The organism is Acidovorax sp. SUPP2825, from assembly GCF_030158995.1.
GTDB lineage: Bacteria > Pseudomonadota > Gammaproteobacteria > Burkholderiales > Burkholderiaceae_C > Paracidovorax.
On the sequence record NZ_BQXK01000012.1, the window covers coordinates 1 to 189202 of the forward strand.

The 189202-nt window shown below is 69.0% G+C and carries 156 protein-coding genes and 3 pseudogenes; 80 read left to right on the forward strand and 79 right to left on the reverse strand.

Annotation, left to right across the window (positions count from 1 at the left end; translation table 11 throughout):
- A partial coding sequence (locus tag AVAK2825_RS15690; RefSeq protein ID WP_284400512.1) for a hypothetical protein occupies positions 1-210 on the forward strand: 210 nt, incomplete at its 5' end.
- 62 nt (positions 211-272) lie between these two features.
- Here AVAK2825_RS15690 and AVAK2825_RS15695 read toward each other — a convergent pair.
- Positions 273-752, reverse strand: a complete 480-nt coding sequence (locus AVAK2825_RS15695) for a GNAT family N-acetyltransferase (protein WP_284400514.1) — start codon at positions 750-752, stop codon at positions 273-275.
- Positions 753-1026: 274 nt separating this feature from the next.
- A pseudogene (locus tag AVAK2825_RS15700) lies at positions 1027-1209 on the reverse strand (IS3 family transposase); the annotation flags it as partial.
- On the opposite strand from AVAK2825_RS15700, the gene AVAK2825_RS15705 reads away from it, so the two are divergent.
- The 4 genes from AVAK2825_RS15705 to AVAK2825_RS15720 all read left to right on the forward strand — a co-directional run bounded on the left by AVAK2825_RS15705 (position 1196) and on the right by AVAK2825_RS15720 (position 4536).
- On the forward strand, positions 1196-1567 hold the full coding sequence (locus tag AVAK2825_RS15705; protein ID WP_284400516.1) for a hypothetical protein: 372 nt from the start codon (positions 1196-1198) through the stop codon (positions 1565-1567). The pseudogene AVAK2825_RS15700 and the gene AVAK2825_RS15705 overlap by 14 nt on opposite strands.
- 345 nt (positions 1568-1912) lie before the next feature.
- A complete protein-coding gene (locus AVAK2825_RS15710; protein WP_284400519.1) occupies positions 1913-2140 on the forward strand; it encodes an ATP-binding protein in 228 nt (75 codons plus the stop codon).
- A gap of 129 nt (positions 2141-2269) precedes the next feature.
- A complete protein-coding gene (locus AVAK2825_RS15715) occupies positions 2270-2707 on the forward strand; it encodes an OsmC family protein (protein ID WP_284400522.1) in 438 nt (145 codons plus the stop codon).
- Positions 2708-3111: 404 nt separating this feature from the next.
- A complete protein-coding gene (locus AVAK2825_RS15720; protein ID WP_502870551.1) occupies positions 3112-4536 on the forward strand; it encodes a homoserine dehydrogenase in 1425 nt (474 codons plus the stop codon).
- A 65-nt stretch (positions 4537-4601) separates the two neighbouring features.
- Here the strand turns inward: AVAK2825_RS15720 and AVAK2825_RS15725 are convergent, their stop codons facing one another.
- Positions 4602-4880 (reverse strand): hypothetical protein, encoded by a 279-nt coding sequence (locus AVAK2825_RS15725; RefSeq protein ID WP_284400525.1) that lies wholly within the window; start codon positions 4878-4880, stop codon positions 4602-4604.
- Positions 4881-5134: 254 nt separating this feature from the next.
- Positions 5135-5617: an OsmC family protein gene (locus AVAK2825_RS15730; protein ID WP_272566414.1), complete on the reverse strand. Its 483-nt coding sequence runs from the start codon at positions 5615-5617 to the stop codon at positions 5135-5137.
- A gap of 130 nt (positions 5618-5747) precedes the next feature.
- Between AVAK2825_RS15730 and dinG the strand changes: the two genes are divergently transcribed.
- The 5 genes from dinG (at position 5748) to AVAK2825_RS15755 (ending at position 10897) form a co-directional block, all read left to right on the forward strand.
- Positions 5748-7946: an ATP-dependent DNA helicase DinG gene (dinG, locus tag AVAK2825_RS15735; protein ID WP_284400526.1), complete on the forward strand. Its 2199-nt coding sequence runs from the start codon at positions 5748-5750 to the stop codon at positions 7944-7946.
- A gap of 190 nt (positions 7947-8136) precedes the next feature.
- Entirely contained in the window at positions 8137-8646 is a 510-nt protein-coding gene (locus tag AVAK2825_RS15740) for a pyridoxamine 5'-phosphate oxidase family protein (RefSeq protein ID WP_284400527.1), read from the forward strand.
- Positions 8647-8710: 64 nt separating this feature from the next.
- On the forward strand, positions 8711-8914 hold the full coding sequence (locus AVAK2825_RS15745) for a hypothetical protein (RefSeq protein ID WP_284400528.1): 204 nt from the start codon (positions 8711-8713) through the stop codon (positions 8912-8914).
- A 119-nt stretch (positions 8915-9033) separates the two neighbouring features.
- Positions 9034-9453 (forward strand): ribbon-helix-helix domain-containing protein, encoded by a 420-nt coding sequence (locus tag AVAK2825_RS15750; RefSeq protein WP_272566420.1) that lies wholly within the window; start codon positions 9034-9036, stop codon positions 9451-9453.
- Positions 9454-9667: 214 nt separating this feature from the next.
- Positions 9668-10897, forward strand: coding sequence for an extracellular catalytic domain type 1 short-chain-length polyhydroxyalkanoate depolymerase (locus AVAK2825_RS15755; RefSeq protein WP_284400529.1), 1230 nt, complete (start codon positions 9668-9670; stop codon positions 10895-10897).
- Positions 10898-10922: 25 nt separating this feature from the next.
- Here the strand turns inward: AVAK2825_RS15755 and AVAK2825_RS15760 are convergent, their stop codons facing one another.
- Both AVAK2825_RS15760 and AVAK2825_RS15765 read right to left on the reverse strand, forming a co-directional pair.
- Positions 10923-11924: a Bug family tripartite tricarboxylate transporter substrate binding protein gene (locus AVAK2825_RS15760; protein WP_284400530.1), complete on the reverse strand. Its 1002-nt coding sequence runs from the start codon at positions 11922-11924 to the stop codon at positions 10923-10925.
- 87 nt (positions 11925-12011) lie between these two features.
- Complete coding sequence (locus AVAK2825_RS15765) at positions 12012-13106, reverse strand: tartrate dehydrogenase (RefSeq protein ID WP_272550243.1); 1095 nt, start codon at positions 13104-13106, stop codon at positions 12012-12014.
- A gap of 145 nt (positions 13107-13251) precedes the next feature.
- Between AVAK2825_RS15765 and AVAK2825_RS15770 the strand changes: the two genes are divergently transcribed.
- Positions 13252-14211, forward strand: a complete 960-nt coding sequence (locus AVAK2825_RS15770) for a LysR family transcriptional regulator (protein WP_284400532.1) — start codon at positions 13252-13254, stop codon at positions 14209-14211.
- A 101-nt stretch (positions 14212-14312) separates the two neighbouring features.
- Positions 14313-14948, forward strand: coding sequence for a 3'-5' exonuclease (locus AVAK2825_RS15775; protein WP_284400534.1), 636 nt, complete (start codon positions 14313-14315; stop codon positions 14946-14948).
- A 57-nt stretch (positions 14949-15005) separates the two neighbouring features.
- Here AVAK2825_RS15775 and AVAK2825_RS15780 read toward each other — a convergent pair whose 3' ends face one another.
- Positions 15006-16160 (reverse strand): ABC transporter substrate-binding protein, encoded by a 1155-nt coding sequence (locus AVAK2825_RS15780; protein WP_284400536.1) that lies wholly within the window; start codon positions 16158-16160, stop codon positions 15006-15008.
- 433 nt (positions 16161-16593) lie between these two features.
- On the opposite strand from AVAK2825_RS15780, the gene leuA reads away from it, so the two are divergent.
- Positions 16594-18291: a 2-isopropylmalate synthase gene (gene leuA / locus AVAK2825_RS15785; RefSeq protein WP_284400539.1), complete on the forward strand. Its 1698-nt coding sequence runs from the start codon at positions 16594-16596 to the stop codon at positions 18289-18291.
- 39 nt (positions 18292-18330) lie between these two features.
- Positions 18331-19005, forward strand: coding sequence for an aspartate/glutamate racemase family protein (locus tag AVAK2825_RS15790; protein WP_284400541.1), 675 nt, complete (start codon positions 18331-18333; stop codon positions 19003-19005).
- Between the two features lie 39 nt (positions 19006-19044).
- On the opposite strand, the gene AVAK2825_RS15795 is transcribed toward AVAK2825_RS15790, so the two are convergent.
- Positions 19045-20241, reverse strand: coding sequence for an MFS transporter (locus tag AVAK2825_RS15795; RefSeq protein WP_284400829.1), 1197 nt, complete (start codon positions 20239-20241; stop codon positions 19045-19047).
- Positions 20242-20686: 445 nt separating this feature from the next.
- Here AVAK2825_RS15795 and uvrA point away from each other — a divergent pair, with 445 nt between their 5' ends.
- The 3 genes from uvrA (at position 20687) to AVAK2825_RS15810 (ending at position 25137) form a co-directional block, all read left to right on the forward strand.
- Positions 20687-23707, forward strand: a complete 3021-nt coding sequence (gene uvrA, locus AVAK2825_RS15800) for an excinuclease ABC subunit UvrA (protein ID WP_284400831.1) — start codon at positions 20687-20689, stop codon at positions 23705-23707.
- 117 nt (positions 23708-23824) lie between these two features.
- Positions 23825-24718: a DUF6402 family protein gene (locus tag AVAK2825_RS15805; protein ID WP_284400543.1), complete on the forward strand. Its 894-nt coding sequence runs from the start codon at positions 23825-23827 to the stop codon at positions 24716-24718.
- On the forward strand, positions 24718-25137 hold the full coding sequence (locus AVAK2825_RS15810; protein ID WP_284400833.1) for a hypothetical protein: 420 nt from the start codon (positions 24718-24720) through the stop codon (positions 25135-25137). Before AVAK2825_RS15805 ends, AVAK2825_RS15810 begins: the two co-directional genes overlap by 1 nt.
- 28 nt (positions 25138-25165) lie before the next feature.
- Here AVAK2825_RS15810 and AVAK2825_RS15815 read toward each other — a convergent pair whose 3' ends face one another.
- The 3 genes from AVAK2825_RS15815 to AVAK2825_RS15825 all read right to left on the reverse strand — a co-directional run bounded on the left by AVAK2825_RS15815 (position 25166) and on the right by AVAK2825_RS15825 (position 29841).
- The gene (locus AVAK2825_RS15815) at positions 25166-26629 is read right to left on the reverse strand and encodes a DUF1501 domain-containing protein (protein ID WP_284400545.1); all 1464 of its coding nucleotides are present in this window, start codon (positions 26627-26629) and stop codon (positions 25166-25168) included.
- A gap of 38 nt (positions 26630-26667) precedes the next feature.
- A complete protein-coding gene (locus AVAK2825_RS15820) occupies positions 26668-28569 on the reverse strand; it encodes a DUF1800 domain-containing protein (RefSeq protein WP_502870555.1) in 1902 nt (633 codons plus the stop codon).
- Positions 28570-28812: 243 nt separating this feature from the next.
- Positions 28813-29841, reverse strand: a complete 1029-nt coding sequence (locus AVAK2825_RS15825) for an alpha/beta hydrolase (protein ID WP_284400549.1) — start codon at positions 29839-29841, stop codon at positions 28813-28815.
- 227 nt (positions 29842-30068) lie between these two features.
- Here AVAK2825_RS15825 and ompR point away from each other — a divergent pair, with 227 nt between their 5' ends.
- Both ompR and AVAK2825_RS15835 read left to right on the forward strand, forming a co-directional pair.
- Positions 30069-30824 (forward strand): osmolarity response regulator transcription factor OmpR, encoded by a 756-nt coding sequence (gene ompR, locus AVAK2825_RS15830; protein WP_284400551.1) that lies wholly within the window; start codon positions 30069-30071, stop codon positions 30822-30824.
- Positions 30821-32209, forward strand: a complete 1389-nt coding sequence (locus AVAK2825_RS15835; RefSeq protein ID WP_284400553.1) for an ATP-binding protein — start codon at positions 30821-30823, stop codon at positions 32207-32209. Before ompR ends, AVAK2825_RS15835 begins: the two co-directional genes overlap by 4 nt.
- Positions 32210-32251: 42 nt before the next feature.
- On the opposite strand, the pseudogene AVAK2825_RS15840 reads toward AVAK2825_RS15835, so the two are convergent.
- Positions 32252-34209, reverse strand: a pseudogene (locus AVAK2825_RS15840) (methyl-accepting chemotaxis protein).
- A 106-nt stretch (positions 34210-34315) separates the two neighbouring features.
- Between AVAK2825_RS15840 and AVAK2825_RS15845 the strand changes: the two are divergent.
- The 4 genes from AVAK2825_RS15845 to AVAK2825_RS15860 all read left to right on the forward strand — a co-directional run bounded on the left by AVAK2825_RS15845 (position 34316) and on the right by AVAK2825_RS15860 (position 37194).
- Entirely contained in the window at positions 34316-34639 is a 324-nt protein-coding gene (locus AVAK2825_RS15845) for an ArsR/SmtB family transcription factor (protein WP_284400555.1), read from the forward strand.
- A gap of 77 nt (positions 34640-34716) precedes the next feature.
- Positions 34717-35223 (forward strand): arsenate reductase ArsC, encoded by a 507-nt coding sequence (locus AVAK2825_RS15850; RefSeq protein WP_284400557.1) that lies wholly within the window; start codon positions 34717-34719, stop codon positions 35221-35223.
- Between the two features lie 24 nt (positions 35224-35247).
- Positions 35248-35961: an arsenical resistance protein ArsH gene (gene arsH, locus AVAK2825_RS15855; RefSeq protein WP_284400561.1), complete on the forward strand. Its 714-nt coding sequence runs from the start codon at positions 35248-35250 to the stop codon at positions 35959-35961.
- 282 nt (positions 35962-36243) lie between these two features.
- Entirely contained in the window at positions 36244-37194 is a 951-nt protein-coding gene (locus tag AVAK2825_RS15860; protein ID WP_284400563.1) for an EamA family transporter, read from the forward strand.
- Between the two features lie 37 nt (positions 37195-37231).
- Here AVAK2825_RS15860 and AVAK2825_RS15865 read toward each other — a convergent pair whose 3' ends face one another.
- The 4 genes from AVAK2825_RS15865 to pyrF all read right to left on the reverse strand — a co-directional run bounded on the left by AVAK2825_RS15865 (position 37232) and on the right by pyrF (position 41019).
- Positions 37232-38197: a M14 family metallopeptidase gene (locus AVAK2825_RS15865; RefSeq protein ID WP_284400566.1), complete on the reverse strand. Its 966-nt coding sequence runs from the start codon at positions 38195-38197 to the stop codon at positions 37232-37234.
- A 5-nt stretch (positions 38198-38202) separates the two neighbouring features.
- On the reverse strand, positions 38203-39180 hold the full coding sequence (locus AVAK2825_RS15870) for a Bug family tripartite tricarboxylate transporter substrate binding protein (RefSeq protein WP_284400571.1): 978 nt from the start codon (positions 39178-39180) through the stop codon (positions 38203-38205).
- Between the two features lie 131 nt (positions 39181-39311).
- Positions 39312-40151: a LysR family transcriptional regulator gene (locus tag AVAK2825_RS15875; RefSeq protein ID WP_284400574.1), complete on the reverse strand. Its 840-nt coding sequence runs from the start codon at positions 40149-40151 to the stop codon at positions 39312-39314.
- A gap of 43 nt (positions 40152-40194) precedes the next feature.
- A complete protein-coding gene (gene pyrF, locus AVAK2825_RS15880) occupies positions 40195-41019 on the reverse strand; it encodes an orotidine-5'-phosphate decarboxylase (protein ID WP_272566499.1) in 825 nt (274 codons plus the stop codon).
- A gap of 76 nt (positions 41020-41095) precedes the next feature.
- Between pyrF and AVAK2825_RS15885 the strand changes: the two genes are divergently transcribed.
- Positions 41096-41995 carry a DMT family transporter gene (locus AVAK2825_RS15885; RefSeq protein ID WP_284400580.1) on the forward strand — a complete coding sequence of 300 codons (900 nt, stop codon included), beginning with the start codon at positions 41096-41098 and terminating at the stop codon, positions 41993-41995.
- Between the two features lie 85 nt (positions 41996-42080).
- Here AVAK2825_RS15885 and AVAK2825_RS15890 read toward each other — a convergent pair whose 3' ends face one another.
- From AVAK2825_RS15890 to def, 6 genes are all read right to left on the reverse strand, one after another.
- Positions 42081-43274: a phosphoglycerate kinase gene (locus AVAK2825_RS15890; RefSeq protein WP_284400584.1), complete on the reverse strand. Its 1194-nt coding sequence runs from the start codon at positions 43272-43274 to the stop codon at positions 42081-42083.
- A 101-nt stretch (positions 43275-43375) separates the two neighbouring features.
- The gene (locus tag AVAK2825_RS15895) at positions 43376-43711 is read right to left on the reverse strand and encodes an AzlD domain-containing protein (RefSeq protein ID WP_284400587.1); all 336 of its coding nucleotides are present in this window, start codon (positions 43709-43711) and stop codon (positions 43376-43378) included.
- On the reverse strand, positions 43708-44529 hold the full coding sequence (locus tag AVAK2825_RS15900) for an AzlC family ABC transporter permease (RefSeq protein WP_284400590.1): 822 nt from the start codon (positions 44527-44529) through the stop codon (positions 43708-43710). Before AVAK2825_RS15900 ends, AVAK2825_RS15895 begins: the two co-directional genes overlap by 4 nt.
- Complete coding sequence (fmt, locus tag AVAK2825_RS15905) at positions 44526-45512, reverse strand: methionyl-tRNA formyltransferase (protein WP_284400593.1); 987 nt, start codon at positions 45510-45512, stop codon at positions 44526-44528. The genes AVAK2825_RS15900 and fmt overlap by 4 nt, the downstream gene beginning before the upstream one ends.
- A gap of 16 nt (positions 45513-45528) precedes the next feature.
- Positions 45529-46044 carry a hypothetical protein gene (locus tag AVAK2825_RS15910; protein ID WP_284400596.1) on the reverse strand — a complete coding sequence of 172 codons (516 nt, stop codon included), beginning with the start codon at positions 46042-46044 and terminating at the stop codon, positions 45529-45531.
- The gene (def, locus tag AVAK2825_RS15915) at positions 46041-46550 is read right to left on the reverse strand and encodes a peptide deformylase (protein WP_272566510.1); all 510 of its coding nucleotides are present in this window, start codon (positions 46548-46550) and stop codon (positions 46041-46043) included. The genes AVAK2825_RS15910 and def overlap by 4 nt, the downstream gene beginning before the upstream one ends.
- Positions 46551-46751: 201 nt before the next feature.
- Between def and AVAK2825_RS15920 the strand changes: the two genes are divergently transcribed.
- Positions 46752-47960, forward strand: a complete 1209-nt coding sequence (locus AVAK2825_RS15920) for a LysM peptidoglycan-binding domain-containing protein (RefSeq protein WP_284400600.1) — start codon at positions 46752-46754, stop codon at positions 47958-47960.
- Between the two features lie 69 nt (positions 47961-48029).
- Positions 48030-49229: a DNA-processing protein DprA gene (gene dprA, locus AVAK2825_RS15925; protein WP_284400835.1), complete on the forward strand. Its 1200-nt coding sequence runs from the start codon at positions 48030-48032 to the stop codon at positions 49227-49229.
- A 53-nt stretch (positions 49230-49282) separates the two neighbouring features.
- On the opposite strand, the gene argC is transcribed toward dprA, so the two are convergent.
- Positions 49283-50215 carry an N-acetyl-gamma-glutamyl-phosphate reductase gene (gene argC, locus AVAK2825_RS15930; RefSeq protein WP_284400604.1) on the reverse strand — a complete coding sequence of 311 codons (933 nt, stop codon included), beginning with the start codon at positions 50213-50215 and terminating at the stop codon, positions 49283-49285.
- A gap of 169 nt (positions 50216-50384) precedes the next feature.
- On the opposite strand from argC, the gene sucC reads away from it, so the two are divergent.
- The 7 genes from sucC to AVAK2825_RS15965 all read left to right on the forward strand — a co-directional run bounded on the left by sucC (position 50385) and on the right by AVAK2825_RS15965 (position 57525).
- Positions 50385-51545, forward strand: coding sequence for an ADP-forming succinate--CoA ligase subunit beta (gene sucC / locus AVAK2825_RS15935; RefSeq protein ID WP_272566514.1), 1161 nt, complete (start codon positions 50385-50387; stop codon positions 51543-51545).
- Between the two features lie 15 nt (positions 51546-51560).
- Entirely contained in the window at positions 51561-52457 is an 897-nt protein-coding gene (gene sucD / locus AVAK2825_RS15940) for a succinate--CoA ligase subunit alpha (RefSeq protein WP_092742583.1), read from the forward strand.
- Positions 52458-52584: 127 nt separating this feature from the next.
- Positions 52585-53277 carry a TerC family protein gene (locus tag AVAK2825_RS15945; protein WP_284400617.1) on the forward strand — a complete coding sequence of 231 codons (693 nt, stop codon included), beginning with the start codon at positions 52585-52587 and terminating at the stop codon, positions 53275-53277.
- A gap of 192 nt (positions 53278-53469) precedes the next feature.
- Positions 53470-54276 carry a Stp1/IreP family PP2C-type Ser/Thr phosphatase gene (locus tag AVAK2825_RS15950; protein WP_284400620.1) on the forward strand — a complete coding sequence of 269 codons (807 nt, stop codon included), beginning with the start codon at positions 53470-53472 and terminating at the stop codon, positions 54274-54276.
- Positions 54277-54329: 53 nt separating this feature from the next.
- Positions 54330-54992 (forward strand): FHA domain-containing protein, encoded by a 663-nt coding sequence (locus tag AVAK2825_RS15955; RefSeq protein WP_284400623.1) that lies wholly within the window; start codon positions 54330-54332, stop codon positions 54990-54992.
- A gap of 253 nt (positions 54993-55245) precedes the next feature.
- Positions 55246-55743 (forward strand): pilin, encoded by a 498-nt coding sequence (locus tag AVAK2825_RS15960; RefSeq protein ID WP_284400625.1) that lies wholly within the window; start codon positions 55246-55248, stop codon positions 55741-55743.
- A gap of 108 nt (positions 55744-55851) precedes the next feature.
- The gene (locus AVAK2825_RS15965; protein WP_284400627.1) at positions 55852-57525 is read left to right on the forward strand and encodes a PglL family O-oligosaccharyltransferase; all 1674 of its coding nucleotides are present in this window, start codon (positions 55852-55854) and stop codon (positions 57523-57525) included.
- Here the strand turns inward: AVAK2825_RS15965 and moaC are convergent.
- Positions 57503-58015, reverse strand: coding sequence for a cyclic pyranopterin monophosphate synthase MoaC (gene moaC, locus AVAK2825_RS15970; RefSeq protein WP_284400629.1), 513 nt, complete (start codon positions 58013-58015; stop codon positions 57503-57505). The genes AVAK2825_RS15965 and moaC overlap by 23 nt on opposite strands.
- A 153-nt stretch (positions 58016-58168) precedes the next feature.
- Here moaC and AVAK2825_RS15975 point away from each other — a divergent pair, with 153 nt between their 5' ends.
- Positions 58169-59728, forward strand: coding sequence for a M48 family metalloprotease (locus tag AVAK2825_RS15975; protein WP_502870552.1), 1560 nt, complete (start codon positions 58169-58171; stop codon positions 59726-59728).
- Here the strand turns inward: AVAK2825_RS15975 and AVAK2825_RS15980 are convergent.
- The 4 genes from AVAK2825_RS15980 to AVAK2825_RS15995 all read right to left on the reverse strand — a co-directional run bounded on the left by AVAK2825_RS15980 (position 59696) and on the right by AVAK2825_RS15995 (position 63607).
- A complete protein-coding gene (locus tag AVAK2825_RS15980; RefSeq protein ID WP_272569868.1) occupies positions 59696-60052 on the reverse strand; it encodes a phage holin family protein in 357 nt (118 codons plus the stop codon). The two genes, AVAK2825_RS15975 and AVAK2825_RS15980, sit on opposite strands and share 33 nt — an antisense overlap.
- A 162-nt stretch (positions 60053-60214) precedes the next feature.
- A complete protein-coding gene (locus AVAK2825_RS15985) occupies positions 60215-61993 on the reverse strand; it encodes a hypothetical protein (protein WP_284400631.1) in 1779 nt (592 codons plus the stop codon).
- Between the two features lie 253 nt (positions 61994-62246).
- A complete protein-coding gene (locus AVAK2825_RS15990; protein WP_272566525.1) occupies positions 62247-62723 on the reverse strand; it encodes a hypothetical protein in 477 nt (158 codons plus the stop codon).
- A 125-nt stretch (positions 62724-62848) separates the two neighbouring features.
- Positions 62849-63607, reverse strand: coding sequence for a TerC family protein (locus AVAK2825_RS15995; protein ID WP_272566526.1), 759 nt, complete (start codon positions 63605-63607; stop codon positions 62849-62851).
- A 526-nt stretch (positions 63608-64133) separates the two neighbouring features.
- Between AVAK2825_RS15995 and AVAK2825_RS16000 the strand changes: the two genes are divergently transcribed.
- Complete coding sequence (locus tag AVAK2825_RS16000) at positions 64134-64571, forward strand: DUF3717 domain-containing protein (protein WP_284400634.1); 438 nt, start codon at positions 64134-64136, stop codon at positions 64569-64571.
- Between the two features lie 100 nt (positions 64572-64671).
- Positions 64672-64980 carry a putative signal transducing protein gene (locus AVAK2825_RS16005; RefSeq protein ID WP_284400636.1) on the forward strand — a complete coding sequence of 103 codons (309 nt, stop codon included), beginning with the start codon at positions 64672-64674 and terminating at the stop codon, positions 64978-64980.
- Between the two features lie 163 nt (positions 64981-65143).
- Here AVAK2825_RS16005 and AVAK2825_RS16010 read toward each other — a convergent pair whose 3' ends face one another.
- Both AVAK2825_RS16010 and purB read right to left on the reverse strand, forming a co-directional pair.
- Entirely contained in the window at positions 65144-65704 is a 561-nt protein-coding gene (locus AVAK2825_RS16010; RefSeq protein ID WP_284400640.1) for a YaeQ family protein, read from the reverse strand.
- 86 nt (positions 65705-65790) lie between these two features.
- The gene (gene purB, locus AVAK2825_RS16015) at positions 65791-67170 is read right to left on the reverse strand and encodes an adenylosuccinate lyase (protein WP_272566529.1); all 1380 of its coding nucleotides are present in this window, start codon (positions 67168-67170) and stop codon (positions 65791-65793) included.
- Positions 67171-67274: 104 nt separating this feature from the next.
- Between purB and AVAK2825_RS16020 the strand changes: the two genes are divergently transcribed.
- A complete protein-coding gene (locus AVAK2825_RS16020) occupies positions 67275-67889 on the forward strand; it encodes a glutathione S-transferase N-terminal domain-containing protein (protein WP_284400643.1) in 615 nt (204 codons plus the stop codon).
- 337 nt (positions 67890-68226) lie between these two features.
- On the opposite strand, the gene AVAK2825_RS16025 is transcribed toward AVAK2825_RS16020, so the two are convergent.
- The 7 genes from AVAK2825_RS16025 to AVAK2825_RS16055 all read right to left on the reverse strand — a co-directional run bounded on the left by AVAK2825_RS16025 (position 68227) and on the right by AVAK2825_RS16055 (position 82232).
- Positions 68227-68832 (reverse strand): glutathione peroxidase, encoded by a 606-nt coding sequence (locus AVAK2825_RS16025; protein WP_284400645.1) that lies wholly within the window; start codon positions 68830-68832, stop codon positions 68227-68229.
- A 151-nt stretch (positions 68833-68983) separates the two neighbouring features.
- The gene (locus AVAK2825_RS16030; RefSeq protein WP_284400647.1) at positions 68984-70186 is read right to left on the reverse strand and encodes an HD-GYP domain-containing protein; all 1203 of its coding nucleotides are present in this window, start codon (positions 70184-70186) and stop codon (positions 68984-68986) included.
- A gap of 171 nt (positions 70187-70357) precedes the next feature.
- Positions 70358-73630 (reverse strand): hypothetical protein, encoded by a 3273-nt coding sequence (locus AVAK2825_RS16035; RefSeq protein ID WP_284400650.1) that lies wholly within the window; start codon positions 73628-73630, stop codon positions 70358-70360.
- Between the two features lie 1931 nt (positions 73631-75561).
- Positions 75562-78675: an efflux RND transporter permease subunit gene (locus AVAK2825_RS16040; RefSeq protein WP_284400652.1), complete on the reverse strand. Its 3114-nt coding sequence runs from the start codon at positions 78673-78675 to the stop codon at positions 75562-75564.
- Between the two features lie 90 nt (positions 78676-78765).
- Positions 78766-79965: an efflux RND transporter periplasmic adaptor subunit gene (locus AVAK2825_RS16045; protein WP_284400654.1), complete on the reverse strand. Its 1200-nt coding sequence runs from the start codon at positions 79963-79965 to the stop codon at positions 78766-78768.
- An 83-nt stretch (positions 79966-80048) separates the two neighbouring features.
- Positions 80049-81524, reverse strand: a complete 1476-nt coding sequence (locus AVAK2825_RS16050; protein ID WP_284400656.1) for an efflux transporter outer membrane subunit — start codon at positions 81522-81524, stop codon at positions 80049-80051.
- A 24-nt stretch (positions 81525-81548) separates the two neighbouring features.
- A complete protein-coding gene (locus AVAK2825_RS16055) occupies positions 81549-82232 on the reverse strand; it encodes a CerR family C-terminal domain-containing protein (RefSeq protein WP_284400658.1) in 684 nt (227 codons plus the stop codon).
- Between the two features lie 201 nt (positions 82233-82433).
- Here AVAK2825_RS16055 and AVAK2825_RS16060 point away from each other — a divergent pair, with 201 nt between their 5' ends.
- The gene (locus tag AVAK2825_RS16060) at positions 82434-84335 is read left to right on the forward strand and encodes a methyl-accepting chemotaxis protein (protein WP_284400661.1); all 1902 of its coding nucleotides are present in this window, start codon (positions 82434-82436) and stop codon (positions 84333-84335) included.
- An 88-nt stretch (positions 84336-84423) separates the two neighbouring features.
- Entirely contained in the window at positions 84424-84690 is a 267-nt protein-coding gene (locus tag AVAK2825_RS16065; protein WP_284400663.1) for a hypothetical protein, read from the forward strand.
- Between the two features lie 116 nt (positions 84691-84806).
- Here AVAK2825_RS16065 and ssuD read toward each other — a convergent pair whose 3' ends face one another.
- Genes ssuD through AVAK2825_RS16080 form a run of 3 tightly spaced genes read right to left on the reverse strand, consistent with a single transcriptional unit; the run spans position 84807 to position 88418 of the window.
- Positions 84807-85997, reverse strand: a complete 1191-nt coding sequence (ssuD, locus tag AVAK2825_RS16070; RefSeq protein ID WP_284400666.1) for an FMNH2-dependent alkanesulfonate monooxygenase — start codon at positions 85995-85997, stop codon at positions 84807-84809.
- Positions 85994-87166, reverse strand: coding sequence for a sigma-54 interaction domain-containing protein (locus tag AVAK2825_RS16075; RefSeq protein ID WP_284400668.1), 1173 nt, complete (start codon positions 87164-87166; stop codon positions 85994-85996). Before AVAK2825_RS16075 ends, ssuD begins: the two co-directional genes overlap by 4 nt.
- 40 nt (positions 87167-87206) lie before the next feature.
- On the reverse strand, positions 87207-88418 hold the full coding sequence (locus AVAK2825_RS16080) for an acyl-CoA dehydrogenase family protein (RefSeq protein WP_284400670.1): 1212 nt from the start codon (positions 88416-88418) through the stop codon (positions 87207-87209).
- A gap of 428 nt (positions 88419-88846) precedes the next feature.
- Between AVAK2825_RS16080 and AVAK2825_RS16085 the strand changes: the two genes are divergently transcribed.
- From AVAK2825_RS16085 to AVAK2825_RS16095, 3 genes are read left to right on the forward strand one after another with little or no spacing between them, the layout of a single operon-like run.
- Positions 88847-89845, forward strand: coding sequence for an aliphatic sulfonate ABC transporter substrate-binding protein (locus tag AVAK2825_RS16085; RefSeq protein ID WP_284400673.1), 999 nt, complete (start codon positions 88847-88849; stop codon positions 89843-89845).
- A 7-nt stretch (positions 89846-89852) separates the two neighbouring features.
- A complete protein-coding gene (locus AVAK2825_RS16090) occupies positions 89853-90695 on the forward strand; it encodes an ABC transporter permease (RefSeq protein WP_284400675.1) in 843 nt (280 codons plus the stop codon).
- A gap of 7 nt (positions 90696-90702) precedes the next feature.
- On the forward strand, positions 90703-91515 hold the full coding sequence (locus AVAK2825_RS16095) for an ABC transporter ATP-binding protein (RefSeq protein ID WP_284400677.1): 813 nt from the start codon (positions 90703-90705) through the stop codon (positions 91513-91515).
- Positions 91516-91699: 184 nt separating this feature from the next.
- On the opposite strand, the gene AVAK2825_RS16100 is transcribed toward AVAK2825_RS16095, so the two are convergent.
- The 9 genes from AVAK2825_RS16100 to AVAK2825_RS16140 form a co-directional block, all read right to left on the reverse strand.
- The gene (locus AVAK2825_RS16100) at positions 91700-92362 is read right to left on the reverse strand and encodes a methionine ABC transporter permease (RefSeq protein ID WP_272566552.1); all 663 of its coding nucleotides are present in this window, start codon (positions 92360-92362) and stop codon (positions 91700-91702) included.
- Positions 92334-93548, reverse strand: a complete 1215-nt coding sequence (locus AVAK2825_RS16105) for a methionine ABC transporter ATP-binding protein (RefSeq protein ID WP_284400681.1) — start codon at positions 93546-93548, stop codon at positions 92334-92336. Before AVAK2825_RS16105 ends, AVAK2825_RS16100 begins: the two co-directional genes overlap by 29 nt.
- Positions 93545-94375 (reverse strand): MetQ/NlpA family ABC transporter substrate-binding protein, encoded by an 831-nt coding sequence (locus AVAK2825_RS16110; protein ID WP_284400683.1) that lies wholly within the window; start codon positions 94373-94375, stop codon positions 93545-93547. The genes AVAK2825_RS16105 and AVAK2825_RS16110 overlap by 4 nt, the downstream gene beginning before the upstream one ends.
- On the reverse strand, positions 94372-95187 hold the full coding sequence (locus tag AVAK2825_RS16115; RefSeq protein ID WP_284400685.1) for a MetQ/NlpA family ABC transporter substrate-binding protein: 816 nt from the start codon (positions 95185-95187) through the stop codon (positions 94372-94374). Before AVAK2825_RS16115 ends, AVAK2825_RS16110 begins: the two co-directional genes overlap by 4 nt.
- 81 nt (positions 95188-95268) lie before the next feature.
- Positions 95269-96099 (reverse strand): MetQ/NlpA family ABC transporter substrate-binding protein, encoded by an 831-nt coding sequence (locus AVAK2825_RS16120; RefSeq protein ID WP_284400688.1) that lies wholly within the window; start codon positions 96097-96099, stop codon positions 95269-95271.
- Complete coding sequence (locus AVAK2825_RS16125) at positions 96096-97517, reverse strand: LLM class flavin-dependent oxidoreductase (RefSeq protein WP_284400690.1); 1422 nt, start codon at positions 97515-97517, stop codon at positions 96096-96098. The genes AVAK2825_RS16120 and AVAK2825_RS16125 overlap by 4 nt, the downstream gene beginning before the upstream one ends.
- Positions 97518-97536: 19 nt before the next feature.
- Positions 97537-98370 (reverse strand): MetQ/NlpA family ABC transporter substrate-binding protein, encoded by an 834-nt coding sequence (locus AVAK2825_RS16130; RefSeq protein ID WP_284400691.1) that lies wholly within the window; start codon positions 98368-98370, stop codon positions 97537-97539.
- A gap of 31 nt (positions 98371-98401) precedes the next feature.
- Positions 98402-99667 carry an SfnB family sulfur acquisition oxidoreductase gene (locus AVAK2825_RS16135; protein WP_284400692.1) on the reverse strand — a complete coding sequence of 422 codons (1266 nt, stop codon included), beginning with the start codon at positions 99665-99667 and terminating at the stop codon, positions 98402-98404.
- 10 nt (positions 99668-99677) lie between these two features.
- Complete coding sequence (locus AVAK2825_RS16140; RefSeq protein ID WP_284400693.1) at positions 99678-100919, reverse strand: SfnB family sulfur acquisition oxidoreductase; 1242 nt, start codon at positions 100917-100919, stop codon at positions 99678-99680.
- Between the two features lie 813 nt (positions 100920-101732).
- Between AVAK2825_RS16140 and mads1 the strand changes: the two genes are divergently transcribed.
- Genes mads1 through AVAK2825_RS16175 form a run of 7 tightly spaced genes read left to right on the forward strand, consistent with a single transcriptional unit; the run spans position 101733 to position 112667 of the window.
- Positions 101733-101945: a methylation-associated defense system helix-turn-helix domain-containing protein MAD1 gene (mads1, locus tag AVAK2825_RS16145; RefSeq protein WP_284400695.1), complete on the forward strand. Its 213-nt coding sequence runs from the start codon at positions 101733-101735 to the stop codon at positions 101943-101945.
- 26 nt (positions 101946-101971) lie between these two features.
- A complete protein-coding gene (locus AVAK2825_RS16150) occupies positions 101972-105208 on the forward strand; it encodes a helicase-related protein (RefSeq protein ID WP_284400696.1) in 3237 nt (1078 codons plus the stop codon).
- Positions 105209-105216: 8 nt separating this feature from the next.
- Positions 105217-105984: a DUF4391 domain-containing protein gene (locus AVAK2825_RS16155; RefSeq protein WP_284400698.1), complete on the forward strand. Its 768-nt coding sequence runs from the start codon at positions 105217-105219 to the stop codon at positions 105982-105984.
- 22 nt (positions 105985-106006) lie between these two features.
- Complete coding sequence (locus AVAK2825_RS16160) at positions 106007-107956, forward strand: site-specific DNA-methyltransferase (RefSeq protein ID WP_502870553.1); 1950 nt, start codon at positions 106007-106009, stop codon at positions 107954-107956.
- Positions 107957-107959: 3 nt separating this feature from the next.
- Positions 107960-108598 (forward strand): type II toxin-antitoxin system toxin DNA ADP-ribosyl transferase DarT, encoded by a 639-nt coding sequence (gene darT, locus AVAK2825_RS16165; RefSeq protein ID WP_284400701.1) that lies wholly within the window; start codon positions 107960-107962, stop codon positions 108596-108598.
- 14 nt (positions 108599-108612) lie between these two features.
- Positions 108613-109674 (forward strand): type II toxin-antitoxin system antitoxin DNA ADP-ribosyl glycohydrolase DarG, encoded by a 1062-nt coding sequence (darG, locus tag AVAK2825_RS16170; RefSeq protein ID WP_284400703.1) that lies wholly within the window; start codon positions 108613-108615, stop codon positions 109672-109674.
- Entirely contained in the window at positions 109671-112667 is a 2997-nt protein-coding gene (locus tag AVAK2825_RS16175; RefSeq protein WP_284400706.1) for a type III restriction-modification system endonuclease, read from the forward strand. The genes darG and AVAK2825_RS16175 overlap by 4 nt, the downstream gene beginning before the upstream one ends.
- Before the next feature lie 470 nt (positions 112668-113137).
- Here AVAK2825_RS16175 and AVAK2825_RS16180 read toward each other — a convergent pair whose 3' ends face one another.
- From AVAK2825_RS16180 to glnE, 9 genes are all read right to left on the reverse strand, one after another.
- Entirely contained in the window at positions 113138-113908 is a 771-nt protein-coding gene (locus tag AVAK2825_RS16180; RefSeq protein WP_284400708.1) for an ABC transporter ATP-binding protein, read from the reverse strand.
- 17 nt (positions 113909-113925) lie between these two features.
- Positions 113926-115254, reverse strand: a complete 1329-nt coding sequence (locus AVAK2825_RS16185) for an acyl-CoA dehydrogenase family protein (RefSeq protein ID WP_284400710.1) — start codon at positions 115252-115254, stop codon at positions 113926-113928.
- Positions 115255-115289: 35 nt separating this feature from the next.
- Positions 115290-116621 (reverse strand): ABC transporter substrate-binding protein, encoded by a 1332-nt coding sequence (locus AVAK2825_RS16190; protein WP_284400712.1) that lies wholly within the window; start codon positions 116619-116621, stop codon positions 115290-115292.
- Between the two features lie 61 nt (positions 116622-116682).
- A complete protein-coding gene (locus AVAK2825_RS16195) occupies positions 116683-117738 on the reverse strand; it encodes a branched-chain amino acid ABC transporter permease (protein ID WP_284400714.1) in 1056 nt (351 codons plus the stop codon).
- A gap of 4 nt (positions 117739-117742) precedes the next feature.
- Positions 117743-118639 (reverse strand): branched-chain amino acid ABC transporter permease, encoded by an 897-nt coding sequence (locus tag AVAK2825_RS16200; protein WP_284400716.1) that lies wholly within the window; start codon positions 118637-118639, stop codon positions 117743-117745.
- Complete coding sequence (locus AVAK2825_RS16205) at positions 118639-119556, reverse strand: ABC transporter ATP-binding protein (RefSeq protein WP_284400718.1); 918 nt, start codon at positions 119554-119556, stop codon at positions 118639-118641. Before AVAK2825_RS16205 ends, AVAK2825_RS16200 begins: the two co-directional genes overlap by 1 nt.
- Positions 119557-119677: 121 nt before the next feature.
- On the reverse strand, positions 119678-120835 hold the full coding sequence (gene sfnG, locus AVAK2825_RS16210) for a dimethylsulfone monooxygenase SfnG (RefSeq protein ID WP_284400720.1): 1158 nt from the start codon (positions 120833-120835) through the stop codon (positions 119678-119680).
- A 47-nt stretch (positions 120836-120882) separates the two neighbouring features.
- Positions 120883-121461 (reverse strand): FMN reductase, encoded by a 579-nt coding sequence (gene msuE / locus AVAK2825_RS16215; RefSeq protein ID WP_284400722.1) that lies wholly within the window; start codon positions 121459-121461, stop codon positions 120883-120885.
- A gap of 416 nt (positions 121462-121877) precedes the next feature.
- The gene (glnE, locus tag AVAK2825_RS16220) at positions 121878-124697 is read right to left on the reverse strand and encodes a bifunctional [glutamate--ammonia ligase]-adenylyl-L-tyrosine phosphorylase/[glutamate--ammonia-ligase] adenylyltransferase (RefSeq protein ID WP_284400724.1); all 2820 of its coding nucleotides are present in this window, start codon (positions 124695-124697) and stop codon (positions 121878-121880) included.
- Between the two features lie 102 nt (positions 124698-124799).
- Between glnE and AVAK2825_RS16225 the strand changes: the two genes are divergently transcribed.
- From AVAK2825_RS16225 to AVAK2825_RS16240, 4 genes are read left to right on the forward strand one after another with little or no spacing between them, the layout of a single operon-like run.
- The gene (locus tag AVAK2825_RS16225) at positions 124800-129062 is read left to right on the forward strand and encodes a YhdP family protein (protein WP_284400725.1); all 4263 of its coding nucleotides are present in this window, start codon (positions 124800-124802) and stop codon (positions 129060-129062) included.
- A complete protein-coding gene (locus AVAK2825_RS16230; RefSeq protein WP_284400843.1) occupies positions 129062-129877 on the forward strand; it encodes a carbon-nitrogen hydrolase family protein in 816 nt (271 codons plus the stop codon). The genes AVAK2825_RS16225 and AVAK2825_RS16230 overlap by 1 nt, the downstream gene beginning before the upstream one ends.
- A complete protein-coding gene (locus AVAK2825_RS16235; RefSeq protein ID WP_284400727.1) occupies positions 129874-131916 on the forward strand; it encodes a two-component system sensor histidine kinase NtrB in 2043 nt (680 codons plus the stop codon). The genes AVAK2825_RS16230 and AVAK2825_RS16235 overlap by 4 nt, the downstream gene beginning before the upstream one ends.
- Positions 131916-132545: a response regulator transcription factor gene (locus AVAK2825_RS16240; RefSeq protein ID WP_272566580.1), complete on the forward strand. Its 630-nt coding sequence runs from the start codon at positions 131916-131918 to the stop codon at positions 132543-132545. Before AVAK2825_RS16235 ends, AVAK2825_RS16240 begins: the two co-directional genes overlap by 1 nt.
- A gap of 88 nt (positions 132546-132633) precedes the next feature.
- On the opposite strand, the gene AVAK2825_RS16245 is transcribed toward AVAK2825_RS16240, so the two are convergent.
- The 4 genes from AVAK2825_RS16245 to AVAK2825_RS16260 form a co-directional block, all read right to left on the reverse strand.
- Positions 132634-133281 (reverse strand): YiaD family glycine zipper/OmpA-like lipoprotein, encoded by a 648-nt coding sequence (locus AVAK2825_RS16245; RefSeq protein WP_284400730.1) that lies wholly within the window; start codon positions 133279-133281, stop codon positions 132634-132636.
- Positions 133282-133413: 132 nt separating this feature from the next.
- Positions 133414-133890, reverse strand: a complete 477-nt coding sequence (locus tag AVAK2825_RS16250) for a hypothetical protein (protein ID WP_284400732.1) — start codon at positions 133888-133890, stop codon at positions 133414-133416.
- A gap of 79 nt (positions 133891-133969) precedes the next feature.
- Entirely contained in the window at positions 133970-134977 is a 1008-nt protein-coding gene (locus AVAK2825_RS16255) for a glycoside hydrolase family 19 protein (RefSeq protein WP_284400734.1), read from the reverse strand.
- Positions 134978-135041: 64 nt separating this feature from the next.
- A complete protein-coding gene (locus tag AVAK2825_RS16260) occupies positions 135042-135194 on the reverse strand; it encodes a hypothetical protein (RefSeq protein WP_284400737.1) in 153 nt (50 codons plus the stop codon).
- Between AVAK2825_RS16260 and mltA the strand changes: the two genes are divergently transcribed.
- Positions 135193-136353 carry a murein transglycosylase A gene (gene mltA, locus AVAK2825_RS16265; protein ID WP_502870554.1) on the forward strand — a complete coding sequence of 387 codons (1161 nt, stop codon included), beginning with the start codon at positions 135193-135195 and terminating at the stop codon, positions 136351-136353. The two genes, AVAK2825_RS16260 and mltA, sit on opposite strands and share 2 nt — an antisense overlap.
- A 146-nt stretch (positions 136354-136499) precedes the next feature.
- Entirely contained in the window at positions 136500-137699 is a 1200-nt protein-coding gene (locus tag AVAK2825_RS16270; protein ID WP_284400739.1) for a hypothetical protein, read from the forward strand.
- 16 nt (positions 137700-137715) lie between these two features.
- Here AVAK2825_RS16270 and AVAK2825_RS16275 read toward each other — a convergent pair whose 3' ends face one another.
- Positions 137716-139065, reverse strand: a complete 1350-nt coding sequence (locus tag AVAK2825_RS16275; protein ID WP_284400740.1) for a hypothetical protein — start codon at positions 139063-139065, stop codon at positions 137716-137718.
- A 222-nt stretch (positions 139066-139287) separates the two neighbouring features.
- Between AVAK2825_RS16275 and AVAK2825_RS16280 the strand changes: the two genes are divergently transcribed.
- Entirely contained in the window at positions 139288-140520 is a 1233-nt protein-coding gene (locus AVAK2825_RS16280; RefSeq protein WP_284400742.1) for a hypothetical protein, read from the forward strand.
- A gap of 32 nt (positions 140521-140552) precedes the next feature.
- On the opposite strand, the gene AVAK2825_RS16285 is transcribed toward AVAK2825_RS16280, so the two are convergent.
- Positions 140553-142274, reverse strand: coding sequence for an MFS transporter (locus AVAK2825_RS16285; protein ID WP_284400744.1), 1722 nt, complete (start codon positions 142272-142274; stop codon positions 140553-140555).
- 137 nt (positions 142275-142411) lie between these two features.
- A complete protein-coding gene (locus AVAK2825_RS16290; protein WP_284400746.1) occupies positions 142412-142912 on the reverse strand; it encodes an Lrp/AsnC family transcriptional regulator in 501 nt (166 codons plus the stop codon).
- A 182-nt stretch (positions 142913-143094) separates the two neighbouring features.
- On the opposite strand from AVAK2825_RS16290, the gene AVAK2825_RS16295 reads away from it, so the two are divergent.
- From AVAK2825_RS16295 to AVAK2825_RS16320, 6 genes are all read left to right on the forward strand, one after another.
- Complete coding sequence (locus tag AVAK2825_RS16295) at positions 143095-143253, forward strand: hypothetical protein (protein WP_284400748.1); 159 nt, start codon at positions 143095-143097, stop codon at positions 143251-143253.
- Positions 143250-146822 carry an indolepyruvate ferredoxin oxidoreductase family protein gene (locus tag AVAK2825_RS16300; RefSeq protein WP_284400750.1) on the forward strand — a complete coding sequence of 1191 codons (3573 nt, stop codon included), beginning with the start codon at positions 143250-143252 and terminating at the stop codon, positions 146820-146822. Before AVAK2825_RS16295 ends, AVAK2825_RS16300 begins: the two co-directional genes overlap by 4 nt.
- A 284-nt stretch (positions 146823-147106) precedes the next feature.
- Entirely contained in the window at positions 147107-147442 is a 336-nt protein-coding gene (yajC, locus tag AVAK2825_RS16305; protein ID WP_284400752.1) for a preprotein translocase subunit YajC, read from the forward strand.
- A gap of 83 nt (positions 147443-147525) precedes the next feature.
- Entirely contained in the window at positions 147526-149418 is a 1893-nt protein-coding gene (gene secD, locus AVAK2825_RS16310; protein WP_284400754.1) for a protein translocase subunit SecD, read from the forward strand.
- 12 nt (positions 149419-149430) lie between these two features.
- Positions 149431-150384: a protein translocase subunit SecF gene (gene secF, locus AVAK2825_RS16315; RefSeq protein WP_272566599.1), complete on the forward strand. Its 954-nt coding sequence runs from the start codon at positions 149431-149433 to the stop codon at positions 150382-150384.
- A 36-nt stretch (positions 150385-150420) separates the two neighbouring features.
- Positions 150421-152751: a DUF1631 family protein gene (locus AVAK2825_RS16320; protein WP_284400756.1), complete on the forward strand. Its 2331-nt coding sequence runs from the start codon at positions 150421-150423 to the stop codon at positions 152749-152751.
- Positions 152752-152802: 51 nt separating this feature from the next.
- On the opposite strand, the gene recX is transcribed toward AVAK2825_RS16320, so the two are convergent.
- Together recX and recA are read right to left on the reverse strand one after the other, a co-directional pair.
- Positions 152803-153267, reverse strand: coding sequence for a recombination regulator RecX (recX, locus tag AVAK2825_RS16325; RefSeq protein WP_284400758.1), 465 nt, complete (start codon positions 153265-153267; stop codon positions 152803-152805).
- Positions 153268-153344: 77 nt separating this feature from the next.
- Positions 153345-154436, reverse strand: a complete 1092-nt coding sequence (recA, locus tag AVAK2825_RS16330) for a recombinase RecA (protein WP_284400760.1) — start codon at positions 154434-154436, stop codon at positions 153345-153347.
- Between the two features lie 140 nt (positions 154437-154576).
- Between recA and AVAK2825_RS16335 the strand changes: the two genes are divergently transcribed.
- From AVAK2825_RS16335 to AVAK2825_RS16355, 5 genes are all read left to right on the forward strand, one after another.
- On the forward strand, positions 154577-155080 hold the full coding sequence (locus AVAK2825_RS16335; protein ID WP_284400762.1) for a MarR family winged helix-turn-helix transcriptional regulator: 504 nt from the start codon (positions 154577-154579) through the stop codon (positions 155078-155080).
- A 128-nt stretch (positions 155081-155208) separates the two neighbouring features.
- A complete protein-coding gene (locus tag AVAK2825_RS16340) occupies positions 155209-155571 on the forward strand; it encodes an MCP four helix bundle domain-containing protein (RefSeq protein ID WP_284400764.1) in 363 nt (120 codons plus the stop codon).
- Positions 155572-155601: 30 nt separating this feature from the next.
- On the forward strand, positions 155602-156858 hold the full coding sequence (locus tag AVAK2825_RS16345; protein WP_284400766.1) for a methyl-accepting chemotaxis protein: 1257 nt from the start codon (positions 155602-155604) through the stop codon (positions 156856-156858).
- Between the two features lie 134 nt (positions 156859-156992).
- Complete coding sequence (locus AVAK2825_RS16350; RefSeq protein ID WP_272566607.1) at positions 156993-157667, forward strand: response regulator; 675 nt, start codon at positions 156993-156995, stop codon at positions 157665-157667.
- Between the two features lie 85 nt (positions 157668-157752).
- On the forward strand, positions 157753-159210 hold the full coding sequence (locus AVAK2825_RS16355; RefSeq protein WP_284400769.1) for a sensor histidine kinase: 1458 nt from the start codon (positions 157753-157755) through the stop codon (positions 159208-159210).
- Positions 159211-159250: 40 nt separating this feature from the next.
- Here the strand turns inward: AVAK2825_RS16355 and AVAK2825_RS16360 are convergent, their stop codons facing one another.
- From AVAK2825_RS16360 to AVAK2825_RS16375, 4 genes are all read right to left on the reverse strand, one after another.
- Positions 159251-159598 carry a DUF4148 domain-containing protein gene (locus AVAK2825_RS16360; protein WP_284400771.1) on the reverse strand — a complete coding sequence of 116 codons (348 nt, stop codon included), beginning with the start codon at positions 159596-159598 and terminating at the stop codon, positions 159251-159253.
- Positions 159599-159828: 230 nt separating this feature from the next.
- Positions 159829-160167 (reverse strand): DUF4148 domain-containing protein, encoded by a 339-nt coding sequence (locus AVAK2825_RS16365; protein WP_272566610.1) that lies wholly within the window; start codon positions 160165-160167, stop codon positions 159829-159831.
- 874 nt (positions 160168-161041) lie between these two features.
- On the reverse strand, positions 161042-162082 hold the full coding sequence (locus AVAK2825_RS16370; protein ID WP_284400775.1) for a hypothetical protein: 1041 nt from the start codon (positions 162080-162082) through the stop codon (positions 161042-161044).
- 123 nt (positions 162083-162205) lie between these two features.
- Positions 162206-163870 (reverse strand): adenylate/guanylate cyclase domain-containing protein, encoded by a 1665-nt coding sequence (locus AVAK2825_RS16375; protein ID WP_284400777.1) that lies wholly within the window; start codon positions 163868-163870, stop codon positions 162206-162208.
- A 158-nt stretch (positions 163871-164028) separates the two neighbouring features.
- Between AVAK2825_RS16375 and AVAK2825_RS16380 the strand changes: the two genes are divergently transcribed.
- A complete protein-coding gene (locus AVAK2825_RS16380; protein WP_284400779.1) occupies positions 164029-164736 on the forward strand; it encodes a Crp/Fnr family transcriptional regulator in 708 nt (235 codons plus the stop codon).
- Positions 164737-164774: 38 nt separating this feature from the next.
- Here AVAK2825_RS16380 and AVAK2825_RS16385 read toward each other — a convergent pair whose 3' ends face one another.
- The 5 genes from AVAK2825_RS16385 to AVAK2825_RS16405 form a co-directional block, all read right to left on the reverse strand.
- Positions 164775-166127 carry an ATP-grasp domain-containing protein gene (locus AVAK2825_RS16385; RefSeq protein WP_284400781.1) on the reverse strand — a complete coding sequence of 451 codons (1353 nt, stop codon included), beginning with the start codon at positions 166125-166127 and terminating at the stop codon, positions 164775-164777.
- Positions 166124-167329 carry an MFS transporter gene (locus AVAK2825_RS16390; protein ID WP_284400783.1) on the reverse strand — a complete coding sequence of 402 codons (1206 nt, stop codon included), beginning with the start codon at positions 167327-167329 and terminating at the stop codon, positions 166124-166126. Before AVAK2825_RS16390 ends, AVAK2825_RS16385 begins: the two co-directional genes overlap by 4 nt.
- Positions 167330-167351: 22 nt before the next feature.
- Entirely contained in the window at positions 167352-168056 is a 705-nt protein-coding gene (locus AVAK2825_RS16395) for a 2OG-Fe dioxygenase family protein (protein ID WP_284400785.1), read from the reverse strand.
- A 46-nt stretch (positions 168057-168102) separates the two neighbouring features.
- The gene (locus AVAK2825_RS16400) at positions 168103-169470 is read right to left on the reverse strand and encodes a diaminobutyrate--2-oxoglutarate transaminase family protein (protein ID WP_284400787.1); all 1368 of its coding nucleotides are present in this window, start codon (positions 169468-169470) and stop codon (positions 168103-168105) included.
- A gap of 212 nt (positions 169471-169682) precedes the next feature.
- Positions 169683-170603, reverse strand: coding sequence for a LysR substrate-binding domain-containing protein (locus AVAK2825_RS16405; protein ID WP_284400789.1), 921 nt, complete (start codon positions 170601-170603; stop codon positions 169683-169685).
- A gap of 111 nt (positions 170604-170714) precedes the next feature.
- On the opposite strand from AVAK2825_RS16405, the gene AVAK2825_RS16410 reads away from it, so the two are divergent.
- From AVAK2825_RS16410 to xopAC (AVAK2825_RS16425), 4 genes are all read left to right on the forward strand, one after another.
- Positions 170715-171677 (forward strand): Bug family tripartite tricarboxylate transporter substrate binding protein, encoded by a 963-nt coding sequence (locus AVAK2825_RS16410; RefSeq protein WP_284400791.1) that lies wholly within the window; start codon positions 170715-170717, stop codon positions 171675-171677.
- Positions 171678-171695: 18 nt separating this feature from the next.
- A complete protein-coding gene (locus AVAK2825_RS16415) occupies positions 171696-172637 on the forward strand; it encodes an N-formylglutamate amidohydrolase (RefSeq protein WP_284400793.1) in 942 nt (313 codons plus the stop codon).
- Between the two features lie 222 nt (positions 172638-172859).
- A complete protein-coding gene (gene xopAC / locus AVAK2825_RS16420; protein ID WP_284400800.1) occupies positions 172860-174479 on the forward strand; it encodes a XopAC/AvrAC family type III secretion system effector in 1620 nt (539 codons plus the stop codon).
- A 143-nt stretch (positions 174480-174622) separates the two neighbouring features.
- A complete protein-coding gene (xopAC, locus tag AVAK2825_RS16425) occupies positions 174623-176266 on the forward strand; it encodes a XopAC/AvrAC family type III secretion system effector (protein WP_284400802.1) in 1644 nt (547 codons plus the stop codon).
- 30 nt (positions 176267-176296) lie between these two features.
- Here the strand turns inward: xopAC (AVAK2825_RS16425) and AVAK2825_RS16430 are convergent, their stop codons facing one another.
- Genes AVAK2825_RS16430 through AVAK2825_RS16440 form a run of 3 tightly spaced genes read right to left on the reverse strand, consistent with a single transcriptional unit; the run spans position 176297 to position 178559 of the window.
- Complete coding sequence (locus AVAK2825_RS16430) at positions 176297-177049, reverse strand: SPOR domain-containing protein (RefSeq protein WP_284400805.1); 753 nt, start codon at positions 177047-177049, stop codon at positions 176297-176299.
- Positions 177050-177066: 17 nt separating this feature from the next.
- The gene (locus AVAK2825_RS16435) at positions 177067-177912 is read right to left on the reverse strand and encodes a biotin--[acetyl-CoA-carboxylase] ligase (protein WP_284400806.1); all 846 of its coding nucleotides are present in this window, start codon (positions 177910-177912) and stop codon (positions 177067-177069) included.
- Positions 177909-178559, reverse strand: coding sequence for an SET domain-containing protein (locus AVAK2825_RS16440; RefSeq protein ID WP_284400808.1), 651 nt, complete (start codon positions 178557-178559; stop codon positions 177909-177911). Before AVAK2825_RS16440 ends, AVAK2825_RS16435 begins: the two co-directional genes overlap by 4 nt.
- Positions 178560-178659: 100 nt before the next feature.
- On the opposite strand from AVAK2825_RS16440, the gene AVAK2825_RS16445 reads away from it, so the two are divergent.
- The 8 genes and pseudogenes from AVAK2825_RS16445 to AVAK2825_RS16480 all read left to right on the forward strand — a co-directional run.
- Complete coding sequence (locus AVAK2825_RS16445; RefSeq protein WP_284400812.1) at positions 178660-181623, forward strand: DNA topoisomerase III; 2964 nt, start codon at positions 178660-178662, stop codon at positions 181621-181623.
- Complete coding sequence (locus AVAK2825_RS16450) at positions 181620-181805, forward strand: hypothetical protein (RefSeq protein WP_284400814.1); 186 nt, start codon at positions 181620-181622, stop codon at positions 181803-181805. The genes AVAK2825_RS16445 and AVAK2825_RS16450 overlap by 4 nt, the downstream gene beginning before the upstream one ends.
- 73 nt (positions 181806-181878) lie before the next feature.
- A complete protein-coding gene (locus AVAK2825_RS16455; RefSeq protein ID WP_284400816.1) occupies positions 181879-183861 on the forward strand; it encodes a UvrD-helicase domain-containing protein in 1983 nt (660 codons plus the stop codon).
- A gap of 48 nt (positions 183862-183909) precedes the next feature.
- Entirely contained in the window at positions 183910-184671 is a 762-nt protein-coding gene (locus tag AVAK2825_RS16460) for a 3-oxoacyl-ACP reductase (protein ID WP_284400818.1), read from the forward strand.
- 131 nt (positions 184672-184802) lie between these two features.
- Positions 184803-185540: a glutathione S-transferase N-terminal domain-containing protein gene (locus AVAK2825_RS16465; RefSeq protein ID WP_284400820.1), complete on the forward strand. Its 738-nt coding sequence runs from the start codon at positions 184803-184805 to the stop codon at positions 185538-185540.
- Positions 185541-185708: 168 nt separating this feature from the next.
- Positions 185709-186761: a glycerophosphodiester phosphodiesterase family protein gene (locus AVAK2825_RS16470; RefSeq protein WP_284400822.1), complete on the forward strand. Its 1053-nt coding sequence runs from the start codon at positions 185709-185711 to the stop codon at positions 186759-186761.
- 425 nt (positions 186762-187186) lie between these two features.
- A complete protein-coding gene (locus tag AVAK2825_RS16475) occupies positions 187187-189067 on the forward strand; it encodes a 3'-5' exonuclease (protein ID WP_284400824.1) in 1881 nt (626 codons plus the stop codon).
- A gap of 13 nt (positions 189068-189080) precedes the next feature.
- Positions 189081-189202: pseudogene (locus AVAK2825_RS16480) on the forward strand (IS5/IS1182 family transposase); the annotation flags it as partial.

The window sequence follows — 189202 nt, forward strand, 5'->3', positions numbered from 1 at the left end:
CCCGCCGCCGCGTTCGCTTCGCCGTCATTCCCAAGCCCAGGCTGTGCTGCTTCATGTGACGTATCGTCTCAGGGCTTCATCTCCATGCCAAGCATGTCGTGGGGCGATTTATGCAGACCTTCCCTAACCGTCTGGTCTGAAGCAAACAACTGGGCTCTTGTTTATCACCACGAGGAATTTATGCAGTTCGGCAAGCGTCAATGCGGCTGAAGGCATCACTAGCTCGACGGTCGGCTGCTGGGCGAATTCTGTCTGGGAAGCTGCGCGCGCAGCTAGCCTCTACCTAGTAGTTCTTTTCGCATCGGTTGCCCCTCCATGCCAAAGGCCTGGACCGGCGGAACCTCAGCCATGAACCCATTGCGGAGATAGAACGCTCTTGCCGTGCGGGTGCTGTCGAGGTGCAGCGCATCGACACCCGCGAGTGCCGCGTGCTCTTCGAGGGCCGTAAGCAACGCTTTACCCACCCCTTTGAAAATCATGGAAGGCGCAACATAGCAAAGCGTCACCTCGCCCGTGTCCAATGCAGACCCGAAGCCGACTATTTCCTCGTCCATGCTGGCGACAACCGAATACGCCGTGGGATCGAGGATGCATCGGAGTACGAACTCGGGAGTTTTGTTGTGAAGCCATCCTTCAAGCAGCTTTGCATCGTTGCGGTGATCTTCAGCACAGCATCGCAGGATGGAGCTCCGAATGACGTTGCAAGCGGCAATTGCATCGCTTTCCTTCGCGGTTCGGACTTGGATTTTCATGAACTCATCAGATGTCGGCACCTGGCCTAATTCTGCCGCAGAAGCTCAGAGCTTACGAGCCGACAAGAACCAAGAGCTGAGTTCAAGCAATGAACATTTCAAACGGATTTTGGTCTCTGAAGCCGAGGTCAGTGTATTGACCCGTTAACGCATCTGGGCCCCAACAAGCGCCAAAAGACGCTGTCTGAAAGTCGTAAGACACTGACTGAGGATCGTCCCTGACGACCATCCAGACTTGGCGGATTCCACCAGTAATGAATCGCCCCGGCATTTCCTAGACACTTTTGATCCGTTGGGAATGTTGCTGTTCGAACTCTACAGGTGATAGTCCCGCCGCCGATGAATGTCGGCGCTTTGAGTTGTAGAACATTTCAATGTGGTTGAAGACATCAGTTCGCGCATCGTCACGGGTGTCGTAGACCCGCCTGCGGATGCGCTCGCGCTTGAGCAGTTGGAAGGTGTCTGGTTCAGCCGGGGCGATTCAGTTGTTCATCGCACAGAGCTACGCCGCCGCCGACAACATGGATCGGCTCTACGAGAGGGAGCCGGAGTTGATAGAAGCCGCCGCCGACTACAGCCCTGAATTGGCTGGCGCCTACTTGCTGGGCAGGGATGCAGCTTTGCAATCGGGCAACGACACAGCCGCTATCGCCAAAGCCATCCTGAAGGACGAGGTGCTGCAACAGGAGCTGATCGACCAGATCGTCCGCGCGAAAGCGGCATCGCACAGCAGTGAACACGAGCAGAGGTATACCCAGTACCTGAAAGGTTTCAGCACGAGCTTCCTCGAGCAATTGAGCGAACTCGGCCAGTAATGGTGTGGGATCTTTGCAGGTTCGTGGGAATGATTTCTAGCGCCTTTCCTACTGATCTGCCAATGTCGTTGGCTTGCAAGGCTCGCCGACCGAAAGAGAGCTGAAGGAACTGCGCGCCGAGCGGCAGACGCTGTTGGCCGACATGGATCGGCTCAGAAAGGCGGGCGCGGGACTGGAGGTCGCTCAGTGCACTCACCAGGGTCGGCCGAGGACCTGCGTGCGCGTGGACACCCAGTCTCCCCGATTCGAAGGGGGCTACCTGCTTGTGCCTGCACGGTAGGAAGCGGCAAGATCCCGAACGTCCCTTCCGCTTCTTCTCCGTTTTCTTTTCTTCTTCGTTTTGCGATGAACGCCCCGCGCAAGGCCCTGCCCCGCATCGATCCCGCCCGCTGCACCGGCTGCGGCTGGTGCGTGGCCGTGTGCCCGCCGCATGTCCTGTCGCTGCAGGTGCCGGGCCCGCAGCCGTGGGGGCACAAGCAGTCGGTGCTGCACGATGCGCCGGCCTGCACGGGGTGCGCGCTGTGTGCGGTGCGCTGTCCGTTCGATGCGATCGGCATGGTGCGCACCGGCTGAGGGCTGCCCGCGGGTGCTGTAGGACAAATCGCGTCAGGCGTCGGGGCGCTGGGCCCACCCGCGATCGGTTCCATGCATGTTGTGATCGCGTCTTGTTTGTTTTGTTGTTCACCGCACAAGGAGCACCGCATGTCCGAAAAATCCGCATCCGTCCATTGGGAAGGCGCTGGCAAGACCGGCCAGGGCCAGATCAGCACCGAGACCGGCGCACTCAAGCAGCACCCCTATGGCTTCGGCAGCCGCTTCGGCGACGACCGCACGGGCACCAATCCGGAAGAGATCGTGGGCGCGGCGCACGCGGCCTGCTTCACGATGGCCTTCGCGTTTGCCTGCGAGAAGGCCGGCATCTCGACCGAGACCCTCGACACCACCGCCAAGGTGCGGCTGGCCAAGGAGGGCGAGGGCTTCAAGATCGACCGCATCGCCCTCACGCTGACGGCCAAGGTGCCGGGCGTGGACGAGGCGCAGTTCCAGAAGATCGCCGCCGAGGCCAAGGCGAACTGCCCGCTGTCCAAGGCCCTGGCGAGCGTGCCCGAGATCACGCTGACCGCCACGCTCCAGGCCTGACGGCAGGTGCTGTGCCGCCCGCGCGGCCGGCGCCGCGCGTTGGAGCCGAAATGGCCTTCAGCACAAGCGATACTAGGGCATATTGCTATCAATTAAATAGCATTTGGGCAGCGGTTGTGGGGCGTGCATCGCGTCCTGTACACTTGCCGCCCATGTCGTGCCGTTCTTCCTTTGCCACCGTCGCTCGCGTTGCCCGTCCGGGTCGCGCCGCGGTGCTGCCCGCCACCGCGCGGGCCCGGATGAACGCACGAATGATTACCACCATTACCACCGCGGCGACCTAGCCTTGGTGCAGGGTGGCCGTCCCGGCGGCCACCTGGTGTCATTCCCTCCCCGAACGAACCCAGCCTGGCAGCTGGGTTTTTTGTTGGCCGTTTTGTGGCCCGTTTCTGGAGAGTGTGAGCATGTTCAACGACCCCCACCTGAGTCCCTGGTCCGCCGGCCCTGGCGAGGCCCGCGCGCCCATCCCCATGCAGCGTCCGCTGCGCGTGGGGATGATCGGCATCGGCACGGTGGGCGCCGGCACCTGGCGGGTGCTGCGCCGCAACCAGGCCGCCATTGCGGGGCGCGCGGGCCGGGGCATCGAGATCGTGGCCGTGGCGGCGCGCAACCTGGCGCGGGCCGCGGCCGTGCTGGACGGCGCCGAGGGCGTGGAGCTGACGGACGACCCGATGCGCGTGGCGACCCACCCCGGCGTGGACGTGGTGGTGGAAGCCGCTGGCGGCACCGGCCCGGCGCGCGATTGGGTGCTGGCGGCCATCGCCCACGGCAAGCACGTGGTGACGGCCAACAAGGCGCTGCTGGCGGTGCACGGCAACGAGATCTTCGCGGCGGCGCAGCAGCGCGGCGTGGCAGTGGCCTACGAGGGCGCGGTGGCGGTGAGCATCCCCATCGTCAAAGCGCTGCGCGAGGGCCTCACGGCCAACCGCATCGAGTGGGTGGCCGGCATCATCAACGGCACCACCAATTTCATCCTGACCCAGATGCGCGACGAGGGGCTGGACTTCGCGGCAGCGCTCGGCCAGGCGCAGGCGCTGGGCTATGCCGAGGCCGACCCATCGTTCGACGTGGACGGCGTGGACGCCGCGCACAAGGCCACGCTGCTGGCGGCCAACGCGTTCGGCATGCCGGTGCGCTTCGAGCGGGCGCACGTGGAGGGCATCCGCGGGCTGCAGGCGATCGACGTGGCGTGCGCCCAAGCGCTGGGCTTTCGCATCAAGCTGCTGGGCATGGCGCGCCGGAATCTGGAGGCGGGCGAGGGCGAAGACCAGGGCGTGGAGCTGCGTGTGCACCCCGCCCTGGTGCCTGCACGGCACCTGCTGGCGCAGGTGGACGGGTCGATGAACGCGGTGCTGGTCAAGGGCGACGCCTGTGGCGTGACGATGTACTACGGCGCGGGCGCGGGCTCCGAGCCCACCGCGTCGGCTGTGGTGGCCGATCTGGTGGACGTGGCGCGCCTGGCGGCCGACGGCAGCGCCGCGCACCGCGTGCCGCACCTGGCGTTCCATCCGCATGCGCAGCAGGACCGGGCGGTGAAGTCCATCGGGGATGTGCGCACGCGGCATTACCTGCGCGTGCCAGTGGCGGCGGGGCGGGCGGATGCCATTGGGGTGGTGTCGGAGCACCTGGCGCGCGCTGGGGTGGCGGTGCAATCGCTGAAGGTGCACGCCGTAGTGGCTGCGCAGGGCGATGCAGCCGTGGACCAGGTGCTGGCACTCACGCACGAGGCCGCCGATGCGCAGGTGCAGGCGGTACTGGAGCAACTGCGCGAGGTGCCGGGCCTGTGCGTGCAGGCGCCGGTGCGGCTGCGGGTGGAAATGCTGGAGTGACGACGGGGGCGGGCGAGGGGTCTGCTGCTGCGGCGGCGGCGCGAGTGCGCGGCCCCGCCGTCCGCTCAGCGCTTTTGCTTCTGGTAGGCCTCGTGGGCCGGCTTGCCGCGGTCGGTGTCCTGCAGGCCGCGCTGCACGTCCTTGTAGGCCTGCTGCATCTCTTCGGATGGCTCGCCGCCGGTCATCTCCACCGCCTGATCGCGCTCGTGCGGCAGGCGGGGCTCGGGGCCGTCGGGGTTCTTGCTGTCGGCGTCAGGGGCGGGGTGTGACTGCGTGGTGTCGACGCGGCGCTCCTTGCGCTCGGGCACCGGGGTCTCGGAAAGGGAATCGCGGGGGGTGGACATTGCGGGGCTCCTGTCGTGTGGCTGTGCCGGAAAGGCATGGCCTCGATGCTAGGAAAGCCCTCGGGCGGCGTCTGTAGGCGGGTGCGCACAGCCGGCGACGGCGGGGGCGATTTGAAGCCTTTCAGGCCGCTGGCGCAATCAATACTAGGGCGTATTGCTATTAATTGAATAGCAACCGGGTGGTGCTTCGGCACGCGGCCGCCCGCCGCGGCGGTGGCGGCCCCGCGCGCAATCCACGGCGGGATCGAAGCCCCTCAGGCCGCGTCCGCCGTTTCCAGCACGGGCGCGCAGTCGATGCGCGTGCGGACCGAGTTGGCGAGAAAGCACGCCGCGTGCGCCCGGTGGTGCAGCGCCTCCAGCGCCTCCTGGCTGGGCGCGTGGGCGGGGTCGAAGCGGGTGACGGGGCGCAGCTGCACGTGGGCGACCACGGGGCGGCCCTGGTCGTCCGGCGCCATCGTGCCCACGGCGTCGTCGCGGTAGTGGTCCACGCGCCAGCCGTCGCGGCAGGCCAGGTCCAGGAACCACAGCATGTGGCAGCTCGACAGCGCCGCGACGAAGGCCTCTTCCGGGTCCACCGCAGCTGCGTCGGAGTAAGGCAGGGGCACGACGTGCGGCGAGGACGACGCGGCCACGGTGGCCCCGCCGTCGAACTGCCATTGGTGGGCGCGGTGGTAGCGCCGGTCCAGGAAGGCGTCGCTGCCGCGCTGCCAGGTGATGGAGGCCAGGTGTTCTGCCATGGGGGTCTCGTTTCGGTCGGTTGGAGGGGTGGGGAACAAGGGACGCCCCGGGAGTTTAGGGACCTCCGGCCGTGCCCTGCCGAGAACCCGAACCGTTTCCGGGGCCGGCCCGGGCATGCCACACTACTGTATGTCTCAACAGGAATGGGCCGCGCAGGCCCTGCAGTCTTTCGATGCGGTGGTGGGCGCCACCGAGGGGTTCCGCAGCCGCGCCGGCCAGCGGCGCATGGCCGAGCAGGTGGCGCACACCTTCAGCGTGGCGCAGCTGGGCAAGGTGGAGGAGGGGCCCGACGGCGAGGCGCCGCCGCCCACGCGCTCCATCGCCGTCGTGCAGGCGGGCACGGGGGTCGGCAAGTCGCTGGCCTACAGCGTGCCGGCCATCGCCATGGCGATCTCGCGCGGCACGCGGGTGCTGATCTCCACGGCCACGGTGGCGCTGCAGGAGCAGCTCGTCAACAAGGACCTGCCTGCCCTGGCCGCGCGCATGGAGCAGCCCTTCAAGTTCGCCCTGGCCAAGGGCCGCGGGCGCTATGTGTGCAAGCTCAAGCTGGAGCGGCTCGCCGGCACGGGCGAGGCCCATTCGCCGGAGGAGGAGGACCTTTTCGCCGAGGAAGAGGCCGCCACCCGCGCCGCGCGCCCGCGCCAGGAGACCGAGGCGCGCATGAAGTTCTACGCCACCATGGCCGACGTGCTCGCCAAGGGCGCCTGGGACGGCGACCGCGACAGCCTGGAGGTGCCGCCCGAGTCCGAGGTGTGGAGCCCCGTGGCGGCCGAGGCCAGCTCCTGCACCGGCAAGCACTGCCCGGCCTTCAGCCAGTGCACCTATTACGACCGGCGCAAGGCGCTGGTGGCCGCGCAGGTCATCGTGGCCAACCACGACCTGCTGCTGTCCTCGCTGGGCGCGCGGCTGCTGCCCGAGCTGGACAACTGCCTGCTGGTGCTGGACGAGGCGCACCACCTGCCCGCGACCGCGCTCGACCAGTTCGCGTGCGAGGCCGACCTGTCCCGCCTGACCTGGATCGACCGCCTGGCCAGCCGCGCGCTGCGCATCGGCGCGCTGGTCGAGGTGGAGGAGATCGCCGACATCCCCAACCATTCCGCGCGCCTGCGCGCCGCGCTGCAGGACGTGGCCCGGCTGGTGATGGACGTGTACGGCGAGCAGCTGCGCGCCCCCAGGCCGGCCTGGGGCGGCCGCGCCCGCCCGCAGGCGCCCGGCATGCCCACCCGGGCCCGCGTGGCCGGCGGCGTGCTGCCCGAGGCGCTGGTGGAGCCGCTGGGCCAGATGGCGCACCACGCCGAGGGCTTTCTGAACGCACTGCGCGCCATCGCCAAGGCCCTGCGCGCCGAGATCCGCGACAAGCCCGACGAGGCGCGGCGCCTGTCCACGCTCTATGCCCAGGTCGGCGCGCTTGCGCCCCGGCTGGAGGGCGTGCACGCCACCGCGCAACTGCTGCTGCAGGACGCGCCCGAGGGCGCGGTGCCCGCCGCCAAATGGTTCACGCTGGAGGTGGAGGGCGACTTCATCGTCGTGAAGGCGCACGCCAGCCCCATCCTGCCGGGCAACGCGCTGCGCCACCACCTGTGGTCGGCCGTGCGCGGGGCGGTGCTCACCTCGGCCACGCTGACGAGCTGCGGGCAGTTCGACTTCTTCCTGCGCGAGGCGGGGCTGTTCGGCGACGAGACCGTCATCACCCTGGAGGTGCCCAGCCCGTTCGACTACGCGCTGCAGGGCACGCTGATCGCCACCGAGACCGTGGCCGACCCGCGCGAGGCCCAGGCCTTCACCGCCGAGATGGTGGATGCGCTGCTGACCGACCTGGCCATGGTCGAGTCCGGCGCGCTGGTGCTCTTCACCTCGCGCGACCAGATGCGCCAGGCCGTCGATGCGCTGCCCACCGCCATGCGCGCCAGCGTGCTGGTGCAGACCGCGCTGCCCCGCACCCAGCTGCTGGCGCGCCACCGCGAGCGCGTGGCGAACGGCGAGCCGTCCATCATCTTCGGCATGCAGTCGTTCGGCGAGGGGCTGGACCTGCCGGGCGCGCTGTGCGAATCGCTGTTCATCACCAAGCTGCCGTTCGCGCCGCCCGACGACCCGGTGGGCGAGTCGCGCGCCGAATGGCTGCGGGCCGCGGGGCGCGACCCGTTCAGCGAACTGGTGGTGCCGGCCACGGCCATCCGCCTGGCGCAGTGGGTGGGCCGCGCGATCCGAACGGAGGAAGACCGCGCTCACGTGTACTGCTACGACAAGCGGCTGGTGCGCACGTCGTATGGACAGCGGCTGTTGAAGGGGTTGCCGCCGTTTGCGCTGGAGCGGCGCCCGGCGGCCTGAGCCTGACCCGCAGGCGCGGGCCGGCCGGCCCCGGCGGCCCGCGCGGAGATGTCGGACATGCCCCACAGGGCCCCGGGCCGCGAGCCGACCGTGGGCGCAGCAGGGCCCCCCTACATTGGGACCTCCCTCCCGCGCCGCGCGCCCTCTTCGCGCGGCGTTCGGCCTCCTTCCCTGCTTGCCGGAGACACCCATGAGCAACGACGACACCACCTCCCCCCACGCCACGCTGTGGCGGCTGATCAAGGACATCCGCTTCGGCATGCTCACGCACCGCGCCGCCAGCGGCATGCTGCATGCCCACCCGCTGACCACGCAGAACAAGGACATCGACGAGCAGTCGCAGCTGTTCTTCTTCATCCCGCGCGACGGAGAGCTGTTCGAGCGCCTGCGCTCGGACAGCCAGGTCAACGTGACCTACTCCAACCCCGAGAAGGACAGCTATGTTTCGCTGTCCGGCGCGGCCGGCTTCATCGAAGACATCGCCAAGAAAGAGGCGCTGTGGTCGCCCATGGCGAAGGCCTGGTTTCCGGACGGCGTGAACGACCCCAACCTGGTGCTGCTGGCCATCCACATCAGCCACGCCGAGTACTGGGACGTCAAGGAAAGCAAGATGACCCAGCTGTTCAAGATGGCCAAGGCGGCCGTCACGGGCAACCCGCCCAAGGACATGGGCGAGCACAAGGAACTGTCGCTGTCCTGAGGGCGGCTTTTTCGCCCCCCATCGATCCCATCGTTTCATTCCCCCGTTCGCAAGGAGACACACCATGGCCAACGACAAGCAGGAGCCCGGCAAGGGCAAAGTGGAAAACGACCACAACCGCCAAGGCAACCAGGAGCCCACCCAAAAGAACGAAGCCCAGCGCACGCCGGAAAGCCGGAACGACCGTGATGCCCACATCGGCAGCGGCAACCAGGTGCAGTCGCGCCAGGGCGCGGCAGGCAGCGGGGGCGGGCGCGGCGCCGGCTGAAGCCGCTGCACCCTGGCAACGACAGGGGCCTTCGGGCCCCTTTATTTCGCGCAGATGCCCTTGAAAGATTCCATGGAACATCCATTTACCATCCAATGGGATGGAAAAACGAGGTTTTTATGGCAACGACGGCACTTGAGCGCATCAACAAGGTTCCCGATTCGGAGAAGGTGACGATCAATCTGGGGTACGTGGACCTGGGCCACATCGACCTGCTGGTGTCCGAGGGGTTCTATTCGAACCGCACGGACTTCATCCGCACCGCGATCCGCAACCAGCTGGTCGCCCAGGCCGATGCGGTGCGGCAGGTGGTGGCCCGCAAGACGCTGGTGCTGGGGCTGCAGCGGTTCGGACGGGCCGAACTGGAGGCCGTCCAGGCCGCAGGGCAGACGCTGGAGATCCGCGTGCTGGGCCTGTGCACCATCGACGACGACGTGCCCCCTGCATTGGCCCAGGCGACCATCGCCTCGGTCCATGTGCTGGGGGCGCTGCACGCCAGCGCGGCGGTCAAGGCCGCGCTGGTCGGCCGCATCGGCTGACACCCACCGGCACGCGCCGGTGGACACGACGACAAGGGACGGACCCGCGCCTTCGGCGCTGGCGACCGGACCACCATGGCAGACCGGCCCGATTCGAAGGCGGCGGCGAGACAAGAGACACGACGAGACGAACGCGGCACGCAGCGCCCTTGGGGGCCCGATGCCGCCCCCGCACGCCAGGGCCCCCGCGGCCCGCTTTTCGAAAGGATTCCCCATGGACTGGAACAAGAAGGTCAAGCAGCTTCTGAACGAAGTCACCCCGCTGATGCGCACCGGCCAACTCGCCGACGCCACCCGCGCCATCCAGCAGGCCCTGGCCGGCCAAGGCACGGCCGCAGCCACCGCGGCGGGGAGCGCTGCCGCCGGCCGTGTGGCGGCCTGGCGCGAGCGCTTCGGCGCGGCACCCAGCAGCCCCGCCGCGGCATGGAAGGCCCCCTTCGGCGCGCCCGACGTGGAAGATGCGGTGGTGGTCGACCGGCCGGCCGCCCCGGCGCCTGACGCGCACCGGCCATCGCCATCGCCATCGCCTCGCAACGCGAGAGCCGAAGCCCCCGGCAGTTTTACGCGGGTGGCCTTCGCCGGCCCGGCCGGCGCGCCGCAGGACCACTACTACCTCAGTGTGCCCCCCGGCGCGGCCGCGGGCACGCCGATGCCGCTGGTGCTCATGCTGCACGGCTGCACGCAGAACCCGCAGGACTTCGCCCTCGGCACCGGCATGAACGAGGCCGCTGCGCCCGCGAACGCGCTCGTGCTGTACCCCGCGCAGGCCCAGGGCGCCAACGCCCACGGCTGCTGGAACTGGTTCCGTCCGCAGGACCAGCAGCGCGGCCACGGCGAGCCCGCCACGCTGGTCGCCATGGTGCGCGATGCGATGGCGCGCCACCCCGTGGATGCCCGCCGCGTGTACGTGGCGGGCCTGTCCGCCGGCGGGGCCATGGCCGCGCTGCTGGCGCGCGAATACCCCGACGTGTTCGCGGCCGTGGGCGTGCATTCGGGCCTGCAGGCCGGCGCCGCGCACAACGTGATGGGCGCGCTGTCGGCCATGAAGAACGGCGCCAAGGGCACGCCCGGCCCGGCATCCCCCGCCCGCGAGGGCGGGGCCGGTGCCCCGCCGCTCATCGTGTTCCACGGCGATGCCGACGAGACGGTGCACGCCCGCAATGGCGAGCAGCTGCTGGCCGCGGCGCTGCGGTCCGCGCCCGGTGCCCGGCCCGAGGCCGAAACCGGCCAGAGCCCCGGCGGCCAGCGCTACACGCGCACCGTGTACCGCGCCGCACCGGGCAGCGGCCCGGGCGCGGTGGTGGCCGAGCACTGGCAATTGAACGGCGCGGGCCATGCCTGGGCCGGGGGCCACGCGCGGGGCAGCTACACCGATCCGCGCGGGGTGGACGCGACGGCGCAGATGCTGCGGTTCTTCCTGGAGCACCCCCGCGCCGCCGGCTGATCGGGCGCAAGGCGCGGTGGTGGCGTCAGTCGATCACCACCTTCGCGTCCGCCACCAGCCGGGCGAAGCGCTCGGTTTCGCTGCGGATCTGCTGGGCCATCTGCTCGCGGGTGTTGCCCACCGGCTCGGCGCCGATGTCGGCCATGCGCTTGCGGAACTCCGGTGACTGGATCACCTTCACCATCTCGGCGTTCAGCCGGTCCAGGATGTCCCGGGGCGTGGCCGCCGGGGCGAGCACGCCGAACCACGTGCCCAGGTCGAAGCCTTTCAGGCCCGCCTCGTCCAGCGTGGGCACCTCGGGCAGGGCCGAGGAGCGCTGGAGGGTGGACACCGCCAGCGCCCGCAGCTTGCCGGCCTTGATGTGCGGCAGCACGGGCGTGATGGTGTCGAACGACATGGTGATCTGGCCGCCCAGCAGGTCGGTGGCCAGCGGGCCGCTGCCCTTGTAGGGAATGTGGCCCAGCGACGTGCCGGTGAGGCCCTGGAACTGCGTGCCGATCAGGTGCTGCGCGGTCCCGTTGCCGTTGGAGCCGAAGGTCAGCTTGCCCGGCTGCGCCCTGGCCTGTGCCACCAGGTCGGCCACGGTCCTGGCCGGGTTGTCGGCGTGGACGACCAGCACGTTGGGCACCAGCGCCACCGTGGTGATGGGGGCCAGGTCCTTCTGGAAGTCGTAGGGCAGTTTCTTGTACACGCTGGTGGCGATGGTGTGGTGCACCGCGCCCATCAGCAGGGTATAGCCGTCGGGCTTGGACCGGGCCACGTAGTCGACGCCGATGGTGGCGCCGGCCCCCGGGCGGCTTTCCACGATGACGGGCTGGCCGAGCGACACCGTCAGCCGGTCGGCCAGCGCCCGCGCCAGCACGTCGGTGGTGCCGCCGGCGGGAAAGGGCACCGTCAGGCTGATGGTCTTGGTGGGCCAGGCGGCCTGGGCGAGGGCGCTGCCGCTGGCCAGCACCGGGAGGGCGGCCGCGAAAGCGTGCAGCAGCACCTGCCGCCGCCGGCGCGCGGGGAAAAGTTTCGGGGCCATGCTGGTCTCCTGGGAGAGCGCTCTGCGGCGCCTGGGGGATGGCCCGCCGCTACGCGGTCGGGCGAAGGAAGGAATGAGAGAGGGAACTCAGGCGGCCAGCCGCTGCGCCTGGCGGGTGCCGGCCAGGTGGTCGCACACCGCCTGCGTGACCTGGGCCGTGGTGGCCTGGCCGCCCAGGTCCCGCGTGTGCAGGGCCGGGTCCGCGGTGACGTGTTCGATGGCCCGCATCAGGCGCCGGGCGGCGTCCGCCTCGCCCAGGTGTTCGAGCAGCATCACGGCCGACCAGAACGTGCCCACCGGGTTCGCCAGGCCCTGGCCCATGATGTCGAAAGCCGACCCGTGGATGGGCTCGAACATCGAGGGATAGCGCCGCTCGGGATCGATGTTGCCGGTCGGTGCGATGCCCAGGCTGCCCGCCAGTGCGGCGGCCAGGTCGCTCAGGATGTCGGCATGCAGGTTGGTGGCGACGATGGTGTCCAGCGTGGCCGGGCGGTTCACCATGCGGGCCGTGGCGGCGTCCACCAGTTCCTTGTCCCAGGCCACGTCGGGAAAGTCGCGAGAGACCTCCAGCGCGATCTCGTCCCACATCACCATCGCGTGGCGCTGGGCGTTGCTCTTGGTGATCACGGTGAGCTGCCGTCGCGGGCGCGACCGGGCGAGCTGGAAGGCGTAGCGCAGGATGCGCTCCACGCCCACGCGCGTCATGATCGACACGTCGGTGGCGGCCTCGATCGGGTGGCCCTGGTGCACCCGGCCACCCACGCCGGAGTATTCGCCCTCCGAGTTCTCGCGCACGATCACCCAGTCCAGCTGCTCGGGCGTGCAGCGCTTGAGCGGGCCGTCGATGCCCGGCAGGATGCGCGTGGGCCGCACGTTGGCGTACTGGTCGAAGCCCTGGCAGATCTTCAGGCGCAGGCCCCACAGGGTGATGTGGTCAGGAATGTGCGGATCGCCCGCCGAGCCGAACAGGATGGCGTCCTTGCCGCGCAGGGCGTCCAGCCCGTCGGCCGGCATCATGGCGCCGTGCGCGCGGTAGTGGTCGCCGCCCCAGTCGAAGTCTTCGAACTCGAAGCGCAGCGTGTCGTCGGTGGCGGCCAGGGCCTGCAGGACCTGGCGGCCGGCGGGAATCACTTCCTTGCCGATCCCGTCTCCGGGAATGGTGGCGATGGCGTAGGTGGTCATGGGTGGTTCGGTCGAAAAGCGTTGGGGACCGCGCCACTCTAGGCACCGCCGGCCTTTCGGCGCGGGGCTATAGTGAAACCATTGTTCACCTGGATTCAACAATCCAGCGGCCCGCCCCACCACTCTTTTTTCCTGCTGCCTGCCCATGCCTGCCGCCCACGCCCTTCCCGCCATCCAGCCGGCCGACCTGGGGTTTTTCTCGGTGCTGGCCAGTTGCGGCAGCTTGAGCGCCGCCGCGCGCGAGCTGGGCATCACCACGCCGGCCGTCAGCAAGCACCTGGCGCTGATGGAGGCGCGCGTGGGCGTGCCGCTGGTCAACCGCACGACGCGCCGCATGGGTCTCACGCCCGAGGGCGAGCTGTACCTGGCGCACGCGCGCCGCATCCTGGGCGAGATCCACGACCTGGAAGAGTTGCTGGGCCTGTCGCGCGCGACGCCGAAGGGCCTGCTGCGGGTGAATGCCACGCTGGGGTTCGGGCGCCGTCACATCGCGCCGCTCATCTCGCGCTTCGCGCGCCTGCACCCGCAGGTACAGGTGCAACTGCAGCTGTCCGTGAACCCGCCCGCGCTCACCGACGATGCGTTCGACGTGTGCATCCGATTCGGCGCGCCGCCCGAGGCGCGCGTGATCGCCAGGCACCTGGCGCACAACCGGCGGTTGCTGTGCGCATCGCCCGACTACCTGGCGCGCCACGGCACGCCGAAGGTGCCCAACGACCTGGTACACCACAACTGCCTGGGCATCCGCCAGGGCGAGGAGGCCTACGGCGTGTGGCGGCTCACGCGCGGCCGCGGGCGCCATGCGGTCACCGAGTCGGTGAAGACGCGCGGCAGCCTCACCACCAACGACGGCGAGATCGCCGTGCGCTGGGCCCTGGAAGGGCACGGCATCCTGATGCGGGCCGAGTGGGACATCGAGCGCCACCTGCGCAGCGGGCAACTGGTGCCGGTGCTGCCCGCCTACAGCACGCCCGATGCCGACATCCACGCCGTGTACCCGCAGCGCCACCAGTCCGCGGCGCGGGTGCGGGCCTTCGTCGATTTCGTGGCGCAGGCGCTGTCGGACCGGGGCCGGGCCCGCGGCGGGGACGGCGACACGGAGTGAGTCTGTGCCGCGCGGCCGTGGCGGCGCCTTCGCGCCGGCCGGTCCGGGCACTTCGCCGAAAATGCGGGCATTCCGCACGCCGACCCCTTTGCCGCCCCGCCATGTCCCTCATCGCCGTCATCGATTTCGAAACCACGGGCATCTCGCCCGGCCAGGGCGCGCGGGCGACCGAAGTGGCCATCGTGCTGCTGGACAACGGCCAGGTGGTGGACCGCTTTCAGAGCCTGATGAACGCCGGCGCGTGGATTCCGCCGTTCATCACGCAGCTGACGGGCATCACCAACGCCATGGTGGCCGCCGCACCCGATGCGGCGCAGGTCATGCGGGAGGCGGCGCGCTTTGTGGGCGACACGCCCATGGTGGCGCACAACGCATCGTTCGACAGCAAGTTCTGGGCGGCCGAGTTGCAGTGTGCGGACCTTCCGGCGCCCCACGCCTTCGCGTGCACCGTGCTGCTGTCGCGTCGCCTGTACCCGGAGGCGCCCAGCCACAAGCTCGGCAGCATCGTCGGCCACCTGGATCTGCCGCTGGCGGAACGCGCCCACCGAGCCCTGGCCGATGCGGAGATGGCCGCGGCGCTGCTGGGCCGCATCCAGCACGACCTGCGCACCCGCTGGGGGGTGGCCGACCCCGCGCATGCCCTGCTCATGGGCCTGCAGCGCTGCGCGCGGCCCGCGTTGGGCAAGTGGTTCGCGCAGCACGGCGCGGCGGTGGCGAAGGCCATCGCGGGCGTTTAGCACCGCTCCGGGCCTCGTTTCGCGGGGATGCCCTGGGCTCAGGGGCCCCGGCTTTGGTCAGTAGCGCGCGCGCCCGAAGCTGTCGAGGATGGCGATCTCCGTGAACAGGCTGCCTTCGCGCCGGTTGTTCAGGAACGACACCTCGTAGCCGCCCAGATCGATGCGCGGCAGGCGCGACAGCGTCTCGGCCAGCGCCCGGCCATCCACGCCCCCACTGCTGCTGCGCGGCACGGCCTTGATCCCCTGGCCGATGGTCTTGGCCACGAGGAAGCCTTCGAACGCCGCCAGCGAGGCGATGCTGGCGCTCTGCTGCGCTGCCTGCATGGCCTGGCGGAATTCGCGCACCACCGGAATCGACTGGTTGGTGAGCGCCGGGAACACCTGTGTCATGCCCACGCCGCGGGCGTTTTCCGCGCCCACGGCATCCACCAGCTTCACGGGGTCGAGGTCGGAGATGCCGACCACCTGCGCATGCCCGCCGGCTGCGCGGTAGGCCTTCACGAAGGCGCTGCCCGCGGCTTGGCCCGCCACCATCACGATCACCTGCGCATCGGCCTTGAGCAGTTTGGCCAGCGCGGGCTGGATGTCCGACGAGGTGCGCTCGTAGGGCTCCTTGGCGACCAGTGCCAGCTTGCGCTGCGACAGGGCCGCCGTGAGCGCCTCCAGGCCCTTTTCGCCATAGGCGTCGTTCTGGTAGAGCGCCGCGAACTTGGTCATGCCGATGGCGTCGCCCATCTGTGCGACCAGCTTGGTCAGCTCCGTGCTGTAGCCGGCGCGCACGTGAAAGACGTAGGGGTTCACCGGCTCGCGGATGACCTGCGAGCCCGAGCGCGTGGGAAACAGCGGCACGCCGCTGTCCTGCGGCAGCTTCGCCTCGATCAGCGCCTGGGTGTTGCTGGTGGCGAAAGAGATCAGCGCGGCGGGCTTCATGGCCAGCAGCTTGCGGGCGCCGGCCAGCGTCTTCTCGGGCTTGAATTCATCGTCTTCCACGACGAGCCGCACCTCCAGGCCGGGAAACGCCTGGCTCTTTTGCGCTTCGGCAAAGTAGGTTTCCACCCCCAGCACCACCTGCTTGCCCACTTCGGCGGCATTGCCTCCGGTCAGCGGCGCCACCATGCCGACGATGACGTGAGGGGCCGCGCGGGCGGCAGAGCCGATCCAGGGAAGGGCCAGCGAGGCGCCCAGGCGGGTGGTGAATACACGGCGTTTCATGGAACGTGCTCCTGTGGAGGGCAGACAGCAGAGAAGGGCGCCAACGCGCCCGGACGAACCGATGCAGAAGAACCGGCACGCCCCTGCAAATGCAAGAACGTGCGAAATGTATGACCTATTGTTAATCAGTTTTTGTGGCGGTTGGACCCCTGTGGACGGGATTTGATCGTCCTGTGCTAGGATTTGCCGCTATGCAACGCAATCTGCTGCTATCCCCGCTATCGCTAGGCCTAGTGCCTGGCCGGGGTCTGCCTGCGTTCGCCGTCACCGTTGCCTAAAAGCGCAACACCGATTTCCCCCTGACCCCGGCCCGCGAACCAGCCTCCACCCATGGTGGAGGGCTGCAGGGGATGTCGTTCACCGTTCACCGTTGATTCGACCCGTGCCCCAGCGCTGCCTTGCAGCGCGGCACACACCGTTCGTGGAGCCTCTCATGATTTCCAAGCCCGCTACCAAGTACCAGCCCATCGCCCCCATCGCGCTGGCCGACCGCACCTGGCCTTCCAAGACCATCACCCGCGCCCCTATCTGGTTGTCCACCGACCTGCGCGACGGCAACCAGGCGCTGTTCGAGCCGATGAACGGCGAGCGCAAGATGAAGCTGTTCCACGAGCTCGTGCGCATCGGCTTCAAGGAAATCGAGGTGGGCTTTCCCGCCGCATCGCAGACCGACTACGACTTCGTGCGCCGCCTCATCGACGAGAACCTCGTGCCCGACGACGTGACCCTGATGGTCATGACGCAGTCGCGCGCCGACCTCATCGAGCGCACCGTCGAGGCCGTGCGCGGCGCGCCGCGCGCCATCGTGCATCTGTACAACGCCACCGCCCCCGTGTGGCGCCGCGTGGTGTTCGGCATGAACGTGACGCAGGTGATGGCGTTCATCGACCAGCACGTCTCGCACCTGAAGCGCCTGACCGATGCCCAGCCCGAAACCCGCTGGACGCTGCAGTATTCGCCCGAAACCTTCAGCGCGACCGAGCTGGAAGTCTCGCTCGAAGCCTGCCAGACCGCCATCGCCGCCTGGGGCGTGGGCCCGGGTCGCGAGATCATCATCAACCTGCCCACCACGGTGGAAAACGCCACCCCCAACGTGTTCGCCGACCAGATCGAGTGGATGCACCGGCGCCTGAGCCCCCGCGAGCACATCGTGCTCTCGGTGCACCCGCACAACGACCGCGGCACCGGCGTGGCGGCGGCCGAGCTGGCCATGATGGCCGGCGCCCAGCGCGTGGAAGGCTGCCTCTTCGGCAATGGCGAGCGCAGCGGCAACCTCGACGTGGTGACGGTGGCGCTCAACCTCTACACGCAGGGCGTGCATCCGGGGCTCGACTTCTCCGACATCAACGCCGTGGCGCGCGTGGCCGAGGAATGCACCGCGCTGCCCGTGCACCCGCGCCACCCGTACGTGGGCGACCTGGTGTTCACCTCGTTCTCGGGCTCGCACCAGGACGCGATCAAGAAGGGCTTCGCCGCCCACGACCCCGAGGGCCTGTGGCAGGTGCCCTACCTGCCCATCGACCCGGCGGACCTCGGCCGCACCTACGACAGCGTGATCCGCGTCAACAGCCAGTCGGGCAAGGGCGGCATCGCCTTCCTGCTGGAGCGCGAGCGCGGCGTGGTCATGCCGCGCCGCATGCAGGTGGAGTTCAGTGCCGTGGTGCAGCGCCAGACCGATGCCAGCGAGACCGAGATGACCGGCGCCACGCTGTGGTCGCTGTTCCAGGCCACCTACCTCGAGACCCCCGCGGGCGTGCCCGGCGCCATCGTCTGCCATGCCCACCGGCTGGCCGACGACGGCCGCGGCATCGAGCTGGACGTGACCATCGACGGCGCGCGCCAGACCCTGCAGGGCCAGGGCAACGGCCCGATCGACGCCACGGTGGACGCCCTGGGCCTGCCGCTGCGCGTGCACGGCTACGAGGAGCGCGCGACCGGCTCCGGCGCCGATGCGCAGGCCCTGGCCATCGTGGAGGCGGCCCTCGACGGCGTGCCCGGCGCGACCTTCGGCGTGGGCCTGCACCACAACATCGTCACGGCGTCGGTGCATGCGGTGGTGAGCGCGGCCAACCGGCTGGCGCAGCGCCGGCAGGCAGTGCCGGCTGCGGCTGGCGTTCCGAGCGAGGCTTGAGGCTTGGCCGGGAAAGTCAGCCCAGCGGTGTCCGTCGCCATGTGCCCATCACCTACCAAGCCCAACCCCCCGCGCATCGCGCTGATCCATGCCCTGCCGCATTCCGTCGAACCCATCAACGCCGCCTTCGCGCAGCAGTGGCCCGAGGCGCTGCGCATGAACCTGCTGGACGACAGCCTCTCGGCCGACCTGGCGCGCTCGGGTGCGGGGCTGGATGCGGCCATGCACGACCGGTTCCTGCGGCTGGCGGACTACGCCGTGGGCACGGGCGCACACGCGCTGCTGTTCACCTGCTCGGCCTTCGGGCCGTGCATCGAGGCGGTGGCGCGCCGGCATGCGGGGCTGCCGGTGCTCAAGCCCAACGAGGCCATGGTGGACGACATCGCGCAGGCCCCCGGCGAAGGGGCTGTGGGCCTGATCGCCACCTTCGCGCCCACGCTGGCCTCCATGCCGCCGGAGTTTCCCGCGCACGTGGCGCTGCGCACGGCCCTGGCCGACGGCGCCCTCGACGCGCTGAACCGGGGCGATGCAGCGCTGCACGACCGGCTCATCGCCGAGCAGGCGCGCGCGCTGCAGGCGCAGGGCTGCCGCCGCATCGCGCTCGCGCAATTCAGCATGGCGCGCGCCCGGGGCGCGTGCGAGGCGGCCACGGGGCTGCCGGTGTTCACCACCGTGCACAGCGCCGTCGCACGGCTGCGCCAGCGGCTGGGCTGAAAAGAAAAAAGGTGGACAGGCCGTGCGGCTCGGGCGCGCTCAGTGCCCCGCCGGCGCGCCGCCCGCCTGCCGGCCCACCGGCCGCAGGCCCCAGCTGGCAGCCAGCCACACCGCGCACAGCAACGCCGTCACGGCAAAGAGCTGCGGCGTGCCGGCCCACTTGGCCAGCGCGCCGCCCAGGGCCCCCCCGGCGAACAGGCCCAGCGACTGCAGCGTGTTGTAGGTGCCCAGGGCCGCGCCGCGCAGGTGCGGCGGCGCCATGCGCGAGACCAGGCTGGGCTGGCTGGCCTCCAGCGCGTTGAAGCCGCAAAAGAACACGAACAGCAGCAGCCCCAGCGCCCACAGCGCGGGCACGGCGCCGGCCGCGGCCACGCCGCCCAGGCCCAGCTGCACCAGCAGCACCAGCCCGATGGCGGCCAGCAGCGACTCGCGCAGGCGGCCGCGCCGCTCCAGCGCGAACAGCCCGCCCATCATGGCGAACGACAGCACCACGGCGGGCAGGTACACCTGCCAATGCGCGGCCTTGGGCAGCCCCGCCTGCACCAGCAGCGCGGGCACGGCCACCCACATGGCCATCTGCACCGTGTGCAGCACGAACACGCCCAGGTTCAGCCGCAGCAGGTCGGCATGGCGCCACACCTCGGCCAGGCGCCCGCGCGGGGCGTCGGCATGGCGCGCGGGCTCGGGCGGCACCACCCACAGCACCACGGCGATGCCGCCCAGCGCCAGTACGCAGGTCAGCCCGAACAGGCCCGCCAGGCCGATGTGCGCGGCCAGCACGGGGGCCGCGACGAGCGCCACGGCGAACATCAGCCCGATGCTGCCGCCCACCAGCGCCATGGCCTTGGTGCGCACGGCATCGCGCGTCTGGTCGGCCAGCAGCGCCGTCACGGCGGCCGACACCGCGCCCGCGCCCTGCAGCGCCCGGCCGGCCAGCAGCCCAGTGAGCGAGTCGGCCAGCGCCGCCAGCAGGCTGCCGGCGGCGAACACGGCCAGGCCCAGCACGATCACGCGCTTGCGCCCGAAGCGGTCGGACGCCATGCCCAGCGGCAGCTGCAGCACCGCCTGTGTGAGGCCGTAGATGCCCATGGCCAGGCCGACGAGCGCGGGATCGTCGCCGCCCGGATATTTGCGCGCTTCGAGCGCGAACACGGGCAGCACGAGGAACAGCCCCAGCATGCGCAGCGCGAAGATCAGCGCCAGCGCGAGGCTGGAGCGGCGCTCCAGCGGCGTCATGGCGGTGGCGTTGGACGGGGGCGAGGCGGTGGCGCCTGGACCTGGAAGGTGGGTGGAGGAATCCGGCACGGTGGGTGCGCTGAGGGCCTGAAGCCAAAGCCGCGATTCTCGCCCATCGCCCGCAGGCCGGAACCGGCGCCACCGCGCAGGCATTGACGGCCTGGCGAACCCGTTTTCGCCGTTGCAGGCCAAAAAGGCCTTCATGCCGGCGGATTCATTGTCCTGTTTGCTATCAAATCAGGAGCGAATGGTTTTCCGGACCACCGCCGGACCGCCCCCCGCCCGGCAGCAGGGGCCGGGTGGCCCTGCGGACGGCCCGCGCCGGGGGCGTGGCCTATCATGGTGGGTTTCCCTGCCCAGAGCCGCGCCCACCGTGAACCACTCCCCCTTCTCCCGGCCCGCCGACGATGGCGACGCCCCTGCGGCGCCGGCCGCCGGCCGCTACCTGGGCGCCGCCCTGCAGCAGGCGCGCATCAGCATCCGCGGGGCGCGCACGCACAACCTCAAGAACATCGACCTGGACATCCCGCGCAACCAGCTGGTGGTGATCACCGGGCTGTCGGGCTCGGGCAAGTCCAGCCTGGCGTTCGACACGCTCTATGCCGAGGGCCAGCGCCGCTACGTGGAGAGCCTGTCGGCCTATGCGCGGCAGTTCCTGGGCCGGCTGGACAAGCCCGACGTGGACCTGATCGAGGGCCTGTCGCCGGCCATCTCGATCGAGCAGAAGGCCACCAGCCACAACCCGCGCTCCACCGTGGGCACGGTGACCGAGATCCACGACTACCTGCGCCTGCTGTACGCGCGCGCCGGCACGCCGTACTGCCCCTACCACGGCCTGCCGCTGGCCGCCCAGACGGTGAGCCAGATGGTGGACGCCGTGCTGGCCCTGCCCGAGGACACCCGCCTCATGGTGCTGGCCCCGGTCGCGCGCGACAAGAAGGGCGAGTTCACCGAACTCTTCGCGCAGATGCAGGCGCTGGGCTACGTGCGCTTTCGGGTGGACGGCACCATCTACGAATACGAAAGCCTGCCGCAGCTCAAGAAGACCGAAAAGCACGACGTGGACGTGGTGATCGACCGCCTGAAAGTGCGTGCCGAGATGCAGCAGCGCCTGGCCGAAAGCTTCGAGGCGGCCCTGCGCGTGGGCGGCGTGGAGGGCAACGGACGCGTGCTGGCGCTGGAGATGGATGGCGGCCAGGAGCACCTGTTTTCCAGCAAGTTCGCCTGCCCCGTGTGCAGCTATTCGCTGGCCGAGTTGGAGCCACGCCTGTTCTCGTTCAACTCGCCCATGGGCGCCTGCCCGGCCTGCGACGGCATCGGGCAGCAGGAGGTGTTCGATCCCGCGCGCGTGGTGGCCTTTCCGTCCTTGAGCCTGGCCAGCGGCGCCATCAAGGGCTGGGACCGGCGCAACGGCTACTACTTCGCCATGCTGGAGAGCCTCGCCAGGCACTACCGCTTCGATGTGGAGGCACCCTACGAATCGCTGACCCCGCCGGTGCAGCAGGCCGTGCTGTACGGATCGGGCGAGGAGGAGATCGCTTTCAACTACGTGCTGGACAGCGGCGCCAACAAGGGCAAGGCCATCGTCAAGAAGCACCCCTTCGAAGGCATCCTGCCCAACATGGCGCGGCGCTACCGCGAGACCGATTCGGTCGTCGTGCGCGAAGAACTCGCGCGCTACCGCAGCACCCAGCCCTGCCCCGAATGCCACGGTGCGCGGCTGCGGCTGGAGGCGCGCCACGTGAAGGTGGGCGAGGGCGAACAGGCCCGTGCCATCTACGAGGTGAGCCACGCCACGCTGGCCGACGCGCACACCTGGTTCTCGCAGCTCAAGCTCACCGGCGCCAAGGCCGAGATCGCCGACAAGGTGGTGCGCGAGATCGGCACGCGCCTCACGTTCCTCAACGACGTGGGTCTGAACTATCTGAGCCTGGACCGCAGCGCCGAGACGCTCTCGGGCGGCGAGGCCCAGCGCATCCGCCTGGCCAGCCAGATCGGCTCGGGCCTGACCGGCGTGATGTACGTGCTCGACGAGCCCAGCATCGGCCTGCACCAGCGCGACAACGACCGCCTGATCGCCACCTTGCAGCACCTGCGCGACATCGGCAACAGCGTGATCGTGGTCGAGCACGACGAGGACATGATGCGCGCCGCCGACCACGTGATCGACATGGGCCCCGGCGCCGGCGTGCATGGCGGCCGCGTGATGGCGCAGGGCACCTACGACGCGGTGCGCGGCCATCCCGATTCGCTCACGGGCCAGTACCTGTCGGGCACGCTGTTCATCCCCGTTCCCCCGCGCCGCACGCCGTGGCTGCCCGTGATGGAGGGCACCCCCGCGGCCCCCGAAGCGGCGAAGAAGGGCAAATCGCGCTTCCCTGAAACCGAGGCCAGCAAGCGCCGAGCGGAGCAGCGCGCCGAGCGCCAGGCCGAGCACCGCGCCACCCAGGGCCGGCTGCAGGCCCTGCGCGTGGTCGGCGCCACAGGCCACAGCCTGAAGAACGTGAGCGTGGAGTTCCCCGTGGGCCTACTCACCTGCGTGACCGGCGTCTCCGGCTCCGGCAAGAGCACGCTCGTCAACGACACGCTGTATGCCGCCGTGGCGCGCCAGCTCTACCGCGCGCACGACGAGCCCGCGCCGCACGAGGCCATCGAGGGCATGGAGTATTTCGACAAGGTCATCAACGTCGACCAAAGCCCCATCGGCCGCACGCCGCGCGGCAACCCCGCCACCTACACCGGCCTGTTCACGCCCATCCGCGAACTGATGGCCGAGGTGAACACCGCCAAGGAACGCGGCTACGGGCCCGGGCGCTTTTCCTTCAACGTGGCCGGCGGCCGCTGCGAGGCCTGCCAGGGCGACGGCGTGGTGAAGGTGGAGATGCACTTTCTGCCCGACGTGTACGTGCCCTGCGACATCTGCCACGGCCAGCGCTACAACCGCGAGACGCTCGAAGTCCTGTGGAAGGGCAAGAACATCGCGCAGATCCTCGACCTCACGGTCGAAGACGCCTTCGCGTTCTTCAAGGACGTGCCCACCATCGCGCGCAAGCTGCAGACGCTGCTGGACGTGGGCCTGTCGTACATCCGCCTGGGCCAGGCCGCCACCACGCTCTCGGGCGGCGAGGCCCAGCGCGTGAAGCTCGCGCAGGAATTGAGCAAGCGCGACACCGGCCGCACGCTCTACATCCTCGACGAGCCCACCACCGGCCTGCACTTCGCCGACATCGACCTGCTGCTCAAGGTGCTGCACCAGTTGCGCGACGCGGGCAACACCATCGTCGTGATCGAGCACAACCTGGACGTCATCAAGACGGCCGACTGGGTGATCGACATGGGCCCCGAGGGCGGCGCCGGCGGCGGCACCGTGGTGGGCGAGGGCACGCCCGAAGACCTGGCCGCCAACCCGGCCAGCCACACCGGGCGGTACCTGGCGCGCTACCTGCCGTCCACAGCGCAGGGCTGATCGATAGTTACGTTACTTTCGGTGGCAAATCAGTTGCCCCGAACCGCGCCGTGCGCCGGTTTTTACCCCCAGAATCCGCGGTTCTAAAAACAACCGAAGACGGAACGGGGAGGTCCCATGAACAAGGGCATGGTCCAAGTGGACCAGGAGCGCCTGCGTGCGCAACTGGAGAAAAAACTGCCGCCCAAGGTGCGGCTCTTTCAACTGGATGACATTCCGGGCGTGATGCGATCGCGCATGGGATGGCCGGTGGCGGCGGCTTTGATGGAGCGGTGGTTTCGGGGGGCAGGGTATGAGATGCCTGAGTACATGAAGCAAGGGCGTGCCCCTTACAAGGCGACGACGCTTGGCAGCATGCAATTGGAAGAAGGTGTCGTGACCATGGGGTGGGCGCTGGGCTTTGCTCGCGTGCGTGCTGCGTTGGCCAAGCTGCAAGTGAGTTGGGCCACTCCCGCTGGCATTCGTCAGTTGCAAAAACGTGCGGACGATTGGATTGGGATTCGAAGCCCGCAAGGTTGGAGGCTGGGCAATCTTGCTCAAGCCGCAAAAATGCTGGATGAGACTTGCCAAGTGAATTTCCTCACCTTTGGCCGGATGAGCGATCCTCTGGATGATTTATACGGAGCCATGGGCGAGGCGACCCTCAAGGTGGCCGTTTCAGGATGGGTCACCCGACAAGGGACGGGTAGAACCGCAGTCGCAATCGACGAACTGGGCTTTTATTTGCGCGACTCTTACGACTTCAGCGACGGAGACCGGGCTTTCCTATCCCAGCCATTGGGCTTCTGGGGATACGACGGTGTCAGCCGCGTGAATCCGCCAGGCGGGCAGGTTTTAATTTCTGAGCAATGGTCACATGAGAGCGAGGGCAAAGCGCGTGGTCACACTTACCTTGTGCAGAACGAGGACTTTCGCAAATGGCGCGCAAAGCATGGGCGTGGTGGCGACTTCATCGTCCTATCCGACGTGCACCGTGTGCGTCTTCCTTTTCCGATGAAGCTGGAATGGTGATAAAACTGTCAGATCTTCGTAAAGTGCCTTGTATCGTTTGGTGCCTTGCACTGAATGCAACTATTTTTTTGGTCTGGTACGCGGCGACCCCCACTTTCTTCGACAGTGAGAGCAGTCCTCACCGCGTTTATCGCCTTGAGTTCTACAAGGCATCGATCATTCAACGTGTCATCCATTACGACTACAAGATGCCTTATGTGGTGCGTCTCTACCGGGTCAATTCCAGGACATTGATCGGTGAAAGCGAAGTGGTCGATCTCTGGATGAATGGCGAGACCAGTTGGCATTTGGATGCACCGGTAGCCACTAACAAAGTTTATGTAGGGCGGGATGTGTTCTTTAACGACATTCCTTCCGAATGCACGGACCCAACGATGCCGCCGGATTGCGCACTCAGCACTGACTCCACACCGCAGTGAGGCATCGTTCCAATCACCACTCCACCCATCACCCCAAAAACCCCAGATTCACCGGATACGCCGCTCCCCCGAAATTCCCCAGCCTCGGCAGCACGCCCGCCATCTCGGTATTCGCCACCCCGAACCACCGCGCCATCGTGGCCGCGTACTGGTCCACGGCGGTGCTGGGCAGCAGGCGGCCCTGGCCCACGTGCCACTGGTCTTCGCTGCCGCTGCCATTGCCCACGCTGATGGGCGGCGGCGTGCCGTAGAAGGCCGCGCCGCGCACGGCGCCGCCGACCACGAAATGGTGGCTGCCCCAGCCGTGGTCGGAGCCGTCGCCGTTCGAGGTGAGCGTGCGCCCGAAGTCCGACGCGGTGAAGGCGGTCACCTTGTCGGCCACGCCCAGCTCCACGGTGGCGTTGTAGAACGCGGTCATGGCGCTGCTCACGCGGTCCATCAGCACGGCCTGGCCCGAGACCAGGTTGTCGTGCAGGTCAAACCCGCCCATCGACACGAAGAACACCTGCCGCCGCGTGCCCAGCGCGCCGCGCGCCGCGATCAGCCGCGCCACCACCTTGAGCTGGTCGGCCAGGGGGTTGCCCGTCGGGAACGCGGTGGACACGCCCGCGCCCGCCAGCGCGGCGGAGATCTGCCCTTCCGAGCCGATGGAGCGCTGCGTCACGCGCGCGTATTCGGCCTCCATCGCGTGGGCGCTGGCGGCCTGCACCAGCTCGCTCAGCACGCCGCGCACGGCGCTCGATCCATAGACGTTGTTCTTGACCCCGTTGATGGGCACGGCGCCGCTGGTGCTGATCTGGTACTGCAGCGCCTGGTCGCCCGAGAGGAACACCGCGTTGCCGCTGGCCGAGATGCAGGTGAACAGCGAGTTGGTGTTGGCCGACAGGGCGAGGTCGCCCAGGTTGCCGCCCCAGCCCACGGTGGAGCCTTCGGCGCCCTGCGATTGCCACACCGACTGCTGGTCGTTGTGCGAAAAGAGCTTCGGGGGCAGCGGGTAGGTGCGGCGGTCGGCACTGGCGTACTGCGCCCGCGTGAGCGGCACCACCAGCGGCCCCACGTTGAGCTGCACCGCCGCGCGCCCGCTGTTGAAGAGGCCGGCCATGCCGGTCATGGCGGGGTGCAGCGCGTACTGCAGGCCGCCCGCGAGGGCGCTGGCCGGCTGCAGCACGGTGCCGCCCAGCGCACTGCGACCGAGCGCGATGCCGCCTGCGGCACCGTCCGCGCCGCCGCCGCGGATGGTGGCGTACTGGGCGTAGCGCGCGCTGTCGTAGGGCACGACGGTGTTGGCGTAGTCGTTGCCACCGTACAGGAAGACGCACACCAGCGCCTTGTAGTCGTTGGCTTCGAACGCCGCGGCCTCGCCTAAAGCGGCGAGGTTGAGGGCGAACGGCAGCGCGGTGCCGGTGGCGGCCAGCTGGGCCGAGCGCCGCAGGAAGGCGCGGCGCGTGTGGCGGGCCGGGTCGATGAAGGGGGTGGACGGGTTCGTGGGCATGGGCGTGTTCCGTGGGCGTGTCCGTGGGGCAGGGGCGGTCACTTCTGCACGAGGTATTCGGGGCTGGCCATCACCAGCAGCACGGCCGCGGCGACGCGGTTGAGCTGCACGGCGGCGGTGCTGCTCGCCGTGACGGGCGTGGTGTTCAGCGCGGCCACGATGCGGCCCTGCGTGGCCGCGGACACCTGGCCCGCCGACAGCAGCAGCGCTGCCTTGCGCACCAGGGCCGTGGCGTCGGTCACCAGCGGCAGCAGGTTGGCGTAGGTGCAGGCGATGTCGAAGCCGTTGCTCGCGTTGCTGGCGTTTTGCGGCAGGTCGGGCGCGTTCACGAAGATGCCGTTGCGGATGGCGTTCTGCATGAAGTTCAGGTAGCCGCTCACGCTGGTTTCGTTGACGATCTGGAACTCCGGCGCGACCTGGCCGTTGGCGGCCATGGCGGTGGCCGGCGGCACGTAGCCGGGGCGAAAGAAGTTGAACACCGACCCCGCGCGCATCGGGCTTTGCCCCAGGCGCGTGGCGGGGTCGCTCAGGTCGCCGATCTTCCAGCTGCCCTGCGCGGAGCGCAGCCCGAAGGTGCGGCCCCATTGCACGAAGCGCACCATGGGCTCGCGCAGGCGGCCGAACTGCGGGTTCGCCAGCCCCGTGGCGCTGCGCGCTTCGGTGTCGAGCAGCACGGCGGCCACCACCGCGCGCAGGTCGCCCCGGGTGCCGCTGCCGTTGTTGGCGAACGCCGCCGCCACGCGCGCCACGTAGGCGGGGCTGGGGTTGCTGGTCACCAGGCGCTGGATGAGCTGGCGGCCGATGAAGGGGCCGACGTTGGGGTGGTTGAAGAGGGTATCGAGCGCCGTCTTGAGCGCCGCCTCGCCGGGCGTGCCGGCCCCGACGGTGGTGCCCAGGAACGTGGCGGCCAGCGTGGAATGCCGGCTGGCGGTCAGCACCATCGGCAGCCGGGCCTGCTGCGGGCTGGGCACGGTGCTGGTGCCCACGGTGGTGGGCTGGTTCTGGCTGCGGTCGTAGTCGTAGCCGGTGAACACGCGCGCCAGGTTGCTCACGTCGGCGGCGGTGTAGGTCTCCAGCCGGTTGCCGCTGCCGTCGCGCTGCTCGGTGCCGTCGGCGTTGAGCTGGTACAGGCCCAGCGTGAACAGCTGCATCACTTCGCGGGCGTAGTTCTCGTCGGGCTGGCGGCCGGTGCGGGCGTCTTCCTTCTGGTTGCCGCGCGTGTTCAGGTACACGCCCATGGCCGGGTTCAGCGTCACGGCCTCCAGCAGCGCGCGGAAGTTGCCGAGCGCGTGCGTGTTGAGCACATCCCAGTAGCCGGCGGCTAGGAAGGCGTTCCAGGTCTGGTCCAGGCCGTTGACCGAGACCACCATGATCTCCGACAGGGCCAGCGCCACGCGCTTGCGCACCGCGTCGCCCGCAGTGAACAGCTGGTTCCACAGCATGAAGTCGGCCGGGTAGGCCCCGTTGTAGAAGCGCGTGTCGGCATTGGCCACGCCGTAGCCGCGCTGGGTGAGCCAGTCGGTGCCCGTGGTGCCGATGGGCTGGGCGAACTGGCTGGACAGCCAGGCGGCGTAGCCCTGGCCGCGCACCTCGGCGATGGATTCGTCGGTGGCCGAGAACTGCGCCTGCAACAGAAACCGCGCGGCCTCCTCGTCGGTGGCCGGGGCGTTCACGGCCCCCGTGCCGCCGCCCGAGGGCGCCGGGCTGGGGGCGGGGGTGCCCGCGGGGGGCGGCGGGCTGGTGCCGCTGTCTTCGCTGCCACCCCCACCGCCGCCGCAGGCGGCCAGCAGGGCGGCCGTCAGCGCGGCGGCGCCGGCGGCCGGGGCACTGGAAGGCAGCGAGGGGGCGAGGAGCGAGGTGGGCTGCGGGGCCGGCGATGGGCCTGATGGGTGGGGCGCAGGGTGGTCGGCGCCGAGGGCGGGTGCCGCGGGGGTCAGCATCATGGGCGTCTGTCCCGGGCGAACGGGAGCGTGGCGGATGGGGACACGGGCATCGCCGGGGCGTCGGGGCGACGGCGGCGCGCGAGGAGGGGCAGGAATTTTTGGGAACGGCGTGCCCGCCCATTCCGATGACAGGCCGATGCAGCTGTTACATCCGGTCTGTGTCCGGTTGTTACCGCCCGCAGCGGGGCGCGCCGGTCTGCTTCCTCGGCCGCCATGCCCGGCCGGCGCCCGGCCGCGCCGTCAGCGCCCCAGCCGCCGCGCCACCTCGCCGTCCAGCGAGGCCATGAACGCTTCCACGGCGCGCGTGTAGTCGCTGTCCAGGCCGAGGGTGCCGTTGATGTCGCCATGCGAGAGCGCCTGCGGCAGCACCTCGGCGCGGCTGCCGGCCTCGCGCACGCGGCGGGCCATGTGCACGGCCTGCTGGCACGGGTGGTCCGGGCGCACGGTCGAGCACACGAACTGGAACGGCGCCGTGCCCGGCACCAGTTGGTCGTAGGGCGACAGTGCCGTCCAATAGGCCGGGTCGTCGCCGAAGGCCTCGTCGTAGAGCGCGGCGTGGGGCGTCCCCATGAGGGCGGGCAGGTCCAGCACCGCGCTGTCCAGCGACACCGCGCCCAGCCAGGGCACCGCGCCTGCGCGCTGCGCCAGCGCCGGCTGGGCGTTCAGCAGCGCCACCAGGTGCGCGCCCGCCGAATGGCCCATGAGCACGGTCCGGGTGCCGTCGGCCCCCCACTGCGCCGCCCGCTGCTGGACCGTGGCGAGGGCCGTGGCCACGTCGTGCGCCTGCAGCGCCACGCCCGTGTCCGGCAGCAGCCGGTAGTTGACCGACACCAGCACGAAACCGAGCGGCACCCAGCGCGCCACCTTCTCCTGCACCACGCGCTCCATGGCCTTGTCGCCCGTGCGCCACGCGCCGCCGTGGACCATGAAGAGGATCGGCGCCCGTGGCCCGGCGGCCGGCCGCGCGGAGGCGGGCGGCAGGTACACGTCCATGCGCTGCAGCGGGTCGTTGCCGTAGGGCACGTCGAAGAGGCGCTGCACGCCCTCGGGCAGCCGCGAAATGCTGCGGGGGTCCTGCTCCCCCAGCCACCCGACGGCCTTCAGGCCCCCGCCCCCGGCCCAGCGCTCCTGCCAGGGCCCCTGGGCCTGCGCCGGCAAAGCCCATGCGGCGCCGGCCAGCAGCAGCGCGGCCACGAGCGGATGGCGCAGTCCAAGGGGCGCAAGGCGGTGGGACGGCGAGTGGGTGGCGGTGTGGGCGGGGGCGGTCATGGCATCGGGCTCCTGGGAGGGCAGTGGCGGTTGGGTGGGGCGCCGTGCGCGGATCGCTGCGCCCTCGCCGCCACTGTGCCGCGCCACCGTTCCAAAACGATGGCCCGCGCATTCCAAGTGATGACAAACCATGACCGCTGCGCCAGGCCCTGTCATGGCCTGACACGGGCATGCCGATGGCGCCGCGGGCCGGCCCTACCATCGCGGTCAATCACAGGGGTTTTTCCATGACCGATGCGCTGGCCCGGATTCTGGTGGCCGATGACGAACCCGACCTGCGGGCGCTGCTGGAGCGCTACCTGGGCGACCACGGCTACGCCGTGCGCACGGTCGACGGCGCCGGCCCGCTCGACCGGCTGCTGGCGCGCGAGCGCTTCGACGTGCTGGTGCTGGACGTGATGATGCCGGGCGAGGACGGCTTGGCCATCTGCCGCCGCCTGCGCGCGCAGGGCGAGACCATTCCCATCCTCATGCTGACCGCGCGGGGCGACCCGGTGGACCGCATCGTCGGCCTGGAGATGGGCGCCGACGACTACCTGCCCAAACCCTTTCAGCCGCGCGAACTGCTCGCGCGCATCCAGGCCATGGTGCGGCGCCAGCGCATGCTGGGTGCGCACGCCGGCCCCGCGCCCTCGGCCGGGCGCGTGGCGTTCGGCGATTTCACGCTGTGGCTGGACGAGCGCCGGCTGGAACGCGCGGGGCAGGACTTGCCCATCACCACCGCCGAATTCGCGCTGCTGCGCGTGCTGGCCGGCCACCCGCACCGCCCGCTGGGGCGCGACCGGCTCATCGCGCTCGCCCACGGGCCGGCGCATGCCGCCACCGACCGCAGCATCGATGTGCAGGTCATGCGCCTGCGCAAGCTGATCGAGGCGGACCCGGCCCGGCCGCGCCACATCCGCACCGTGTGGGGCGTGGGCTACGTGTTCGTGCCGGATGCCACGGCGCCGCCGCCCGCCGATGGCGCGGAGGCCGCCCCATGAGCGCCCCGGCCGGGTCCGCCACCGGGGCGCGCCGCGCGCGCTGGCCGCGCAGCCTGCTCGGGCGGCAGTGGCTGCTGGTGGCGGCCCTGGTGGTGCTGGGCCAGCTGTGCGCGGCCTGGGTGGCACGGCAGATGGTCCTGCGCCCCCGCGCCGAGCAGGTGGCCGAGGGCGTGGCCCGCCATGTCGATGCGCTGCGCGCCGGGCTGGCCGCGCTGCCCCCTGCGCAGCGGGCGGCCTTCACCGATGCCTTCAACCGCCGCGCCCGGCAGTTGGCCGGCACGGCCGCTGGCGCCGCGCCCGGCGCGCGGCCCTCGCCCGTGGAGCGCACCTTCATGCAGGCCGTGGAGCGCCGCCTGGCGGCCGATCCCGACCGCGCTGGCGTCGCCACCGCCCCCCGCTGGCGGCGCGACGAGGCCGGCGGGCTCGTGCTGCGCGTGTCCTTCGACGGCGCGGACCACTGGCTCGGCCTGCCCGGCCTGTTCCCCACGCGGGAGGCCACGGGTGCCTGGCTGATGGCCACGGTGGCCGGCATGCTGCTGGCGCTGGCCGCGGCCTGGTGGCTGCAGCGGCACCTGCACCGGCCGCTGGCGCGCGTGGTGGCGGCGGCCCGGCGCATCGCACGCGGCCAGCCGCCGCCGCTCCTGCCGGAGGAGGGGCCCGAGGAACTCGCCACCGTCAGCCGCAGCATCAACGCCATGGCGCGCGCCCTGGCCCGCGCCGACCACGACCGCGCACTGATGCTGGCCGGCGTGTCGCACGACCTGCGCACGCCGCTCACCAAGCTGCGCCTGGGCGTGGAGATCGCGCAGCCCCGGCTGGACGGCGACCTGGCCGCCAGCATGGCGCGCAGCATCGACGAGATGGATGCCATCGTCGGCCAGTTCCTCGACTTCGCCCGGGTGGGCGAGGCCGAGGCCCCGGTGCGCGAATCGCTCGACGCCCTGGCCGACGCCGTCGCCCAGGCCCAGGCGGACCACGGCCGCACGGTGCGCGTGGAGCCGGGCGGCGCCCCGCCGCTGCCCCTGCGCCCCCAGGCCCTGCGCCGCGCCGTGGACAATCTGGTGGAGAACGCCTGGCGCCACGGCGCCGCCCCCGTGGTGCTGCGCACGGGCGGGGCCGCGCAGGGGTCGGCCGCGTGGATCGAGGTGCAGGACGGCGGCCCGGGCATCGCGCCGCAGGACCTCGCCCGCGTGCGCGAGCCGTTCGCGCGCGGCGGCGCGGCGCGCTCGGGGTCGCCGGGGGCGGGGCTGGGCCTGGCGATCGTGGAGCGCGTGGCGCGGGCGCACGGGGGCACGCTGGAACTGCATGCCGCGCCCGGGCAGGGGCTGCGGGCGCGCATCGTGCTGCCGCGGGAGAACGGCGCTGGTGGACTGGAAAAGGATTAGCGAAAAATAGGGCTCCAGCGCAATCAGCACTAGGGCATATTGCTATCGAATTTGTAGCGTATCGCCCGGCTGAACCACCGCATCCCCGGCCCCCAGCCGGAACACCCCCGCCGCCCGCACCAGTTCTTCCGCCTGCGCCCGCAGGCTGTTCGCCGCGGCGGCCATCTCCTCGACCAGCGCAGCGTTCTGCTGGGTGGCCTGGTCCATCTCGGTGACGGCCTCGCCCACCTGGGAGACGCCCAGCGACTGCTCGTGGCTGGCCGCGCTGATCTCGCCCATGATGTCCGTCACGCGGCGGATGGCGGTGACCACGTCGGTCATGGTGCTGCCCGCCTGATCGGCCAGGGCGCTGCCCTGCGCCACCCGCTCTACGCTGGCGCCGATCAGCGCCTTGATCTCCTTGGCCGCCTCGGCGCTGCGCTGCGCCAGGCTGCGCACCTCGCCGGCCACGACGGCGAAGCCTCGGCCCTGCTCGCCCGCGCGGGCGGCTTCCACCGCGGCGTTCAGCGCCAGGATGTTGGTCTGGAAGGCGATGCCGTCGATCACGCCGATGATGTCGCCGATCTTGCGCGAGGCGGCGTGGATGCCCTGCATGGTCTCCACCACGCGCGTGACCACGGCGCCGCCCTGCACGGCCACGGTGCTGGCGTGTTCGGCGAGCTGGTTGGCCTGCCGCGCGCTGTCGGCGTTCTGGCGCACGGTGGCGGTCATCTCCTCCATGGAGGCGGCGGTTTCCTCCAGCGCGCTGGCCTGGGCCTCGGTGCGGGCCGACAGGTCCATGTTGCCCTGGGCGATCTGGGCGCTGGCGGTGGCCACGCCCTCGGAGCCGCTGCGCACCTGCGCCACCATGGGCTTGAGGCGCGCGCGCATCTGCTGCTGCGCGGCGATGAGCCGGCCCACCTCGTTGCTGCCGTGGGCGGTGTCCTCGCCGCTCAGGTCGCCCGCGGCCACGGCGCTGGCCAGGTCCACGGCCTGCGCCAGCGGCCGGGTGATGGAGCGCACGAAGACCGCCGCCAGCCCGCCCGCGAGGGCCAGCGCCAGCACCATGGCCAGCGCGGCGACACCCAGGGCACGCTGGTGGCGGGCCACGCGCTGCTGCAGCGCCGCATCCAGGCTGGACATGGCGGTGGCGTTCAGGGCGCTCAGCGCCTCGATGGTGGCCGAGAGGTCGTCGAAGTAGTCCTTGGCGGGCAGGGTGATCTCGGTGGCCTTGAGCAGCCCCCGGTCGGCCAGGCCGCGCGATGCGGCCACGCGCTGGCGCACGGCCGACACCTGGGCGCCCAGCGCCTGCTGCAGGCCGGCATCGCCGGCCATGGCGCGGTCGAAATTGCGGAAGGTGCTTTCCTCCAGCTCGCCCACGCGCTGCTGCAGCGCCTGCAGCGAGCCCTTGCCCTCGGGCGGCAGGCTGGCGCGCGCGAGGTACCCGGCGCCCTGGCCGCGCAGCAGGCCGATTTTTTCGCCCAGCAGCGGGGCGTGGACCAGCGAGGCCTGGATCAGGTCCTGCGTGGCGGTGTCGGGATCGGTCTGGAAGCCGTAGGCGTGCAGCAGCTCCTCGCTCACCCGCAGCAGGTCGGCCACCAGCTGCGTGTGCTGCGCCAGGGCCTGCGCGGCGGGCAGCGCGCGGGCCGCCACGGCCTGCTCCAGCGCGCGCCAGGCCTGCGCCGCGGGGGCTGCGGCGCGGGGGCTGCGGCGGCCGCCATCTGCCGGTCGGCCTCGGCCAGGGCCTTGTTCATCGCATCGCGCACGGCGGGCCGGCGCGCGCCCAGCACCTCGTCCCCGTTGAGCATGGCGGCCGACAGGCCCCGGTGCACCTGCAGCCACTGCGCGGCCTGGTTGACCGCGATGATGGCCGGCGCGCCCGCGCTCTCGTGGCGCGCATCGCCGATCTCCTGCAGCGCGCCGCGCACGTACAGCCCGGTGGGTAGCGCGGACATCAGCACGGCGATCACGCCGAGGATCAGGAATTTCTGAAGCAGGGTGAGGCGGTGGAGGATGGGCATTTTGTGTAAACAAATGTTTGGTTCTGGGGTCTAGCAAGACATGTGCCTCTGCCCCTTGTCTTCCGCTTTCATCTTAATAATTCAATGATTGTTGTATAGTCGAAGCATGAATGAATCCGATGTGGTCAAAGCCCTGGCCGCGCTGGCGCAGGCCGTGCGCCTGCGTGTCTTTCGGGCGCTGGTGGTGGCGGGCGAGGACGGCCTCACGCCCGGCGCCCTGGCCGAGCGCCTGGAGATCGCGCCCAACACCCTGTCGTTCCACCTCAAGGAACTGACGCACGCAGGCCTCGTCAGCCAGGAGCGCCAGGGCCGCAACCTGATCTACCGCGCCGCCTACCCGGCCATGAACGCCCTGCTGGCCTATCTCACCGAAAACTGCTGCCAGGGCGCGCCGTGCCTTCCCGCCGCCGCCAACGCATGCCCGTGCTAGCCATGCCGGCCACGCGTGGGCTTCAGCCACTCCGGGCTCTTTCGCCCCATCGCACTGCCGGCCCTCCGGAGCCCTCCATGAGCGACACCCCACGCGCCCTGAACGTCCTCTTTCTCTGCACCCACAACGCGGCCCGCAGCATCCTGGCCGAGGCCCTGCTCAACGACCTGGGCCGGGGCCGCTTCCAGGCCCACTCCGCCGGCAGCCACCCGCGCGCCCACCAGCGGCCCAATCCGCTGGGCATCCAGGTGCTGCGCAGCGCAGGCATTGCGACCGACGGCCTGCGCAGCAAAAGCTGGGACGAATTCGCCGCGCCGGGGGCGCCCGCCATGGACCTGGTCATCACCGTCTGCGACAGCGCGGCCGGCGAGGTGTGCCCGATCTGGCCGGGGCACCCGGCCACGGCCCACTGGTGCCATGCCGACCCCAGCGAAGGCGGCGGCACCGATGCCGAGAAGCTGGGCGCGTTCCGCAACACGCTGCACGCCATGAAGCGGCAACTGGAGCGGCTGGTCGCCCTGCCGCCGGACCGGCTGGACCCCGCCGTGCTGCAAGCCAGCGTCCGCCAACTGGCCTGCGATTGAGGGCAGGGCGAAGCCGACACGCGTATGAATCCTGACCTTCCGAATCTCGACGCCGCGCTGCTGCACCCCGTCGATCCCGAGCGGCTGTTTCCCGCGCAGCGCGCCACCCATGCCCCGCGCATCCTGCTGCTGTACGGCTCGGTGCGCGAGCGGTCCTACAGCCGGCTGCTGACCGAAGAGGCGGCGCGGCTGCTGCGGGCCCTGGGCGCCGAGGCGCGCATCTTCGATCCGCGCGGCCTGCCGCTGCCGGACGCGGCGCCCGACGACCACCCCAAGGTGGCCGAGCTGCGCACGCTCGCCCAGTGGGCGGAAGGCATGGTCTGGACGTCCCCCGAGCGCCATGGCGCGATGACGGGCATCCTCAAGATGCAGATCGACTGGATTCCGCTGTCGGTCGGCGCGGTGCGACCCACCCAGGGCAAGACGCTGGCGGTGATGGAGGTCTCGGGCGGCTCGCAGTCCTTCAATGCCGTCAACCAGATGCGGGTGCTGGGCCGCTGGATGCGCATGGTCACCATCCCCAACCAGTCCTCCGTGGCGAAGGCGTTCCTCGAATTCGACGAGGCCGGCCGCATGAAGCCGTCGAGCTACTACGAGCGCGTGGTGGATGTGATGGAAGAGCTGGTGAAGTTCACCCTGCTGACGCGCGACGGCGCGGCCTACCTGGTGGACCGCTACAGCGAGCGCCGGGAAAGCGCGCAGGCCCTGTCGCAGCGCGTGAACCAGCGCAGCCTCTGAGCGGTCAGCGGCAGCGGCAGCGGCAGCGGCAGCGGCAGCGGGGGCGGGGGCGGGCGGCGGGCGGTGCCGCGCACGCCGGGCTGTCCCGCGCGGCCACACGGACACCGGGGCCGTGCTGAATAATCGATCTTCTCGCGCCCCCCTTCCCCCGCCCCTTTTTTTCTGCGCCGGTCTGCCGGCGAACCGCCGCATGCCCTGTCCCGTGCTTCCTTCCGCCTTCGCCGCGCTGCCGCGCCCTGGACGACATCGCTTGCCCTGCCTGCCGGGCCGCAGGGGGGCTGCATGAGCGCCGCGGCCCGGGCGCCGGCCGGCGATGCGATGGGTTCGCGCGATGTGCTGGCCGCGATGGCCGTGGTGGTCATCTGGGGGGTCAATTTCGTGGCGATGAAGTGGGGCCTGCGCTACTTCACGCCGTTCCAGCTCGGGGCCGTGCGCTACCTGTTCGCCGCGCTGCCGCTGGTGTTCTTCCTCAAGCCGCCGCGCATGCATTGGCGCTGGGTGCTGCTGTTCGGGCTGTTCCAAGGCGTGGGGCAGTTCGGCTTCGGCTTTTTCGCCCTGAAGCTGGGCATGACGGCGGCGCTGGCCAGCGTGCTCATGCAGACGCAGGTGTTTTTCACCGCGCTGTTCGCGTTCGGCATCCTGCGCGAGCGGCCCGGGCGGCCGCTGGTGCTGGGCATGGCGATCGCGGCGGTGGGCCTCGGATGCTTCGCCATGAACTTCATCGGGCCGGGGGCCACCGGCACGGGCGTGGGCGGCGCGACGCTGGTGGGCATCTGCCTCACGCTGTGCGCGGCCGCGTCCTGGGCGGTGTCCAACATCGTCTCGCGCATGGCGCAGCGGGCATCGCCGGGCTACAAGCCGCTGTCGTTCGTGGTGTGGAGCAGCCTGGTGCCGGTGCTGCCGTTCGCGGCGCTGTCGGCCCTGACCGATGCGGACGCGGGCCGCTGGCTGCACTGGGACGCCTGGGCCGCGCTGCCTCCGGTCGCCTGGGGCTCGATCGCCTACCTGGGCTGGGTGGCCACCATCGTCGGCTACGGCCTGTGGACGGGGCTGCTCACCCGCTACCCGGCCAACCGCGTGGCGCCCTTCAGCCTGGGCGTGCCCGTGGTAGGGCTGGCCGCCGGGCTGCTGGTGCTGGGCGAGGTCGTCACCGCCTGGCAGTGGGCCGGCGTGGCCTGCGTGGTGCTGGCGCTGGGGTGCGTGGTGCTCGGGCCGCGCTGGGAGCGGCGCTGACCGGGCGCGGTCGCTCAATCGGCACCCGTTCAACGCGCTACAGCGGCCGGCGGCGGGCGTAGCGCACCACCGTCACCCCTGCGCGCGCCTGGCGCGTGGAGGGCATGACGAGCACGCAGTCGTCGTACGGCGTGGTGACGGGCTCGCCGTCGTTGTCGCCGATCACCGTGCCGGCCTTGGGGATCACTTCCAGGCCGGTGAACGGCTGCGTGAAGCGGAAGGCGCTGCTCTTGGCGACCACCGGGCCGGTCACCTCCAGCACCCACTGGCGCGGCGCATCGGGCTGGCGCCAGCCGGGCAGCAGCGCGGCCAGCGCCTCGGGGTGGAGCACCTGCGCCGCCGCGAGGAAGCGCGCGCACTGGTCGTAGGCCACGGTGCGGCTGGACAGCGCGCCATGGAAGCCGCATTCCACCAGCAGCGAGCGGCGGTCGCCGGCCTGCGCGTCGGGCAGGCCGAAGTGCCCGTAGTCGCGCATGCGCACGCCGTCCTGGTGGCCCGCATCGGCCACGATGTGCTCGGGCGTGCCCATGCGGCGGGCCAGCTCCAGGTTGCGCGGGTGCAGGCCGGTGAGCAGGAGCGGCGCCCCGGGCTCGTGCATCGAATGCAGGTCGAGCAGCCAGTCGGCGCGCGCCACGAAGGGCCGCAGCGCGGCGGCGCGGCGGCGCTCGCGCGTGTCGCCCGCATCCATGCGCTCGTCGGTCCACTGGCGGTTCATGTCCTGGTCGGTGAAGCGCGAGGCGTCGTGGTCGGCCGGATCGAAGCGGTCGAAGGCCTCCAGGTTGCAGAACGCCAGCGTGAGCGCGCCCTGCTGCGGGCGCAGCCCCGCCGCCAGCAGGCCCTGCAGCGCCCAGGCGCCGCACAGCTCGTTGCCGTGCACCAGGGCGCTGATGAGGGCATGGCGGCCGGGCAGGCCGGAGTCGAAGTGCCACACGCCTTCGGTGCCGGTGTTGCCGGCGCGCCAGGGCGTGAGGTCGGGGGCGGGGAGTGCGAAGGTCCGGGGCATCAAGGTCACTCCTCGATCTTGGCGAATTCGACGATCTTCTGGTACTTGGCCACTTCCGCGGCGATGAACTGGTCGGCGTTCAGGCTGGTGGAGGCCACGGTCGAGCCGGAGGCTTCCATTTTCTTGCGGAAGTCGGGCGACTGCAGCGTCTCGTTCAGCGCCTTCTTGAGCTTGTCGTGCACGGGCTTGGGCAGCTTGGCCGGGCCCATCAGGGCGAACCACACGCCGATGTCCACGTTCTTGTACTGCGGCAGCTCGGCCAGCGCTGGAATGTCGGGCGTGATGGCCGAGCGCTTGGCCTCGGTCGTGCCCAGCGCGACGACCTTGCCGCTCTTGATGTGGGGCAGGCCGCTGGAGAGCACGAACACGCCGAACTCCAGGTTGTTGCCCAGCAGGTCGTTGGTGAGCGGGGCCACGCCGCGGTAGGGGATGTGCGTCATGAACAGCTTGCCCTGCTCCTTGACCATCTCGCCCGCCAGGTGCAGCGAGGTGCCCACGCCCGAGCTGCCGTAGCTGTACTTGCCGGGGTTCCTGGACACGCGCTGCGTGAACTCGGTCGCGTTCTTCACGCCCGAGCCGGTGGAGGCCACCAGCACCAGCGGCTGCGATGCGATCACGCCGATGGCGGTGAAGTCCTTCACGTCGTACTTGACCTTCTTGGTCACCAGCTTGTTGATGGCGATCTCGTTACTCGCGCCCACGAGCAGCGTGTAGCCGTCCGGCGCGGCGCTGGCCACCTTCTGCGCGCCGATGGCGCCGCCGGCGCCGCCCACGTTCTCGATCACGACCGGTACGCCCAGGCGCGCGCCCAGTTCCTGCGCCACCGTGCGCCCGGTGAGGTCGGTGCTGCCGCCGGGCGGGTAGCCGACGACGATGGTGATGGGCTTGCTCGGGTAGCTGTCCTGCGCGGCGGCGGGGCCGGCAGCCAGCAGGGTGAGGCCGCACAGCAAAAGCGTGCGGCGGAAGGCGGGGTGGGCATGCATCGGAGTCTCCTGGTGGGGTGTGGGCCGATTGTGCGAAGGCAGGCAGGGCGCGGGGGTGCCGAGTCGGCACGCCATGGTGCTGTTTCGGCACGCGGGCGCCAAGGGGGCGAACCCGATGACGGCGCGGGCCGTCACCGCGTGGCGATGGCGCGCCAGATCGCCTCGGCCTGCGTGCTCAGCCGGCGCTTGGGCCGGTACAGCCGCACGTCGAACTTCGCCTCCATGCTGCGGTCGCCCGCCTTGGCCAGCCGGCCGGCCTTGCAGTCGGCATGCACCATGGACCACGGCAGCCAGGCCACGCCCAGGCCCTTGTGCACGTATTCGTATTGCGCATCGGCCGAGTCGCACTCCACCGTGCGCTGCAGGCGCTGCGTGACCGGGTGGTGCGCCAGCTGGTCCTCCACCAGCCGGCCCAGCGCCAGCGTGCGCGCGTAGGCCAGGTAGGGAATGGGGCCCGCGCCCGCCAGCGGGTGCAGCGCCGCGCCCTGCGCCGTGGCGCGCGACACGGGCACCAGCCGGTCCGAGGCCAGCGTGATGTGCGAGAACTGGCGCGCATCCAGCCGGATGGCCAGCGCCGGGTGGTGGTAGGCGATGGAAAAATCCGCCTCGCCGCGCTCCAGCAGGGCCACGGTGTCGGCCAGCGCGCGGGTCAGGATGCACAGCTCGCAGTCCTTCATCACCGGGCGCAGCCGCACCAGCAGGTCGGCCACCACGGTGCGGGCCAGCGTGCGGCCCGTGGTGAGCGTGACGGTGCGCGCCATCTGCTCGGCCGTGTCCAGAAAGACCTGGCCCGCCGCCGTCAGCCGAACGGGGCCGCTGCCGGGCTCGACCAGCGGCGTGCCGGCCCAGGCCTCCAGCGCGCGGATGCGGCGCCCGAAGGCCGGGTGCGTCACGTGGCGCAGCTCGGCCGCGCGCGTGTAGCTGCGCTCCTGCGCCAGCACGATGAAGTCTTCCAGCCACTTGAGCTGCATGGCCGGCGGTGTTTGAGCGAAGGGGCGGCGGGGCGCGCGGCGCTCAGGCGCGGGCGGCGTTCAACGTGTCCCGCGTGGCCAGGGCCACGGCGCGCGCGGCTGTGGCGAAGCCCTCGCCATCGGCCGCGTACAGGATCGCGCGGGACGAGTTCACGAGGATCGGGCCGCCCTCGCGCCGCCCGGCCCGCACCGTGGCCGCCGCATCGCCGCCCTGCGCGCCCACGCCGGGAATCAAGAGCGGCAACGTGGGCGCCAGGGCGCGCACGCGCTCGATCTCGGCCGGGTAGGTCGCGCCCACCACGAGGCCCAGCTGGCCGTTGGTGTTCCACGGGCCTTGCGCCAGCCGCGCGACGTGCTCGTACAGCAGCGGCTGCCCGTCCACGCTGGCCAGCCGCTGGTTCTGCAGGTCGTCGCCGCCCGGGTTGGAGGTGCGGCACAGCAGGAAGGCGCCCTTGCCGTGGTAGGCCAGGTAGGGCTCGATGGAATCGAAGCCCATGAAGGGCGAGAGCGTCACCGCATCGGCGCCGTAGCGCTCGAAGGCCTCGCGGGCGTACTGCCCGGCGGTGGAGCCGATGTCGCCGCGCTTGGCGTCCAGCACCACCGGCACGTGCGGCGCGGTGGCGCGCATGTGGGCCATGAGGCGTTCGAGCTGGTCTTCGGCGCGGTGCGCGGCGAAATAGGCGATCTGCGGCTTGAAGGCGCAGGCCAGGTCGGCGGTGGCATCGACGATGGCCGCGCAGAAGTCGTAGATCTTGCGGGCGTCGCCGCGCATCGCTGCGGGAAACCGGTCGGGTTCGGGGTCCAGGCCCACGCACAGCATGGAGTCGTTCTGCGCGGCCGCGCCCTGCAGCATGTCGATGAAGGTCATGGGGCGCGATTTTAGGGGGCGGGGCCGCCGGTGGCGCCGCGAGCGCCGCCGCGCCCGTCCCGGCACAATGCCGCGCATGCCCGCCCTGTCCCCCCGCCAGCTTGTCGCCCTGATCCTCGTCACCCTCATCTGGGGCTTCAACTGGCCGGTCATGAAGCTCGGCGTGGCGGGCTTTCCGCCGCTGGCCTTCCGCGCGATCTCGCTGTGGCTGGGCCTGCCCGTGCTGGCCCTGACGCTGGTGCTGCTCAAGGCCCCGTTCGCCGTGCCGCGCGCCTACTGGCTGCCGTTGGCGGGCCTGGGGCTCGTCAACATGGTGCTGTGGCACGCCTTCAGCATTACCGCCATTCCGTCGCTGTCCAGCGGGCGCGCGGCCATCCTGGGCTACACCATGCCGATCTTCTCGGCCGTGCTGGGCGCGCTGTGCTTCGGCCACCGCTTGGCGCCGCGCGCGTGGGCGGGCGTGGCGGCGGCGGCCGGGGGCGTGCTGCTGCTGCTGTGGCACGAACTCAGCCAGCTCGGCGGCCGGCCCGTCGGCGTGGGGCTGATGCTCACCGCCGCCGCCTGCTGGGCGCTGGGCACGCAGCTGCTGCGGCGCAGCACCCTGCCGCTGCCGGTGCTCACGCTGTCGTTCTGGATGACGGTGCAGAGCACCGTGGTGCTGAGCCTGCTGTCGCTGCTGCTGGAGCACGACCGCTGGCAGGCCCCGTCCGCCGTGGGCTGGGGCGCCATCGCCTTCAACGCGGTGCTGGTGCTCGGCTTCGCGCAGCCGGCGTGGTTCTTCCTGGTGCGCGGCCTGCCGCCCGTGGCGTCCACCTTGAGCGTGATGATGATCCCGGTGCTGGGCGTGTTCAGCGGCGCGGTCTGGCTGGGCGAGCGCCTGCACTGGCAGGACTGGGCGGCCGTGGCGCTGATGGTGCTGGCGATCGCCTCGGTGCTGTGGCCGCAGCGCCCTGCGGCCACAGCGGGTGCGGCATGAAAAGTGCCTCCAGCACAATAACCACTAGGGCATATCGCTATTAATTCAGTAGCAAAAGAGCGGCGGGCGTGAACCCGCCGCCGGCTCAGCCCTGGGCGCGCTTTTGCAGGATCTCGAAGGCCGGCAGCGTCTTGCCCTCCAGCACTTCCAGGAAGGCGCCGCCGCCGGTGGAGATGTAGCCCACGTCCCTCTCGATGCCGTACTTGGCGATGGCCGCCAGCGTGTCGCCGCCGCCCGCGATGCTGAACGCGCTCGATTCGGCGATCGCCTGGGCGATGGTCTTGGTGCCGTTCTCGAACGCGGCGAACTCGAACACGCCCACGGGCCCGTTCCACACGATGGTGCCGGCCTGCTTGAGTTGCGCGGCCAGCTTCTTCGCGGTCTCGGGGCCGATGTCCAGGATCAGGTCGTCGTCGGCCACGTCGGCGGCCGCCTTCACCGTGGCGGGCGCATCGGCCGAGAAGGTCTTGGCCACCACCACGTCGGTGGGAATCGGCACCTCGGCGCCGCGCGCCTTCATGGCGTCGATCACGGCGCGGGCCTGGTCCAGCAGGTCGGGCTCGGCCAGGCTCTTGCCGATCGAAAGGCCGGCGGCCAGCATGAAGGTGTTGGCGATGCCGCCGCCCACGATGAGCTGGTCCACCTTGTCGGCCAGGCTTTTGAGGATGGTGAGCTTGGTCGAGACCTTGCTGCCCGCCACGATGGCCGCCAACGGCCGCGCGGGCTGGGCCAGGGCCTTGGTGATGGCGTCGATCTCGGCCGACAGCAGCGGGCCGGCGCAGGCGGTCCTGGCGTATTCGGCGATGCCGTAGGTCGTGCCCTCGGCCCGGTGCGCGGTGCCGAAGGCGTCGTTCACGTAGATGTCGCAGAGCGCGGCCATCTTCCTGGCCAGCGCGGGGTCGTTCTTCTTCTCACCGGGGTTCACGCGGCAGTTCTCCAGCAGCACGACCTGGCCGGGCTGCACGGCCACGCCGTCCACCCAGTCGGCCACCAGCGGAACCTCGCGGCCCAGCAGTTCGCCCAGGCGCTTCGCAATGGGGGCGAGCGAGTCGGCGGGCTGCAGCGTGCCCTCGGTCGGGCGGCCCAGGTGGCTCGTCACCATGACGGCGGCGCCGGCGTCCAGCGCCATCTGGATGCAGGGCACCGAGGCGCGGATGCGCGTGTCCTCGGTGATGTGGCCGGCGTCGTCCTGCGGCACGTTCAGGTCGGCGCGGATGAACACGCGCTGGCCACGGGCCTGGCCTTGGGCGCAGAGGTCGGAAAAGCGAAGGATGTGCATGGATCGATGGGGCCGGCGGGCGGCGCGGGGAGGGTGGAAAACTGCGCCGCATTGTAGGTGCGGCCCCGTGCCCGGCCGTGTCGGCCGGCGCCGCCCGTAGGCTACCAGCCCAGGCCGATGTGCAGCGGCAGGTACACCACCATGCCCACGACGATGGTGCCCAGGATGCCGCGGCGCCAGAAGTAGTAGCCGGCGGCGCACAGCACGGACGGCAGGCGCGCGTCCTGCAGCGTGCCGATCAGCTCGCCCTGCGCCATGAAGATCTCCGGCGCGATCACCGAGGCCAGCGCGGCCAGCGGCGCGTACTTGAGGCCGCGCTTGAGCCAGCCCGGCAGGGGCAGTTCGCGCTCGGGGATCATGAAGAACGCGCGCGACACCACCGTGATGGCGGCCAGCCCCAGGATGGCGATGGTGGGCTCGACCCAGGACCAGTTCATGGGTGGCGCTCCTCGCGCAGCGGCACCACGTCGCCGTCCTGCACGTGCTTTTTCTCCTCGGGGGGCAGCGCGCTCTCGGCCGGCACCAGCAGCACCTCGGGCTTTCGCAGGTGGCGGTCCACCGTCTCGATGATGAGGCCCACCGCCACGGCCGCCGCGATGGCCACCAGGATGTTCAGCTTGAGCGGCAGCGCGAACGCCGCGATGGCCGCCGTCATGGCCACGCCCGTGGCCAGCCAGGTGGCGCGGTCGAACAGCATGGACAGCATCACGCCCAGCAGCGCCAGCACGCCCGCGAAGCCCAGGCCCCACGACAGCGGCACCACGTTGGCCAGCAGGATGCCCGTGATCGACGGCACCTGCCAGGACAGCCAGTTGATCGATGCGGCGCCCCAGAAGTACGGCACCTGCTCGGGCTGCGGCGTGGGCTGGGGGTAGCGCTTCATGAACGCGACGAAGATCACGTCGCCGCTGAAATACCCCACCGCCAGGCGCCGGCGCAGCGGCAGGTGCGCGAAGTAGCTGCGCCATAGGCTGCTGAAGATGACGAAGCGCAGGTTCACGCACGAGGCCGTGAGCCACACCACCCACAGCGGCGCGCCGACGGCCATCAGCGGGATCACCGTGAGCTGCGCGCTGCCCGCGTACACCGCGAGCGACATGAAGATCGCCATCGGCACCGACATGCCGCTCTTGACCATGGCCACGCCGGTCACCAGCCCCCAGGCGCCCACGCCCACGCTGGTGCCGAACATGTCCAGCACGCCCTGGCGGTAGGCGGGATGCCGGACGAGCGCGCCCAGTCCCCGGGCGCTCATTCCCGCGCCCCGGCCGGCGCGCCGCCCCCCAGCACCATGCCGGGCGCGAGCGCGAAGCCGCGCAGGAAATCGGCCACCGGCAGGCGCTTGCCGCCCGCGCGCTGCAGCGTGGTCAGGCGCAGCGCGCCGTGGCCGCAGGCCACCGTCACGCCGGCGTCGTTCACGGACAGAATCTGCCCGCACGGCATGGAATCCGCCGGCATCGTGCTATCAATTTCGTAGCTCCACACCTTGATCGCCTCGCCGTCCAGCGTGGTCGATGCGCCGGGAAACGGGTCGAAGGCGCGGATGCGCCGGCCGATCGCCTCGGCGGGCAGGGCCCAGTCGATGGCGCTCTCGGCCTTCTCGATCTTGTGCGCGTAGGTCACGCCCTCGGCGGGCTGGGGCGTGGCGGGCAGGCCGCCGCGGGCGGCGCGCTGCAGCGCCTCGACGACCATGCGGCCGCCCAGGTCGGCCAGCCGGTCATGCAGCGTGGCCGTGGTGTCACCAGGGCCGATGGCGGTCTTCTCGATGAGCAGCATGTCGCCCGTGTCCAGGCCGGCATCCATCTGCATGATGGTCACGCCCGTCTCGGCATCGCCCGCCTCGATCGCGCGGTGGATGGGCGCCGCGCCGCGCCAGCGCGGCAGCAGGCTGGCGTGAATGTTCAGGCAACCCCTGGCCGGCAGGTCCAGCACCCACTGCGGCAGGATCAGCCCGTAGGCGGCCACCACCATGGCATCGGCCCCGGCGGCGACCAGCGCATCGCGCGCGGCGGCGGCGTCCTCGGGGTACTTGCCGTCCAGGCGCAGGCTGCGCGGCTGCGCCACGGCGATGCCGTGCTCCAGCGCGCACTGCTTGACGGGCGAGGCCTGCAGCTTCATGCCCCGGCCGGCGGGCCGGTCGGGCTGGGTCAGGACGAGGGGGACGGTGAAGCCGGCGTCCAGCAGGCGCTGGAGGGCGACGCGGGCGAAGTCGGGCGTGCCGGCAAAGACGATCTTCATGAAGGCGGTCGCGGCGTCAGAATCCCAGCAGATCGCGGGGATCGGGCTCGTCCGTGAACATCACCTTCACCACCACGCCGCGCGGGTCGATGTGCACATGGCCGAAGCGCCGGGTGCCCAGGTCGTCGCGGAAGCGGTAGGTCCAGATGTCGCCGTCGAAGCGCGCCACCTGTTCCACGCGCATCGGCGGGCCGAAGGTGCGGCGCACGTCGTCCACCGTCCAGCCGGCCGGAATGCCGGCCAGGTTGTTGAAGGTGAGCACCTGGTCGGTGCGCACGAGGCGGCCGCCGGCATCGAAGTCCATGTGGTACACCTGCCGGCCCGCGGGCTGGGTGGTGTACAGCAGCCGCTCGCCGCCACCGGGCAACGGCGTGACGGACACCGGCGGGCCCAGGTTCTGCAGCACCTCGGCGCGCGAGGCGCCGGGCTTGACGAAGTCGGGCGAAGCGCACGCGGTGAGCACGGCCGCCAATCCGATGGCGGCCACGCCGCGCGCCAGGGAGGAAAAGGAAAGGGAGCGCCAGGCGATCATGATCGTGCCTCACGTTGCTGCTTGAGCATCTTGGTCTTGATGCGGTTGCGTTTGAGAGGAGAGAGGTACTCGACGAACACCTTGCCCAGCAGGTGGTCCATCTCGTGCTGGATGCACACCGCCAGCAGGCCCTCGGCCTCGACCACGCGGGACTGGCCCTGGGCGTCCAGCGCCCGCACGTGGACCGCGGTGGAGCGCGCCACGCCGTCGTAGATGCCGGGGACCGACAGGCAGCCTTCCTCGCCCACGGTCTTTTCCTCGCTGGCCCAGAGGATCTCGGGATTGATGAAGACCTGGGGCTGGTCGTGGTCCTCGGAGACGTCGATGACCACGATGCGCTCGTGCACGTCCACCTGCGTGGCCGCCAGGCCGATGCCGTTGGCGTCGTACATCGTGGCCGCCATGTCGTCCAGCAGGGCGCGCACGCGGTCGTCCACGGCCTGGACCGGCTTGGCCACCGTGTGCAGGCGGGGATCGGGGTAACAGAGAATAGGAAGAATGGCCATGGCGAACCCGGAAAGATGTCGCTATTTTCGCCACTTTTGACGGGGACGGCCGCCGGCCGCCGCAATAATCGTTGCCCAATCAAGGGCTTGGGCTGAGAATCCGAGAAGATTTGTAACGTATCAACCGGCGGGTTTTGTAACCGACAAACACGCGCTGGCGCCAGCGAGGGGCGTTTCGCAATGCATGACAAGAGGAACAACATGACGGCATCCACAGGCTTGCGGCCCACGGCGCTGGGAGCGCTGGCTTTTCTGGCCGCAGCCCTGCTGACCGGCCCCGCGCATGCCCAGAACTACCCTGTCACCACCGATCAGCGGGCCACCGCCCAGCAGGTGGCGTCCCGGGGCGTGCCGATGTCGGAACTGGCCGCCAACGCGCCGGACACCTATGTGGTCAAGCGCGGCGACACCCTCTGGGGCATCTCCGGCATGTACCTGCAGCGCGCCTGGCGCTGGCCCGAACTCTGGGGCATGAACCTGCAGGCCATCCCCAATCCGCACCTCATCTTCCCCGGCCAGACGCTGTATCTGGAAAAGGTGTACGGCTATGCCCGCCTGCGCACCAGCCCGTCGGGCCAGGTGCCCAATGACACGGTGCGCGTCTCGCCCCGCACCCGCACCGACAGCCTGGCCGGCACCGCGCTGCCCACCCTGCAGCCCCACCTGATCGAGCCGTTCCTCGTCGAGCCGCTGGTGGTGGACGAACTCACGCTGCAGCAGGCCCCGCGCATCGTCGCCACCGTCGATGAACGCGTGCTCATGGCCAGCGGCGACCGGGCCTACGTGCGCGGCGCCACCGGCAATCCGCTGCGCCTGGGGCCCGGCGTGCCGCGCCAGTACCGCGTGTTCCGCAATGCCATCCCCATGAAGGACCCCGAGTCCGGCGAGATCCTGGGCTACGAAGCCCAGTACGTCGGCAAGGCCGAACTGGTGCGCGGCGAGACTACCGAGGAAACGCGCGATCCCAAGGGCGAAGTCACGCTCGACGTGGTGCCCGCCACCGTGGACCTGAGCAGCGCCAAGGAAGAAATGCGCGCCGGCGACCGCCTGCTGCCCGCCCCCGCCCGCGGCTACGCCAGCTACACGCCGCGCGCGCCGCAGGCCCCGGTGGATGCGCGCGTCGTGTCGCTGTATGGCAGCTCGGCCGTGGCCTATGCCGCGCAGAACCAGGTGATCGCCATCAACCGCGGCACCCGCGACGGGATCGAGGCCGGCCATGTCCTCACGCTGCTCACCAAGGGCGAGCGCATCAAGGACAAGACCGACGAGAACAAGGCCATGATCAAGCTGCCGAGCGAGGCCAACGGCGTGGGCATGGTGTTCCGCACGTTCGATCGCGTCTCCTACGTGCTGCTGCTGCAGGTGCAGCAGGGCGTGCGGGTCGGCGACCGCCTCGTCAATCCGCAGTAAGCCCTGCGGCCCTCTCCAGGGGCGCCTTGGCGGGCGCCCCTTGGCCTCGGGATGCCTGCTTTGACCTCCATGGATCGGGACGAATTGGCCGCCTGGCTGCGGCTGGCGCTCACACCCGGCGTCGGCAATGGGGCCGCGCGCCGGCTGCTGGCCGCGTTCGGGCTGCCGCAGAACCTGTTCACCGCATCGCCAGCGGCGCTGCAGGCCTGTGCCACGCCCGCCCAGGCGCGGGCCCTGGGCACCGTGCCGCCCACGCTCGAGGCACTGCTCGAGACCACCTGGCAGTGGCTGAACGGTGCGGCGCCGGGTCAGCCCGCCCGCCAGATCGTCACGCTGGGCGATCCGGCCTATCCGCCGGGCCTGCTGGCCACCGAAGACCCGCCCCTCATGCTCTACCTCATGGGGGCACCGCGGTTCCTGGCACAGACGACACCCTGGACGACCGAGCGTTGCATCGCCATCGTGGGCAGTCGCAATCCCACGGCACAGGGCGCCGACCATGCACGGCAGTTCGCGCGGGCGCTGCGCAGCGCCCGTTTGTGCATCGTCTCCGGCCTGGCGCTGGGCGTGGATGCTGCGGCGCACGAAGGTGCGCTGGATGGAGGAGTGGACGTTGCCGACGACCTGCCCGCGACCCTCGCGGTGGTGGGCACCGGGCTGGACCGCGTCTACCCGCGCAAGAACCTGGACCTCGCCCACCGCATCGCGCAAAACGGCGTGCTGGTGAGCGAGTACCCGCTGGGCACGCCGCCGCTGGCGGGCAATTTCCCCAAGCGCAACCGCATCATCGCCGGGCTGTCGCAAGGCACGCTGGTGGTGGAGGCGGCGCTGGCCTCGGGCTCGCTGATCACCGCCCGGCTGGCGGCCGAGCAGGGGCGGGAGGTGTTCGCCATTCCCGGCTCCATCCACGCGCCGCAGTCCCGGGGCTGCCATGCGCTGATCCGGCAAGGGGCCAAACTGGTCGAGTCCGCGCAGGACGTGCTGGAAGAATTGCGCTTGGCGCCTTCCGAGGCGCCGCGGGCCGCGCCCGCATCGCAGGCGCCCTCGCCGCATAGCGATGGCGATGGCGACAGCAGCGAGGCTTTGCCGGCGGGAGAGCACGCGGCACTGCTGCAGGCGCTGGGGTTCGACCCGACCGGCCTCGATGCGCTGGTGGCGCGCACCGGCATGGATGCCGCGTCGCTGCAGGTCGCCTTGCTCGAACTGGAACTGGAAGGGCAGGTCGCCCGCCTGCCCGGCGGGCTCTTTCAGCGCATGGGACGGGCCTGAGGCGGGGCGCACGGCATTGCAGCGCCGCCCCATCCATCAGCCGCCTAGGCCCATCACAGGCCCAGCATCAGCTTCAGGTTCTGCACCGCCGCGCCGCTGGCACCCTTGCCGAGATTGTCCAGGCGCGCCACCAGAACCGCGTGGCGGTAGTTTTCATTGGCGAACACGCGCAGTTCGAGCTGGTTGGTGTCGTTGAGCGCCAGGGCGTCGAGCTTGCCGTCTTCCGTCGGCGGCAGCACCTTGACCCACTGGTCCGGCGTGTTGCTCTTGGCGTAGTGCGCGACCAGGGCGTCGTGCAGGTCGGCTGCCTTGGGCGCGCCGGGCAGCAGGTCCAGGTGCAGCGGCAACTGCACCAGCATGCCCTGCTGGAAGTTGCCCACGGCCGGCACGAAGATCGGCCGGCGGGTCAGGCCGGTGTACTTCATGATCTCGGGCAGGTGCTTGTGCGACAGGCCCAGGGCATACAGCTCGAACGCCGGGGCGGCGTTTTGCTCGTAGGCTTCGATCATCGTGCGGCCTCCGCCCGAGTAACCGCTCACCGAAGGCAGGGCCAGCGGGAAATCGACCGGCACCAGGCCGGCTTCCACCAGCGGGCGCAGCAGCGCAATCGCCCCGGTGGCATAGCAGCCGGGGTTGGCCACCCGCGTGGCCGATGCCACGGCATCGCTCTGGCCCGCGGCCAGTTCGGGAAAGCCGAACACCCAGCCCGCCACCGTGCGGTGTGCCGTGCTGGCGTCGATCACCTTGATGCGGCGGCCGCCGGCCTTTTCGATCTCGTCCACCATGGCCACGGTCTCGCGGGCGGCATCGTCGTGCAGGCACAGGATCACCAGGTCCACGCCGGCGATCAGTTCGCGCTTGGCGGCCGGGTCCTTGCGCCGCTCGGGCGCGATGCTGACCACCTGCACCTGCGGCATTGCCTGCAGGCGCTCGCGGATCTGCAGGCCCGTGGTGCCGGCTTCGCCGTCGATGAAGACTTTGGACATGGAATGCTCCTGCAAAAGATGGCCGTGGCGGCCCGCCGTGGTACGTGACATCCGCAAGGGATGGTGCATCGCAGCATGATACAGTCGCCGGTTGCCATGTCACCCGCCCGCGGCCAGACATCTGCTCATGGCAAACGGGTTACCAACATCCTTCCCTGAGAGAGACCTCATGAAGATTCACGAATACCAAGGCAAGGAAATCTTGCGCAATTTTGGTGTGCCCGTTCCGCGCGGCATTCCTGCTTTCACGGTGCAGGAAGCCGTGGAGGCTGCCCAGAAGCTCGGCGGCCCCGTGTGGGTGGTCAAGGCCCAGATCCACGCCGGTGGCCGTGGCAAGGGCGGCGGCGTGAAGGTCGCCAAGACCATCGACGATGTCAAGCGCATCTCGGGCGAAATCCTGGGCATGCAGCTCAAGACGCACCAGACCGGCCCCGAAGGCCAGAAGGTCCGCCGCCTGTACATCGAAGACGGCGCCGACATCAAGAACGAACTGTATGTCTCGCTGGTGACCGACCGCGGCACGCAGAAGGTGGCCTTGATCGCTTCCAGCGAAGGCGGCATGGACATCGAGGAAGTGGCGCACTCCACGCCCGAGAAGATCATCACCGAGATGATCGATCCCCTGACCGGCATCACCGCCGAGCAGAGCAAGAAGGTGGCTGCAGCCATCGGCCTGACCGGCGCTTCCATCGACCAGGCCGTGGACATCTTCGCCAAGATCTACAAGTGCTACATGGAGACGGACGCTTCGCTGGTGGAAATCAACCCGCTGAACTGCGACTCCAAGGGCAACCTGATGGCGCTGGACGCCAAGTTCAACTTCGACGCCAACGCGCTGTTCCGCCATCCTGAAATCGTGGCCTACCGCGATCTGGACGAAGAAGATCCGGCCGAAGTGGAAGCCTCCAAGTTCGACCTGGCCTACATCAGCCTGGACGGCAACATCGGCTGCCTGGTGAACGGCGCCGGCCTGGCCATGGCCACCATGGACACCATCAAGCTGTTCGGCGGCGAGCCGGCCAACTTCCTGGACGTGGGCGGCGGTGCCACCCCCGAGAAGGTCACCGAAGCCTTCAAGATCATGCTGAAGAACCCCAAGGTCGAAGGCATTCTGGTCAACATCTTCGGCGGCATCATGAAGTGCGACACCATCGCCACCGGCGTCATCACCGCCTGCAAGGCCGTGAACCTGAACGTGCCGCTGGTCGTGCGCATGAAGGGCACCAACGAAGAGCTGGGCAAGAAGATGCTGGCCGAATCCGGCCTGCCCATCATCGCCGCAGACACCATGGCCGAAGCTGCGACCAAGATCGTTGCTGCCGTCAAGTAAGCCCGGAGAACACACATGTCGATCTACATCAACAAAGACACCAAGGTCATCACCCAGGGCATCACGGGCAAGACCGGCCAGTTCCACACCGAAAAGTGCCAGGAGTACGCGAACGGCAAGAACGCCTTCGTGGCGGGCGTGAACCCCAAGAAGGCCGGCGAGTCGATCTTCAACATTCCGATCTACGCCTCCGTCAAGGAAGCCGCATCGCAGACCGGCGCCACCGTGTCGGTGATCTACGTGCCGCCCGCAGGCGCTGCCGCTGCCATCTGGGAAGCCGTGGAAGCCGATCTGGACCTGGCCATCTGCATCACCGAAGGCATCCCGGTGCGCGACATGCTCGAAGTGCGCAACAAGATGAAGGCCAAGGAAGCCGCCGGCGGCAAGAAGACGCTGCTGCTGGGCCCCAACTGCCCCGGCCTGATCACGCCCGACGAAATCAAGATCGGCATCATGCCCGGCCACATCCACCGCAAGGGCCGCATCGGCGTGGTGAGCCGTTCCGGCACGCTGACGTACGAAGCCGTGGCCATGCTGACGGAAGTGGGCCTGGGCCAGTCGAGCGCCGTGGGCATTGGTGGCGACCCCATCAACGGCCTCAAGCACATCGACGTGATGAAGGCTTTCAACGACGATCCCGACACCGATGCCGTCATCATGATCGGCGAAATCGGTGGTCCGGACGAAGCGGAAGCCGCCCAATGGTGCAAGGCCAACATGAAGAAGCCGATCGTGGGCTTCATCGCCGGCGTGACCGCCCCTCCCGGCAAGCGCATGGGCCACGCAGGCGCACTGATCTCCGGCGGTGCCGACACGGCCGATGCCAAGCTCGCCATCATGGAAGAGTCGGGTTTCATCATCACCCGCAATCCTTCCGAGCTCGGCAAGCTGCTCAAGGCGCAACTGAAGTAATCTGTAAGCAAAACTACGGACGAAAGGGGTTTGCAGCCCCGATAAACTGCGCTCTCCCATAAAAGAAGAGGCGCCCGAAACCCTGGTTTCGGGCGCCTCTTTCATTCATAACACGGAGATACCTCGCATGGAATTCCTGCACACGGCCGACTTCTGGATCGGCCTCGTCAAGATCGTCTGGATCAACATCATCCTGTCCGGCGACAACGCCGTGGTCATCGCACTGGCCGCGCGCTCGCTTCCCCCGCACCAGCAGAAGAAAGCCATTTTCTGGGGCTCCGGCGCCGCCGTGGTGCTGCGCATCGTGCTGACCGTGGTGGCCGCCAAGCTGCTCGAGCTGTCGTTCCTGCAGATCATCGGCGGCTGCCTGCTGCTGTGGATCGGCCTGCAGCTGATGACCGACAGCGACGAGGACGGCGAAGGCTCCCAGTCCGGCGGCGGCCTCATGGCGGCCGTCCGCACCATCCTGATCGCCGACCTGGTGATGAGCCTGGACAACGTGATCGCCGTGGCCGCCGCGGCCCACGGCAACATGGTCCTGTTGATCCTCGGCTTGGCCATCAGCATTCCGCTCGTCATTTTTGGCAGCACGCTCATGATCAAGCTCATGGAGCGCTTTCCCATCATCGTCCTGTTCGGCGCTGGCCTGATCGGCTGGGTGGGTGGCGAAACCATCGCCAGCGATGCATCGCTGCACGATGTCGTCCTGGCCCATCCTTCCTTGCACTATGTGGCGGCCGCTCTGGGCGCCCTGTTCGTGGTGGGCGCCGGGAAATTCCTGCAGGCACGGGCCCAGCAAAACTCGGCGGCCGCCGGTTGATGCGGTTGTGCCCCCGGTAGCCCGATGAAAACTTGGGGTCGGCCGACCCCGAGGCCCTCTCGGCGGCGGGTCCGTCGTCTATGATGCGGAACGCGACGCAACAGGGCACGACATGGGGGATTTTCAAAAAACTGCAACAGGGACTGCGCACACCGGTGGCGCAGCTTTGCTTCTCCCTGCGCCGGGTGAAGCATGACCTTGGGTATCAAGCTGAACTATCAGTTTTGCGCCCGCACCGACCAAGGCCGGGTGCGCTCGAACAATGAAGACGCCGTGATCGCGGACGCCAGCGCGCAGCTGGCGGTGCTCGCCGATGGCATGGGCGGGTACAACGCGGGCGAAATCGCAAGCGGCATGGCCACCAGCCTCATTCACGACGAAATGACCCAGTGGCTGGCGCAAGCCGGCCCCCGTGCCGCGTCGACGGAAGTGCGCCGAGCGCTGGAAGACTGCGTGGAGCGCACCAACCACGCCATCTTCGATGCGTCGCTCTCCCATCCGCAGTATTCGGGGATGGGCACCACAGTGGTGGTCGGCGTTTTCCTGGGCGATCGCCTGATCCTCGGGCACATCGGCGATTCACGGTGCTACTGCCTGCGCGGCGGCGTGCTCAGGCAGATCACGCGCGACCACTCCTGGCTGCAGGAACAGGTGGATGCCGGCATCCTCACGCCCCAGGAAGCGGCGATATCGGGCCAGCGCAACCTGGTCACTCGCGCCCTTGGCGTGGAAAGTGCTGTACTGGTCGAAATCAATGAGTTTCCCGTGGAGCCGCAGGATCTGTTCGTGATGTGCTCGGATGGCTTGACCGACATGGTCGAAGACGATCAGATTCAAGCGCTGGCCCTGGTACAGGAACCCCTGGAGGACAAAGCCGCCCATCTGATCGAAGCCGCCAATGCCCGGGGCGGCCGCGACAACATCAGCGTGCTGCTGGTGCAGGCGGGATCCATTGAGAGGAAGCGCGGCTTGATGTCGCGATTTTTGCGTGCCGATTGAAGTTGAATCAGCCACCTGGCCGACCATCGCAATGAAAGAATGAGGAATTGATCATGCCGAAAATGATCGTGTCGATCGACGGAGTCGTCATCAAGGAAGTCCAATTGACGAAGGAGCGTACGACCCTCGGCCGCCGCCCCTATAACGACATCGTCATCGACAACCTGGCCGTCAGTGGCGAACACGCCGTGCTCCATGTCTCGCCCGACGAGGTGGAGATCGAGGACCTCGGCAGCACCAACGGCACCTACGTGAATGGGCAACCCGTCAAGCGCCAGCCGCTGCGCAACGGGGACACGGTGGAAGTGGGCAAGTACAAGATCCGCTTCCTGCAGGAAAACGAAGGCGAAAACTTCGAAAAGACCATGGTGTTCAAGCCCGGCATGGTGCCGCCGCGGCCATTGACCTCCCGTTCCGCCCCGCTGTCCGCCGCCGGGTCGACGCCCGCTCCGGTCTTGAGCGCGTCGATCCGGGTCTGCTCAGGGGCGGCTGCAGGGCGTGAGGTGGCGCTGGTCAAGGTGGTGACCACCATCGGCAAGCCGGGTGTGGCGGTTGCGTCGATCACCAAGCGGCATCATGGATTTGTGCTGTCGCACGTGGAAGGCGCGCAGCGGCCTCAATTGAATGGGGCCGTGATGGCCGATGAGCCGGTGCTGCTGAAGAGCGGCGACCGCTTGGCGCTGGCAGGGACGGAGATGGAGTTCGTCCAGGGCTGATCGATTGGTATCAGTCGGCTTGCGATGCGGCGAGATTCGTAACTCACGCATCTGCTTGTGACAGGGGTGGTGGACAAATTTGTCACAAGTGCCAGGGATGGAACGATTCAGACGGGGTTCCCTGGTCTGTTCCCCTGGGGTTTTTCTGTTTTACCGGATGGGCCGCGTTGGCATGGAACCTGCTGAGTTGATGGCGGACCTGGAGAATTCTTCTGCAGGTTTTTATTTGCAATCGACCTCCTAGGAGAGATTTATGAAGCGCAATCTGCAAAAGGGTTTCACCCTGATTGAATTGATGATCGTGGTGGCGATTATCGGTATTCTGGCTGCCGTGGCCCTGCCGGCCTACAAGGACTACACCATCAAGGCGCGCATGTCTGAAGTGGTTCTGGCTGCTTCCCAGTGCCGCACGACCATCAGCGAAACCATCCAGAGCATGCGCACCGATGCGACGCTGTCGGGTGCGAATGCCTTCGGTTGCGATGCGACCAACCCCACGAAGATGGTGGCTTCGATCAGCACCGATGCAAACACAGCTGTAATCACTGTTGTGCCGCACGCAGCCAATTTGGGTACAACGATGTCGGGCACGAGCAGCGACAGCATCACGTTGACGCCCAAGAAGGACAGCCAAGGGAATGGCTTTGCTCTGGGCACTGCCAATACTGGCGGTCAAAGCCAGCAAATCTATGAGTGGATCTGCAAGAGCACTGGTGTTGCATTGCGTTATGCACCTGGCTCTTGCAAGTAATCACTGAGCGCTTAGCGTTTCTAGTCGAAAAAAAGGGGGCTTCAGCCCCCTTTTTTTATTGGTCATCAAGATTTTATGGCTCAAACCCACTCCTCCCGTTCCATAACGTTGACTGCGCTGGGCGCATTGGTGTACGCCTTGTGCTGGCTGCTGCCCAATCACCACGAGCCCTGGGTGGATTTTTATTCCGATGCGTGGGCGGCGTGCGCGATGTTGGGCTTCGGTGCTGTGGTGCTCTGGCGAATCAAAAAAACGCAGGTGACGTGGCACGTCCTTCCTTCGATGGTTCTGCTGTGCTGCTTGATCGTATGGACGCAATATGCTGCGGGTCTGGTCGAATCACGGGGGGTGGCTTGGATCAGTTCCCTGTATTTGCTGGGCTTGGCTTTGGCAATGCTAATGGGGACCGCAGTGGAGCAGTGGCGGCCCAAGCAGGGTGCCGATTTCCTGTTCATGGCTGCGTTGGTGGGGGCGTTGGGATCGCTGCTGATTCAGTTTCAGCAATGGCTGCAAATCGACCCTGGTGCTGCGTTCTGGCTCTTCATTCCTGCGCCCCCTGATCGCTTTCATGCCAACCTGGGGCAGCCGAATCAATTGGCCAGTTTGCTTTGCCTCGGTGTATTTGCATGTGCTTGGCTTCATCACCGAGGTCGGTTGCCTGGCCGAGTGGCTTGGTTACTGGCTGTGATACTGGCGGTCGGGTTGGTGCTGGCGCAATCGCGCACGACCTGGCTGGTCGTTTTGCTGTCTTTGGCGATGCTGGTCTTTTTTCGCAAGCGCCTTGCCATCAAGCGGGATGTGATGGTGGGAGCGTTCACCTGGACCGGCATGTTCGCGGTTTTCCTCGTTGCGCTGCCCCATGTCGATGTGTGGCTGGGACGGGCGTCCCGGCTGCGACCCGTGCGGAGCATCTCGAACCTGGAACTGCGCCTGGACGTCTGGATGCATCTGTGGGAAGCCGTGTGGAGCCGCCCCTGGTTCGGTTTTGGCTGGATGCAAACCAGTTTTGCGCAGTTCACTTCGAGCCCCTACGACATGGTCACGGCGGGAACGCACCGGCATGCCCACAACCTGCTGATGGATCTGCTGGTTTTCACAGGGATTCCGCTGGGTCTGGCTTTGTGCGCAGTGCTGGTCTTGTGGACCGTTCATGCGATCCGTCGGATGGCCCAGCCAGAGCACCTCTGGATGTTCCTGTTCGTGGCTGCGCTGGGTGTGCACGCCATGCTGGAATATCCCCTCTACTACGCCTACTTCTTGCTGCCATGCGGCCTCATGTTGGGCGCGTTGAACGAGGCACTGCGGTTCAAGCCCGTCGGGCAGACGGGGCGTTGGCCGATCGCCATCATCATGGGAGCGGCTGGCGTGGGATTGGCCATCACCATCCACGACTACCTGCGAATCGAAGACGATTTCTTCTCTCTCCGCTTCGAACGCCAGCAATTGGCCGCCCCCTCCGATCGCCTGGCCCCGGAAGTGGTATCTCTGACCCAGTTGCAGGACTTGATGTGGCTTATCCGGGTGAACCCCGGCGAGGCGCACTCAGAGCAGGATCTGGTCCGCGCTTCACGGACCACGAAACTCCTGCCCAGCACCATCACCCTCTACAAGCTTGCCGCGATGTACGGTGCGGCCGGCAAAACCCAGGAGGCGGAATATTGGGTTGTGGTGATGACCCGCTTGAACCAGCCCAGCCAGAAACTGGTCGCCGAGTTGCGCGGCCAATGGGATGAACAGGCCGCGGTCTATCCGGAGATGGCTAAGGTGGCGTGGCCGAAGTAGAAGAGGTATTCCAGTCGGATTTGCCGCCGAGTTTTTTCACCACCCTCACGCCGCTGATTTTCATGTGCTTGTCCACTGCCTTGCACATGTCGTACACCGTGAGCAAGGCGACCTGGGTGGTCATCAACGCCTCCATCTCCACGCCCGTCGGCCCCACGGTTTCCACGGTCGCCGTGCATTCGATGCCGACCCCCTCGGATGCGGTCGCAAACGTCACGGCGATGCGCGTCAGCGCCAAGGGGTGGCACAGCGGAATCAGATCGCTGGTCTTTTTCGCCGCTTGAATGCCCGCGATGCGGGCGATGCCCAGCACGTCGCCCTTCGCGGCGGTGCCGGACTGGATGATGGCCAGCGTTTCGGGCTGCATCTCGATGCAGCCGGTGGCGACGGCAACGCGGTGCGTGGCCGGCTTGGCGCCCACATCGACCATGTGGGCCTGGCCCAGGGCGTCGAAGTGGGTCAGGCTGGAGGCAGTGGGGGTGTCGCTCATAAAAGTACTGGGGATTGCACGCGGGTCATTCGCTGGCAGGGAACATTCGGGGGCCAGGGCATCATACGGTCATGTGTAGCGGCCAGGGCCGGGGTGGCGTGGCCGAATCAGTGCAGGAGACTTTGCGTGCCATTTGATCGAAAACGGCCTCTGGTGCTTGTGCGTCAGGCGGTGGCCGCTTCCCTTTTCATCCTGAGCGGTGTGTGCGGCACGACCGCCGTGCATGCGCAAGCGGGCCTGCCCACGCTGGGCGACAGCTCCGACCTCACCACCGCCCAGGAGCGCCAGCTCGGCGACCGCATCATCCGCGAGCTGTACCGCGACCCGGATTACATCGACGACGCCGTGCTCAACGAGTACGTGGACAGCATCTTCCAACCCCTGGTGAAAGCGGCGCGCGAGCGCGGGGAACTCTCCCCCGAACTGGACGAGCGCTTCGCGTGGGAAATCCTGCTGGGCCGGGACCGCACGGTGAATGCCTTCGCGCTGCCGGGCGGCTATTTCGGCGTGCACCTGGGATTGATCGGCGTGGTGTCCACGCGCGACGAGCTGGCGTCGGTGCTGGCGCACGAACTGAGCCACGTCACGCAGCGCCACATCTCGCGCCTGATCACGCAGCAGAACCGGCAGACGCCGTTGATGCTCGGCGCCCTGGTGCTGGGTGCGCTGGCCGCCAGCAAGAGCCCCAATGCGGCCCAGGCGCTGATGATCGGCGGGCAGGCGGTGGCGGTGCAGAACCAGCTCAACTTCTCGCGCGACATGGAGCGCGAGGCCGACCGCATCGGCTATGGGCTGATGGCGCCGGCCGGCTTTGCGCCGCAGGGTTTCGTGGCCATGTTCGACAAGCTGCAGCAGGCCAACCGCATCAACGACAACGGCAGTTGGCCCTATCTGCGCAGCCACCCACTGACCACGCAGCGCATTGCCGACATGCATTCGCGGCTGCCGCCAGGGGGCGCCGCCGCACCGGCCACGCCCACGCTGGAACACGCGATGATGGCCGCGCGCGCCCGCGTGCTGTCCCGTCCGGGCGTGGATGTCTGGCGGCAGTGGACGACTGAACCGCTGGGCACCGGTTTCGCGGCCCAGCCGTTGCCCCGCCGGGTGGCGGCCTGGTACGCGGCGGCGCTGAGCGCCAGCCAGCTGCAGGACGTGTCGGCGGCGCGCACCGCACTGCGGGGCTTGATGGAGGCGGTGCGCGGCGATGCGCCGGCGCTGCGGCAGGCGAAATTGCTCAGTGCGGAAATAGAATTCGCGGCTGGGGACTTCCAGGCCGCACTGCAGCAGTTGCCAGCGCAGGCGACCCTGGCTTCTTCGGCACACCCGCCCGCCCAGGCCGCTGCGCCGACGGGGCGGCCGGAGATGCTGCTGCGCACGCAGGCCCTGCTGCGCACGGGCAATGCCCAGGAAATGACCGGCCCGCTGCAGACGCGGGTGGCGACGCATCCGCACGATGCCACCGCATGGCATTTGCTGGCGGCGGTGTGGCAGCAGCAGAACCACCCGCTGCGCGCGGTGCGGGCCGAGGCCGAGGCGCATGCGGCGCGCTACGACTACCAGGCGGCGGTGGACCGGTTCAAGGCGGGCCAGGACCTGGCGCGCAAGAGCGGCAGCCGGGGGGGCGACGCGGCCGACTACATCGACGCGTCGATCATCGAGACGCGCCTGCGGGCCGTCGATTCACTTCTTAAGGAACAGGCCGCCGAGCGCTGATTCGATGAGCACGCCCAGCACCGAATAGATCAGCGAGCCGATCAGCGCCGCCGCGAAGCCCCGTACCTGGAAGCCGTCGCCCAGCACCGTGGCGGCGGCCCAGAACATGAGCGCGTTGATGACGAAGAGAAACAGCCCGATGGTGAGGACGGTGACCGGCAGCGTCAGCACCACCAGCACGGGCCGCAGCACGACATTGAACAAGCCGATGACGAAGGCGGCAATGAGCGCGCTGGTGAAGCTTTTCACCTCCACGCCGCTGTACACGTAGGCCACGAACAGCAGCGCCGCAGCGCTGAGCAACCACTTGAGGATGAGTTTCATCATGGCGCGGGAGCATAGCACCCGCATGCCAGGGCTCGGCGGATTCGCTGGTCTGTTCCCCGGCCCGCGAATGCGCTCAACCGCTGCGTTCAGGCACCAGCGAAGCGATGGCTTCGTGGGTTCTTCGGGCGAGGCTTGCTGTCCGTCAGCCTGCCCCCCGCTTCAGCCATGCGTTGCGGATGACGTTAGCAACGGTTCCCTGGCCTGGCTTTCCTGGGCGACCGCCCGGAATGGACGCGTCAGCGAACTCATGGCAGACGAGGCGCTTGAGGCAGCGACCTGTCCGACGAAACCCACGCTGTCGAGCACCCCCGCCATGGCGGTGAGGGCCGCGCCTCCGACGTGACGCAGCAATTCGTTGTGAGGCGCGAGCCTCGCGACGATGGCCTCCTCGTCGATGGTCGGTTGCAGGCCGCTCGTCTCACCCGCTCCGCTCTCGAGGTCACCGATGTTTGCAGCAGAGTGTTGGAGCAAGTCCCCGATCACATTCGCGAAGCGCTGGTGATCGCTGGACACGATACCCGGGACGCCGGTCTGAGAGATGGCGGCAATGACATTCATGCCAATCATCTCGATCGGTGCAAAAGCGGTGCTGCGCAGGATGCGCAGCGCCGCTTCTGGAAGCGCACCGGTGACCATGCCACCGAGGAGGAAGGGCACGAGCCCCACCGCGAGTGCGACGCCCATCGACTTCTTGCCGATCACCGTACTGGGCTCCATCTTGAGTGCCAGTTCGGTGGCCAGATGGATGGCTTCGTCTTGTGCGACGCCCTCGGGCAGCTTCATCACGCCGCTGTGGACCGCGTGCTCGACGGCCTCCTTGACCGACTCACGGATCTCAGCAATCTCTCCAGGCACGCCCGCCGCCGCCGAGAGGATGGCGACCTCGGTCGTCCCCACGCCGATCAGCGCAGCGACAGCTCTCGGTAGACGAGCGGCGTTGTATTCGAGCAAGTTGTTCGGCAACGCGCCGATGGCCGACACGACCCCGGCAGTGAGCGCCTCGCCGAGCTTTTGCATGAATGGGAAGGGATCGCCACGGTCATTGGCCATGCGCTTCTTGACCGTCATCGTGTCCGCCGCCTCAATCGCGACCATGGGCGCCGCGTCGATCACGGACGCCGGCAGGCCCCACGCCACGGATGCGAAGCCAGAACCCAGCAGCGCGAGCTTGGCCTTTGGTGCCGCCACGAGCTCCCACAGCGAGCCCAGCCCCGAGCTGACGGCCAGGCTCGAGCCAAGCAGCTTGAGGTCGATGCTCTTGGCCGTAGCAAGCTGCAGCAGTCCTGTGGCAGCCATCTTCAGCGACAGGTCCGGCCGTGCGGCAAGCCGGTCCTCGATCAAGGATTTCAGTGCGGGCAAAGACGATTCCATCCTCGGACGTGCCTCCCGCAGCAGCGGGATGATCCGGCCGCGAAGGTCATCGCCGATCGCCTGCTCACCGCGAGCAATCACGCCGAGTAGCAGCGGGATGGTGGCGTGCTCCATCGGGGCGCTGAGGTCTTCGCCAAGCGCCGCCTTGAGGCTGTCCAATGTGTTTCCACCGTTGGCGCCCAGGCGAAGCGATAGCGTCGGCTCCTTGCCAGCCAGGGCCATGAATTTCAGGCCGGGCACTTCGGCAGGATCGATCGCCAGGGACTCCAGCAGTTTCTGGGTCACCGGGTTTTTGGACGTGAGTTGATTCCCCTCCACGCGAACAGTGCCCTGATAAGACGGGCCGGGACGGCTGTCGGATTGCAGATCGGCAAGCCGATCCGCTTCAATGCGAGGGCCCAGGCTGTTCGTGGAGGGCAGCGACTGACCTTTGGGCCGAATCGGAGGTCCGGACTCCATGGTGGACGGACGGGGCGAGCCGGGACGCGATGAAGGCTGACTCGCCGGCTGCTCGGGCACGGAAGAGGTAGAGGCGACGGAGGTGGAGACCAAGGGAGCAATCTGCATGGGTAATCTTGAGACTGGAGGTGAGTGAAAAAACCTCCACCATCGCTTAGCCGTGCCAAAAATAACCGAGGGATCGCGAAGTCCAGTCTCCTTTCACGAAGTGCCTCGCTGCAGCAAGATCCCCGGTTGTCGCGGGTACCCGGAACCTCCGCGACGCACCGGACGCCACAGGTCGTCAACCAGCACAACTACGTCATGTGTGCAGGACAGGGCCTTGCGCGTAACTGCTGGGCAGCAAGGCCGTGGGGGAGGATCACTCCGCCACGAACATGAACATCGCGCCCAGGCCGGCCAGCGTGCCCGGCAGGGACCAGCGGCGTGGCGATGGCTTGCGCGTGATGTTGACGGGGGCGGCCACCGCCTGGACGGGCGCCGGTGCGGCCATTTCGTCCTGCTTGGGGCGGCGTGCGTCGATCACGGGCACGGCGCCGTGTTCGGCCTGCAGCTGGGTGAGCAGATCGGCCAGCGGGCCCTTGGCCAGCACGGTGCTGGCCTGCACCCCTTCGGCCTGCAGCCAGGGCACGATCTGGCCGAACAGCTTGTCGGCCCACTTGGTGCGCCAGTTCTCGCGGGCGCTGTGGCTGACCCACTTGCTGATGCGGTGGGTCATGCGCGGCGCGCAGGCCACCAGCACCCATTCCGTTTTCTCGGCCGAGGCGCGGTGGGACAGGGGCGCCAGGACCTGCCGGGCCTGCTCGGCGTCGTCCACGTACACGATGACTTTGTTCATGAGGCTTCCTTGTGACCTGGCAGGGGTGCCGTTAGCAATGGGGAGAAGAGGGCCGGGCGAAATGGCCGGACGCCTGGCGGCGCCCGTGCCGTTTTGCCCACCGTTCGTCGTCAAGGCCTGCCCGCTCAGCCGTGGGCGGCCGGAGCCGCTGCGGCGCGGCGCGAGACGATGACCTTGCCGACCACCAGCACCAGCAGGGCGCCGGCGATGTGCGCGGCCCAGTACAGGGTGTCGGAGATCACGGCCAGGCCTTGCGCGTCGAGCGTGCCCAGCTTCGGTGCCCAGCTCCAGCGCTCGGTGTTGACGAAGATCGGGTCGGTGACCAGCATGCCGCCGGCGATCCAGCCCAGCAGCATGCCGCCGATGGTGATGATGATGGGGAAGCGCTCCATGAGCTTGATGACCAACTGGCTGCCCCAGACGATGATCGGGATCGAGATCAGCAGGCCCAGGACCACGAGCAGCATCGAGTGCTCGCCGGCATTCTGGGCGGCGCCGGCGATGGCGATCACGTTGTCCACGCTCATCACCAGGTCGGCCACGATGATGGTCTTGATGGCCGCGAACAGCTTGTCGCTGCCTGCCACGTCGCCATGGCCGTCCTCGTCGGGTGCCAGCAGTTTGATGCCGATCCACACCAGCAGCAGCGCGCCCACGAACTTGAGGAACGGCAGCGCCAGCAGCGTCATGGCGAACGCGATCAGGATGACGCGCAGGATGATGGCGCCCGCGGTGCCCCAGATGATGCCCTTGGTTCGTTGGGCGGGTGGCAGCTTGCGGCAAGCCAGCGCGATGACGACCGCATTGTCGCCACCCAGCAGGATGTCGATGATGATGATCTGCCCCAACGCGACCCAGAACTCGGGTGAAGTCAAGAAGTCCATAAATTCCTCAAAAGCAATGGCCGGGAGGAGGAACCCGCTACCCCTGTAGCGCCGGGCCCCTCCGGGAACGGGGGCTGACTGCGGAGGTGACCTGAGGCACGCCCGCGTTGCGCGGAGCGTTGTTCGATAGGGACGGCCTTGATCAGCCCGCGCAGGGCCCATCAAAGGTCTCGCTCGATCCGCCATGCCTTGCATGGATGGACCCGGCCTGCCGGAAGCTTGCGCTTCGTACTGACGACAGGACCGACAAGCCCAGCCGCCCCGGGCGGTGTGCCTGCCGGATGTCTGCTGGGTTGGGAGCTACTCCCCTTCGAAGCCGGCATTGGAACACAGGGGCGAGCGGCCGTGCAAGCGAACGTGTCTCGCGCGCCGGGACGGTTTTGAGCCAAACAGGCCCAACGCCGGCGTTTTGATTGCCTTTGCTGCTATCAATTCGTGAGTGTTCTGCGGGGCAGCTCGCAGGCCTGCGGGCGCCGCGGGAGCGCACCCGGGCAGCGGTATGATCGCGGCCCCCTTTCGCACACCCATGGCCGTCCTGCACATCACCGACATCGAAGCCGCCATCAACCATTGGCGCGCCCGGTCGCCGTCGCCCGACGGCGTGACGCTGGCGCCCGAGCTGGTGGCGCTGGCCGAGGTCTACGCGCTGATGGTGTACTGGCACGAGGACGAAGCCGACGAGGCGGGCTTTCCCCCCGCGGCCATGGCAGCCTGGCGCGCCTGGTACGAGACTACGCCCGACACGCCGTGCATCGCCATCTGCTCCACCAGCCAGGGCGACGAGCAGTGCAAGGGCTGCGGCCGCAGCTTCGCCGAGGTGCAGCACTGGCTGGCGATGACGCCGGTCGAAAAGCGCGCCGTGTGGCGCCGCATCACGCTAGAAAGCTCAGCGTGGCGTTTCAACCGCTACGCCGAGCGCGCGGCGGAAGGCAGCACCCCGGCCGAGGCCAAGGCGCCTGCCTGAACGGCGTCATGGGGCGTTGCGGCCCCCGGTGCGGGGGGATGGGCGGCTCCATGGCTTTCCCGCCCTTTACGGGCCGCGGGACAGCGGCTATGGTGGGTTCATGCTCCGTCTGACCCAGGCCCCCAACATCGCGATCGCCACCCTGTGGGCCGACCTGCTGCGCGAGGGCGGCATGCCGGCGTCGGTGCAGCGGCAATACCTGGGGGCCGCCGCCGGGCACCTGCCGCCCGACCAGTGCCTGCCCGAGATCTGGCTGGAGCACGACGAGCACGCCGCCCGCGCGCGGCAACTGCTGCAGGCGTTGCAGAACCTGCCCCAACGCCGCTGGCTGTGCGGGTGCGGCGAAATGGTGGAGGGCGGGTTCGAGCAGTGCTGGCAGTGCGGCGCGCTGATGCCGCAGCCGGCTTGAGCTCAGATAGCGCCGCATGCCATCGGGCGGGCGGGCCGGCGCGGCGTGTGGCCGGCCGCACGCTGTGATGCTCACTTATTGATAGCAATATGCCCTGGTCGATCATGCGCTGGAGGCCCATCAGGCTTCAAACCCCACCGACCCGGCACACCCCGTGGCCGCGTCACTTCCAGCGCTGGGGCTCCACGTGCACGCTGCCCAGGTTGCTGCTCAGGGTGAGCGCGCCCTCCTGCACCGTGGCCTGCAGCTGCATGCTGCGCTCCGCGAGCGCGGCCAGGGCCTGCGAGGCCTCGGCGGGCAGGCGCCACACCTGCAGCTTGTCCAGGCGCGACAGCTTGGTCTGGATGCCTTTCCACCACACCTCGGCGGCATGGTGGAAGCAATACACGATCACGGCGTCCGACTTGCTGCAGGCCTTGGTGAGCGGCTTGTCCTCGGGCTGGCCGACCTCGATCCACAGGCGCTTGCGGCCGGTGAAGTCGGTCAGGGAGACGTCCGGGTCGTCCGGGTCGGACAGCCCCGCGCCGAAGGCCAGGGTGCCGTCGCCCTGGCACACGGCCTGCAACTGGTGGGCGTGGAGGGCCAGCGCCGCCAGCCGCACCATCATGCGTTCGTCGGTTTCGCTCGGGTGGCGGGCCAGCGTGAGCGAATGGTCGGCGTAGTAGCTGTTGTCGATGTCGGCGATCTGCAGGTTCGCCTTGAAGATGGTGGACTTGATGGCCATGGGCTGGTGCTCACAAAAATATAGCAGTCCGCGCCCGATGGTGGGGCACGGACCGGCAAAAGGGCGTCAACCCCGGCGGTGGGCGGTCAGACGCGGCGCGCCAGCTCGGCGGCCTTGCCGATGTAGCTGCCGGGCGTCATGGCGAGCAGGCGCTCTTTCTCGGCCTCGGGAATCTCCAGGCTGCGGATCAGCCCGTGCAGGGCCTCGGCCGTCACGGTCTTGCCGCGGGTGACTTCCTTGAGCTTTTCGTAGGCGCCCGGCACGCCGAAGCGGCGCATCACCGTCTGGATCGGCTCGGCCAGCACTTCCCAGGAGGCGTTCAGGTCGTCCGACAGCGCCTCTTCGTTCAGTTCCAGCTTGTTCAGGCCGGTCATGAGCGAGGTGTACGCCAGGGCCGCGTAGCCCAGTGCCACGCCGATGTTGCGCAGCACGGTGCTGTCGGTCAGGTCGCGCTGCCAGCGGCTCACGGGCAGCTTCTCGGACAGGTGCTTGAGCAGCGCGTTGGCCAGGCCCAGGTTGCCTTCGGCGTTCTCGAAGTCGATCGGGTTGACCTTGTGCGGCATGGTCGAGGAGCCGATCTCGCCGGCCTTGAGCTTTTGCTTGAAGTAGCCCAGGCTCACATAGCCCCAGATGTCGCGCGACAGGTCGATGAGGATGGTGTTGGCGCGCGCCACGGCGTCGAACAGTTCGGCCATGTAGTCGTGCGGCTCGATCTGGATGCTGTAGGGCTGGAAGGTCAGGCCCAGGCCCAGGGGCTCGGGCGTTTCCACCACGCGCTTGCTGAAGGCTTCCCAGTCGAAGTCGGGCCAGGCGGACAGGTGGGCGTTGTAGTTGCCCACGGCGCCGTTCATCTTGCCCAGCATCTTGACCGAGGCCACGCGCTCGCAGGCGGTCTGCAGCCGCACGACCACGTTGGCCAGTTCCTTGCCCACCGTGGTGGGACTGGCGGTCTGGCCGTGCGTGCGGCTCAGCATGGGCACGGCGGCGTACATGTGGGCCATCTCGCGCAGCTTGAGCACGATGCGGTCCAGGCCCGGCAGCACGACCTGGTCGCGGCCGGATCGCAGCTGCAGGGCGTGGCTGGTGTTGTTGATGTCCTCGCTGGTGCAGGCGAAATGCACGAACTCGGCCGCCTTCTCCAGCTCGGGGCGGGCCTCGAACTTGCCCTTGAGCCAATATTCCACGGCCTTCACGTCGTGGTTGGTGGTCTTCTCGATGTCCTTGATGGCGGCCGAATCGGTTTCGGAAAAATTCTTCACCAGCCCCAGCAGGTAGGCGCGCGCGCCGGTGGTCAGGGGCTTGAACTCGGCGAAGCCCGCATCCGACAGCGCGATGAACCAGGCCACTTCCACCTGCACCCGGCGGTGCATGTAGCCGTGCTCGCTCATGATCGGGCGCAGGGCGGAGAGTTTGGCGGCGTAGCGGCCGTCGAGGGGCGAGAGGGCGGTGATGGTGGACAGGCTCATGGGCGGGGATTGTAGGTGGCGCTGCCTGTAAGCTATCCAAGGCAAGACTGCCCATAAAATCAAGCGGCCTTGTCCCCGTCCCCTGCCGTGCCCGGAAGAACACCATGAAATTGATCGGATCCTCAGCCAGCCCCTATGTGCGCAAGGTGCGCATCGTGATGGCCGAGAAGAAGCTGGACTACCGCTTCATCGAGGAAGACGTCTGGGCCGAGGACACCACCATCGCCACCTCCAACCCGCTGGGCAAGGTGCCTTGCCTGGTGATGGAAGGCGGAGAGGCCGTGTTCGATTCGCGCGTGATCGTCGAGTACCTGGACACCCTCTCGCCCGTGGGCCGGCTGATTCCCACGCAAGGGCGGGAGCGCGCCGAGGTCAAGACCTGGGAGGCCCTGGCCGACGGCGTGATGGACGCTGGCGTGCTCGCCCGGCTCGAGTCGCGCTGGGCCGGCCGCCAGGAGGGCGAACGCAGCCAGGCGTGGATCGACCGGCAGCTCGGCAAGGTCGAGGCGGGCATCAAGGCCATGGCCCAGGGCCTGGGCGAGAAGCCCTACTGCAGCGGCATCCACATGAGCCTGTCCGACATCGCCGTGGGGTGCGCGCTGGGCTGGATCGGCTTTCGCTTTCCCGAAATCGAATGGCGTGCCGAGCATGCCAACCTCGCTCGCCTGCTGGACAAGCTGGATCAGCGCGTGAGCTTCGCCGACACACGGCCTGCCTGATCGATCGCCCCGGCCCCGGGGCGCTGACTGACCAAAAAGCGGCGCCCACAAAGCCAAAAGCGCGCAACCTGCGAAGGTTGCGCGCTTTATTTTTGGCGGAATAAAAAAGTTGCGAAGCGTCCCGAAACGAATTTAGAGAGGGAGGGAGGAGAAGCGCTTCAGGGTTTCAGTCGAACCACCAGGGTTCAAAAGGCTTCGCAACAGTAAAGGGGTTGGTCGGGGAGCGGGCGTCACCGCCTGCACTGGTTACTAGAGTAGTGACGATCCCGTGAAGTTCCAGGGGTCTGGTGGTTAAAAGCATCAGAAAATGTAACCATTTCCATATCACGGAACCGTTTCAGAACGGTGACGGTTTCGGGCGCCCGGCGTCCAGTTGCTGCTCGATCGCGCGCACTAGCCGCGGGTCGCCAGGCTCCACCACGCTGGCGAAACTGCCGGCCACCTTGCCGTCCCGGCCCACCAGGTACTTGTGGAAGTTCCAGCGGGGCGCCTCGCCGGCCTGGGCCTTCAGTTCCCGGTACAGCGGCGAGGCATCGGCCCCGACGACCCGGCTCTTGGCGAACATCGGAAACTTGACGCCGAAGGTGCTCTCGCAGAAGTCGGCGATCTGCGCATTGCTGCCGCCCTCCTGGGAGAAATCGTTGGAAGGAAACCCCAGCACCACCAGCCCCCGGTCCTTGTAGCGCGCGTGCAGGGCCTCCAGCCCCTGGTACTGTCCCGTGAAGCCGCAGTAGCTGGCCGTGTTGACGACCAGCAGCACCTTGTTGCGGTACTGGCACAGCGGCTGTGGCAGTTCGTCCTGCAGGCGCAGTGGGGTGTGGCGCAGCAGGGGCGGGCAGGTGCCGTCTTCCGTCGTGGCCGCCGGGCCCGCGGCCCGCGCGGGAAGGCCGGACAGGGCGAGCGGCGCAGCCGCCAGGGCAAGGCAAAGGACTCGGCGCAGCATGGAGGTCTCCTGATGAAGGGGCGCCACGGACTGTGGCTGGATCACGAGTGGCAGCGGCTCACGAACGAGTTTGGCGCAAATCGGCGGAAAAGTCCCACCCCCGCGCGCTCCATGAGGCCGCCGCTGACAGGAGCAGCCCTGAAAAACGTTCTCAGACCAGGCTCAGCAAGCGGTTCAACTGCAGCTGCACGCGCACATCGCGCTGGGCGATGGCGCCGGTCACCTTCCAGGCCGGCTGGGCGGTGTCGCGCGGAATGAGCTCTCCGGTGGGCATGCCGTTGCGGTTGAGCACCACGGCCACGCGCGGCGTGGTGGCGCTGCCGCCGCGGCGCAGGGTGACGGCGATCTCCTGGCTCACCAGCCGCACGAACGCGCCCGGCGGGTACACGCCCAGGGTTTTCACCAAGGCCGAACCGGCTTCATCCACCTGGTGCGATTCGTCGTAGTAGCTCGCCTGCATCGCCGCGGTGACGGGCATCGGCGCACGCGAGGCGCGCGGGGCCAGGCGGGCGCCGAACACGTCCGCGCGCTGGATCAGCCGGGCGATCTGCTCGCCTTCGCTCTTGTCGGCCAGCGGGCCCGGCGAGCGGTGGTGGTGGCAGCGCACGGCTTCCAGCCACACCGGGTCGTGCACGCCCAGCTGGCGCAGCAGGGTCTCGGATCGGGCGGCATGGCTTTCCACCGCGGCGATCTGGTCCGAGGTGAGCGGCTGGGCCTGCACGGCCAGCTGGTCCTGCAGCGCGGTCATGGCGATGTTCATGGACAGCGCCGCACGCCCCGTCCGCATCACGCGCTCCACCGGCCAGCGCAGTTGCTCGACGGCGACCAGCATGCACACGCAGGCCACGAGCATGGCGTGGGTGCCGCTGTACTGCCGGGTTTCGTGGCCGGACAGGTAGATGAGGGCGAGCAGGACCGCGTCGGGGCTCTGGCGGCAGTGCAGGGCCAGTTCGCGGTGCAGCGCATCGAAGCGGTCGGGAAAGTCATGCGCCTGCGGCGCGCGCAGCAACTGCGTGGCCCGCAGCTGCAGCCCCGGCCAATCGGGCGGGCCGCCTTCGGCGCGGTCGCGCGAGGACTGGGCTCCGGCGCTGATCTTCATGGAGGCGATCTGGCCGAGCGAGGTGTCGGACATCAGCATCTGCTGCAGCTGCGCCAGATAGGCGCGGTGGCTGTCGCCCGATTCGTCGGTGTCCACGCACAGCTGCAGGCCGCGCGACAGCAGGACGTCCAGCTCGTTGCGCGTGCGGATCACGTAGCCTTTTTGCGCCAGCAGCACGCCATCGGCCCCGCGCAGGATGAAGGGAAGCGGGGAGCCGAGCTGGATCGATTCGATGTTCAGCGCAACGAGGTTCATGGTGAGTCGCCGCATTATGGGCGCACGGGTGCACCGTGAAAGCCGGCGCAATGGCGGGAACCCACCGTTGTTTGCCGGTTCCTGGTGGTGTCACGGGGCGGTGGCGTGTGACTGCTCCGTTCATTCAGCCAGCGCCCGTGCGGGTCCGCCAGCGCCGCGCACGGCCCGCCGTCAGGGCGTGGGTCGGGACGCGTCCACGCCGGATCCGGCGCTGCGGCCGGACGGCGGCGTGGGCAGCGGAAGGGGTTGCGGGGTCACGGGGGGCCGCCGTGGGTCGAAGTTGGGGGGCACGGGCCGCGGTACCGCGCGGCCCGTAGCCCCGACGGACTCCGGCGTGGGCAGGGGCATGGGCTGCGGGGTTGTGGGCCCCCACCGGGGGCCCGCAGGCGTGGCCCGGCGTCCCGCTGCGCGCGTGGGCGGGGTAGCCCCCTCGGGTGGCAGCGGAAGGGGATGGCTCTCGGACGGCTCGCTGTCCACGCCATCGTCTTCGGGCACCCAGTCGCGCAAGGAGGGGCTGGCGATGACCGGCGGCCTGGGGAGCGGGTGAAGGGGGTGCTGGTCGTTGAACGGCTCCTTGAACAACTGGCCCAGCGTCGGGCGCCGTTGCCGCGTTGGTGAGGGTTCCACGGCCGGGGCTTGGGGCGTCTGCAGGTCCGGCTCCTCGGGCTCCTGCGCCTTGTTCACGCCGTCGTTGGCCCGGGTGAAGAGGCCTTGCGCTTGCTGTTGTGCCTGGGCCGTGAGTTTGGTGGCCTGGGCTTCGGCGCGGGCGCGCCAGACCGCCTGGGGATCGGCGGCCGCCGCCGGCTCCCTTTCGATTTCGACTTCCGCTTCGGGATCGGGCCTGGGCTCGGGGTTCTCCGCCACCGGGGCGAATTTCGGCGCCCATCGTGCCGAGTGGTCTTCGGGGGCCGCGGCGTGCTGCTGCGGGGTGCGGCCCACCTGCTGGGAGCCAGCTGGCAGGAATTCGTGCAGCCGGGTGGACTCCGACGCCGCCTTGCCCTGCAGCATGCCGAGGGCGGCGCTCTGTGATGCCTCGTCCTTGGCCTTCGTCTTGAATTGCAGGTTGTTGGCGGTCCAGGCGTCGTGGCTGTCCAGCAGGGTGCGCACCTTGGCCCGGTAGCCGTCGGCCTTGGCCTGCTGTGCCTGTGCGATGGCCTGCTGACGCGCTGCCTCGGCCTGCTGGCTTTCCATGGTGGCTCGCCGGGCGGCTTGGGTCGCCTGCTGCGCTGCGGCGGCGGCTTTCTGGCCCGTTCCGGTGGCCTGCTGTGCCAGGCCCTGCAGCTTGTCGTAGGCCTCGGCCGCCTGGGGGCGCAGCTTGGTCACCACGGAAAACGTCATGCCGGGCGCGCTGGCCTGCGCGGCCTGGACCAGGGTGTCCTGCAGGCGCAGCCAGGCGCGGCCGGTCTTTTCTTCCGCCGAGGCATGCGGCACGCCGTCGCGTGCGGCCATGACCGAAACGAACTCGTGCATCCGGGGTTCGAGCTCGGCCAGAAAATCATCCAGGTCTTCGAACTCGCGGATCATCTGGGTCTGGTCGGCCCAGGTTTCGCCATGGCGGGTCGTCATGCGCAGCGTGGTATCGACCCCGCTGTTGGCCAGTTGCTTGCGAAAGTCCAGCCCGGCCCCGCGCGCCTGGGCCGCCTTTTCCGGATCGTGTTTGGACGCCGGCACCAGCCCCAGGCTGGCGTTGGCGCTCGCGCGGACATCGGCCCGGTGCTGCGCCGACAGTTTGTATTCCTCCACGTTCAGCCCCGAACGGCTTTCCGTCTGCACCGAGCGCGACCGCTGGTTGCTGCTGGCGACCCCCGCCTGCACGCCCACGCCGATGGCGCGCCGCGTGGCCTTGCGGTCGTGCTCGTCGCGGTCCCGGGGCCCGCGGGCGCGCACCATGGCGTTGGCGCCGATGGCCATCTCGGACGTGCGGCTGCGCTTGGTGTTGGACAGTTCGGCCACGGCCAGGGCGGGAAAGTGCTCCAGCAGGTGGGCCAGCGGGTCCATCTCCAGGGCCCCTTCCGTCGATGCGCCGCCGCCGTGGGCCATGGCAATGAGCGCATCGGCGAAGTGCCGCCGCAAGGTGTCCTCATGGGAGGCGGTGCGCTGCATGCGCAGGCTCACGCCCTCGGTGCGCGAGGTCTCGCCGCCGGCCTCCAGGCGCATGTCGAAGCGCAGCGCGATGCCCGCTTCGTCATCGCCCAGGTTGAACTCGTGGTCCTGGTTCCCCAGCTCGCGCCGCAGGCCCACGCTGAGCCCCACGTTGGCGTTCTTGGAGTCCGCCGTGGCGATCTGCATCTGCATGGCCGCGCCGACCATGTTCAGGTCCATCGAGCGCTCGTGCCCCAGGCCGATGCCCGCGATCGGCGTGACGAGTTCCGGCGTGGCGGTGGTCACCGACACGGCCTTGCCCAGCTCCAGCCGGGCCAGCCGCGCATCGCTGCTCTTGATCTTCTCGCCCAGGCTGATGCGCTGCGACAGCGACTTCATCACTTCGGCCGCGTCGGCCGGGCCGCGCAGGTCGTTGAACAGCGTGATGGTGTCCGACACGCACAGCTCGAAGCGGTTCACGTGCACGTCCCGCTGCAGGGCCTGCAGCGCGGGCGCCGCCGTTTTCACGGTATCGGCCACCGTGCGGGGCGCGGTGCTGCTGGACGCCGCGCCGGTGCTGGCCGCGGGCGGGCTCCATGGCACGGCCAGGGCCGCATCGACCAGGGTGCGCATCAGCCGGCCCGCATCGTCGCCCGATTCCTTCATCTGGGACCAGGCGCTACGTACCGAAGCGGGCCAGGCGTTCTGCACCTGGTCGAGAGCCTCTTCCCGGGACGGGCGCTCGCCCTCGGGCAGGGTCTTGAGCCAGTCCTGGGTGAGCTTGCTCTCGATGGCCTCGAAGGTGTCGATGCGCAGGGACCGCAAGGCGGCCGCGGGCTTCACCTTGGCCAGCAGGTCGGCCGACACCACCATCAGGTCGGCCAGTGCCCGGGTCTGAGGCGCTTCCGCGCCGGCCGCGGCCCTGGCCGCTTCGGCGATCTCATGGAAGCCGCCGATGGCTTCGTGGGCGATGGCATCGGTGCGCAGGCCCCGGGCGACCTGGGTGGGGCCCACCGTGGGCGACAGCGTGCCATCGGCCAGGGCCCGCAGATCGGTGTGCTCGCTCAGCACCCGCAGGATGTGCCCGACATTGGGGCGGCTGCCGCGCAGCGCTTGCCAGTCCGCGGCCAGGTCGGGGGGCAGCCCGGCCATGCCCTCGGCCCCCAGGTGGGCTTCCACTTTCTGGAACAGGTCCTTGCCCAGGTGCTTGAGCGTGCTCTGCGAGGGGGCCGGCGTGTCTCCGCCCAGCCCCAGCTCCGTCAGCACCCCGAGCATCAGGGTTTCGGCCGGCGACGCGCCAGCCCCTGCGCGCGACTGCAGATCGATGCGCAGGTCGGTGGCCGTGCGGTGCAGCGATGCCACGGCCTCGTCGCGGCGCGGCGCGGCGCGGCAGCATGCCGTTCTCGCCGGCGGCGGCGGTCATCTTGCGCATGACCGACTCGCGCCACATCGTCGGCTGCGCGCCGGGCAGCCAGGATGCGATGGCGGGCAGCGCAGGCGCCAGCAGCCCTTCCATGCCCGCCGAGTTCTTGACGATGGCCTTGGGCAGCCCGCCTGTCAGCCAGTTACGCAAGCGCCCCAGCCGCCCCGACGCCGCCCGCGCATTGCGCTGGCTGGTCTGGTCGAGCGCCCCGTCGCTGAACTGCAGCAGCCGCTGGCGCACGCGGTCGTAGCTGGAGCCCTGCGCCTTGGTTGCGAACCCGTTCTGCAGGCAATTGAACGCGGTGCGCTGCGCCACCGTCCGCTCGGATTCGGGCACCGGGTGGTGCCGTGGCTGGGCCAGCTCGACCGCATGCTCCACCGCAGCGCGCATCAAGTCCAAGTCCGCCGGGGCCTCGGCCGCCCCGGGGCCGTCCTGCTGCAGGGTCGACTGCAGATGCAGCATCGCCGACATGGCCACCTGCAGGGCATCCTGCCGGGTCCCGGCGGCGGGAGGGTCCGTCATCCTGGCCAGCATGCGCATGCCGCCCGACGGCCCGGCGATCGCGCACGCCAGGCGCGACAGCGGCGCCTGCTCGGCGCGGGTTTCGTTGTCCTGGCCGGAGGACTGCAAGGCGTCGTGCACCAAGCCGACCAGGCGGGCCGGCGGGCTGTGCGACAGGTCTTCCATGGCCGTCGCCAGGCCTTCGGGGTCGCCGGCAAAGGTGTCGCGGGCGGTGTTGACCAGCAGCTCGACGGCCAGCACGTCGGGCACCTTGGTGCCGTGGTTCAGTGCCGCGACCAGCGTGTCGGTGGCCGCCTGCAGCCGGGCCTGCAGGGGCTCGGGCACGCCCGAGAGCAGTTCGGCGACCATCCTGGCGCTGGCGGCGGTCGCCGCGTCCTTGGAGCGCTGCTCGGCGGCCTTGGCGGCGTCGGTCAGCTGTTGCAGTGCGCCTTCCGTGTTCACGCGCGCGCCATCGGGCAATGCGGCCTGGGTGGCCAGGTGGATGGTCGCCTTGGCCTTCTCGGCATGGACCAGGCCTTCCAGATGGCCCAGCACGATGGACTTCGTTTCCGCCGTGGCGCTGCCCTGGCTGCTCTGGCCCCCGGCCTTGAGGCCACCGGCTTCGTAGAACATCTCCAGCGCATCGCTGGGCACGCTGGCAGGTCCCTTGCCCAGCGACAGCACGGACAGCGCCTGCTGGGCCCAGTACGCCGCCGTGCCCGCCACGCCGCCGGTTTGGCCCGATGCCTCGGCGCCGGGGGCCTGGCCGGTCTCCACCTGGTGCAGCGCCTCCTTCACGGCCTGCGCCAGCCCGGTCTTGGTGGCGTTGGGCAGCGGCACCCGTCCGTCCGCCTCGAACCGTGGCGCCTGCACCTGGTTGTGCCGCACCACCGGGTGCGGGTCTGCGTGCCCACCGCCAGCGGGCCCAGGCTGGCGTTGGCCGTGGTCTTGCCGCCCTTCCAGAGGCTTTTGAGCTTGGACAGGACGGTCCGGTCCGAGCGCTGCGCCATGTTGGCCGTGGTGTAGACCGCCGCGGATCCGCTCTTGCCGCGCGAAGCGAGCCCTTCCGGCCCCTTCAGGCTGGCGCTGCGCTCCGGCGCATCCGGCACCGGGGGGGCCGGCTGTGCAGGCGTGGACGGGGGCAGGCCGACTGGCTGGATTTCCCCTGAATGGTTGGCACGCATGGTCCTGTCTCCCTGGAATTCTTCTGGAATCCCATGGTTGTATACAAGTCCTTGCGGCCGTCCCGGCGATGCGAAGCCGTGCGCCGATAGGCGAACCGGCCGCCGCGCTCTGGGCGCGGCGGTTCAAACCCTGTGCTAGAGGGGCGGGCGGCGCCGTCGGCGGCAGGGCGCCGGTGCGCGGCCACTCACAGCGGGTGCGGCGCTTCGGGCGCGCCGGGCGCCTGTGGGGGGCGCGGCGGCGGCACGGGCCGCCGCATCACCCGGCGCTGGAACCACTGCGCGAAGTCGTCCACGTAGGTGAACACCGCCGGCACCACCAGCAGGCTGAGCACGGTCGAGGTGATGAGCCCGCCGATCACCGCCACCGCCATGGGCGAGCGAAAGCTCATGTCGGCGCTGCCCAGCGCCAGGGCGATGGGCATCATGCCGGCGCCCATGGCGAGCGTGGTCATGATGATGGGCCGCGCGCGCTTGTGGCAGGCATCCAGCAGCGCGTCCCAGCGGCTCATGCCCTGGTCGCGGCGCGCCACGATGGCGTACTCCACCAGCAGGATGGAGTTCTTGGTGGCGATGCCCATCAGCATGATGAGCCCGATGAGCGAGGGCATCGAAAAGCTCTTGCCCGCCACCAGCAGCGCCACGAACGCCCCGCCCAGCGACAGCGGCAGCGCCGCCAGGATGGTCACCGGCTGCAGGAAGTCCTTGAACAGCAGCACCAGCACGAGGTAGATGCAGATCACGCCCGTGAGCATCGCCAGGCCGAAACTGGCGAACAGCTCGCCCATCATCTCGGCATCGCCCACGTCGATCAGGCGCACGCTCGCGGGCAACTGGGCGACGGCGGGCAGCTGCTTGACGGCCTCGGTCACCTCGCCCAGGCCGCGCGCGCCCAGCTCGATCTCGAAGTTGACATTGCGCGAGCGGTCGTAGCGGCTGATGACGGCCGGCCCGCCCGCCACCTCCAGCGTGGCGACCTCGCCCAGCCGCACCGGCCCGCGGGCGCCGGGCACCGTGAGGCGCTCCAGCACCGACAGGTCCTCGCGCGCCGCGTTGTCCAGGCGCACGACGATGGGTACCTGCCGCTGCGCCAGGTTCAGCTTCGGCAAATACTGGTCGTAGTCGCCCACCGTGGCCACGCGCAGGGTCTCGGCGATGGCGCTGCTGGTCACGCCCAGGTCGGCGGCGCGCGCGAAGTCCGGGCGCACGGCGATCTCGGGGCGCACCAGGCTGGCGGTGGAACTCACGCCGCCGATGCCCGGGATGGTACGGATGCCGCGCTCGACCGCCTGCGCGGCCGTGGCCAGGGCCTGCGGGTCTTCGCTGGCCAGGGCCAGCACGTACTTGTCGTTGGAGCCGCCCAGGCCGATCTTCACGCGCACGCCGGGCAGGTCCTCCAGCGCGGCGCGCAGCTGCTGCTCGATGACCTGCTTGCGCGGGCGCTCGCCGCGCGGGTCCATGCGCAGGGTGAGCGTGGCCTTGCGCGGGTCGCCCACGCCCGCCCCGGCGAACGGATCGGAGCCGGCCGAGCCGCCGCCGATGGTGGTGTAGATGCTCGCCACGTGGCCCACGCGCTGCACGCGCTCGGTGGCCTGCGCCACCGCCACGCGGGCGTCGGCCAGCAGGCTGCCGGGCGGCAGCTCCAGGTTGACCTGGGTCTGCGCGTTGTCGTCGGCCGGGATGAAGCCCGAGGGCAGCAGCGGGATCAGCGCGATCGAGCCGGCGAAGAACAGCAGCGCGCCCAGCAGCGTGATCACGCGGTGGCGCAGGCACCAGGCCGAGGCGCGCATGTAGGTGCCCAGCCAGCGCGGCTCCTTCTCCTGCGCCACCATGGGTTTCATGATGTAGGCCGCCATCATGGGCGTGAGCAGCCGCGCCACCACCAGCGAGGCGAACACCGCCAGCGCCGCCGTCCAGCCGAACTGCTTGAAAAACCGTCCGGCGATGCCGCTCATGAACGCGGTGGGCAGGAACACGGCGATCAGCGTGAAGGTGGTGGCGATCACCGCCAGGCCGATCTCGTCGGCCGCCTCCATCGCCGCCTGGTAGGGCGACTTGCCCATGCGCAGGTGGCGCACGATGTTCTCCACCTCCACGATGGCGTCGTCCACCAGGATGCCCACCACCAGCGACAGCGCCAGCAGCGTGATGATGTTGATGGAAAAGCCCAGCAGGTGCATGCCGATGAAGGCCGGGATGACCGACAGCGGCAGCGCCACAGCCGAGACGATGGTCGCGCGCCAGTCGCGCAGGAAGAGCCACACCACGACCACGGCCAGGATGGCGCCCTCGTACAGCAGGCGCATGGAGCTGTCGTACTCGTCGCTGGCGATGTCCACGAAATCGACCGTGCGCGTGAGGTGCAGGTCGGGCCGCTCGGCCTGGAGCTTGTCCAGCGCCCGCTGCACGCCTGCGCCCACCTCGACCTCGCTGGCGCCGCGGCTGCGCGAGACCTCGAAGCCGATCACCGGCTTGCCGTCCAGCAGCGCGGCGGTGCGCTGCTCGGCCACCGTGTCGCTGATGGTGGCCACCTGGTCGAGCCGGATGTGGCGGCCGTCGGTGAGCGGGATGTCCATGGCGCCGATCTCCTGCGCCGTCTGCACGGTGGCGATGGTGCGCACGGGCTGCTCCGCGCCGCCGAGGTCGGCGCGGCCGCCCGCGCTCTCGATCTGCACCTGGCGCAGCTGGCGCGACACGTCGGCCGCCGTGGCCCGCAGGGCCTGCAGGCGCAGCGGGTCGAGCGACACGCGCACCTCGCGCGACACGCCGCCCACGCGGTTCACCGCGCCCACGCCCGGCACGGCCAGCAGGCGGCGGGTGAGGGTGTCGTCCACGAACCACGACAGCGCCTCGTCGTCCAGGCGGTCGGACGCGATGGCGAACGCCAGGATGGGCTGGGACGACAGTTCGAGCTTGGCAACGATGGGGTCGCGCAGGTCAGCCGGCAGGTCGGCGCGCACGCGGCTCACGGCCGAGCGCACGTCGTCCACCGCTTCCTGCACCGGCTTTTCGAGCTGGAACTCGGCCGCGATGGTGGCCGTGCCGTCCACCAGGGTCGAGGTGATGTGCTTGAGGCCCTGCGTGGTGGCGATGGCGTTCTCTATCTTGCGCGCCACGTCGGTTTCCAGCTGCCCCGGCGCCGCGCCCGGCAGCGACGCGGTGACCATGACCACGGGCAGGTCCATGTCGGGAAAGTTCTGCACCTTCATCGCGTGGAACGACAGCATCCCCGCGAAGGAGAGCAGCACGAACAGCATCGCGGCCGGAATCGGGTTTCGGATGGACCAGGCGGAGAGGTTCATGGCAGGTCCTTGCGGGCGGCAGCGGGGCCGCGGTGGCAACCGGGCAAAAGCATGTTTTGCTCCTTATTTAATAGCATGATGCCCTAGTACTTATTGCACTGCGGGCACTTTTGGTGCAGATGCCGCGGGCCGGGGTGCCGGCGCGGACGCCGCTGCTGCGGGCGCTGCGGCCTGCACGCGCACCAGGTCGCCGTCGTTCAGGAACGCGCCGCCGCGCTCGACCACCGTCACGCCCGGCTGCAGGCCCGAGACGATCTCCACCCGGTCGCCCGTGCGCTGGCCGGTCTGCACGCGGCGCATCACCACGCGGCTGCCCTCGCCGATCTCGAACACGCTGCTGAAGCCGTCGCGCACCACCACCGACGACTGCGGCACGCTGAGCGCATCGCGCTGGCCGAGCAGGAAGTCGCCGCGCGCGAACATCCCCGCACGCACGTCGGGGTGCAGTGGCAGGTCCACATAGACCAGGCCGTTGCGCGTCTGCGGATCGACGGTGGGGGCGATCATGCGCACGGTGCCCGGCACCTGCGCGCCGCTGGCGGCCGTGACGATCACCTGGCTGCCGGGGCGGATGCGCGGCAGGTCGTTGGAGGTGACCTCGGCGCGCCATTCCAGGCGGCCCTTGCGCACCATGCGAAAGAGTTCGGTGCCCGCGCCCAGCACCGCGCCCACGGTGGCCGTGCGCGAGGAGATGACGCCGCTGTCCGGCGCCAGCACCTGGGCATGCTTTAGCCGCAGCTGCTGCGCGTTGAGGGCCGCCTGCGCCGCCTCCACGCGGGCCTGGGCGGTTTCGCCGGCGGTCGCGTACTGCTGGATCTGCTGCTGGCTCAGGGCGCCGCTGGCCTGCAGCGTGCGGGCGCGCTCGGCGTTGGCCGCGGCCTCGGCGGCGCTCGCGCGGGCCTCCAGCAGGCTCGCGCGGGCCTGGGCCACGTCGGCCTGCAGCGTCTCGGGCGCGAAGGTGGCCAGCACCTGGCCGGCGCGCACCGTGTCGCCCACGTTCACGCGCACGTCGGTCAGGCGCAGGCCGCTGCTTTCGGTGCCGATGCTGGCCTCCTGCCAAGCGGCGACGTTGCCGTTGGCGGGCAGGCGCTGCGCCAGCGAGGTGCGCGTGGGCTGCGTGGTGGTGACGGTGAGCGCGGGCCGGGGCTCGCCGGCCTTGGCGCTCTTGGCATCGTCCGCCGCGCGCGAGGGGCCGGCGGCCATCAGCGCGCCGGCGGCGGCGAGCACGCACACGGCCAGCACGGCCAGCGCCGCGGGGAGGGAAGAGGGGGTGAATTTCATGCGCTGCATGGGGGTTCCATTCATGCGGTCAACGACGGCGACTGAAGACAAAGCGGAAGACGGGGGCGAGCGGTGCGGCGATGCATGGCGGCTCACCGGGCGGGCGTGGCGGAAGGGGCCAGGGTCGAGGCGGGCAGGGGCGCCGCCGCCGCGGCCTGCGGCGTGGCCTCGGCCTCCCAGCCGCCGCCTGCGGCGCGGTACAGGCCGATCCAGGCCGCCATGCGCTCCTGCCGCAGGGTGATGAGCGCGGTCTCGGAGGCCAGCGCCGTGCGGCGCGAATCCTCCAGCTCGACCAGGCTCGCCAGCCCGCCGCGCCAGCGCGCCTCGGTGGCGGTGAACGAGGCGCGGTAGCCGTCCGCGGCGCGCTGCGCATCGGTGCTGCGCGCCGCGGTGCTGGCCAAGCGCACCAGCGCCTGCTCGACCTCGCTCACGGCCTGGCGCACCGTGCCGCGGTACTGCTGCACGGCCGCGTCGTACTGCGCCTGGGCGGAATCCACCTGCGCCGCGCGCCGGCCCGCATCGAAGATCGGCAGCGACAGCCCCACCGGCCCGATGGACCAGGTGTTGGAGGTGATGCTGGCCCCACCCGTGCGCACCCAGCCGCGGCCAACCGAGCCGCTGAGCGTGAGGCGCGGCAACTGCTGGGCGCGGGCGCTGCCCACGTCGGCGCTGGTGGCCGCCACCTCGCGCTCGGCCGCGTACACGTCGGGCCGTTGGGCCAGCACGCGCGCGGGCAGGGCCTCGATGGCGAAGAGCGCGTCGGGCGCCGGTGCCAGCGGCGCGGCGGCGGCGCGGGCGCGCAGCGCGGATTCGTCCCGGCCGGTGAGGGCCACCAGGGTCTTGAGATCGATCTCGCAGGCCATGCGCTGCTGCTCGGCGCGCACGCGGCCTTCGGCCTCGCTGGCCTGCGCCAGGGCGAGCGTGGCCGGGGCGGTGAAGCCGGCCCGCTCGCTCAGGCGCGACAGTTGCGCGGTCTGCCCGCGCGAGGCGGCATCGGAGGCGGCCACCTCCGCCAGCGCCAGGCACTGGCGCCAGCTGCTGTACTGCGTGGCGACTTCGGCCGCGACGGAAACGCGGGCCTCGTGCCACTGCGCCTGGGCGCCGGCCAGCCGCTGCAGCGCGGCCTGGTTGGCGGCGGCGTTGCCGCCGAACAGGTCCACCTCCCAGCTGGCCTGCAGCGCGGCCTGGGCCGTGCTGGCCAGGCCGCCGACCTGCTCGTTCACGCCGCGGCTCGCGCTGGCCTGCCCGTCCAGCGAGGGCAGCAGCGCGGCGCGCGCGCTCACCCGGGCCGCGCGGGCCTGCGCCAGGCGCGCCCGGGCCTGCGCCACGCTCGGGCTGATGTCCTGCGCCGAGGCGATCAGCTCGGCCAGCAGCGGGTCGCCGGCGCGCTCCCACCAGCGGGACAGGTCGGCCACGCTGCCCTGGTGGGGCAGCGGCGCCTGCCAGCCGGCGGGCGTGGGCGCCTCCACGCGCGGGGCGGGGCTGGGGACGGCGCAGGCGGCCAGCCACAGGGGCAGGGTGAGGGCCAGCAAGGCGCGGGGGGGGCGGTGCGTTGGGGGTGTTTTCATGGGCAACCAGAAAAAGGCATGGCGCTAGCGGGGTGCCGCGGCCGGCGCGCGCAGCGCCTGCTCGGCCGCCACCATGGCGAGCGCGTATTCGGTGAGCCGGTCGGTCCAGGCGTCCACGGCTTCGGGGGTGGCCAGCAGTTGCGGCTCCATCGCGGCCAGCACCTCCTGCTGGCACCAGATCTGGAAGGCCAGGCCGGTGATGGCCAGCACCAGCCGGTGCAGGTCGTCGTCGGGGCCGGCCACGCCCAGGTGCCGGCCCAGCAGCCGCACCATGGCGTCATGGGGCTGGCGCACGTCCTGCTCCAGTTCCTTTTCCCACTGGCTGGTGGGCTCCAGCATCTCGCGGATGTGCAGCCGCATGAACTGGCGCGCCATCTCGCCGTGCTGCAGCGGGGCCAGCACCCCGCGGAAGTAGCGCTGCATCGCCTCGCGCAGGTCGAGCCCGTCGCGGGTGAAGTCCGCCACCAGCGAAGGCATGTCGCCGAACGGCTCGGAAAACAGCGCGGCATACAGGGCCGCCTTGTCGCCGAAGTAGTAGCTCACGGCGGCCACGTTGGCCTGGGCGGCCTGCGCGATGGCGCGGATCGACGTCTTGGCGTAGCCGTGCTCGGCGAACAGCCGCAGCGCCGCATGCAGCAGCCGCAGTCGGGCCGTGGGGGTGCCGGCGGCGGCGTCGGCCGGGGCGGCGGTAGGGCTGGTGGGAGACATCGCGGCGGATTAGACCACGATAAATCAAACGTTTGTTTTAAACCCCGGGGCCGCCGTGGGCGGTGGGCGTGGCTGAGCCGACACACTGGGCGAAATCAACCGGGTAGCCGACATGTTTTGTCGGCTTTTTCTGGCAAACTTTTTGTTGCAAACGGTGTGGGGTTGTGGTCCGCCGTGGACCGGTTCGATCAAGGGGTTGGCATGTTCAGGAATCTTTCCATCCGGGTGGCGCTGCTGCTGGTGCTGCTGTTCTTCACCGGCGCGCTGCTGGTCTCGGTGGGGGTGGGCTGGGTGGGCACCCGCGCCGGCGTGATGGCCGGCGAGGTGCAGGACCGCACGACCCGCGACATGCTCGCGCTCAAGCAGGCCGAGATCCGCATGTGGGACAACCGCGTCGCCCTGGCCGTGGGCCACCGCAACGTGCTGCGCGGCGACCCGCCCGACAGCGTGCGGTCGCAGACCATGCGCGCCGAGAAATCCATGCAGGAGGCACGCCCCATCCTGCAGTCCGTGGCGCAGGGCCTGCCCGCCGACTGGGCGCAGGAGCGCCAGCTCGCCACGGCGATGATCACCGCCTTCGACGCCTACGCCGCCCTGGTGCAGCGCGGCGCCGTGGGCCTGGCCGGCGGCAACGAGGCCGAATACAGCGGCAAGGAGATCGTCGCCCAGCGCAACAAGCTGCTGGCGGACATGGAGGGGCTGATGAAGCAGCTCTTCGATGCCGAAGGCGAGCGCGGCAATGCCCTGCAGGCGCAGTCGGTGCGGCTGCTGTACATCGCCGAGATCGCGGCCGGCGTGCTGGTGGTGGTGGGCGTGGTGCTGGCGGTCCTGTGCTGGGTGTTCATCCGCCGCAACGTGCTGGCGCCGCTGGACGACGCCGGCGCGCTGCTGGAAAAGGTCGCCCAGGGCGACCTCACCACGCGCATCGAGGTGCGCTCGTCCAACGAGATCGGCCGCCTGATGGGCGCCGCGCGCACCATGCAGGAGGGCCTGGCACGCATGGTCACGCAGGTGCGCCAGGGCGTGGAAGAGATCCACACCGGCTCGCGCGAGATCGCGCTGGGCAACAGCGACCTGAGCGGTCGCACCGAGCAGCAGGCCGCGTCGCTGGAGGAAACCGCCGCCAGCATGGAGCAGCTGTCGTCCACCGTGAAGCAGAACGCCGACAGCGCGCGCCAGGCCAACCAGCTGGCCGCCAGCAGCATGGCGGTGGCCCAGCGCGGCGGCGCGGCGGTCGGCGAGGTGGTGGCGACGATGCAGGAGATCGCGGGCAGCTCGCGCCGCATCGCGGACATCGTCGCGGTGATCGACGGCATCGCCTTCCAGACCAACATCCTCGCGCTGAACGCGGCCGTGGAAGCGGCGCGTGCCGGCGAGCAGGGCCGGGGCTTCGCCGTGGTGGCCAGCGAGGTGCGGGCCCTGGCCCAGCGCAGCGCCACCGCCGCCAAGGAGATCAAGGGCCTGATCGACGAGTCGGTGGGCAAGGTGGGCGCGGGCTCGGCCCAGGTGGAGCGCGCGGGCGCGACCATGCAGGAGATCGTGGCCTCGGTGCAGCGCGTGACGGACATCATGGGCGAGATCTCGGCCGCTTCCACCGAGCAGTCCTCGGGCATCGACCAGGTGAACCAGGCCGTGGTGCAGATGGACCAGGCCACGCAGCAGAACGCGGCGCTGGTGGAAGAGTCGGCAGCGGCGGCCTCGTCGCTGGAAGAGCAGGCCAAGCGCCTGCGCGAGGCTGTCTCACAGTTCCGCGTGGATGCGAGCGCGGTGCCACTGGCGGCGGTGGCGGCCACGCCTTCGCGCAGTGCGGCCCCGGTCGCGGCACCCGCCCGCGTGGTGGCCCGGCCGGTGCCGGTGCGCCCGGCCGTCTCGGCCACGCCTTCGCCCGCTGCGGCAGTAGCGCCAGCACCGAAGCCGGCTGCGAAATCCGCGGCTCCCTCCACCGCCAAACCCGCCGCGAGCGCGCCCGCGCTGTCCGCCCCGGCCGCCAAGCCCAAGGCGCCTGCCACGCCGGCACCGGCACCGGCCGCCCCCCGGGCCGCTGCGCCGCGCCCGGCGCCCGCGCCGTCATCGCGGTCGGACGACGACTGGGAAACCTTCTAGGACGATCTAGCACCCTCCGTGCATGCTTTGGGTGCCGAAGCGGGGGCTGTCAGCGCAAGCGGGCCGTGGGTGCAATGCCAGGAAACGGATGAAATCCTCCAAGTACGAACGACTGGGCTACTGGACATGCGTGCTGATCCTCGCGGGTTTTGCTTTGGCATGTTCGATGGGCATTGCCAACAGCTTCAGTTCGGGAAAAGTGCAGGCGCTTTCAAAAGCGGGTGCTGGGCGCACCATTTTTCAGTCTTCAGATCCCGTCGGGTTTTACGCCGCGCTGGTGCCGTACATGCTCATCTGCGCGGCTTTCGCATGGAGCGCGCATTGGATTTGGTCAACGTACCTTCGCCGACGATAGTGATCGCCGACACGCGTTGGACTCGCTTGCGAAAGAGGCGTGGCCGTGCCGTGAATCGTCATCGGATCTTGGTGTTTGCTATTAACTAAATGGCTGAAATGGCTTTTTCCAGCGGTTTATAGAGCGGTCTCCGGCACAGGCGCTGCCGCTGATTCCGCCGCCGGCCGGCTCGCCCGGATGTCGAACGCGCCGCCGGTCAGCGACTGGTCGCGCAGCGTCACCGCCTGCCGGCCGGGCAGCAGCGGAAACACCAGCTCGGCGAAGCGGATGGCTTCCTCCAGGTGCGGGTAGCCCGAGAGCACGAAGCGGTCCACGCCCACGTCCACGTATTCCTGCAGCCGCTCGGCCACCTCCTGCGCATTGCCCACCAGCGAGGTGCCCGCGCCGCCGCGCACCAGGCCCACGCCGGCCCACAGGTTGGGGCCCACCACCAGCCGGTCGCGCCGGCCGCCGTGCAGCGCGGCCATGCGGCGCTGGCCCTCGGAATCCATGCGCGCGTAGTTCTGCTGGGCGCGGGCGATGTCGTCGTCGGTCAGCCGGCTGATGAGGCGGTCGGCATCGGCCCAGGCCTCTTCGCTGGTCTCGCGCACGATGACATGCAGGCGCACGCCGAAGCGCAGCGGGTGCCGGTCGAGATCGCGGCCTGCGGCGGCGGCGCGGGCGCGCACATCGGCGATCTTTTCGGCCACCGCGGCGGGCGGCTCGCCCCAGGTCAGGTAGGCATCGACATGGCGCGCGGCCAGCGCGTGCGCGGCGGGCGACGAGCCGCCAAAGTAGAGCGGCGGGTAGGGCTGCGTGGCGGGCGTGAAGAAGTTCTGCGCGCCCTGCACCTTCAGGTGCCGGCCTTCGAAATCGACCTTCTCGCCCAGCAGCAGCCGGCGCCAGAGGGTCAGGAACTCGTCGCTGGCGGCGTAGCGCTCGTCATGGCTGTAGAACACGCCGTCGGCCGCCAGCTCGGTCGCATCGCCGCCGGGAACCACGTTCAGCAGCAGGCGGCCGGGGCCCAGCGCCTGATCGAGCGAGGCGGCCTGCCGCGCCGACGCGGTGGGGTTGCCCAGCGAGGTGCGCAGGGCCACCAGCAGCTTGATGCGCTGGGTGACGGGCACCAGGCTGGCGGCGGTCACCCACGGGTCCAGGCACGAGCTGCCGGTGGGAATGAGCAGGCCGTCGTAGCCCAGCTGCTCGGAGGTCACCGCGATCTGGCGCAGGTAGGCATTGGTGGGCGCGCGGCCGAAGTCGGAGGTGCCCAGGTAGCGCGTGTCGCCCGAGGTGGGCAGGAACCAGAAGAGGTCGGGGGTCGGACTCATGGGGAAGGGCTTTCGGAATCGGTGTCGGGTGGGAATTCGGCGGTTGGCGCGCCCGCATCGGCGCCGGCGCGGCGCGGCGCGCCGACCTCGCCCAGGCGGATGAGCCGCGCGCGCACCACGTTGCGGCTCAGGCCCAGCACGCGTGCGGCCTCGCTCTGGCTGTAGTGGCACCAGCGGAAGACCTCCAGCAGCACGGCGTCTTCCACCGTCTGGTAGAGCGCGGGCACATGCGCTTCGCACAGCTGGCGCACGGCCTGGCGCAGCAGCGGCAGGCCCGGGGGCGAGGGACTGGCAGCCTGCAGCGGCGCCGCTGTCGCCGGGGCTTCGGGCTCGGTGCCCGGCCGTGCGGCGCCGGACAGCCGCAGATCGGCGGCGTCCAGCGTGCGGCCGTCGCCCAGCAGCAGCGTGCGGTGGATGGTGTTTTCCAGCTCGCGCACGTTGCCGGGCCAGGGCGCCTGCTGCAGCGCGCGTTCGGCGGCGGGCGTGAGCTGCGGGCGCGGGTAGCCCAGGCGCCGGCTGTAGGCGTCGATGAAATGGCGCGCCAGCGGCACGATGTCGCCCGGGCGCTCGCGCAGCGTGTGCACCTCCAGGCTCACCACGTTCAGGCGGTAGTACAGGTCCTTGCGAAAGCGCTGCTGGCGCACCAGTTCCTGCAGGTCCACCGACGCGGCGGCCACGATGCGCACGTCGATGGGAATGGGCTGGCGCCCGCCCACGCGCACCACCTCGCGCTGCTGCAGCACGCGCAGCAGCTTGTTCTGCACGGCCAGCGGCAGGTCGTTCACCTCGTCCAGGAAGATGGTGCCGCCGTGGGCTTCCTCGAACCAGCCGGGCTGCGCCCCGAAGGCGCCGGGAAAGGCGCCGCTTTCATGGCCGAACAGCTCCGAATCGACCAGCGCTTCGGAGAACGCGCCGCAGCCCACGGCCACGAAGGGCGCGGCGCTGCGCGGGCTGCGGCTGTGCAGGTAGCGCGCGATCAGCTCCTTGCCGGTGCCGCTCTCGCCGGTGATGAGCACGCCGGCGTCGCTGGGGGCCACCTGCTCCACCTCGGCCAGCAGCGCCTTGGAGCGCGGGTCTTCGAAGATCCACGCCAGGCCGGCCTCGGGGGGGGCGGGCGTGGCGGTGGCGGTGCGGGCCGGTGCGGCGGGCCATGCGGGGAGGGTCGCCATGGTCTTCAGCCTGGAGTTTGAAAGCGATCGTGCCGGGCGATCACGAATAGAACGACGGTGCCGGCACCCTGGCGTGCAGCGCCCAGTCGCCCAGCTCCTGCAGCTTGTAGTCCACCGGGTCGTGCAGCGTCTGCGTGCGCAGGTTGCGCCAGAAGCGGTCCAGCCGCAGCGCGCCGTGCGTGGCGCGCGCGCCGGTGGTCTCGAAGAGCCGGCTGGTCACGTCCAGCCCCACGCGCGTCGATGCCACCTTGGCCGTCGCCACGGCCACGGCCACGCGGCCGCGGCCTTCGGCGTCCAGCGCGTCGCCTTGGGACCAGGCCGCGTCGAACGTGGCGGCGGCCTGCGCGGCCAGCAGGCGCACGCTCTCCAGCCCGACGAAGAACTCGCCGTAGTGCGACTGGATGTACGGGTCTTCGCTGGCGCGTTCGGCGGGCGAGCGGAACCAGGGGCGCGACTCGTTGAGCGTGTAGTGCCGCGCCTGCGCGAACGCGCCCTCGGCCAGGCCCAGGAACAGGTGCACGAACACCAGCTGCGCCAGCAGCGGCCGCAGCGACGAGCGCGGCGTGGTCAGCGGGCCGGGGTCGCGCAGCAGCTCGCTGCCCTCCACCCGCACGTTCTCGAACAGGGCGCTGCCGCTGTCGGTCTGGCGCTGGCCGAAGCTGTTCCAGTCGCCGTTCAGGGTGATGCCCGCGCGGGCCGTGGGAATGGCGGCGATCAGCAACTGGCCGGTGTGTTCGTCGATGCCCGAGGCGACCAGCATCTCGGAATCCAGCGCGCCCGAGCAAAAGCTTTTCTTGCCCGAGAAGTCGTACCAGTCGCCGATGCGGCGCACGGCGGTGCGCGTGTCCAGCGGGTTGAGCGCGTTGCCCCAGAACCATTGCTTGCGCGCTGTCTGCTCCAGCCATGGCACCCACTGTTCGGGCCGCGCGAACAGGCGCACGGTGGCCAGCAGCAGGTGGTGAAAGCCGTAGACGTGGGCCAGTGAGCTGTCGGCCTGCGCGAGGGTGCGCACCGTCTGCAGCGTGGTCGCCCAGTCGGCGCCCTGGCCGCCCTGCGCGGTGGGGATGGAGAGCGACAGCAGGCCGCTGGCGCGCAGCGCATCGCGCTCGGCCTTCGGCGTGCCGCCGCGGGCATCGCGCTCGGCGGCGGTGGCGGCGAACCGGTCGGCCAGCGCTTGGGCCGTGGGCAGGGGCGAGGCGGGCGCCGTGGGCGGGGCTTCGGGCGGGTGCAGTTGGGGGTCGCGTGAGGACATGGGTGGGGCGCCGGCAAAGGGGTGGGGGCGGTCGGGCCGGGGGCGCCCGCCGCCGCGAGTGGGTCCAGTGTGCGCAGGCGCGAGGGCTCGCCACATGCGGAATTCGCGCGTGCTTATGCGGTTTTTGGCCGATGCGCGTGCTGCGGCCTGCCGGGCGGCCATGGGGCGCGGTGCGCCCCGCTTCGCCTTGGGCTGCGCCGGACCGCCGCGCCATGCGCGCAGCGGCCTGCTGCGTGATTCGTGCGCAATTTGCTGCTTCCGTGCAGCGGCTGGTGCAGGCCAGCGGCCGGCTTTTCAGGGGCGCGTCAGGGGCACGTCAAGCGCGGCAGGTTTCTCATAAAAATAGACGAATAACGTTCTTGGCCGTGCGGCAAGCCGCGCCCGATACTGCGCCGCACCCTCACCGCATTCACCGGGAACCCACCACCATGCAACGACGCACCCTGCTGTCGGCCGGCGCCGCAGCGCTGGCCGGGCCACTGGCCTCGCACACCGCGCACGCCGCGCAGCCGCTGAAGGAACTGCGCCTGGACTACGCCACCTATTCGCCCTCCAGCCTGGTGCTGCGCCGCTTTGGCTGGCTGGAAGAGTCGTTCAAGCAGGACGGCACGGCCGTGAAGTGGGTGTTCAGCGCGGGCAGCAACCGCGCGCTGGAGTATTTGAATGCGGGCAGCATCGACATCGGCTCGTCGGCCGGGCTGGCCGCGCTGCTGTCCAAGGCCAACGGCAACCCGATCCGGGCACCGTACATCTTCTCGCGCCCCGAATGGACGGCGCTGGTGGTGCGCAAGGATTCGCCCATCCAGTCGGTGAAGGAACTCAAGGGCAAGAAGGTCGCCGCCACCAAGGGCACCGACCCGTACCTCTTCTTGCTGCGCTCGCTGCAGGTGGCGGGCTTGAAGCGCAACGACGTGGAGATCGTCGCGCTGCAGCACGCCGACGGCCGCACCGCGCTGGAGCAGGGCCGCGTGGACGCCTGGGCGGGGCTCGATCCGCTGATGGCCGCCAGCGAGCTGGATGCGGGCTCGCGCCTCATCTACCGCAACGTGGCGTTCAACACCTACGGCTTTTTGAACGTGCGCGAAGAGTTCCTGGCCCAGCGCGCCGCCGAGACGCGCCGCGTGCTGGCCGGCTACGAGCGGGCCCGCCAATGGATCCTGGCCCACACCACCGAGGCGGCCAGGATCCTGTCGGAGGAGGCCAAGGTCAGCCTGGAGGTGGCGCTGCTGCAGCTCAAACTGCGCACCGACCTGTCCAACCCGCAGCCATCGCAGGAACACATCGCCGCGCTGCAGGGCGCCGCCCCGCTGCTCCTGTCCGAAGCCCTGGTGCGGCCCGGCACGGCGTTGAACAAAGTGGTCACCGACCTGGTGGACACGCAGTTCGCGCGCAGCGTGACGAGCGCGTCGGCGGCCTCGCCGGCCTGACCGCGCCATGTCCGCCAACCCGCAGGAATGGTCCGGCATCGGCCCGGCCGTGGAGACCGCCCGCACCGCACCGCGCCGCCGGGGCTGGAGCGCGCTGGGCACGGGCTGGATCCTGCCGGCCGGGGTGTTGGCCGTGTGGGAAGGCGCCGTGCGCGCCGGCTGGGTCAGCCCGCACCTGCTGCCCGCGCCCACCGAGATCGTCCAGACCCTCATCAGTTTCGGCGGGCAGGGCCTGGCAGGCCATGTGCTCGCCAGCAGCGCGCGCGTGGCGGCGGGCTTTGCCATCGGCACCGTGCTGGCGATCGCCATCGGCGCGCTGGTCGGGCTCTCGCGCCGGGCCGAAGGGCTGCTGGACCCGACCTTCCAGGCGCTGCGCGCCATTCCGTCGCTGGCCTGGGTGCCGCTGCTGCTGCTGTGGCTGGGCATCGACGAGGCGTCCAAGATCGCGCTGATTGCCATCGGCGCGTTCTTCCCGGTCTACATGGGCGTGGCCTCGGGCTTTCGCGATGTGGACCGCAAACTGGTGGAGGCTGCCCGCATGCACCGGCTGGGCGCCGTCGCCATGGTGCGCCGCGTGCTGCTGCCGGCCGCCCTGCCGGCGGTGCTGACCGGGCTGCGCAACGGCCTGAGCCTGGCGTGGATGTTCATGGTGGCGGCCGAACTCATCGCCGCCACGCGCGGCCTGGGCTACCTGCTGACCGACGGCCGCGAGATGGGCCGCGCCGACATCGTGCTGGCGGCCATCGTGCTGCTGGCGCTGCTGGGCAAGGTCACCGACACGGGCATGGCCTGGCTGGAGAAGCGCTTGCTGGCCTGGCGCGACACTTATGACAACACGGCGCGGGACTGAACCAACGATGACTGCATTGCAAGACGCCATCGCTCCAGCGTCTCTCGCTGTGGACGGCCCGCTGCTGCAGGCCCAGGATGCGAAGGGCGGCCCGCTGCTGCAGGCCCGCGTGCGCCGCAAGGCCTACGGCGACAAGCCCGTGCTGCAGAACGTGCAGTTGGACATCGCCCCCGGCGAGGTGGTCAGCCTCGTGGGCGCCAGCGGCTGCGGCAAGAGCACGCTGCTGCGCATCGTCGCGGGGCTGGACACGCAGTACGACGGCCAGGTGCGCCTGGCCGGCGAGCCGCAGCAGGGCATCACGCGTGACATCGGCTTCATCTTCCAGGAGCCGCGCCTGTTCCCCTGGCTCACCGTGGCCGAGAACGTGGCGTTCGATCTGGGCCGCGCCGGGCGCAGTCACCCGCAGGTGCGCGAGCTGCTGGCCGAAGTGGGACTGGCGGGCTTCGAAGACCGCTTGCCGAAGCAGCTGTCCGGCGGCCAGGCGCAGCGCGTGGCCATCGCCCGGGGCCTGTTCACGCGGCCGCGCCTGCTGCTGCTGGACGAGCCCTTTTCGGCCGTCGATGCCTTCACCCGCGCCCGCCTGCAGCAACTGCTGGCCGAGGTGGCGCGCCGCCACGGCCTGGCGCTGCTGCTGGTCACGCACGACGTGGACGAGGCGCTCCTCCTGAGCGACCGCGTGGTGGTGCTGGAGGCGCGCGCCGGTGCCGAGCTGCAGGTCATCGACAACCCGCTGCCCCGCCCGCGCCGGCGCGAAGACGAATCGCTGGGCGCCCTGCGCGTGCGGGTGCTGGACGCGCTGCGGCACGCCCACGCGTTCTGACGAACGAGCCGGGGCGCGGCGGCACATTCTCGTACTATATTTTTGATAGCAAAATGCCCTAGTGAATCATGTGCTGGAGGCCGATTTGGCTTGAAACCCCTGGAAGGCGGGCTGCTGACGCGCATCCCGTTTCCCCAGGCGTGCAGCCAGCGCCACGGCGGCTCCACCGGTCACCCGCCACGCGCTACCGGCTGCGCAGCCAGCGCACCCACCGGTCGCCGCTGAACTGCACCAGCGACACCAGCGCGATCAGCACGGCGATGACGATCAGCATCACCTGCGTGTCGAAGCGCTGGTAGCCGTAGCGGATCGCCAGGTCGCCCAGGCCGCCCGCGCCCACGGCGCCCGCCATGGCGGACGAGCTGATGAGCGCCACCAGCGTGATGGTGAAGCCGCCGACGATGCCGGGCAGCGCCTCGGGCAGGTACACGTGCCAGACGATGTGCCACTTGCGGCAGCCCATGGCCTGCGCGGCCTCGATCAGGCCCGGGTCCACCTCGCGCAGGCTCACCTCGGCGATGCGCGCGAAGAACGGCGTGGCGCTGATGGCCAGCGGCACGATGGCCGCCCACACGCCGATGGTGGTGCCGGTGACCAGCCGCGTGAACGGAATCAGCGCCACCAGCAGCACGATGAAGGGCGTGGCCCGAAAGCCGTTGACCACGCTGCCCACCCCGCGGTGGATGCGCGGCGAGGCGAGGAAACCCCCGGGCGCGGTCACGATCAGCAGCACCGCCAGCGGAATGCCCGCCACGAAGGCGATGGCGGCCGAGGTGCCCACCATGGTCAGCGTGTCGAGAAACGCCTGGGTGTAGCGCTCAAAGGGAATGCTCAACGTCAGCGACATGGCCGATCACCTCGATGGAATGGGCAATGGCGCCAGGGCCTTGCACCAGATGGACGAAATCAGGCAGCGGCACCGTGCCGGGCAGCGACACGATGAGTCGGCCCTGCGCATGGCCGCGAATGCGGTCCACGCCGCCGTGCACCAGCCTGACGGGGCTGTGCAGGGCCTGGGCGATGCGCGCGAAATCGGGCTCCAGCCCGCCCTCGCCGGTGTAGCCCAGGCGCAGGATGCGCTGGTAGCCGCCCTGCGCCGGTGGCTCGGCCTGCAGCCGCCCCTGCAGGTCGTCGGGCAGGCCGTGCTGCAGCGGCGCCAGCAGCGCGCGCGTGGCGTCGTGCTGCGGCGCGCCGAACACCTTCCACACCTCGCCCTGCTCGGCGATGCGGCCCTGCTCCAGCACCAGCACCTGGTCGGCGATCTCGCGGATCACGCTCATCTCGTGCGTGATGAGGATGACGGTGATGCCCAAGCGCCGGTTGATGCCCTGCAGCAGCTGCAGGATGGCATGCGTGGTCTCCGGGTCCAGTGCCGAGGTGGCCTCGTCGCACAGCAGGATCTCCGGCGCCGTGGCCAGCGCCCGGGCAATGCCCACGCGCTGCTTCTGCCCACCCGACAGGCGCGCGGGGTAGGTGCGGTGCTTGTCCGAGAGGCCCACCAGGGCCAGCAGCTCCTCGACCCGCTGGTGGATGGCAGCGGGCCGCCAGCCGGCCACGCGCAGCGGCAAGGCCACGTTGTCGTACACCGTCTTGGCGGCCAGCAGGTTGAAGTGCTGGAAGATCATGCCGATGCGCCGGCGCAAGGCCACCAGGCCATCGTCGTCCAGCGTGGCGATGTCGGTGCCATCCACCCGCACGCGGCCCGAGGTGGGCGACTCCAGCCGGTTGATGGTGCGCAGCAGGCTCGATTTGCCCGCGCCGCTGCGCCCGATGATGCCGAAGATGCTGCCGGCGGGGATCTGGAGGCTGATGTCCTCCAGCGCCGCCACCGGCCCGGCGGACGACGCGTACACCTTGCCGAGCTGCTCGAAGACCACGGAGCCCGAAGGTGCGCCGGCCTCCGCCGATGGTGCGGGCGGCGGTGCCGCCCCGGCGCGGGGCTGCGGCGCCCCGGCAGGCGCAGCGGTGGGGGAGGGTGCCGTGCCGGCAGCGCTGCGCCAGACGGGTGATGGGGATGCGGCGGTCAGGCTCATGGCGTCTTCCAGGGCAGCGTGTACAGCTTGGGGTCGTTGTTGAAGCGCGCGGACACCACCTCGCGCACCTTGGGCGACTGCTGGAACAGCTGCACGAAGCGGGCGATCTTCGGGTCCTGCACCTTGTCCTTGCGCGCGACGAAGCCCATGGCGTAGAACGAATCGTCGATGCCCGAATACAGCAGAGCGCGGCTGGCCTGCTCCTTCTTGCCGGCGTTGACGAAGTAGCTGGGCCACACCACGGCCAGGTCCACGTCTTGCAGCGAATGGATGAGCTGCGGGCCCTCGATCTCGTAGAAGCGCAGCTTCTTGGGGTTCTCGACCACGTCGTTCACGCTGGCGCCCAAGGCATTGCCCTGGCGCAGCTTGATGAGGCCGGCCTTTTGCAGCAGGAGCAGCCCGCGGCCCTGGTTCACCGGGTCGTTCGCCACCGACACCTTGGCGCCCTCGGGCACGTCCTGCAGCCGCTGGATGCGGTTGGAGTAGATGCCGATGTTCTGCAGCAGGCCCAGGCCCACCAACTGCAGCTGGTAGCCACGTTCCTTGATGGCGTTGTTCAAAAACGCCTGGTGCTGGAAGAAGTTCAGGTCGATGTCGCCGTTGTTCACCGCCTCGTTGGGCAGCGTCCAGTCGGTGAACTCGACCAGCTTCACCTCCAGGCCCTGGGCCTTGGCCTCGGCCACCACGGCCTCCACCGCGTCGGAGGTGACGCCGGGCGTGGAGCCGATGCGGATCACGTCGGCCGCGTGCGCGGTGAGGGCGCATGCGGCCAGCAGCCAGCCCAGGGCGGCGGCCTTGAAGTGGAAGAAGCGGGGCGCGCGCATCATTGCTGCGTCCAGGTCAGCACGTACAGGCGCTTGTCGCCCGCGAAGGCGCGGTCGATGGCCGCCTTCACCGCGTCGGAGTTCTGGAATACCTTCACGAACTTCTGGATCACCGGGTCCTGCGTGCGGCTGGCCTTGACCACGAACTGGATCGCGAAGCGCGCGTCTTCCACGCCCGAATACGCCAGCCCGCTGGACGGATCGAACGCCTTCGAGGCCACGATGAAGTGCGGGTAGCCCTGGGCGATGTCCACGTCGCCGGTGATGCGCACCAGCTGCGGGCCTTCCACCTCGACGAACTTCAGCTTCCTGGGGTTCTGCACGATGTCGTCCACCGTGCCGACGAAGCCCACGCCGGGCTTGAGCTGGATGAGCCCCGCCTTCTGCAGCAGCAGCAAGCCGCGGCCCTGGTTCACCGGGTCGTTGGCCAGGCCGACCTTGCCGCCCACCGGCACCTCGTTGATGGTCTTGTGCTTGAGCGAGTACAGGCCGATGTTGGCCAGAAAGCTCGTGCCCGCGCCGGCCAGCTTGAAGCCGTTCTTCTGGATCGCGTTGTCCAGGAACGGCTGGTGCTGGAAGAAGTTGATGTCCAGGTCGCCCGAGTCCACCGCCACGTTGGGCGTGGTCCAGTCGGTGAACTCGGTCACCGTGACGTCGATGCCCTGCGCCTTGGCGTCCTTGGCGGCGGCCGCGATGGCGTCGGCATAAACGCCCGGCAGCACGCCGATGCGCAGCTTGTCGGCCGCATGGGCGGGCAGGGCGCCCAGCACGGAGAGGGCGAGGAGGGGGGCGAGAAAGAGGCGATGGAGTGGCATGTCAGGGGCCGCGAAAGGCGGTCGTTGGGGTGGGAGGAATCGAAGGTGAGGAAGGCGTCGGGGGGCGAGTCCGGGAATGCGTCAATGCGCGGCCTTGGCGAGCCACGGCAGGCTGTAGAGCCGCTCATTGCCGGCGAAGGATTTGCCGATCTGCGCGCGCACGGCGGGCGAGTCTTGGTAGACCTTCACGAAGCGCTGGATGCGCGGGTCCTGCGCGTTGTCCTGGCGCGCGACGAAGCGAATCGCATAGGCCAGATCGTCGATGCCCGAATACAGCAGCGCGCTGCCTGCCACCTGGGGCTTGCCGGCATTGACGTAGTGCGCCGGGTAGCCCTGCGCCAGGTCCAGATCGTCGAGGGCGCGCACCAGTTGCGGGCCTTCGATCTCGGCAAAGCGCAGCTTCTTCGGGTTGGCCACGATGTCGTTCACGCTGCCGCGCGCGCCCACCCCGGGTTTGAGCTGAATGAGGCCGGCCTTTTCCAGCAGCAACAGGCCGCGGCCCTGGTTCACCGGGTCGTTGGCCACGCCCACGCGGGCACCGTCCTTCAGGTCGGCAAAGCGCTGCACCTTGAGCGAATACAGGCCGATGTTGGGCAGCAGCCCGGTGGCCACGCTGACGAACGCATAGCCGCGCTCGCGGATGGCGTTGTCCAGAAAGGCCTGGTGCTGGAAGTAATTGAGGTCGATGTCGCCCGCGGCCAGCGCGGTGTTGGGCGCGGTCCAGTCGGTGAACTCGATGACCTTCACGTCCAGCCCCTGCTGGCGCGCCTCCTGCGCGGCGACCTGCACGGAATCGGCCAGCGAACCGGGCGTGACGCCGATGCGCAGCGGTGGCGCGGGTGTTTGCGCGGTTGCCGTCGCGGCAGCGAAGGCCGCGAGCCAGGAAAGAATGCGTCGGGCCAGGCGTTTCATGGCTGTGCTTCCAGGGCGGGATGGGGTTGGGGCGGCCGGTGGGTGGCGGCGCTGGCGGCCCGGCGCCGGAAGGAATTGGCGGCATGCCGGGCCGGCAGCCGGTCGCCCTCTCCGAAGAGGCGGCTGCGCAGCGTGCCTTCGGCGTATGCGGTCTTGTAGACGCCGCGGCTCTGCAGCTCCGGAATGACGAGGTCGATGAAGTCTTCGTAGCTCTCCGGCACCACGGTGCGGCTGAGGTTGAAGCCGTCCACGCCGGTCTCGGCCACCCACGACTGTAGTTCGTCCGCCACCTGCTGCGCATCGCCCACGATGGCCGGGTAGCGGCCGCCCAGCGAGAAGAGTTCGAGCAGCTTGCGGCGCGTCCAGCCGTGCTGCTGGGCCGTGCGGCTGGCCGATTCGATGGCGTTGCCGGGCGAGTAGTCCACCGGCGCGTCCAGGTCGTACTGCGCGAAGTCGATGCCGGTGCTGGCCGCGAAATGCGCCAGGCCCGCCTCGCGGCTGGCGTAGCGCAGGTAGTCCGCGTGCTTCTCGCGCGCCTCGGCCTCGGTGCGGCCCACCACCACCGCCGCGCCCACGAAGACCTTCACGTCATCGGGCCGGCGGCCGGCCCGCAACAGTTGCTCGCGCAGGGCCTGCACGGTCTTGCGCGCAGCCTCTTTGTTGGGGGGCGAGATGAACACGCACTCGGCATGGCGCGCCGCGAACTGCTGGCCCCGGCCCGAGCTGCCGGCCTGGAACAGCACCGGCGTGCGCTGCGGCGAGGGCTCGCTGAGGTGGTAGCCCTCCACGTCGAAATAGCGGCCGTGGTGCTGTACCTGGTGCACGCGCGCTGGGTCGGCGAACACGCGCGCGGCCTTGTCGCGGCGCACCGCGCCGTCTTCCCAGCTGCCCTCCCACAGCTGGTAGAGCACCTCCAGGTACTCGTCGGCGCGTTCGTAGCGCTCATCGTGCGGCAGCTGCTGCGGCTGGCCCATGGCGCGCGCGGCACTGTCGAGGTAGCCGGTCACCACGTTCCAGCCGATGCGGCCTTGGGTCAGGTGGTCGAGCGTGGAAAAGCGCCGCGCCAGCAGGTAGGGCGCCTCGTACGACAGGTTCACCGTCACACCGAAGCCCAGGTGCTGCGTGGCGGCGGCCATGGCCGGCACCAGCAGCAGCGGATCGTTCACCGGCAGCTGGATGGATTCGCGCAGCGGCACGTCCACGTTGTCCTGGTACACGTCGTAGGTGCCCACGATGTCGGCCAGGAACAGGCCGTCGAACAGGCCCCGCTCCAGCGTGCGGGCCAGATCGGTCCAGTAGGCCAGCGTGCGGTAGTCGGTGCTGCGGTCGCGCGGGTGCGTCCAAAGCCCGTGGTTGATGTGGCCCACGCAGTTCATGTTGAACGCATTGAGCAGGATGTGGCGCTTCGCTTGTGTCACGGTTGGTCCTTGTGCCGTCTCAGCGCTTCAGCCAGGTCAGGCGGTAGAGCTTGGAATCGTTCAGGTAGAAGGCGTGGATCGCCTTGCGCACCGCGTCGGAGGTCTTGTAGATGTTCAGGAACTGCGCGATGCGCGGGTCCGCCGCCTTGTCCTTGCGCGCCACGAACTGGATGGCCCAGGAGTCGTCCTCATAGCTGGTGTAGGCCAGGCCTTTGGTCGCATCGAACGCCTTCGACGGAATGATGAAATAAGGAAAGCCCTGCGCCAGGTCCACGTCCTGCGTGGCGCGCACCAGTTGCGGGCCTTCGATCTCGATGAACTGCAGGTTCTTCGGGTTGGAGCGGATGTCGGCCTGCGTGCCGAGCAGCCCGGTGTCCGGGCGCAGCGTGATCAGCCCCGCGTGCTGCAACAGGCGCAGGGCACGGCCGATGTTGACGGGGTCGCTGGCGATGGCGACCTTGGCGCCGTTGGGCACGTCGGCCAACGATCTATGTTTGGTGGAGTACAGCCCCAGGTACGACAGGATGCCGGGCTGCACGCTGACGAAGTGGAAGCCCTTGCTGCGCACGGCGTTCGCCAGGTAGTTGCTGTTCTGGTAGTAGTTCAGGTCGATGTCGCCCGACTCCAGCGCCACGTTGGGGGTCGTCCAGTCGGTGAACTCCACCACCTGAATGTCCAGTCCCTGGGCCTTGGCCTCCTTGGCCGCCACCTCGACCGAGTCGGCAAAGATGCCCGGCACCACGCCGATCTTGAGCGGTGCGGCCAAGGCGCTGCCGGCGAACAGGGCCGCGCCGATGAACGCGGAGAACGTGAAGAACGTGAAAAGAGCGTGCAGAAAACGGCGTGGCTTCATGGTCGTCGCTGGGTCTTTGAAAAGGAAAAAATCAGATCGCGCCGTGGCGCGGCGGAATGCGGCCGTTGAGGTGGAAATTGCCGATGGCGTGGTACTTCCAGCGCACCGGGTCGTGCAGCGTGTGGGTGCGCGCGTTGCGCCAGAAGCGGTCCAGGCCCTTCTGGCCCGTGGTGGCGGAGGTGCCGCCCAGTTCGAACAGGCGCGTGCCCGCGTCCAGCGACGCCGTGGTGGTGAGCGCACGCGCCTCGGCGACGGCGATGGAGGCCTCGGCCACGCGCTGCTCGGTCGGGTCGGCCTGGGCCGCATCCACGAAGCGGCCGGCGCGGCGCACCAGGGCCTCGGCCGCGCGCAGCCGCACGGCGGTCTCGCCCACCTGCTGGATCAGCAGCGGGTCGTCGGCGGCGCGCTCCACGCGCGCATCGATCCAGGGCCGTGCATGCTCGCGCACGAAGGGCAGCGTGGCCGCCAGTGCGCCCCGGGCCAGCCCCAGGTCGATGGCCGCGTGCAGGATCTGCGCCAACGGGCCGATGGGGGTGGGCCGCTCGAAAGATGCGAGGAACGGCACGACCCATTCGGGCTCGACCCGCACGTCGTCGAACTGCACCGAGCCGCTGCCCGTCACGCGCTGGCCGAAGCCGTCCCAGTCGTCGGTGACATGCACGCCCTCGGCGGTGCGTGGAACGAAGGCGAGGTAGGTCACGTCGCGCCCTTCTTCCCTGGTCACGACCAGCGTGGGGATCCAGTGCGCATAGAGCGCCCCGGTGCAATAGAACTTGCGCCCCTGCACCCGAAAGCCTTCGCCATCGGGCACCAGGCGGGTGCGGCGCTGGAAGTCCTGGTGGCCGATCTCCGCCAGCGCATTGCCGAAGCGATCGCCCGCCAGCACGCGGCCGTAGAAGAAGCGCTTTTGCGCGTCGGTGCCGCCCACGCGCAGCACCTCCAGCGCGTAGAAATGGTTCTGCGGAATCTGGCCGATGGAGCCATCGGCCGCGCTGACCAGCGCCGTGACCTCGGCCAGCGTGCCGGCCGACACGCCCGGGCCGCCGTACTCGCGCGGCACCGTGATCGCCCACAGGCCGGTGGCGACGAAATCGTCCAGCGCGTCCCAGGGCAGCAGGCGCTCGCGGTCGCGCTGGGCCGCGCCGGGGGCGATGCGTGCGGCATAGCGCTGCGCGGCGGCAAGGGCCTCGGTGTCGGTGGCGATGCGATGCGGCGGCCGGGCCGCGGGCAAGGCCGGGGCGGGCTCGGCGGGCGTGGACACGGCTGCGAGCGGTTCAATGGATTGCAACAAGGCCATGGGTTCGCTTTCAGTTCCAGGAATGCCGCGCGGGCAGGGCGCCATTCAGGCGGTGGTTGCCGATCAGGTGCAGCTTCCAGCGCACGGGGTCGTGCAGCGTGTGCACGCGGGCGTTGCGCCAGTGGCGGCCCAGGTTGGGCGCGGAGCGCGTGGCGGCCGAGCCGGCCAGCTCGAACAGCTTTTCGCTCGCCTCCAGCGCGATGCGCGTGGTCAGCACCTTGGCCTCGGCCACGGCCACCGAGGCGCGGGCGCTGTCCTCCGCGGTGAGGGTGGCCTGCGCGGCCAGGGTGTCGAACAGCTCACCGGTCTCGCGCAGCACCTCGCGTGCGGCATGCAGGTCGATCTGCAGGCGCCCCACGTCGGCGATCACGTAGGGGTCGTCGTGCGCGTGCTGCACGCCCGAATCCACCCAGGGCCGGGCGCGCTCGCGCACGAAGCGCCGCGCATCGGCCACGGCCGCTTCGGCAATGCCCTGGTCGATGGCCGCCTGCAACAACTGCGACGAGGGGCCGTAGAGGCCCGGCCGGTCGGCCAGCTGCCACAGGGGCAGCACATCGTCGGCAGCGACCGGCACGTCGTCGAACACCACGGTGCCGCTGGCGGTGGTGCGCTGGCCGAAGGCGTCCCAGTCGTCCACCACGGCCACGCCCGGCGCATCGCGCGGCACCCAGGCCTGCACGGCGCGGCCCGCGTCGTCAATGGCCCGCACGGGGATGCGGTGCGCGAAGAGCGCGCCCGTGGAATAAAAGCGCTTGCCCGTCAGGCGCAGGCCGTGCGGCGTGGCGCGCAGGCGCGTGCCGCTTTGCAGGATGGTGGCCGCGCCATCCACCTTGCGCTCGGGCCCGGCATTGCCCAGCCGGCGGCCGGCCAGCACCTCGCCGTAGAAGCGCTGCTTCTGCGCCTCGGTGCCGATCTCGCGCAGCACACCCAGCACGCCGAAATGGTTCTGCGGAATCTGCCCGATGGACGGGTCGGCCGCGTTCAGGATCACGAACACCTCGGCCAGCGTGGCGTAGGACACCTGTGGGCCGCCGTAGGCGCGCGGTACGGTGATGGACCCTAAGCCGCTGGCGGACCAGCGCGTGAGTTCATCCCAGGGCAGGCGGCGATCGCGGTCGCGCTCGGAGGCGCCGGGTGCGAATTCAGCCGCCAGCCGGTGGGCGGCGGCGATGGCTTGCGCATCGGTGGCGATCCGCGCAACGTCGGTGGGTATCTCGGGCAGGTGTTGTTGCAGTGCCGGTCTTGCAGTCATGCCCCGATTGGAGGGCGAGAGGCGGCTGCGTGGTGCGAAGGAATCGGCGCATCGATATGCGGGATTCGTTGTGGGGATTCGCAACTGGGGGGCGCGTCGGACGAGTTGTCGCTGATGGGCTTTGGGCCACGTTCGTTGCGGCGCGCTCTTTCGAGGCTGGATGTTCCGGTTCTACTTCGCGGTATGCCGGGGCCCGTCCATGCAGATGCATGACCATTGGCTGGTGGACGGTATGTGCCCGTTGCTGTCGTCTAGAACCATACTGCCTATGGCTGCTGTGCAGCGATTGCTGCCATTGGCCTGCTGCGCGCGAACTCACGCAAACTGGCCCGTCTCGGACGTAGGTCTGAGTCGCCCCCAGCTGCACTAGAAGGTAGAAGGCGGCCTTCGACGACGCCAAGGGCATCATGCAGGTCGGGATGATCACCAAGATCAATTGGCGACGGCGACGGCGACGGCGACGCTAGGCGATGGGCGATGGGCGATGGGCGGCAGGACTGGCGCGTCGAATCCCAGCTGCTACCGCCAGTCAACAGGCTGCTGGGGCTGCGCTTACGCCGAGCCCGCTCACCGACGCGCCAATCTTGGCGCAGGCGATCAGGTGCTGAATAGGCCTCAGCGGCTGCCGCTGGATGGATGGCCAGGCGCCAAACGCCTGGAAGGCGCCTGACAAGTCGGGTGGTCTGAGGCCCTTCACGGCATCTTCCGCCGTCCGAAATCAAGAGGCTGACACCAGCCTCTGCGGATTGTGCGTCTTTGGCCTGCCTTGTACTCCTTTACACTGGCTTCTCCCCCTGCTCCCGTCTTTTTGCCATGAACACCGCGACCGACAGCGTCATGACCGTGAAGGAAGTCGCCGACTACCTGCGCGTGAACCAGCGCACCGTCTACCGGCTGGCCGTGGACCGCAAGCTGCCTGGATTCAAGGTGGGAACGACATGGCGCTTCAAGCGTGCGGACATCGACCGTTGGATCGACGCTCAGGCGACCTCTAGCCCGCCTGAGCAGGGTGCAGAGCTCAGCTAGGGGGCTGACAACAGGAGGGAGAGTTCATGAAGCTGGTGCAAAACAGCGGCTCAGACCGCGTGATCGACCTGCTGCTGCCGCACCTCGTGTCAGGCAGCAGGCTGGGCTGCGTCACGCCCTCGTTTTCGCTGCATGCCTTCGCAGAGCTTCGTGAAGCCTTGAATGCGCTGGGGCCGGTGCAACTCGTCCTGCCAGCCGACAACGACCACCTGGAGTTGCTCGGCGGGGAGGGGGACCGCGCGCAGCGGAACCGGCTGCAATCTCGTTGGCTGGCTCAACAGTGCGCTCAATGGCTGACGCAGAAGGCAGAGGTGCGTCGCGCGCATGGCCGAGTGCCCCAAGGCGCCGCGGTATTGACCGGCGCCAGCGATGAGCCTGCGCAAGTAGTCCTGGGCTCGTTCGCACTCAGCTCCGAAGGGTTGGGCTTGGCCCCAGGCAACCCCCTGAACCTGATCCAGGCCTCGGAATCGCCGGAGGAGGCTCGCACGCTGGCGCGCTGGTTCGAGCAGCAATGGAGCGCGCTGCGGCACCAGCCTGACGGGGCGCAGAGCCTAGTCGACTCCCTCAAGGGAATGGCGGCGCATCGTGCGCCCTTCGAGGTGTACGCCCTGATCCTCCATCACCTGCTCGGCAATCGCGACGAGGCGCTGGACGAGGACCGCATCGTCAAGGCGGCCACCGGCATCCGTAGCACCGTCATCTGGAAGAAGCTCTTCAAGTTCCAGCGAGACGGCGTCGTGGGCGCCATTGACAAGCTGGCCCGCTTCGGCGGCTGCATCATTGCCGACAGCGTGGGTCTGGGTAAGACCTTTGAGGCGCTGGCCATCATTAAGTACCACGAACTGCGGAACGACCGGGTTCTGGTGCTGGCGCCCAAGCGTCTGCGGGACAACTGGACGCTCTACAAGGCCAACGACCGCCGCAACATCCTGGCTGCCGACCGGCTCAACTACGACGTTCTGAACCACACCGACCTCTCGCGTGATGGCGGTCAGTCCGGCGACATCGACTTGGCACACGTGAATTGGGGCAACTACGACCTGGTTGTTATCGACGAGTCGCACAACTTCCGCAACAAGAAGTCCCCCAAGCAAGGTTCCGAGACCCGTTACCACCGGCTGATGCGCAAGATCATCCGCGAGGGGGTCAAGACCCGGGTGCTAATGCTCTCGGCCACGCCGGTCAATAACCGCCTGTCCGACCTGCGCAACCAGATCGCCTTCGCCACCGAGGGTGACGACACCGCCCTGCAAGACCACGGCATCGCCAGCATCGAGCAGACGACCCGCAAGGCCCAAGTTCAGTTCAACCGCTGGTTGGAATTGCCCGAAGAAGATCGTGTTCCCGGCCGCCTGGTCGAGATGCTGGGCTTCGACTACTTCACCCTGCTGGACCATCTGACCATTGCGCGGTCTCGCCGACACATCGAGCGTTACTACGGCACTGAGGAGACGGGTCGTTTCCCCGAACGTCGCGCCCCCATCAACATCAAGGCTGACGTCGACACCGCAGGTCAGTTCCGGGCCATTCGCGACATCAACCTTGAGATTCGACGACTTAACCTGGCCTCCTATGCGCCGATGCGCTACGTCTTGCCCCACAGGGCGGAGGCCTATGACGCCAAGTACAGCACCGAAATCCGCGGCGGCGAGAGCATCTTCCGGCAGGCTGACCGTGAAGAGAGCCTGATCCACCTGCTGCGCGTCAACGTGCTGAAGCGCATGGAGAGCGCGGTTTCCTCGTTTGCGCTGACCGTCCAGCGCCAGCTCAAGGACGTGGAAGCCACGCTGGCCCGTATCGACGGGCATGCGGCAGATGCCGACGAGATTGAAGAGTTGGACATCGCCGATGTCGACATCGACGACCCGGCCTTCGAGCAATTGTTGGTCGGCCGCAAGGTCAAGGTGCTGCTCAGCGATGTGGACCTGCACCGCTGGAAGCAGGACCTCATCGAGGACCGCAACCGGCTGGACAACCTGCTCCAGGCTGCCCAGCAGGTGGACGCGGCCCGCGACGCCAAGCTGGCCAAGCTGCGCGAAGTGATCGAGCGCAAATGCCGCGAGCCCATCAACGTGGTGGGGGGCAAGGCTAACCGCAAGATCATCGTCTTCACCGCGTTCTCCGACACGGCTCAGTACCTCTACGCCCAGTTGGCACCGTGGGCCAAGGAGAAGCTGGGGCTTGAGTCCGGACTGATAACCGGCTCAGCGGGCATCCAGTCCACACTTCCCGGCCTGCGCAAGAGCATGAGCAGCGTGCTATCTGCCTTCGCGTCTCGCGCCAAGGAACGCCCGGCCGAGCTTGCCGAAGAAGGCGAAATCGACCTGCTGATTGCCACCGATTGCATCAGCGAAGGTCAGAATCTGCAGGACTGCGACTGGCTCGTCAACTACGACATCCACTGGAACCCGGTGCGCATCATTCAGCGCTTCGGGCGCGTGGACCGCATCGGCTCGCCGAACCAGAGCGTTCAGCTGGTCAACTTCTGGCCCAACATGGAGCTGGAGGAGTACATCGGCCTGGAGCAGCGCGTCAGCGGCCGCATGGTGCTGCTGGACGTGTCGGCCACAGGCGAAGAGAACCTCATCGAGCAGCAGTCGGGCAACCCGATGAACGATCTGGAGTACCGGCGCAAGCAGTTGCTGAAGCTGCAGGACACGGTCATCGACATCGAAGACCTGTCCAGCGGCGTCTCCATCACCGACCTCACGCTGACCGACTTCCGCATCGACCTGGCCGAGTTCCTCAAGGGGCACCCGGGCGTTCTGGAGGAAGCGCCCCTCGGCAGCTATGCCGTGACATCCACCATCGACGCCGACATCCCTCCAGGCATCGTTTTCTGCTTGCGGGCAGAGGGTGCGGCTGCAGCCAAGGGCGAGGCGTCGGACTACCCGCTTGCGCCGATCTACCTCGTCCATGTTGGTGACGATGGCGCCGTCTTACTACCGTACCCGCAGGCCAAGCGCGTCATGGACCGGCTCAAGCGCGTGGCGCTCGGCCGCGAGCTGCCGGATGACGGCGCTTGCGTGCGCTTCGACCGGCAGACCCGCCAAGGCGAGGACATGCGCCATGCGCAGAACCTGTTGGCGGCGGCCATTGCCTCGGTCGTTGGCAAGGCTGAAGAGCGTGCTGTGGCCAGCTTGTTCGCGCCGGGCGGCACGCATGCCATGAAGGGCGAGTTCGCGGGGGCCAACGACTTCGAGGTGCTGGCTTTCATGGTCATCCTTCCCGGAAGCACCCAGCCTCAAGGGGGCGCCGCGTGAGCGACGCCGTGAACGCTCTGCACGATGCCATCGTGGCGTCCCTGGCCCTGCCGGCGAGTTGCCGCGTGGACCAGCGCGTGCCCAAGAAGATGCTGGCGGAGCACGGCGGTGCCACCGCGACCGACCGCCGCCTACTTACGGACGGTATCGAAGAGGCCCATTGGCTGGCCGCCATCAAGCCTGCGACGACTGCCATTCCGACGTGGCGGGACGAGGTGCGGGAGTATCTGGAGCTTGCCGTGCTGAGCATGGCGGTGCGTTCCACCCACGCCCAACCGGCCCAGTTGCAGCGCCTGGCCGAGCTTGTGCACCGGGCTGTGCCCTACCCGGTGGTGCTGATCGTGAGCACGCCGGATACGGTGGCCATGAGTCTCTCGCACAAGCGCACGGCCCAGAACGAGGCGGGGAGAGTGGTCTTGGACGGCGATGTGGTGAGCTTTGACTTCAGCGACGAGGTGCCGGACGGGCTGTTGGATGCCTTGGCGCTTGGGCAGCAGCCTCAGCAAGACCTGAAGGCGCTTTACCAAGGCTGGATGGACACCCTGTTGGCCGCCCAGGTGGCGCGAGTGACTGGGCATTTCAGTACGGACCCCACACCCGACCAGGCCGCCATGCGGCGGATCGCCTTGATCGAACACCAGCGACTGGAGGCGGAGGCCGCCCGCTTGCGGGCCCTGGCTGGCAAAGAAAGCCAGATCGCCAAGCGCGTGGACCAGAACCTGGCCTTGCAGCGGCTGCAGGCCGAGTTGGCTGCTGTGCGTGCCCGGCTCCTATGACACAACAAGAACAGACACATTCATGACGACGAACTCGAACATGCAGAAGATAGCGGCCACGGCACCCGAGGCTCAGTCCGCCGACTTGGTGGCCGGCAACATTGCCCAGCTCAAGGACTTGTTCCCCGAGCTTGTCACCGAAGGCCCCAAGGGCGCCGCCATCAACCTGGATGTCCTCAAGGCCCTGGTGGGCGACGCCATGGTCACCGATGCCGACGAGAAGTACGGCCTGAACTGGCACGGCAAGCGCCGGGCACGCCAATTGGCCCTGACGCCCAGCACCGGCACGCTGCGCCCTTGCCCTGAAGAGAGCGTGGACTGGGACAGCACCCAGAACCTCATGATCGAGGGCGACAACCTGGAAGTGCTGAAGCTGCTGCAGAAGAGCTATGCCGGTAAGGTCAAGATGATCTACATCGACCCGCCCTACAACACTGGCAAGGATTTTGTATACCCAGACAACTTTCAGGACAGCATCAAGAACTACCTTGAATTGACGAGGCAAGTTGAAGGCGACCGGAGGATCAGCAGCAATACAGAGACCAGCGGGCGGTTCCATACGGACTGGTTGAGCATGATCTACCCGCGTCTCAAACTTGCCCAGAAGCTGCTAGCCGCCGACGGAGTCATCTTTGTGTCTGTGGATGATGCTGAACAGGCCTCGTTGCGTAAATGTCTCGATGAGGTTTTTGGGGAAGAGAACTTCATCGAACAATTCATTTGGAAGAAGAGTTATGGCGGTGGTGCCAAGGAGCGCTATGCCGTTACGCAGCACGAGTATTGCCTGATGTACGCGCGCGACATTGAATGCGTCAATCCACTTTGGCTTTCGCCTGATCCAGAGGCCGCGGAGCGCTACTACGAGGGTCGCGACGAGCATTTTGAAACGAAGGGCCCATTTCGCCTAAAGCCGCTGGAGGCAACAAAGAGCATGGATAGGCGGGAGAACTTGATTTACCCGGTCCGGGCACCTGATGGCACCGACATTCTTCCAAAAAGGCAATGGTGGTGGAGTCGTGCGAGAACGGAAAAGGTGCAATCTGAGGGCGGGCTTCACTTCTCGAAGCGCGCTGACGAGTGGAGCGTTTCCTATAAGCAGTACTTGATTGGGGAGGACGGCGAGAAGCGAGGTGCGAAGCCGTTTTCCATTTTCGACGGGCCCTACACGCAGCATGGCACGGCGGAAATTCGTGCGATGTTTGAGGATGAGGTTGTCTTTTCTTTCCCGAAGCCTACAAAGCTGCTGATGAAACTGCTCGAATTTGGCAGCGACAAAGACAGCATCGTTGTGGATTTTTTTGCTGGCTCCGGCTCGCTTGGCGACGCAGTGATGGCGCAAAACGCTCAGGATGGCGGCAACCGCCGATTTGTGCTCGTCCAGTTGCCAGAACCACTTGATACTGAAGCGAAAGAGCAATCAGTTGCGGCGACCTATTGCGACAAGCTGCAGCGCCCGAGGCGAATTACTGAGCTTACGAAGGAGCGGCTGAGGCGGGCGGGGAAACGTTTGGCTGCTGAAAACCCCATGTTCGCGGGAGATCACGGCTTCCGTGTGTTCAAACTTGACGGTTCCAGCATCCGCGCCTGGACGCAACAAGTGACGGACCTCACTCAAGCATTGCTCGATCATCAAGACCATCTGCTGCCCGGTCGGACGGAGCAAGACCTGCTCTACGAACTGCTGCTCAAGCTCGGCCTTGACCTCTGCGTCCCCATCCAGCAGCAGTTGATTGCCGGCAAGTGTGTCCATGCGGTGGGGGCCGGTGTGCTGCTGACCTGCCTTGCCGAGAGCATTACCGTCGCCGAGGTGGAGCAGCTGGCCGAAGGCATCGTCCAGTGGCACCAGCAACTCGCGCCGGCCGGCGAGACCACCTGCGTGTTCCGCGACAGAGCCTTCGCCGACGATGTGGCCAAGACCAACATGGCGGCGATCCTTCAGCAGCACGGCATCCAGAACGTCCGGAGCCTGTGACCGATGGCTGTGCCCGACCGCCCCAAGCTGTACCACATCTGCCATGTGGACAAGCTGCCATCCATCATCGGCAGCGATGGCCTACTGTCTGACGCCGAGGTGGCCCGGATTCAGGCGCCCGGAACGGTCATCGGCATGAACCACATCAAGCAGCGCCGACTGGCGGAACTGCAACTGGCCAGCCATCCTGGCTTGTTCGTCGGCCAGTGCGTGCCGTTTTACTTCTGCCCGCGCTCGGTGATGCTCTACCTGATCCATATGCGGAACGCCGACCTAGCCTACAAGGGCGGACAGGGGCCCATCGTGCACCTGGAAGCCGACTTGAATGCGACGGTGGCCTGGGCCAACAACGAGGGGCTGCGGTGGGCCTTCACTTTGTCTAACGCCGGGGCGTACTACTTCGAAGATCGTGCCGATCTGAGCAGGCTGGACGAGGTGAAGTGGGAGGCTGTCGCCGCTCGCAGTTGGAGCGCTCACAAGGAAGGCAAGCAGGCCGAGTTCCTGCTGGAGGGGCGCTTCCCCTGGCATTTGATCGAACGCATTGGGGTGCTGTCGCAGCCCATTGCCAACCAGGTTGCGCATGCGCTGCCCGTTGGAGGCCATCGGCCCACGGTGGAGTTCATGCCAGCCTGGTACTACTGAATCGGAGATTGACCATGATCGAACTCACCAGTGGTGACATCCTGAAGGACGACTCGGATGCCATCGTGAACACGGTGAACTGTGTCGGCATCATGGGCCGCGGCATTGCGCTGCAGTTCAAGAACGCCTGGCCGGAGAACTTCAAGGCCTACAAGGCGGCCTGCGACCGCGAGGAGGTACAGCCGGGCCGCATGTTCATCTACGACACGGAGCAACTGGCCGCCCCGCGCTACATCATCAACTTCCCGACCAAGCGCCACTGGAAGGGCAAGAGCCGCATGCAGGACATCGACGCCGGCCTGGAGGCGCTGGTGCGCGACGTTGCGCGCATGGGCATCCGCTCGATAGCCATCCCGCCGCTGGGCAGTGGCCTGGGTGGGCTGGAGTGGGACGAGGTGCGCCCGCGCATCGAGGCCGCCATGCAGACGCTGCCCGATGTGCGTGTCCGCCTCTATGAGCCCAAGGGCGCCCCGCAGGCGGACAAGATGCAGCACAGCCGCGAGGTGCCCCGCATGACAGCCGGCCGGGCGGCGCTCGTCGAGCTGATGAACCGCTATGTGCAAGGTCTGCTGGACCCGGCCATTTCGCTGCTGGAAGTGCACAAGCTGATGTACTTCATGCAGGAGGCGGGCGAGCCGCTGCGCCTCAGCTACGTGAAGGCACCGTATGGCCCGTACGCGGAGAACCTTCGGCATGTGCTGCAGAAGATCGAGGGGCACATGGTGGCGGGGTACGCCGACGGTGGCGACGACCCCACCAAACCATTGACCGTCGTGCCCGGAGCCATTGAGGAAGCCGGGGCCTTCCTGGGTGCGCATGTGGATACCCGTGCACGTTTCGACCGCGTTGGTGATCTGGTCGAGGGCTTCGAGACGCCGTTCGGGCTGGAGCTTCTGGCGACCGTGCACTGGGTGGCTTCCCACACGGTCGCAGGTGGGGGTGTTGAAGACGTTGTCCGGGAGACGCATGCCTGGAACGACCGGAAGAAGCAGTTCACCCCGCGGCAGATCGGTATTGCATTGAACGTGCTCGATGCCAAGGGCTGGCTGCCTGCCGAAGAACAGGTGGGTGCATGAAGCTGCATTTCGAGCCCGACCTGGACTACCAGAAGCAGGCCATCGAGTCGGTCTGCGATCTGTTCCGCGGTCAAGAGGTCTGCCGGACAGAATTCACCGTCACCATGCGCCTGCACGAGCAGCAGCTCGCTCTGGGCGTGGCGGAAACCGACCTGGGCGTGGGCAACCGCCTGACCCTGCTCGATGACCAGTTGTTGAAGAATCTGCAGGACGTCCAAATGCGCAACGGCCTGGCGCCAGCCGGCACGCTGGCCTCTGGCGATTTCACTGTGGAGATGGAGACGGGTACCGGTAAGACCTACGTCTACCTGCGCACGATCTTCGAGCTGAACAAGCGATACGGCTTCACCAAGTTCGTCATCGTCGTGCCCTCGGTCGCCATCAAGGAGGGGGTCTACAAGTCGCTGCAGATCACCGAGGAGCACTTCAAGGCCCTGTACGCCGGCGTGCCGGTGGACTTCTTCCTGTACGACTCGGCCAAGCTGGGGCAGGTGCGCAACTTCGCCACCAGCTCGGCCATCCAGGTGATGGTGGTGACGGTCGGAGCCATCAACAAGAAGGACGTCAACAACCTCTACAAGGACAGCGAGAAGACCGGCGGCGAGAAACCCATCGACCTGATCCGGGCCACGCACCCCATCGTCATCGTCGACGAACCGCAGAGCGTGGACGGCGGCCTGAGCGGCGCGGGCAAGACCGCGATGGACGCCATGAACCCGCTGTGCACCCTGCGCTACTCGGCCACCCATGCCGACAAGCACCACATGGTGTTCCGCCTGGACGCGGTGGACGCCTACGAGCGCAAGCTGGTCAAGCAGATCGAGGTGGCCGCAGCCACCGTGGAGGATGCCTTCAACAGGCCCTACGTGCGGCTGGTGGGTGTCACCAACAAGCGTGGGCGCATCAGCGCGCAGCTGGAGTTGCATGTACAGACGGCCACCGGCCCGAAGCCGGAAGTGAAGGATGTGTACGACGGGAACAACTTGGATGAAGTGACCAAGCGCTCCATCTACGAAGGCTTCACGGTGCGCGAAATCAACACAGCCAAGGGCGCAGAGTTCGTCGAGCTGAGGTTCCCAGGCGGCGAGGACTACCTCAGCATCGGGAAGGCGCACGGGGCCGTGGATGAGCTGGCCGTACAACGGCAGATGATCCGCCGCACGATCCGCGAGCACCTTGAGAAGGAGAAGCTGCTGCGGCCCAAAGGCATCAAGGTGCTGTCGCTGTTCTTCATCGACTCGGTGGATCGCTACCGCAAACTCGATGCTCAGGGCCAGGCCGTGAAAGGCGACTACGCCCGCATCTTCGAGGAGGAGTACCGCAGTGCGGCCAAGCTTCCCAGCTTCCAGAGCCTGTTCGCCGAGGTGGACCTCACCACGGCGGCCGAGGAGGTCCACGATGGCTATTTCTCCATCGACAAGAAGGGCGGCTGGACGGAGACGTCGGACAACAACGCTGCTGGCCGCGAGAACGCCGAACGGGCCTACAACCTCATCATGAAGGAGAAGGAGCGGCTGCTGGACTTCGCCACGCCGCTGAAGTTCATCTTCAGCCACTCGGCCCTCAAGGAAGGCTGGGACAACCCCAACGTGTTCCAGATTTGCGCCCTGCGCGAGATGGGCTCCGAGCGCGAGCGCCGCCAGACTATCGGCCGCGGCCTGCGCCTGTGCGTGAACCAGGCCGGGGAGCGGGTGCGCGGCTTCGACGTCAACCGACTGACCGTCATCGCGACCGAGTCGTACGAGGACTTCGCGGAGAGCCTTCAGAAGGAAATCGAGGCCGATACAGGCATCCGCTTCGGCATCGTCGAGCCACATCAGTTCGCCGGCATTCCGGTGGCCAGCGCTGACGGGCAGGTGACGGCTCTCGGGGTGGAGCAGTCCAAGCTGTTGTGGGAACACTTGAAGGCTGCTGGCCACATCGACGGCAAGGGCAAGGTGCAGGACTCGCTCAAGCAAGCGCTGAAGGACGGCACGCTCGCATTGCCCGACGCGTTCGCCGCACAGCGAACGCAGGTGCTGGAGCTGCTGCGCAAGGTGAGCGGTCGCCTGGAGGTGAAAAACGCGGACGAGCGCAAGGCGGTAGCGCTGCGCAAGGGCGCAGATGGCAAGGCGATCACGCTGGGCGAGGAGTTCGAGGCCTTGTGGGACCGCATCAAGCACAAGACTACCTACCGGGTTCAGTTCGATAACGCGAAGCTGCTTCAAGACTGCACGAAGGCGTTGCACGATGCGCTGCCGATCCCCAAGGCGCGCCTGCAATGGCGCAAGGCCGACATCGCCATCGGCAAGGCAGGAGTCGAGACCAAGGAGCAGAAGGACGGCGCCTACACCGTCGGGCTGGACGAGGCCGGCATCGAGCTGCCAGACCTGTTGACGGACCTGCAGGACCGCACCCAACTGACGCGCCGCAGCCTGGTCACCATCCTGACCGAGTCGGGGCGCTTGGATGACTTCCGCCGCAATCCGCAGCAGTTCATCGAACACACGGCCGAGCAGATCAACCGCTGCAAGCGCCTCGCGCTGGTCGATGGCATCAAGTACCAGAAGCTGGGTGACCAGCAGGTCTACGCCCAGGAGCTGTTCGAGCAGCAGGAGCTGACCGGTTACCTGAAGAGCATGCTGCAAGACACGGCCAAGTCCATCCACGAGCATGTGATCTACGACTCCGCCACCGAGCGCGACTTCGCCCAGGCGCTGGAGTTCAATCAGGACGTGGTCCTCTATGCCAAGTTGCCCAACTGGTTCAAGGTGCCGACGCCACTGGGCAACTACAACCCGGACTGGGCCGTACTGTTGCAGAAGCATGGCGTCCAGCGCCTGTACTTCGTGGTGGAAACCAAGAGCAGCCTGTTTGCCGATGATCTGCGTGACAAGGAGTGGGGCAAGATCGAGTGTGGCCGCGCTCACTTCGCGGCACTGGCGACTGGCGAGAACCCGGCACGCTACCTGGTGGCGAGGTCCTTCGATGATGTGCTGCAGACGGTCAACTGACCGTCTGCCCTGGTCTGGTCGGTGGGGAAAAGGGCGGCGTCTCGAGAGAGAGTGAGACGCCGCCAAGCTATTGGCGATTGTCTCGACCCGACCCGACTTCGTGCCTATGACAGCAATGCGCCAGACTTTCAGTAGCCCGTCACTCAGCAAAGATGCGTTACGCTGCACTGCCGCCGATCAGGTCTCCAAGGCGACCGACAGCAACGGGCGCACTGCCGACCACGGAGCCTTTGAATCACGTCCGACAGGTTTCGGACACAGCAGTCGCCCGGGTTGAAAAAACGAACGACCGCAGCCAGCCTTGAGCAGACTTAGAGGTGAGCTGGCGGCTTTGATGGGCCTGTCCATTCAGCCGGCCGCTCCGCTACAGCCCACCTCTAAGTCGGTAATGCTTACGCCGCCCGATTCGGTCAGCCGCTGGCTCGGCCGCCCTAGCCGCCGTTGTCGCGCAAACCCGTGTGACTCCCGGCTCAGGCTGCGAGCGCCTGCGCGTCCTGTCCAAAGTAGAAGTGCCGGATATCATCCCGCTCCCGCAGCGCATCGGCCGGCCCCGTCAGCACCGCCCGCCCCGCATCCAACACGGTCGCCCGGTCCGCATACTGCAGCGCCACCGCAGAGTTCTGCTCCGCCACCAGCAGCGTCAAACCTTCCTCGCAGTTCAAACGTTTGAGCTGGGCAAAGATCTCCTGCACCACGCGCGGCGCCAGGCCCATCGAGGGCTCATCGAGCACCAGCAGGCGCGGGCGCGACATCAGCGCCCGGCCGATGGCGGTCATCTGCTGCTCGCCGCCGGATGCCAGGCCCGCGGGCGTGCGGCGCTTGTCGCGCAGGCGCGGAAAAAGCGCATACACCCGCTCCAGGTCGTGCGCGATCTCGCCGCGCCGGGCGCTGCGGCCCAGGGCGCCGGTGACCAGGTTGTCTTCCACCGACAGGCTGGGAAAGCAGTGCCGGCCTTCCAGCACCGGCACCAGCCCGGCGCGCACCAGGGTGGCCGGGCTGGCGTGTGCCACGTCCTGCCCGTCGTAGGTGATGCATCCGGCGGTGAGCTGCCCGCGCTCGGCCGGCAGCAGGTGCGACACGGCTTTCAGCGTGGTGGACTTGCCGGCGCCGTTGGCGCCCAGCAGGGCATGGATCTCGCCGGCGCGCACCTCGAAGCCCACGCCGTGCAGCGCGGCGATGGCGCCCTGGTACACGGCCTGCACCGCATCGACGGTGAGCAGCGCGGGGGGCGGGATTGCCATGGCGCTCACTCACCCACTCAGGCAGCGCGGGCCAGGGGCCGCGCCTGCGCTGCATTGGCCGCGCCGGCATCGGCGGCCGGTGCGGGCGCCACCGCCGCGGGCCGGCCGGGGCCGGCGCCGATCTGCCACACGTAGGGCGGCTCGGTGCCGTTGACGTGCCAGTCGCCCACGATGCGCGCCTTGTAGATCACCGGGTTGTGCGACGCCACGGTGCGCGCGTTGCGCCAGTGCCGGTCCAGCGACTGCGCGCTGCTGGCGGCCGATGCGCCCAGCCCGTTGAAGAACTGGCTGGCGGCGCGCAGCACCAGGTCGGTGAGCGCCACCTGGCCCTGCGCGGATTCCAGCTCGGCCTCGATGTTGGCCTGCTTTTCCTGCTCGGGCGTGCCGTGCCAGTGCGCGTCGTAGGCGCGCTGGGCGGCGAAGGCGGCGCGCACGGCGGTGGCTTCGGCCGCATAGGCGATGGCCGAGACCTCGCCCACCACCTGCTGCACCTGCACGTCCTGCGCCACGCTGGGCGCGTTGCCGGTGCTGAAAATGCGCTGGCGCCCGCGCACCTGGGCGGCCGCGTCGCGCGTGATGGCGCGGGCGATGCCGGCCAGCGTGGCCAGGTGGAACAGCTGGTAGAAGGCCGTCTGGTACTTGAAGCGGTCGGTGAAGAGAAAGATGTTCTCTGGCTCCACCTCGGCGTTCTCGTACACCGAGGTGCCGCTGCCCGTGGTGCGCTGGCCGAAGCCGTCCCAGTCGTCGTGGTGCGTCACGCCGGGCTGGCGCGCGCGCACGGCGGCGATCACGTCCAGGCCCTCGCCGTCGCCCGGGCCGTCGCGGCGGGCATACAGGTCGATCCAGTCCGCGAAGATGCTGCCGGTGCTGTAGAACTTGCGGCCGTTGACCACCCAGCGCCCGTCCGCCTTTGGCGTCACGCGCGTGATCACGTCGCCGATGGCCACGTTGCCCACTTCGGTCCAGGCGTTGCCGGCCAGGTCGCCTTCGGCAAAGCGCTGCAGCCACACGGTAGTGGCCGCGTCGCGCGGGGCGTTGAGGCGGTCTTCGACGAAGGCGAAGTGCCCGCGCAGCGCCTGCACGATGTTGGAGTCGGCCTCGGCCAGCTCCACCAGCAGCTGAAAGAGCTGCGGCAGCGTGGCGCCGTCGCCGCCGTGTTCCACGGGCACGCGCAGGGCGCCGAAGTGTGCGTCCTTGAGCCACTGGATGGCGTCGTGGCCCAGCTGGCGCTGCTGCTCGCGCTGCAGCGCCGTGGCCTGGATGCGCGCGAAGATGGGGCGGTACTTTGCGGCAATGGCTTCGTAGTCGGGGCCGAGGATGGAAGGGGTGCGATAGAGGTCGGTCATGGCGTCGCTCCGGGTGGGATGGAGAAAGGGGCGGGTCAGTCGTCGATGCTCGTGCGCACCTTGACGTTCTTTTCCTTGGCATAGGCCAGGGACGACTTTTCGATGATCGGGCGCAGCAGCTTCCAGTCCGGCGCGATCCAGTCGGAGACGACCTTCCACTGCGTGCCGTCCCACTGCTGGAAGGCCACGCGGCCGTCGCCTTCGTGGTTGTCCCAGGTCACGTGGATGGAATGGAACAGGCCCTTGGCGCCCAGGGCGGCGGCGCGGGCTTCGTCGATCTTCAGGTTCTCCAGGCCCCAGCGCACCTCGTCGCCGGTGAGGGTGCGCTTGCCGAACTTCGCCTGCGCGATGCGGATGGCCTCGACGTTCAGGATGCCGTTGAGCACGCCCAGGTTGTGGTACACGCTGCCGATGCGCTTCTTGTCCTGCAGGTTGCCCTTGCCCGCGTCGTAGACGGTCTTCACGATGTCCTGTAGCACCGGGTATTGCGTGCCGGGCGCCACCGAGGTGATGGCGACGTAGCCCTTGGCGGCGTCGCCCGCGGGGATCACGTCTTCCTCGGAGTTGGACCAGATGTTGCCCACGATGCGGTCGGCCGGAAAGCCGGTCTTCTGCGCGGTTTTGAGCGCCACCGGGTTCATCACGCCCCAACCGCGCAGCACCACGAAGTCGGGCTTGGCTCGGCGGATGGTCAGCCACTGCGACTGCTGCTCGTTGCCGGGGTGCGGCACCTCGATCTGCTGCACCGTGAAGCCGTACTGCTTGGCCAGCAGCTCGTAGATCGGAATGGTTTCCTTGCCGTAGGGCGAGCCGTGGTACAGCACCACGATCTTCTTGCCCTTGAGCTTCTCCGTGCCGCCTGCCTTGGTGCCCAGGTAGTTCACGATGCCCGAGGTCTCGCTGTACGGATTGACCAGCAGCGGGAAGATGTACTTGAACACGCGCCCGTCGGTGGTGTCGGTGCGGCCGTGGTTGATGGTGAGCAGCGGTACCTTGTCGGCCGTCACCCTGTCGATCAGCGCATAGGCGATGCCCACCGACAGCGGGTTCCACGCTGCGATGCCGGGGCGGGTCTTCAGGCGCTCATACACCTCCACGCCGCGCTCCACCTCGTACTGCGTCTCGCCTTCTTCCCAGGTCAGCTTGACACCGCCCACACCGCCGTCGCGCGTGTTGACGAGGTTCAGATAGTCGATGAAGCCGCCGAAGAAGCCCGTGCCGCCCGCTGCGTAGGGGCCGACGCGGTAGCTCTGCAGCGGGAAGAACTGTTCCTGGGTTTTGGCGGTCTGGGCCTGCGCGGCCTGCAGCCCGGTGAGCGCCAGTGCGGCGGCCAGCAAGGCGGTTTTCAGATGGCGAACGAGGGACATGCGATGCGCTCCTGTGGAGAGAAAGGAAGAGGGGAATGGCAGGGTGCGGGAAAGGAGCCGGTCAGGCGCCCTGCGGGGGCGGCGGCCGCGTGCGCTGCAGCCGGGCGACCGCCCGCTCCCACAGCGCCGCCAGCCCGCGCGGCTCGGCGATGAGAAAGCCCACGATGAGCGCGCCCAGGGCGATGCGCTGGCACAGCTCCAGCACGCCCGAGTCGAACCACTGGCCCAGCAGCAGGCTGCCCAGGCGCGAGAGCAGCAGCGGGAATACGACGATCAGGGCAGCGCCCAGGAAGGCGCCGCGCAGCGTGGCCAGGCCGCCGATGATGATGATGAAAAGGATCTGGAACGAGCGGTCGAGGTTGAAGCCCGCCGGCTCCACCGTGCGCAGGTAGACGAAGCCCCACAGCACGCCCGCCACGCCGATCACGAACGATGACAGCGCAAAGGCCAGCAGCTTGGCGCGCAGCACCGGCACGCCGATCACGCGGGCGGCCAGCTCGTTGTCGCGCACGGCGATGAAGTGGTGGCCGGTGGGCGTGCGGGTCACGCGCCAGACCAGCGCCGTCAGCACGGCCACCACGGTCAGCGCGAACAGGTAGCGGCCCGTGGGCGTGTCGAAGGCCACACCCGCCACGGCGATGGGCGGTGCGTCGATCACGCCCGAGGGGTTGTGGTTGCTGAACCAGCCGAATTTCGTCAGTGCCCACTGCACGAAGAACTGCGCCGCCAGGGTCGATACGGCCAGGTAGAAGCCGCGCAGCCGCAGGCTGGGCAGGCCGAACACCACGCCCACCACCGTGGCGGCCACGCCGCCGAGCGCCATGGCCGCCAGCAGCGGCAGGCCCTCGACGCGCAACTGAAAGTTGTAGGCCGCATAAGCGCCCACGGCCATGAAGGCGGCCGAGCCCAGCGAGAGCTGGCCCGCGTAGCCGGTCAGTAGGTTCAGCCCCACGGCGGCCAGCGACAGGGCGAGGAAGGGAATCAGCAGGGCGTCGAACACGTAGTCGGTGGCCAGCAGCGGCACCACGCCGTAGGCCAATGCCAGCGCGATGGCAGGCGTGGCCCACAGGGGCCAGAGTGTGCGACGGGTGCCGGGTTGAAGGGTGGGGGTTGCCATGGCGTCAGGCCCTTTCCACCAGCCGCTGCCCGAACAGGCCACCGGGCCGCACCAGCAGGAACAGCAGTGCGGCGGCGTAGGCGAACCAGCTTTCGATGCCGCCGCCCACGTAGGCACCCAGGTACACCTCGGCCAGCTTTTCCAGCGCGCCGATGATGAGCCCGCCCACGATGGCGCCCAGGATGGAGTCGAAGCCGCCCAGCACCAGCACCGGCAGGGCCTTGAGCACCACCAGCGACAGCGAGAACTGCACGCCCAGCCGCGCACCCCACAGCAGCCCGGCCACCAGCGCGATCACGCCGGCGGCGGACCACACGGTGGCCCAGATCACCGGCAGGCGCAGGCCCACGGCCAGGGCGGCGAAGGTGTCGTCGGCCACCGCGCGAAACGCCAGGCCCACGCGGGTGTAGCGAAAGAACGCAGACAGCACCGCCACCATGACCGCCGCCACGCCGGCCGCGAACAGGTCGAAGGTGGAAATCAGCACGCCCGCGATCTCGATGGGCGCATCGGAAACGCCCAGCTCCAGCGAATGCACCTGCGTGCCCCACACCAGCTGGGCCACGCCCTCGATCACGTACGACAGCCCCAGCGTGGCCATGAACAGCGTGATGGGCGGCTGGTTGACCAGCGGGCGCAGCACCACGCGTTCGATGGCCAGGCCCAGCGCCACCATCAGCGCGAAGGTGATCGCCAATGCCAGTGCGAACGGCAGGCCGCGCTCGACCAGGCTCACGAAGGTGAGCGCCGCGAACAGCAGTTGCGCGCCCTGCGCGAAGTTGAGCACGCCCGAGGTCTTGTAGATCAGCACGAAGCCGATGGCCACCAGCGAATACATCACGCCGGACAGCAGCCCGCCGATCAGCACCTCGGCGAGGAAGGCGAAGTCGAAGCCTTCCATCACCGCGCCTCTGTTTCGGGTGGGGGGATTTCCTGGTCGTGCGCCACGCCCAGGTAGGCGTCGATCACGGCCGGGTCCTCGCGCACCTCGGCCGGTGTGCCGTCGGCGATCTTTCGGCCGTAATCCAGCACCGCCACGCGGTCCGACAGGCCCAGCACGATGCCGATGTCGTGCTCGATGAGCACCACCGCCGCGCCGTGCCGGTCGCGCGCGGCGCGGATCAGCGCGGCCATCTCGCTTTTCTCGCCCGCGGTGGTGCCGGCCAGGGGTTCGTCCAGCAGCAAGAGGCGCGGGCGTGCCACCAGCGCGCGCGCCAGTTCCACGCGCTTTTGCAGGCCGTAGGGGAGGCCGCCGGCCAGCCGGTCCTGCACATGCCCTAAGCCCAAAAAGTCGATGGCCTCGCGCGCCTGCTCGCGCGCATCGCTCCACTCGCGGCGCGCCCGGCCCCAGCCCAGCACCTGCTCGGCAAAACTGGCGTGCGCCGCATGCACGCGGCCCAGGGCGATGTTGTCGCGCACGGAGAGGCCCTTGAAGAGCGCCAGGTTCTGGAAGGTGCGCGCCACGCCCAGGTGCGCCAGCCGGGGCGTGGGCACCTGGGCGAAGGAATCGCCGCCGATGCGCACGCGGCCGGCGTCGGGCCGGTACAGGCCGCTGATGATGTTGACCAGTGAACTCTTGCCCGCGCCGTTGGGCCCGATGATGGCGCGCAGCTCGCCCGGGGCCACGCGCAGGTCAATGCCGCGCAGTGCATGCACGCCGCCGAACGAGAGGTCGATGCCCTGCAGTTCGAGCGCGGGCGGGGCGACCGGTGGCAGGGTGCCGCCCGTGACCGCGCCGGCGCGCTCGGCGCTGCGGCGCGGTGCAGCGGGTGCCGTGGCGGGCGGGGCCAGGGTGCCGTCGAACAGGGTGCTGGACATGGTGGTGCAGGGCTTTCCGGGCCAGGCTGCGCCCGGCGCCGCGTCGCGCAGGCGAGCGGCGGGAGGGCGGGGCGCCAGTGGAGGGTGGGCGGCGGCGGGTGGGGCGTTGTGCCTGCGCGGGTCAGGCGGCCACGGCCTCGGCGGGCTCGCCGATGGCGGCCCCGGCGGGTGCGCCCAGGCCCTGCGCTTCCAGCTCGCGCACCAGCGGCAGCACCTTCTCGCCGAAGTACTCGACCTCTTCGATGAAGTGCAGGAAGCCGGCCAGGATCAGGTCCACGCCCACGGCCTTGAGCGCCACGATGCGCTCGGCGACCTGGCGCGGCGTGCCGATGAGGTTGGTGCGAAAGCCGTCGTTGTATTGCACCAGGTCCTCGAAGGTGGATTTCGCCCAGTTGCCCTCGCCCTCGGGCGAGGCCTGGCCGGCCTGCTTGGCCGCGTCGCCAAAGGCGTGCACGGCCTCCACGTGCGCGTGGTCGATGATGTCTTTCAGCACGGCGCGGGCCTCTTCCTCGGTGTCGCGGGCGATGACGAAGGCGTTGATGCCGATGCGCACGCGGTGGCCCGTCTCGGCGGCCTTGGCCTGGATGTCGTCGATCTGCTTTTTCACGCCCTCGGGCGTGTTGCCGTTGGTGAAGTACCAGTCCGACACGCGCGAGGCCATGTCGCGCGCGGCGCGCGAGCTGCCGCCCTGGAAGATCTCCGGGTGGGGCTTTTGCACGGGCTTGGGGCTCAGCGTGTAATTGTTGAAGCGGTAGAAGTCGCCCTTGAAGGTGAAGTTGTCCTGCGTCCAGATGCCCTTGAGCGCGCGGATGAATTCCTCGGAGCGGCGGTAGCGCTCGTCATGCTCCAGCCACGGCTCGCCGATGGCCTGGAACTCGCCCTTGAACCAGCCGCTCACCACGTTGATGGCGATGCGCCCCTGCGAGATGTGGTCGATGGTGGCGATCTGCTTGGCCACCACGGCCGGGCTCCACGGCCCGGGCAGGATGGCGGCCAGCACCTTGAGCTTGGTGGTGGCGTGCAGCAGCGCCTGGCTGAACGACACCGACTCGTGCTGGTATTCGGCGCCATAGCCCGCGGTGAAGCGGATCTGGCTCAACGCGTAGTCGAAACCCGCCTTCTCGGCCGCCTGCGCCAGGCGCTGGTTGTATTCCAGGCTCCAGTCGGTGCGCTGGGCGATGGTGCTGACCACCAGCCCGCCGCTGACGTTGGGCACCCAGTAGGCGAAGCGGATGCCTGCAGCGGAGGAAGAAGAAGCGGAAGTCGTGTCGTGGCTCATGGCGATGCTCCTGGACAGAGGGAGGGGAATGGGGTGGCCGGCGGGGCTCAGGCCGCCTGCGCCAGGCGCAGCGCGGGCGCGGCCTGCGGCGCGATGCCGACCAGGGGCGCCGCACGCTGCACCGCCAGCACGATGCGCTCGCGCAGGGCGGCGCTGGCGATCTCGTAGCCCTGGAAGTCCTGCTCCGAGGCATACACGCCCAGCGGCAGCGTGCGCGCCTGGAAGAAGCTGAACAGCGGGCGCAGCTGGTGGTCGATCACCAGCGCATGGCGGTCGCTGCCGCCGGTGGCGGCCAGCAGCACGGGCACGTCGATCAGCGCCTCGTGGTGCACGAAGTCGAACAGGTGCTTGAACAGGCCCGTGTACGAGCCGCGGTAGACCGGGCTGGCCACGATCAGCAGGTCGGCCGATTCGATGGCTGCCAGCTCCGCTTCGACGGCGGCCGGCAACTGGCTGCGGTAGAGCCCGCCGCCGATCTGCGGGGCCAGCGGCCCCAGCTCGATGGTGTGCGCCTCGATGGGCAATGCCTCGCTGAGCGCGGCGATCAACTCTTCCACCAGCACCAGCGTGCGCGAGGGGCGCTGCACATTGCCGGAAACCGCCACTACCTTGAATTTGCGCGTCATGGGATCGAACCTTCCTGGTTTGCCCGGCGCGACCATCGCGGCGGGGGATGGAATGGATTGAAGACCCAGCGGCGCGCCAGCGCTGCAAAGGAATCGGCGCATGCTTATGCGGAATCCGTGCGTGCCGGCAAGTGGTTGATTGGCAAGGGAAAACCCGGAAACCCGGGCCGATGCGCGGGGCGGCGGCGCCACGTGGCGGCCGCACCGCGTGCCGGGCCCGCCTGCCCGCCCAGCGGCAAATTGCGCAGTTTGCTGCTGCGGTGCTGGCCCGGGCGCAGGCGCGCGGCGCAGGGGGCCGGCTGGCCGGGCGGCGCGTGCCTGCCGCGCCGTCGGGATCATTCGCTATTATTTATATAGCAATCAGGGCATATTCCACTAGGGCATCGGGGCGAAAAGGCCCCGAATGCCGGTGGGGATCAGCCGGTGAACACCGCCCGCCACAGCGCCAGCACCGCGTCGCGCTCGGCCTGCAGCGTGGCGGGGTCCACGCGCGTGGGCTGCTCGTTCAGGCGGGCGCGGTGCTGCACCTGGCGCAGCGTGCGGTAGGCCGTGGCAGCGGCGGTGCCCACGCCGTCGGGCAGGAAGCCGGCGGCCTCGGCGCGCTGCAGCAGGGTGATGTTGCCCCGGTTCTCGCGCAGGCTGGGGTGGGTGGCGGACTGCGACAGCACCAGGTACTGCAGGGCGAATTCGACATCCACCATGCCGCCCACGCTGTGCTTGACGTCGAACTGCCCGGCCGGCACCGGGTGGGCGGCGCGCACGCGCTCGCGCATGGTGACGATCTCCTCGCGCAGCGCGGCGGGGTCGCGCGGGGCGGTGATGACGGCCTCGCGCACCGCATCGAAGCGCTCGCGCAGGTTGCGGCCGCTGCCCGCGGGCGCCTCGCTGCCTTCGGGCAGGGGCGCGAGCGGGCCGGCCGGGGCCAGGTCTTCGGTGCCCAGCAGGAAGCGCGCCCGCGTCATGGCCTGGTGCTCCCAGGTCCAGGCGGTGTTGCTGCCGCGCCGTTGCTGGTAGTTGGCGTACGCGGTGAAGCTGGTCACCAGCAGGCCCGAATTGCCGTTGGGCCGCAGGGCGGTGTCGATCTCGAAAAGGTCGCCCTCGGCGGTCTTCACCGTGAGCCAGTTGATGAGCTTGCGCACGAAGGCCGAATACACCTCGGGCGCGCGGTCGTCGTCGTCGTCGAACACGAAGACGATGTCCAGGTCGCTGCCGTAGCCCAGCTCCTTTCCACCCAGCTTGCCGTAGCCGATGATGGCGAACTGCGGCACCTCGCGGTGGCGGTTCTTCAGGCGGCTCCAGCACCACTGCGCGGTCACGCGCAGCACGCTGTCGGCCAGGGCCGAGAGGTCGTCGGCCACCTGCTCCACGGTGATGCGGCGCTCCACGTCGCGCGCCAGCGTGCGGAAGGTCTCGGCATGGTGGGCGCGGCGTAGCAGGTTCAGCAGGGTCTCGTCGTCGTCCTCGCCGGTCGATTGCAGCGAGGCGATGCGCAGCCCCAGTTCGTGCTCGAAGTCCTGCGGCACGAAGCGTTCGGCCAGCAGTGCGTCGCCCGCCAGTTCGTCGATCACGCCGGGGTGCTGCAGCATGTAGCGGGCGGGCCACTGCGCGGCGCCCAGCAGGTGCAGCAGGTGCTCGTGGACCGAGGGGCGCTCCAGCAGCAGCGCCAGGTAGATGTCGCGGCGCAGCAGCGATTCGAGCCAGCCGATCAGCCGCACCACGGCGTCTTCGTTGACCTGGCCCTCGGCCAGCCAGCGCGCAGTGCGTTGCACCAGCCGCAGCAGCCGCTCGCGCGACTCGTCGCTCAGGGACTGCACGCGCGGGTGCGTGCGCCATTCGGCGACGCGCGCGCGCACGGTGGGCGGCAGTTGCTCCAGCACCGCTTCCAGCTCGGGCGCGGCGGGCGCGCCGGCACGTGGGCCGCCGCAGCCGCCCTTGGTGCACTGCTTCTTGCCGGCGCCGCCCAGCAGCGTGTCGAACTCCTGCGCCACCAGTTCGCGGTGCGCATCGAGCTGGTGCAGGAAGGCGCAGGTGCCCAGGCCCAGGGTCTGGGCGATCCAGGCCAGGTCGTCGTCGCGCGTGGGCAGCACGTGGGTCTGCTGGTCGTCCAGGTACTGGATGCGGTGCTCCACCTGGCGCAGGAAGGTGTAGGCCGCGGCCAGCGCCTCGGCCGTCTCCTGCGGCATGAGGCCGGCGCGCGCGATGCGCTGCAGCGCCTCCAGCGTGGGGCGGCAGCGCAGCTCGGGGAACTGCCCGCCGCGCACCACCTGCAGCAGCTGCACGGTGAATTCGATCTCGCGGATGCCGCCGCGCGAGAGCTTCACGTCGTTGGCGCGCTCGGGGTGGCCGGCGCTGCGCTTGGCGGCGTGGTCGCGGATCTGCCGGTGCAGCGAGCGCAGCGCGTCGAACACGCTGTAGTCCAGGTAGCGCCGGAAGACGAAGGGCAGCACCACGCCGCGCAGGGCCTGCACCGGCTCGCCGATGACGCTGCTGCGCGGCGCGACCACGCGGCTCTTGAGCCAGGCGAAACGCTCCCATTCGCGGCCCTGCACCTGCAGGTATTCCTCCAGCGCGGCCAGCGACACGGCCGCCGGGCCGGAGTTGCCGTTGGGCCGCAGCGCCAGGTCCACCCGGAAGACGAAGCCGTGCTCGGTGGTGTCGCCGATCAGGCCGTAGATGGCCTTGACGGCGTGGCCGAAGTACTCGTGGTTGGAGATGCGGTTGCGGCCCTCGGCGTTGCCGGCGGTCTCGCCGTCGTGTTCGTACACGTAGATCAGGTCGATGTCGCTGGACACGTTCAGCTCGCGCGCGCCCAGCTTGCCCATGCCGATGATCCACAGCTCGACCGGCTGGCCCTCGGGGCCGCGCGGGGCGCCGTGGCGGGCGTCGAGCGCTTCGCGGGCCTGCACGCAGGCCTGGTCCAGGGCCAGTTCGGCCAGCTCGGTGGTCGCCCGCGTGATGTCGGCCAGCGGTGCGCCCTGTTCGCAATCGAGGCGCACCAGCCGCTCCATCACCACCTGCCGCAGGATGCGCAGGGCCGTGCCGGTGTCGTGCCCGCGGGCCCGCAGGGCGGCCAGCGCCTCGGCCATGGTGGCCCGCGTGGGGGCGCCGGGCGGCAGCACGGCGAACGCGTCGGCATAGCGCCGGTGCAGCCGCTGGTGGAAGCGGGAATGGCTCGCCAGCGGGCCGTCGACGGCGGCGCTGGGGATCTCTGGAACGTCAGTGCAAGACAGCGGCATAGCAAGGGCCCGGGGCCTGAAAACCGTACATAACGACACCGTTTGATGCTGAACCCGCACAGCGGGCGCGGGTCATAATTCCCTTCGCATCCCAACCCACCAATGATTGAACAGCCACCGAACCCCTCACGCCTGCTCCGATGCCTGGCAGGTCTTGCGCGGTGGTCCCTGGGCCTGCTCATCGCCTTCTGGCTGCTGGTGGCCGCCGCCTGGGGGGTGCTTCACGGCTGGATTGTGCCGCGTATCGGCGACTTCCGTCCGCAGCTGGAAGCCCATGCCACACGGGCGCTGGGGGTACCGGTGCGCATCGGTGCGCTTTCGGCCCGCTCCGAAGGGCTGGTGCCCACCATCGAGCTGAACGACGTCGCCCTGCTGGACCCCCAGGGCCGCGAGGCCCTGAAGCTGCCGCGCGTGGTGGGCTCGCTGTCGCCGCGCTCGGTGCTGCGCATGGGGTTCGAGCAGCTGACCATCGAACGCCCCGAACTCGACGTGCGCCGCATGGCGGACGGCCGCATCTTCATCGCCGGGCTGGCCTTCCGCCAGAGCGCGGGGGGCGACAGCGCCGGGGCCGACTGGCTGTTTTCGCAAAGCGAGGTCGTGCTGCGCGGCGGCACCGTGCGGCTGACCGACGAGCAAAGCCAGGAGCCGCCCCTGGCGCTGGGGCAGGTGGACCTGCTGCTGCGCAACCGGGGCTGGCGCCATGGCATGCGGATCGAGGCCACGCCGCCGCCGCAGTGGGGCGATCGGTTCAAGCTCACCGGGCAGTTCCGCCAGCCGTTCCTGACGACGCACGGCGGGTCGTGGCAGCAGTGGACGGGGCAGCTGTTCGCCGATTTCTCGCGCGTGGACGTGTCCCGGCTGCGCCACCATGTCCACATCGACGGCGTGCAGGTGGCCGAGGGCCGCGGCGCGCTGCGCGCGTGGGTCGATTTCCAGCGCGGGCAGTTCGTCGGCGGCACGGCCGATCTCGCCCTGGCCGGGGTGAATGCCCGCCTGGGCGAGGGCCTGGAGCCGCTTGCGCTGCAGTCCGTCGCCGGCCGGGTGGGCGGGCGGCGCCTGTCCGACGGGTTCGAGTTCTCCACCGAGGGCCTGCAGTTCACCACGCAGGACGCATTGCGCTGGCCGGGCGGCAACCTCACGGTGCGGCACACCGGCGTGCAAAGCGGCCGTGAGCAGGGCGAACTGCGCGCCGACCGCCTCGACCTGGCCGCGCTGGCGCAGATCGCCAGCCGGCTGCCGCTGGATGCCGCCGTGCATTCCGCCCTGGCCGACTACACGCCGCGCGGGCTGGTGGAGGAGGTCAAGGCCACCTGGCGCGGCCCCCTGCAGCAGCTGCAGCAATACCAGGCGCGCGGCAAGGTGACCGGGCTGGCGGTGGCCGACCAGCCGCGCGCCGAGGGCGCGGCCTCGCACGTGCCCGGCCTGCGCGGCGCGAGCGTGGAGTTCGACGTGTCGCAGGCGGGCGGCAAGGCCACGCTGGCCCTGGCGGACGGCGCCCTGGTGCTGCCCCATGTGTTCGAGGAAGGCACGGTACCGGTGGACCAGCTGTCGGCGAACGTGCGCTGGCAGATCGAGGGCGAGCGCATCGCGGTGCAGGCCAGCGACCTGCAGTTTTCCAACGCCGATGCGCAGGGCGAGGCCCGGCTGAACTGGCACACCGGCGATGCCGAGCGTGCCGGCGCCCGGCCGCGGTTTCCCGGCGTGCTGGACCTGTCCGGCAGCCTGAGCCGCGCGGACGGCACCCGCGTGCACCGCTACCTGCCGCTGTCCATCCCGCAGGAGACGCGCCACTACGTGCGCGACGCGGTCACCACGGGCACGGCCAGCAACGTGCAGTTCCGCGTCAAGGGCGACCTGCACGACATTCCCTTCAACACGCCCGGGCAGGGCGACTTCCACATCGCCGCGCGCGTGAAGGACGTGACCTATGCCTATGTGCCGCCGCGCCTGCAGCATGCCAACGAGGCGCCCTGGCCCGCCCTCACCGAACTCACCGGCGACCTGATCTTCGACCGATCCACCATGGCCGTGAAGGGCGCCAGCGGCAGCTTCGCCGGCACGCCGAAGCTGCGCGTGAACAAGGTGGAGGCGCGCATTCCGGACCTGGCCCACACGGTGGTCGCGGTGAACGCCGATGCGCGGGGCCCGCTGGCGGACATGCTGTCGTTCGTCACCACCTCGCCGCTGGCGCGCCTGACCGGCAATGCGCTGGACAAGACCACCGCCAACGGCACCGCCGACCTGCAGCTGGCCCTGTCGCTGCCCGTCAGCCACATCGACCAGTCCAAGGTGCAGGGCAGCGTGACCCTGGCGGGCAATGACGTGCGCATCGCACCGGAGGCCCCGCCCATCGGCCGCGCGCGCGGCACCGTGCAGTTCACCGACACCGGCTTCACCCTGGCGGGCGTGCAGGGCCGCGCGCTGGGGGGCGACCTGCGTCTGGAGGGCGGCATGCGGTCCCTGCCCGCGGGGGCGTTGCCGGTGGAGTCCGCCGTGCAGGTGCGCGGCCAGGGCGTGGCCACGGCCGAGGGGCTGCGCCAGGCGTCGCAATGGCCGGGCCTGGCGCAACTGGCCCAGCGCGCGAGCGGCAGCACGCCCTACACGCTGGCGCTGGGCGTGCGCCGGGGCACGCCGGAGGTGCAGGTGACCACCACCTTGCAGGGCATGGCACTGGACCTGCCGGCGCCGCTGGGCAAGACCGCCGAGGCCCTGATGCCCGTGCGGTTCGAGACGCAGCTCACGCGCGAATCCCTGGCGGCCGCGGCAGGGAGCGGCAACGGCAGCGGCGGTGGCAATGGCACCGGTGCGGCGCCCCTGCACGAACACATGGCGCTGGACCTGGGCGCGCTCGGCTCGGTGACCTATGTGCGCGACATTGCCAACGCCGCCCAGCCCCGGGTGCTGCGCGGCGCCATCGCGCTGGGCCTGGCGCCCGGCGAGGCGGCGCCCCTGCCCGAACGCGGCGTGGTGGCCAATGTGCAGATCGGCGAGCTGGATGTGGATGCCTGGCAGGCGGCGCTGATGGGCAATGGCCCCGTGCGCTCGCCCCTGCTGGTGGCGCCACCGGCTGCCGAGTCCGCATCGGCGGCCAGCACACCGGCGAGTGCCGCGCCCGCTGCGGTGGCGGGCAACGGAACGGGCGCCGCTCCCGTGCCTTCCGTCTCGCCCATGCAGGACTACCTGCCCACGCAACTGGCCGTGCGGGCCCGTCAGGTGGACTTCCAGGGCCGCACGCTGCACGGCGTGGTCATGGGCGGCTCGCGCGAGGGCAGCACCTGGCGCACCAACGTGGACGCCCAGGAGCTGAACGGCTACGTGGAGTTTCGCCAGGGCGCCGGCAGCGGGCCCGATGCGGGCTCCGGCCGGGTGTTCGCCCGCCTGTCGCGCCTGGCGGTCCCGCAGAGCGATGCCAAGGAGGTGGATGAACTGCTGGCCGAAGAACCGGCCGCCGGCGCCGGCACGCTGCCGTCGCTGGACATCGTGGTGGATGATTTCGTGCTGCGCGGGCGGCGCCTGGGCCGCATCGAGATCGAGGCGCAGAACCGCGGCGGCGACGGCGCTCCGCGCGAGTGGCGGCTGTCCAAGTTCAACATCGTCACGCCCGAGGCCACGCTCACGGCCAACGGCAACTGGGCGTTGCTGGGCAGCGACGGCGCCGCCGATGCGCGCCGCCGCACGGTGATGAACTTCAAGCTCGACATCCGCGACTCGGGCGATCTGCTCACGCGTTTCGGCATGGCCGACGTGGTGCGCCGCGGCAAGGGCCGCATGGAGGGGCAGGTCGCCTGGATGGGCGCGCCGCTCACGCCGGACTACCGCACCATGTCGGGCCAGATGAACGTCAACGTCGAATCGGGCCAGTTCCTCAAGGCCGATCCGGGCCTGGCCAAGCTGCTGGGCGTGCTCAGCCTGCAGTCGCTGCCGCGCCGGCTCACGCTCGACTTCCGCGACGTGTTCAGTGAAGGCTTCGCGTTCGACTTCGTGCGCGGCGACGTGCGCATGGAGCAGGGCGTGGCCACCACCAACAACCTGCAGATGAAGGGCGTGAACGCCGCCGTGCTGATGGAGGGCAGCGCCGACCTGGACCGCGAGACGCAGGACCTGCACGTGGTCGTGGTGCCCGAGATCAACGCCATGACGGCCTCCCTGGTGGCCACGGCCATCAACCCGGTGGTCGGCCTGGGCAGCTTCCTCGCGCAGGTCTTTCTGCGCGGGCCGCTCATCCAGGCGGCCACGCAGGAGTTCCGCATCGACGGCACCTGGACCGATCCGCGCATCGAGCGCGTGCCCCGGCGCAAGCTGGGCAGCGCCGACCCCGCCGTCCGGCCGCCCACGGCCGAGTCCCCCACCGGAGACAAATCATGATGAAAACCGCCGCATTGCAAATGGTGTCGGGCCTGCACGTGCCCGGCAATCTCGAACAGGCCCGCCACCTGCTGGAGCAGGCCGCCGCCGAAGGTGCCGAGCTGGCCGTGCTGCCCGAGTATTTTTGCGCCATGGGCGCGCGCGACACCGACAAGCTCGCGCTGCGCGAGCCCTACGGCGAAGGCCCCATCCAGCGCTTTCTGGCCCAGGCGGCCCGGGAGCTGGGCCTGTGGGTGGTGGGCGGCACGCTGCCGCTGCAGTGCGAGAGCCCGCACCACGTGCGCAACACCTCGCTGGTGTTTTCGCCGCAGGGCGAGTGCGTGGCCCGCTACGACAAGATCCACCTGTTTCGCTTCGACAACGGGCGCGAGCGCTTCGACGAGGCCGCGGTGATCGAGGCGGGCAACACGCCCGTGCGCTTCGAGCTGACCGCGCGCGACGGCACCCGTTGGCGCGTGGGCCTGTCCGTCTGCTACGACCTGCGTTTTCCTGAGCTGTACCGCCAGCATGCGCGGGCCGGGGCCGACCTGCTGCTGGTGCCCAGCGCCTTCACCCACACCACCGGCGAGGCCCATTGGGAGTTGCTGCTGCGCGCCCGCGCGGTGGAGAACCTCGCCTATGTGCTGGCGCCGGCGCAGGGCGGCCTGCACGAGAACGGCCGCCGCACCTGGGGCCACAGCATGGTGGTCGATCCGTGGGGCGCCGTGCAGGCGCAGGTGGCCGAAGGCCCGGGCGTGGCCCTGGGCGTGCTCGATGCGGCGCGGCTGCAGCAGGTGCGCCAGCAGCTGCCGGCGCTGGACCACTGCATCCTGTGACCGAGGGCGAGCCGTTCCTGTGGCCCTGGCACCGCTGGCGCAGCGCATGGAAGCGCTGGTCGCTGTGGGCCCTGCTCGTGCTGCTGGTGGCCGGCATGCTGGTCACCCAGGTGTGGCTGGCCGGCCGCTACGAGGCGAGCGAGGTGCAGAACCGCCTGGACCGCGACGCCGCCGATGCCGTGGCCGACATCCGCCAGGGCTTCGCCCACAACCTGCAGAACCTGCAGGCGCTGCACGTGGGCACGCCGGACCTGGCGAGCTGGGAGTCGCGCGCGGCCGCCTTGCTGAGCGTGCGCCGCGAACTCGTGCGGCTGGAATGGCGCAGCCCCACGCTGGAAGTGCGGGCCCATGTCGAGACCCCCTACCGCCCGGTGCAGTGGGACGCCGAGATGCGCAGCGGCATGCATTCCAACATCGCGCTGGCGTGCGCCAACGCGCGCCGCGTGTCGGGGCCGTCGTACTCCGGCAGCTACTTCCAGCCCCAGGGCGACGGCCGCGGCTCCGAAATGATGGAACTGTGCCTGCCCCTCATGCAGGATGGCCGCAACGAAGGCTTCGTGGTGGCCACCTACTCGCTGCACAACGTGCTGATCGACCTGGTGGTGCCCAGCCTCAAGCGCGGGCAGGAGGTGTCGTTCACCGAAGCCGATGGCACCCGCCTGGCCATGGTGGGGGCCAGCCGGCGCGGCACGCGCCTGTTCAGCGCGCAGCAGCTGTTCGACCTGCCGGGCGCCACGCTGGTCCTGCGCATGGACAGCTGGCACAGCGCGCCCAGCGTGTTCCCCAATGTGCTCACCGCGCTGGTGACCGCCATGTCGATCGCGCTCGTCACCGTGCTGGTGGTGCTGGTGCGCGACAACCGGCGCCGGCTGCGCGCCGAGCGCGACCTGGGCGACGCGCTGGCGTTCCGCAAGGCCATGGAGGACTCCCTGGTGACCGGGCTGCGCGCGCGGGACCTGCAGGGGCGCATCACCTATGTGAACCCGGCCTTCTGCGAGATGGTGGGATTCACCGCGCAGGAGCTGCTGGGCCAGAGCGCCCCGGTGCCCTACTGGCCGCCCGAGTTCGCCGACGAGTACCGCCAGCGCCAGGCGATCCGCCTGTCCAGCCTGCACCCGCCGCCGCGCGAGGGCTACGAATCCACCTTCATGCGCAAGGACGGCGTGCGGTTTCCGGTGCTCATCTTCGAGGCGCCGCTCATCAACGCGCAGGGCCTGCACACGGGCTGGATGAGCGCGTTCCTGGACGTGAGCGAGCAGCGCCGCGTCGAGGAAATGTCCCGCGCCTCGCAGGAGCGCCTGCAGGCCACCGCGCGGCTGGCCACCGTGGGCGAGATGGCATCGCTGCTGAGCCATGAGCTGAACCAGCCGCTGGCCGCCATCTCCAGCTACGCCTCGGGCTCGCTCAACCTGCTGCCGCCGGGCGGCGGGCCGCCGCAGGAGCCGCTGCACGACGTGCACGTGGCGCTGCAGCGCATCGCGCAGCAGGCCGAGCGCGCGGGCCGCGTGATCCGCAGCGTGCACGACTTCGTGCGGCGGCGCGATCAGTCGCGCGAGGTGGTCTCGGTGCACGACCTGCTGGAGGCCGTGATGCCGCTGATCCGCCTGCAGGCGCGCAAGCTCGAAGTCTTCGTGAAGATCTCGGTGGACGCCGACCTGCCCCCGGTGCTGTGCGACCGGACCATGGTCGAGCAGGTGCTGCTGAACCTGGCGCGCAATTCCATGCAGGCCATGGACGACCCCGCCACGCCCCAGCGCATCCTGGAGCTGCGCGTGCGCCGCGCCGCATCGAATGCGCACAATGCCTGGCTGGAGTTCATGGTCATCGACCGGGGCTGCGGCATCGCGCAGGACGTGGGCGAGAAACTCTTCACCCCCTTCTTCACCACGCGGCCCGAGGGGATGGGCCTCGGCCTGAGCCTGTGCCGCACCGTGGTCGAGCAGCACGGCGGCTTCCTGGGCCACGCGCCCAACGAGCCCCGTGGTACGGTATTCACTTTCACCCTGCCTGCTGCCAGCGCGGACAGCAGCCACCCCTGATGGAACCCGTCTCCAACGCCACCGTTTACATCGTCGACGACGACTCGGGCGTGCGCGAAGCGCTCGCCTGGCTGCTGCGATCGCGCCGCCTGCCCAGCGAGTCCTTCGACAGCGCCGAAGCCTTCGAAGCCATGCTCGACGAGCGTCCGCCCGCGCGCCAGCCCTGCTGCCTGCTGCTGGACGTGCGCATGCCGGGCATGAGCGGCCTGGCGCTGTTCGACCGGCTGGCCGAGCGCCGCCTGATCGATGCGATGCCGGTGATCTTCCTCACCGGCCATGCCGACGTGCCCACCGCCGTGGCCACCGTCAAGCGCGGAGCCTTCGACTTCTGCGAGAAGCCGTTTTCCGACAACCTGCTGGTGGACCGCATCGAGCAGGCCCTGGCCCAGTCCGCGCAGCACATGGAGCAGGTGCGCCAGCACAGCGACCTGCAGGTGCGGCTGTCGGAGTTGACGGAGCGCGAGCGCGACGTGATGCGACTGGTGGTCGAGGGGCTGCCCAACAAGCTCATCGCCGACCAGCTGGACATCAGCGTGCGCACGGTGGAAGTGCACCGCGCGCGCGTGTTCGACAAGATGCAGGTCAAGTCGGCTGTGGAACTGGCCAACCTGCTGCGCGCCGCGCACTGAATGAACGCCACAGGGCGCCGAAGCGCCCTGTGAAAGCCACTCCCGCCGCGCGGTGCACGGGCGGGGCGGCGGCGGGGCCGGCCGGCGGTCAGCCCGGCTGGCGTTCGCCCACGAAGATTTCCACCCGGCGATTGCGCGCGCGGCCGTCGTTGGTGTCGTTGGTGGCGATCGGCTGGTGCGAGCCGCGGCCCTCGACCTGGATGCGTCCGCCGTTCACGCCCCGCGTCGTCAGGAAGTTGCGGGTGCTGGCCGCGCGGTCCATCGACAGGGGGTTGTTGATGGCATCGCTGCCGGTAGAGTCCGTGTGGCCCACGATGCGCACTTCGGTGTTGGGGTTGTTGCGAAGCCCCTCGGCGAAGCGCTCCAGCACGGGGGCGAAGTTGGACTGGATGTCCGAGCGGTTCGTGGCGAATGAGATGTCGCTCGGAATGTCGAGCTTGAGCTGGTTGTCGGCGGTCTGCGTCACCACCACGCCCGTGCCCTGGGTGACCTGCTGCATGTCGCGCTTTTGCCGCTCCATGTGCTGCGACCAGATGTAGGTGCCCAGGGCCCCCACACCCGCCCCGACGACGGCCCCCGTGCCCGCCCGGCCGCCGGTGGCGGAGCCGATGACCGCCCCGGCCACCGCGCCGACGCCGGCGCCCGTCGCGGTGCGCCGCTGGGTATCGTCCATGTTGGCACAGCCGCTCACGAGCAGAACGGCGGCAGTGGCGCCGATGAGAATCTTGTTGCGCATGGGATCTTCCTTTTCCAGGTGATGGACTGCCAGCCAGTCGTGATTGAAGGGGAGGCCCCTTTGGGTTCAGGCCCGGCCGGCGGCTCCGAACGAAATTGAGAGGCCCTTATTCTTGGCACGGATGGCGCAGGATCAGGGTAGGACCACTTCGTCAGGGTCTTCGCCCAGGCCTGCCCGGCTTTGAAACGCAGGCCCCATCTGGGAGAAAGGCGCTCCGATACAGGAGTGCTGGCCGACCATCTCGCCGTTCTTCCACACCATGACCCCGGCTTTTTCCCCCCAGCGCGCGCCGAAGGCGCGGTACACCACATAGGAAAAAGGCGGTTGATTGAACCGCAGGTAATTGCCCCCGCCTGCGGAGTACCAAAGCCTTTTGGCCACGACGGTCTGCCGCCATGCGGGATCGTCCTTGGCGCGTGGGAGCGTCATTTCCACTTTTCCAGGCTTTCCGAAGCGGTATTGCAGATGGCCCTGGCTGGTATCCAGCGATGGGGAGGCGCAGGCGGAAACCACGCGCCTGGATTGAAGTCTGCAGGCGAAGATGACGTCTTCTTCCGGCAGGCACAGGCCCCGGTCTTTGGGCGGTGCCGGTGCGGGCACCTGGGACATCGAACCGGTGCACAGCAGCAGGCCCAGCAGGGGCAGCCACCTTGAAGCTCCAGGAGGAAGCGATTGCATGGCGAATTCCTTATGGCTTCGCTTTGGCGGCCGTTTTGGCCTTCTTCGGAATGGCCATTCCCAGGTATTTCCGGCCAGCGGCGAACGCGTCCGTGAATTCCTTGAGGCCATGGGTGCCGCCGTTCACCAGTTTGCGGGCATGGACCAGGTTGTTGGTCTTCAGCGCGGCCCGAATGCCGCCTTCCTTGTTCTTGATGAATTGGGCCAGGATGGCTGCGGCGGCGGGGCCTTCGTTGGCCTGGTCCGGGTTGTCCAGCAAGTTCAATCCCAATTGCTTGCCCATCTGCTCGTAGTTGGCTCGGCCGGTCAACTGGACAAATCCACGGCCCTTGTACAGCGCGCCATCGCCCAACTGGTGGTTTCCCAGGCTGTCCGGCCGGAAATCGTATCGATCGAAAGGGTGTCGGCCCTTGGTGCCCACGGGGCTGGTGTTGTATCGGGATATTTCTTCGTCGACCGGCTGAAAGCTCGCGCTCTCGGCGCGGATGGTGGCCAGTGCCATCATCAGCATTTCCGTGTCGTTCAGCGAACGCTTCGTCATCGCGCCGAGAATCTCGGGCAGGTAGTTCCGGATGTTTCCGGTAATTTTTGTTTCCTGGATGGTCTTTTTGACGACGGGCTTGCCATTGACCATTTCCCGGGTCTTGAGGGTGGTGCGCTTGATCCGGTCGACCCCTCCCGGCACCATGGTGGACGCCAGCACGTACACCTCGTTCGACAGCGATGCGACCAGTTTCTTTTCTTCCAACTGGGCCTGAACCAGGAACTGGAACAGGGTATCTGCATTGTTCAGTTGGTTATCCGGGTCCGCTTCTCCGTAGAAGAAGGTGTTTTCGATGCTCTGCAAGGCGGTGGCGAAGGGCTGGTCCCATCCGCCTTCTTCCGGCAATTCGGTCTTCTGGGGCAGGTACCCCTTCCGGATGAACGCATTCAGATGCCGGCGCAGCAGCCGCATGTCTTGTGGATGGTTTTTCTGGCCAGGTCCCACGGTGGATCGGAGAACCGCTGGTTCACTCATTTTCTGACTCCCTTTTTGAATATTCTTGTTTTGCATTCCTGCCGCGCGCCGAGGCGGGTGGATGCTATTTTTTGGTGTCCGTGTCTTCTGGTTCCGAAGCCGGCGGTGGCGGCGCGGGCGGCGGCTCCCCCCCCTTGCGCCCCGAGAACATCGTCCACCACACAATGGCGACGAGAACGACCAGCGCCAGCAATGCTTCAAGCAAAATCAGCCCCATGAAATTCCGTCTCCTGCGCCTTGTGACAACGGCGCTGATTGTAGGAACCCTGGTGGCCTGCTCCACCACGCCCCTGCCGCCTTCCACGCCTTTGCCTCCCGGTGTCTCGCTGCCGGGCGTGCCGGGTGCCCCGCTGCCGCCCGAACCGCCCGGGCCGCTGCCGCCCCCGATGGCGCAGCCGAAAAGCCGCTGGATACCGGTGCATTGGGCGGAATTGCCCGGTTTTGCCGAAGATTCCCTGCACGAAGCCTGGAACGCCTGGATCAAGAATTGCGAGCGTCCCGCGCCGGCCTTCGCGCCGCTGTGCGGCGAGGTGCGCCGCCTGTCCATCGCCAGCGCCGACGAGCAGCGCGCCTGGATGGTGGCGCGGCTGCAGCCCTACCGCATCGAGGCCGCCGACGGCGCGGTGGACGGCATGCTCACCGGCTACTACGAGCCCTATCTGGATGCGGCGCGCCAGCCCGGCAACGGCTTCAACGTGCCGCTGTACCGGCTGCCCGCGGGGTACGGCACGCGCAAGCCCTGGTACACGCGCCAGCAGATCGACACGCTGCCCGAGGCGCAGGCGGCGCTGGCCGGCCGGGTCATCGCGTGGGTGCGCGATCCGGTCGAGGCGCTGGTGGTGCACATCCAGGGCTCGGGCCGGCTGCGGGTGCAGGAGGCCGATGGCACGGTGACGCTGCTGCGCGTGGCGTTCGCCGGCACCAACGACCAGCCCTACCAGAGCGTGGGCCGGTGGCTGCTGGACCAGGGCCTGGTGCGCGATGCGACCTGGCCCGGCATCCGCGCCTGGACGCTGCAGAACCCGCAGCGCGTGCAGGAGATGCTGTGGGCCAATCCGCGCTACGTGTTCTTCCGCGAAGAGCCGCTCAACGCCATGGATGCCGGCTTCGGACCGAAGGGCGCGCAGGGCGTGGCCCTCACGCCGGGCCGCTCGATCGCGGTGGACCGCCAGAGCATTCCCTACGGCACGCCGGTGTGGCTAACCTCCACCGGCCCGCAGGTGCAGTTGCAGCGCCTGGTGATGGCGCAGGACACGGGCTCGGCCATCGTGGGCGCGGTGCGGGCCGATTACTTCGCGGGCTGGGGCCCGGAGGCGGGCGAACTGGCGGGGCGGCTCAAGCAGGGCCTGCGGCTCTGGGCGCTGTGGCCGCGCTGACGCCCGCGCGTTCACGACGTTTCAGCACGTTTCAGCCGGCCTCCCCGCGGCCGGCTGGGAAGGCCCTCCACAATGGGGCGTGACAGGCCCTTCGTGGCCTGGCCAGGATGGTGGCCTCACCTCACCCCACTCCCAAGGAGAACCGCATGACCGCTGACCGATGGCTGCGCACTGCCGCGCATGGCACCCTTCCTTTGCTGGCCGCCCTGCTGGGCGCCTGTGCGCCCCTGGGCTCGACGCACGCGCAGGCCCCCGCGGGACCGGACCTGCGCGCCGACACCGCCGCCCGCTTCCTGGCTTTCGCCCCGGCCAGGAACCCGGAACTCGCGATGACCGACGCCCCCGCGCTGGCCTTCGGCGTGCGGGTGCCCGGCACGTCCGCCGCGGCGCCGTTCACCATGACGATGGACACCGGCTCGACCGGCGTCGTCGTCTCGGCCACCGACCTGCCCGGTTTCTCCGAGCAGGAGGCCGAGTCGGGCGTGAAGGGGTGGGAGTTCCTGTCCAGCAGCAAGCGGCTGTGGATCGGCCGCTGGGTGCCGCGGGAACTGGTCTTTCGCGATCCCGCCGGCGGCGAGGTGGTGGCGCGCGTGCCTGTGCTGGCGGTGCAGGAAGAGATCATCTGCCCCGGCTGGAGCGAAAAGGCCAACGTGCCCACCTGCGAAAAGCCCGAGAAGACCACCGCCCAGCCGCGCGGCATCGCCTACATGGGCGTGGGCTTCGGGCGCGAGCACGACGGCCAGCCGCAAGGCACGCCGGACAAGAACCCGCTGCTGAACATCGTCTCCATCGACGGCCAGCCCGTGGCGCCCGGCAGCATGCGCAGCGGTTTCATCGTGACGGCCAAGGGCGTGCACGTGGGCCTCACGCGCGCCAACACCGCGGGCTTTTCGTACGTGAAGCTCCAGGGCCGCAGCCTGAACGCCGCGGGCCAGCCGGCCTCCAGCGACCCGCGCGACTGGCCCCAGGCGACCATGGCCGTTTCGGTGAACGGCGCGGCCTCGCAGACGGGCGCGGTGCTGGTCGATACCGGTATCGCGCAGATGTACCTCACGGTGGCCAACCCGTCGGCACTGCCGACCACGGCCATTCCCAATCCGAGCCTCAAGGGCGCCATGGCCACGGGGCTGGTGGCCGGCACGTCGGTGCAGGTGTCGTTCCCCGACGATGCCGCGCCCGTGGCGCAATACACCTTCCAAGTGGGAACGCCCCAGGCCCCCACGGCGGTGATCGTCACCCGCCCCTCGGCGCAGGCGTTCGTCAACACCGGCCGGCACCTACTGCGCCAGCATGACGTGCTGTTCGATGCCGATGGCGGCTGGTTCGGGCTGCGCCGCAGCGAGTGACTCCGCGATGCCGGGTTCAAGCCTGGCGCGGACCGGTTCCAGTGGCAACACGCTGCATGTCGAATCGCAGCGGAAAGTCGGTCAGTTGGTGGCCCGATGCATCCCGGACCTCGTAGCGGACGTTGGGATTGCCGCTGAATGGCACATCCCAACGGTCGTCAGCGTACTTCACACTGTCTCTGATGACATCATCGGGAGCGCGGAGCCTCTGGGCTTTGAACTGCTCCGCGATCGGCGATCGATTGTCGATCAGGGCTTGTTGCCGCAGTGCCTCGATGTCCAGGGGTGCGGCCTGCGTGCCCGCAGGCTTGGTATGGGCGACGCCACCACCTGACGCACTCAGCAACTTGCGGTGCATGGGGAGTGCGTCCTGAACGAGGGTCGGAGATGCGAAGGTGGCCCAGGGGTCCACCACGATGTCGTGCTCGCGTTTCTTTCCCCGGATCACGACGAACGTGTGATTTCCGTTCTCCCCGCCATCCACGATTTCGATTCGGGCGTTCTTGAGTGCGGGATTCTGCGAAAGCAGTTGATAGGCCAGACCGGCGTGTGCATCACAGTTGCCACCTTGAAACTGAATGGCCTTGGTCGCAAGGGTGGTGGGATTTCCGGTATTGGAATGCGACAGGGACGACCGAAGGACGCTGTCTCCAGCAGTGGCTGCGATGTCTTTGATCTGGTTGCCGGTACCGTCGGGCATCAGCGCTTTGACCAGGTCGATGGCCTCCCGTGCTGCGGCCAGATGCGCGGCAGTTTCAGGCGATATGGACCGCAGTTGGTGCTTCATATCGGGCATCTGCGTTTTGACGCCAGGATGCGTTGTGGACAGCGCATTGGCTCGGCTCAACTGGTCTGGTGAAAGCTCAATGAATTGGTCGGAGCGCAACAGGCCCGGGAGCAGTTCCTTTGCTGGAACCAGGACGGTGTTCTGGGCATCATCGAACGTGATGTAGGTATGGAGCCGATGAGGTTCTGATGAAAGAGGCGACGCGTTATCTACTTGCTTGAGCAACGGGGTCGCGCCGTCAAGCAGGCGTCTCCTGGCGGCCTTCGCCTCGGACATGTTGCTGTCGAGCCATGCCCTTGGGTCAGGCTCAGGTACTTTGCTGGACGAGCCCCACCCCATGAATCCCCGCATGGTGCCGAGCACGGAAGAATCCGATGCCGAATGCAGGCTGGGCGGCAGAATGTCGCTGCGGGGCCGTATGCCGCCACCGGAACTGGGATGGCGCGGGCTCCCGCCTGCCAGGGCGTGGGGTGCATTCCCGCTGGACGACGCGCCGCGCTGCGACGTCTTGGGTGGGGCCTCTTCCTGCGCAGTCGCGCCTCGGGGGCTCTTGGCGTGGGAAAGGTGGCTTAGCTTCATGGATCTCTTCCCTTGGCGATCCTGCCACCCACCGTCAGGCGGCAGTTTGCAGGTGAGGCCAGGATAAAGCGGACGCCAGGAAGCGAAACCGTGCCCACCGAAGCATTGCAAGGGCGTGCGAACCGATTCGCCCGGGCTGCAGTGGCCTGCGGGGTGCGGCACTGCCCGAAGGATCGTGTAGCCTGCATTTCCCATCAAACACTCGCCAGGGAAGGAGACCCCATGCCCATTCCGCTTCGCGCAGCGATCGCCTGTGCCACCGCGCTGCTCGCCTGCGGTGCCGTGCCCGCGCAGACGCCGTTGCCCACCGCCGCCGCGGCCACCGCCGGCCCCTCGCTGCGCCCGGGCACTGAATCGCGCTTCATCCGCCTCCATTCCCCGCCGGGAGAGGGCTGGTCTGCCCCCATGACGGCTGCGCCGCGGCTGCGGTTCGAAGTCCGCATGCCGACGGACACCGGCGTGCTCGCGCCCCCCCGGCCCTTCATCGTCACCCTGGACACGGGCTCCACCGGCGTGGTGATTTCCGCGGTCGATCTGCCGGGTTATTCGCGCAACGAGGAAGCGCGCCAGGTCAACGAAGGCTGGGAATACCGCTCCAGCAGCCGGCAGCTGTTGATCGGCCACTGGGTGGTGCGCGACGTGGTGCTCAACAGCGGCTGGAACGAAGTGATTGCCCGGGTGCCCGTGCTCGCGGTCGAAAAGGAAATCATCTGCCCGCGCTGGGACGAGAAGGCCAACCGGCCCGACTGCGAAAATCCCACCTACACCACGGAAAGCCCGGGCGGCATCGCCTACATGGGCGTGGGCTTCGGGCGCGAGCACGATGGCCAGCCGCAGGGCACGCCCGACAAGAATCCGCTGATCAACATCGCCGAGATCGACGGCAGCCCCGTCGCCCGGGGCGCGGTGCACGGGGGCTACATCGTGACCAAGCACGCGATTTACGTAGGCCTCACGCCCGACCAGGCCAAGGGCTTTCGGTTCATGAAGCTGGAGCCCGGCAGCCTGCTCGCGAATGGCCAGCCGGCGTCCAGTGATCCCCGTGACTGGCAGCAGGCCACCGTGGCCGTCTCGGTGGATGGCGGCGCGCCCGAAACCGGTCCCGTGCTGGTGGACACCGGCATCGCGCAGATGTACCTCACGGCCGCCGACCCGTCGGCCCTGCCCACGGCGCAGATCGCCGATCCCACCCGCCGGGGCCGGCCGGTGACGGGCTTGAAGGACGGCACGCGGGTGCAGGTGATGTTCCCCGGCGCGCAGGCGCCCGTGGCGCAGTACGATTTCCGCGTGGGGGATGCGGACGCGCCCCAGTCCGTGCTCGTGAACGCGCCGGGCCGCTTCACCTTCGTGGGCCGCCCCGCCTTCATGAACACCGGGCGCTACCTGTTGAAGCAGTTCGACCTGCTCTACGACGCCGAGGGCGGATGGTTCGGCCTGCGGCCCTCGCGGCGGTGAGCGCCTTGCAGGGGCGCTGAGCCGGGGCGCCCTCAGCGCTCCAGCTCGACCAGGTAGCGCGACACCACCGGCGGCGCCTCGCCCGTGTGGAAGGCCAGCTTGCGGTCGCGCAGCGCCACGTCGGAGGCGGTGACGCGGTCGAAGCGGCGCAGGTGCTCGGTCCACGACTCGTCCACGATGCGCTCCACGTAGCGCGAGGGGTCGGCGATGTCGTGCTGCAGCTGCCAGTCGAGCGCGCCCTGGCGCAGGCGGCTGCGGCGGCTTTCCTGCATCAGCGCCCGGAATTCCGCCGCCCGCGCGGGGTCGATGTGGTATTCGATCGTGACCACCACGTGGCCGCGTTCGGGCGTGGTGGGTGCCACCGGCAGCTTGAAGGCGGTCGAGGGGCTCAGGTCTTCTTCCATGGTGCGGTCCACCACCCAGCGCTGCACCAGGGCCATGGCGGCGGTGCCGGTGAGCGCGGCCAGCGCCAGGCTCATGTGGACGGTGGTGAGCGAGGCCACCTGGCCCCACAGCGCTGCGCCCGCCGCGGTGGCGCCCATGATGGCCATCTGGTAGATCGACATGCCGCGCGCGCGCACCCAGTTGGGCAGCGCGAGCTGGGCCGACACGCTGAGCGAGTTGGCCGTGGTGATCCACGCCATGCCGCCCAGCACCATGGCGGGCACGGCCACGTACACGTTGGGCGCGATGGCGATCACGGCCGTGGAGGCGGCCTGCAGCAGCGCGCCGCGCGAGACCAGCGTGTCGCGCGACATGGCCTGGCGCAGGCGCGGCAGGAACAACGCGGCCGCGATGGCCCCGGCGCCCATCGAGGCCAGCAGCAGCGTGAAGGTGCCGGCACCGCCGCCCTCCAGGTCGCGGGCCACCAGGGGCAGCAGGGCCAGCAGCGCGGTGGCGTGCAAAAAGAAAACCGAGATGCGCCACAGCACGGCGCGCATGCGGGGCGACTCGCGCACGAACTGCACGCCCACGCGCATGGCGCTCGTGAGCCGCTCGCGCCCCAGTGGGCTGGGCACGTGCGTGCGGCGCCAGCGCATGATGGTGAAGCCCGCCACCACCGACAGCAGCGCGTTCAGCACGAACACCCAGGCGCTGCCCACGCTCGCGATGATGGCGCCGGCCAGCAGCGGGCCGATGATGCGCGAGGCGTTCATGGCCACGCCATTGAGCGCCAGCGCCGCCGGCAGTTGCTGGCGGCTGACCAGCTCCGGCACGATGGCGGCGAACACCGGCCAGCGCATCGCCAGGCCGATGCCGTTGGCGAAGGTCAGGGCGAGCAGCAGCGGCGCCGTCATGCCGCCCATCAGGATGGCCACGCACAGCACCAGCGCCACCACGGCCACCCAGAACTGCGTGGCGATGAAGTAGCGCCGCCGGTCCAGGATGTCGGCCAGCGCGCCGCTGGGCAGGCCCAGCAGGAACACGGGCAGGGTGGAAGCCGTCTGCACCAGCGCCACCAGCACGGGCGAGGTGGTGAGCGTGGTCATGAGCCACGCGGCCGCCACGTCGTTCATCCACATGCAGGTGTTGGCGGCCAGCCAGGTGAGCCAGAGCATGCGGAACACGGGCACCTGCAGCGGCGCGAACGGCGAGAGGCTGGCGCGCCGGGCGGCGTCCTGGTCCAGCTGCGCAGCGGCCGCGGCCTCGGCGGTGTGCGCCTGGCCCGCGGCGGCGGTGGCCGGGGGACTGTCGTCCAGGGGCGGGAACGGGGTGGGGCGGGGCGGGCTCTCGTGGGGCGGCAAAGGGGGCATAGATGGTCTCGATTGTGCGCAGTGCGGGCGGGGCGTGCCGGGCGGGGCGCCGACGTCCCGGATGGCGGCGCGGAAAAGCGAGCCGACGGGCTTGAAGCCGAAAAGGCCTCCAGCGCAATCGGTACTAGGGCATTGCGCTATTGTTTTTGTAGCTTATTGCCGGTGGAGCCGAGGTGCGCTAGCGGCAGGGCGCCGCTGGCCTTGACCTCGCCCAGCGAGAAGCTGGTGTGCATGTCCTTCACGTTCGGCAGGTTCAGCAGCACGTTGCGGGCGAAGTGCGAGAAGCTGTCCAGGTCGCGCGCCACCACCTGCAGCTCGAACGTTCCCGTGCCGCTGATGTAGTGGCAGGCCACCACCTCGGGGATCTGGGCGATGGCGGCCTCCATCTCGCGCGTGAGGCCCCCGGTGCTGCGGTCGGCGTCCAGCCGCACGAAGGCCAGCACGCCCAGCCCGATCTTGTGGCGGTCGATCTCGGCGTGGTAGCCCTTGATGAAGCCCGACTCCTCCAGCGCGCGCACGCGGCGCCAGCACGGCGCGGCCGACAGGCCCACCCGCTGGGCCAGCTCGGCGTTGGTCAGCCGGGCGTCGGCCTGCAGCTCGCCGAGGATCGCCAGGTCGAATTTGTCCAAAGTGTTCATTCCGTGATTATTTTGCGAAAGATCCTTTCTAAAGCGAGGGTAAACACGGCATGAAAACGAAAGGACATATCCGGCCGTCCTGCCTACACTGCCCTGACAAGGCGGTGCGTCCGAGCCCAGGGCACCCCGCTGAAACCGCGCTCACGAGGCGACGGCCAACGACCCCACTGGAGATTCCCCCGATGAACGCCCCCCTGCCCGAGCCCATTCGCCGCGCCATTGAAACGGTCACGCTGGATGACAACCCGCACTGCGGGTTGCGCCACAAGTACGTGGGGGGCGGCGCAGCCGCACGCTGCGGATTTGGCATCGAGCGTGCTGGCGAAGGAGCCGTGCTATGAACGCCCCCCTGCCCGAGCACATCCGCCGCGCCATTGAAACGGTCACGCTCGAAGACAAATACGCCCTAGATCAAGGCCGTGCCTTCATGAGCGGCGTGCAGGCCCTGGTGCGCCTGCCCATGCTGCAGCGCCAGCGCGATGCGATCGCGGGCCTGAACACCGCGGGCTTCATCAGCGGCTACCGCGGCAGCCCGTTGGGCACCTACGACCAGGCGCTGTGGTCGGCCAAGAAGCACCTGGCCAAGAACCACATCGTGTTCCAGCCCGGCGTGAACGAAGAGCTGGGTGCCACCGCCGTGTGGGGCACGCAGCAGCTCGACCTGTACCCCACGACGAAGAAATACGACGGCGTGTTCGGCATCTGGTACGGCAAGGGCCCGGGCGTGGACCGGTGCTCGGACGTATTCAAGCACGCCAACATGGCCGGCACCTCCCGGCACGGCGGCGTGATCGCCATCGCGGGCGACGACCACATCAGCAAGAGCAGCACCGCGCCGCACCAGAGCGACCACATCTTCAAGGCCTGCGGCCTGCCGGTGTTCTTCCCGAGCAGCGTGCAGGACATCCTGGACATGGGCCTGCACGCCTTCGCCATGAGCCGCTTTTCGGGCGTGTGGTCGGGCATGAAGACCATCCAGGAGGTGGTGGAGTCCTCCAGCAGCATCTCGGTGGACCCGGACCGGGTGAAGATCGTCCTGCCCGAGGACTTCGCCATGCCGCCCGGCGGCCTGCACATCCGCTGGCCCGACGCGCCGCTGGAGCAGGAGGCGCGCCTCATGGACTACAAGTGGTACGCGGCGCTGGCGTACATCCGCGCCAACAAGCTGAACTACAACGTGATCCAGGGCCCGCAGGACCGCTTCGGCATCATCGCGAGCGGCAAGGCGTACAACGACACGCGCCAGGCGCTCATCGACCTGGGGCTGGAGGACGACGTCTGCCGCCAGCTGGGCATCCGCCTGCACAAGGTGAACGTGGTGTGGCCGCTGGAGGCCACCATCACCCGCGACTTCGCGCAAGGCCTGCAGGAGATCCTGGTGGTGGAGGAAAAGCGCCAGGTCATCGAATACCAGATCAAGGAAGAGCTCTACAACTGGCGCGCCGACGTGCGCCCCAATGTGCTGGGCAAGTTCGACGAGGTGGAGGGCGACAACTCCGGCGGCGAATGGAGCATGCCCAACCCGAGCCAGAACTGGCTGCTGCGCCCCAAGGCGGACTTGACGCCCGCCATCATCGCGCGCGCCATCGCCAAGCGCCTGAAGAAGCTGGGCGTGCCGGCCGACATCGTGGCCCGCATGGATGCGCGCCTGTCGGTGATCGATGCGCGCGAGCGCGGCCTGGCCGAATCCAAGGTGGACACGGGCGACCGCACGCCGTGGTTCTGCAGCGGCTGCCCGCACAACACCAGCACCCGCGTGCCCGAGGGCTCGCGCGCGGTGGCCGGCATCGGCTGCCACTACATGGTCAACTGGATGCCCGACCGCAACACGTCCACCTTCACGCAGATGGGCGGCGAGGGCGTGACCTGGGTGGGCCAGCAGCCCTTCACCACGGAAAAGCACGTCTTCGCCAATCTGGGCGACGGCACCTACTTCCACAGCGGGCTGCTGGCCATCCGCCAGAGCATCGCGGCGGGCACCAACATCACCTACAAGGTGCTCTACAACGACGCTGTCGCCATGACGGGCGGCCAGCAGGTGGGCGAGCGGCCCGAGGGGCACTCGGTGCTGCAGATCATGGCCAGCCTGAAGGCCGAGGGCATCGCCAGGCTGGTGATCGTGACCGACGAGCCGGCCAAGTACGACGGCGTGGCGCTGGCCGAGGGCGTGACGGCGCACCACCGCGACGAGCTGGACCGGATCCAGCGCGAGTTCCGCGAGATCCCCGGCTGCACGGCCATCATCTACGACCAGACCTGCGCGACCGAAAAGCGCCGCCGCAGGAAGCGCGGCACCCTGGCCACGCCCAGCAAGACCGTGGTCATCAACGAGCTGGTGTGCGAGGGCTGCGGCGACTGCTCGGTGCAATCGAACTGCCTGTCGGTGGAGCCGCTGGAGACCGAGTTCGGCCGCAAGCGCCGCATCAACCAGAGCACCTGCAACAAGGACTACTCGTGCGTGAAGGGCTTTTGCCCGAGCTTCGTCACCGTCGAGGGCGGCACGCTGAAAAAACCCAAGAAGGAAAAGAAGGGCGACCTCTCCGCGATGCCCCCCATTCCCGAGCCGGTGCTGCCGGTGGCCGAGAGCGCCTGGGGCATCGTCGTGGCCGGCGTGGGCGGCACGGGCGTGATCACCATCGGCTCGCTGCTGGGCATGGCGGCGCACCTGGAAGGCAAGGGCGTCATCACGCAGGACGCGGCGGGCCTGGCGCAAAAGGGCGGCGCGACCTGGAGCCACATCCAGATCGCCAACCGGCCGGACGCCATCTACACCACCAAGGTGGACACGGCCAAGGCCGACCTCATCATCGGCTGCGACTCCATCGTCGCCTCGCACAAGACCACCATGGCCGCGATGCAGCCGGGCCGCACCTTCGTGGCGCTCAACACCCACGGCTCGCCCACCGCGTCGTTCGTGCACAACCCGGACTGGCAGTTTCCGGGCACCGACTGCGACACGGCCATCGCCTCCGCCGTGGGCGAAGAACTGCTGGCCAGCTTCGATGCCGAGGAGGTCGCCATGCAGATGCTGGGCGACAGCATCTACACCAACCCCCTGATGCTGGGCTACACCTGGCAAAAGGGCCGCGTGCCGCTGTCGCATGCCGCGCTCATGCGCGCCATGGAGCTGAACGGCGTGCAGGTGGACAACAACAAGGCCGCCTTCGAATGGGGCCGCCGCTGCGCCCATGACCTGGCCGCCGTGCAGGCCCTGTTCAAGGCCGCGCAGGTGATCCAGTTCGTCAAGAAGCCGGGCCTGGCGGAAGTGGTGGCCAAGCGCGAGCAGTTCCTCACCGGCTACCAGAACGCGGCCTATGCGGCCGAGTACAAGGCCTTCGTGGAGAAGGTGCAGGCCGCCGAGGCGCGCACCGGCGGCAAGGGGACGCGCCTGTCCGAGGCCGTGGCCCGCTACCTGTTCAAGCTCATGGCGTACAAGGACGAGTACGAGGTCGCGCGCCTGCACACCGATGCGGCGTTCACCGCCAAGATCGAGGGCATGTTCGAAGGCGACTACAAGCTGGTGCACCACCTGGCGCCCCCGCTGACCGCGAAGAAGAACGACAAGGGCGAACTGCTCAAGCAGCCCTTCGGCCCGTGGATGCGCAAGGCCTTCGGCGTGCTCGCCAAGCTGAAAGGCCTGCGCGGCACGGCGCTCGATCCGTTCGGCCGCACCGAGGAGCGCCGCACCGAGCGCGCCCTGATCGCCGAGTACCGCGCCTGCATCGACGAGCTGCTGGCCGGCCTGACCGCCGACAACCTGCCGCTGGCCGCCGACATCGCCCGCATTCCCGAAGACATCCGGGGCTACGGCCACGTGAAGGAGCGCCACCTGAAGGCCGCCCGCGCCAAGTGGGCGGTGCTGATGAACCAGTGGCGCCACCCGCAGGAGGCGCTGCGCCAGACGGCCTGAGGGGGCGAAAGCCCCTTTCCCGGCATGTGAGTGGGAAATGGATTGCTATTGAAAATATAGCAATATGCCTTAGTGGTTATTGTGCTGAGCGGTGTTTTCATGCCCCATCGAAGGCCGGCCCATGGGCCGGCCTCGCCACGCCAAGACCCCCGCGGACGCGGGTTTTGGCATGGGCTTTGCCAGGGGGCGCCGCATACAATCGCCTGTTGCCCTCCCGGCTGGCGCCGCGTCGCGCCGTGGGCGGGTGTCTGAAACGACCATCCATTTGAATGGAGCCTGTTGCCGTGTTTATCTCTTCCGCTTTCGCCCAGACCGCCCCTGCCGCCGCCGCCGGTGGCAGCGACATCATGTCCTCCCTGACGGGCATGCTCCCGCTGGTGCTGATGTTCGTGGTCCTGTACTTCGTCATGATCCGCCCCCAGATGAAGCGCCAGAAAGAGCATCGCAACATGATCGAGGCCATCGCCAAGGGCGATGAGGTGGCCACCGCCGGCGGCATCGTCGGCCGGGTCACGCGCCTGTCCGAAGGCTTCCTGCACATCGAGATCGCCTCCGGCGTGGAAGTGCAGATCCAGCGCAGCGCCGTGGCGCAGGTCCTGCCCAAGGGCACGGTCAAGTAAGTCCAAGCGATGGCGCGAGCCGTTCCGATCTGGCGGCCGGCCCTGAGGGCCTGCGCCGCGACCTGAGAGTTAAGAGCGCGATCATGAACCGTTACCCGGTCTGGAAGTACGCGATCCTCGTGATCGCGCTGCTGGTGGGGGCCCTGTACACCCTGCCCAATTTCTTTGGCGAGGCCCCTGCCGTGCAGGTGTCGTCGGCCAAGGCGACGCTGAAGGTCGATGCCGCCGTGCAGCGCCGCGTCGAAGAGGCCCTGAAGGCCGCGGGCGTCGTGCCCGATGCCGTGAGCTTCGATGGCAATTCGGTGCGCGCGCGCTTCGACTCGCCCGACAGCCAGCTCAAGGCCAAGGACGCGATCCAGAAGGCCCTGGTGCCCGATCCGGCCGATCCGCCGTACATCGTCGCGCTGAACCTCGTCTCGCGCTCCCCCGACTGGCTCGGCGCGCTGCATGCGCGCCCCATGTACCTGGGGCTGGACCTGCGCGGCGGCGTGCACTTCATGCTGCAGGTGGACATGCAGGCGGCCCTCACCAAGAAGGCCGAATCGCTCGCCGGCGACCTGCGCACCACGCTGCGCGACAAGAACATCCGCCACGGCGGCATCAGCCGCGACGGCCAGGCGGTGGACATCCGCCTGCGCGACGAGGCGACCGCCACGGCCACGCGCAACGTGATCACCGACCAGTTTCCCGACCTGGTGGCCACCAGCAACCCCGACGGCCAGGGCGTGCGCGTGCGCGCCACCATCAAGCCCGAGGCGCTGCGCAAGGTGCAGGACCAGGCGCTCAAGCAGAACATGACCACGCTGCACAACCGGATCAACGAACTCGGCGTGGCCGAGCCCGTGATCCAGCAGCAGGGCCTGGACCGCATCGTGGTGCAGCTGCCCGGCGTGCAGGACACCGCCAAGGCCAAGGACATCCTGGGCCGCACGGCCACGCTGGAAGTGCGCATGGTCGACGAAAGCGCCGAGGCGCGCTCGGCCGAGTTGGGCTCCGGCCCCGTGCCCTTCGGCGACGAAAAGTACCTGGACCGCAACGGCCAGTCCATCATCGTCAAGAAGCAGGTCATCCTCACGGGCGAGAACCTCACCGACGCGCAGCCCGGCTTCGACGGCCAGACGCAGGAGCCCACGGTCAACCTCACGCTAGACGCCAAGGGCGCGCGCATCTTCAAGGACATCACCCGCGAGAACGTGGGCAAGCGCATGGCCATCGTCCTGTTCGAAAAGGGCAAGGGCGAAGTGGTCACGGCCCCCGTGATCCGCAGCGAGATCAGCGGCGGTCGGGTGCAGATCTCCGGGCGCATGACCACGGCCGAGGCCAACGACACCTCGCTGCTGCTGCGCGCCGGCTCGCTGGCCGCGCCCATGGACATCATCGAGGAGTACACCATCGGCCCGAGCCTGGGCGCCGACAACATCGAGCGCGGCATCCACAGCGTGGTGTGGGGCTTCGTGGCGATCTCGGTCTTCATGTGCATCTACTACGCGCTGTTCGGCGTGATCTCGTCCATCGCGCTGTCGGTGAACGTGCTGATGCTGCTGGCCATCCTGTCGATGCTGCAGGCCACCCTGACCCTGCCCGGCATCGCCGCCATGGCGCTGGCGCTGGGTGTGGCCATCGACTCCAACGTGCTGATCAACGAGCGCATCCGCGAGGAACTGCGCGCGGGCGTGTCGCCGCAGGCGGCCATCCACGCGGGCTACGAGCGCGCCTGGGCGACGATTCTCGACTCGAACGTGACCACGCTGATCGCAGGTCTCGCGCTGCTGGCCTTCGGCTCCGGCCCGGTGCGCGGCTTCGCCGTGGTGCACTGCATCGGCATCCTGACCAGCATGTTCTCGGCCGTGTTCTTCTCGCGCGGCCTGGTCAACCTCTGGTACGGCCGCAAGAAGAAGCTCAAGAGCGTGTCCATCGGACAGGTGTGGAAGCCCGAACCCGACAGCACCACGTCCGCCGTGGTCAAGTCCAACTGAAGGAGAGGGACCATGGAATTCTTCCGCATCCGAAAAGACATCCCGTTCATGAAGTACGCGTTGGTTCTCAACGCGATCTCCTTCATCACTTTCGCGCTGGCCGTGTTCTTCCTGATCACGCGGGGCCTGCACCTGTCGGTGGAGTTCACCGGCGGCACGGTCATGGAAGTGGCCTACACCCAGAGCGCCGACATCGGCAAGGTGCGCAGCACCGTGTCCGGCCTGGGTTACTCCGACGTGACCGTGCAGAACTTCGGCACGGCGCGCGACGTGATGATCCGCCTGCCGGTGCAAAAGGGCGTGACCTCCGCGCAGCAAAGCGAGCAGGTCCTGGGCGCCCTCAAGGCGGCCGACCCCGACGTCACGCTGCGCCGCACCGAGTTCGTGGGCCCGCAGGTGGGCGAGGAACTGGTGCACGGCGGCCTGATGGCACTGGGCATGGTGGTGATCGGTATCGTGATCTACCTGGCGTTCCGCTTCGAGTGGAAGTTCGGCGTGGCGGCGGTGATCGCCAACCTGCACGACGTGGTGATCATCCTGGGCTTCTTCGCGTTCTTCCAGTGGGAGTTCTCGCTGGCGGTGCTGGCGGGGGTGCTGGCCGTGCTGGGCTACTCGGTGAACGAGTCGGTCGTGATCTTCGACCGGATCCGCGAGGCCTTCCGCAAATACCGCAAGATGAGCACGCACGAGGTCATCGACCACGCGATCACCAGCACCATGAGCCGCACGATCATCACCCATGCCTCCACGGAGGCCGTGGTGCTGTCGATGTTCTTCTTCGGCGGCCCCAGCCTGCACTACTTCGCGCTGGCGCTGACCATCGGGATTCTGTTCGGCATCTATTCGTCGGTGTTCGTGGCCGCCGCCATCGCCATGTGGCTGGGCGTCAAGCGCGAAGACCTGGTGAAGGCGCCGCCCAAGAAGGACGGCGACCCGAACGATCCGAACGCCGGCGCAGCGGTCTGACCGCGACGCCCCGGGGCGCCCCATAATCGACGGCGTATGGAAGAACTCCGCCCCCCCACCGCGCCCCGGCGCCTGGCCCGCCTGGCCCGGCAGCGGTTCGTGGAGGGCCTGGTGGCGGGGCTGCCCGGCCTCGACAACGAACTGCAGGATTTCCTGACCCAGCTCATGGGCCTGACGGCCACGCAGCGCGAGATGCAGACGCGCCGCGACCTGTGGATGCGCTACCAGCAGCGCCACCAGGCCTGGATCGCCGGCTGCACCCGCGCCCTGTCCGAGGCCATGCTGCCCCTGGTCAGCACCACCCGGGGGGCGCTGCCCGCCGGGGGCGGTTTCGAACTGCTCAGCGACGACGTCGTCGAGAACCAGATCATCGCCTCGCGCATGGCGCTCACGGTGATGGAGCACACGGGCAACGCCTTCGACACCCTGCGGCAGTTCATTCAGCACCTGGAAGGCCAGGAGCTGGACGGCCGCGACATCCTGCGCCCCGAAACGGTCTGCCTGCTGTTCGTCGACCAGTGGGTGGAGGCCGGCATGGAGCGGGGCGATCTGCAGACCGCCATCGACCCCCTGCAGCGCCAGCTGGGCGAACTGGTCTTGCGCGAATACCAGGCCGTCAACGCGTTCTGCACCGAGCAGGGCGTGAAGCCCGACAACGACCTGCGCTCCAAGGTGCGCCGCACGGCGGGGGGGGCGTCCTCTCCCGCGGGCCTGGCGTCGCAGGCCCTGCAGCAATCGGCGCAGGCCTTCGCCCGGGAGTCCGCCCAGGCGAGCATGCACGGCATGCCGTCCCAGGGGGGCATGCCGGCGCCCGGGCGCATGGGCGCGCAGGGAACGGCCTTCGGTGCCGGCATGCAGGCGTTCATGACGCCGCTGGCGCGCGCGCGCCAGCGGGCCCAGGGCGTGATGGGCCAGTTGCGCCGCCTGCTGGTGCAGCCCGCCACGGGCTTCGACATGGTGAACGCGCCGCCGGCCTCCGCCGCGCTGGCGCAGGCCCTGTCGGCCCACCGGGCGCAGGCGCAGACGTACTACAGCGGCGTGGCCACGCTGGTCGAGGACTACAGCCCGGCCGCCGTGGTGCAGCTGGTGGGCGCGGTGCGCGAGCGCTCCACAGAACTCAAGGCCAAGGCCTCCACCCCCGGCGAAAAGGCCATCATCGAGGTGGTGGCGCTGATGTTCCAGAGCATCCTGAGCGAAGACCGCATTCCGCCGGCCGTGCGCGTGTGGTTCGCGCGACTGCAGGTGCCGGTGCTGCGCGTGGCGCTGGCCGAGCCCGAATTCTTCAGCGACGTCGCCCACCCGGCGCGCCGCCTGATCGACCGCCTGGGCGGCGTGGTGATGGGGTTCGACGCCACCGCCATCAACGGCAGCGCGCTGGAGGGCGAGATCCGCCGCGTGGTGCAGGTGATCGAGCAGTACCCCGAAACCGGGCAGCGCGTGTTCCAGCTCGTCTATGACGAGTTCGAGAAATTCCTGGCCAAGTTCCTCACGGCCAAGCAGGCCACCTCCAAGCTCGTCAGCGTGGCGCAGCAGGTGGAGCAGCGCGAAACGCTGGCCATCCAGTACACGATCGAGCTGCGCACCATGCTGCGGGACATGCCGGTGCGCGAAGAGATCCGCGATTTCCTCTTCAAGACCTGGGCCGAGGTGCTGGCCATGTCGGCGGTGCGCGACGGCGCGCAGCACCCGGACACCGTGGCGCTCAAGCGCACCGCGGCCGACCTGGTCTGGGCCGCCAGCGCCAAGCCCCACCGGGCGGACCGCGCCAAGGTCATCCAGAGCCTGCCGCCGCTGCTGCAGCACCTGCGCCAGGGCCTGGCGCTGCTCGGCGTGAACGGGCCGGAGCAGGATGCGCAGGTGAAGGTGCTGACCGACACGCTGGCCGATGCCTTCCTGTCCAAGACGGCCTCCATCCCGCAGGCGCACATCGATGCCATGGCGCGCCGCCTGGCCAATCTGGAGGACTACATCAGCGATGCGACGCTGGGCGAAATGCCGCTCAACGCCGACAACATCGAGCTGATGCTGGGCATCGATGCCTCGTCCATCCACGTGATCGCCGACAACGGCGCGCCCGTGGAGCCGGGCATGGTGGCCTGGGCGCAGGAGCTGCAGCCCGGGGCCTGGTTCACGCTGGACCACAACGGCGCGTCGGCGCAGGTGCAGTACGTGTGGCAAAGCCAGCGCAAGCAGCTGCACCTGTTCGCCGCGCCCGATGGCAGCAGCTACCTGCTGCAGCTCAAGCGCCTGGGCGCTTATCTGCAGTCCGGCCTGCTGGTGGCGCAGGAAGAGGAAGCGCTCACGATGCGGGCCACGCGCGACGCGCTGGCCAAGATCGACGCCAACCCGGAACGGCTGCTGGACTGAGCCGGCCGGCCTCGCGGGCCCAGGATCGGCGCGGGCCCGGAATCAGCGCCATCAATCGCCGTCGTCGTTCCCGCTGCCGTCGCCCCGCACCACGCGGCGCACGATGTCGCCGGCAAAGCCCCGCGCGGCCATGAAGCGCATCTGGCGCGCGCGCTCCTGTGGCGTCTCGCCCGGGGCGCCGAAGCGCTGGCGCCACACGGCCTGCGCGCGCTCCAGCTCGGTGGCGCGAAGGCGCTCTGCGGTGGCGCGCACCAGGGCGTCGTCCAGTCCCTTGCCGCGCAGTTCCTGCACCAGGCGCTGCGTGCCCAGGCGGGCGGCGCGGCGGTTCACCACCGAATCGGCCACGCGCTGCGCGCTGATGAAATCCTTGGCCTGCAGGTCGTCGAGCACGGCGTTCAGGTCGTCGCCCTCCTGCACGTGGCGGGCCAGCTTGGTGGCCAGTTCGGCGCGGGAGTGTTCGCGCTGTGCCAGCAGGCGCAGCGCCCGGCCCTTGAGCGAAAGCGTCGCAAATCCCATGGTGCTATGAAAGTGGAAGCATCCAGCGCCTGTCAATCAAGCGCTGGAGCCGGGCATGGCCTGCAATCGGCCAAGGCTTACTTCTCGGCCGCTTCCTTGGCCGGGGCGGCGGCGGGGGCTTCCAGGCTGGCGGGCAGCAGGGCGATGCCCAGGCTCTCGCGCACCTTGTTCTCGATCTCGCGGGCGAGGTCGGCGTTCTCGCGCAGGAACTCCCGCGAGTTGTCGCGGCCCTGGCCGATCTTCTCGCCGTTGTAGGCGTACCAGGCGCCGCTCTTTTCGATGATCTTCGCGTTCACGCCCATGTCGATGATCTCGCCCTCGCGGCTGATGCCCTCGCCGAACAGGATGTCGAACTCGGCCGTCTTGAACGGCGGGCTGACCTTGTTCTTCACGACCTTGACCTTGGTTTCGTTGCCCACGGCCTCGTCGCCCTTCTTGATCGTGCCGGTGCGGCGGATGTCCAAACGCACCGAGGCGTAGAACTTGAGCGCGTTGCCGCCCGTGGTGGTTTCAGGGCTGCCGAACATCACGCCGATCTTCATGCGGATCTGGTTGATGAAGATGACCATGCAGTTGGTCTTCTTGATGGTGGCGGTGAGCTTGCGCAGCGCCTGGCTCATCAGGCGGGCCTGCAGGCCGGGCAGCGCATCGCCCATTTCGCCTTCGATTTCGGCCTTGGGGGTGAGCGCGGCGACCGAGTCGATCACGATCAGGTCCACGGCGCCCGAACGCACGAGGCTGTCCACGATCTCCAGGGCCTGCTCGCCGGTGTCGGGCTGGCTGATCAGCAGATCGGACAGCTGCACGCCGAGCTTTTGGGCGTATTGCACGTCGAGCGCGTGCTCGGCATCGACGAAGGCGCACTGGCCGCCCTGCTTTTGCATCTCGGCGATCACCTGCAGCGTGAGCGTCGTCTTGCCGGACGATTCCGGGCCGTAGATCTCGACCACGCGGCCGCGGGGCAGGCCGCCCACGCCCAGCGCGATATCCAGGCCCAGCGAGCCGGTGGAGACGACCTGGATGTCCTCGATCACCTCGCCTTCGCCCAGGCGCATGATCGTGCCCTTGCCGAACTGCTTCTCGATCTGGGCCAGCGCGGCCTGGAGGGCCTTGGCCTTTTCGGTGTTGACGGGCTGGGCGGGGTGGGTCCCCTTGACGGCGAAGTCCATGGAAAGTCCTTGAAAAACAATGGGTTGGGGTGTCTCTGTCCGGCTGTGGGTAGTCACAGGCTGGATGCTTGAACAGTAGTTTATGCGAGCTGTCTTGGCGCGTAAACGGTGTTTTAAGTCAGTTTCCCTGACAATATGCCATGGCCGAAACCCCACCCTTTCCCCCCCTCGACGACGGCTGGCGCCAGACCCACCTGGGCCGCCTGCTCGGGCATGCCATGCGCCGGTTCGATGCCCGGGTGCTCGAACTCATGGCCCACAACGTGGAAGTGCCGCTGGCGCTTTCCAACCTCGCCGCGCGCGATCAGGTGAGTGCGGCGCACGTCCACATCACGCGCCACCTTTCGCTCGATGGCGACCGGCTGACCGATCTGGCGCAGCGGGCCGGCATGACGAAGCAGTCGATGGCCGATTTGGTGGACCAGTGCGTCGCCTGGGGCCTGGTGGTGCGGGAACCCGACCCGCGCGATGCCCGGGCGCGCCGCGTCTGCTTCACTGCCGCGGGCCTGGCGTGGCTGCAGGCGTTCCGCGACGCGGTGGCGCAGGCGGAGGCGGAATTCCGCATGGAGGTGGGCGACGAGGTCGCCACGGTGGTGGCGATCGGACTGGAAGCGTACGCGGGGGGTGACGGGCTGTCGGCTTGAAAGCTGCAAAAATGATAAGTGCGACATCTCATTTTTGTCATTTTTTGCGTCGCGGAACTGGTTTTTAAGCCTGTTCTAAGGTGTCTAAATGTTAATCGAGATACCAAACGCAATAGATGGTCTTTATCATGAACCTGCACAACCTCCGCATCGGCGCCAAGCTGGCGCTCGCCTTCAGCATCACCACGCTGATCACCGTCGCCCTGGCCTGGATGGCCTGGGGCCAGATGCTGCGCATCAACGCCAGCGCCGAAGACCTGGCCACGAACTGGCTGCCCAGCATCGAGGCCATCGGCAACGTGCGCATCGCCGCCAACCGCCTGCGGCGCACCGAGAGCGAGGCCTTCCTGCCGACGGACCAGAGCAACCTGAACAAGCTCAAGGAAGAACTCAAGGTGCGGCGCCAGCAACTGGCCGAGGCCGAGGCCGTGTATGCACCGCTGGTCAATCCGGGCGAAGAGCGCAAGGGCTACGAGGCCTACCAGGCCTAGCGCGATCAGTACCTCGCGGTGCAGCGCCGCATGCTGGACCAGCCGCCGCAGGCGCATGACGAGACGCTGCGGATCTTCTTCACCGATTCGGAAAAGAGCTTCGATGCCCTGGCCGCCACGCTGGGCGAACTGGCCCGCGTGAATCGCCGCGGCGGTGACTCTGCGCACGACGATGCGGTGGCCACGTTCCACCGTGCGCAGGCCACGCTGCTGGCCCTGCTGATCGCTGCGGTGGCGATCGCCTCGGTGCTGGCCTGGTGGATCACGCGGCACATCACGCGGCCGCTGGCCTCGGCCGTCGGAGTGGCGCGGGGCGTGGCTGCTGGCGACCTGACGATGGACATCCCCGTGCACGGCAAGGACGAATCCGCGCAGCTGATGCAGGCCCTGAGCGACATGCGCGCCAGCCTGGCGAGCGTGGTCGGTGCCGTCCACGGCAGCGCCGAGGGCGTGGCCACGGCCAGCTCGCAGATCGAGCAGGGCAACCAGGACCTGTCGGCCCGCACTGAACAGCAGGCCTCGGCCCTGGAAGAGACCGCCGCGTCCATGGAGGAGCTGAGCTCCACCGTGCGCCAGAACGCCGACGGCGCCCAGAAGGCCAGCCAGCTGGCGGCGGACGCGTCCACGGTGGCGCAGCGCAGCGGCGACGCGGTGGAGGTGATGGTGGAGACGATGAAGAGCATCGACGCCGCCTCCCAGCGCATCGCCGACATCATCGGCGTGGTGGACGGCATCGCGTTCCAGACCAACATCCTGGCGCTCAATGCGGCGGTGGAAGCCGCCCGCGCCGGCGAACAGGGCCGCGGCTTCGCCGTGGTGGCCTCCGAGGTGCGCACGCTGGCCCAGCGCAGCGCCGATGCGGCCAAGGAGATCAAGGGCCTGATCGCCACGAGCGTGGAGCGCGTCGGCGAGGGCTCGGCGCAGGCCAACCGCGCGGGCGACACGATGAAGGAAGTGGTGCAGTCCATCCAGCGGGTGGCCACCATCGTGGCGGAGATGAGCATCGCCACGCGCGAGCAGAGCGAAGGCATCGGCCAGGTGGGCGAGGCCGTGGCGCAGATGGATCAGGTCACGCAGCAGAACGCCGCGCTGGTCGAGGAAAGCGCGGCGGCGGCATCGAGCCTGAAGTCGCAGGCCGAACAACTGGTCGATGCGGTGTCGGTCTTCAAGATCGACGGGGCGCATACGGCGGCCGCCGCGTCTTCGGCAACGTCCCGTGCGCGGTCGGTGCCGCAGCCGGCCGGGCGCCTCGCAGCCCACGGCCGCACACTGCCCCTGCCGGCATAGCACCACCTGCACGGGGAGGGCGCGGCGCGGGATTTCCCCCACGCGCTCCCCCGCCGCCTGGCGGGGCGGGCCTCTAGAATCGGTCTCCAATGCAGCGGCCCCGCCACCGGCCGCGCTCCCAGGAGACAACCCCCATGCGCATCCTCATTGCCGAAGACGACCAGGTGCTGGCCGACGGGCTGCTGCGCACCCTGCGCGGCTCCGGTGCAGCGGTCGATCACGTGTCCAGCGGCAGCGAAGCCGATGCGGCCCTGATGACCAACCACGCGTTCGACCTGCTGATCCTGGACCTGGGCCTGCCGCGCGTGCACGGGCTGGAGGTGCTCAAGCGCCTGCGCGGACGGGGCTCGGCCCTGCCGGTGCTGATCCTCACCGCTGCCGACAGCGTGGAAGAGCGCGTGAAGGGCCTGGATTTCGGGGCCGACGACTACATGGCCAAGCCCTTCAGCCTGCAGGAACTCGAGGCGCGCGTGCGCGCACTCACGCGGCGCGGCATGGGCGGCACCACCAGCGCCATCCGCCACGGCCCGCTGGTGTACGACCAGGCCGGCCGCATGGCCACCATCGACGGCAAGCTGGTGGAGCTGTCGGCGCGCGAACTGGGCCTGCTGGAGGTGCTGCTGCAGCGCGCCGGGCGGCTGGTGTCCAAGGAGCAACTGGTCGAGCGCCTGTGCGAGTGGGGCGAAGAGGTGAGCAACAACGCCATCGAGGTGTACATCCACCGCCTGCGCAAGAAGATCGAGCGCGGCCCGATCCGCATCGCCACGGTGCGCGGCCTGGGCTACTGCCTCGAGAAGATCGCCACCTGAATGCTATTGAATTAATAGCGATATGCCTTAGTGATGATTGCGCTGACGGCCCTTTTGGCTTGAATTCCCCCACCGGCGCCCCGTCTTGAAAATCTTCCAGCGCGAGCAGCGCTCCCTCTTCGGCGAGATCCTGGACTGGATGCTCACGCCGCTCCTGCTGCTGTGGCCCGTGAGCCTGGCGCTCACCTGGCTGGTGGCGCAGGGCCTGGCCAACAAGCCCTTCGACCGCGCGCTGGAGTACAACGCCCACGCCCTGGCGCAACTGGTCACGGTGCAGGGCGACAAGGCGCAGTTCAACCTGCCGCAGCCGGCCAGCGAAATCCTGCGCGCCGACGAATCCGACATCGTTTATTACCAGGTGGTCTCGCCCACGGGCGAGTTCCTTTCCGGCGAGCGCGATCTGCCGCGCCCGCCCGCACCCGAGGACGAGCGCCCGCTCTCGGGCGAGGTGCGCCTGCGCGATGCCGAGCTGCGCGGCATCGAGATCCGCGTGGCGTCCATCTGGGTCCGGGTGCCGCTGCCGGGTGCGCCGGCCGCGCTGGTGCAGGTGGCCGAAACGCGCGAAAAGCGCAGCGTGCTGGCCACGGAAATCATCAAGGGCGTGATGCTGCCGCAGTTCGTGATCCTGCCGCTGGCCGTGCTGCTGGTGTGGCTGGCCCTGGCGCGCGGCATCCAGCCCTTGAGCCTGCTGGAGGAGCGCATCCGCGCCCGCAAGCCCGACGACCTTTCGCCGCTCGACCACAAGGCGGTGCCGCTGGAGGTGGCGCCGCTGGTGGATTCGGTGAACGACCTGCTCGGCCGGCTGAGCGATTCGCTGGCCACGCAAAAGCGCTTTCTGGCCGATGCGGCCCACCAGCTCAAGACGCCGCTGGCCGGGCTGCGCATGCAAGCCGACTTGGCGCAGCGCGAAGGCACCAGCACCGAGGAATTGAAGCGATCGCTGCAGCAGATCGGCCGCTCCAGCATCCGCGCCACGCACACGGTGAACCAGCTGCTGGCCCTGGCCCGCGCGGAAGGCAGCGGAACGGCCCTGGCGCGGCAGCCGGTGGACCTGGCGCGGCTGGTGATCGAGGTGGTGCGCGACTGCGTGCCGCGCGCCCTGGACAAGCACATCGACCTGGGGTACGAGGGTGCCGAGCCCGGTGCGCCCGGCGTGTGGATGGAGGGCAATCCCACGCTGCTCAAGGAGCTGGCGCGCAACCTGCTGGACAACGCGATCAACTACACGCCCTCGCGGCCCGGGGCGCCGGGGGTCATCACTGCGCGGGTGCTGGCCGACACCTTCGGCCACGTGCTGCTGCTGCAGGTCGAAGATTCCGGCCCCGGCGTGCCGCTGGCCGAGCGCGAGCTGGTGTTCCGCCCGTTCTACCGCGTGCTGGGCAACGACGCGGACGGCTCGGGCCTGGGCCTGCCGATCGTGCTGGAGATCGCGCGCCAGCACAGCGCCACCGTGCAGCTGGAAGACGCGCACCCCGGCCAAGTGCCGCCGGGCGCCCGGTTCAGCGTGCAGTTTCCCGCCCATCCGCCGCTGCCGGCGGCCTGACCGGCCGCGCGCCGCGGCGTGCCGGGAGCGCGACGCCCGTTCAGTGGCTGGTCTCGCTGGCCGCGGCGCCGGCCACAGGCTGGGCGCCCTGGGCGCGGCGCAGTTCGGCCTGGAAGGCGCTGCCGCTGCGCAGGCGCTGGTATTCGGCCAGGCGCTGCGGGCTGGCTTCGTCCACCGCTTCGGAGCGGTCGCCCTCGTTGGCCTGGCCCAGCCCGGCGCGCTGCCACAGGCGGGTGTCGGCCTCCACCGCAGCACGGGTGAGCGTGCTGCGGGTGGCCACGGGCTCGTCGCCTAAACGGTCTTCCTGCGATGGCGCGGCGTGGGCGGCGGACACCGTGGCGCCGGCGAAGGCGATGGTGGCAATGGCGATCAGGTGCTGGGTGTTCATGGGGTGCGTTCCTTGGGCTTGAAAACAGGGGTGACAAAGGGCAGCGCGGGGTGCCTGCCTGACTGCCAGTTTCGTTGTTTCGCCGGGCCGGGTATGTGCGTAAACGCACAGCGGGAACGCGTCGGTCCACGGCGGGGTGAAAAGCACCGCCCATGAAAAAAGCCCCGGTGCTTCGCGCACGGGGGCTCGGGGGTGTGGCGCGCCGTGGGCGCGCCGGGATGCGCGGGGCATCAGTTCATCGTGGTGCTGGAGGCCATGCCGGCGACGTTGTGGCCGCCGCCGACGCGCTGCACTTCGGCCAGGTACTCGGGGCCGCTGCGTTCGCGCTGGTACTGGGCCAGGCGCATCTGGTAGGCGGGATCGGCATCGGGCGTGCGGTCGGCGGCTTCGAACTGGTTCAGGCCGGCGCGGTTCCACAGGTTCAGGTCGGCCACGACTTCAGCGCGGGTCAGTGGCTGGCCTTGCTCGACGGGCTGGGCGCCGAACTGGTCTTCTTGCGACACGGGGGCGGCGGAGGCGGCACCGGCAAAGGCGATGGCGGCGATGGCGATGAGGTGTTTGCGGTTCATGGTAGTGATTCCTTCCTTGGGATCGATTCAACTGGACTGCAGCGCCGGATTGCGTCTGCATGGAAGCCAGTTTGCGCCGCCGGACCCGACAGGTCTGTGCGAAAACGCACAGTTTTGTGTAGGTCTGTCGCCTACCGGTCCGTGCGCCCAGGGCCGCCGCCGCGTCCGACAGGGCCGCGCTTCCGAGGGAAAAATGTCGCACTGCAACATCGCGTTACGCGGGTGGCCGGATCGGAAGCGCTACCGACCTTCTCGCTTGAGCGCTGCGTTGCACGCCGGCCAACTCCTCGTCTCATAGCGCAGTTTGCGCCCTTTGGGCTCATTGACCGGCCCGGACTGTCAGTTCGACGGGCTGCGTTTGTGCAACAGAGCCGGTTTGCCCAACGCTCAGAGCCTCATCGGCTAGACGCAGTTAATCAAATCATGTGGCGGACACCACGGTTCCGTGGGGCCGACGATGACAACGCCCCCCGGATCACTGCCACCTGGCGGATAGGGATACCAAACTGGTGTGGGCCCTTCAGGCGGGGGAGAATATCCTCCGACCGGTACGCCCTCACCACTATATCCTCGACCGGAATCTGGCTTCTTCTCAATAGGAGTCCAAGTAGTCGCACCTGCGGTCGGTGTCAGGTACTTCACGCATTCCACGCCATTACAAATAGTCACGGTATCATTGGCCTGCCATAACGGGACGCGTGGATTTACATAAACCGAAATAAAAAGCCGGGCATCAATCGGATTCATTGGGGCTGCGCAACCCCTGCATAAATATGAACCATAGTCAGCCGCTACGCATAGCATGGCTGCAAAAAAAACCAACAGCCAACCAGAATACAGACTTATTTTTTGCAATCATAATGCCCTCCATTTTTCATTTTAGATTCGACTGAATTTGAGCTGCTTTCTTCATTCCTTCGCGCTTTTGCTCTGGAGTGAATTTGCTTATAACATGGCTCATATAGTTGTTCAAACTATCTTTCAACTCCTTGGGCGTTTCACGATTGCTCTGAATCGATGAAATCCATAGCAATTCATATGCGTAAGAAGTGCTCTGATTGGAAAGGCTCCCTAAAATCGGATCATCTTTGCTCGCGCCATACATCGAAGCAAGAGTCTTGTAGGATCGCGAATCACCCTCCCTGGTTGCCTGTTCTAAAAACTGCACAGCCGTCTTATTCCAGCTGGCTATCTCATCCTGCGTTAATGGTATGTACTCATTGGGCGTCGGCCACCGACCGAGGGGGCCGGCCTCGAAGTACGACATCCTTGCGTCAGCATCACCACGCTCCGCCAACTCTGCAAGAATGCTCTTGCGAAGCGAAAAAGCCGAATCATTGAGGCTGCCGCAATACTTGAGATAGTCCTGGTGCACATCCAACAGACTATTTGCATCATCCACCGAACCGCGAGATCTTTGTGCTCCTGCAACTTGTCCAACTGTTCGGCGATTCGCGCAATAGCTGAGCCCGCTTATCATTTCACCCTTTTCTGCATTGGTGTGGGCACTCTTCGCGCTATATTTGGAAAAAATCTCATGAACAGGGCTTTTGGGCTTGTCCATTCCCGTCATCCAGTCAGCGACATTCAGCTTTTCAGCTGAAATCGCTTGCGCTTCGGAATCCAATCCCTGTTCAACGCCGCTGGATTGCTCGCCGGTCTGAGCTCTTTCCCAGGGAAACGCTGAACCCCTTAATCCGCCTGAAACCGGCACGACCGCAGCTTGGCCATCCATGCCGCCTGATCTTGTCTTTTCAGTAATCACCAGGCAAGCGATGATTGCAATCAAGCACAAGACCACGAGTGCGGTAACGGCAGGGCGCTTGGCGAAGCGTTGGGTTGGCAAAAATTTATCCTCCTGAGGCATTCTAGCTATTCTCCAACAATTATCAATGCGAATGACTTTGTCGCGCAAAACAATCTTCTTTCAGATTGCCGCTTTCAGCGAAGGATTCTTGCTGCCGCGTTGACGCGATATTCTTCTGAAGTCTGGAATTCGCAGCAATGCATTTCATTGGGGCAACAAAACCGTTGAAGGCTATGGCGCGCCGCCGCCGAAGCGCGGCTCCCCCCACTGCTGCGCGGGATGGGCCACGTACAGCACCTGCAGCGGCGCCGACCGGCCGCGCACGGTGACGGGCTCGGGCGGGCCCAGCGCATCGGCCACGCCCGCCAGGCGCGCGGCCTCCAGCGACAGCACGAGCCGGGCTGCCACCACCTTCGAATGGTCCTGCAGGCGGCTGGCGGTGTTGACGACCTCGCCCACGGCCGTGAACGTGGTCGTGTCCTGAAAGCCCACCTCGCCCACCGCCACCGTGCCGGCGTGCAGACCCATGCCGAAGTCCAGCGGCTGCCCGAACTGGTCGGTGAACGAGCCGCCCCAGGCGTCCATGCGCTGCTCGATGAGGGCGGCCGCGCGCACCGCCTGGGCGCAGGCGGTGGGCAGGTCGGTGTCCAGCCCGAAGATCGCCATCACGCTGTCGCCGATGAACTGGTTGGCCAGGCCGCCGCTGTCGCGCACCGCGGCGCCCACCCGGTCGAAATACTGGTCCAGCACCCAGGCCAGGTCGAAGGGCCACTGCCGCTCTGCCAGGCCCGACCAGCGCCGCAGGTCCACGAACATCACGGCGACCTGGCGCTCGCGCCCCAGGGGCCGGGCCGCGGCCGCCGCGCCGGGCTGGAACAGCGGCGTCACCGCGATGTCGCCGCGCGGGCGCAACTGGCAGGCCAGCCGCACGCCGGGCGGGGCGTTCACGCGCTGCAGGGTGCGCCGCTCGTCGCGCCGGGGGGCGGGCAGGTGCTCGACCGGGCCCTGCACGCGCACGCGGCAGGTGGAGCAGCGCGCCCGGCCGCCACACACCGAAAGGTGGCCGATACCGTGCTCCCGGCTGGCCTCCAGCACGCTGAAGCCGCGCGGCACCTGCACCGTGCGGTCGGGGTAGCGCAGGCTGATGCGTCCCCGGCCCCCGCGCTCGCGCAGTACGCCGAAGGCCCAGCGCGCCAGCAGCAGCGCCGCCACCAGCGCGATCCAGCCGGTGCGCAGGCCCTCGGTCAGTGCGCGCGATGCCTGGGCGGCCTGCGCGGACGGCGAGGGGGCGCCCAGCGCCGCCCAGGCGATCTCGCGGCCCATGGACACCACGCCGAGCGCCGCCAGCACGGGCAGCAGCACGGCGGCGGCCAGCAGCACCGGCTGCAGGCGCTGCCACCGGGGGCGGATGCGCAGCGCCAGGTGCAGGCCCAGGCAGCCGTGCGTCCAGGCCGCCAGCAGCAGCGCCAGCTGCAGCCACAGCCCCTCCGGGCTCCAGATGGCCCGCACGATGCGCACGTAGGAGGGCTCCAGCCCGTCTATTTCGCCCAGGTAGCGCGTGCCCGAGAAATGCGCCGCCAGCAGCAGCGGCAGCAGCAGCCCGAGCAGCAGGCGCAGCGCCTCCACGGCCGGCATGCGCAGGCTGCGGCGCTGCCACACGGCGGTGCCCGCCATGGCCAGGTGGACGGCCACCGCGCCATAGAGCAGCACGGTGCCCGGCAGCGTGGCCCAGGCGCCATGCACGGCACGCCGCGTGGCTTCGGCCGCGGCCAGCGACACCAGCCCGGTGGCGTGCGTGGCCAGGTGCAGCGCCACATAGAGCCACAGGACCACGCCGCTGGCCCAGCGCAGGTTGCGCTGGGAGGGCAGGGTCAGGCGGGGCAGGGGCGCGGGCACGGAAGAAGGCGTGTGGTGGGTCGATGGAATCCGCCCCGGCCGATCAGTGGGGCGGCGCTGAGCATAATGCGGCACCCGGTCGGGCCCGCCGGCCTTCCCGCATGCCCTGGCGCCGCCCGGGCCCTCCTTGTTTCTTTCCCGGCCACGGCCTTGCCCGCATGAACGCTCCCCCCGCCCGATCCAGCCTCGCCCTGCGCCGCATTCCCTTGTTCGAGGGTTTGGGCGATGCGTGCCTGGACCGGCTGGCGCAGCAGTGCGACTGGCACCAGTTGCCGGCGCGCAAGCCGCTGCTGTCGCGCGCGGCCGAGGGCGGCGACGTGTTCTTCCTGGTGGCGGGCCGCCTGCGCATCACCACCTATTCGGCCAGCGGCCGGCAGGTCACCTTCCGTGACTGCGAACCGGGCGAGCACATCGGCGTGATCGCGGCCATCGACGGCGGCCCGCGCTCGGCCGACGTCGTGACGCTGGACGCCACCCTGGTGGCCAGCCTCTCGCGCGAAGGGTTCCTGGCCCTGCTGCGCGACGAGCCCCTGGTCGCGCAGCGGGTGATGCATTACCTGGCCTCTCTGGTGCGCCAGTTGTCCGACCGCGTGATCGACCTGAGCACCCTGGGCGTGCACAACCGCCTGCATGCCGAGCTGCTGCGCCTGGCGCGCGCGGCGGGCGTGCAGGGCAACCAGGCCCGCATCGAGCCCGCGCCTGCCCACGCCGAACTGGCCAGCCAGATCAGTACCAACCGCGAGCAGGTCACGCGCGAACTGGGCGTGCTGGTCAAAGCCGGCGTGCTGCAAAAGGACGGCCGCGCGCTGGTGGTCGTCGATGCCGCGCGGCTGGAACGCATGGTGGCCGAGGTGCGCGGGGAGTGACGGGCGGGACGGGCCCGGTCCGGCCGGCCCCGGTTCATTCAAAGGGTGGCGAGCAGGGCCGTGGGGTCCAGCGCGCCGATGTGGCCCGGGGTTTCGAGGTACTTCGCCAGTTCCACGCCCAGCAGCGCATCCAGGTCGCGCAGGAACGCATCGCCCCGCACCGCCGAGGCCCGCGGATCGGGCCCGTGCACGATCGCATGCCCCAGCACGGAGACATTGCCGTCGAAGCGCCGCAGCGGCATGCCGGGAGCCAGGCGCAGCGTGCAAAACGAAATGCCGTGGCGCGCCAGCAGGGCGTCCAGGCGGTCCTGGGTGAAGGCGCAAGACACCACGCCTTCGTTCTTCGCCCCGATGAGCACCACCGTGGCGGCCCCGTCCATGGCCTGCGGGTCGGTCTCGACCGCTTCGCCCAGGTAGGTGCGCAAGAGCAGGTCGAAGGCGTCGCGCCCGGACAGGGCCTGGTACACCTGCGGGCCCACGCCGCCCATCATGCGGCCGTTGACTTCCACCAGGCACGGGCCGTCCTCCGCGTACAGCGTCTCCACGTGAAAGAGGCCGAAGTCCAGGCCCAGGCACCGGCACACGTCGCCCACGTACTGCTCCAGCCGCCGGGCCTGGCGCGGTGCCAGCCCGGAGGGCATCGAATACCCCATCTCCAGCAGGTCGTTGTGCCGGGAGCGGTAGCGGGTGGTGGTGGCAAAGCACTGCAGGCGGCCATTTTTCAGGATGACCTCGGTCGAATGCAGCGAGCCCGTCACGTACTCCTCGACGATGTAGTGGTGGTTGACGATCTGGTTGACCATCGGGTCCGACGCGGCGCGCTCGCGCGCCAGCGCCGCGACGAAGGCATCCCACTGCGCTTCGGTTTGGCAGACCGCCGAGAACTGCTTGCCGAAGCCCCGCGTCGGCTTGACCACCAGCGGCGCGCGGAGGGTGCGGCCCTGGCCGGCCAGCAGCTGCGCCTCGGTCAGCACCTCGTAATGGGGAACGCGCAGGCCCGCGCGGGCCAGTGCGTGGCGGCAGCGGTCCTTGAACACCGCGTCCCGCAGCGCCTGCGGTGCCGGCGTGGGCAGGCCCAGGGCATGCGCCGCCTCGGCCACGGGCAGGATGGCCGCCTCCGAGGTGGTGACGAGCGCGTGGATGGGGTGCCGCGCGGCGATGTCCCGCAGTTCGGCCAACAGCGCGTCCACCGCGATCGTGGGCACGGTCCGGTGCTCGTCGAGGTGCAGCAGGTGGGGGTCGATGCGGCTGCGGTCCCGGGTCGAGATGGCCAGGAACGACGAATCGAGCGGCTCGATCAGGGTGGCCCGGCAGCCGAGCTTCTTCGCGGTTTCGAAGGCCAGCAATCCGGACAGGGTGCTGTCCACGAAGACGACATGTCGTTCGGTCATCGGTTTCTTTCAAGGGAGGGCGCCGGCGGCACGCGGTCCGCTGCCAGCCGCCGGAGAAGGTGGGCCAGGCCGAAGCCCGCCGCGAAGAGCGCCGCCGTGATCGGCATGCCGAACCACTGGACCGAGAAGGCCCCGAAAAAGATGGCCAGCATCATGCCGGCGTACACCAGGGCGTATTGCAGGGTGGCGACCACCGGCATCTGGTCCCGGGGCGTGGCGGCCATGATGTCCGCCTGCAGCCGGAAGAATGCCAGCTCGAACAGGAAGAAGTAGGCGAAGTAGAGCGGGTAGCTCACGGCCGGCGAATGCCACAGGCAGGCGCCCACCATCGCCGCCGCGCAGGCCGGGCAGATGTAGCGCAGGTGGAATGCCTGGCCGCGCCGGCTCTGCACGTAGAAGTACAGCGCGCCCGTCACCGCGGCCAGGCTGGCGACGATCTGCAGCAGCCCGACGTACTGCTGCGACAGGCCCAGGTGGTGCGCCGGCAGGGCCACCCGCGAGATGTTGTAGAAGCCCTGGAAGAAGGCGCCCAACAGCACGAAGCCGACCATGGCCTGGCGCAGTGGCGCGATGTCCCGCAGCATGCGCAGCCCCTGCCACAGGCTGGCCGGTGCGGCCGGTGCCTCCGTGGTGGTGGCTGCGGGCGGGATCAGCCAGGTGCACAGTGCCGCGCAGGCGAACAGCGCCGTGGTGGCGACGGCCGCGCCCAGCGCCGTGATCTGGGTGGGAAAGAAGGCCAGGATGGCGCCCGCCACGGCCCCGGCAATGAACTGCGCGGTCAGCGTCAGGGGCACGGTGAACCGAACCTCTTCGGGCGAGAAGTACCGTTTGATGACGACGATGCGGGCCACCCGCTGCACGGCATCCAGCGCGCCGATCACCGTGGCGCCCAGCAGCACCATGGCCGGCCCCAGGTCGGTGGCCAGGAACAGCGCAAGGCACGCCGCGGCGGCGGCCACGTTGGCCAGGCGCAGGAGCCGGCGCACTTCCATCCGGCCCGTCAGCTGGTTCAGCTGGAACGCCAGCAGCACCGGCACCACCATGGGCGCGAAGAGGACGAACTCCGAAACCAGGAGACTGTCCAGATCGCGCAGCGCATGGTGCGCCAGATAGATGTACACCAGCACGCTGGCGGAGATCGACGACAGGTTGATCGCCCACAGCAAGGCCGTGAGCGGGCGCTTGCCGGTGACGGGCGTCATGGGGCAGGGACCGGCTGCGGCATCAGGCGGGCACGGCCTCGTCGATGGCGATGGCCCCTTGCCGGCGCTCGAATTCCTCGCCGTAGCGCCGGCGCTCCCAGGCGTTGAACGAGATGATCAGGATGTCCCGGTGGCCGCCGGCCTCGGTCTTGGGCAGGATGTGCGTGGCGTTGTGCCACATCTGGTCGTCGGCCACGATGATGGCTTCGTTCTCCTGCAGGATGTCTTCGAAGAAGCACGGGCCGCCGCCCGTGGGCATGAGCTGGCTGACCCCGCCGGTGATGTTGTGCCGCGCGAAGATGGCGTTCATCACGAAGTCGTGGCCGTCGCGGTGGGGGCCTTCGGGAACGGTCACGCCCGGGATGTCCGCGTTGGCGAGCACGCGCACGTGGTGCACGTTGATCTGAAACACCTGCCGGGTATCGAGTTGCGCCGCGATCGCGCCCGCCGCCACCTGCGGCGTGGGGTCGAAGCGGATGGGCTCGAACTGGCGCTGCACGCCGCCGACCACGCCGTTGTAGTTCTTCGACTGAATGAAGGGGCGGTGGGGCAGCAGCTCGGTGCGCCACTCGCCGCCCTCGAAACCGATCTTGAATTGCGAGAAGCGGCGGTACCGCTGCTTGCCGCCGGTGTAGGGGTCGAACGCCAGCGTGTCGAATTCGCGCATGGCCTGTTCGGACAGCGGGGGTACGCTGAAGCGTGCGTAGTGTTGCTTCTTGAAATCCAAGGTCTCGTCTCCTGGCAGGAAGGTGGGGAAAGGCGGGGTGGGGGGCTCAGGCCGTCAGGGCGTCGCGTTCGAGGCAGCGCTCGATGGCGTTGCGGATGCGGCCCATGGCCTCGTCGATCTCCGGCTCGGTGATGGTGAGCGCGGGCAGGAACCGCATCACGGCCCCGTGGCGCCCGCCGGTCTCGAGGATCACGCCTTGCAGGAAGCACTCGCGCTTGATCGCCTTGGCGAGCGCGCCGTCCAGCACGCCAGGCGTGCCGGCCTCCGGTGCCGAGATGACCTCGGCCCCCACCATGAGGCCGCGGCCGCGGATGTCGCCGATGCAGGGCAGGTCCTCGGCCAGCTCCCGCAGCTTGCGTTGCAGGTAGGCGCCGCGCGATGCGGCGCGCTGGGGAAGGTCCTGGTCGCGCAGGATCTGCATGGTGGCCGCGCCCGCCACCAGGCCGATCTGGTTGCCGCGGAACGTGCCGGCGTGGGCGCCGGGCAGCCATTGGTCGTAGCGGCGGTGGTAGGCCAGCACGGCCAGCGGGAAGCCGCCGCCCAGGGCCTTGGACAGCACCACGGCATCGGGAACGATGTTCGCCGCTTCGTACGCGAACATGGTTCCCGTGCGGCCGAAGCCGGTCTGCACTTCGTCGATGACCAGGGGGATGCCGTGGCGGTGCGTGATCTCGCGGAGCTTCCTGAGCCACCGGGGCGATGCGGGAATGCAGCCACCCTCGCCCTGGACCGCTTCCAGGATGACCAGCGCCGGCTGGGTGATGCCGCTTTCCGGGTCGCGCAGCACGTTGTCCAGGTACTGCAGCGACAGGTCTTCGCCCTGGGTGCCGCCCACGCCGAACGGGCAGCGGCGGTCCGAGGGGTAGGGAAAGAAGTGCGTGTGGCCCGGCAGGCCCGGCAAGGGGTTCTTCGGGCCGAGGTTGCCCATGAGCGCCAGCGAGCCGGAGGTCATGCCGTGGTAGCCGCCGTGGAAGGCGATGACGCTCTGGCGCCCGGTGGCGATCCGAAAGAGCTTCAGGGCCGCTTCCACGGCGTCCGACCCGGTGGGGCCGCAGAACTGGATGCGGGCCTCGTCCGCGAAGGAGGCGGGCAGGGTCTGGAACAGTTGCTCAAGGAACTCCAGCTTGGCCGGGGTCGCGATGTCCAGCCCCTGGAGGATGTGGCCCGACTGCAGGAAGGACTGCACCTGCTCCATCACCTGCGGGTGGTTGTGGCCCAGCGGCAGGGCGCCGGCGCAGGCCAGCAGGTCGATGTATTCGCGCCCCTCCACGTCCCACACCCTGGAGAGGCTGCCGCGCGCCATCATGCGGTCGAAGGTGCGCGCGTAGGTTCTGGCGTTGGATTCCCGCTGCGCAATGAACCGGATGCCATCGTCGTGCGTGGCTTTCCCTGCCGGTGTTCCCGTGGTTTTCATCGTTCCTCCCGCCCGGTGTGTGCCCGGGTCAAGGCCGGATTCCAGCATGCGTTCGGCGAGGGCACCACTACCCGATTGGGTAGGTGGTGCGGCGGTGCGGGGCGTGGCCCATGGCGCAGAAAGCAGTGTTTGCTATATTTTGTATAGCAAAGAGGGCAATCAGTACTAGGGCATGGCGCCGTTTTTGCTCGAACCCCGGCGCGGGGCGGTTGTCAGTCCGCCCGCGCAGCGTGCGGGCCGGCCGCCAAGTCAAGCAGCCATTGGCGGAACCGATCCAGCGTGGCCAGCTGCGCGCGGGCCTCGGGGTAGCAGAACCAGTAGCCCAGCGCGCTGGTGTAGCCGCCCTGGGCCAGGGGCTCGGCCACCACGCCCGCGGCGATCTCGTCGTGCACCAGGCAGCGCGGCACCAGGGCGACGCCCATGCCCACCGAGACGGCGCGGATCATGCTTTCGAACTGGTCGAATTGCGGGCCGGCCAGCGCATCGAGCCCGGGCACGCCGTGGACCTCGCTCCAGCGCTCCCACGCGTCGGGCACCGACACATGGCGAAGCAGGGCGCTGCGCACCACGTCGCGCGGGGCCTGAAGGGGCGCGGCGTCGCCCGCGCCGGCGGGCGGTGCGATCAGCGCGACGTCGTTGCCGGCCAGGTAGTGCGCGCGGGCGCCGGGCCAGTGGCCGTCGCCGAAGAGGATGGAGCAGTCCAGGTCGGGGTTGGCGAAGTCGTAGCCGTGCACGAAGGGCACGAAATGCAGCGTGATCTGCGGGTGCTGCTGCTGGAACTGCGGCAGCCGCGGAATCAGCCACTTGGCGGCGAAGGTGGGCAGGGCGGACAGGTGCAGTGCGCCGCCGCCGTCGCTGCTGGTGATGAGCTCCAGCGTGGCCGCCTCCAGCCGGGCGAGCAGCGAGCGCACCGCCTTTTCGTAGCGTTCGCCGGCGGGGGTGAGGGTCAGGCGCTTGCGGCTGCGCTCGAACAGGGCAATGCCCACCCAGCGCTCCAGTTCCTGCACCTGCTTGCTGACCGCGCTCTGCGTCAGGTGCAGGGCCTCGGCCGCGCGGGAGACGCCGCCGAAACGCGCTACCGTGCAAAAGGCCCGCAGCAGGTGCAGCGGGGGGTTGAGTCGGCGCAAGGACATGGCGTTCGGGTTCTTAAAACATTCTCAAATGGAATATTAACAGGCACATCAATTGCTTTTCAATGGGCACCGAGTTCGGTAATCTCTGTCCATCTTCCGAGGAAAATCTCCATGCAACGCCGTCAATGGATCGCAGCCGTAGCTGCCGCAACTGTCCTTCCTGGAATGTCTTTCGCGCAAGACAAGCCCCTGCGCATCATCGTGCCCTTCCCGCCCGGCGGCGCCACCGACATCGCCGGCCGCGCCCTGCAGGAGCCGCTGCAGCGCCTGCTGGGCCAGCCCGTGGTGATCGAGAACCGCGCCGGCGCAGGCGGCTCCATCGGCATGGCCGAGGTGGGGCGCGCCGCGGGCGACGGGCTCACGCTGGGTGTGGCCACGCTGTCCACCCACGGCGTGAACCCGGCCGTGTTCTCCAAGCTGCCCTACGACCCCGTCAAGGACTTCGCCGGCGTGACCGAGATCGTCAAGGCCCCCGGCGTGATCGTGGTCAACCCCAAGGTCCTGCCGGTCAAGGATTTCGCCGAGCTGGTGAAGTACCTCAAGGCCAACCCCGGCAAGGTGTCCTACGCCACCCCGGGCAACGGCACCATCGGCCACATGTGGGGCGAGCTGTTCAAGAGCAGCACGGGCACTTCCATGGTTCACATTCCCTACCGCGGTACCGGCCCGGCGATCAACGACGTGGTGGGCGGGCAGGTGCCGGTGTATTTCGACCAGGTCGCCTCGTCGCTGCCGCACGTCAAGTCCGGCAAGCTCAAGGCCCTGGCCGTGTCCTGGCCCGAGCGGCTGGACGTGCTGCCCGACGTGCCCACCTATGCGCAGCTGGGCTTTCCCCAGGCCAACGAGCCCTCGTGGTTCGGCCTGGTGGCGCCGGCGTCCACCCCCGCCGCCGCCGTGCTGCGCGTGCAGCAAGCCGTGGCCGCGGCCCCGCGGGAGCCGGCGGTGCGCGAGCGCCTGGCCGGGCAGGGACTCTATGCTTCGGGCACCTCGCCCGCGGACTTCTCGCAGCAGATCGTGCGGGAGATCGACAAGATGAAGAAAGTGGCCGCCTATGCCAAGATCCAGCTCGACTGACCTCGCAGGAGTGCGCCGATGCATGCAGCGCTGCAACTGATCCAACGCCGGCACCGGCTGCAGGCCGCCGAGCCGGGGGCGGCGGGCGCGCCCGCCGTGGGTGCGGCCCTGTTCTCCGCCGTGCCCGGCCGCACGGCCCTGGTGCTCGATTCGCCGCACAGCGGCACCACCTACCCCGACGACTTCCGCGCCGCCATCGACCTGCCCACGCTGCGCCGCGCCGAGGACACGCACGTCGAGAAGCTCTACGCCTTCGCCCCCGCGCTGGGCGCGGCCTGGGTGGAAGCGCACTTTCCCCGCATCTACCTGGACGCCAACCGCGACACCACCGAGGTCGATGCCAGCATGTTCGAGGCCGGGTTCGACACCGCGTGGACCGATCCCGTCACCACCGATCCCGTCGTGCTGCAGAAGGTGCGGCTGGGCAAGGGGCTGATCTGGAAGTTCACCGACGAGGGCGTGCCCATCTACGACCGGCTGCTCTCCGTGGCCGAGGCGCGCGCGCGCATCGACCGCTGCTGGCGCCCCTACCACGCGGCCGTGGCCCGGGCGATCGACGCAGCCCACGCACGCCACGGCTACAGCATCCACATCAACTGCCACTCCATGCCCGCCGTGGCCGCCAGCCACGCCACGCTGCACCCGGGCCTGCACCATGCGGATTTCGTGATCGGCGACCGCGACGGCACCACCGCCAGCCCGGCGCTGTCGCAGGCGATCTGCGCCTTTCTGCGCGAGCGCGGCTACAGCGTGGACTACAACCACCCCTACAAGGGCGTGGAGCTGGTGCGCCGCTACGGCCACCCGGCGACCCACCGCCACAGCATCCAGGTGGAGATCAACCGCAAGCTCTACATGGACGAGCGCACGCTGGCCATCGAGCCGGCCGGTTTCGCGCGGCTGCAGTCCGATCTGCGCGCGCTGGTGGAGTGGCTGCTGGCGACCGATCCGCGGCAGTAAGGCGGCATTGACGCGGCATTGAAAGCGGCAGGGGCGCGCTGCGCTTTTTTCAAAAGGGGAGGCGGCGCGGCTTGCGCGCGGGTCGCTTCGCATGGCGGGCATTGCATTCGCATTCCGGGCGGAGCGGAGCCGGCCGACTTCGTAGATTGCGTGTCCCCTGGCCCGCCCTGCGGGCCTGCCCACCCCCTGCCCGCGACGCGCTTGCCGCGTGTCCGCCCTGCCATGCCATCGCTTTCCACCCTGTTCAAACAGGAGCCGTTCACGCACCGCTCCGAAGCCCCGCCTCCCGCTGCGGTGCCATCGCCCCCCTCGCGCTCCACGCCGGCTTCTGCCGACACGCACGCCCAGGCGCTGCGATCGCGCGCGGCGGCCGCTGCACCGGGGGCGATACCGCCGCGCGCAGCGTCCTTCGACGCGGTTCGGTGGAAGCAGGAGCTGCAACGCTGGTGCGACGCCGATCCGCACCGGGCCGTGTCGGGCCACCATGGGCTGTTCGGGCGCCTGCGGGCGCTGGGGCGCAAGGCCAGGGCGGAGAAGGCGGACGATGGCCTTCCCCTGCTCGCGGAGCGCCGGGAGGTGGCGATGCAGCGCTTGCTCGAATGCCATGCGCAAGGCGCCGATGGCCGCACGCTCGACCTGAGCGGGCTGGGACTCTCCAGCCTGCCGCCGGGCCTGGAACGGCTGTCGCATCTGGAGGCGCTGGACCTGTCGAACAACACCGGCCTGCAATCCCTGCCCGAAGGGCTGGCCGGGTGCCGGAACCTGCGCAGCCTCACTGCCTGCAACGGCTTTGTCAGCCACGTGCCGCCCTCCCTGTTCCAGTTGCCGAACCTCGAAACGCTCGATCTGTCGGCCAACCCTTTTCTCAAGGCATTGCCGCAGGCCATGGCGCAAGCCCCCCGCCTGCGGGAGCTGCGCGTGCCGCATTGCGACGTGAGCCACCTGCCGCCGGGCATGGCGAACATGCCGGCGCTGCAGACCGTGGATGTGTCGCACAACCGCGACCTGCACACGCTGCCGCCCGGCCTGCGCGAGAGCCACGTTGCGCTCGCACTGCAGGGCACGCCGGTGGCGCTCACGGACCGCTTGCTGCAGCCCGTGCCATGGACCTCCGAGCAGCGCGCTGCGCTGGAGACCCGTGTGGGACAACTCTCGAGCGCCTGGCAGGCCTCGCTGCGGGACGGCAGCGCATCGCGTGCGGCGATGGATCAGGCGCGCAGTGCGCTTTCTCAGGCGTTGCGCATCGACGGCGCGGGCACCGAAGCCGCCTGGGCCGATGCGGACGCGGCCGTGCGGGGCTGGCTGAGCCAGGGCCTGCCGATCACGACCGAGCGCCTGCAGGAGATCAGCTGTCGCCTGAACGGCCGCCCCGCCGGCGGGGCGCAGCTGCGGGCGATGGAGTTCCAGCGCATCCCGGCCGATGCGCAGGGCCTCACCGCCAGCCACCTCGACTATCCCCCAGTCCGCGCACTGCCCGGCCATCTCGCGGCGCTGGACACCTGGCTGGCCCAGGGCGACGCGCCGGCTTCTCCGCTGGCGGCCATGGAGCGGGCCACGCTGCTGTACCGGGCGGTGGAGAGCCTGCGCCCCTTCGAGGAGGGCAATGGCCCGGCCGCGCTGATGGCGATGGACTGGGCCCTGCAGCAGCATGGGTTGCCGCCCGTCGCGCTGGACGCCGAAGCCATGACCGGGCAGGTGGCGAAGGACGGGACGGTGGCCGACGGCGCGTTGACCGATGCGGCGGTTTTCGCCTCGGCCCCAGCCGGCGGCGTGCCTCATGCGCTTTTCGACGCCGTGATGCAGGGCATGGAGGAAGCCCTTTGCACCCTGCTGCCGCGCTGAAATTTCGCATGCGCGGCCAAGGCATCGCATCCGCACCATGGCGCTGGGGGCGGGGTCCGTAGATTGGATACATCCCGTCGCAGTTGGACGGGTTTTGTTCCATCACCAACCTTTCACCACGCGTTTGCCCGCGTGCCCATGCCATGAACGCGACCACCGACGTCCTTGCCCGCGTACCTCACAGCCCCGGTGCCGAGGGCAGCGCCGCGACCAGCGAGGGCGCATCGGCCTTCCGCTTCCTGCGCCGCCACCACGCAGGCCAGGGGCACGGCGCTGCCCGGGCCGCCGGCCGCGCTGGCACCGACACCCCCGAAATGGAGCGCTGGATGCGCGAATTGCAGGAATGGTGCGATGCCGATCCCAACCGGCCGCCGCCCCGCCAGCAGGGCCTGTGGGCCCGCATGCTCGGCCGCCTGCGCACCCCCGAAGCGGACCTGGACGACGACGGCGAAACCGCCGCCACGTTCGCTGAACGCCGCCAGGAGGCCGTCAAGCGCGTGCTGGCCTGCCACGCCCTGGGCGAGGAAGGGTGGCAACTGGACCTGCGCTTGCTGCGCCTGTCCTCCCTGCCGCCCGGGCTGGACCGCCTGCGCCATCTCAAGCACCTGGACGTGTCGGACAACACGTGCTTTCACCTCCTGCCCGAGACCCTGGCGCTGTGCCGGGGTCTGCGCACCCTCACGGCGCGCAACTGCGTGGTCACCGAGGTACCGCAGGCGCTGGCCTGGCTGCAGCACCTCGAAATGCTGGACCTGTCGGCCAACTTCAGCCTGCGCGAGCTGCCCGAATCGCTGGCGCAGGCCCCGCGGCTGGCGACCGTGATCCTCACGCATTGCGGCCTGCAGAACGTGCCCGAGGCCATGGCCCGCATGCCCGTGCTGCAGCTGCTGGACCTGTCGCACAACCTGCAGCTGCACAACGTGCCGGCCGCCGTGCGGGACCATCCCGCCGTCGATCTGACGGGCACGCCCGTGGCGCTGCTGTCCAACCTGCTGCAGGCCCCCCGTTGGAACCCGCCGCAGCAGGCGCGCCTGGCCGCGCGGCTGGATGGCGTGGCCGTCGGCTGGCAGGAATGCCTGGGCGTGCTGCGCAAGAACGCGGGCCTGCGCGCCGAGGTGAACGCCTGGCGCAGCGGCCTGTCGCTGGTGCTGCGCACCGATGGCGTGGGCACGGAAGACGCCTGGGCCGACGCCGCCCAGGCCGTGGGCACCTGGTTGCATGCGGGCCAGTCCATCACACCCGAGCGGCTGCTGGAGATCGGCTGGCGCCTGAACGGCTGCCCGGCCGGCGGGCCCCGGGCGCGCACGCGCGAATTCCAGCGGCTGGCTGCGGGCACCTCGGGCTCCACCGTCTTCGGCGACCCGGGCGTGCTCGCCCCCCGCTTTCTCACGCCGGGTGCCGGCGAGCAGCGCGCCTATCCCATGGCGGCTTCGCTGACGCGCCACCTGGAAACGCTGTCGGCCTGGATCTCTCCGGCCGATGCGGTCTATCCCGCGCTGACCCGCCTGGAGGCCGTGGAGCGGGCCGCGCGCCTGTACCAGGCCCTGGTCAGCCTGCGCCCCTTCGACGAGGGCAACGGCCCGGCCGCCCTCATGGCCATGGACTGGGCGCTGCAGCAGCACGGCCTGCCGCCCGTGGTGCTGGAGGAGTCGGTGCTGAGCCAAGCCATCGTGTTCGCCGAAGACCTGCCCGCCGAAGGCCCCAATGCCCTGGTGAGCGCCCTGGTCGAAGGCATGGAAGAGCTGGTGCAGACGCTGTGCCCCGGCAGCCTGCGGCTGCTGGCCTGAGCCTGGAAAAAGGCCGGCGTGGCCGGCCGGTCAGCCGCAGGCGCGGAACGGCCGGCTGGCCAGCAGGCCGCGCAACTGCCCTTCCGCCTGGGTGCGCAGGGCCGCGGTGGCGGCCGGCAGGCGCAGCACGTAGCCCGTGGCATCGGTGCGTTCCTGCACCACGCGGGCGGTGCGCACGCCCTGCGTGCCCAGCGTGGCCAGGGCCCGCTCGGCGGCCTCTTCCGTGGAAAAGCGGCCCAGCGACAGGCCCGGCTCCAGCGCCGCGCCCGGGCGGTCGTACGGCACCTTGCGGGCGCGCAGTTCGGCGCGTTTCTTCTCCAGCGTGTCCTCGTCGGCGAAGCGGCCCATGTAGACCATCCAGCGGCCGGTGAGCGAGATCGGCTCCAGCGTCCAGCTGCCCGCCGGCAGGCCGGCCGTGGCGGTGCGCAGCGCATCGAGCTGCCCCTTCTCGAACGTGCCCGCCTGCAGGCAGGGCGCGGGTTCGGCGGCGGCCACGGGTGGGGCCGATGCGGGCGCGGCCTCGCTGGTGCTGGGTGCGGGGGTGGAGGCGGGTGCGGGCGGGGTGGCGGGGGCCGCAGGCGCTTCGCCCCCGTTCGCGTTTGCGTTGGTGCCCGCTCCGTTGGCGCGGCCCAGGCGCAGGTTTTCGGGCTGGATCTGCTGCTCCAGGCGCTGGGGCTCGGACTGCTCGGGCGGTGCCCAGCCCCAGGAGCGCAGCAGCCCCTGCGCCCACGCGTAGTAGCCGGCATTGGCCAGCAGCAGAACCAGGACGGCGGCGCGCAGCATGGGTGGGCCTTTCTCGGTCAGCGGGGCGCCGACGGGCCGGCGGGCCGCACGCTGATCTCGGAGCTGGTCACGGCCTGCATGCCCTGCGCCGTGTGCACCAGCAGCGCGCCATCCTCGCCCACGCCGTGGGCCGTGCCCGTGGTGCCATCGCTCAGCGTCACCGCGCGGCCGCTCAGCACGTCGCGGTGGTGGAACCGGGCCTGCACCGGCGCGAAGCCATAGGCCTCGAACGATTGCAGCATGGCGACCAGCGGCGCGGCGATGCGCTGCAGCGCCGTGGGCGCATCCAGGCCGGGCTCCACGTCCTGCAGGCTGCCGGGCGGGGTGTTCATGCCGTCCGCCTGCGGCGGCTGCACGTTGATGCCGATGCCGGCCACCACGTAGCGCGTGGCGGGGGCGGCATGCGCTTCCCAGCCGGGCGCGACGAGGCTCGCCGTTTCCACCAGGATGCCGGCCAGCTTGCGATCGCCGTTCAGCCACAGGTCGTTGGGCCATTTGAGGCCGATGCGCGCGGCACCCGCCAGCGGCGTGGGCTGCAGGCTCTCGGCCACGCTCACCCCCACGGCGAGCGACAGGCCCGACCAGTCCGCCGGTGCCAGCGGCATGCCCAGCGAGAACATGAGCGCATCGCCCACCGCGCCACGCCAGGGCCGGCCCAGCCGCCCGCGGCCGGCGGTCTGCAGCTCGGCCACGAGCAGGGTGGGCTCGGTCAGGCCCGCGCGGGCGCGGCGCATGAGTTCGGTATTGGTGGAGTCGATGCTCGGCAGCACCTCCACGGTGAAGCCCGGCAGCACGGGGGCCACGGCTTCCCAGATGGCCTCGGCGGGCCAGCGGATGGGGGCGTCGGGGGAGCGGCCGGTCACCGACGGGGGCTCCGCGCCTGGCGGCCCGACGGGGGCGGCGCGGCGGTTTCGGTGGCGGGCGATGCCTTGTTGGCCTTGCGGATGGCCTTGCCGCGCTCGGCGTCCTTGGTGGCCTTGTTCGCCTTGGCCGGCTTTTCAGGCGCCATGCCCGGCGGCGCCCAGCCGCGCTTGGGCGCCAGCAGCGTGCCCCGGCAGTTGGCGCTGCCGCACCAGCAGGGGTATTCGGCCTTGAGCTTGGGGGTATAGCGCTCTTCGATGATGAGGCCGTAGTCGTAGTTCAGCTCGTCGCCCGCGGCGATGTTGCGCAGGGCGGTGATGAAGATCCGGCCGCCGCGCTCGTCGGCGAAGCAGTTGGGGTCGCAGCTGTGATTGATCCAGCGCGATGAATTGCCGCCGAACTTTGCGTCGATCACGTGGTCTTCATCCACGTGGAAGTAAAAGGTATGGTTGGGCTGCGCGGGATCGTGCGGGTGCCGGTCCTGGGCCTCCTGCCAGCTGATGACCTCGCCCGTGTACTCGATGAGCACTTCGCCTTCGGCGATATCCTGCACGGCGAAGACGCCCTTGCCATGCACGCCCGAGCGCCGGGTCTGGAGGCGGCGCCCCGGTGCGGACGGGGGGGCTGCGGGCGATGCGGTGCGGGGCATGGCAAAACTCTGTTAGTTTGAATAGGCACACAGGCGCGTGCGCGTGTACGCGTGTGAGAAGCGGATTGTAGAAGCGCCTTTCAACGGCGAAACCCACAACATGACCAAGACACTGGTAATTGCAGAAAAACCCTCGGTGGCCCAGGACATCGTGCGCGCGCTCACCCCCGTGGCGGGCAAGTTCGACAAGCACGAGGACCACTTCGAGAACGACCGCTACGTGGTCACCAGCGCGGTGGGCCACCTGGTGGAGATCCAGGCGCCCGAGGAATTCGACGTCAAGCGCGGCAAGTGGAGCTTCGCCCACCTGCCCGTGATCCCGCCGTATTTCGACCTGAAGCCGGTGGACAAGACCAAGAGCCGCCTGTCGGCCGTGGTGCGCCAGGCCAAGCGCAAGGACGTCACCCAACTCATCAACGCCTGCGACGCGGGCCGCGAGGGCGAGCTGATCTTCCGGCTGATCGAGCAGTACGCCGGTGGCTCCAAGCCCGACGGCAAGGGACTGGGCAAGCCGGTCAAGCGCCTGTGGCTGCAGTCGATGACGCCGCAGGCCATCCGCGACGGCTTCGAGGCGCTGCGCTCCGAGCAGCAGATGCAGGGCTTGGCCCACGCCGCGCGCAGCCGCTCCGAGGCCGACTGGCTGGTGGGCATCAACGGCACGCGGGCCATGACGGCCTTCAACTCGCGCGACGGCGGGTTCTTCCTCACCACCGTGGGCCGGGTGCAGACGCCCACGCTGTCGCTGGTGGTCGAGCGCGAGGAAAAGATCCGCAAGTTCGTGAGCCGCGACTATTGGGAAGTGCACGCGGGCTTCCATGCCGAGGCGGGCGAGTACCTGGGCAAGTGGTTCAACCCCCAGTGGAAGAAGAGCGAAGACCCCGAGGCGAAGGCCGACCGGATCTGGAACCATGCCGACGCCGTGGCCATCGCCGATGCGGTGCGCGGCAAGGCGGCCAGCGTCACCGAGGAATCCAAGCCCACCTCGCAGTCCTCGCCCCTGCTGTTCGACCTGACCAGCCTGCAGCGCGAGGCCAACGGCAAGTTCGGCTTCAGCGCCAAGACCACGCTGGCCCTGGCGCAAAGCCTGTACGAGCGCCACAAGGCCCTGACCTACCCGCGGACCGACTCGCGCGCCCTGCCCGAGGACTACCTGCCCGTGGCGCGCGATACCTTCGGCATGCTGGCCACGAGCGGCATGCGCCACCTGGCGCCCTTTGCGCAGCAGGCGCTGGACGGCAACTATGTGAGGCCCAACAAGCGCATCTTCGACAACAGCAAGGTCAGCGATCACTTCGCCATCATCCCCACGCTGCAGGCCCCGAGCGGGCTGTCCGAGGCCGAGCAGAAGCTGTACGACCTGGTGGTGCGCCGCTTCATGGCGGTGTTCTTCCCGAGTGCTGAATACATGGTCACCACGCGGGTGAGCCAAGTGGTCAACCATCATTTCAAGACCGAAGGCAAGGTGCTGGTGCGGCCCGGCTGGCTGGCCATCTACGGCAAGGAGGCCGCCGACGAGGTGGAGGGCGCCAAGGAAGGCGACAAGGGCCAGAACCTCGTGCCCGTGCAGCCCGGCGAGATGGTGCGCACCGACTTCGTGGAGCCCAAGGGCCTCAAGACCAAGCCGCCCGCGCGCTACTCCGAAGCCACGCTGCTGGGCGCCATGGAAAGCGCCGGCAAGCAGATCGACGATGAGGAGCTGCGCTCGGCCATGCAGGAAAAGGGCCTGGGCACCCCGGCCACGCGCGCGGCCATCATCGAAGGGCTGCTGACCGAAAAGTACATGCTGCGCGAGGGCCGCGAGCTGATCCCCACGGCCAAGGCCTTCCAGCTCATGACCTTGCTGCGTGGGCTGGAGGTCGAGGAACTGTGCCGCGCCGACCTCACGGGCGACTGGGAGTTCAAGCTCTCGCAGATGGAAAAGGGCCTGCTCAGCCGCGAGGCCTTCATGGCCGACATCGCCCGGATGACCGAGCGCATGGTCAAGAAGGCCAAGGAATACGACCGCGACACCATTCCCGGCGACTACGCCACGCTCTCCGCGCCGTGCCCCAACTGCGGTGGCGTGGTGAAGGAGAACTACCGCCGATACGCCTGCGTGGGCAAGGCGGGCGACGGCTCGGACGCCTGCGGCTTCTCGTTCGGCAAGTCGCCGGCCGGCCGCACCTTCGAGACCGCCGAGGCCGACCAGCTGCTGCGCGACAAGAAAATCGGCCCGCTGGAGGGCTTTCGCTCCAAGGCCGGCTGGCCCTTCACGGCCGAGGTGGGCATCGTCTATGACGACGAGGCGCACAACTACAAGCTGGAGTTCGACTTCGGCGACGACAGGAACGCCGAGGAATCGGGCGAACTGGTCGATTTCTCGGACCAGGAAAGCCTGGGCGCCTGCCCGGTGTGCGGCGCGCCCGTGTACGAGCACGGCAGCAACTACGTGTGCAGCAAGGCCGTGCCCACGGCGGCGCAGCCCACGCCCAGCTGCACCTTCAAGAGCGGCAAGATCATCTTGCAGCAGCCCGTGGAGCGCGCGCAGATGAGCAAGCTGCTGGCCACCGGCAAGACCGACCTGCTCGACAAGTTCGTGAGCATGCGCACGCGCCGGGCGTTCAAGGCGTTCCTCGCCTGGGACAAGGAGGCGGGCAAGGTGAACTTCGAGTTCGAGCAGCGCGAGAGCAAATTCCCGCCGCGCAAGACGTTCGCTGCAAAGGCCGGCGCAGGCGCGGCCGCCAAGACGTCGGCCGCGGCCAAGAAGGCGGCGAAGCCTGCCGCCAAGACCGCTGCCAAAGCCGCCGCCAAGAAGGCCCCGGCCGCACCCAAGGCGCCGCGCAAGCCCGCGGCCGGCAAGGCCCCCAGCGCCGCATTGGCGGCGGTGATCGGGCCGGAACCGGTCGCCCGGCCCGAGGCCGTGAAGAAGATGTGGGACTACATCAAGGCCAACGGCCTGCAGGACGCCACCAACAAGCGCGCCATCAACGCCGACGCCAAGCTGCGCCCCGTGTTCGGCAAGGACCAGGTCACCATGTTCGAGCTGGCCGGCATCCTGGGCAAGCACCTGGGGGGCGAGGCATGAACGCGCTCGCCCGCTTCGCCCGCTGCCTGGCGGCCCTGGCCTTCGTGGGCCTGCTGGCCGGCTGCGCGGGCGGCGCGCCGTCCGAGGCGCCCGCGCGCGGCACGCACGGCATCGGCGGCCAGGGCTCGAACGGCATCACCGTCTTCGGCGAAATCGACGTGAGCGCCGAGCGCCGGCGCTGAGGCCTTCGCCCCCTGGCGCCCTTGCCGCTTCGCGCCCTGCGCCCGCGCCGGGGCCCTGCCTGAAAAGATTCCCTTGGCGATCACCACCCCCACCGTTCCCCTTTTCCAGGCCAGGCAGATCGACCCCACGGCCGAGCAGCTGGCGATCCAGCAGTCCGCCGAGCGCACGCTGGTCATCGAGGCCAACGCCGGCGCGGCCAAGACCACCACGCTCGCCCTGCGCATGGGACAGGCCTGGGCGCGCGGCGTGGCGCCCGAGCGCTGCCTGGCCCTTACGCACACCGCCACCGCCTGCCAGGCGCTGCAGGCCGCGCTGCGCAAGGTCGGCGTGCCCGCGCCCGTGGCGCAGCGCTTTCGCATCGCCACGTTCGATGCCTTCTGCGCCGAAATGCTGGCCGACCAGTACGAGGCCCCCGTGCCGCACCACCGGCACCTGGAGGAACTGCGCCCCTTCGTCTGGCAGGCCGTGCAGCGCGTGGAAGACAACGAGCACGAGCGCTGGCGCGAGGAGTTGCTGCTGCCCACGCTGGGCGACACCGGCTTCGTGGAGGAGTTCCTGGCGACCAGCGTGTGGCTCAAAGGCACGATGAAGGACGAGCTGGAGCGCGAGGGCGGCCCGGCCTCGCCCGAGCACGCGGCCGCCATCGGCGTGGGCTACACGCAGCTCAAGGTGTTCCTGGCCTACGAGCGCATCCGCCGGCGCGAGCTGGCCGACGAGCCGCTGTTTCGCGGCCCCTTCGATGCCACCTACGACCTGGCCCGGCGCCTGCACGGCGGCGACACCGCGGCCAGCCTGCCGCGCTGGCCGCGCGGCGTGCAGGCCGTGCTGGTCGACGAGATGCACGACATGAACGAGGCCGCGTTCCGCGTGCTGCGCGAGCTGCTGGACACCACGCAGTGCACCTTCTGCGGCGTGGGCGATCGCGACCAGGTCATCTACGGCGCCCACGGAGCCGATGCCGCCTTCATGGGCGATGCCATCACCGCGCACACCGGCCGCCCGGTGGCGCGCCTGCGCCTCACGCCCAGCCACCGCTTCGGCAAGAAGCTCGCCGCCAAGGCCGGGCGGCTGGCGGCCAAGCCCTACGACTCGCTCGCCGGGCACGACACCGCGGTGGAACTGCGGCCCTACGACGATGCCGCCCAATGCGTGGACCTCGTCGCGCAGGCGGCCCAGCAGTGGCGCGCCCGGCCCCGCGCCCGCATGGCGGGCTTTGCCGTGCTGCTGCGCCACTCCAACCAGTCGGTGGGCATCGAGAACCGGCTGCTGGCCGACAACGTGCCCTACACCGTGAGCGGCTTCGACAGCTACCTGCTGCGGCCCGAGGTGCTGCTGGTGCGCGGCCTGCTGGCCGTGGCCACCGACAACTTCGACAGCGTCTCCGAGCCGCGCACCCGCGACAAGCTCATGCGGGCGCTGGTGTTCTTCTGCGGCGCGCGCATCGTCGTGGCCGGGCGCGAGCACGAGTCGCAGCAGGCCCTGCTGGAGGACGCCATCCGCAGCGTGACCGACAACCCGCTGTTCCTGCAGAACTTCTTCACCCACCAGATCGTGGCCAACGTCGAGCCCGCCATGCAGCGGCGCCTGCGCAAGGCCCTGGAGGTGGCGCGCGAGGCGGGCGGCCAGGACACCCTGCCGCGCCTGCTGCAGGCCCTGCAGATCGACACCGTGATCCGCGAGGTGTTCGTCTCGCGCCAGCGGCGCGAGGACGCGCTCGCCAACCTGGCCGGCCTGTGCGAGGCGGCGAAAGGCTTTGCCAGCGCGCGCGATTATTTCCTGCACCTGAACCGCGCCGAGCAGCGCCAGCGCGAGCTGCGTAGCACCGCCAGCCTGGTCTTGGCCAACATCGAGGACGTGAAGGGCCTGGAGTTCGACCACGTGGTGATCCCGTTCCTGGAGCAGGGCGTGTTCCCCGTGCCGCAGGCGCCCTACGCGCAGGAGAAGAACACCCTCTACGTCGGCATGACCCGGGCGCGCCAGCAGCTCACGCTGCTGTGCCACCGCGCGCAGCCCGGCGCCTTTCTGCAACCGCTGGGGTATGCCGCGTCGGCCTGACCACGCCCTGCCCCGGTCCTTTTTTCACACCACGCGAGCGACACCACCATGCAACTGTCCGAACAATGGGTCCTGGTCACCGGCGGTGCCCGGGGCCTGGGCGAATCGATCACCCGGGCGCTGGCGCGCGAAGGCGCCGGCGTGGTCATCAACTACCTCACCAGCGACACCGCAGCGCAGGCACTCGCCCAGGAGCTGGGCCCGCGCGCCATCGCCCTGCAGGCCGACGTGACCGATGCCGCCGCCGTGCAGCGCCTCTTCGCCCAGGCGCACGAGCGCACCGGCCGGCCCATCAGCGCGGTGGTCAACAACGCGCTCGCGCAGTTCCGCTTCGACGGCGACGCGCGCCCGCAGATCGGCGACATCGCCTGGGAGCGCTTTCAGCAGCAGATCGACGGCGCCGTGAAGGGCGCGCTGAACACCCTGCAGGCCGCGCTGCCCGCGATGCGCGCGCAGGGTTTCGGGCGCATCGTGAACGTGGGCACCAACCTGTTCCAGAACCCCGTGGTGCCCTACCACGACTACACCGCCGCCAAGGCCGCGCTGCTGTCGCTCACCCGCACGGCGGCCAACGACCTGGGGCCGCACGGCATCACCGTGAACATGGTGTCGGGCGGCCTGCTGCGCACCACCGACGCCAGCCGCGCCACGCCCGAGGCGGTGTTCGACCTCATCGCCGGCATGACCCCGCTGCGCCGCGTGACCACGCCGGCCGAATTCGCCGACGCGGTGCTGTTCTTCCTCTCGCCCTGGTCGCGCGCCGTGACCGGGCAGAACCTCATCGTGGACAGCGGACTGGTGAAGGGCTGAGCGGCCTTGGGGTTACTGCGCGCGGCGCCAGCGCCGCTGCGGGCCCCGGGGGTGTAATGAACGCCCCGGTTCGACGCCTGTTCGATCCCCGTCCGGCCACCCCGGCCGCTCACCCGAGGCCCGCAAAAACCATGACGACGACGCCCTCCGCACCCGGCACCGCCACCGCTCGCTCCATCACCCACCCCATCGCCGCCAAGTGGCCGGCGCGCCACCCCGAGCGGCTGCAGCTGTATTCGCTGCCCACGCCCAACGGCGTGAAGGTCTCCATCCTGCTGGAGGAGCTGGGCCTGCCGTACGAGCCGCACCTGGTGCGTTTCGACACCAACGACCAGTTCTCACCCGAGTTCCTCTCGCTCAATCCCAACAACAAGATCCCCGCCATCCTCGACCCCGATGGCCCGGGCGGGCGGCCGCTGGCGCTGTTCGAATCGGGCGCCATCCTGGTCTACCTGGCCGAGAAGACCGGCCGCTTCCTGCCGCAGGACCCGGCCGCGCGCTACGAGGCCCTGCAGTGGGTCATGTGGCAGATGGGCGGCGTCGGCCCCATGTTCGGCCAACTCGGGTTCTTCCATAAATTCGCCGGCAAGGACTACGAGGACAAGCGCCCGCGCGACCGCTACGTGGCCGAATCCAAGCGCCTGCTGGGCGTGCTGGAGCAGCGCCTGGCCGGGCGCGCGTGGATCCTGGGCGACGACTACTCCATCGCCGACATTGCCGTCTTCCCCTGGGTGCGCAATCTGGTCGGCTTCTACGAAGCGCGCGAACTGGTGGGTTTTGGCGATTTCCCGCAGGTGCAGCGCGTGCTGGATGCCTTTGTGGCCCGGCCCGCCGTGGCGCGCGGACTGGAGATTCCGCAGCGCGGGTAACCCGCGCGGGGCAAGGCGCAGCGGCCCGTTCCGGGCACGGGCGCCGCCCCGTGGCGGCCCCGTGCCGTCCACCTGTCACGCACTTGCCACGGGTTTGCCATGTGTCACTTCTAGAGTGCGGCCTTCGCTCATCGACGCTGTTGTCGACACCAGAAAGAAGACGCTCCCATGAAACGACTCTCCCTGCTGGCCTTTGCCCTGTGCCTGTCCGCCCTGTCGCTCACCGCCTGCGGCGGCAACGACGACGCGCCGCCCGCCCAGCCCCAGGTCATCGCCCACCGCGGCGCCAGCGGCTACCTGCCCGAGCACACCCTGGCCGGCTATGAACTGGCCATCCGCATGGGCGCCGACTTCATCGAGCCCGACCTGCAGATCACCAAGGACGGCGCCCTCGTCGCCATCCACGACGAGACGCTCAACCGCACCACCAACATTTCCACGCTGTTCGCGCAGCGCAACGGCGGCTACAAGGTGGCCGACTTCACCCTGGCGGAAATCCGCACCCTGACCGTGGTGCCCACCGGCACCGGCAAGACCAGCTACCCCGGCTTTGCGCCCAGCGCTGCCAACCCCTTCCAGGTGCCCACCGGCACCGGCAAGACCAGCTACCCCGGCTTTGCGCCCAGCGCTGCCAACCCCTTCCAGGTGCCCACCTTCCAGGAAGTGGTGGACTTCGCCAAGAAGCAATCCACCGCCGTGGGCCGCGAAGTGGGCCTGTACCCCGAGGCCAAGCAGGCCGACCCGGTGATGGAAGACGGCATCCTCAAAACGCTGAAGGACAACGGCTACAACGCCGACAGCAAGGTCTACATCCAGTCGTTCAGCGACGCCACGCTGCGCAGCCTGCGCACCAAGCAGACCGCGCAGAACAGCAAGATGCCCCTCATCCTGCTGGGCGTGGCCGCCAAGGCCGCCGACGGCACGCCGCGCATGGGCGTGATCTCCGGCAGCACCGTCACGCAGCTCACGTTCAAGGAGGTGGCCGGCTTCACCGAAGGCATCGGCGTGGTCATCAACACCGCCGCGTACCCGATCACCAAGGACTACATCGACCAGGCCCACGCCGCCGGCCTCAAGTTGCACGGCTGGACCTTCGCCCAGGCCAACGCCTCCACGGCCGCCACCGAGTTCCGCAGCTACCTGGACATGGGCATGGACGGCATGTTTGCCAACTACCCGGACCTGGCGGTGGCGGCGCGCAATGCGTTCGTGAACAAGTAAGCCAGCCGGCTGGTCGCCTTTTGACAGGCGACCGCCGGCAGCGCGCCGGCCGGTGGCCTGCCGGCGCGTGGCACCCGCCCTGGGGGCCGAAGACCGGCTCGCCCGTGTGCGGCGGACTCCGCACGGGCGCCAGCCCTCCTGCAGGTACTTGCTGAGTGCTGCCTGCGAGATCAGCGCGACACGCCTGATCCATCGCGTTTTTGGCCCATTTCTTCCCACTCGGCCTCGTATTTGGTTTGCTATTAAATCAATAGCTATACGCCCTAGAAATATATGCGCTGGAGGCCATTTTTTCTCATGGCTCCATCTGCGCGATGACGCTTTATCCCAACGCCATTCAGGGGTTTCCGTCAGTTAGAAATCAGCCACTCCCGCTATAAGCTGCAACAGACAGATACATAAATCGGGAGGGCTGGGGGGATGGAATGGCAACCTTGATACCGGCGCTGGGCGCCTGCGCGGGCCGCATGACCTCGGGCGAGCGCCGCTTGGCCGAGCGGCTGGAGCAGAAGCTGGAGGACGACTACCTGCTCTGGTGGGACGTGCCCATCGGCCCCAAGCAGACGCGGCCCGACTTCGTGGTGCTGCACCCCCGCCGCGGCGCACTCATCCTGGAAGTGAAGGACTGGCGCCTGGACACCATCCGCAACGCCACGCGCGAACGCTTCGAGATCGCGCCCGAGGGCCAGCTCAAGGTCGTCATGAGCCCGCTGCAGCAGGCGCGCCACTGCGCGATCCAGGTCGTCAATGCGCTGGAGCGCGACCCGCAACTGGTGCAGGGCGAAGGCCCCTACCAAGGCAAGCTCGCCTTCCCCTGGGGCCACGGCGTGGTGTTCACCCATATCACCCGCAAGCAATTCGAGGGCGCGGGCCTGGGCGAGGCGATTCCGTCCCACCTGGCCATCTGCAAGGACGAGATGTTCGAAGACGTGGACGCCGAGGCCTTCCAGCAGCGCCTGTGGGCCATGTACCCGCACACTTTCGGCCGCAAGAGCGCCATCTCCCTGCCGCAGCTCGACCGCGTGCGGTGGATCCTGTTCCCCGAAGTGCGCGTGCCCCAGCAGCAAAGCCTGTTCGGGCCGGGCGCCAACGGAGCGGGTGACGACAGCGACGACGAAGACGCCCGCCTGCCCGGCATCATGCGGGTGATGGACCTGCAGCAAGAGCAGCTCGCCCGCAGCCTGGGCGACGGCCACCGCGTCATCCACGGCGTGGCCGGCTCCGGCAAGACCATGATCCTCGGCTACCGCGCCGAACACCTGGCGCAGACGCAAACGGCGGGCACCAAGCCCATCCTCATCCTCTGCTACAACGAGCCGCTGGGCGTGAAGCTGGCGGCCACCTTCCAGGCCAAGGGACTGCAAGACCGCGTGCACGTGCGCCACTTCCACAAGTGGTGCCGTGACCAACTGGTGGCCTACCACCTGCTGCCTGATGGCACGCAGCGTTGGCCCGTGGACCAGCTCATGGCCGAGTACGTGCAGCGCGTCATCCACGGCGTGGACGCGGGCCACATTCCGGCCGGCCAGTACCACGCCATCCTCATCGACGAGGGCCACGACTTCGCGCCCGAATGGCTCAAGCTCGTTACGCAGATGGTGGACCCGGCCACCAACAGCCTGCTGCTGCTGTACGACGACGCGCAGAGCATCTACGACCGCGCCGACAAGAAGAGCTTCAGCCTGAAAAGCGTCGGCATCCAGGCCCAGGGCCGCACCACCATCCTGAAGATCAACTACCGCAACACGCGGCAGATCCTGCAACTGGCCCACCGCATGGCCGGCGGCCTGCTCCAGCCCGAAGACGCCGTGGGCGGGGAAGACGGCATCCCGCTGCTGCAGCCCATGAGCTGCGGGCGAGAGGGGCCGGAGCCCATCGTGATCGACCTGCCCACGCTGCCGGAGCGCGCGGCACGGGTGGCGGAGCTGCTGGCGGACCAGCATGCGCAGGGGCATGCGTGGGGCGATATGGCGGTGCTGTGCCGGCATTACAGCGAGATGGAGGAATGCTCGGCGGCTTTGGTGCGAAAAGGGCTGCCGCACCGGATGCGCAAGAGGTCAGGGGATTACCGGCCGGAGGAGGACACGATCAAGGTGATGACCATGCATGCGAGTAAGGGGTTGGAGTGGGAGGTGGTGGCGGTGTTGACGGGGGGGGGGGCAGCCATAGATGTCGAGATTGACCGCAGGCATGAGATGCGTATTGCCTATGTGGCAGGTACGCGGGCTATAAAAAAACTTTTGATTGCTAAGAAAGGTCTGCATAAATCGCCCCACGACATGCTTGGCATGGAGATGAAGCCCTGAGACGATAAGTCACATGAAGCAGCACAGCCTGGGCTTGGGAATGACGGCGAAGCGAACGCGGCGGCGGGAATTCCTGGATGAGATGGAGAAGGTCGTACCGTGGGCCGAACTGGTGGCCCTGGTGTCGCCGTACCT

Coding starts and splice junctions, on each gene's coding strand:
- AVAK2825_RS16295 (WP_284400748.1), top strand. CDS start 143,095: ATGAACGCCCCCCTGCCCGAGCCCATTCGCCGCGCCATTGAAACGGTC.
- AVAK2825_RS16110 (WP_284400683.1), bottom strand. CDS start 94,375: ATGATGCGCGCGCCCCGCTTCTTCCACTTCAAGGCCGCCGCCCTGGGC.
- AVAK2825_RS15910 (WP_284400596.1), bottom strand. CDS start 46,044: ATGATCGCCTGGCGCTCCCTTTCCTTTTCCTCCCTGGCGCGCGGCGTG.
- AVAK2825_RS16065 (WP_284400663.1), top strand. CDS start 84,424: ATGAAATCCTCCAAGTACGAACGACTGGGCTACTGGACATGCGTGCTG.
- AVAK2825_RS15750 (WP_272566420.1), top strand. CDS start 9,034: ATGGCAACGACGGCACTTGAGCGCATCAACAAGGTTCCCGATTCGGAG.
- AVAK2825_RS15725 (WP_284400525.1), bottom strand. CDS start 4,880: ATGTCCACCCCCCGCGATTCCCTTTCCGAGACCCCGGTGCCCGAGCGC.
- AVAK2825_RS16335 (WP_284400762.1), top strand. CDS start 154,577: ATGGCCGAAACCCCACCCTTTCCCCCCCTCGACGACGGCTGGCGCCAG.
- AVAK2825_RS15720 (WP_502870551.1), top strand. CDS start 3,112: ATGTTCAACGACCCCCACCTGAGTCCCTGGTCCGCCGGCCCTGGCGAG.
- AVAK2825_RS16100 (WP_272566552.1), bottom strand. CDS start 92,362: ATGTCGCTGACGTTGAGCATTCCCTTTGAGCGCTACACCCAGGCGTTT.
- AVAK2825_RS16300 (WP_284400750.1), top strand. CDS start 143,250: ATGAACGCCCCCCTGCCCGAGCACATCCGCCGCGCCATTGAAACGGTC.
- AVAK2825_RS16160 (WP_502870553.1), top strand. CDS start 106,007: ATGACGACGAACTCGAACATGCAGAAGATAGCGGCCACGGCACCCGAG.
- AVAK2825_RS16020 (WP_284400643.1), top strand. CDS start 67,275: ATGAAATTGATCGGATCCTCAGCCAGCCCCTATGTGCGCAAGGTGCGC.
- AVAK2825_RS16060 (WP_284400661.1), top strand. CDS start 82,434: ATGTTCAGGAATCTTTCCATCCGGGTGGCGCTGCTGCTGGTGCTGCTG.
- AVAK2825_RS16195 (WP_284400714.1), bottom strand. CDS start 117,738: ATGGCAACCCCCACCCTTCAACCCGGCACCCGTCGCACACTCTGGCCC.
- AVAK2825_RS15980 (WP_272569868.1), bottom strand. CDS start 60,052: ATGAAACTCATCCTCAAGTGGTTGCTCAGCGCTGCGGCGCTGCTGTTC.
- AVAK2825_RS16135 (WP_284400692.1), bottom strand. CDS start 99,667: ATGGCCTTGTTGCAATCCATTGAACCGCTCGCAGCCGTGTCCACGCCC.
- leuA (WP_284400539.1), top strand. CDS start 16,594: ATGATTTCCAAGCCCGCTACCAAGTACCAGCCCATCGCCCCCATCGCG.
- AVAK2825_RS16405 (WP_284400789.1), bottom strand. CDS start 170,603: ATGTCCTTGCGCCGACTCAACCCCCCGCTGCACCTGCTGCGGGCCTTT.
- AVAK2825_RS15715 (WP_284400522.1), top strand. CDS start 2,270: ATGTCCGAAAAATCCGCATCCGTCCATTGGGAAGGCGCTGGCAAGACC.
- AVAK2825_RS15885 (WP_284400580.1), top strand. CDS start 41,096: ATGCCCGCCCTGTCCCCCCGCCAGCTTGTCGCCCTGATCCTCGTCACC.
- dinG (WP_284400526.1), top strand. CDS start 5,748: ATGTCTCAACAGGAATGGGCCGCGCAGGCCCTGCAGTCTTTCGATGCG.
- AVAK2825_RS15795 (WP_284400829.1), bottom strand. CDS start 20,241: ATGACGCCGCTGGAGCGCCGCTCCAGCCTCGCGCTGGCGCTGATCTTC.
- AVAK2825_RS15740 (WP_284400527.1), top strand. CDS start 8,137: ATGAGCAACGACGACACCACCTCCCCCCACGCCACGCTGTGGCGGCTG.
- AVAK2825_RS16465 (WP_284400820.1), top strand. CDS start 184,803: ATGACGACGACGCCCTCCGCACCCGGCACCGCCACCGCTCGCTCCATC.
- AVAK2825_RS16000 (WP_284400634.1), top strand. CDS start 64,134: ATGGCCGTCCTGCACATCACCGACATCGAAGCCGCCATCAACCATTGG.
- AVAK2825_RS16360 (WP_284400771.1), bottom strand. CDS start 159,598: ATGAACACCCAGCACCTGATCGCCATTGCCACCATCGCCTTCGCCGGC.
- AVAK2825_RS16090 (WP_284400675.1), top strand. CDS start 89,853: ATGTCCGCCAACCCGCAGGAATGGTCCGGCATCGGCCCGGCCGTGGAG.
- AVAK2825_RS16385 (WP_284400781.1), bottom strand. CDS start 166,127: ATGACCGAACGACATGTCGTCTTCGTGGACAGCACCCTGTCCGGATTG.
- AVAK2825_RS15790 (WP_284400541.1), top strand. CDS start 18,331: ATGTGCCCATCACCTACCAAGCCCAACCCCCCGCGCATCGCGCTGATC.
- pyrF (WP_272566499.1), bottom strand. CDS start 41,019: ATGACCTTCATCGACATGCTGCAGGGCGCGGCCGCGCAGAACGACTCC.
- AVAK2825_RS15920 (WP_284400600.1), top strand. CDS start 46,752: ATGACGGCATCCACAGGCTTGCGGCCCACGGCGCTGGGAGCGCTGGCT.
- AVAK2825_RS16230 (WP_284400843.1), top strand. CDS start 129,062: ATGAAAACCGCCGCATTGCAAATGGTGTCGGGCCTGCACGTGCCCGGC.
- AVAK2825_RS16055 (WP_284400658.1), bottom strand. CDS start 82,232: ATGTCTCCCACCAGCCCTACCGCCGCCCCGGCCGACGCCGCCGCCGGC.
- AVAK2825_RS15990 (WP_272566525.1), bottom strand. CDS start 62,723: ATGAACAAAGTCATCGTGTACGTGGACGACGCCGAGCAGGCCCGGCAG.
- AVAK2825_RS16245 (WP_284400730.1), bottom strand. CDS start 133,281: ATGCGCAACAAGATTCTCATCGGCGCCACTGCCGCCGTTCTGCTCGTG.
- AVAK2825_RS16380 (WP_284400779.1), top strand. CDS start 164,029: ATGAACGCTCCCCCCGCCCGATCCAGCCTCGCCCTGCGCCGCATTCCC.
- AVAK2825_RS15845 (WP_284400555.1), top strand. CDS start 34,316: ATGAATGAATCCGATGTGGTCAAAGCCCTGGCCGCGCTGGCGCAGGCC.
- AVAK2825_RS15755 (WP_284400529.1), top strand. CDS start 9,668: ATGGACTGGAACAAGAAGGTCAAGCAGCTTCTGAACGAAGTCACCCCG.
- AVAK2825_RS16275 (WP_284400740.1), bottom strand. CDS start 139,065: ATGAAGCTAAGCCACCTTTCCCACGCCAAGAGCCCCCGAGGCGCGACT.
- darG (WP_284400703.1), top strand. CDS start 108,613: ATGATCGAACTCACCAGTGGTGACATCCTGAAGGACGACTCGGATGCC.
- AVAK2825_RS16200 (WP_284400716.1), bottom strand. CDS start 118,639: ATGGAAGGCTTCGACTTCGCCTTCCTCGCCGAGGTGCTGATCGGCGGG.
- AVAK2825_RS16085 (WP_284400673.1), top strand. CDS start 88,847: ATGCAACGACGCACCCTGCTGTCGGCCGGCGCCGCAGCGCTGGCCGGG.
- AVAK2825_RS15865 (WP_284400566.1), bottom strand. CDS start 38,197: ATGCCCCGGACCTTCGCACTCCCCGCCCCCGACCTCACGCCCTGGCGC.
- AVAK2825_RS16115 (WP_284400685.1), bottom strand. CDS start 95,187: ATGCCACTCCATCGCCTCTTTCTCGCCCCCCTCCTCGCCCTCTCCGTG.
- AVAK2825_RS16440 (WP_284400808.1), bottom strand. CDS start 178,559: ATGCCCCGCACCGCATCGCCCGCAGCCCCCCCGTCCGCACCGGGGCGC.
- AVAK2825_RS16365 (WP_272566610.1), bottom strand. CDS start 160,167: ATGAACCGCAAACACCTCATCGCCATCGCCGCCATCGCCTTTGCCGGT.
- AVAK2825_RS15820 (WP_502870555.1), bottom strand. CDS start 28,569: ATGCTGACCCCCGCGGCACCCGCCCTCGGCGCCGACCACCCTGCGCCC.
- ompR (WP_284400551.1), top strand. CDS start 30,069: ATGACCGATGCGCTGGCCCGGATTCTGGTGGCCGATGACGAACCCGAC.
- def (WP_272566510.1), bottom strand. CDS start 46,550: ATGGCCATTCTTCCTATTCTCTGTTACCCCGATCCCCGCCTGCACACG.
- fmt (WP_284400593.1), bottom strand. CDS start 45,512: ATGAAGATCGTCTTTGCCGGCACGCCCGACTTCGCCCGCGTCGCCCTC.
- AVAK2825_RS16095 (WP_284400677.1), top strand. CDS start 90,703: ATGACTGCATTGCAAGACGCCATCGCTCCAGCGTCTCTCGCTGTGGAC.
- AVAK2825_RS16255 (WP_284400734.1), bottom strand. CDS start 134,977: ATGAGTGAACCAGCGGTTCTCCGATCCACCGTGGGACCTGGCCAGAAA.
- AVAK2825_RS16030 (WP_284400647.1), bottom strand. CDS start 70,186: ATGAACCTCGTTGCGCTGAACATCGAATCGATCCAGCTCGGCTCCCCG.
- AVAK2825_RS16430 (WP_284400805.1), bottom strand. CDS start 177,049: ATGCTGCGCGCCGCCGTCCTGGTTCTGCTGCTGGCCAATGCCGGCTAC.
- secD (WP_284400754.1), top strand. CDS start 147,526: ATGAACCGTTACCCGGTCTGGAAGTACGCGATCCTCGTGATCGCGCTG.
- AVAK2825_RS16150 (WP_284400696.1), top strand. CDS start 101,972: ATGAAGCTGGTGCAAAACAGCGGCTCAGACCGCGTGATCGACCTGCTG.
- AVAK2825_RS16460 (WP_284400818.1), top strand. CDS start 183,910: ATGCAACTGTCCGAACAATGGGTCCTGGTCACCGGCGGTGCCCGGGGC.
- AVAK2825_RS16445 (WP_284400812.1), top strand. CDS start 178,660: ATGACCAAGACACTGGTAATTGCAGAAAAACCCTCGGTGGCCCAGGAC.
- AVAK2825_RS15815 (WP_284400545.1), bottom strand. CDS start 26,629: ATGCCCACGAACCCGTCCACCCCCTTCATCGACCCGGCCCGCCACACG.
- AVAK2825_RS16040 (WP_284400652.1), bottom strand. CDS start 78,675: ATGAACCTCTCCGCCTGGTCCATCCGAAACCCGATTCCGGCCGCGATG.
- AVAK2825_RS16240 (WP_272566580.1), top strand. CDS start 131,916: ATGGAACCCGTCTCCAACGCCACCGTTTACATCGTCGACGACGACTCG.
- secF (WP_272566599.1), top strand. CDS start 149,431: ATGGAATTCTTCCGCATCCGAAAAGACATCCCGTTCATGAAGTACGCG.
- AVAK2825_RS16190 (WP_284400712.1), bottom strand. CDS start 116,621: ATGTCCCTCGTTCGCCATCTGAAAACCGCCTTGCTGGCCGCCGCACTG.
- AVAK2825_RS16175 (WP_284400706.1), top strand. CDS start 109,671: ATGAAGCTGCATTTCGAGCCCGACCTGGACTACCAGAAGCAGGCCATC.
- AVAK2825_RS15760 (WP_284400530.1), bottom strand. CDS start 11,924: ATGGCCCCGAAACTTTTCCCCGCGCGCCGGCGGCGGCAGGTGCTGCTG.
- AVAK2825_RS16415 (WP_284400793.1), top strand. CDS start 171,696: ATGCATGCAGCGCTGCAACTGATCCAACGCCGGCACCGGCTGCAGGCC.
- AVAK2825_RS15870 (WP_284400571.1), bottom strand. CDS start 39,180: ATGCATGCCCACCCCGCCTTCCGCCGCACGCTTTTGCTGTGCGGCCTC.
- AVAK2825_RS16045 (WP_284400654.1), bottom strand. CDS start 79,965: ATGCAGCGCATGAAATTCACCCCCTCTTCCCTCCCCGCGGCGCTGGCC.
- AVAK2825_RS15945 (WP_284400617.1), top strand. CDS start 52,585: ATGGAATTCCTGCACACGGCCGACTTCTGGATCGGCCTCGTCAAGATC.
- AVAK2825_RS16105 (WP_284400681.1), bottom strand. CDS start 93,548: ATGAGCCTGACCGCCGCATCCCCATCACCCGTCTGGCGCAGCGCTGCC.
- AVAK2825_RS16010 (WP_284400640.1), bottom strand. CDS start 65,704: ATGGCCATCAAGTCCACCATCTTCAAGGCGAACCTGCAGATCGCCGAC.
- AVAK2825_RS16400 (WP_284400787.1), bottom strand. CDS start 169,470: ATGAAAACCACGGGAACACCGGCAGGGAAAGCCACGCACGACGATGGC.
- AVAK2825_RS15805 (WP_284400543.1), top strand. CDS start 23,825: ATGAACAAGGGCATGGTCCAAGTGGACCAGGAGCGCCTGCGTGCGCAA.
- AVAK2825_RS15695 (WP_284400514.1), bottom strand. CDS start 752: ATGAAAATCCAAGTCCGAACCGCGAAGGAAAGCGATGCAATTGCCGCT.
- AVAK2825_RS16005 (WP_284400636.1), top strand. CDS start 64,672: ATGCTCCGTCTGACCCAGGCCCCCAACATCGCGATCGCCACCCTGTGG.
- ssuD (WP_284400666.1), bottom strand. CDS start 85,997: ATGAGTCCGACCCCCGACCTCTTCTGGTTCCTGCCCACCTCGGGCGAC.
- AVAK2825_RS16345 (WP_284400766.1), top strand. CDS start 155,602: ATGCTGGACCAGCCGCCGCAGGCGCATGACGAGACGCTGCGGATCTTC.
- AVAK2825_RS15710 (WP_284400519.1), top strand. CDS start 1,913: ATGAACGCCCCGCGCAAGGCCCTGCCCCGCATCGATCCCGCCCGCTGC.
- AVAK2825_RS15950 (WP_284400620.1), top strand. CDS start 53,470: ATGACCTTGGGTATCAAGCTGAACTATCAGTTTTGCGCCCGCACCGAC.
- xopAC (WP_284400800.1), top strand. CDS start 172,860: ATGCCATCGCTTTCCACCCTGTTCAAACAGGAGCCGTTCACGCACCGC.
- AVAK2825_RS16250 (WP_284400732.1), bottom strand. CDS start 133,890: ATGTCCCAGGTGCCCGCACCGGCACCGCCCAAAGACCGGGGCCTGTGC.
- recA (WP_284400760.1), bottom strand. CDS start 154,436: ATGGACTTCGCCGTCAAGGGGACCCACCCCGCCCAGCCCGTCAACACC.
- msuE (WP_284400722.1), bottom strand. CDS start 121,461: ATGACGCGCAAATTCAAGGTAGTGGCGGTTTCCGGCAATGTGCAGCGC.
- AVAK2825_RS15765 (WP_272550243.1), bottom strand. CDS start 13,106: ATGACCACCTACGCCATCGCCACCATTCCCGGAGACGGGATCGGCAAG.
- sfnG (WP_284400720.1), bottom strand. CDS start 120,835: ATGAGCCACGACACGACTTCCGCTTCTTCTTCCTCCGCTGCAGGCATC.
- AVAK2825_RS16350 (WP_272566607.1), top strand. CDS start 156,993: ATGCGCATCCTCATTGCCGAAGACGACCAGGTGCTGGCCGACGGGCTG.
- recX (WP_284400758.1), bottom strand. CDS start 153,267: ATGGGATTTGCGACGCTTTCGCTCAAGGGCCGGGCGCTGCGCCTGCTG.
- AVAK2825_RS16285 (WP_284400744.1), bottom strand. CDS start 142,274: ATGCCCCCTTTGCCGCCCCACGAGAGCCCGCCCCGCCCCACCCCGTTC.
- moaC (WP_284400629.1), bottom strand. CDS start 58,015: ATGAGCGACACCCCCACTGCCTCCAGCCTGACCCACTTCGACGCCCTG.
- darT (WP_284400701.1), top strand. CDS start 107,960: ATGGCTGTGCCCGACCGCCCCAAGCTGTACCACATCTGCCATGTGGAC.
- AVAK2825_RS16225 (WP_284400725.1), top strand. CDS start 124,800: ATGATTGAACAGCCACCGAACCCCTCACGCCTGCTCCGATGCCTGGCA.
- AVAK2825_RS15835 (WP_284400553.1), top strand. CDS start 30,821: ATGAGCGCCCCGGCCGGGTCCGCCACCGGGGCGCGCCGCGCGCGCTGG.
- AVAK2825_RS16185 (WP_284400710.1), bottom strand. CDS start 115,254: ATGACCGACCTCTATCGCACCCCTTCCATCCTCGGCCCCGACTACGAA.
- AVAK2825_RS16205 (WP_284400718.1), bottom strand. CDS start 119,556: ATGTCCAGCACCCTGTTCGACGGCACCCTGGCCCCGCCCGCCACGGCA.
- AVAK2825_RS15850 (WP_284400557.1), top strand. CDS start 34,717: ATGAGCGACACCCCACGCGCCCTGAACGTCCTCTTTCTCTGCACCCAC.
- AVAK2825_RS15875 (WP_284400574.1), bottom strand. CDS start 40,151: ATGCAGCTCAAGTGGCTGGAAGACTTCATCGTGCTGGCGCAGGAGCGC.
- mltA (WP_502870554.1), top strand. CDS start 135,193: ATGAAATTCCGTCTCCTGCGCCTTGTGACAACGGCGCTGATTGTAGGA.
- AVAK2825_RS15985 (WP_284400631.1), bottom strand. CDS start 61,993: ATGCAGATTGCTCCCTTGGTCTCCACCTCCGTCGCCTCTACCTCTTCC.
- AVAK2825_RS15745 (WP_284400528.1), top strand. CDS start 8,711: ATGGCCAACGACAAGCAGGAGCCCGGCAAGGGCAAAGTGGAAAACGAC.
- AVAK2825_RS16130 (WP_284400691.1), bottom strand. CDS start 98,370: ATGAAGCCACGCCGTTTTCTGCACGCTCTTTTCACGTTCTTCACGTTC.
- argC (WP_284400604.1), bottom strand. CDS start 50,215: ATGTCCAAAGTCTTCATCGACGGCGAAGCCGGCACCACGGGCCTGCAG.
- AVAK2825_RS15960 (WP_284400625.1), top strand. CDS start 55,246: ATGAAGCGCAATCTGCAAAAGGGTTTCACCCTGATTGAATTGATGATC.
- AVAK2825_RS16290 (WP_284400746.1), bottom strand. CDS start 142,912: ATGAACACTTTGGACAAATTCGACCTGGCGATCCTCGGCGAGCTGCAG.
- AVAK2825_RS15730 (WP_272566414.1), bottom strand. CDS start 5,617: ATGGCAGAACACCTGGCCTCCATCACCTGGCAGCGCGGCAGCGACGCC.
- arsH (WP_284400561.1), top strand. CDS start 35,248: ATGAATCCTGACCTTCCGAATCTCGACGCCGCGCTGCTGCACCCCGTC.
- xopAC (WP_284400802.1), top strand. CDS start 174,623: ATGAACGCGACCACCGACGTCCTTGCCCGCGTACCTCACAGCCCCGGT.
- AVAK2825_RS16320 (WP_284400756.1), top strand. CDS start 150,421: ATGGAAGAACTCCGCCCCCCCACCGCGCCCCGGCGCCTGGCCCGCCTG.
- AVAK2825_RS16260 (WP_284400737.1), bottom strand. CDS start 135,194: ATGGGGCTGATTTTGCTTGAAGCATTGCTGGCGCTGGTCGTTCTCGTC.
- AVAK2825_RS15780 (WP_284400536.1), bottom strand. CDS start 16,160: ATGAAACGCCGTGTATTCACCACCCGCCTGGGCGCCTCGCTGGCCCTT.
- AVAK2825_RS16475 (WP_284400824.1), top strand. CDS start 187,187: ATGGCAACCTTGATACCGGCGCTGGGCGCCTGCGCGGGCCGCATGACC.
- AVAK2825_RS15860 (WP_284400563.1), top strand. CDS start 36,244: ATGAGCGCCGCGGCCCGGGCGCCGGCCGGCGATGCGATGGGTTCGCGC.
- AVAK2825_RS15900 (WP_284400590.1), bottom strand. CDS start 44,529: ATGAGCGCCCGGGGACTGGGCGCGCTCGTCCGGCATCCCGCCTACCGC.
- AVAK2825_RS15825 (WP_284400549.1), bottom strand. CDS start 29,841: ATGACCGCCCCCGCCCACACCGCCACCCACTCGCCGTCCCACCGCCTT.
- AVAK2825_RS16080 (WP_284400670.1), bottom strand. CDS start 88,418: ATGTCCTCACGCGACCCCCAACTGCACCCGCCCGAAGCCCCGCCCACG.
- AVAK2825_RS16025 (WP_284400645.1), bottom strand. CDS start 68,832: ATGCTGCGCCGAGTCCTTTGCCTTGCCCTGGCGGCTGCGCCGCTCGCC.
- sucD (WP_092742583.1), top strand. CDS start 51,561: ATGTCGATCTACATCAACAAAGACACCAAGGTCATCACCCAGGGCATC.
- AVAK2825_RS16390 (WP_284400783.1), bottom strand. CDS start 167,329: ATGACGCCCGTCACCGGCAAGCGCCCGCTCACGGCCTTGCTGTGGGCG.
- AVAK2825_RS16280 (WP_284400742.1), top strand. CDS start 139,288: ATGCCCATTCCGCTTCGCGCAGCGATCGCCTGTGCCACCGCGCTGCTC.
- AVAK2825_RS15895 (WP_284400587.1), bottom strand. CDS start 43,711: ATGAACTGGTCCTGGGTCGAGCCCACCATCGCCATCCTGGGGCTGGCC.
- AVAK2825_RS16410 (WP_284400791.1), top strand. CDS start 170,715: ATGCAACGCCGTCAATGGATCGCAGCCGTAGCTGCCGCAACTGTCCTT.
- AVAK2825_RS16140 (WP_284400693.1), bottom strand. CDS start 100,919: ATGACTGCAAGACCGGCACTGCAACAACACCTGCCCGAGATACCCACC.
- AVAK2825_RS15890 (WP_284400584.1), bottom strand. CDS start 43,274: ATGCACATCCTTCGCTTTTCCGACCTCTGCGCCCAAGGCCAGGCCCGT.
- AVAK2825_RS15770 (WP_284400532.1), top strand. CDS start 13,252: ATGCCTGCCGCCCACGCCCTTCCCGCCATCCAGCCGGCCGACCTGGGG.
- AVAK2825_RS16470 (WP_284400822.1), top strand. CDS start 185,709: ATGAAACGACTCTCCCTGCTGGCCTTTGCCCTGTGCCTGTCCGCCCTG.
- AVAK2825_RS15995 (WP_272566526.1), bottom strand. CDS start 63,607: ATGGACTTCTTGACTTCACCCGAGTTCTGGGTCGCGTTGGGGCAGATC.
- dprA (WP_284400835.1), top strand. CDS start 48,030: ATGGATCGGGACGAATTGGCCGCCTGGCTGCGGCTGGCGCTCACACCC.
- glnE (WP_284400724.1), bottom strand. CDS start 124,697: ATGCCGCTGTCTTGCACTGACGTTCCAGAGATCCCCAGCGCCGCCGTC.
- AVAK2825_RS16050 (WP_284400656.1), bottom strand. CDS start 81,524: ATGAAAACACCCCCAACGCACCGCCCCCCCCGCGCCTTGCTGGCCCTC.
- AVAK2825_RS16340 (WP_284400764.1), top strand. CDS start 155,209: ATGAACCTGCACAACCTCCGCATCGGCGCCAAGCTGGCGCTCGCCTTC.
- AVAK2825_RS16180 (WP_284400708.1), bottom strand. CDS start 113,908: ATGGCAATCCCGCCCCCCGCGCTGCTCACCGTCGATGCGGTGCAGGCC.
- AVAK2825_RS16075 (WP_284400668.1), bottom strand. CDS start 87,166: ATGGCGACCCTCCCCGCATGGCCCGCCGCACCGGCCCGCACCGCCACC.
- mads1 (WP_284400695.1), top strand. CDS start 101,733: ATGAACACCGCGACCGACAGCGTCATGACCGTGAAGGAAGTCGCCGAC.
- AVAK2825_RS16270 (WP_284400739.1), top strand. CDS start 136,500: ATGACCGCTGACCGATGGCTGCGCACTGCCGCGCATGGCACCCTTCCT.
- AVAK2825_RS16120 (WP_284400688.1), bottom strand. CDS start 96,099: ATGAAACGCCTGGCCCGACGCATTCTTTCCTGGCTCGCGGCCTTCGCT.
- AVAK2825_RS15955 (WP_284400623.1), top strand. CDS start 54,330: ATGCCGAAAATGATCGTGTCGATCGACGGAGTCGTCATCAAGGAAGTC.
- AVAK2825_RS15775 (WP_284400534.1), top strand. CDS start 14,313: ATGTCCCTCATCGCCGTCATCGATTTCGAAACCACGGGCATCTCGCCC.
- sucC (WP_272566514.1), top strand. CDS start 50,385: ATGAAGATTCACGAATACCAAGGCAAGGAAATCTTGCGCAATTTTGGT.
- AVAK2825_RS16450 (WP_284400814.1), top strand. CDS start 181,620: ATGAACGCGCTCGCCCGCTTCGCCCGCTGCCTGGCGGCCCTGGCCTTC.
- purB (WP_272566529.1), bottom strand. CDS start 67,170: ATGAGCCTGTCCACCATCACCGCCCTCTCGCCCCTCGACGGCCGCTAC.